The organism is Stenotrophomonas sp. 610A2 (assembly GCF_030549615.1).
Taxonomy (GTDB): Bacteria; Pseudomonadota; Gammaproteobacteria; order Xanthomonadales; family Xanthomonadaceae; genus Stenotrophomonas; species Stenotrophomonas pigmentata.
Window position 1 is genome coordinate 3,075,231 of sequence record NZ_CP130832.1, and the last position, 230,686, is coordinate 3,305,916.

A 230,686-nucleotide genomic window follows, 5' to 3' on the forward strand; every position below is an offset into this window, starting at 1 on the left:
ACCACGGCCAGCTCAACCTCAGCTTCAACCGTGACCTCGGTGACACGCGCGGCGACAGTGCACTGGCTTACTGGTCGCAGCCGCTGGACCGGCGCACCACCCGCGGAGCAGCGGTACGACACGGCCGCAACGGCAATCAGCTATCGGTTGAGGCCAACCACTCCGCCGCCCACCAAGGTGGGCTCGACTGGCGTGCACAGCTCAGCGCCAGCGGCGAACAACGCGGCGCACGGGCGGAAATCGCCCGTCGCGGCGGGCATGGCCAATGGCTGCTGGGCCTGGAACACGACGATGCACGGCAACGCAGCACGCAGCTGTATGCAAGCAGCAACGGTGCGCTGGCCTGGCTCGGCGGCCATGCGCATGCATTGCCGCGCATCGATGATGCCTTCGCACTTGTATCGACAGCAGGCATCGCCGATGTACCTGTGCTGCTCGACAACCGCAGCGTCGGTCGCACCAACAGACGCGGGCAACTGTTCGTCTCCCAACTCAGCGCCTGGCAGCAGAATCAGATCTCCATTGACCCGCAACAGCTGCCAGCCGACATGCAGCTGGACAGCACCAGCAAGGACGTCGTGCCGGAGACACGCCGTGGCGTACTGGTGCCGTTCGCCATGCGCCGCACTTTGGCCGTGCACGTGGGCATACGCGACAGCAGCGGTCAATGGTTGCCAGCAGGTAGCCTGATCCAGGTACATGCGCCCGGCAGCGCCCCGGCAAGCAGCGTTGTCGGCCACGAAGGCAAGGTCTACCTGCTCGATCCGCCCACGCAAGCGAGATTGCATTTCCTCGCAGAAACTGGCGAATGCATCGCCATGTTGCCGGTCTTTCCAGCACAGGACGGTCGTATCGACCTGGAGGATGTGACATGCGAGTGATGCTGCACCCCGCCTCGAAGGCAATATTGCTGCAAGGGAGGCAAACAGCGGTCTGGCGGATGCTGACGTTGATCGCCCTGCTTTGTCTTCTGCCGCTGCATGTCCGCGCCGCACCGTACTGTTCGCTATCAAGCTCACCAACGCTCGACTTCGGTGCGGTATCCGCCACCAGCTATCAGGACGCACAGACTTCGCTCACGCTCAACTGCAACGGCGGCACCGGCACATTGCTGACCGCCGCGTTGGTCAGGGTCTGCCTGTTCGTCGGCACCGGCACCGCAGGCGCGGTCGGACCACGCCTGATGTCCAATGGCGCCGGTGCCCAGATGCGCTACGATCTTTACGCTGACGCCGCCCGCAGCAAGCTTGTCGGCCCGCACTCCAGCGGCTACCCGCTGTACAGCATCAGCTTCAAGATCGCTCCGCGCGAGAACCAGAGCATCCGGATCCCGATCTACGGCCGCGTACCCGCCGGTCAGAATCTACCCGCCGGCACGCCTTACCGGGATATCCCATACGGCTCCTACGTCCGTTACAGCTACGGTTACATCCATGCGCCAACAGAAAGCAATTGCCGCGACCGCATCCCGGGCCATGTTGGCGGCGCCGGCGATATCAGTTTCAACTGGAGCGGAGTGCAGGCAAACGTGTTGCGCAGTTGCCGCATCAGCACCGGCAAGACGCTTGATTTCGGCACCGGCGCAGGACTCAGGTCGGCACGCGAACAGAGCATGCCGGTGCAGCTCAATTGCACCGCCAATGTGGCATGGCAAGCCGCGCTCGACGATGGCCTGCATGCGCAGGCAGGCAAGCGCTTCATGGCTGCTGGCGGCGAGCGCGTCGGCTACGAGCTGTATCGCGACCCTTCCCGACTCAGCCGCTGGGGAAACACGCAGAGCAGCGCCGTCAGCGGAACCGGCAGCGGGGTGATGCAGGACATGACGGTGTATGGGCAGGTCCCTGCCCAGGCAGATGCCATGCCCGGCACTTACACGGACACGGTGACGATGAGATTGACCTACTGAGCAGCGCTGTTCCCCTGCTGTTGCGCTACAGCAGCGGCGGCCGCAAACGAACAGCACGGACTGATCGACAGTTATCCGCCCAGAACCGGAGGCGATCTATTGACCGAACTTGGCAAGATCAGCTGTTCAGGGCAAATCTGCTGACATGAACGGGAGACTGCAGCCATCTGCCGTGCTTAGCTTTCTCGAATGCGCCTTTGTCGCCTACATGATCCGCATCGTCGTCGTCCGCACCACGCCTGGCGCAGCGGCTTGCACCAATCGATTGCCACTCCCGACAACACAGCCCCTGCGGAGTTGCACCGCCAGCGAACCACGCTTTGCGCGGGCAACTGCAACGTGTGCCGGGAACTCCAACACACTTGCGTCGCAATACTGGATTGCCATCTAGCATCAACAGGTACGACAGATGAAGACGGCAGTTGAAGCACGGGAGAAATCTGGATGTGAAACCTAAAACTGTGCCGCAGGCCACAGATCAACAGGGAGATGGACCCGATTTCTCACAGTACACAGACGTGATTGCGTCCTAAGCTGCAACTGCTGGAAACAGTTGCACGCGCAACAGCAACGCATATTGTCCATCAGGATGCTGGATCAAGGAGGTTTTCATGCGATCCCTCACTCGTTCCCCATGGGCCTTGGCATTGGCCACCCTGCTCGCTACCGGGTCCGCCACTGCAGCAGACACCACCAATTTCAACGTGGTGTTGATCGTAACCAAGGCATGCACCATCACCGCGGCAGCGGCAACCAATGTCGACTTCACCAGCGCAGGCTCGACAACTGCAACCCCCATCTCGGGGCAAGGCTCGGTGACGGCACAGTGTTCCGCCTTGACGCCATATACCATCGCGCTCAACGCCGGTGCCAACCCCAGCACTGCTGGCGACGTCAACACACGTCGGATGAAGAACACGGATGCTGCCGTGACAACCAACAACTACGTTGGCTACCAGTTGTACCGCGATGCTGGCCACACCCAGATATGGGGCCTTACCGCCGGCACCAATACGCAGGCAGGCATTGGCACCGGGGCAGCGGTGGCCTATCCCGTGTATGGCCAGATCGCCAACCTCAGCACCAACAATCCTGCGGCGGGTAACTACCTGGATACCGTCACCGCCACGATCACGTACTGATGGCCCGCGTGTACAGGGATGGTCCACGCACGGTTCGCGGCATCGGCCTGGTGCTGCTGCTCTTCGCCTGCCTGCTGCCTGCGGCCGCGCTGGCAGCCACCAGTTTGCAGCTCGCCCCAACCAGCCTGCAGCTTGAACCACGGCAGCGCGCAGCGGAACTATGGCTGACCAACAGCGGCACCTCTCCGGTGACACTGCAGGTGCGCATGTATCGCTGGATCCAACAGGACGGCCAGGAACAGCTGCTGCCGACCGACGAACTGACTGCAAGCCCGCCCATGCAGCAATTGGCCGCAGGCCAGCAACAGTTGATCCGGGTGATGCGGCCGTTGGCCGAGCCTCCAGCCGAACAGCGCTATTACAGGATGATCGTGGACCAGGTCCCTGACCTCGCCACCCGCGCCACTGGCATGCAGTTCGTACTGCGCTATTCGATTCCTGTCTTCATCCAACCGATCGGCGGTGATGCACTCGCATCCAGATTGCAGGCGCGCTTGACCAGCTCCAGCGACGGCGGCCAGGCAATCGAGATCCACAATGCGGGCGATGGCTATGCGCAGGTGGCTGATCTGGCCTTTGGCAGCGCCGAGCAGCCACGGATCGTGCATCCAGGCCTGCTCGGCTATGTACTTCCGGGCCAGACCATGCGCTGGCCGCTGCAGCACAAGGCCCTGGATGCTGACAGTGGGCAGATAACGGCAAAGATCAATGGCGATTCGGAACAGACGCCAATTCCGCCATCGCCTCCTCACTGAGGCGCTGGTGGCTGCGCTGCTCGCCATCCTCGGCACGCCGGCCGCCAGCTTCGCGGCCGCGCTGTCGCCCGGGGCCACCGACGCCAACCTGCCCCCTCCAACGCCGCTTACCGCCAGCCAGACGCTCTATCTGGACGTCAGCCTCAACAGCACTCCACGCGGCCTGCTGCCTTTCATTGAGACCCGCGGTCGCCTGCAGGCGAGTCCTGAGGTATTGCGCCAGCTTGGCTTCAACGCCAGCGGCGATGCACCGGTCTATCTGGACCAGCTCACGGGCACGGTCGTGCGCTATGACGCGCGCCTGCAGACACTGGCGCTGGATGCACCACTGGACCAGCTGACCTTGCCCACCACGATGCTGTCGCGGCCGCAGGCCCACGTCACGGCGGCTCCGGCCCAGCCGGGAGTACTACTGAACTATGACCTGTATGGCAGCCACGCCGATGGACTTGGCAACCTGACGCTGAGTACCGAATTACGCGTGTTTGGACTCGGCAAGGGAACCCTGGAGAACACAGCCGTCAGCCGTCGCTACCAGCCGGGCCAAGGCCAGGGCTGGCGAGGAGAAAGCGTCCGCCTGGACACACGCTGGGCACTGGATTTCCCCGACCAGGCGGTCACCCTGGAAATAGGCGACTTCTACAGCGGCTTCCTTGATTGGACACGCCCGGTGCGCATGGGCGGCGTGCAGATAGGTCGCAACTACGGCTTGCAACCATACCGGGTGCTGACTCCGAGCCCTACGTTCCTTGGCCAGGCGGTGGTGCCGTCCACGGTTGAACTCTACGTCGATGGGCTGCGTCAATTCAGCGGCGAAGTTCCGGTTGGTCCCTTCCAACTTGGCGCACAGCCGGGCATCAGCGGGACCGGCGCTGCGCAGGTGGTGGTCACCGATGCGTTCGGCAGGATGCGCACGCTGGACTTCAGTTTCTATGGCACGCAGCAGCTGCTGGCAAAAGGCATTTCTGACTGGTCGCTCGGCGTCGGTCGGCTGCGGCAGGGTTTTGGCGAGCGCTCGTTCGACTATGACCACCGCACGGCCGCCACCGGCAGCTGGCGTGGCGGCGTCAGCGACCGTTTTACCGGCGAAGTACACGCCGAGGGCGGCGGCGGCCTTGCCGAGGCCGGTGCTGGTGGTTGGTGGCTGCTTGGCGGCGCGGGCGTGGTCAACGCGGCGTACGCGCGCAGCCGCTACCAAGGACGCGAAGGCGGCCAGGTCGCGCTTGGCTACAGCTGGAACAACCGGCGATTGAACATCAACCTGCGCAGCGTGCGCAGCCATGGCGACTATCGCGATCTCGGCGCGCTGCAAGGCAACCTGCCACCGGAAATCAGCGAACAGGCTACCGTCGGCGTGGATGTCCCGGCATTGGGCTCATTGAGCACCAGCTACCTTCGCCTGCGCTACCCCGATGGCGACGACAACCGCTATGTCAGCCTGTTCTGGTCGCGCAGCTTCAACCAACGCTGGTCCGCATATTTGTCCTTCAACCAGAATCTGGACAGCAGCGAGGACCGCAGCATCTATCTGTCACTCAATGCCAGCCTGGGCCGCAACCGCCAGGCAAGTGTGTCCGCGCAACGCAATGGCAACCAACAACGTTGGGTCGCCGACATCAACCAGCCCGTACCGGGCGACGGCAGTGCCAGCGGCATCGGCTGGCGCGCGCAGGTCAACCAGAGCGAAGGCCAGACAGGCGGGCTGGTCGAACTGGGGATGCTTGGCGACGTCGGCCGCTATAGCGCTGGCCTGTCGCGACAGGCGGGGATCAACTATGGCTATGGCAACGCCAGCGGCAGCCTGGTCTGGATGGACGGCCACACGTTCGCCACGCGCGAGGTTTCGGACGCGTTCGCCATAGTCAGCACCAATGGCATCAGCGGCGTGCCGGTACGCTTGGAGAACCGCCTGGTCGGCAGCAGCGATGAGCGCGGGCTGCTGCTGGTAACCCCCTTGCTGTCATGGCAACGCAACCGTATTGCCATCGACACCCTCGACCTGCCTGCCGAGGTGCGCGCCGAGCGTGTCGAGGATTGGGTCATCCCGCGCCAGCGCGCCGGCACCAGCCTTCGCTTCAATCTGCAGACCCGCCGTGCCTTGAGCCTGTCCGTGCAGGACGAGCATGGCAGGCCGTTGGATGTGGGCAGCGAAGTAGAGCTGCCGAACGGACAGCAGGCCATCGTCGGTTACGACGGGCTGCTATACCTCGAAGACGTGCCCGCCGGCAGTGTGCTCCGCATCACCACAAACGACGGCCGCTGCAGCATACGCGTGCCAGCCGCGCCAATGGTTGCGGCCAACGGCGCAGAAGCCGTTCCCCCTCCCCTACGCTGCCTGTCGGAGTCGGCGCGATGAAATCTCTGCTGCCTTTGCTGCTGTTGTTTGCCGGGTTGCTGGCCACGCCGGCAGCCCGAGCCGTCACCACGTGTACCGCCACGGCTGACGCTGCCTTGCCATTCGGCACCATCGTCAGTGCAGGCGCAGCTGCCCCAGGCACCTTGAACATCAGGATCAACTGTTCAACCACGGCCATTTCCGTCGGCGGCAGTGCTGGCGTGCGGGTCTGCGTCGGGCTCGGAACCGGCAGCGGAGGCGCAACCACCTCGCCACTGCGCACCATGGTGAACACCACCACCGACACCATGAATTTCCAGATATACAACCAATCCAATTACAGCCAGATCACCGGCCTGACCCCAAACGCCACGCCTGCACCGAAAGAAGTCCCCCTGTCCTATACCGCCCCCTTGCTCGTGGGCAATGGCACGACGACGACACAGCTGTTCGCACGGGTGCCGGCCAACCAGGTGCTTGCCTCGGGTAGCTACAGCAGCAACTTCACCGGTGCAAATGTCGTGCTTTCCTGGTCTGCCAACGAAACGCTGATTGGCACGATTGCGCCACCGTCCACCTGCACCAACGGAAATGCAGGGGCTTTCAGCAGCAGTGGTGCTTTTACCTTCATCGCGACCGCACAGGTATTGCCTCTGTGCGGCAGCTACCTGACCACCGACATGGATTTCGGCACTGTCAACGGCAGCATCAGCAGCAACATCGACCGCACCGCCAGCTTGACCCTGACCTGCCTGAAACGCACCGCCTATCAGATCAGCCTGAACAATGGCCAGAACAGCCAAGGCAGCCAGCGCCGAATGGCCGCCGTGGTGAACACCAGCAACCAATATCTCAATTATGAGCTTTACCGGGATCCGGCCCGCTCCCAACGTTGGGGCAACAACCTGACCGTGGACACTGTCGGCGGCACCGGCACCGGTAGCGCCCAGCAACTCACCATCTACGGGCGGGTGCCGCCTGTCACCGGGCTGCCGCCTGCCGGCACTTACAACGATCGCGTCGAAGTGACCATCACGTATTGATGCTTCGTACGGCTCATTGCCTGGCCGCGATGCTGAACATGAGCGTGCTACAGGTCCACCGCATGCGGCCGATAACCAGCAGCACATACTCAATACGACGGGCGCACGGGTGGTACGTACATTGTTGATGGGAGCCTTGTCTGCCGCCGTTCTGCCAGCCGCCGCCAATCCCGCACCACAAGGCCTGCGGATCCAGCTGGTGGTTCTGGAATCAGACACACCCAGCCCCGACGCCCCCCTCGCGCCCTACCAGCGCAACGATGTCCGCGAACTGCCACCGCAGCTGCGCGACCTCGCCCCCGGGCACGCCAGGGAAGGCGAAGAAGCGGCGATCGCGTCGCTGACCTTCATCTACTGATGCTGCGCGGCATGCTCCTGCTGCTGGCGCTGCTGCTGGCACGACCGGTGTCTGCGCTGGAAATCACGCCGACAACCCTGACCCTGTCGCCGGGGCAGGCCCGCACCGAACTATGGCTGCACAATCCAGGCCCGGTAATCTGGCAGGGCCGGATCCGCATCTTCGCCTGGGACCAGACGCTGGACGCCGAGGAGCTGCAGGAAAGCCAAGACATCGTGGTCAGCCCCGCCGCTCTGGAATTACCGCCTGGCGTCCGCCAGCGGGTCTGGGTGCTGTCAGCGCCCGCTGCACCACCCGAGAGCAAAGGCGAACAGGCATTCCGCGTGCTGCTGGAGCCCTCAAGTCCAGATCTTCCGCGCTATTCATTACCCTTGTTCCGCACCCCGACTGCAGGCGCGAAGCCCCGCCTGCACCTCCGGGTAGACGCCAGGGGTACCAACAGCAGCCTGCTGCTGGAGAACACGGGCAAGCTGCATGCCCGCCTGAGTGACCTGGTGTTCGAGGCCGCCGATGGCCACCGCGAACTGCTGCTTCCCGGGCTGGCGGGTTATATCCTGACCGGCCGTCAGCGGCATTGGCCACTGCCACCGCGCGCGGACGGCTACGCTGGCGGTCGATTCCATGCCCGCCTGCAGGACGGCCTGGAGCACGCCCTGCCGCCACAGACCGGGCACATTGCAGACGACTCGACTGGCGCGCTATAATCCCGCAGATCCTTTACGCGCACTGCGCTCAAAGGACCGCTGACACCGGGCGCTACCGGTGAATCCTCACCTGTTGCCCCCATCCGTGCCGGGGTGCCCTGTCTTTCAGGGTTCGGCCACGGAGGCAGCAGGGAAGCCCAACCCCGGAACTGTTTGCGCGCTCCATCCAGAAGCCGCGCATCGCAGCACGACTCCAACAAACCGGTCGCGCGCGATGTCAGTTCCACCATCAGGAGTTTTGCAATGCCCCAGATCACCATGCGTCAGATGTTGGAAGCCGGCGTCCACTTCGGCCACCAGACCCGCTACTGGAACCCGAAGATGGGCCAGTACATCTTTGGCGCCCGCGGCAAGATCCACATCATCAACCTGGAAAAGACCGTCCCGCTGTTCAACGATGCGATGAACTTCATCTCGTCGGTTGCCCAGAAGCGCGGCACCATCCTGTTCCTGGGCACCAAGCGCAGCGCGCGCGACGCCATCAAGGAAGAAGCCGAGCGTTGCGGCATGCCGTTCATGAACCAGCGTTGGCTGGGCGGCACCCTGACCAACTTCGCCACCGTGAAGAAGTCGGTTGCCCGCCTGAAGGAACTGGAATCCGGTGAAACCGACGGCACCTTCGACAAGCTGGTCAAGCACGAAGTGCTGGGCCTGCGCCGCGAGCGCGACAAGCTGGAAGCCTCGCTGGGCGGCATCAAGGAAATGAACCGTCTGCCGGACGCCATCTTCGTCATCGACATCGGTCACGAAGACATCGCCATCAAGGAAGCCAAGAAGCTCGGCATCCCGGTGATCGCCGTGGTTGATACCAACTACAACCCGGAACTGGTTGATTACGCCATCCCGGGCAACGACGACGCCATCCGTGCCGTGCAGCTGTACGCCCGCGCCGCTGCCGACGCCGTGCTGGAAGGCAAGGCTGCTGCTCCGAACGCCGCCACCGTGCGCGAAGAAGAGTTCGCCGACGCCGCTGCTGGCCAAGAAGCCAAGCCGGCTCGCCGCGCTCCGGCCAAGAAGGCTGGCGCCAAGAAGGGCGACGAGGCTTCGGCCTGATCCCCCTGGCGGGTGCAGCTACTGCACCCGCTCCCCTGTGCTGGCGCCAAAGGCGCAGATCGCTGACAGGGCTGCGTAACAACGGCCGGCCATCATGGCCGGCCTACCCCTTTCTATTGATGAGGTAATTCCATGGAAATCACTGCTTCCCTGGTCAAGGAACTGCGCGAGCGCACCGGCGCCGGCATGATGGAGTGCAAGAAGGCTCTGTCCGAAACCAACGGCGACATCGACGCAGCGGCTGAAGCCCTGCGCAAGTCCGGCGCTGCCAAGGCCGACAAGAAGGCCGATCGCGTCACCGCCGAAGGCCGCGTTGGCGTTGCCAGCAACGGCGGCAAGGCCGTGCTGGTCGAAGTGAACTCGGAAACCGACTTCGTTGCCAACGACGTCAACTTCAAGGCGTTCGTCGACGCCGTTGCCGCAGCCGCCCTGGCTTCCGGCGCCGCCGACGTTGAAGCCCTGAAGTCGGTCAAGCTGGCCACCGGCGAAACCGTCGAAGAAACCCGCGCCACCGCGATCCAGAAGCTGGGTGAGAACATCCAGATCCGTCGCCTGGTCAAGATCGACGGCGACAACACCGTTGGCACCTACGTGCACAGCAACGGCAAGATCGGCGTGCTGGTCGAACTGGCCGGCGGCAACGCCGAGCTGGCCTCGGGCCTGGCAATGCACGTGGCCGCGATGAACCCGCCGCACAACAAGGCTGCCGACGTTCCGGCCGACTTCGTTGCCAAGGAGAAGGAAATCGAGCTGGCCAAGATGACCGACAAGGACAAGGCCAAGCCGGCCGACATCCTGGAAAAGATCATCAGCGGCAAGATCAACAAGATCATCAGCGAAGTGACCCTGTACGGCCAGAGCTACGTGCTGGACAACGACAAGACCGTCGAGCAGGCCGTCAAGGCCGCTGGCGGCGACGTTGTCGGCTTCCAGCGCCTGGCTGTCGGCGAAGGCATCGAGAAGGTGGTGGAAGACTACGCCGCCGAAGTTGCCAAGGCGATGCAGGTCTAAGCACCCGCTGCCAGCAACACCTGAAAAAGCCGCGGACATCCGCGGCTTTTTCTTTACCACAAGTCACCCGCGACAGCACCGGACTGCGATCACCCTTCTTTGCTTAAGGCATCCTGTATGCTTGCAGCACTGCCGCCTGCTTCTTTGACATGTCCCCCGAGCTCACTGCAGCCCTGTCCCTCTGCCGCAACCTGCCCTCGCCACCGGCCATCGCTGTCCGTTTGATCGAGCTTGCGCAGGATCCGGAAACCGACATCGCCAGCGCCGCCGACGTCATAGCACTGGATATGGGCTTGAGCGCACGCATGATGCGCATCGCCAATTCACCGCTGTACGCCAGCCGCCGCCGCATTGAAAACCTTGGCCAGGCATTGACCATGCTTGGCCTCAACGCAACCTTGCAGCTCGCACTGGGCTTCAGTCTGTCGCGCGCATTGCGCGAAGACGAAGACCACGCCCACCTGCTGCAGGCGGTCTGGCGCCGCAGCATCCTAAGCGCCCTGGCCGCGCGCTACCTCGGCCTGGCCCGCAACGTGCGCCGCGTGGAAGAATTGATGCTGGCCGGCCTGCTGCAGGACATCGGCATCCTTGCCCTGTTGCAGCTGCGCGGCGACAGCTATCCGGCCCTGCTTGCCGGCGCTACCAGCAACGAAGAGCTGCTGGCCCATGAACGCACCATCCTCGATTGCAGCCATGCCGATATCGGCGCGCAGCTGTGCGAGCAATGGGGCCTGCCGCCCTATCTGGTCGATGCGATCAAGCACAGCGAAGCCCCGGCCGAACCGACCGACCTGTTTGGCCGCTGCGTCGCGCTGTCCGGCAGCATTGCCGAGATCTGGCTGAGCAAGGACACCGACCAGGCCCGTGACCATGCCCTGCGCCTGGTCCACGCGCAGCTGGAAATGGACAGCAGCCAGTTCGAACTGGTGCTGCAGCAGGTCAGCCAGATGCTGCCGGAAATCAGCGCGCTCTTCGACGTGCCAGTGCCCTCGCCGGCACGAATCACCTACCTGCTTGATCACGCTGCCGAACTGATGGCCCTGCGCAACCTGCGCGAGCTGCAGGACGCCGGTGCGGCCAAGCGCCGCGCCGATGATTTCGAACAGCAGGCACGCCGCCTGACCGAACAGGCCCACCTGGACGCACTCACCGGCCTGTTGAACCGTCGCCAGCTGGAAGTGGTCCTGGCGCAGGAATTCGATCGCGCCGGCCGAGCCGATCGCCCCTTGTCGGTGGCCTTCATCGACCTGGACGATTTCAAGAAGATCAACGACCAGCACGGCCATCTTGTCGGCGACCAGGTCCTGCAGGCATTCGCCAGCCAGCTGCAGGGCCAGCTGCGCGGCAGCGACACCGTGGCACGCTTCGGTGGCGAGGAGTTCGTCGTGCTGTTCCCCGGCACCAACGAGCAGACCGCGCTGGACGTGATCCGCCGCGTACTGGTCGCCATCACCCAGTCCCCGATCGTCACTGTTGCCGACATGCCGCTGCATGTGACCTTCTCGGCCGGCGTGGCCACCCATGGTGCCTACGAGCGCTTCACTGACATGCGCGACCTGCTCAAGGCCGCCGATGACGTGCTCTACCGCTCCAAGAACCTCGGCCGCAACCGGGTGATTGCCCGCGCACCGGATCCCCACCCCACCGCCTGCTGAACCAGATTGCGGTTGGCAGGCCTTTTGTCGCTGCGCTGCAACAATAGATGTCACCTGAAACTGCGGCATCCGTTAGAATCCCCCGCGTTTTCCAGCCATCTGAGGTCACCATGTCCAAGCTCGCCTACCGTCGCATCCTGTTGAAACTTTCCGGGGAGGCGCTGATGGGGGACGAGGACTACGGCATCGACCCCAAGGTCATCAACCGGCTGGCCCATGAAGTCATCGAAGCTCAGAACGCCGGCGTCGAGATCGCACTGGTGGTTGGCGGCGGCAACATCTTCCGCGGCGCCGGCCTGGCCGCTGGCGGCATGGACCGCGTCACCGGCGATCACATGGGCATGCTGGCCACGGTCATCAACGCCCTCGCCATGCAGGACGCGCTTGAAAAGGCCGGCGGCAAGGCCCGGGTGATGAGCGCGATCAAGATCAACGACGTGTGTGAGGACTACATCCGCCGCCGCGCCATCCGTCATCTGGAAAAGGGCCGCCTGGTGATCTTCGCCGCCGGCACCGGCAACCCGTTCTTCACCACCGATTCGGGCGCCGCGTTGCGCGCGATCGAGATCGGCGCCGACCTGCTGCTCAAGGCCACCAAGGTCGACGGCGTCTACGACAAGGACCCGAACAAGCACGCCGATGCGGTCCGTTACGAAAGCCTGAGCTATGACCAGGTCATCAACCAGGGCCTGGAAGTCATGGACACCGCAGCCTTTGCGCTGGCCCGTGACAGCGACCTGCCGCTGCGCGTTTTCGACATGAGCCAGCCCGGCGAATTGCTGAAAATCCTGCACGGCGAGCACATCGGCACCCTGGTCCACGGCCGCGACGCACACTAAACCCCCGCTTCCGGCACGGTGGGCAGGGGTAATCGCCTATAATCGGCCGGTTCTAGAAACATCCAGGATTCGGCCGATGATCAACGATATCAAGCAAGATGCGCAGGCGCGCATGACCAAGAGCATCGATGCTCTGCGCCATACCCTCACCACCATCCGCACCGGTCGCGCCTCGCCGACCCTGCTGGACGGCATCAAGGTCAAGGCTTACGGCACCGACACCCCCCTGAATCAAGTGGCGAGCATCAGCGTGTCCGAAGGACGCTCGCTGGTGATCACCCTGTTCGACAAGAACATGATCAAGGAAGTGGAAAAGGCCATTTACGCCTCCGACATCGGCATCACTCCCACCACCATGGGCACCGTGATCCGCCTGAACCTGCCGCCGCTCACCGAAGAGCGCCGCAAGGAACTGGCCAAGTCGGTGAGCAAGGAAGGCGAAGAAACCAAGATCGCCATCCGCAACATCCGCCGTGATGCCAACCAGGAAGTAGCCAAGCTGCTCAAGGACAAGGCGATCACCGAGGATGACGACCGCCGCAGCCAGGAAGACATCCAGAAGCTGACCGACAAGGCGATCAAGGACGTCGACGAAGTGGTCAAGCTCAAAGAACAGGAACTGATGGCGGTCTGAGGCGTGTCCTCCGTCCCGCATAGCGACACTGCCGCCGTTGCCGTGCCCGGCCACATTGCCATCATCATGGATGGCAATGGACGCTGGGCGCAGCAGCGTCGGCGGCCGCGCATGATCGGCCACCGCGCCGGCGCGCGGGCGGTCAATCGCACCATCGACTTCTGCCTTGAACGTGGCGTCGGCGCCTTGACCCTGTTTGCGTTCTCCAGTGAAAACTGGGGCCGCCCGCAGGAGGAAGTCGATTCACTGATGAAGCTGTTCCTCGGCGCACTGGACCGCGAGGTGGACGAACTCCACCGCCGCGGCGTGCGCGTGCGCTTCATCGGCGACCGCAGCCGCTTTGCCGCTGGCATCGTCCAGCGCATGGACAAGGCCGAGCAGCGCACCCACGGCAATACCGCGATGACCCTGAGCATCGCCGCCAGCTACGGCGGCCGCCAGGACATCGCACAGGCCGCACGCCATCTGGCCGAACAGGTTGCCGCCGGCACCTTGTTGCCCGAGCAGATCGACGAGCAGACCCTGGGCCAGCACGTTGCCCTGGCCGACATGCCGCCACCGGACCTGTTCATCCGCACCGGCGGCGATACCCGCATCAGCAACTTCCTGTTGTGGCAGCTGGCCTACAGCGAGCTGTGGTTCACTGACGTGCTGTGGCCGGATATCGACGCGGCCGTCCTTCAACAGGCACTGGACGACTATGCCGGGCGCGAGCGCCGCTTTGGTCTGACCAGCGCCCAGATTGCCGCCAGCGCGGCAAAGAGCGCACATCCATGACCAAGACCCGTGTGATTGCAGCGCTGATCATGGCCCCGGTGGCTATCTGCGCGATCCTGTTCCTGCCCTCGCAGTGGCTTGCCGCCGCTGCAGCGCTGGTGTTCCTGATCGGCCTGTGGGAATGGCTCAAGCTCACCGGCGTGGTTGGCCTGCCGCGCACCATCCTGGTGGTACTGAACCTGCTGCTGATGGTGCTGCTGGTCTGGGCCTCGGACGGCAGCATGGTCTTGTTCCAGCTGGCCGCGCTGGTCGGCGTCGGCTTCTGGCTGTTGGCGCTGCTGTGGTTGCGGTTCTTCGACTTCGGCGCGCATGAGGAAAGCAGCGCGCGCATGCTCAAGCTCGCCGCCAGCAGCCTGGCGATCATTCCAGCCTGGGCCTCATTGGTACTGATTCATGCCGGACCCAACGGCCACCTGTGGCTGCTGACCGCGCTGACCCTGGTCTGGGCAGCCGATTCCGGCGCCTACTTTGCCGGTCGCGCCTTCGGCAAACACAAGCTGGCACCGCGCATCAGCCCCAACAAGACCATTGAAGGCCTGCTTGGCGGCCTGGTTGCCGGTCTGGTCACCGCTGGCGCCTTTGGTTGGTTTGCCGGGGTGCAGATGTCGCAATTTGGCTGGCTGATGCTGGTCACCGCCGTCGCGGTACTGGCCTCGGTGCTGGGCGACCTGTTCGAGAGCCTGCTCAAGCGCCACGCCGGCGCCAAGGATTCCGGACACATCATCCCCGGCCACGGCGGCGTGCTGGATCGCATTGACGGCGTGCTCGCCGCCCTGCCGGTATTCGCGCTGGGCAAGGAAATTTTCGGCTTCTAAGCATGTCCACATCTTCCATACGTCAGGTCGCCATTCTTGGCGCCACCGGCTCCATCGGCACCTCGGCGCTGGATGTGATCGCCCGCCATCCGCAGCAGATGCGCGCCAGCGTGCTGGCCGCTGGCAGCAATGTGGATGGCTTGATCGCGCTGTGCCAACAGCATCGCCCGGACCACGCCGCCATTGCCGACCCGGCCCTGTTCGCGCGTCTGCGCGACGGCCTCAAGCACGCCGGGCTGGCGACCGAGGCCCACGCCGGCCATGACGCCATCGATGCCCTGGCCGCCAGCAACTGCTGCGACACCGTCGTGGCCGCCATTGTCGGCGCCGCCGGCCTGTCCTCGACCCTTGCCGCCGCCCGCGCCGGCAAGCGCCTGTTGCTGGCCAACAAGGAATCGCTGGTCCTGGCCGGCGAGCTGCTGACCCGCGAGGCCGCCAATGCAGGCGCCGAGATCATCCCGATCGACAGCGAACACAACGCCATCTTCCAGTGCCTGCGCTCACGCGACGCGCGGCTGGAAGCTGGCGTACGCCGGATAATCCTGACCGCCTCCGGCGGCCCGTTCCGGGGCCGCAGTCGCGCCGAGCTGGAAACAGTGACCGTGGCGCAGGCCGTTGCCCACCCGAAGTGGTCAATGGGACCGAAGATATCGGTCGATTCGGCGACGTTGATGAATAAAGGGCTGGAAGTCATCGAGGCCCATCATCTATTCAACGTGCCCGGCTCGCGCATCGACGTACTGGTGCACCCGCAGAGCCTGGTGCATTCGCTGGTCGAATTCATCGACGGCTCGACCCTGGCCCAGTTGGGCCTGCCGGACATGCGCACCACCCTTGCGGTAGGCCTGGGCTGGCCGCAGCGGATCGAGTCGGGCGTTGGCGGGCTGGACCTGTTGACCCAGGGCCGGCTGGATTTCGAGGCGCCGGACATGGACGCCTTCCCCTGCCTGCGTCTGGCCTGGCAGGCGATGGAGGCCGGCGGCAGCGCCCCGGCAATCCTGAACGCCGCCAACGAAGTTGCCGTTTCAGCGTTTCTTCAGGGGCGCATAGGCTTCCTGTCGATCCCGGCACTGGTGGAACACACGCTATCTACCCTGCCCTACGTGGCGGCCGATACACTGGACGTCCTGTTGGCAGCTGATACTCAGGCCCGCCATATCACTGAAACCGCCATTGCCCGCCTGCCGAATGTCTGATCCCACCCTACAACCGAGCTGTGCCCATGGCTGATTTCCTGGGGTCTGTGTGGTGGATGATCGTCAGCCTCGGCGTGCTGGTGACGTTTCATGAATTCGGCCATTACTGGGTTGCCCGCCGTTGCGGGGTAAAGGTCCTGCGTTTCTCGGTGGGCTTCGGCAAGCCACTGTGGAGCCGACGCAACCGCAACGGTACCGAGTTCGCCATCGCCGCCATCCCGCTGGGTGGCTACGTGAAGATGCTGGACGAGCGCGAGGTCGAGGTACCGGCCGGCGAACGTGCCGTCGCCTTCAACAACAAGACCGTCTGGCAGCGCATTGCCATTGTCGCCGCCGGCCCTGCCGCCAACCTGATCCTGTGCATTGCCCTGCTGTGGGCGATGTTCGTGATCGGCCGCCAGGACTACTCGGCCACTATCGGCCGCACCACCGGCATGGCCGCCCAGTCAGGCTTCGTCGCCGGTGATCGCATCCTCGCCGTTGAAGACCGCAACGTCGACACCTGGGCCGAGGCCAGCATGGCCTTCACCACCGCTGCCATGGACCGGCAGGACGCCCACGTGCGCGTCCGCGACAACCTCGACAACGAGCGCACCCGGGTGCTGCCACTGTCGCAGCTGCCGGCTGGCTTCGATGAGCGGCAAGTGCCAGCGCTGGCAGGTTTCACCTGGCAGTTCTGGCTGCAACCGGCGCGGGTCGACTCGGTATCGGCCGACTCGGCCGCCACCGGGTTGCTGCAGACCGGCGACCTGATCCTGGCCGTGGACGGCCAGCGCGTGGACAGCGCTGACCAGGTCACCCCGCTGATCCAGCAGCTTGGCCAGCGCGGCGGTCCCGGCATGGTCGAGGTCGAGCGCAACGGTGAACGGCTGGCACTTGAGCTGACTCCGCAGGCTGGCCAAGGCCCGGATGGCAAGCCACGCTGGCTGATCGGGGTAGGTTTTGCCACCAACCAGGCCCCGGCCTACGATGCCCGCCAGCAGTACGGCGTACTTGCTGCCTTCCCGGCGGCCTTGCGCGAAACCGGCAAATTGGCGACAGATTCGCTGGGTATGATGCGCCGCATGCTCACCGGCCACGCCTCGGTAAAGAACATTTCCGGTCCGATCACCATCGCCCGCGTAGCCAATGCCTCGGCTGAACGCGGGGTGGATTGGTTCCTGTATTTCCTGGCTTTGCTGTCGCTGAGCCTGTGCATCATCAACCTGTTGCCGATCCCCGTCTTGGACGGCGGCCACCTGCTGTATTACCTTATCGAGTTGGTCAAGGGCAGCCCGCTTAGCGAGCGCGCCATGGCTGCCGGCCAATACATCGGTCTGGCGCTGTTGGCGGGGTTGATGGGACTGGCGTTTTACAACGACATCCTCAGCCTGGTCCCGCGATGAACTTTTTCCCGTTGTCGTCGTCTTACGCCGGCATCCACGCATTATCGAAATCGACTCCAACCGGACGTGATATGACGCGACTTCCCAATCGCCGCTTGCTGGCCCTCGCACTTGCTGCCGGTCTGGCCCTGCCTGTCCTTGCACAGGCAGCCGAGCCCTTTACCGCCAGCGACATCCGCGTGGACGGCCTGCAGCGCATTTCCTCCGGCACCGTGTTCACCTACCTGCCGGTGGAACGCGGCGACACGGTGGACGACGCCAAGATCGGCGACACCATCCGCGCCCTGTACAAGACCGGCTTCTTCGAAGACGTGCAGCTGGACCGCCAGGGCGACATCCTGGTCGTCACCGTCAAGGAGCGCCCGGCGATCAACAAGTTGACCGTTACCGGCAACAAGGACATCAAGAGCGAGCAGCTGCTCAAGGGCCTGGCCGACATCGGCCTGAGCGAAGGCGGCACCTTTGACCGCCTGAGCCTGGACCGCGTGACCCAGGAACTGCGCCGTCAGTACAACGACCGCGGCAAATACAACGTGGAAATCACCCCGACGGTGAGCCCGCTGGACCGTAACCGCGTCGACGTCGCCATTGCCGTCAAGGAAGGCAAGGCGGCCAAGATCCGCCACGTCAACCTGATCGGTACCGAGAAGTTCCCGGCCGAAGACATCATGGACATCTGGGAGTCCAAGGAGCACAACTGGGCCTCGTGGTACCGCCGCGACGACCAATACTCCAAGGAAAAGCTGTCCGGCGATCTGGAAAAGCTCAACTCCTGGTACCTGGACCGTGGCTATGTCGACTTCAGCATCGACTCCACCCAGGTCTCGATCAGCCCGGACAAGCGCGACATGTTCATCACCGCCGGCGTGACCGAGGGTGAGCAGTACAAGATTTCCGAGATCAAGGTCACCGGCGACACCATCCTGCCGCAGGAAGACGTCGAGAAAATGGTCATCCAGAAGAGCGGCGATACCTTCTCGCGCGCCCTGCTGGAATTCAGCGCCGACGGCATCACCAACAGCCTGTCCAACGTTGGCTATGCCTTCGCCAAGGTCAACCCGATCCCGACCAGCAACCGCGCCGACCGTACCGTGGCAGTGAACATGCAGGTGGTACCGGGCCCGCGCGTGGCCGTGCGCCGCATCGTGTTCAAGGGCAACTCGCGTACCAGCGACGAGGTCTTGCGCCGTGAAATGCGCCAGTTCGAGAACAGCTGGTACTCGCAGGCTGCAATCGATCGTTCCAAGATCCGCCTGCAGCGCCTGGGCTACTTCGAGTCGGTCGACGTCGAGACGCAGCCGGTCACCGGCAGCAACGACCAGGTCGACGTGGTCTACAACGTCAAGGAAACCACCTCCGGCAGCTTCGTGTTCGGCCTGGGCTATTCGCAGTCCTACGGCATGACCACCTCGGTGCAGCTGTCGCAGAACAACTTCCTCGGTGGCGGTAACCGCGTGTCGGTCGAGGCCTCGCGCAGCAGCTACCTGCAGCGTTATGGCTTCAGCTACACCAACCCCTACTTCACCGACGACGGCGTCTCGCTGGGCTACAACCTGTCCTGGCGCGAGCTGGATTACTCCGACTTCAACACCGCCCAGTACAACAGCACCAACGGTTCTGCGCAGGTGGTGTTCGGCATTCCGATCACCGAGAACGATGCGTTCTCGCTGATGTTCGGCATCGACAGCAACCAGATCACCACCTACCCGGGTTACACACCGAAGGCGATCATCGATTACATCGATGCGGTTGGTACACGCACTTTCCACTCCTGGCGTTCGGAGTTGGGCTGGGCGCGTGATACCCGTAACGACTACTTCATGCCGACCCGCGGCACCTACCAGCGCCTCGGCCTGGAGGCCACGCTGCCGGGCTCGACGGTTGAGTACTACAAGCTGAGCTACCAGTTCTCCAAGTACTGGCCGATCATCCCGTCGCTGGTGATCAACACCCGTCTCGAGTTGGGTTACGGCGATTCCTACGGCAAGGACAAGGTCCGCGATATCTGCTGGAACGATATCCCAGGCACCCCGGGCACGCCCGCCACCGATACCACGCCTGCCGTACCGGGCACCGCTGGCACCACCCAGGTGGTCGACTGTGCCACCAACCCGACCGCCAACCATCGCCAGGTCACAGCCACCGGCTTGCCGTTCTTCGAGAACTTCTACGCCGGCGGCACCAACTCGGTGCGCGGCTTCGAAGACAACACGCTGGGCCCGCGCTCGGAAATCATCGGCGGTTACTACAACGGCCAGCCGCTGGGCGGCTCGGTGAAGACAGTCGGCTCGATCGAAGCCTACTTCCCGAAGCTGTTCGACAGCCCGTCCGCGCGCGTTTCCGCGTTCGTGGACTTCGGCAACGTCTACAACGGCACCAGCAACTTCAAGGCCAATGAACTGCGCGCGTCGGCCGGCTTGGCCCTGCTGTGGCGCGCACCGGTCGGTCCGATCTCGATCAGCTATGCCATCCCGCTGAAGAAGGAAGACGGCGACGAGATCGAGCGCCTGCAGTTCACCTTCGGCGGTCAGTTCTAAATAGAACTGACCCGCTGACCCGGGGTGAAGCCCCGGGTACCGGTTTTCATGCCACAGCATGAAAACCGGGCGGGCTCTGGTCTACCGGCTTCAACCTGCAAGTCCCCCGCGCCTGTCGGCGCGCCCCCTTTACCAAAGGGGGCTCTCCACCAGAATTACCGCATCAACCGGCCCCGGGACGCGATTCACTCCCGGGGTTCGCTTTTAGGGCCCCGTGCCTGCGCTTCGCGGAACGGGACATCCCCGTCAAAGCCATGCAGCCCCCTTGGACCGCTACTTCCGGGCGGCCCGCCCACCCCGCTGCCCTTGCCCTGCAAGGGTGATAACGTCCGTTCGCATGACCGCCATCGGCGCACACGGTAAACTTGCTGCGTGAATACTCCTACCTATACCGCTCAGGAACTTGCCGACCGTTTCGGCCTGCAGGTGCACGGTGACCCGTCGGTTGCCATCCATGGTGTTGCCACGTTGGCGCATGCCGGCCCCGGGCAGCTGACCTTCCTGGCCAACCCGCGCTACCGGGCCCAATTGGCCGACAGCAAGGCGTCCATCGTGCTGCTGCGTGCCGACGACGCAGAGGCCGCGCCGGGTGCCGCCCTAGTCGCCAAGGACCCATACACGACCTTCGCCAAGATCGGCGCACTGTTCGAGACCGTTCCGGTACGCGAGCCCGGCATCCACCCCAGCGCGGTCATCGACCCCAGCGCGACGGTGGCCGCCAGCGCCCATATCGGCCCGCACGTCTGCATCGGTGCGCGCAGTGTGATCGGCGAGAGCTGCATCATCGGCGTAGGCAGCATCATCGGCGACGACTGCGTGGTCGAAGCCGGCACTGAACTGCTGGCCCGCGTCACCCTGGTTGCCCGGGTGAAGCTGGGCAAGCGGGTGCGCATCCACCCGGGTGCCGTGCTCGGCGCCGAAGGCTTCGGCCTGGCCATGGACAACGGCCACTGGATCAAGGTGCCGCAGCTGGGCGGCGTGCGCATCGGCGACGACTGCGAGATCGGCGCCAACACCTGCATTGATCGCGGCGCGCTGGAAGACACCACGCTGGACGAAGACGTGCGCGTGGACAACCTGGTGCAGATCGCCCACAACGTACAGATCGGCGCGCACAGCGCCATTGCAGGTTCCACCGGCATTGCCGGCAGTGCCAAGATCGGCCGCTACTGCCTGCTAGGCGGCGCCGTCGGCGTCGTTGGCCACCTGGAAATCTGCGACCACGTCGTCATCACCGGCAAATCGGTGGTACGCAACTCGATTACCGAACCGGGCGAATACTCGTCAGGCACCCCATTGACCGACAACCGCACGTGGCGCAAAAACGCCGCGCGCTTCAAGCAGCTCGATACGCTGGCACGGCGCATCCTGGCTGTGAGCAAGGAGAAAGAATGAACGCACCACTGCAGATGCCCATCGACGTCACCACGATCCAGACGTTGATTCCGCACCGCTACCCGTTCCTGCTGGTCGACAAGGTTGTCGAGCTGGATGTGGACGCCAAGCGCATCGTCGCGCACAAGAACGTCACCATCAACGAGCCCTACTTCCAGGGTCACTTCCCGGGCCAGCCGATCATGCCGGGCGTGCTGATCATCGAGGCACTGGCGCAGGCCGGCGGCGTATTGACCCAGCTCAGCCTGGGCCGCGACGCGCAGTCCAAGTTGTTCTACCTGGTCAAGGTCGACAACGTGCGTTTCATGAAGCAGGTGGTGCCGGGCGATGTGCTGGAACTGCACGTGCAGGTCAAGCGCATGATCCGCAACATGGCGGTCTACTACGGCGAAGCCAAGGTGGACGGTGAAATCGTCGCCCACGCCGAAGTGCTCTGCGCCGGCACTCGCGAATAACCTGCCTGGAGCACACGATGAGCGATAGCGCCCCCCTGATTCACCCGACCGCGGTCATCGATCCTTCGGCCAAGCTTGGTCAGGGCGTGCGCGTGGGTGCGTTCACCCTGATCGGCGCCGACGTCGAGATCGGCGATGGAACCGAAGTGGGTCCGCATTGCAGCATCCATGGTCCGACCCGGATCGGCCGTGACAACCGTTTCATCGGCCATGTCGCCGTCGGCGGCGAGCCGCAGGACAAGAAATTTGCCGGTGAGCGCACCGAGCTGGTGATCGGCGACCGCAATGTGTTCCGCGAATTCGTCACCCTCAGCCGCGGCACTGCCGGCGGCGGTGGCGTGACCACCATCGGCAACGACAATTGGATGCTGGCCTACGTGCATGTCGCCCATGACTGTCACGTCGCCGACCATTGCGTGTTCTCCAACAACACCACGCTGGCCGGCCACGTATCGGTCGGCAACTGGGTGATCATCAGCGGCTTCGCCGGTGCCCACCAGTTCTGCCGCATCGGCGACCATGCCTTCCTTGGCATGGGTGCACTGGTCACCGGCGATATCCCGCCGTTCACCATGGTCGGCATCGACGGCCACGGCCGTCCGCGCGGCATCAACAGCGAAGGCCTGAAGCGTCGCGGCTTTGATGCCGAACGCATCAGCGCGATCAAGCGCGCCTACCGCACCATCTACGTGGCCGGCGTGCCGCTGGCCGAAGCCAAGGTTGCGCTGGCCGAACAGGCGCAGAGCAGCGATGACGTCAAGCAGATGCTGGACTTCATCGAGCACGGCGAGCGTCCGCTGCAGCGATGAGCGTTGAGACTCGCGACCCGGGATTGGGTCAGGCGCGCAGGCCGCGCATCGCGCTGGTCGCGGGTGAAGCGTCAGGCGACCTGCTCGGCGCCGGCCTGATCCAGGCGCTGCGCGCCCGCTATCCCGATGCCGAATTCGCTGGCATCGGCGGCGACGCGATGCGCCACGCGGGTTGCGAAACCTGGTTTGATGCCAGCGAACTGGCGCTGATGGGGCTGGCTGAAATCCTGCGTCATCTGCCACGCCTGCTGAAACTGCGCAAGGAATTCCGCCAGCGCGTGCTCGACTGGAAGCCGGATGTGTTCATCGGCATCGATGCACCGGATTTCAATCTGGGCGTCGAAAAGTGGCTCAAGCAACGCGGCCTGCGCACCGTGCATTACGTCAGCCCCTCGGTATGGGCATGGCGCGAGAAGCGTGCCGAAAAAATCGGTGCCAGTGCCGATCTGGTGCTATGCCTGTTCCCGATGGAACCACCAATCTATGCCCGCCACGGCATTGATGCGCGCTTCGTCGGCCATCCGATGGCTGATGAGATCCCGCTGCAAACTGACCGCGCAGCTGCTCGCCAAGCCCTGGGTATTCCCGGGCAGGCAAAGCTGCTCGCGGTACTGCCCGGTAGCCGTCTGGGCGAAGTGAGCCGCCTCGGCCCACCGTTCTTCGCCGCCGCCTGGCAGTTGTGCGAGCAGGACCGCGGCCTGCATATCGTCGTGCCGGCAGCCAATGCCAAGTGCAAGGCCATGATCACCGAACAGATCCGCAGCGCAGCGCTCCCCAGCGCGCGCCTGCACCTGCTCGATGGCAAGGCACGCGAAGCGATGATTGCCGCCGATGTGGTGATGCTGGCGTCCGGCACCGCCACACTGGAAACCATGCTGGTCAAACGCCCAATGGTCGTGGGCTACCGCGTCGCCGAACTGACTTATCGCATCGTCAAGGCACTGGGCCTGATCAAAGTCACCCGCTTTGCCCTGCCGAATGTTCTGGCCGGCAAGGACCTCGCGCCGGAGCTGATCCAGCACGATTGCACGGCGGACAATCTGGCTGCCGCGGTACGCAACTGGTTTGAACATCCCGAGTGCGTCAGCGGCCTGCAGGACGACTACCAGCAGCTGCACCAGCAACTGCGCCAGGATGCCTCGGCACGCGCTGCCGACGCTGTCGCCGGCTTGCTGCAGGCACCGATGACGCAAGGCCAGCCGTGACCTCCCGCCGTAGCCCGGCAGCGGATGCCTCGCTGTCGTTGTTTGATGATGCCGCCTTGCTTGCACAACAGGTTCCGCGCCTGGTCGCTGGCGTCGATGAGGCAGGACGCGGACCATTGGCCGGCCCGGTCGCGGTGGCGGCCGTTGTCTTCGATCCCGGGCGCCCGCGCATCAATGGCCTGGACGACTCCAAGGCGCTGACCGCATTGCGTCGCGACCAGCTCTACGACCGCATCATCGAGCGCGCCCTGGCCTACAAAATCGTCATGGTCGATGTGGCCGAGATCGACAGCCTCAATATCTTCCAGGCCACCATGCAGGGCATGCGCCTGGCAGTGGAAGGCGTGGCACATGTCGCCCAGTTCGCCCGCATCGACGGCAACAAGATCCCCAAGGGTCTGCCCTGCCCGGCCGAAGCGCTGGTTGGTGGCGACGCCATCGACCGCAGCATCATGGCCGCCTCCATCCTGGCCAAGGTCAGCCGCGACCGCTTCATGCTGGAGCTGCACCAACAGCATCCCGAGTACGGCTTCGACCAGCACAAGGGTTATGGCACCCCCTTGCATATGGCCGCACTGAAAGCGCACGGCCCCTGCCCGCAGCACCGCCGCAGCTTTGCGCCGGTGCGTGCAAGCCTGGGCGCATCCTGAGTCAGCCGCCGCGCCTGTCAGCGCGGCATGATCTTGATCCCCGGATCGAGGTGGCTTGAACCGATACGCACGTCGTACTTGATCCGGTTCTCGACGGTCACTTCCTTGGCCGTGATTTCAACGCCCTGTCGCCTGCCCATGCGCTGGGAACGGAAATCCTTTGGCGCCCCATTCGCCGACATGCGGTGGGTCGCCGCGTCAACCGGCGACTCGGCGAACGCCAACTCAAAGGGATCCAGCACGTTTTCCGGCGTGCGCCACAGCACGATGGTTCCGCTGCGCACGACGCATTCGTCCGGGCTGACGACAGGCCCACTGGGCCCCGCCATCACATCCACATACACCATCTTGACGATCCGCGCGGGCAAGGTATTCGTGCATTGCACAGGATCATTTGGCGCCGGAGGCGGCTGCGTGGCACAGGCAGCGACACCGGCAGAAAGCCCGACAAATATCCACACGCTGTAGTTCATGACGACATCTCCTCGGTGAGGTCCGCCGCCCCGGACAGAAAATCAGTTCACTCCCGGCGCACCCCGCTACCGACAAGCGCATAGCGCTGCAGCGACAGCAACGCGTCGATGCGCTGTTGTGGGATTCCCTGTTTCAACGCAACTTCAATACAGGAGCGCGCACCGGGATGGTCGCCAAGCAAGGTCAAGGTCTGCGCACACCACAGCGCGACCTCGGCCGCCTGCGTCCCCAGCGCGCGTGCCGCCTGCAGGTCCGCAAGCGCACGCGCGCGTTCACCCAGATTTGCCCGGTACCAGGACAGCAAGGCCAAGGCATAGGCATCGTCGCGGCGCACGTCCACATACTGCTGCGCCAGATGCGCTGCTCGCAGATACGGTGCCTGCGCCTGCGCTGCGGTGGCCGGCGAAGCGGCCAAGGCATCTGCCAGATTACCCCAGTGCAGATAGTCCTCCGGCTCCAGCACGGTTGCCTGCTGGAACAGCTCCGCAGCCACCGCGTACTCGCCGTGATCGAATTTCATCGTGCCGAGATTGGTCAATGCACCGGCATTGGGCTCGATCGACAAGGACATGTTGAACGCATGCCCGGCCTGCACGGTATCGCCCTGGGCAAGATACAGTCCGCCCAGGCTGCCCCATAAACGGCTGTCTTCTGGCTGCAGCACGGTGGCGGTGACAAACGCATCGATCGCCTTGGGCACGTCGCCGCGCAACCAATGGTGATAGCCGAGCAGTCGATATATCTGCGCGTCGCTGGGGCGGGCCGCGATGGCCTGCTGGAATGCCTGCAACGCCTTCGCCTCCTGCCCGAGTGCAGCGTAGGTTCGTGCCTGCCCGACCAGACCGTCTGCACGCAGCGCCGGGTCGCCCATGACCTGCTGGTACAAGCCCAGCGCCTGTTCGTTCTGGCCACTGACCCGGGCGATCTCGGCCATTGCCAGGCTGACCTCGCGCAGGCCCGGGTCCATTGCCTGCGCCCGCGCGCAGGCCTCGCGTGCACGCGCGAACGCCTCCGCATCGCTGACACCCTCCAGCCGCGCGATCTGGGCCCGGCAGATCCCGGCCTGCGCCCGCGCGAAATGCGGATCAAGGCTCAAGGCCTGGGCGAACGCCGCCATTGCCCGATCGTTACCAGCTTCGCCTATCGGCCGTTGCAGCAGCGCCAGTCCGCGCAGATAGGCGTCGTAGGCATTAACATCCTTGGTCGGTGTAAGCCGCTGCGCGACACCGGCGGTTTTCCCGGGCAGGTGTCCGAGCAAGGCGTGCACCACACTGTTCGCTATCTCTCCCTGCAGCGCGAAGACGTCGTTGATCTCGCGGTCGTAGGTCTCCGCCCACAGCGTAAAGCCGGTGGCGGTGTCAGACAGCCGCGCACTGATCCTTACCCGCCCACCCTCGCGGCGCACGCTTGCATCCAGCAGCGTCGCCACACCGAGGCGGCGCCCGATCCGGCGCACGTCCTCGCCTTCCACTTCCCCCTCGTGTGCCGTGGTCAGCTGCCTGGCGGCCACTTTCAAACCCGGCACATTGGTCAGGGCATCGTGCATCTCCACCGCCAGGCCATCGGCAAAGTAACGGTCGGACGCATCATCGCTGAGGCTGCTGAATGGCATCACGGCAATTGATGCTGCCGTCGCAACCGGACCTCTGCTCCACCACCATACGCCTGCTACCAGCATCAGCAGGAGCAACACGCCACCGGTAACCAACAAGGCCCGCGAACGCAGCCATGCAGGCGATGCCACGCTCGGTGCTGCATGCCACCATTGCGAGAATCGAGCGCGCAAGGGCGGCAGCGGCTGCACCGCTGAGCCAGGTTCAGCAATGACATCATCAGCGGGCTCGACGACAGCAATCGTTGGCTCCACCAATGCTGACTCGGCAACCGCTTGCCCCGCCCCGGCCTCCAGCGCTGGCGTCTCCGCCGGCAGCAGCTTGCCGATGAAGCGATAGCCCAAACCGTGCTGGGTCTGGATGTAACGCGGCTCGTGTGAATGGTCGTCCAGCGCGGAACGTAACTGGGCAATGGCACGGGTCAGCACGCCCGGCGTTACATGCCGATGGCCCCAGACAGCGTCGAGCAACTGGTCGCGCACCAGCAACTCATCTGCGTGCCGCAGCAGCAGCAACAGCACCGCAAATGCCTTGGGCTCCAGCGATTGGAACTGGCCGTCGCGGCTGAGCGTATGCGCCACCGTGTCCACCACGATGCCGTCAAAACGGTAGCGATGCAGCAACGGGCCAGTGTCACCTGGGTCTTCAACCGCACCCATGGGCAAACCCTCATGAAAACCTCAGAAACCAGCGCAATGACTGTCTGAAGGCTCCGCCTGCCATCATGACCAATGCTACGCCCAAGCGGATGCTGGCGCTGTGTCCCCGCCTTCACGGACGCGCCCCGTCCCCCGCAGGAGCAGCACCATGTACGCCATCCCCGACCCCCGCCTTCCCCTGCCGCAGGTGTTGGACAGTTTCCCGCCCGACATCCCGCAGCGCCGCAACCACGTCAACGACTATCTGTTGGTTCCGCGTGAAGTCGAGTACTTCAACGGTTTCCTCGCCCTGCTGGGTCGCGCCCAGCCACCGTTGCAGACCGACCAGCTGGCCACCGCCGCCCGCAACCTGAACGACCTTGCCGCGGACGGTGCCCCCTCGCCCTGCATCCAACAGCGGATACAGCACGCCCAGCTGCTGGAGCAGCTGGTGCAGGACCGCGACTGGGAGCCCAGCGCCGATGTAACCCGCGAGCTGAAGCTGGTGGTTGCCTACCTGCACGCCAGCCGGCAGCTGATCCCGGACAACGTCCCGGGTGTCGGCCACCTGGATCTGGCCATCGTGATCGACACCGCCTGGCCGAAACTGGCCGCTGAAGTCGCCAACTTCGTGGACTACCAGCGCCTGCGCCACGTCGAGGCCGGCCGCCAGGGCCGTGACGACAGGGAAATCGCCTTCAATCGCAGCAGCTGGCTGGAACTGCGTGAGATCGAAGCCCGCCTCCACGAGCACCAGCGCAGGGTGCGTGAAGGCAGCTATGCACCTGAATCGTTTACCTACTTCCGCGTCCACTGACCGCGGCTGCAACCGGGCCCCAGCCACAACCACGCAGCGCATGCTGGGGCCACGTGGGCCGGGCGCTGGTGGCGTTGCCGCCCGCTGCGCCGCCGCCCTGCTACTGTGCGTGCACGGGCCGAACGCCCGGGCCGGCGGGCGCGGCAAGGCATGTCAAGCCTTGCCCCACCCCGCCCCCGTCGCTACCCTGCATCGGCATAACTCTGGCCCCGCATGTCTACTTCTTCCCGTTTCGTCCATCTCCACGTCCACACCGAATTCTCGATGGTGGATTCCACCATCCGCGTGCCCGCCAAACCGGATCAGGCTGATCCGAAGAAGGCCAAGCAAGCCAACCTGCTCAGTCGCTCGGTCGAGATGAAAGCGCCGGCACTGGCGGTCACCGACCTGAACAACATGTTCGCGCTGGTGAAGTTCTACAAGGCTGCCGAGGGCGTGGGCGTCAAGCCCATCGCCGGCGCCGATCTGCTGATCACCGAGGACGGCCAGGATCCCTGGCGCATGACCTTGCTGTGCCGCGACCGCGAAGGCTACCTGAGCCTGTCACGGCTGCTGACCCGTGCGTGGATGGAGGGCCACCGCAACGAAGGCGGCGTCGCCGTGCATCCGCAATGGCTGAAGGACGGCTGCAAGAACCTGTTTGCGCTGGCCGGCCGCCACAGCCTCGCCGGCCGCCTGGCCAGCGAAGGCCGCCATGATCTGGCCGAGCAGCAGCTCGCCGACTGGCAGCGCGTGTTCGGCGATGGCCTGCACCTGGAACTGACCCGCACCGGCCGCGACGGTGAGGAAGCTTTCAACCAGTTCGCGCTGATGGCCGCCGGCCAGCGTGGCCTGCCGGTGGTGGCCACCAACGATGTGCGCTTCCTGTCGCCCAATGATTTCGATGCGCACGAGGCGCGCGTCTGTATTTCCACGGGCCGCGTACTGGACGATCCCAAGCGTCCGCGCGAGTACAGCCGCGAGCAGTACCTGAAGACGCCGGAGGAAATGTGCGAGCTGTTCGCCGACATCCCCGACGCGATCGACAACACCCTGGCATTGGCCGAACGCTGCAACGTCGAAATGCGGCTTGGCACCTACTTCCTGCCCAACTACCCGGTGCCGGACGACCAGACCCTGGACAGCTGGATCCAGAAGATCTCGCGCGACGGTCTGGAAGAGCGCCTGCAGGTGCATCCAATCGCCGCCGGCATGACCCGCGAGGACTACGACGCGCGGTTGGAGTTCGAGCTCAACACCATCATCAAGATGGGCTTCCCCGGCTACTTCCTGATCGTGGCCGACTTCATCCAGTGGGGTAAGAACCAGGGCATTCCGATTGGTCCGGGCCGTGGTTCCGGCGCCGGTTCGCTGGTGGCGTGGGCGCTGAAGATCACCGATCTGGATCCGCTGCCCTACAACCTGCTGTTCGAGCGATTCCTGAACCCGGAACGCGTGTCGATGCCCGACTTCGACATCGACTTCTGCATGGATCGCCGCGACGAGGTGATCGATTACGTCGCACGCAAATACGGCCGCGAGCGCGTCAGTCAGATCATCACCTACGGCACCATGGCGGCCAAGGCGGTGGTGCGTGATACCGGCCGTGTGCTCGGCTTCCCCTACGGTCTGGTCGACGGCGTTTCCAAGCTGATTCCCAACATCCTCGGCATCCACCTGAAGGATGCGCTGGGCAAGGGCAAGGAAGGCGCGAATTCGGAAATGGCCTCGGCCGAGCTGATCCAGCGCTACGAGTCCGAGGACGACGTCCGCGACCTGATCGACCTCGCGCTGCAGCTGGAAGACCTGACCCGCAACGCCGGCAAGCACGCCGGTGGCGTGGTGATCGGGCCAGAGCCGCTGAGCGAGTTCTGCCCGCTGTACGCCGAACATGACGACGGCGGCATCGGCAAGAACCCGGTCACCCAGTTCGACAAGAACGACGTTGAAGAAGTCGGCCTGGTGAAGTTCGACTTCCTCGGCCTGCGCACGCTGACCATCATTGATTGGGCGGTGAAGGCGATCAACCGTCGCCACGAGCGCGCCGGCATTCCACCGATCGATATCGCCTACATCCCGCTGGATGATGCGCCGACCTACAAGGACATCTTCGCCAACGGCAATACCGGCGCAGTGTTCCAGTTTGAATCCTCGGGCATGCGGCGCCTGCTGAAGGACGCGCGGCCCGACCGTTTCGAAGACCTGATCGCCCTGGTGTCGCTGTACCGCCCGGGCCCGATGGACCTGATTCCCTCCTTCAACGCGCGTAAGCACGGACAGGAAGAAATCATCTATCCCGATCCGCGTACCGAGGCAATCCTGAAAGACACCTACGGCATCATGGTGTACCAGGAGCAGGTGATGCAGATGGCACAGATCGTCGGCGGTTACTCGCTGGGCGGCGCTGACCTGTTGCGCCGTGCAATGGGCAAGAAGGTGCCGGCGGAAATGGCCAAACACCGCGAGATCTTCCGCGAAGGCGCGGCCGCCGGCGGCGTCGATGGCCCCAAGGCTGACGAAATCTTCGACTTGATGGAGAAGTTCGCCGGCTACGGTTTCAACAAGTCGCATGCTGCCGCATACGCACTGGTCAGCTACCAGACCGCCTGGCTCAAACGTCATTACCCGGCCGAGTTCATGGCCGCGACGCTGTCCTCGGACATGGACAACACCGACAAGGTGGTGGGCTTCCTTGCCGAGGTGAAGAACCTTGGCCTGACCGTGCTGCCGCCACGCGTCAACGAGTCGGCCTATATGTTCGAGGCCGCCAACGCCGACACCATCCGTTATGGCCTTGGCGCGATCAAGGGCGTCGGCCAAGGTGCGTGCGAAGCGGTAGTCGAACAGCGCGAGCGCGGCGGCGAATATGTTTCGCTGCTGGATTTCTGCGCGCGGGTGGAATCGGGCAAGCTCAATCGCCGCACACTGGAAGCGATGATCAATTGCGGTGCCTTCGACGGCGTCGGCAAGAATCGCGCGACATTGGCTTTGCAGCTGCCGGAGGTGATCAAGGCCACCGAGCAGATGGCGCGCGAGAAGGCCTCCGGGCAGAACTCGCTGTTCGGCGCGCCGGATCCGGTCAGCACCGCCAGCCAGCTCGACCTGCCCGAGAGCAAGGAGTGGCCTCTTGCACAGCTGCTCAACGGCGAGCGCGAAACGCTGGGGTTCTTCCTCAGTGGCCACCCGTTCGATCCGTATGCAGACGACGTCAAGGAACTGGTCGGCACCGACCTCGGCGGCCTCGACAAGCTGATCACCCCCGCCTTCCCCTCCAAGGACGGCGAAAAGCGCGCCTGGCGTCAGGAATCCCCGGTAATCCTGGCCGGCATGGTCATTGGCGTGCGCCGCAAGGGCGACAGTCAGGTCTTCGTGACACTGGAAGACGGCAAGGGCCGGGTCGAATGCAGCGCATTCTCCGATGGCCTGGCCGAATTCGGCCACCTGATGACCAAGGACCGCATCCTGGTGGTCAAGGGCGGCCTGCGCGAAGACGAGTTCAACGGCGGTTATGCCCTGCGCCTGCGCCAGTGCTGGGACTACGAACAGCTCTGCGCCGACCATGCGCTGCGCCTGTCGATGCGTGTGGATGGCCGCGGCGGCCCGATCTGGCAACGGATCGACGCCCTGCTGGCCGCCAACCGTCCCGGCCGTACCCCTTTGCGGCTGGACTTGCTGCTCAATGGCAAGCCCGGCAGCATTGCCGGCATGCTCGACCTGGGCAGCAGCGGCTCGGTGCGGGTCACGCCCAAGCTGCTGGACGCCCTGCGTGAGGACCCGGCCGTGCGCCGGGTCAAGGTCAAGTACAGCCCGCCCTGGGCCAATTGATTGTCCGGACGGACGCGTACGGGTTGATACGGCGCGTTCGGCTACACTTCCCCCCTTTCATTGCTGACGGTTTCCGATGAATCCGAACTACCTCGATTTCGAGCAACCCATCGCCGATCTGGAATCCAAGATCAAGGACCTGCGCAATGCCAGCGCTGGCCCGGCGGTCAATGTCGATGCTGAGGTCAAGGCGCTTGAAGACAAGCTGCGCCTGCGTACTGCCCAGATCTTCCGCAACCTGTCCCCGTGGCAGGTGCTGCAGGTGGCCCGCCACCCGTCGCGCCCCTACCCCTTGGACTACATCCGCATCTTCTGCGACGAGTTCCAGGAACTGGCCGGCGACCGCGCCTTTGCAGACGACAAGGCCATTGTTGGTGGCCTGGCCCGTATCGGCGGCCGCTCGGTGATGCTGATCGGCCACCAGAAAGGCCGCGACACCAAGGAAAAGATCAAGCGCAACTTCGGTATGCCCAAGCCCGAGGGTTACCGCAAGGCGCTGCGCCTGATGAAGATGGCCGAGCGCTTCGGCCTGCCAGTGCTGACCCTGATCGACACCGCTGGCGCCTGGCCGGGCATCGACGCTGAAGAGCGTGGCCAGTCCGAAGCCATCGCCCGCAACCTGATGGAGATGGCCGAGCTGAAGGTGCCGGTGATCTGCACCGTGATCGGTGAAGGCGGCTCCGGCGGCGCACTGGCGCTGGGCGTGGGCGACCGCACCCTGATGCTTGAGTACAGCGTCTATTCGACCATCACCCCGGAAGGCTGCGCCTCGATCCTGTGGAAGGACGCCGGCAAGGCCAAGGACGCCGCCGAGCAGCTGGGCATGACCGCCCCGCGCCTGAAGAGCCTGGGCCTGATCGACAAGATGGTCCGCGAGCCGATCGGCGGCGCACACCGCAACCCGACCCAGATGGGCAAGCGCCTGAAGGCCGTGCTGCTCAATGAGCTGGACGCGCTGGATAAGCTGCCGGTCGAAGAACTGCTGGAACGCCGCTACAAGCGCCTGCGCAGCTACGGCGTCTACGAGGCCGCGTAATCAAACCAGTACAGCCGAGGACACACGGATGAGTCCGATCATTCTGCTTTCGTTGATCCTGCAGGTCGCCTGCTGCGTGCACGTCGTGCGCACCGGGCGACCGCTGTACTGGATCTTCATCCTGCTGTTCTTCTCGTACCTGGCGGTGCTGATCTACGTGATCGCCGAAGTACTGCCCGGGCTGCGCAACAACCCGACCGCACGTCGTGGTCTGCGCCAGGTCCGTGACCAGCTCGACCCGCAGCGCGGCAAGCGTGAGGCCGACCAGCGTCTGCGTGCTTCCGACACCGCCGACAATCGCAGGCGCCTGGCCCAGGAGCACCTGGACCGCGGCGAGTACGCCGAAGCAGCCACGCTGTACGAAGGTGCGCTGCGCGGGCTGCACCGCGAAGACCCGGACCTCATGCTGGGCCTGGCCAAGGCCCAGTACGGCCTGCAGCAGCCGGCACAGGCGCGCAAGACGCTGGAAGCGTTGATCGCGGCCAACCCCAACTTCCGCTCGCATGAAGGTCATCTGCTCTATGCGCGCACGGTGGAAGACAGCGCTGACATCCCCGCAGCCCTGCACGAGTATGAAGCCATGATCGGCGGCTACCCGGGCGAGGAAGCGCGGCTGCGCTATGCCTTGCTGCTCAAGCGGGCGGGCCGCGACGACGACGCGGCCAAGCAGCTGCAGAACATCATCGACCGCGCCGAGACCTCGCCGCGCTACTACCAGCAGGCGCAGCGCGCCTGGATCGATGCCGCCCGCAAGGAACTGCGGCAGCTGACGCCGGCGGGCTGAGCGCAGGAACATGGTTTTTGTAGGAGCGGCGTGAGCCGCGAAACTGACCCTGCTGAAGCCCTTGGCATGTGCGCCAGCTGGTGATGTACTTGCTTCGCGGCTCACGCCGCTCCTACAAGCACGGTAGCCGCCTGCTTGCTGGCACCGGGTTGTGACACGCGCTGCGCGTGTGGACTGCGTCACCTGCCTTCTCCCCATCCCTGGCGAGGCCAAGCAGCATGATCACCAGCCTGAAAGTCCTGTTGATCGCCATCAGCCTGCTCGCCAGCATGTACCTGATCGCCTGCGCCCTGCTCGCCTTCAATGCACGCAGCATGCTCTACCACCCGGCGCCGCGCAGCGCCGATGTGCCGCACTGGACGCTGCCGCGCGGCGATGCCGACATCATCGTCTCCAGCAACCGGCAGCACAGCACGCAGCTCGTACTGTATTTCGGCGGCAATGCCGAAGATGTCTCGCAGGCGCTGCCGATGCTGCAGCAGGGCTTCCCCGATGCCGCGATCCACGCGATGCACTACCGCGGCTATGGCGGCAGCAGCGGCTCACCAACCGAAGCCGCGCTTATCAGCGATGCATTGGCGCTATATGACGGCACCAGCTCCAGCCAACCCCACGACATCATCGTGATTGGCCGCAGCCTCGGCTCGGGCGTCGCCGTGCAACTCGCCGCTGCACGACCAGTTCAGCGGCTGGTCCTGATCACCCCTTACGACAGCATTGGCGGCCTGGCTGCACGCATGTTCCCCGCCTTCCCGGTACGCCTGCTGCTACGCGATCACTACGACTCATGGCGTCACGCCGCCCGGATCACCGCACCCACCACGCTGATCATCGCCGGCAGGGATGAGGTGATTCCGAATGCGAGTTCGTTGCGGTTGTTGCGCGAGTTCCAGCCCGGTGTGGCGCAGGCAGTGACCATGGCTGATGCCGATCACAACAATGTGTTTGGCTATCCGCAGTTTGCGGAGGCTTTGCGGGGGCAGTAAGGGTCACAAGCTCAACCCCTCCCCAGCCCTCCCCTTGGCTGCGCCAAAGGGAGGGGCAGAGCTTGAGCCCTCCCTTTGGCGCAGCCAAGGGGAGGGTTGGGAGGGGTGCCTTTGCTCTTCGCAGTTCCCGAGAAACCTCAGAACGGCTTCGCCAGCACCAGATAAACAATCGCAATGAACAGCACCAACGGCAGCTCATTGAACCAGCGCAGCGTGCCCGAGGACGGCAATGCCTTGCCCTTGATCGTGCCCTTCAACCAACGGCCGGTGAAGGTGAAGTACACCATCAGCAGGATCACCAGACCCAGCTTGGCATGCAGCCAGCCAGCGGCACCCGGCGCCACCATGGTCGGGAACTCCGGCAGCACCTTGTAACCCAGCCACAGCACCAGCCCCAGGATGAAGGCAAACCCGAACATCACATGGCCGAACCGGTACAGGCGCTTGCCCATCAACTGCAGTCGTTCCACCACCGCCGGCTGCCCCGCCGCCTCGGCTAGGTTGACCAGGATCCGCGGCAGGTAGAACACCGACGCCATCCACGCCACCACGAAAACAAGGTGGAAGGTCTTTACCCAAAAGTACGACTGCATGCGCTGGCTCCATCGGCGGCGTAGGATGAGCGCCATTTTCGCCCATCCGCACAAGACACGCACATGCAGGACAAGCAGTACGACGCCGACTACTTCCAACGCTGGTACCGCCGTGACGATATCGGCGGCGCAGCGCGCCTGGCCCGCAAGGTGCAATTGGCTGTCGCCGCAGCCGAGTACTACCTCGAACGCCCGATCCGCAGCGTGCTCGACATCGGTGCCGGCGAAGGCGCCTGGCGCGCGCCGCTGCTCAAGCTGCGGCCCAAACTGCAGTACATGGGCTTCGACAGCAGTGAGTACGCGGTGCGCCGCTATGGCCGCACCCGCAACCTGCACTTGGCCGGCTTCGGCGACTTCCAATGGCTGCGCCCGTGCGCGCCGGTCGACCTGCTGGTCTGCTCGGATGTGATCCATTACGTGCCCAGCCGTGAGCTGCGCAAGGGCCTGCCGGGCTTGGCCGAACTGTGTGGCGGGGTCGCCTTCCTGGAGCTGTTCACCGCCGAGGACGAGTTCCATGGCGACCATGACGGCTTCCAGCAGCGCCCTGCCCGCTGGTACAAGCGCCAGCTGCGCGAGGTCGGTTTCCGCGGGGTCGGCTCGCATTGCTGGCTGGGGCCCGCATTCAGCGAAGACATCGCCGCGCTGGAAAGGGCCGACTAAAGGCCGATACCGGCTTAACTCGCGCTCTGCGATAGTGCGCTATGCTGCACAGCATCATATGACTGTACATATTGGGACGTCATGCTTTATCAACTGCATGAATTGACCCGCAATCTGCTTGCGCCCTGGGTTCACCAGGCGCAGGCGAATGCGGCGTTCTTCAATAATTCGGGCCACTGGTGGTCGTCGATGCCGGGCGCTGATCGCTTCGCGGCGATGAACGAGCTGTTCCACCGCCTCGGCAAGGATTATGAGAAGCCCGAATGGGGCATCCACGAGCTGGAGCTTGATGGCGAGATCGTGCCGATCGCCCAGCTCACCGAGGTTGAGAAGCCGTTCTGCAAGCTGCTGCGCTTCAAGCGCCACAGCAATGAAACCTCCAAGGTCGAAGCGCTGCTGGCGCAGCCCATCGTGCTGGTGGTTGCACCGCTGTCCGGTCACCACGCCACCCTGCTGCGCGATACCGTGCGCACCCTGCTGCGCGACCACCGCGTCTACGTGACCGACTGGGTCGACGCGCGCATGGTGCCGGTGGAACAGGGTGAGTTCGGCCTGGACGACTACATCGAATACGTGCAGGAGTTCATCCGCCACCTCGGCGCCGAGAATGTGCACGTGGTCAGCGTCTGCCAGCCGACCGTGCCGGTTCTGGCGGCGGTGTCACTGATGGCCAGCCGTGGCGAAGCCACGCCGCGCTCGCTGGTGATGATGGGCGGCCCGATCGATGCGCGTTGCAGCCCGACCGCGGTCAACAACCTGGCCACCCGCAATCCGATGTCGTGGTTCGAGAACAACGTCATCCACACCATTCCGGCGCCGTATCCGGGCCAGGGCCGTCGCGTCTATCCGGGCTTTTTGCAGCACGCCGGTTTCATGTCGATGAACCCCAGCCGCCACCTGATGTCGCACTGGGATTTCTACACCGACCTGGTCAAGGGCGACATGGACGATGCCAATGCGCATCGCCGCTTCTACGACGAGTACAACGCCGTGCTGGACATGCCGGCGCAGTTCTACCTGGACACCATCCGCGTGGTGTTCCAGGAGTTCCTGCTGCCGCGTGGCGAATGGTATGTGCGCGGTGAACACGTCGATCCGTCGGCGATCCGCGACACCGCCCTGCTGAGCATCGAGGGCGAGCTCGACGATATCGCCGGCCTCGGCCAGACCGAAGCCGCGCAGGCGCTGTGCACCGGCATCCCGGCCTCGCGCCGCGATCACTTCATCGTCGAAGGTGCCGGCCACTACGGCATCTTCAGCGGCCGCCGCTGGCGCGAAGTGGTGTACCCGAAGATGCGCGATTTCTTCAGCGCCCAGTCCGCGCAGCCAGCAGCAAAGAAAGCGAAGAAAGCCAGCAGCAACGTCACCCCGCTACGCCGCCGCGCCCAGCGCTGACCAACGGTAGTGCCGAGCCATGCTCGGCAAGCGACCTTGCCACTGTAGTGCCGAGCCATGCTCGGCAGAAGCCTTCCCAGCATCACATCAGCCTAGGCACACAGTGGGAGCGGCGTAAGCCGCGAAGGCCACCGCTGCATCAGCAAGCGAAGAGCCCACCCCTCCCCATCCCTCCCCTTGGCTACGCCAAAGGGAGGGAGCGAAAAACAACGAGGGCGCCATCGGCGCCCTCGTCTAGATCCAAACCAACGTGCTTACAAGCGCACCAGCAGATGCTTGGCCATCGCGCCATGCAGCTTGCCTACGCCGCGTGCCAGATGCAGCGTGCCGAACAGCAGCAGCACACCTACACCCACCGATACCGGCCACAACCAGAACGCATTGCCAACGTTGACGCCGTCGATCCAGATCCCGATTGGCTCGTTGGTGAACAGTGCAGCCACCGGTGCGAATACCAAGGCCAACGACGTCGACAGCAAGGTCGTCGCCACGGTGAAGTACAGGATGCCCAGCGGCAGCATCAGTACGAAGTACAGCATCGTCAGCCAGGTGCGGCCGTCCGAGAACATCGCACCGATGCGCTGCAGCCAACCCTGGCTGCGATCGGTATAGGTCGGACGACGCGGCATGCGCACACCCAACATGGTTTCGATGATGCGGCCTTCAACCAGCGACAACACCCGCACCGAGCCCAGGAAAAGCAGCAGGATCGGGAGGCCGATGATCAGGATCAGCAGCGATACCGACAGCGACAAACCGGTGACCACCCAGGTGAAGAAGAAGGTACCGGTGGCCAACGACAGCAGCATGTAGAACAGCGCGCCATAGGTATGTGGATCCAGCGCAACACCGAAGAAGCGTGCCAGCAGGGAACGCTGTACCGGCGCAGCAACCGATGCCGCAGCGCCTGGCTCGACGGAAGAAGCCGTGGCGCCCGCTGCCGCCATCGCCATTACAGGTACTGGACGCGTTGCAGGCCGTGGCGTGCGCATCGCGCGGTTCACCGTGACCTCGGTTTCGCGATAGATCTCCGCAACTTCCTCCGGCGCACCGTAGCTGCCGGCAACGCCTGCAATCACCTCGGCCTCGCTCTTGCCCGGCTGTTCGGCCAGCTCCGAGCGCAGGTATTCCTCGGCGTCGTACAGCGCGTCCTGGATCATCGCCAGGTCAGCGCCGCTCAATGCGGCACGCAGCTGGTCCAGGTATTCGGGAATCGTCGTCGGCAGCGGCCGCGCGTTGAATTCGATAGTCATCAGTTGACTCCTTCCAGTACCGACTCGACCGAGTCGCGGGTGGCATTCCAGGCAGCGATCCATTGCCGCAGGGCGGCGCGACCGTCGTCGTTGATGCGGTAGTAGCGCCGCGGCGGTCCAGCCACCGACGGCTCCACATGGCTTTCCAGCAGGCCAGCGCCTTCCAGGTTGCGCAGCACCGGGTACAAGGCGCTCTGCTTGCCGCTCAGCACGCCATCACCAACCCGCTCCAGCTCCTTGGCAATCAGATAGCCGTACAGCGGCTCCGGCGCCTTGGCCAGCACCGCCAGCAAGGCCAGTGACACCGTGCCTGTGCTCAATTCCTTCTGGAACTTACGCAGATACGCATCCAATTCAGTCATGGCCCTTACTCCTGCCAGCTAACGTGAAGTAGATACTAGTACTTAGTTCGCTATAGTGAATATGCCGGTAGTCACCCCCAACCTCGGTCACAAGGCTGGCCGACAGCAAGTGCAATCGCGCAGAATCGGCGACACACCCAACTGGAATGCGCACGATGACGCTACGTCCCTGCCTGCTCGCCCTGGCCCTGTCGCTGTCCCCGCTGCCGCTGCTGGCGGCCGACGCCCCCGCCAAGTACCGCAGCGCGCAGGAGATCATCGATGCCGCACCGGCCAGCGACTGGCATACCCCGGCAGCAGAGAACACGCTGTACATGGATGTGGAAGGCGGCCGCGTCATCATCGAGCTGGCCCCGCAGTTCGCACCCGAGCACGCCGGCAACATCCGCACGATGGCCAAGGAACACTTCTGGGATGGGCTGAGCATCTACCGCTCGCAGGACAACTTCGTGGTGCAGTTCGGCGACGCCGATGCCGACGATGCGGCCAAAGCCAAGTCGATGGGCAGCGCCAAGAGCCACCTGCCAGCGGAGTTCCAGCGTCCTGTCGAAGGACTTGCCTTCACCGCCCTGCCCGACCGTGATGGCTGGGCCACCAGGACCGGCTTCGTAGGCGACTTCGCGGTGGGCAGCGATGGCAAGAACGCCTGGTTGGCGCATTGCTATGGCGCGCTCGGCGCCGGCCGCAACAATGACGAAGACAGCAGCGTTGGTGCAGAACTTTACGTGGTCACCGGCCAATCGCCGCGCCAGCTGGACCGCAACATCACCCTGGTTGGCCGCGTGCTCAAGGGCATGGAGCTGCTCAGCACGATCAAGCGCGGCCCGGACCCGATGGGCTTCTACGAAGACCCCGCGCAGCGCACGCAGATCAAGGCGATCACCTTGGCCAGCGAATTGCCGGAAGCACAGCGGGTAAACCTGCAGGTGCTGCGTACCGATTCAAAGACCTTCGCCGATGCGGTGGAAGCGCGTCGCAATCGCGTGGACGGTTTCTACAAGCGCGCCGCCGGCCACATCGACCTGTGCAACATCCCGTTGCCGGTAAGGATTCGATAAAAAAACGAATCATGTAGTGCCGAGCCATGCTCGGCAGAGGCCTTACCGGTAAAGCCCCTGCCGAGCATGGCTCGGCACTACAGGTTCACTGCTTGACATTCCCGGGCAATCAGGCGTTTAATTAATTAACGAATTAGTTAATTGATTACCCATGCCTGCCGATCAGATCTTCGAAGCCCTTGCCTCACGCCCGCGCCGGCAGATCCTGGCGTATCTGTCGGCGCAGGAGCTCACCGCTGGCGAGATCGGCCAGCGTTTCGAGATGAGCGCGCCGGCCATCTCGCGTCATCTCTCGGTGCTCACCGCAGCCGGGCTGGTCACCAGCGAGCGCCGTGGCCAGTTCGTTTTCTACCGGCTCACCCCCGACAACATGGTCAACACTTTGAGCCGCTTCGCCTTCGAGGTCTGCCCAACGGCCGGGCCGCTACAGCGCGAATCACGTCGCAATGCCAAGACCAAGGCAAAACCCGCCAGCTAACTACCACGAGGCATCGCATGGAACGCAGTCGCACTCCGAACGAAAGCAGCTTTCCGCATGTCTCGATCAATGCCAGTGATGGCAGCCGTGCCGCCGAAGTCACACTACTGACCCAGCTGGATGTGGGCGCCGGCGATGCAGTTGCAACAGCGGCAGGTGCACGCCAGGCCCAGCATGCGCATTTCAACGATGCGCTGGACGAGCCTTCGGCGCGGCTTTCAGCGCCCAACCTGGCGGCCGGCGACAACGCCGCGCTGTACACGTTCTCGGTGGGCAGTAATGGTCATCCATTCCACCGTCATGCTGCACCGCGTGTGTTCACCGCGATCAGCGGCAGCGGCGGCGCGCGCCTACGCTTCATCGCCGCAGGTTCGGCCTGCGACACGCCGCAGGATATCCAGCAGGCCCTGCGCCACGTCGAGATTCCCGCCGATTGTCTGTTCACGGTGCGCATGGCCGCCAACACCTGGCATCAGTTCGAGCCACTGCGCGACAACGGCAGGCATCCAGCGCTGTTCGCGGTCTCCTGCCATCCCGATGAAACCGCAGGCGCGCTGGATCCCGCACTGCAGGCGCAGGTCGCGCGCGGCGAGGCCGACCTCGCCAGCCTCACTGAGCTGATGCCGGCAGCACTGCAGCAGCACACACAACAAACCGAGGTGTGGACCAGCGTACTCAGTTTCGATCCCAAGCCTCGGCAAGCCTGGGCGTGTGCGCAACTGCGCCAGCATGCCGGGCAGTTGCGCCAACTGCTGGTGCAACTGCGACCGCGCAGCGGCACTACATCGCTCAGGCTGCCCAGCCTGCGGGTGCATGGCGGGCATCAACTGCCACCAGACTCACTATTGGCCGAGCAACTGCCGCGTTACCAGCACCAGGATCACGTGGAGGTGCAAATCGATCAACGCTGGCTTGCCAGCAGCCATCCAGAACAACTGCTGGCGGCCCTGCTCACCGCCTTCATCCAACAACCCGCCGACAGCGTCAGCAGCCTGATGCGGCTGCGGAACCTGGTCGCACGCCCATTGCGACTACGCACCTCGTCACTGGGCTGCCCTGTATCGTCGCTGTTGAGCGATGCGTCGAAACAACGCTTTGCCCAGCGCTTCCCGGTGCTGGCCACTTCCATCAGTGCCAACTCGGCGCAGGTGCTGCTTGGTGCCGATGATCGCCACCTGCAATTCCGGTCCAGCGTCGCGGTGCAGCGCGATGGCGAGCGGATCACCTTCAGCCTTTCCACCCGCGTGTATTGCCGCAATCCCTTCGGGCACCTGTACATGGCAGCGGTGGACCCGATGCATCGCCACTTCATCGCGCCAAAGATGTTGAAGACCGCCGTCAATTGCCTGCTGGAAGAGGCCGCGACAGCACTTCCTGCCGGCCACGCAGCCTTCGTGACGATGTGAGCGGCGGCATCGTTCAGCCGATGGGACGATGCAGGCAGTAAACGGTGACTACCCGAGCTGCATGTATCGCAGTAGCTTGACGACTCGTTCCGAAGGAGCCTGCCATGGCCCACGTCACCATTGAATCAACGGAAAGCAACTACGCCCATCGCATCAGCAACGGCGTCCACAGTCTTGTGGCCGATGAGCCGGCCCGCTTGGGCGGGCAGGACGCAGGCATGGCGCCGTTCGACCTGTATCTGGCATCGCTTGCCGCCTGCACCGCGATTACCTTGCGTATGTATGCAGAGAAAAAAGGCTGGGAGCTAGGTGAGTTCAACGCCGAGCTGACCTCCAGCCGCGATGAAGCCGGTAAGCTGCAGGTGCACCGCATTCTTTCCGCTACCGGCGCGTTGACAGGCGAACAATGGGAACGACTACTGGATGTAGCCACCCGTACACCGGTCACCAAAGTGATGGGCGAAGGTGCGACCATCACCAGCGAACACCGCGCCCTGAAGAGTTGAGACGCCATGTTTACGATTGTTGTGATCTGGGATGCAGACAACGCTGAGGTGACCCAGTGGGATGAGACCCCATGGGTTACCACCTTCAAGGATCGCGAAGTGTCTTTGCGGGCCGGCCCGCGCGAGCGGGTAGACGCCAACGGCGTCAGCAGCCAGGTGGCGGTCTATCTGCCCGATGAGTTCAACGAAGAAGAGTTCCAGGACCTGTTTGCCGTGCACGAAAAGCGGATTCCGGAGCTGCACCTGCATGGCTGATGCCCGCTCTTGTGGGAGCGGCGTTAGCCGCGAAGCTGGAAACGGTTCAGATCATCGGCTTCGCGGCTGACGCCGCTTCTACAAAAGCCACTGGGTACTTTACTTGCGCGTGCCGCGAAGCTGGTGTCGTTTCAGAGCATCAGCTTCGCGGCTTACGCCGCTCCCACAAATCTGCGGATTACTTCTTCTTGCGGCGGCGCCACCACAGGCGCAGCAGCCATGCCAGGAAGCCACCAACCAGAATCAACGGCAGCAGGCCTGCGGCGATACGGATCACATAAGCCACGCTGGTGGTGAAGATCTCGCCGAAATCGCCGAACGCCCGGCCAATCTCGCTGCGATTGCGCTGGCTGTTGGTCGACTCGATGTTGATGGTCACCAGTTGAGTATCGATGCGCCGGTGCTGCTGCGCCGAATCACGATTGGCCTGCTGCAGGCCAGCTTCGATCTCCGACAGGCGCTGCGAAATCGTCAGCAGGTCGGCCACCGCCAGATCCTTGCGCTGCTGATACTCGAGCAGACGCTCGTGTTCAGCCTTCAAGCGATCCTGCATCAATCGGGTATCGGCCACCTGCTGGGCCAGGTCCTCGGCCTCGGTGTTGCGGGTGGTCACCTCGCCTTTGTCGCTGGCCAGCGCGATCAGCGGCTCCACGCCCTTGGGGGCGACCCGCACCTTGATCGAGCCACGCGGCGTATCGCCGCCCTGCTGGGACACGTTGAGCACCGCGCAGTCGCCGAACCTGGCGCTCTGGCAAGCGTCGGATACCGCCTTCACCCGCGGCGCGATGTCCTTGCCCGGCAACTGCAGCTGCACCGTGTGCTCGTAGGCCAGGAACGCGCCTTCCGGGGATTGCACCGCATCGGCGGCAACGGCCGCGGTTTCGGCCGACATCTCATGCTTGGCACAGCCGGCCAGCGCCAGCAGCGCGCCCAGTGCCAAGGCCAAGGTACTTCCGTGCAATTGCTTCATGCTTCCATGTTCCCAAAAGGTTTCGTGGCGGCAGCATAGCGACTTGGCTGAATACGAAGGCTAAAAATTCGTGCAGAGCCGGGTAGCCCGGGTAAGCGAAGCGCACCCGGGGATTCGTTGGGCCGAATGAACCAGGAACCCGGGTGCGCTGCGCTTACCCGGGCTACACAGCCCTCCGCTGAACCACCCGTTTCGGCAAGCCGACACCAACCAAAGGCAGGTGCAGCGCACGCCCTGTCCGCCTATGCTCGGGGATTCCCTCAGCAACAGGATCACCGATGCGCAAGCACCTGCTCGCCGCCGCCCTGCTCGCCAGCCTCGCCGGCTGCCAGAGCGGTGACGCCCCGACCGCGCCGTCCACCTCCACCGAGCAGGCCGGGCAGGCCCAGGCCGATGCCCAGTTCGCCGAGCTGTCGAAGAAGGCACTGGATACCTGGATGCAGCTGTCCCCGGTCAGCGCCACCCAGATCGGTGATCACCGCTACGACAGCCAGCTCGATGACCTCAGCGCCGCCGGCCAGCAGAAGAGCCTGGAGGCCAGCAAGGCCCTGCTCGCCGAGCTGGACAAGCTCGACGTCAGCAAGCTCGGCCGCGAGAACCAGGTGGACGCCGCCATCCTGCGCAACCAGCTGCAGTCGGACATCTGGTCCAACGAAACCATGCAGTCGTGGAAGTGGGACCCGCAGGTCTATAACGGCCTGGCCGGCAGCGCCATCTACGGCCTGATGGCACGCGAGTTCGCGCCGCTGCCGGAGCGCCTGAAGTCGGCTACCGCACGCATCGAACTGATCCCGCAGATCTTCGCCGCCGCCCGCGCCAACCTGGACCCGGCACGCGTGCCAAAGATCCACGCCGAAACCGTCGCCAAGCAGAACCGCGGCATCCTCAGCCTGGTTGAAACCTTCATCGTGCCCAACATCGGCCAGCTCGAAGCCGCCGACCAGGAACGCCTGAAGGCCGCCATCGCCAAACTGACCACAGCAGTCGAAGAACAGCAGACCTGGCTGGACAAGACCCTGGTGCCTAATGCCAAGGGCGAGTTCCGCATCGGTGCGGAGAAGTACGACCAGAAGCTGAAGTTCTCGCTCAACTCCTCGCTGTCGCGCGCCGAGATCGGCGAGCGTGCCCGCGCCGAGCTGACCCGCGTGCGCAAGGACATGTACGGCATCGCCCAGGTGGTGCTGAAGGACAAGCCGGGCGCCCCGGAAATGCCGGCCAACCCGACCGACGACCAGCAGCAGAAGGCAATCGAAGCCGCACTGGAACTGGCCTATGCCGACAAGCCGGCCCGCGACAAGGTCGTGGACGATGCCAAGGCCGCGTTGGACCAATCCACCGAGTTCGTGCGCAAGCATGACCTGATGACCCTGCCCGACGCGCCGGTCGACATCATCCTGATGCCGGAATTCCAGCGTGGCGTGGCCGTGGCCTATTGCGACTCGCCGGGCCCGTTGGACAAGAACCTGAAGACCTTCTATGCGGTCTCGCCGATTCCGGATGACTGGAACGACAAGCAGGTCGACTCCTTCCTGCGCGAATACAACAGCCGCATGATCCACCTGCTGTCCATCCACGAAGGCACCCCGGGCCACTACCTGGAAGGCTGGCACTCGGGCAAGTTCCCGTCGACGCTGCGCGCGGTACTGCGTTCGGGCCTGTTTGCCGAAGGCTGGGCGGTGTACACCGAGCGCATGATGCAGGAACAGGGTTACCTGGATAACGACCCGCTGTTCCACCTGGTGCAGCTCAAGTTCTACCTGCGCACCATTGCCAATGCCATCCTCGACCAGGGTGTACACGTGGACAATTGGAGCCGTGAGCAGGCCATGCAGCTGATGACCCACGACGCCTTCCAGCAGGAAAGCGAAGCCTCCGGCAAGTGGGTGCGCGCACAGCTCACCTCGGCCCAGCTGCCGACCTACTTCGTCGGCGCACAGGAGCACTTCGATACCCGCAAGGCAGTGCAGGAAAAGCAGGGTGCCAACTTCAACCTGAAGGCCTACCACGACCAGATGCTGTCCTACGGCGCACCGCCGGTGCGTTTCGCACGCCAGCTGATGCTGGAACAGCCGATCGAGTAAATCCGGCTGGTTTGTCTACTGAAAAGCCCGGGCAGCGCCCGGGCTTTTTTTTGCATTTGCCCCTGCAGTGCCGAGCCATGCTCGGCTGAAGCATTACCGGTAAAGCCCCATGCCGAGCATGGCTCGGCACTACAGGTGCTCAACTTGCAGGAGCGGCGCCCGCACTTCGAACAGGCATGCATTCCGGCCTATTGCCGTGATCTGCGCGCCACCTACAATTCCGCCTGCGCTGCAAACAACCAACTATCACGGGGGAAGGCTTCAACATGGAAACAAATGCAATTCTGGCCTGGACGCTGGTATCGGAATGCCCGATTCCGCAGGATGTGAACGACATCCTCGTGAGCGGTGAAACCGCGGTGGCGGCCTACAAGACGTTCCGCGATTCAGCGGTATTCACCAACAAGCGGTTGATCGTGCGCGACGCGCAGGGCATCACCGGCAAGAAAGTGGAAATCTATTCGCTGCCCTACTCCTCGATCTACATGTGGTCTTCGGAGAACGGCCACGGCCTGTTCAACTTCAACTCCGAGATCGAACTCTGGACCAAGGCCGGCCATATCAAGGTCAACCTCAACAAGGGCCTGGATGTCCGCCGTCTGGACAAGCTGATCGCCCAGGCCGTGCTGGGCGGCTCAGAATCGCCAGCCATCGCCACCGGTCACACGGTACCTGGCAATCCACCGCCGCTGCCGTAACCGGGCGCTGCGCAGGCATTGCCCACCAGCTAAGCAATGCCTGCAATGCAGTTCACCCAGGCGGTGAGTCATCAGCAATCCGACGCAAGTCCACCGTCGTCGGATTTTTTGTAGGAGCGGTGTATGCCGCGAAGCATGTTGGCCAACAGATCACACCACTGTGCGCAGCTTCATTGATGTCAGCTTCGCGGCTCACGCCGCTCCCACAGACGAGTAGCGGCATCCTCCGTAACCGCAGTGGAAGTGGCCTCCTCCAAACCCACAGCATTGCCAAGCCTTCACCCACACGATAAAAGGTTATCTGGACAGGTATGCAGGAGGCATCATGGGCTGGCGCAGCATCTTATTGATCGTTTTGGGGCTGGCAGGCGGACTCAACTGGTGGATCAAACGGACTCCCACCGATCACAGCGACACCAGCGACACCAGCGCCAGCATCCCATTCGACAAGAACGCGTTCGTCCCCGTGGAGATGCCGGGCGGCACACCGCGCAATACCGTGCTGGTGCTGGCTCCACCGAACTGCCCTTCGGAGCGTGCGAAACGCGCCGATGCGCTGGTCTCGGCGCTGCAGGCAAAAGGCATACCGGTCACGCGGGGCGACTCGATTTCCTTTGAGATCAGCAACCCCAGCATCGAACAGCGGGAAGGCGTGGAACGCACGATGCAGGTTTTCCGGCAGGGCGCACCGGCGGTGTACGTCAATGGCATGGGCATGTCCAACCCCGACTTTGCCCAGGTTGCCGCCGTGTACGAGAAAACCAGGCATTGAGACACGGGTCGCCACCAACGCATTCAATTCTTTAACTGTCCCATGGCCATGCACCCCGATCACCTCGCTTACTTCAAGGACCTGCTGGAAGGACGCGCGGACATCTCCTGGAACGCCTGGTTCAAGCGCAACCAGCAAAGCCTGTCGGCACAGCTCATCCGCGCGGATTTTCTGCGGCTCAAGTTCAACAAGCTGGATGAAGCCGAGCGGCTGCTGCAACAAGCCGCGATTCCCTACGTGCTATCGCCATTGGCCCGGCGGGAGCGGCACCACGCGATGCTCCATGAAAGCGTGCTCGATGAGCACGGCCGTCCCTTGCTGTCCTTCCGCCGCAAGGCTTATGACGGCGCGCTCGGACAACTGATGGATGGCCATGTCGCGCAAGCCGAGGCTACCCTTGCCGCTTACTTGGGCAAACTCAGGCGGCAATCCCCCGGCCCGCGCGCAGAAGCTGTCGCCGATCTCTGCTTTGATGGCGAGATGGAGCTGGTCTATGGCACACAGGCGATCGGCATCACCATGCTGCAAACCGTGGCCGCGATTGCCGAAGGTGACGACCTGCTCGATCCCAGCATCCAACGCGCGCAGCACTTGCTGGCATCCAGGCCATTGCCACGGTAACGCACGGGCCAGAGCTGAAGGCAACCCTGCTGCGCAAGGCGCAACGGGTATGGAAAGGCGCCGCATCCATGCCGTCGTGGCATCATCGCCAACACCGGACATCGCCGGCCCGGCACTACGGCACAACTCCGGCCCAATTTCCCACCGATGTCGAAGCAATCGAATGACGGCTGACCAGAATCACCATCTCCAGCTCGCACACGCCGTGTTGGCATGGAACCGCAAACACCTGAACCACGCGTCGGTGCTGACCGAGGCAATCATCGGCGAGTGCTTCGCCGAACACTTCATCGTCGAGCCCAACGGACGCAGGTACGAAGCAGACCGCAGCAACTACCTGCAATTCCTCGTTGGCATGAAGGCTGACATGGCCGGCATCGACTACCAGGTCGACCATGCAATCGTCGACGGCGCTTCGGTGGTGTTCTCGATGCGCGCGCGGATCAGTCATGTGGATGGGCGCGATGAGCTGTTCCGCGCGATGCTGTTGATGCAATTCAACCACGCCGGCAAGGTCAACCTCTGGCACGAGGTCTATGTGCCGGTCGCCTTGCCTGCCTGACATCCACCTGCCCTGTACCCCCAGCTTTCCGGACGCGACGATGAGCGAATCCCACTACAGCATCAGCCACGACATTCCTTCAGTGGAGACCTACCGACACCTGCGTCAGGCCAGCGGGCTCAGCGCGAAGACGGTGGAAGCCGCCAGCCGCGGTCTGCCCAACTCGCTGTTCGCGGTACAGATACTGTGTGCCGGACAAACGGTGGCAATGGGCCGGGTGATCGGCGATGGCGGTACGTTCTACCAAGTGGTCGATATTGCGGTGCTACCGGAACATCAAGGCCGTGGCCTGGGCAAGAAAGTCATGAGCGAGATCCAGGGCTACATGGAACGTGAGGTACCCGCCTCGGCCTACGTCAGTCTGCTTGCGGATGGCGAAGCCTACCGTCTCTACCAGCAATACGGCTTCGCACTGACCGCACCAGCCAGCGTCGGCATGGCATTGAAGAAAGCCTGACCACCGCTGCGCCGACAAGCAGCAGCGAACCACGGGACACGACATTGGACATACGGCCACTCAGCCATCACGACATCGATGCCGCAAGCAGGCTTTGCATGGCCGCATTCATGGACTCGGTCGCCTCCACCCTCGGTGATGAAGGAATCGCTACCTTCCGCAAGGTCGCCGCCGCTGAAGCTTTCGCAGCCCGCATCGCCCCGGACAACCTGATGTGGCTGGCGGAGATTGCCGGACAAGCTGTGGGCCTGATCGAGCTGAAGCAGGGGCGGCATATCGCAATGCTGTTCGTCGCCCCTGAACTGCAGCGCCACGGCATTGGACGCCGCCTGGTCGCCGAAGCCATCAAGCACGCACAGACGGATGTGTTGACCGTCAGCGCCTCTCTTCCTTCGGTGCCCGCCTACCTCGGTTATGGATTTCATTGCAGCGGCAACGTGGGCGAGTCCATGGGAATCATCTACCAGCCGATGGAGATGCAGCTGGACCGCACCGGCGCAGGCCACTGATACGAACGATCACAACCTCCGTCAGGTACCGGTCCACCCCGCCTGCAATTCCAACTCCCTCCAGCCCCCAGGCAACCTCCATGCAGACCATCGATTGGAACGACTTCAGCAAGGTGGAGCTACGCGTCGGCCGCGTCATCGCCGCCGAACCGTTCGCCGCCGCCCGCAAACCCGCCTACATCCTGCAGGTCGATTTCGGCCCGGACTTCGGCACCCGCAAGTCCAGCGCACAGATCACCGCGCTTTACAGTCCCGAACAGCTGATCGGGCGACTGGTGGTGGCAGTGATCAACTTCCCGCCAAAACAGATTGGCCCGCTGATGTCCGAGTGCCTGGTGACCGGATTCCACGATGCCGAAGGACGGGTGAGCCTGTGCATGCCGGAACATGAAGTCCCGCTGGGCACACGCCTGCTGTAACGCCCCGCGCCGCCCCGGCGATTGCTGGGCTGGTTGGTCCGGCCGAACCGCACACACGGCCTCGACGGCACCTCGTGCTAGCGTTCGGCACGAAATTCTTCGCCAATGCGGATGGGAGCCAGCGATGGGCAAGGGCCGACTGGAAGCGTTCAGTGATGGCGTCATGGCCATCATCATCACCATCATGGTGCTGGAGATGCGTCCGCCGGAAGGTGCCACGCTGGACGCGCTGCGGCCGCTGCTGACCACCCTGCTCAGTTACCTGCTGAGCTTCGTCTACGTCGGCATCTACTGGAACAACCATCATCACCTGCTACAGGCCTGCCAGAAGGTCAACGGCAGCGTCCTGTGGGCCAATCTGCACCTGTTGTTCTGGCTCTCCCTGCTGCCGTTCGCCACGCATTGGATGGACGACTTCAACAAGCAGCCGCTACCGAGCGCGCTTTACGGCTGCATCCTGTTGGCGGCAGCCGTCGCGTACTGGATCCTGCAGCGCAGCATCGTCGCCGCCGACGGCGAGAACTCGCGCCTGCAACATGCCTTGGGCAAGGACTGGAAAGGCAAGCTGTCGCCGCTGCTCTACATCAGCGGCATTGCACTGAGCTTCGCCAACGCGCATATGGCACAACTGGTGTACGCAGCCGCAGCCTTGCTCTGGCTGATCCCGGACAAGCGCATCGAGCGCGAGCTCGGGCAGGCTGGCTAGGCCATCAAGCTTGGCCTGCCAGCAATATCCCGACACACTGCTGAGCGCCAACTCCGTCGCTTCACATCTGCGCAGCCGGCTTGAGGTAAAAAGCCCTGCCCTTCCACCCTTTTCAGGAACGTCAATGGCCGCGTCCAAATCCACCGGGTTTACCGCCGAAGAACAGGCCGCGATGAAGGAGCGTGCGAAGGAGCTCAAGGCCGAAGCCAAGGCCGGCAAACTGAAGGCCGACGGCGAAGCCGAACTGCTCGCCAAGGTTGCCGAGATGCCCGCCGCCGAGCAGCAGATGGCGCGACGCCTGCATGCCATCGTCTCCGCCACTGCACCGTCGCTCACGCCGAAGACCTGGTACGGCATGCCGGCCTATGCGCGCGATGGCAAGGTGGTGCTGTTCTTCCAGGGAGCCAGCAAGTTCGGCGCGCGCTATTCCACGCTGGGCTTCAACGATACGGCGATGCTTGATGACGGCCCGATGTGGGCGACTTCTTTCGCCCTTGCGGAACTCAACCCCGAGGTCGAAAAGAAGATCACTGCCTTGGTCAAGAAGGCCGTGCGCAAGCACGACAGCAGTCTGCAGTAGTTCAATCGATCATTTGCCGCTATGGTTGGCGGCCCTTCAATGATCGAATGCATGTCTGCTTGGACCTGGTTGTTTCCGCGTACGTCCGTGAGCTTTGCCAGCCCGCTCACACCGCAACAGGCCGCCGAGGCCCTGCGCGAGACGATTTCACGACGTAACTTCACCGCCAGCGGCACGATTGCCGGGTCGGTGGGCAGTGTGCGCGTGCATCTGTATCACCGCACGCTGATGCGCAATTCGTTCAAACCGCATTTCCGCGGCAGCCTGCATGCGACCACACAGGGCTGCGAGCTCCGCGGTTCCTTTGCGCTGCCCTGGCTGGTCAAAGCCTTCATGGTGTTCTGGCTCGGTTTCTGTGTACTTTGGAGCGTACTCACCGCCATCCAGGTTGGCAGGATGGATCTGATCTTCCTGTTGCCTGCAGCGATACCGGGCATTCTGATGCTGGGTTTCGGCATCGGTCTGGTACGGCTGGGCCAACATCTGGCCAACGATGACCCGGCCACGGTGTCAAGGATGATCCGGCAGGCATTACAGTCACCCTCTGTCTGACCCCAACCGCGAGTATCCCCGCTTGTCCAACCATGACGACACCGCACTGGAATTGCAGAAACTGCAGTTCGAAGTGATGCAGCAGTTGGAAGTCATTGCCGATGACATCAAGGCCGGGCGACTGGGCGCCGATGAAGGTGCGGCCAAGGCCAAGGCCGTCATTGCAGCCAGCGAACAGCAACGTATCGTCATGTTCAATGCCGCCATGACGACACGGCAACGGCAAGGTCGTCGTGGCTGGCTGTTCGCCTTGATGGTGGTGGTCGCAATCGCCGTAGTAGTGGCAGGCCTGCTGCTTGCGCGCATCAGCGCCGCATAAGCACAGGTAGTGCCGAGCCATGCTCGGCAAGGGCTTTCCCGGCAATCCAGCAAGGACCGCTTGTAGGAGCGGCGTAAGCCGCGAAGCCACCAATCCAACACACCGCGAAAAGCTTACCCCTCCCCAGCCCTCCCCTTCGCTACGCGAAAGGGAGGGAGCGTAGTGCCGAGCCATGCTCGGCAGGGGCTTGCCAGCAATGCCACAGCGGCCTTTGTAGGAGCGGCGTAAGCCGCGAAGCCACCAATCCAACACATCGCGAAGAGCTTACCCCTCCCCAGCCCTCCCCTTCGCTACGCGAAAGGGAGGGAGCTGTAGTGCCGAGCCATGCTCGGCAGGGGCTTTCCCGGTAACGCCTCTGCCGAGCATGGCTCGGCACTACCAGACGCCCGCCGCGTACCTCAGCCCTCGGCAGCCACAAACCCGCCGGTCTGGCGCGCCCACAGCCGCGCATACAGTCCGCCCGCCGCAACCAACTCTGCGTGCGTGCCGGTCTCAACGATCCGGCCCTGGTCCATCACCACCAGCCGGTCCATGCGTGCAATCGTCGACAGGCGGTGGGCGATGGCGATGACGGTCTTGTCACCCATCAACTCATCCAGGCTGTCCTGGATCGCCGCCTCCACTTCCGAATCCAATGCCGATGTGGCTTCATCGAGGATCAGGATTGGCGCGTCCTTCAACAGCACGCGGGCGATGGCGATGCGCTGGCGCTGGCCACCGGACAGCTTCACCCCGCGCTCGCCGACATGGGCGTCATAGCCCTGCCGCCCCTGCCCATCCACCAGCGAATCGATGAAGCCCTCGGCACGTGCCTTGGCAACGGCGGCGCGCAGTTGTTCCTCGCTGGCATCCGGACGCCCATACAGCAGGTTGTCGCGGATCGAGCGATGCAGCAGCGAGGTGTCCTGGGTAACGACGCCGATCTGCGCACGCAGGCTGTCCTGGGTGACGTGGGCGATGTCCTGGCCATCGATCAGGATCTTGCCGCTCTCAAGGTCGTACAGCCGCAGCAGCACGTTGACCAGGGTGGATTTGCCAGCGCCCGAGGGCCCGACCAGACCGATCTTCTCGCCCGGCTTCACCGCCAGGTTCAATCCGGCCATCACCCCGCCGCGCTTGCCGTAATGGAAGTGCACGTTCTGGAAATCCACCGCGCCAGCAGTGACAAGCAACGGCTTGGCATCGGCTGCATCCTGCACGCTCAGCGGCTGGGCAATGGTCTCCATGCCATCCTGCACCGTACCGATGTCCTCGAAGATGCCGTTGATGGTCCACATGATCCAGCCGGACATGTTGTGGATGCGGATCACCAGACCGGTCGCCAAGGTGATCGCCCCCACGCTGATCAGGCTGTCCTGCCACAGCCACAAGGCCAGTGCACAGGTACCGACGATCAGGAAGCCATTGAGGATGGCGATGACCATTTCCAGCCCGGTGGTGATGCGGGTCTGCGCCCGGTGCTTCTCGACCAGTTCCTGGATGGCCTCGGCGACATAGCGCTGCTCGTGTCCGCTGTGTGCGAACAATTTCAGCGTGGCGATATTGGTATAGCCATCGACGATGCGGCCCATTGCCCGCGAGCGCGCATCCGATGCAATCCACGCGCGATGCTTCATGCGTGGCACGAAATACACGCCAATCCATACATAAGCCACCAACCAGACTGCCAACGGCAGCATCAGCCGCCAGTCAGCCTGCGCGAACAGATACAACGCACTGCCGGTATAGACCACGATGTACCACAGCGAGTCCACCATCTGCACCGCCGACTCGCGCAGCGAGGTACCGGTCTGCATCACCCGGTTGGCGACGCTGCCGGCAAAGTCGTTCTGGAAGAAACTCAGGCTCTGCCGCACCACGTGGTTGTGCATCAGCCAACGCGAACGGTTGCTCAGCCCTGGCACGATCGACTGGTTGACCAGCAGGTTGTGCAGCGCGACCAGCAGCGGCCTCGCCAGCAGGGTGATACCGGCCATCCACAGCAATTCACCGGCGTGGCGCTGGAAGAAGCCGGGGCCCGCGCTATCGGCAAGCATGTCGACGATGCGGCCGAGGAAGTCGAACATCGCCACTTCCACCAGGGCCAGCAACAAGCCGGCGATCAGCGTGGCCAGCAGCACCGGCCATACCGGACGCAGGTAATGCAGGTAGAAACGCACCACGCCGCGCGGCGGCGTGCGCGTGTCCAGCGGCGGCAATACGGGAATCAGGGACTCGAACCAGCGCAGCATCGCCACGGCCTGTAAAACCAGAACAGGCCGCGATTGTCCCATCGCGGCCTGTGTTGTGTCTGTCTAGGCGATGTATGGCGGTGTGAGCGACAAAAGCTGGCGGGTTGTGGGGGCGGTGTCAGCCGCGAAGCCGACACCTTTTACACAGCCCTGATCAACTGCCAGCTGATGATCCATCTGCTTCGCGGCTTACGCCGCTCCTACAAGCGCCTTATTCCGCCTTTGGCTTCAGCAGCAGGTCCTGGAAGTCGAAGCTGAAGTCGGTCAACGAGGACACTGCCTGCATCCGTACCTCACGCACCTTGCCGTCCGGATCCAGGCTGAAATTGACGAAAGCATCGGCGTTGAGCGAGCGGTTGTCCCAACGCACGATGAAGGTGTCGTGCTGCCAGTGCTCCATCGTGCCGACCAGATCAGCTGTCGCGCCGAAGCGCAGACGCAGCTTGCCGCCCTGCTGCTCCACGAACACATCGCCGTACCAGGCATCGCGATAGGTGCCCGCATAGCCGGACAGCGGCAGCGACGGCTTGCTCTTGGCGTCGCGTGCGGCCACATGCTTGTCCCAGCCTTCATCGGCATTGCCCTGCGCCTTGGCCACGCCAGCGGCGTAGGCGGCGACCCAGTCATTACCCTGCGCGCCGAGCATGGCGTCGAGCACGCTCATGGTGATCGCATTGAAGGCGGCACCGGATTCCTGGTTGGTCAGTACCACCACGCCCAGGTTCTGCTCGGGCACCAGGGTCAGGCGCGACACCTGACCCGGCCAACCGCCGGTATGCCAGACCAGTTTCTGGCCACGGTAATCGCTCAGGCTCCAGCCCTCGCCATAACCTGCGAAGTTCGGCCGTGCCGGTGCCAGCTCAGGCACCGACGGCTTGGGCACCACCTGCGGGATCTGCATCTGCCACATCTGCTGCTGGGTCTTCTCGGTGAACAGCGGCGTGCCATCGGCAAGCTTGCCTTCGGCCAGCTGCACATTCATCCACTTGGCCAGGTCGTGCACGCTGGAATAGATGCCACCGGCACCGGCGTTGTTGGACCAGGTCAGCGGCGGCACCGGCCGCAGATCCTTGAAGTCGTACTTGGCGTGACCGACGGCAGCCTTGTCGCCCGGCTGCAGATGGTCGGCGTTGTAGCGGGTTTCGCTCATGCCGACCTTGTTGAAGATGCGCTGCTGCAGGAAGTCGGCAAATGACTGCCCGGACACCTTCTCGATCACCTGCTGGGCAACCGCATACAGGATGTTGTCGTAGGCATAGCGATCACGGAAACCATTCTTCAGCGGCACCTGCGCCAACCGCGCGACCACTTCCGCATTGCTGTAACGGGTGGTCGGCCAGAACAACAGGTCGCCTGCGCCCAGGCTCAGCCCGCTGCGGTGCGAGAGCAGGTCGCGGATGCGCATCTCGCCGGTGACATAGGGGTCGGACATGCGGAACGAGGGCAGATGATCGACGACCCGGTCGTCCATCTTCAGCTTGCCCTCTTCTGCCAGCAGGTTCAGCGAAGTAGCGGTGAACGCCTTGGTATTGGAAGCAATGGCGAACAAGGTATCGGCCTGTACCGGCTCGGGCTTGCCCAGTTCACGCAGGCCCCAGCCACGCTCCAGGATCACCTTGCCGTCCTTGACCACGGCCACCGCCACGCCAGGCACGTCGAACTGCTGGCGCACGCGTTCCACCGTGGCATCCAACTGCTGCAATTCCGTCGGCACTGCCTCCTGTGCGGAGGCCATCGGTGCCACCACGCCCATTGCGAGCACCAGCCCGCCACCCAACCAACTATTCAATGCGCTCTCCCTTTGTGTCGATGCCGGCCGCGGGCCGGTCTTCTCGCGATGGTAACGCGAGCGCGCCCACCCTCGCCTTTCCGCAACTGCCCAGAAGCGACCATGGACCTCGCCGCCCGCACCACCGCCACCATCATTCCCTGCCTGCGCTACCGCGATGCGCCCGCCGCCATCGACTGGTTGTGCAAGGCCTTCGGCTTCCAGCGCCATGCGGTGTACCAGGATGGCGATGTCGTCCATCACGCACAGCTGGTGTTCGGCAACGGCATGATCATGCTCGGATCGGTGCAGCCCAGCGAATGGGGCAGCAACATGATCCAACCCGACGAGGTGGGCGGCATGGAGACGCAGAGCGCCTGCGTCATCGTCAGCGATGCCGACGCACATTACGCGCAGGCCAAGGCCGCCGGTGCCGAGATCGTCATCGACATCGCCGACCAGGACTACGGCGGCCGCGGCTATGCCTGTCGCGATCCGGAGGGGCATTTGTGGTGGTTCGGCAGCTACGACCCATGGGCGGCAAGCGTGTAGTGCCGAGCCATGCTCGGCAGTGGCATTACCCGTCGGAACCAACACTGTAGTGCCGAGCCATGCTCGGCAGAGGCGCTACCCGTGGCGATTGGGATTATTAGTGGAGCCCCTGCCGAGCATGGCTCGGCACTACCTTGTGCGGTTACATTGCTGGCTTCGCGGCTTGCGCCGCTCCCACAAGACATCGGGGCATTGTTTTGAACGATCTGTTCGCGAGCGCGTCGCATACGCCCGGAGTGCACATCGGCATCGGTGGCTGGACCTACGTACCCTGGCGCGGTGGCATGTTCTACCCGGTCGGGCTGGTGCAGCGCCGCGAACTGGAATTCGCAAGCCAGCAGCTGACCAGCATCGAGATCAACGGCACCTATTACGGCGCGCAGAAGCCGCATATCTATGCCGGGTGGCGCGACGCCACGCCCGAAGGCTTCGTGTTTTCGGCCAAGGCGCCCAAGCGCATCGTCAGCGCGCGCAAGCTCGCCGCTACCGGCGGGCAGATCGACGACTTCATCGAAGGCATCAGCCACCTGGGCAATCGCCTCGGCCCGCTGGTATGGCAGTTCGAAGCCGGACGCACGCTGGACCGCGACGACCTTGCCGCCTTCCTGCAATTGCTGCCGCAGCAGGTCAACGGGCGCCGCCAGCGGCATGCAGTGGAAGTCCGTGATCCCGGCTGTTTCGATGCCGAACTGGTGGCACTGATCCGCCAGCACCGCATTGCCCTGGTCTATACCGATTCCGCCGATTACCCCAACGCCGCGGATCTGTCGGGTGACTTCGTCTACGCCCGTCTGATGGGCAGCCGCGATGAGCACAGTACCGGCTATCCGGCACAGGAACTGAGCCAATGGGCCGGACGCATCCGCAGCTGGCGCAAGGGCGATGACGTGGCCGAGCTGCCGCATCTGGCAACGCCGCTCGCACCCGCTGCACCGCGCGAGGTCTTCCTGTATTTCATCAGCGCCGCCAAGCACCGCAACCCGTCGGCTGCACGCGAACTGCAGCGGCTGATCGACGCAAACTGAAGCCGGTACGCCAGCGTTGGGCAGCCGCATCGGCGACAATATGCCGATGCCTACCAACGACACCCGCAAAGCCCTGTTGCAGATCCATTTCTGCGTTCTGCTATGGGGCATCACCGCCATTCTTGGCAAGCTGATCACCCTGCCCGCCCTGCCGCTGGTGTGGTGGCGCATGTTGCTGGTGGTGGCGATGCTGGCATTGCTGCCGCGCGTCTGGCGCGGGCTGTCAGGTTTGAACCCCCGGCTGGTGCTTGGCTATGCCGGTATCGGCGCGCTGGTCGCACTGCATTGGCTCACTTTCTACGGCGCGGTGAAACTGGCCAATGCCTCGGTCGCCGCGACCTGCATCGCGCTGGCGCCGGTGTTCACCGCCGTCATCGAGCCCTGGATCGCGCGCCGTCCATTCCAGATGCGCGAACTGGCACTGGGCGTGGTGGTATTGCCCGGCGTTGCGTTGGTGGTTGGCGGCGTGCCCGATGGCATGCGCCTTGGCGTGGCGGTGGGTGCGGTCTCCGCGCTGCTGGTTGCCATCTTCGGCTCGTTCAACAAGCGCATGGTCGGCCATGCCGATCCGCTGACGGTCACCGCGCTGGAGCTTGGCGCCGGCACCTTGACCCTGACCCTGCTGGCACCGGCCATGCCGTTGCTGCTGCCCGCCTTGGCCAGCGATCTGTGGGTGATCCCCAACCTGCACGACAGCCTGTTACTGCTGGCGCTTTCCGGCCTGTGCACGCTGCTGCCGTTTGCGCTGGCGCTGGTCGCGCTCAAGCACCTGAGTGCCTACACCGTGCAGCTGGTGACCAACCTGGAGCCGGTCTACGCGATCCTGCTGGCGATGCTGTTCCTGGGCGAACAGCATGAGCTGACGCCGCAGTTCTATCTGGGCGTGGCGATCATTCTCGGCGGCGTGTTCCTGCACCCGCTGCTCAATCGCCTGCGACCAGCGGCGGCAAACACCGGCGCAGCTTGATCGACGACCACTGTTGTAGCCCGGCTGCGCTGCGCTTACCCGGGCTACGGAGCTACGCCGCGTTCTTCCAGCTTTCTCAGCTGGCTACCACTACCCGGTCGCGGCCTTCGGCCTTGGCCTGGTACAGCGCGGCATCGGCGCGGCGCAGGGTTTCGCCCGGGGCTTCGCCCGCGCGGTGCACAGCCAGTCCAATGCTGATCGAGATCGGCAGGCCGATCGGCAGCAGCCCCACCGACTCACGCAGGTATTCGCATTGCAGCTCGGCCTGCTGCAGCGGCGTGTCCGGCATCAGGATCACGAACTCTTCGCCGCCGTAACGGGCCGCCATGCCGCGCCCGGCGAACTGCGATTTCAGCACGCTGGACAGTTCGGTCAGTACCCGGTCGCCCTCGGTATGACCGTGGATGTCGTTGACCATCTTGAAGTGGTCGATATCGACGATCGCAACAGCAGGCGGTACCTCCGTCGCACGCTCGATGGACTCGGACAGCGCGGCGGACAGGGCACGTCGATTCGGCAAGCCGGTCAGCGGATCGGTACGGGTCTGTTCGGACAGCTCCACGTTGAGCTGCTCCAATTGCTGGTAGTACTCGACGAGCCGCGCTTCATACCAATCGTGCTCGACCTGATGGTGCTCGATCTCAATCCGCAACAAACGCATTTCAAGCATGCGGCTGACCTGCCGCGACAACGCGTTCAGCGCCTCGGCCTGCGGCGTGCCCAACACCGATGGCACCGAATCGAAAACACACAGCGAACCCAATGCGTAACCATCACTGGTCAGCAACGGCGCGCCGGCATAGAAGCGGATATGCGGGTCGCCCAGCACCGACGGGTTACCGCTGAAACGCTGGTCCTGGCGGGCGTCGTTCACCACCGTCAGTTCCTGCGGCTTGAGGATGGTGTGCGCGCAGAAAGACTCGTCGCGCGGGGTCTGCTCGCCATCCAGTCCCTGCAGGGACTTGAACCACTGCCTGTCCTGATCGATCAGGGTCACCGCCCCCATCGGGGTGCCGCAGATCGCGCGGGCAATGGTGACCAGATCATCGAACTCCTGTTCGCGAGCGGTATCCAGCACCCGGTAGCGCTGCAGCGCGGCGAGACGTTCAACTTCATTGGCAGGCAAAGCGGGCTTGATCATGCACGATTCCGAAGCGGCAGGATGGAGAGCGCAGCCGAGTCTAGCGACACCGCGCGCAAGGCGCGGTGAGCACGTCACATTTCACCACTGCTGTTGTTGCGGCAGCAGGCCGCGCAGTTCCTGCTCGCTCAGGTTGCGCCATTGGCCCGGCTTCAATGCACCGATCTTGACGTTGTCGATGCGCACGCGGCGCAGCTGGGTGACGCGGTAACCGAACTCGGCCGCCATCAGACGGATCTGCCGGTTCAAGCCCTGCTCCAGGATGATGCGGAAACCGTACTTGGCGATGCGGCTGGTGCGGCACGGCAGGGTCATTTCATTGTGGATGCGTACACCGCGCGCCATGCCACGCAGGAACTCGTCGGTGACCGGCTTGTTGACCGCCACCAGATACTCCTTCTGGTGGCCGTTCTCGGCACGCAGGATCTGGTTGACGATGTCGCCGTTGCTGGTCATCAGGATCAGGCCTTCCGAATCCTTGTCCAGGCGACCAATGGGGAAGATGCGCTGTTCATGGCCAACGAACTCGACGATGTTGTCCTTGACCGCGCTTTCGGTGGTGCAGGTGATGCCGACTGGCTTGTTCAGCACGATATAGACGTGGCGGCGGCCGGTGCTCTTCTGCACCGCACGGGCGCGCAGCGGCTGGCCGTCGACCTTGACCTCGTCGCCCTCGCCCACCACCGCACCGGTACCGGCGACGATGCCGTTGACGGTGACACGCCGGGCGGAGAGCAGGCGGTCGGCCTCGCGGCGCGAACAGAAGCCGGTTTCGGCAATGTGCTTGTTGATTCGAATTGTCATCGGCGAATTATCCGCCATCGCCCGCGGCCGGAACAGCGCAGCCGGAGTCCTTGTTCAGGGCACTTCCCGGATATCGCGCGCGTCCACCACCTGGTCGCGGCCGCTGCGCTTGGCCTGGTACATGGCGTTGTCGGCCCGCCGCAGCAGCCCAGCCACGTCACTGTCGCGATACTGCAGCTCGGCAAGGCCAATACTGGCGGTGACCACCAGACCTTCGTGCTTGAGCCCGCGCGCCTGCACGGTCACTTTCTCGCGCAGCTGCTCCAGCCGCGGCCGCGCCGCATCGGCGCCGATTCCCGGCAGCAGGATCAGGAACTCCTCGCCGCCCATGCGGATCACGTCACTACGGCTGCGTACGCCGGCCAGCAGCGTCCCGGCTACAGAGACCAGCACCTCGTCGCCGCCATCGTGGCCATAGCGGTCGTTGATCTGCTTGAACAGATCGATGTCCAGGAAACCAATCGACAGTGGCTGCCCGGCGGCCTTGGCCTCGCGCATGTAGTGGTCGAGCTGGCGCAGGCCGGCGCGACGATTGGGCAGGCCGGTCAGGGTGTCGGTATCGGCGAGCTCGCGCATCTCATCGCGCTGCTGGCGCAGCTGGCTGAGGCTGCGGTTGAGCGAATAGGCCGCCATCATCAGGAACCAGGTCACCGAGACCTGGATCGCCTCTACCCGGTATTCCACCATCAGACGGCTGTCCATCAGGTCCGCCAGCGCCATCACCAACAGCGGAACCACCGCCACCAGGCCATCCAGCGCCTGGAAATGGCCGCGTCGCACCGAAACGATGGCAATGCCGACGGCGGTGAGGCAGATCAAGGTGAACAGGTCATCCAGCGCCACCGCCAGCCACGACAGCAACGGCCACGGCATCAGCGGCGCGGCCAGCGCGACCAGCGCCAGTACGATCACCAGCCCCTGCATCCAGCGCCGCGAGCCGCGCAGCAGCCGCCGGCCACCGCACATGCGCCACAGCACCCAACCCATCACCGCATAGCTGAGCGCGGACACCGAAACCATCCATACCGGCGCATGGCCATCCACCGGCAGCCATGGCTCGGGGTAACCACTGAGCCCGCTCAGTACGGACTGCCAGACCACCAACAGCCCGCAGACCAGCGTATAGACCAGGAAATCCCGTCCACGGGTGGTGGCGAAGCCCATCAGGGCCGACAGCGCCAAGGCCAATGCGATGGCCACGCAGGCGGTACGAACCACCAGCCGCAAGGTGTCCTGCTGCTGCAGCGGACTGGGGGCGCCAAGGTGCACGGTGGGAATCCAGCGTGGCTTCAGCGGCGACTCCCATGCCACCCGGATCGGCTCAACCGTACCCTGCTTCGGCACTACCACCAGGCCGACGCCTGCGCGGAATCGCGAATCACGCGTGCGGGCATCCTGCATGTCGCCACAGACCTGGCGGTCGCCGTGGTAAATCATCACTTCGCCGGCAAAGACGTTGAATACGCCCACGCCCTGCGGTGCCCCGGACCAGCCGCCCTCGGGGGCGGCGATTTCAATCGCCGGGCGCATCCGCGCCAACGCCTCGGCGCTGCAGGCACGCAACGGCGCCTGTTCGTCGGTTGCGGCACCGGCAATCAGGAAGTCACGGTCAACCTGCAGCGGCTGGGCGCTGCCCAGCACCGGCCACAGCGCGAAGAGCGTCGACAGCAAGAGGAGCACGGCCCATCCACGCCTTGACCTGCCAGCAACTGCCCCTCCTCCTTCTGCCATGACATTCCCTTTCGCGTTCCCCGACGCGGACAGGCGGCATTATCGCAATAACACGGCGCAAGCAGTACGTGAAGGCGGTCCCGGCTTGCGCTTCCTGACCCAGCCTGTCCCGCCAAGCCTTCAAACAGCCAAAACAGACAACCCCGGCATTGCCGGGGTTGTCTGGTCACGCTATTGGAAAGGCTGGATCAGTAGTTGCGCGGGCCGCGCGGCTTGAAGCCACCCGGACGCGAACCACCCGGGCCGCCCGGACGCGGGCCGCGCGGACCAGACGGACGACCGCCCGGCTTGCCTTCACCCTTGTCGAAGCGCGGCTTGAACGACGGTGCAGCGGCACCGTGGTCTTCGCCTGCCTCGACCTTGCGCATCTGCAACTGCTGGCCCGACACCCACACTTTCTTCAGGTGCTGCAACACATCGCTCGGCATGTCTGCAGGCAGATCCAGCACCGAGTGACCGTCATGGATGTCGATGCGGCCGATGAAGCGGCTTTCCAGGCCTGCTTCGTTGGCGATGGCGCCAACGATATTTGCCGGCTTCACGCCATGGGTGTGACCGACTTCAATGCGGTAGGTCTCCATGCCGAACTCCGGCGCGCTGCGCGGCGGCATTTCACGACGCGGACGCGACTCGAAATCACCCTCGCCACGCGGCGGGCGCGGTGCGCGCTCGCCATCGTCCTGGCGCGGGGCACGCTCGAAGCGCGGCTCGAAACGGGCCGGGCGATCGCCACGATCGCCACGCTCGTCACGGCGATGGAAGCCTCCATCACGCGACGGACGCTCGCTACGCTCGAACGACTGCTCGCGGCGCTCGCGCACCGGCGGGGTCAGCAGGAACGGCGAATCGCCCTGCAGCAGCTTGGCCAGCGCGGCGGCAATATCGATGGCCGGCACGTTGTGCTCGCCTTCGTAGCGCTGCAGCAGGTCGCGGTAGAAATCCATGTCGCCGGCAGCCAGGGCCTGGCTGATGCGGTCCATGAACTTGGTCACGCGGTGATCGTTGACCGCATCCACGCTCGGCAGCTGCATTTCTTCGATCGGCTGGCGGGTGGCACGCTCGATCTGGCGCAGCATGCCCTTCTCGCGCGGGGTGACGAACAGGATCGCCTCACCGCTGCGACCGGCACGGCCGGTACGACCGATACGGTGCACGTAGCTTTCGGTGTCGTACGGAATGTCGTAGTTGAGCACGTGGCTGATGCGCTCCACGTCCAGACCACGGGCGGCCACGTCGGTGGCAACCAGGATGTCGAGCTTGCCGTCCTTCAGCATGGCGATGGTGCGCTCACGCTGCGCCTGCTGCATGTCGCCATTGATGGCGGCAGCGGCCAGGCCACGTGCCTGCAGCTTGGTGGCAAGCTCCTCGGTGCCGGCTTTGGTACGCGCGAAGATGATCATCGCGTCGAAGGGTTCGACTTCCAGGATGCGGGTCAACGCATCCAGCTTGTGCATGCCAGCCACCCACCAGTAACGCTGGCGGATGTTGGCCGAGGTGGTGGTCTTGGAAGCGATGGTCACTTCCACCGGCTCACGCAGGTAGGTCTGCGCGATACGACGGATCTGCTGCGGCATGGTGGCCGAGAACAGCGCGACCTGACGGGTTTCCGGCAGCTTCTTGAGCACGGCTTCGACGTCGTCGATGAAGCCCATGCGCAGCATTTCGTCGGCTTCGTCCAGCACCAGCGTCTTCAGCTCGGACAGGTCCAGGGTGCCGCGATCAAGGTGATCGATCACGCGGCCCGGGGTGCCGACCACGACGTGCACGCCGCGGCGCAGGGCCGACAGCTGCTGGCCGTAGGGCTGGCCACCGTACACCGGCAGCACGCGGAAGCCCGGCATCGATGCCGAATAGGTCTGGAACGCCTCGGCGACCTGGATGGCCAGTTCGCGGGTCGGGGCCAGCACCAGCACCTGCGGCTTGGTGGCGGAAAGATTGATGTTGGACAGCACCGGCAGCGCGAAGGCGCCGGTCTTGCCGGTGCCGGTCTGCGCCTGGCCGAGCACGTCGCGGCCTTCCAGCATTGCCGGAATGGTGGCAGCCTGGATCGGCGACGGGGTCTCGTAACCGACTTCGGCCACTGCCTTCATCACAGGCTCGGATAGGCCGAGATCTGCAAACAGCAGCGGCGCGGGGGTATCTTGGGACATGGTAACTCCGGGGGCACCGCCGCGAACGGGCGGGCGAAAAGACGCATATTGTGCGCTCTAAACAGCTCAGCTGTCGCGCATGGCTTGATTTGCGTTCAGCTTACGAACACAACCGGCCGCCGCTTGGCCCCTGTTGGAGCACCCGCACGGGTCGCCGATGGCGCACAATACCACTCGTTTTTCTCCGTGAACACCATGCAGACCATCGATTTTGAACTTGACCGTGAATATGTGGAGCTGAAGCAGCTGCTGAAACTGACCGATCTGGTCACCAGCGGCGGCGAGGCCAAAGTGATCATTGCCGACGGCCAGGTCAGCGTTGACGGCGTGGTCGAGCTGCGCAAAGCCTGCAAAATCCGCGGCGGCCAGCAGGTGACGCTGGGCGATGTGCAGATCAACGTGCTCGCCGATCCGGACCCGGATGGCGATTACGAAGAGGATGAAGACGAAGACGAGTGATGCAGGGCTGGCGGTAGTGCCGAGCCATGCTCGGCAGGAGCCCTCCCCGCGCTCTATCAGCGTTGTAGGAGCGGCGTAAGCCGCGAAGCTGGGAATCTGTCAGCCGGTGGACCTGCCACCTCCACCGGCTTCGCGGCTTACGCCGCTCCTACAGAAACTTCCCCGCGATCCATCGCCCCTGCTACGCCCGCGCCTGGGTCAGATGCCCGGCAATCAACTTCCTGAACGGAACCACGCCCTGCGCGGCCCGCAACGCGGCGCCGCGCAGCAGGCGCGCCGGCAAGCGACTGTCGTTATAGAGCCCGGCAATCGCATTGGTGGCCTCGTACAGCGGCCGTGTCGCCAGCCGGTGGCCACGCTGGTAATTGGCCAGCAAGCCATCGGCGCCAATATCGCCCCCGCCGCGAACCGCTTCCAGCACCAACCGCGACAGCCGCTGCTGGCTCTGCAGGCCGAAATTGAAGCCGTGCGCGGTGACTGGATGCATGCCGACCGCCGCGTCGCCAACCAAGGCGTAACGCTTGCCGGCAAAGCGATGCGCATACACGCCGACCAGTGGATAGGCGTGGCGCGTACCCACCTGGGTCATCCCACCCAGACGGCGCTCAAAGAAACCACTGACGGTTCGCCCGAACGCAGCCTCATCCAGCTCCAGCAACTGCTGCAGCTGCCGCGGCGGCATGGTGATCACTGCCGAGGCCTGGTTGCCGGGCAAGGGCAGCATCGCCAAGGTGCGCTCGTAGCCGAACCATTCCCAGGCCGCGTGCTCGTGCGGACGTTCGCATTGCATCCGGCAGACCAGCATGGATTTGCCGAAGTCACGCATCTGCGCGCCAATACCCATCATCCGCCGGGTCGCCGAGAAGCGGCTATCGGCAGCGATCACCAGTCGCGCGCGGAGCTCGCTGCCATCACTCAGGGTCACGGTGCTGAAGGCTTCACCGGCATCAATCGCGGTCACCGAGCGGCCATCCAGCAACTCCAGCCCGGCCTGGCCCTGCACCGCCTCCCAGGCAGCACGGCGGATCAGGTGATTGGGAATCAGCCAGCCCAGCTCATCCACGCCCTCGCCCTGCGCTGCGAAACCCAGCGCGAACGGCGAGCTGCCGTTCATGACCTTGGCGCTGCGCAGCGGCGAGATCTCGGCCGGATCGATGCGCTGCCACAGGCCCATGTTGCGCATGATCTGCCGCGAAGCGTGGGTCAGCGCGATCTCACGGCCGTCGAAGGCCGGCTCAGCCAGCGCAGCCAACGGCTGCTGCTCGATCAACGCCAGCGACAATCCGCTGCCTGCCAGACTGCGGGCCAGACTCAAGCCGGCCGGGCCGGCTCCCACCACCACCACATCTACCTTGCGCATGTGCCACTCCGTTATGCCTACCGCAGGCAGGGTAAGCAGGCCGGTGTAAGGATTCATTGATCCAGATCAGGCATGCGGCAGTCAGCCCGCAAACACAACGGGCGCCCTGCGGCGCCCGTGTGCATTGCCTTGCCGGTAGTGGCGCCTAGTTGGCCGAGGCAGCGCGCACGCTGTAGCCGGAGGCGCGCCACACCTTGTCCTCATCCAGACGGAACGAAACCAGCTCACGCACCGGCTGCGCATTGTTGGCGAAGCGGGTCGGGAAGCTGACGTTCAAATAGATGCCTTCCGGCACCGAAGCACCCGCCGGGTATTGCACGCGGGTGATCGACGGCTTGCCACGCGACACCAGCGCGCCGAGCTTGGCGCGATCGGCGTTGACGTTGTTGGCGAACACGTCGCGGGTCACCGCCTTGCGCGCCACTGCCGAGGCACCGTCCCAAACCGAGGCGGCCTGCTGCCCATCCACCAGCTGAGCGACGCGCTGCGCCGCAGCGGTCATCTCCGCATCCTGCTTTGCCACCTGCGCCTGCTGCGCCGCACTGAGCGCAGGTGCCGGGCGTGCAGCGGCGGAGGCCGGGGCCGGGGCTGCCGGTGTCGCAGCGCGCGCCGGCGCGGGCGTTGCCGCAGGGGCCGCTGCAGGCGCCTGCGCGAAAGCGCCTGCGACCGGTACGGCCAGGGACAGCACCATCAACAAACAACTGGATCGCATAGCTCTCTCCATGACGCTTTCAGTTGAACGGAATGCCAATCCAATCACGGTTTGCGATGTTCCGCATCCCCCTGATTGTTCATTTACGTGTGCTGGACGCACCCACCTGCGCGCTGACTGCGGGCGTAGCCAGCACGGCTGGCGCGGCAACCGCGGCCGCAGCCCCGGTCGGAATGGTGGTCGGCATCGGCTCGAGCATGGCGGTGTCGATCTCCGACAGCGGGCTTTCTTCCGGGCAGACCTCGTCCGGGAAGCCGAACTGCTCCTTCAGCGCCTGGCCACAGCGGTTGACCGCTTCCAGATCGGCACCTTCCACCTTGCACTCGCGGTCGAAGGCGATCAGGAAGGAGTCCTTCCGACGGACGAAATCATCGCCGCATTTGCGCATCTGCTTGATCCGCTCCAGGTCGTCCTGCACCGCATTGGTGCCGTCCAGCCCGTATTGCTTGAGTTCGTCGTTGGTCAACACGCGCAGGCTGCGGTTGGGCACGGTCATCATCAGGTCGGCAACGCCCACTGCCACGCCATTGCGCTGCAGGTAGTCCTTCACGTTGTCGTAGACCTCGTGCAGCTCCTTGTTCAACTCAGCGCGCGAACTGGCGGTGGAGCTGATGCGCATCATGCGGTGGATGCCGACCTTGCCGGAGATCAAGCGGTTGTCGCCAGCCGCCAGCACGAACACGCAGGCACTGTGGCAGACCGAACCTTCGCGCACCCAGATGGTCCAGCCCGATTCACCGATGCTGTCGCCGGCCACGATCGCCGCTTCCACCTGGCCACCACTGGAGTCCAGGTCGAGGATGCGCTTGCTGATCTTCATCGCATCGGCGACCACAGCCAGGCGCGTCACCATCGCCGCGAATGAAGGATTGATCTTGCCTGCATAGCGCACCCGCAGCAGGCCGCGTTCCTTGCAGGGCTCCAGCGCCGCGTCCATGCTGGCGCGATCAAACGCCGCCAACTCGGTGCCGTCGCCGCTTTCACCGGCATAGTCGGTGCCACAGCTGACCCATGCCTTGCCGTTCTCCAGCACCAGCTCAGGCCAGGGTTTGTCCTTGGCCGGCAATACCGGTGCCGGCGGGGTTGGCGCATCGGCGGCGTTGATCGACACCATGTGGTCGCCATCGGCGGCGAGCGCAGCGGCGGGATCGGCCACGGGCTTCTTGTCCTGCGTCTGCGGATTGCAGGCCATCAGCCCGATGCACAACAACGGCGACCACCAGAACTTGGGCAACATGGAGAGCGATCAGGTCCGTACTACGGCGCAGCGGCGCCAGGGAGGGGGACAGTCTAGTGCGCAACACCCTCCCTGCTGCAACGTCCGGTGAATCAACACAGCGTCACGTGCATTGATGTCCGAAAATGGCCAGTAACCGCCGCCGACCGCGCCTAGACTTGGCCCATGCAGAACCTCCTGATGCCCGCCCACGTGCAATGCGAACAAGCCCGCCTGGCCCGCGATGCGCGCTTTGATGGCCTGTTCTTCACCGCTGTGCGCAGCACCGGCATCTACTGTCGCCCGGTCTGCCCGGCGCCGCCGCCCAAGCCCGAGAATGTCAGCTACTACCCCAGCGCGGCCGCCGCCAGCGCCGCCGGTTACCGGCCCTGCCTGCGCTGCCGCCCTGAACTGTCACCGGATGACGCCAATCTGCTGCAGGACCAGACCCTGCATCAGGCATTGGCCTTACTCAATGAAGGCATCCTGCAGGAGCAACCCGCGACCGCGCTGGCCGAGGCGATGGGGATCAGCGCACGCCAGCTGCAACGGCTGTTCGTGGCAAAGCTCGGCGCAACCCCGGCGCAGCTGCACACCACCCGGCGCCTATTGCTGGCCAAGCAGTTGCTGACCGAAACCGCCCTGCCGGTGACCCAGATCGCGCTGGCCGCCGGCTTCAACAGCCTGCGCCGCTTCAACAGCGCCTTCCTCGAAGGCTGCGGCATGCCGCCGAGCGCACTGCGCAAGCAGCATGGCGCGGTAGCCGGCGGCGAGCCGGTACTGCGCCTGGCCTACCGGCCACCGCTGGACTTCCCGCTGATGCTGGCCTTCCTGCGCAGGCGTTCCCTGCCCGGCATCGAGTACATCGATGAGAGCAGCTACCAGCGGGTGGTCGTCGCCAACGGCGTGGCCAGCCTGATCCGCGTCACCGCCGACCCCAAGCGCCCGGAGCTGCGCCTGCAACTGGGCACCACCGATCCGCGCGCCATTCCCGCCATAGTCGCCAAGGTACGCCGGGTCTTCGACCTGGATGCCGACCTGCGCACCGTCCACGCAACGCTGGGCCAGGAACCGCTGCTGGCTCGCGGCATCGCCGAACGCCCGGGGCTGCGCATTCCCGGCGGCTGGGACGGCTTTGAAGTCGCAGCGCGCGCCGTGCTCGGCCAGCAGGTCAGCGTTGCCGCCGCCACCACGCTGGCACGTCGCCTGGTCGATCGCTTCGGCGAGCACCTGCCCGGCATGCCCGAAGGCCTGGACCGGCAGTTCCCGGCACCGGCAACGCTGGTCGAGGCACCGCTGGAAAGCATCGGCCTGCCACGCACCCGCGCCGCCACCCTGCGCGCCATCGCCCGCGCCTGCGCCGAGAACCAACTGGACTTCAGCCGCGCGCAGACGCTGGAAAGCTTCGTGCAGAAGGCAACCGCACTGCCCGGCATCGGCCCATGGACCGCGCATTACATGGCGCTGCGGGCGATGGGCCTACCCGACGCCTTCCCTGCCGGCGATCTGGTGCTGCAGCAGGTACTGGGCGAAGGCGAGCGGCTGAGCGAACGCGAAACCGAGCGCCGCTCGCAGCTGTGGCGGCCCTGGCGCGCCTATGCGGTGTTGCACTTATGGCATCTGGCCGTGCCCGCCGAAAAGAGGAATTCCAAGCCTGTTACGGAGGCCAACGCATGAACACCCTCTATTACGACCGCTTCGACAGCCCCATCGGCGCGCTGACCGTCGCCGTCGACCAGGTCGGCGTGCGCCACATCCTGTTCGCCGAAAACCGCCACGACGCCAAGGGCCGCGAGCATTGGCAGCGCGATCCGGATGCCGTTGCCGAACCGCGTCGGCAGTTGCTGGAATACCTGCGCGGCGAACGCCAGGACTTCCAGCTGGAGCTGGCACCGGTGGGCACAGAATTCCAGCTGCAGGTCTGGCACACGCTTGCGCAGATCCCGTTCGGCGCAACCTGGAGCTACCGGCAGCTTGCCGAACGCATTGGCCGGCCAACTGCCACGCGCGCGGTCGGTGCAGCCAACGGTCGCAATCCATTGCCGATCGTGCTGCCGTGTCATCGGGTGATCGGCAACAACGGCGCACTGACCGGCTTCGGTGGCGGGCTGCCGACCAAGGCAGCGCTGTTGAAACTGGAAGGAGTACCCAGCGAAGGTGAGCGGGTGGCGGATCTGTTTGGCTGACTGTGCCGGCTCCCCGGGTGCGCTTTGCTTACCCGGGCTGCTGGCGTCGATCCATTGGCAACATGCCTAAGGTTGTATTTGTACGGTCACCGGCGCGGCCTATCATGGCGGCATGACTTTTCTACGTATTTCGGCCAGTGCACTGGCCTGTGCGCTGCTCGCAGCCTGCGCCACCACGCCCTCGCCCACCGCAGTAGCGGACGCTCCGCCCACCGTGCTGATGATCTCCATCGACGGCCTGCGCGCTGACAAACTCAGTGATGCCGACAGCCCCAACCTGATGCGCCTGGCACGCGAAGGCGTGCGTAGCGTCGGCATGCGTCCTTCCTATCCCTCACTCACCTTTCCCAACCATTACACGCTGGTGACCGGCCTGCGCCCGGACCATCACGGGCTGGTGCACAACGCGATGAGCGCCGATGCGCTCGGTGACTTCAAGGTCAGCGACCGCGCCGCCGTGCAGAACGCAGCATGGTGGGATGGCGGCGAGCCAATCTGGGTCAGCGTGCGCAAGGCCGGCCTGAAGAGCGCCACCTGGTCGTGGCCGGGCAGCGAAGCACCGGTGCGCGGCCTGCATGCCAATCAATGGCGGATGTATGACGAAAGCGTGCCGCTGCCCGAGCGCATGACCCAGGTATTGGCGTGGCTGCATGGCGAGCCGGACGCGATCAAGCCGCGCTTCGTTGCCACCTACATGGAGCAGGTGGACAAGGCCGGGCATGCACACGGCCCTGACTCGCCCGAATACACCGCGGCATTGCAACAGGTGGATGCCGCCGTCGGCCAACTGGTCGATGGCATGCGCCGCGACGGCCTGCTCGATCACACCAATGTGATCGTGGTTTCCGACCACGGCATGGCAACGGTCAAATATGGCAATGCTGTCGCCATTGAAGACATGGTGGCACCGGCCATCGCCAAGGCCGTCTCGGTTGGGCAATCGGTGGGCTTTGCGCCGCAGCCCGGCAAGCAGGCGGAGGCGGAAAAAGCGCTGCTCGGCGAGCACGCGCATTACCAATGCTGGAACAAGGCCGAGCTACCCATACGCTGGCATTACGGCAGCAATCCGCGCATACCGGCCATCGTCTGCCAGATGCAGGAAGGCTGGGACGCACTGCCCCGTGACAGCATCGCCAAACGCTCGCCAGGTGACCGCGGCTCACACGGCTACGACCCGGCACTGCCCTCGATGCAGGCGGTATTCGTTGCCCGCGGCCCGGCGTTTGCCCAAGGCAAACAGCTCAGCGCCTTCGACAACGTCGACGTCTACCCGCTGCTGACCCGCCTGATCGGCATCCCGGCCCAGCCCAACGACGGCGACCCGCAGGCTCTGCAACAAGCCCTGCGCCAGCCAGACTGAGGTAGCCCGGGCATGCGCAAGCGCAGCCCGGATGCTTTGCCTGACACACAAACTGCAGGCACAAAAAAAGCGGCGCAATGCGCCGCTTTTCTGTGACCACTGCCTGGCTGGATCAGCCGGCCTTGGCGACGGTCTTCTTGGCGACGGCCTTCTTGGCCGGGGCCTTGGCGACAGTCTTCTTGGCGACCGGCGCAGCTGCGCCCACGGCCACCTTGCTCACGTGCGAGCGCGAATTGCCATAGCTGGCGTTGTAGCGCTTGCCCTTGGCGGTCTTACGGTCACCCTTACCCATGTCGTCAACTCCTTGGTTTGTAATCAGTTACCCCGTGCAAGCACGGGTTTTGCGAGGCCACAACAAGCTCCCTCGCGCATGGACAGGAAGCCTACCATGCGCCCCTCAATGTGCGCAGCTGGCGTCGTGCACGTGCACATGGTTCAAGCGCAGGTTGACCACATGCGCCAAACCCACCAGCACGCCACCCAAGGTCATCACCACCGCATGTGGAATCTGCGAATGATGCAGCTCCGGGTTCAACAGACCAGCCCATAGCAGCAGCAGGCCTGGCACCAACAACAACAAGGCCATCAGCGCGCGGTGTCGCAGATAGCCCCAGATCAGGCTGAACAGACCCAGCACGGTGACGAAGATGACGATCGTGGCCTCCACGCCATCGCTGAGCCAGAACGACAAGCCCAGGGCCGGGGCTGCCGCCAGCAAAGCCGGCAACAACGCGCAATGCACCGCACAGATCAATGACCCGGTGGCACCAAAACGATCGAGGAATTTGCGTAGTCCGGTAGGTGGGATGGGCATGACTTCCAGCAGGGGCGACGGAACGTTATGGAATAATATAACATAATCGCCGTCCCCGCCCTAACCGCCTGCGCCAACCCCTTGCCGCCTCCGGTTCAGACTGCCACCCAAGTGATACACAGTAACAGAGAGAGTCCCATGTCCCTTCCCCGCCGCACCAAGCACCACCTGCTGTTCCTTGCCTTGATGGCCGCCCTGCCCGCGGTTGCCAGCGCTGCCGATGACGACGCCAGCCAGAGTCACCACCTGACGGAGTTGAGCGCGGTCAAGGTCACTGCATCGCCGCTGCAGGGCTCGGCCGAATCACTGGCACGTCCGGTCGAAGTGCTGGCCGGCACCGATCTGGATGAACACAAGTCCGGCACCCTGGGCGACACCGTCGCCAAGCTGCCCGGCGTGCAGAGCACCTTCTTCGGCCCCGGCGTCGGCCGCCCGATCATCCGCGGCCAGGAAGGCCCGCGCGTGGCGGTGGTATCCAATGGCGTCGGCAACATGGACGCCTCCACCGTCAGCGCCGACCACGCCTCCGCCATCGAACCCTTCCTGGCGGACCAGATCGAAGTACTGAAAGGCCCGGCCACCCTGCTGTTCGGCAGCGGTGCGATTGGCGGCGCGGTGAACGTGGTCGATGGCCGCATTGCCAGCGAAGTGCCGGACCGCCCGCTCAGCGGTCGCGCCGAAGTACGCGGCAACTCGGTCAACGAAGAACGCAGCGGCATGTTCCGCCTGGACGGCGTCAGCGGTGACAACCTGGTCCTGCATGTCGACGGCCTGATCCGCAACGGCGACGATTACCGCATCCCCGGCTACGCGATCGACCCGCATGCGCTGGATGCCGATGGCCATGACGATCACGATGCCCATGACGAAGACGCCGGAACCCGCGGTCGCCTCGACAACAGCTCGGTACGCACCCGTGCAGGTGGTTTCGGTGCCACCTGGTTCGGCGAAGGCGGCTTCCTGGGCGCCTCGCTGGGCACCTATCGCAGCAACTACGGCATTCCCAACGGCGCCCACGTGCATGCCGACGATGATCACGACCATGACCACGATGACCACGACCATGGCGACGCCGAGGAAGGCGACGAGCACGACGTGCGCATCGACATGGTGCAGAACCGCTTCGACCTGAAGGGCGGCCTGTACAACCCGACCTCGTTCCTGAAGAGCCTGACCGTGCGCGGCGGCTACACCGATTACGAGCACACCGAGCTGGAAGCCGGCACACCATCCACCCGCTTCACCAACAAGGGCTTTGAAGGCCGCGTCGAAGCCGTGCAGCAGCCGCTGGCCGGTTGGGACGGTGCCTTCGGCGTGCAGTTCGGCAGCAGTGACTTCGGTGCCACCGGCGAAGAGGCCTTCGTACCGGGTACCACCACCGACACCATTGGCGCATTCGTGCTGCAGGAAAAGCAGTTCGGGCCGTTCAAGCTGGAACTGGGTGCGCGCCATGACCGGGTCAAGCTCGATCCGAATGACGCGCAGCGCAACCGCAGCTTCGGTGCGACCAATCTGTCGGCGTCGGGCATCTGGGCCTTGAACGACACCTTCGACCTGCGTTTCGGCGTGGACGCCTCCGAGCGCGCACCGACCAACGAAGAGCTGTACGCCGCAGGCGCGCACATCGCCACCCGCTCGTTGGAAATCGGCAACGCCAACATGGACACCGAGCGCGGTCGTCGCGTCGAGCTGGGCCTGCACGCGCACAACGAACGCTTCGACCTGCAGGCAGCGATCTACCAGACCAAGTTCAAGGACTTCATCTACCTGGCCGACACCGGCGTGGTCGAAGGCGGCCTGCCGGTACGCACCTGGACCCAGAACGACGCCACCTTCAAGGGCGCCGAGGCAGAAGCCACCTGGCACATGCTGGAGAATGTGGCAGGCGATTGGGACCTGCGTGTATTCGGCGACTACGTGAAGGCGGAGCTGGATGGCAGCGGCAGCCGCAATGTCGCCATCGCCGTGCCGCACGGCGACCACGCGCACAACTACAACGTCGAGCTGGCCAATGGCGGCTACCTGCCGCGCATCGCCCCGGCCCGTGTTGGTGCAGACCTGCACTGGTCGCTGGGTGGCTGGCGCGCCTCGCTGGGCGCCGTGCGTTACGGCAGCCAGAAGGATGTTGCCGAGAACGAGGAAGCCAGCGCCGGTTACACGCTGGTGGACGCACACGTGGCGTATCGCTGGGACCGCAATGGCAGCAACAGCTACGAAGTTTTCCTCGATGGCAGCAACCTGACCGATCGTGAGGCACGCCCGCATACGTCGCTGCTGCGGGACTACTCGCCGCTGCCGGGTCGTGGCGTGGCGTTCGGCATCCGCGCCTGGTTCTAAGAGCCTGCTGCAGGCTTTGGCTTTGAGCTTTGGCTCCTGCTCCTGCTTTCCCCTCTCCCGCCTGCGGGAGAGGGGCAGGGGTGAGGGCAAGCTTTTGCTTCTGCACTTGGTTCCGCTTCCGCTTCTGACTCTCCCACTTAACAACCCAAGCGCACACAAAAACCACCGCAAGGTGGTTTTTTGCTTCGTGCAGAACCCGCTGCGTTGAAACAAGCTCAAGTACAGCCATAGCCAGATCAAAAAGCCCCCCCATCCGCCCTCCGGGCACCTTCCCCCGCAAGCGGGAGAAGGGAAAGCCACAGCCACAGCCACAGCAACCGCAAGAGCAAGAGCAAGAGCAACAGCCAAAGCCAAAGCCAAAGCCAAAGCCAAAGCCAAATCAAAGGCCAAGGCCAATGCCAATGCCAAAGCGAAAGCGAGAGCGAGAGCGAGAGCGAGAGCGAAAAGCGAAAAGCGAAAAGCGAAGCGCACAACCCGCCAGCGTGGCCAGCAACCAACACTCGCATTTACGTGCATATACACATAAACTCCCGCCATCGCCCTACCCCACAAGCCGATGGACACCTCCAGCCCCTGCACCTGCTTCCAGCTGCGCCGCGCCGCGCGCCGCGTCTCCCAGGTTTACGACCGCCATCTGGCCGCCGCCGAGCTGAGCCTCAATGCTTATTCCATCCTGCGCCGCTCCAGCCAGCCGCGGCCGCTGGGCGAGCTCGCTGACGCGTTGGGCATGGACCGCACCACCCTTACCCGCAACCTCAAGCCATTGCTGGAAGCAGGCCTTCTCAGTGCCGCGCCCGGCGTAGACTCGCGCCAGCGCCAGGTGCAGATCAGCGTCGCCGGCAAGCGCCGCCTGCAAAAAGCCTTCCCGCTCTGGCAACAGGCGCAGCAGGAAGTTGAAACACGCTTCGGCAGCGCGCGCACGACCACGCTCAATCAACAGCTCGAAGCACTCACCCAAGCCCTGGACCAAGGACACGCGGCATGAGCACCCAAGCCCCCACCCGCACACCTTGGCTGCTGTTGGTGGCCGCCTCCAGCATCCTGATGGTCACCATGGGCGTGCGCCAGACCAGCGGCCTGCTGATCGACCCCATCCACGTTTCCACCGGGCTGGGCATCGCCCAGATCAGCTTCTCGTTGGCGATTGGCCAGTTCGTCTGGGGCGCGGTGCAGCCCTTCTTCGGCGCGATGGCTGACCAGCGCGGCCCCTTGCCGGTACTGGTCGGCGGCGGCCTGTTGCTGGCCATCGGCCTGCTCGCGGCAACGCTGCTACCCGGTGCCTGGGGATTGAACCTCAGCTTCGGCCTGCTGCTGGCCGCCGGTGCCGGTGCCGGTAGTTTTTCAGTACTGATCGGCGCCACCGCCTGGCGCATTCCAGCGCAGAAGCGCTCGATGGCGGCCGGCATCATCAACGCGGGCGGCTCGCTCGGGCAGTTCCTGTTCGCACCACTGGTGCAACTCCTGCTCAGCGCCTTCGGCTGGATCAAGGCCTTGTATGCGCTGGCCTTCATCGTATTGCTTTCGCTGCCCTTGGCATGGCCGCTGCGCAAGCGCGCACCGCGTGTGGAAGGCGCTGCTGACGGTGATGCATTGCGTCCGCAATTACAGCGCGCCGCACGTAGCCGCAGCTATTGGTGCCTGCACCTGGGCTTTTTCACCTGTGGTGTGCATATCGCCTTTCTGGTTACCCACCTGCCTGGTGAGATCGCGCTGTGCGGGCTGTCGGCGAATGTGGCGTCGGTGTCGATTGCCTTGATCGGCCTGTTCAATGTTGCCGGCAGCCTGATCATCGGCGCGATGGGCGAACGCTTCCGCATGAAGTGGCTGCTGTTCTGGATGTATCTCAGCCGCGCCGTGTTGATCGCGGTCTATCTGGTCTCGCCACCTACGCCGATGACGTTCTATGTCTTTGCTGCGGCACTGGGCTTCACCTGGCTGGCGACGGTGCCGCCCACCGCCGGACTGGTTGGCAAGCTGTTCGGGCCGCGCCACATGGGCACCTTGTTCGGGCTCACGCTCTTCTCGCACCAGATCGGCGCCTTCTTCGGTGCGTGGCTGGGCGGGGTGGCGCTGGAATACGGCGGTGACTACAGCTGGATGTGGTACGCCGACATGGGTTTGGCGGTTGCCGCCGCCCTGGTCAACCTGCCCATCCGCGAGGCACGGCTGCACAAGCAAGCGGTCGCAAGCTGAACGAACCGGGGCCATTCAGGCCCCATTTCGCGCCACGCATTGAAACCGGACAATTTTGTCCGGATCATATGTGGCATGACTTCCATACGCTCCGATGCCGCCGCACGGCGTGCCTTGCTGCTGGACGCGGCCGATGCCGTGTTCGGCGAGCACGGCATCACCGCCCCACTTGACCTTGTGGTGGAACGGGCAGGCGTTGGCCGGGCCACGCTGTACCGCAACTTCCCTGACCGCACCGCGTTGATCGAGGCGCTGCTGCAACGGACGGTGGAGAAGATCGAAGCCCACGTGCAGGAACTGGGCGAGCGCGATGACGCCTTGTTCGAGCTGATCGTCGGCATGGCCAGGCGCATCGTGCACTCGCCAGCATTGGCCGATTACTGGCGCGCGGTGGATCCGGACGAACCGGCGATCAAGTCTGCGCGCGAGCGCATCCTCAGCCTGTCCGAGCCGGCCTTGATGCGCGCCAAGGCGGCCGGGCTGTGCCGCCAGGACCTGCAGTTGTCCGATATCTCCTTGATTTCCAGCATGCTTGGCGCCGCCCTGCGTGGTCGCACTGCGGAAGATCGCGCCACCCTCGCACGGCGTGCGATTGAATTGCTGCGACCCGGCCTGTCCGCACAGGCTGCAGCGGAACGCCCATGAAACCACTCAAGCCCATTCCGGACTGGGAGGAGCACGAAAAGCCAGCCCTGCCCGGCTCAGCCTCGATGCCGTGGCACCCGCCGTACCGGCGCGCAGCCTACGCCGCCGTGGCGGTGCTGGTGGCGATCACCGGTGGGCTGGGCAATGCGCTGATCAGCGCCAACCTCCCCCTGATCACCGGGCAGATGGGGCTGCAGGCCAGCGAGGCCAATTGGTTGGTGGCCGCGTATCTGATGGTCAACGTCAGCGCCAACCTGCTGGTGTTCAAGTTCCGCCAGGAATACGGCATCCGCCTGTTCGCCGAAATTGGCCTCGGCACCTATGCCGCACTGGCGGTGCTGCACCTGTTTGTCGGCAGCACCACGACTACCCTGCTGGTGCGCGCCGGCAGCGGTTTCGCCGGTGCCGCCTGCACCACGCTGGGAACGCTGTACATGCTGCAGGCGCTGCCACGCAAATACGTGGGCAACCTGCTGGTGGTCGGCGTCGGCTTGTCGCAGTTGGCGGTGCCGTTGGCCTGGCTGCTGTCGCCCGGCCTGCTGGACCACGGCGAATGGCAGAACCTGTATCTGTTCGAGGCCGGCCTGGCGCTGTGCTCGTTCGCCGCTGTGGTGGTGTTGAAGCTGCCGCCAGGCATCCAGATCAAGGTATTCGAGCGCACCGACTTCCTCACCTTTGCGCTGCTGGCACCCGGCCTTGCACTGCTGGTGGTGGTGCTGAGCCAGGGCTACCTGCATTGGTGGTTAGACTCACCGTGGCTGGGCTGGGCCTTGGCCGCCGCGGTAGTGCTGATCACCACAGGACTGTGCATCGAACATCAGCGCAGGAATCCGCTGCTGCAGGTGCGCTGGCTGATGGGGCCGGTGATGCTGCGCTTCATCGTAGGTGCCTTCCTGATCCGCTTCCTCACCAACGAGCAGTCCTACGGGATGATCTCGATGATGCGTGCGTTGGGCATGGGCCCCGACCAGATGGCGCCGCTGTTCGGGGTGATCCTGATCGGCGTGCTGGTCGGCATTGCCGCCGGCGCGCTTACCTTCGGGCCGAAGGCGTTGATCCCGCAGTTGCTGGTCTCGATCATCCTGCTCGGCGCTGCCGCCTTCCTCGACCAGCACCGCACCAGCATGGACCGGCCGATGGATTTCGCGCTGAGCCAGTTCTTCGCTGCGGTCGGCAGTGGCATGTTCATGGGCCCGTTGATGCTGATGGGCATACGCCAAGCAATGGCGCGCGGGCTGGACCATATCGTCTCCTTCATCGTGATCCTGTCACTGACCCAGAGCTTCGGCAGCCTTGCCGGCTCGGCGTTCCTGAGCAGCTTCCAGCTGCACCGCGAGCACATCTATTCGACTGCCCTGGTCAGCCAGCTCAACCCAGCCGACCCGCAGGTGGCGCGTCGCCTGCAACTGCAGCAGCAAGCCTACGCGCGCGTCATCACCGACCCGGTACAACTCAAGGCGCAAGCCGCCGCTGCCTTGGCGGCCACGGCCAAGCGTGAGGCCAATGTACGTGCGTTCAACGATGTATTCGCCTTCAGCGGCTGGGTGGCGATCTGCTTCCTGACATGGCTGTTGCTGGAAGTGACGCTGCGCAATCCACGTGTGAAACAGGTGATCCGGCGTGAGCGCGCCGGGACCCAGGACAAACGAGCAGAAACATGAGCAACAAGACCGAGAAGACTCCAGCAACACCGGCACCCGCACCGGTATCCAAGTACAACCGTCCAAGCCGCGCCAGCGTGGTGGTGATGATCGTCATCGCCCTGCTCGGGCTGACCCTGATCCTGCGCGCCTGGCAGTTGTGGCCGTTCACCAGCACGCACATGCATACCGATGATGCTTATGTGCGCGGCCAGGTGACGGTGCTGGCCCCACAGGTAAGTGGCTACGTCACCGAGGTGCTGGTCAGTGACTTCGATCACGTCAAACAGGGCCAGCCGCTGCTGCGCATCGACAGCCGCATCTACCAGCAGAAGGTTGACCAGGCCCAGGCCTCGCTGGACGATGCACGCGCGCAGCTGGCCAACTCCGACCAGAGCCAGGCGCAGAACCGCGCCCAGATCAGTTCGGCGCGCGCCAACTATTCAGCCGAACAGGCCGAGCAGCAGCGCAGCCGCACCGAGCTGCAGCGTTACGAGCAACTGGCCGCACAGCAACTGATATCCAACAGCGACCGCGACAAGCTGCGCTCTTCTGCGCAGGTGGCAAGCGCCGGTGTTGCGCAGTCGCAGGCGGCAATCCACATTGCCGAACAGACCCTCACGTCCACACAGGTTGCCCGCAAGGGCCTGGAGGCCAAGGTCGCGATGGCCGAGGCCGCGCTGGAACTGGCGAAGATCGACCTCGACAACACCGTCATCAAGGCGCCGCGTGATGGCCAGGTATCGGAAGCGAGCGTGCGGCTTGGCCAGTACGTGACCGCCGGCAGCCAGCTACTGTTCCTGGTGCCGGACACGCTGTGGGTAGTAGCCAACTACAAGGAAGGTCAGACCTGGAATATGGCGATCGGCCAGCCGGCGACCTTCAGCGTCGACGCCTTCCAGGGCAAGAAGCTGACGGGTCGCATCGAGCAGATCGCGCCTGCCACCGGCTCGGAGTTTTCGGTGCTCAAGCCCGACAATGCCAGTGGCAACTTCACCAAGGTCGTGCAGCGCCTGCCAATCCGCATCGCCATCGACCCCGATCAGCCCCTTGCCGCCCGCCTGCGCCCCGGCATGTCGGTGGTGGTGGAAGTGGATACAGCGGCAACGCCTGCGCAAAACCCAACCCCTTCCCAACCCTCCCCTGCTGCACAAGGGAGGGAGCAACAGCGGTAGGTAGTGCCGAGCCATGCTCGGCAGAGGCTTTACCGACGAAAAGCTGCCCTCACCCCAACCCCCGCTCCGCGCCCCAGTCCTTGCGCCAGCGCAAGACCGTTCAGAATGGGCACGAACCAGTGGTTCGTAAACGCCCCTCCTTCACCCCGCCAGCGGGAGAGGGGCTAAAGCGGTAGTGCCGAGCCATGCTCGGCAGGGGCTTTCCCGGTAAAGCCCCAAAGCCAACCCCTCCCCAACCCTCCCCTGCTACGCAAGGGAGGGAGCAGGTCCGACCGCACGGAAGGACCTGAAGCGCTAGGCTGTACCCCTGCCCCCAGCCGGGAGAATCCTCGGTGAAACTGCTACTGGCCCTTTCCGTACTCGCTGCACTCACAGCCACCAACGCCAACGCAGCCGACACGCTGTACTCCGGCGGTCCCATCGTCACCGTGGATGACAGCCAGCCCAACGCCGAGGCCATCGTCGTGCGCGACGGCCGCATCGCCTTTGTCGGCACACGCAAGGCGGCGCGCGATTTCAGCCCACGGGCAAAGCAGATTGATCTGCAGGGCCATACTTTGACGCCGGGTTTCATCGATGCCCACGGCCATGTCTCTGGCGTTGGCCTGCAGGCGCTGTCGGCCAACCTGCTGCCCGCGCCAGACGGCGAAGGCAATTCGATCCCCGCCCTGCAAAAGATCATGCGCGAGTTCCGCGCCCACCCGACCACAGCGGAGGGCTACAAGGTACTGATCGGCTTCGGCTACGACGACTCGCAGTTGGTCGAGCAGCGCGCCCCGACCCGCCATGACCTGGATGTAATCGCCACCGATATTCCGGTCATCCTGATGCATCAATCCGGCCACATCGGCGCCTACAACAGCAAGGCGCTGGAACTGGCCGGCATCACCGCTGACACGCCCAATCCGCCCGGCGGTGTAATCCGTCGCGAACCGGGCAGCAACGTGCCTGATGGTGTGCTTGAGGAAAGCGCGCACAACATCGCCCTGGCCAAACTGATGCCGGCGATGACTGCCGAGCAGTCACTGGCCATGATCGAAGCCGGGCAGGCGCTGTACATGAAATACGGCTATACCACTGCGCAGGATGGCAAGAGCGACGCCGGCACCCTGCAGCTGCTGCCAATGGCGGCCAAAGCCGGCAAGCTCAAGATCGACGTGGTGGCCTATCCCGATATTGAAGTGGCCCTGCAGAACCCAGTGATGCAAGGCCCGTTCTATGGTTTGAACTACACCGATCACTACCGCATCGGCGGCGTGAAGATCAGTCTGGATGGCTCGCCGCAGGGCAAGACCGCCTGGCTGACCAAGCCCTACTACAAGGCGCCCGAAGGCGAGAAGCCGGACTACGCCGGCTACCCCGCCTTCCCCACCGCCAAGGTCGATGACCTCCTCACCCAGGCCTGGGGCCATGGCTGGCAGGTACTGGCGCATGCCAATGGCGACGCCGCCATCGACCAGCTGATCCATGCAGTGTCCGCCGCCGAAGCCAAGTACCCGGACAAGCATCTCGTCCCCGTGCTGATCCACGGCCAGACCCTGCGCAAGGACCAGGTCGGCGAGCTGCGCCGTCTCGGCATCTTCCCCTCGCTGTTCCCGATGCACACCTATTACTGGGGCGATTGGCACCGCGACTCGGTGCTGGGCCCGGAACGCGCCGAGAACATCTCACCGACGCAGTGGGTGCTGGATGCAGGCATGGTGTTCACCTCGCACCATGACGCGCCGGTGGTATTCCCCGATTCAATGCGGGTGCTGGATGCAACGGTCAACCGCGTGACCCGCAGTGGCCGCGTGCTGGGACCTGATCAGCGCGTATCACCGGTGATCGCGCTGAAGGCGATCACCTTGTGGGCGGCGCGGCAGTACGGCGAGGAAAGCAGCAAGGGCTCGATCGAAGTCGGCAAGCGCGCCGATCTGGTACTGCTATCGGACAACCCACTGAGCATCGAACGCAGCCAGCTACACACCATCAAGGTGCTGCAGACCATCAAGGATGGCGAAGTGGTCTACGAGGCAAAGCCGAAGCCGTAAGCACGACGAGCTGTTGTAGGAGCGGCGTAAGCCGCGAAGCCACTGCAACATCCGAAGCCGATAGCACATTGTCCGCACCGAAGTGACCGGGGCGGTCGAGGCCTATCGGCTTCGCGGCTCACGCCGCTCCTACAAGGGTCAGTTCTGCTTGAAGCCTTACCCTCACCCCAACCCCTCCCACAGGAAGAGGGGCTAAAGCATCAGCCTGCGCAGTTCGCGCACAGGCCGTGCACTTCCAGCGTCTGTGCCTGCGGCTTGAAGCCCAGCTCCTTGGCGCGGGCTTCAAGCTGACGGACGATGTCGCGGTCTTCCAGCTCCACCGCGCTATGGCAGCGGTCGCAGATCAGGAACGGCACCGAGTGCTGGTTGCTGCTCGGGTGGTGGCAGGCGACGAAGGAGTTGACCGACGACAGCTTGTGCACGAAGCCATTGGCCATCAGGAAATCCAGCGCGCGGTAGACCGTGGGCGGGGCGTCCGCGCCCACACCCTTGCCTTCGCGTACCCATTCCAGCAGTTCATAAGCCTTGACCGGCTTGCCGGCCTCGGCGATCAGCCGCAGCACGTTGGCGCGGATCGGGGTCAGCCGCAATCCGCGCTCGCGGCACACCCGTTCGACCACCGCGACAAAGCCGGCCGCGTCTTCGACGTGGTGGTGCGGGGCGGTACAGGAGTGTGCGTCGGTCATGTCTACCTCGGGGTCAGGCCGTTGGGATCTTGATGAGTGCGGCGTCGATGCGTTTCAAGGCCTCGTCGCGCCCTGCCAGATACACGGTATGGGAAATGTCAGGACTCACCTGGGTGCCGGTGATGGCCACGCGCAGCGGCTGGGCGACCTTGCCCATGCCGATTTCCAGCTGGGCAGCCACATCATGCAGTGCCACGGACACGCCTTCGGCGGTCCATTCAGCAGCGGCCAGCAGTTCACGCGCCTTCGCCAGCGGAACCTCAGCACCGGCCTTGAAGTGCTTGGCCACGGCCGCTTCGTCGTACTCGTTCAGCGGGGTGTACCAGACCACGGCCTTCTCGGCCATTTCCTTCAGGGTCTGCACGCGCTCACGCAGGGCGATGACCACGTCGACCGGAGCCGGGCCCTTGCTGATGTCCAGACCGAGCTTTTCCAGCTGGTAGACCAGGTGCGGAACGATGGACTCCGGCGTCTCGGTCTTCAGGAAGTGCTGGTTGACCCAGCCCAGCTTGGCCATGTCCAGGCGCGCGGCCTTGGAATTGCAGTTGGTGACGTCGAACAGATCGATCAGCTCCTGGCGGGTGAAGATCTCCTGGTCACCGTGCGACCAGCCCAGGCGGGCCAGGTAGCTCAGCAGCGCCTCAGGCAGGTAGCCCGCGTCCTTGTACTGCATCACGTCGGCTGCGCCGGTGCGCTTGGACAGCTTTGCGCCCTGCTCGTCCAGGATCATCGGCATATGGCCGAACTTCGGCACCGGCGCGCCGATGGCCTCGTACAGGTTGATCTGCCGCGGGGTGTTGTTGATGTGGTCATCACCGCGGATGACCTCATTGATGTTCATGTCCCAATCGTCGACCACCACCGCGAAGTTGTAGGTGGGGTAGCCGTCCGGGCGGAAGATGACCATGTCATCCAGCTCGCTGTTGGCGATTTCGATATTGCCCTTGATCAGGTCATCGAACAGCACCGTGCCTTCAAGCGGGTTCTTGAAGCGGATGACGCGGTTCGGGTCGTCCTTGTACGGCAGGTTCAGCTCGCGGGCGGCGCCGTTGTAGCGCGGCTTCTCCTGCTTGGCCATGGCGGCTTCACGCATGGCGTCCAGCTCTTCCTTGGTCTCGTAGGCGTAGTACGCCTTGCCCGAGGCGATCAGTTGCTCGGCGACTTCCTGATAACGGGCAACGCGCGCGGTCTGGTAGATCGGACCTTCGTCATAGCCCAGGCCCAGCCAGTCCATCGCCTCGAGGATGGCGTCGATGGCAGCCTGGGTCGAGCGCTCGCGGTCGGTATCTTCAATGCGCAGCACGAACTCACCGCCACGGTGACGCGCCTCCAGCCAGCAGTAAAGCGCGGTGCGGGCGCCACCAATGTGCAGGTAGCCGGTGGGACTGGGGGCAAAGCGGGTACGGACGGTCATGACGGGCGCAGAAGTTGGAATCGGGGCATTTTACCTTTTCCCCCCTGCCGGTGCTTCGAACCGGCTCCAGCCCTTCACCCGCCAAAGCAGCGCCCCTGCTTTAGCCCCTCTCCCGCCTGCGGGAGAGGGGTTGGGGTGAGGGCAGCTCTGGCTCTGTCTTCGGTTTCGGCCGTTGCTCCAGCTTTTGACCTACCGGGCCCCTTCCGCAGCGACGGAGCTGGCGGACAAGACCCCGCACGGGGCGACGCACATGGATGTGCGTCGTTTTTCGACGAGACAGGGATGTCTCGTCGAAAAATCCTGCCAGTGGAGTGGACCCGCGTCGCGTCGCGGCGTGGGCGCGGAGGCAGGGTGTGTTTCTTTTGGTTACTTCTTCTTTGCACAAGCAAAGAAAAGTGACTCGCTCCCCGCAGGGGAGTGAAAGCTCTTGATCTTGATCTTGCTTGTCAACGGGACAACAAAGCGCCAGCAACAACAAGAGCCAAAGCTCCCCCCATCCGCCCTTCGGGCACCTTCCCCCGCAAGCGGGAGAAGGGAGGCATCGAGCATTGTTTGCTCTGATCCAAAAGCAGAAGGGCCGCGATGCGGCCCTTCCTTCAAGCAAACCCGGCTAGCTCACTTCTCCAACAACGGCTTGCGTGGGAACCGCTCCTCACGCATCGCAGCGTTGTAGACGAACGATGCAACGATCGCCGCCGCCTGCTTCAGATCCTCAGGCTCCGCGTGATCCCAGGTATCCAGGTGGCTGTGATGCACATTGCTGAAGTAATCCAGACGATCCTGGATGAACTGGAAGCCCGGCAGGCCAACCCGGTCATAGCTGATGTGGTCCGTACTGCCGGTATTACGCGTAGCCACCGTGGTCGCACCCACATCATTGAACGGCTTCAACCATGCCTCGAAGATCGGCATCGCCGCCATGTTTTCCTGCGCATAGATGCCACGGAAACGGCCCGAACCATTGTCCATGTTGAAGTAGACCTGGAACTTCTCGTAATCACGCAGCTTCTGCAGCGGACCGGTCGGCTCACGCAAGGACGCCGGCAGCGCCTTCTGCGCCGCATCGGTCGGTTCCGGGTAACGCGCGAAGTGCTGAGTCACGTACGCCTGCGAACCGATCAAACCCTGCTCCTCACCACTCCACAGACCCACGCGGATCGTGCGCTTGGGCTTGGCGCCCACCGCCTTCAGGATACGCATCGCCTCCATCATCACCGCCACGCCCGCAGCGTTGTCAGCCGCGCCGGTACCGGTGTGCCAGGAATCCATGTGCGCACCCAGCATCACGATCTCATCGGCCTTGCTGCTGCCACGGATTTCGGCGAGCGTGTTGTGACCCGGCTGGTCGGTCTCATCGGTGAAGCGCGCGTCCACGTTGACCCGCAGCGTCACCGTCTGCTTGTCCTTGAGTGCACGCACCAGCGGATTGAAGTGCTCGGCGATCATCGCCAGTTCCGGGATGCCCACCGACTCGCCGGCCTTGCGCGAACCACCACCGGCGACGCGGATGATGCCGTTGTCCCAGCCGCTGATGCTGATCGCGGCCAGCGCGCCTTCCTCGACGAAGAAGGCATTGACCGCCTTGCCCAGCTCCTGGCGCTCGTTGTATTCCTTCACCCGCTTTGCGCGGTCTTCTTCCGCGGTCTTGGGAATGGTGAAGGCCTGCAGGCCTTCCAGCGACGTCGCGTCGTGGCGGTGGGAATCAGACTCGGTGCCACGCTTGTACTCGCGCGCATCACCGAGCAGCAGGATCTTGCCGCGCAGCTTGCCCTTGTACTTCTCAAGATCAGCCAGCTTCTTGATATCGACCTGGATCAGCTCACCTTCCACCGCACCATTGGTGCCCGGCGTCCACGCCTTGGGCAAGGCATGCAGCGGCTGCACGCGCTGGCCCAGCATCTCGACGCTGGCCGAGGTGAACTCCCAACCGCGGCCGAAGTCTTCGAAAGCCTCGTCGTGCACATTGACCAGGCCCCACTCGTTGAACTTGCCACGGGTCCAGGTATTGGCCTGCGCCATCGCCGGCGAATTGGTCAGGCGCGGACCAATGGTTTCAGTCAGGTGGCTGAAGGTATCCATCACCTGGGAGCGATGGAAAGCCTCCTGACGGATCTTGCTGACCATGTCCAGATCCACCTGCTCAGCCGCCTGCGCCGTAGCGCTCACCGCCAAACCCATGCACAACGCCAACAAACCCCGCTTGATCATGCTTCCCCCGGCCTTAGGCCCAATGACGACAAACCACCGAGTCTAGCCAGCAGCTGGCCCCATCGAGTCGGCCAATGGTCATGGTTTGCCGACAGCGGTCGCGATTCAGTCCACGCGGGTCACAACCGCATGTGCCAGCGCAGGCTGCAGCTGGCTTTGCCAATCACGGTCATTGGCCACCTGGGCACGCTTGCGGCTGGCCTCGAAGGCGGCAAAGTCGAGATCGGCATAAGCCCACAGCGTTTGCTCATCAGTCTGTGCCAGCACGCCGTCGGCGGGGAAACCCACATCCATCGGTGCATAGATCGCGGCCTCACCGGTATTTACATCCAACGCCGGACTCCATTCGGCGAGCCCGGCGGTGACCGACTGCGCCACGAACATCCGGTTCTCCAGCGCGCGGGCGAGGCAACCGACGCGCACGCGCATAGCTCCGGCAGCGGTATCGGTGCAACTGGGCACGATCAGCAAGCGCGCACCGGCCTCGTACTGACGCCGCACCGGCAGCGGGAATTCACTGTCGTAACAGATGGCCACACCAACACGGACGCCGTCGATCTCGAAAACTTTAAGTGCATCACCAGGATCAATGATGCCGGTGCCTTTCTCGAAACCGGTGAGCTGCAGCTTGTCCTGCCACAGATGCAGGCCCTGCGGTGTCAGCCAGTCGCACCGGTTGCGGAAGCGTCCATTGCCGTCATCGAGCAGGAAACTGCCGGCTACCACGTGCATGTCCAGTTCCCGTGCCAGGTCGGAGAAAAGCTCCAGCCAGCGCTGCCGATACTGCTGGATGGCCGCCAGCGACGCCGCCAGATCACTGAAGATCGGCCGACCAAAACTGGCAGCCAGTTCCAGCGACAGATACTCCGGCAGCACCGCGATGCGCGCACCAGCAGCAGCGGCTTCACCCAATACCTGCGCCTGACGCGCGGCGAACGCGTCAAAGCTGGCGGGCGAACCCACCGGATAGCGTGCAACGGCAATCTTCATGAGACGGGCTCCAGCTTGCGGGTCCAGAACGTCAAAGGATGCATGACATTGCCCAGCCCTGCCTCCTCCCAATGCAGCTGCATGGTCATGCCCGGCTGACGCTGGTAACCGCGCTTATGCCAGAACACTGCATTGTCGCGATGCCCGGGCGGCCGCCGTGGGTCGTCGTCGGAACGATCCACTGTACAGAAGGCCGTCATTGCGAAACGCCCCAATCCTCGTGCATGTGCCTCGCGTGCATCGAAGAACGCATGACCGATGCCATGCCCGCGATACGCAGGCAGCAGTACTGATTCACCAAAATAGAAGACCCGGGCAGGATCGAGCCCCGCCTGCTCGAACGGCGCGCGGAAAGCCGGCCCATCATCGAGCAGCGGCAACCCGGTCGACGCCCCCACAACCGCATCACCGGAGCATGCGATTACGCATACCGCATCCGGCGTCGCCGCATAGGCCGCAAGGTAGTCCCGCTCGTAGTCGAGGCTGCCCTGGTAGAGATAGGGCCAATCATTGAACACCTGGATACGCAGCCGCGCGATGTCGTCAAGATAGGGCAGCAGTTGCTTGCCGAGCAGGCTGGTGATGGTCGGAGTTGAGCGCATGCGGGCAATTCTAGAGCCTGCGGCGGAAAGACGCGCTTCTTCAGTTTATCCCGCGCAGCTCCCCTCTCCCCAACCCCTCTCCCGCGAGGGGAGAGGGGGCTTCAAGCTGCAATTGCGTGTATCGCATCATTGGACGCGGCATTAGGCAACTGAGGAGCCTTATCCGCCAAATTGACCGCGGCGGTGACCGCCAGCTCAAGTCTCGGCTCCGGCTCCAGCTCCAGCTCCAGCTTTGGTTGCAATTGAGGTTGCTCTTGCAGTTGCAGTTGCAGTTGCTCGTGCTCGTGCTCGTGCTCGTGCTTTTGTTCTTGCTCAGCTTTTGACGTACCGGGCCCCTTCCGCAGCGACGGAGCTGGCAGAAAAGACCCCGCACGGGGCGACGTGCAGGACGCACGTCGTTTTTCGACGATACAGGGATGTATCGTCGAAAAATCCTGCCAGCGGAGTGGACCCGCGTCGCGTAGCGGCGTGGGCGCGGAGGCAGGGTGTGCTTTCTTTTGGTTACCTTTTCTTTGCACAAGCAAAGAAAAGTAACTCGCTCCCCGCAGGGGAGTGAAAGCTCTGCGGTTGCTGTTGCTACCTTGGCCTTTAATCAAGAAACAGAGCAACAGCAAAACCCAAAGCTCCCCCCATCCGCCCTCCGGGCACCTTCCCCCGCAAGCGGGAGAAGGGAGTGTCATGCAGCTCGGTGCATGTCTTCGGCCCGCCTTCGCGGGGATGCTCTTCGAACGCCCCGCTTTTCGACTGCACGCCTATGGATTTCCGCCAAAAATCGGAGAACAGCAATATCACGCAACCCACCAAACAACCGTTCCACTCACTCCCACCACCCATAAACCACCAAACGCTCGACCGGCAACACCACAAACCACGCCCGCCCATCCAATGCCACCGCCGAATAGCCAGCCCCGTGACCGGATGGCAACACCTCGGCGGCAAACGAAGCACACTCCGCCGCAAACGCCGAATACACCCAATCCCCGGCCTCGAAGTAGCGCAAGCCCTTGCGCTGGATCGCCAACGCCGTCGACAACGACAAACGCAAGGCAACAACCCCCTGCGCCTGCCCACCACCAAACACACTGCCCAACAGCACCCGCTCCACCTGCCCCGGCCCCATGCCGAAGTGCAACAAGCCACAGGTCTCGATACCCGCAGGCAACAGACGCCGCGCACGCTGATGGATCAAAGCACGATTCATGTCCTTCCTCCTTGCGAAAGAAGCGGGATGGCCATCGCCACCCCGCCCCGTCATCGCAGCCGGCTCAATCAACCCTGCTTGCTCATTGCGCGATTGCTCAGCTCATACCAGTCCAGCTTGCGGGTGATCCACATGATCACCGACAGGATGCCGAACAGCAGCAGCGAACCCATCAACAGCGCGTTGTTCTCCGAGACCAGCAGCACATACAACACGCCGTACAACAAGGTCAGCATCGTCGCGAAACCAACACCGCGCTTCCAGCTATGTAGCACACCGCTCAGGTAGAAACCCTGCAGGCCGATACACGCCGCCGCAGCTGCCAGGTACGCCTTCCAGAACGCAATCTGCTCGGAAAGACTCAGCAGCAACAGGAAGAAGATCGCCAGCGCCAAACCTACCAGCAGGTACTGCAGCGGATGGATCTTCAACTGCTTGATCAACTCGAACAGCGCGAAGCCCACAAAGGTCAGCAACACGAACAGGATGCCGTACTTGCTGGCCCGGTCCACCTGCGTATAGGTATCCACCGGGTCCACCAAGGCCACGTTCAGAGCCTCCACGCTGCCACCATCGCTGCGGATCGCCCTGACCAACTGCGACTGCGCCGCCGAGGCCAGCGATGACACCGCCCACTCCGCCTTGAAGCCGCTGGCATCGATGCTGCGCTCGTTGGGCAGGAAGCTGCCGCCGAACAGCGGGTGCTGCCAGGGAGAAGACAAGGAAACACGGGTGTCATCACCCACCGGAGCGACCGCTAGCGAACGAGTGCCGCCCAGCACGAACTCCAGCTCGACCTTGCCACCCTCACGCAGTACGCCCTGCATCGAGTCGGGCAAGACCGACAGCGGCGCGTGCAGGCCCTTGGAGGTCCCCTCCAATGCGCCGGCGCCCGGCTGCAGCTGGATCGCACGACCGTCCACGCGCAGGTTCGGCGTACCGACCAGTCCACGCACGTCGGAGATGCCCAAGGCCAGGTAGGGACGGCCATAGGTGCGGCCCGGTACCGCGACATAACTGCTCTCGGCGAACTCGGCCTGCAGCTTGGCCTGCCAGTTGTAGACCGGCACCTTGAACAGGCCGACAGTGCGCTCATCGGTGCGCATGTTGCCCTGCACGTTCAAGCGTGTCGGCATCTGCAGGTCATAGCCGCTTTCGACGCGCAGCTCGGTCCGGCGCGGCTTGTCGCCTTCGGCCGGGATTTCCACTTCACGCTGCTGGGTCCACGGCAGCACCCGCACCGGGCCGATCAGCGACTGCTCGCCGGCCCAGCTCTGCGATACCCGTTCGACCGCCTCGTTGCGGTAACGCTCACGCTCGTTGATGGTGCTGCGGATCAGCAGCAGGGGAATCAGCAGCAACAACACCAGCCCGCCGACAATGGCGAAGCGCAACAGCAGTTTCAGGGAAGTCATGTCCCGTCCTCGTGTGGAAACAGGGACAGGTTGAACGCGGCTGGTGAGCAGGGTTTGTGCCGAGTTTGAAGCGAATGTGAAGTCAGCCGGCCGGCAGTAGCAGACGCGCCTCGGCACCGCCTTCGGGATGATTGCCCAGCTGCGCGACACCGCCATGCAGGCGCGCCACCTCCGCCACGAACGGCAGGCCGAGGCCGGAACTGCGCTGGCCCGTAGCCGGCCTTGCCAGCGAGTAGAAGCGTTCGAACACCCGTTCCTGCGCGTACTCCGGCACACCTGGACCATTGTCGCGAACGGCAATCCGCCAGCTCTGCTGCTCCCGCCGCACGCTCAGCACGATGCGGCCGCCCGGCGCGGAGAATGCAATCGCGTTGTCCAGCAGATTGGAAAGCGCCTGCCGTAGCAGGAAGGCGTCGCCCTGCACCGCTGCCTGCTCCGGCACTTCCACATCCAGGTGTATCTGCCCGGCCTGCAGGCGCGGCGCCGCATCGTCGGCCAGCGCGCGGCAGACCGCGACCAGATCCACCTCGTCACGCCGCTGCAGCCAGCCGTGTTGTTCCACCTCGGCCAAGCGCAGCAGCTGATCGATGGTTTCAGTCAGGCGGCGCTCCTGCTGCACGATATTGGCGGCGAAACGCTGCCGATCGGCTTCCGGCAGCGGCTCCTGCAACAGTTCGGCGGCGCCGCGTATCGCCGCCAGCGGGCTCTTCATTTCGTGGGTCAACGACTGCACGTATTGCTCGACATAGGCCTTGCCTTCGAGCTTGCGACGCATGGTTTCCAGCGCCTGACCCAGATCACCGATCTCATCGCGGCGCCGCTTCGGCGGCGGCACGAGCTCACCGGCACTCACCGCCTTGGCATAGCGGCTGAGTCCACCGATGCCGCGCGACAACCACCAGGTCATCAGCAGGCCGATCAAGGCCGACAGCCCGATCAACCAGGCGCCACGCGCGATGATGGCGCGCTGGCTGGCAACGATGAAGGGATCGATGGTGTCGTTGGGCTGCGACAGCGTAAGCACGCCGATCAGGGTGCGGCCGTCTGCCGGGTCGTACACCGGCGCGGCCACATGCATCACGGTGTTGATCTCTTCACCCGGGATCTCCGGGCTGGAACGTGCGCCGTACTCACCACGCAGGGTCTTGTAGACGTCATTCCAGCGCGAATTGTCGCGCCCGACGTCCTGCCCGCGCGAGTCATAGACCACTATTCCCTGCGCATTGGTCACCGTCACCCGATAATCGATGCTGCGCTTGGGGAAGCGCCAGACCATCGCCTTGGGGTCGCGCCGCTGGGCAGTAGCCAACCGCGCAGCGAAGTCACCGTCGCCGATATGGCCGGCTTTCAGATCCGGCGCAGCCATCACTGCCAGCACATTGGCTGCGTCCACCAGGGTGGACTCCATCGCTTGGCGCACGCCGGGTTTGACCTCGTTGACGAACACGCGCATCACGAAGAACGCGGCAATGCCGACAATCAGGAAGAATCCCAGGAACAGCTTCAGCCCGATCCGCATCGGTCACACATCCAGGGCGTAGCCGACGCCGCGATGGGTGCGGATCGGCTCGCCCTGCGCACCGGCCGCACGCAGCTTTGCGCGCAGGGTTTTGACGTGGGTATCGACGGTGCGGTCGGTGCTGTCGCTGGTGTGATCCCAACCGCGCTCCATCAGCTGTGCCCGGCTCAGGATCGCGCCGGGGCGCTGCAGCAGCGCCGCCAGCAAGGCGTACTCGTAGCGGGTCAGGTCCAGCAGCGCCTCGTCGTAGCGGATGCGGCGGCCGTCGTGGTCTATCGCGAACCGGCCCAGCTGCTTCCAGCCCCCCGCTTCGGCCGCAATCGGCGCAGCAGGCGTGGTCCGGCGCAGCCGCGCACGCACCCGCGCAACCATCTCGCGGGGCGAGAATGGCTTGGTCACGTAGTCGTCGGCGCCCAGCTCCAGCCCCAGCACACGGTCGAACTCGTCGTTGCGGGCGGTCAGGAAGATCACCGGCACCTGGCTGAAAGTACGCAGTTCACGGCAGACCTCGAAGCCGCCCAGGTCCGGCAGGCCGACATCCAGCACCACCACATCGGCGCCGTCCTGGCGCAGCAGGGCCAAGGCCTCGCGGCCCAGCGCGCAATGACTGGCGGCGTAGCCTTCGCTGCGCAGCGCATAGAGAAGGGTATCGGCGATGGCGGCCTCGTCTTCGACGACGAGTACCCGGGCTGGTTGGTTTGACATCGCATCAGCATAGCTGCCCTTGCCACAGACACCAGCGCTGCGGGCAACAGGGGACCAAATCCCCCTCTGCAGCCGCCCCTGGCGTGGCGGCAGGCGATCAAAACGCCCACGCAGCGCGGCAAGCCGTAAACTCCGCCCATGAATTATCGCCACGCCTTCCACGCCGGTAACCACGCCGACGTCCTCAAGCACATCGTCATGTTGGCGATGATCGACGCGCTCAAGCGCAAAGACTCGCCCTTCTTCGTGCTGGACACGCATGCCGGCCGCGGCCGTTACCTGCTGTCCGCCGAGGAAAGCCGCAAAACCGCCGAGATCGATGAAGGCGTGCTGCGGCTGATGACCACCCCGTCGCTGCCCGAAGTGGTGGAGCACTACCTGCGCGCAGTGCAGGCCGACAACCCGGTTGGCGCCTTGATCTCCTACCCCGGCTCGCCATTGCTGGCCGCCCGTGCCCTGCGTGAGCAGGACCGCATGGCCGCCTGCGAGCTGCAGAAGGACGAAGTCACCGCGCTCAAGGAACTGTTCGCCCATGACCGCCGGGTACAGGTCCACGCCGGCAACGGCTATGAAGCCATCCGCGCCTTCCTGCCGCCCAAGAGCGGTGCCATCAAGATTGGCCGGGCGCTGGTGCTGATCGACCCGCCGTATGAAGTACAGGACGCCGAGTACCCGCTTATCATCTCAACAGTTCGTGAGATTTTGACCCGCATGCCGCAGGCGCAGTGCGCGGTCTGGTATCCGATCAAGCAGCGCCGCACCCTGCAGCCGTTTTTCCGCAAGGCAGCCGCCCTGCCAGCCAAGTCCATCCTGGTGACCGAGCTGATGGTGAGGTCCGACGACTCCCCGCTGCGTCTGAATGGCAGTGGGATGCTGTTGCTGAACCCGCCATGGCAGTTTGAGCAGGTATTGGCCCCGGCTTTGCCCGTGCTGAAGCAGTATCTGGGTGAAGCCGGTGCCTCGACCCGACTGGAGTGGCTGAAGACCCCCGAATGACGGGCCTCGCCGGCAATCTGCACCTGCTTTGGACCGCGTTCACAGAACGTAGCAGCCGCAGTGACAGAATCAGGCGACTTTGGAGGAAACGTAGTCATGGCCACTCGCAACCGCATGCCCCCGTGGCATGAAAATTTCAAGGCACCCAGCGGCCGTGAGCTGCTGATACGGCCAATCCGCCCGGAAGACGGCGCACCGCTGCAGGGCGCGTTTGCCCTGTTCGGGCCGGAAGAGGTGCGTGACAAGTTCCTGCAGTCGGTTGAATCACTGTCCGATGAGACCGCCCAGCGCCTGACCCACCCGAACCCGAAGACTGAAATCGCGCTGGTGGCGGCCGAACCGCTGCCGCCCGGTGAAGCGGTGGTCGGCGCAGTGGCCCGCGCCTCCATCATCCCCGGCACCCGCGATGCCGAGTACGCGATCCTGGTCAGCGGATTCCTGGCCGGCCAGGGCTTGGGCCGGCAACTGATGCGCAAGCTGGTCAAATGGGCGCGCGGCAAGTACCTGGACCGCCTGTATGGCGACATCGCCCAGGACAACGAGCCGATGCTGCAACTGGCGGCCTCGCTGGGTTTCAAGCAGGTGCCGCACCCCGCAGCCGCCCCCGGGCTGGTGCGGATGGTGCTGGAACTGGCCAACTAGGCGTCAGTTTTCTGCTCGTATCACGATAGGCGCCGACAAGGCGCCTGTCGCGTTTCCGGCCCTGAACCATCCGCGCCTGCAAGCCAGATCAGGCCCAACGAGGCGACCGGGGCGCATCTGGTAAAATTCACGGTTCATGTCGCCTATCACCTACCCCATTCCGCCGCTGCCCCGTTCGGGCCAGCTCCGCGCCTGGTGGCGCGCTCCGGCTTCCAGCAGCGCCCTGGCCTGGCATGTTGCCTGCGCCGCGCAGGCGCACGCCAAGCCGCTGTTGCTGATCACCCGTGATAACCACAGCGCGCATCAGCTGGTAGCTGACCTGCAGACGCTGCTGGGTGCAAACAGCCCGTTGCCGGTGGTGCCGTTCCCGGATTGGGAAACCCTGCCCTACGACCAGTTCAGCCCGCACCCGGACATCATTTCGCAGCGCCTGGCCGCATTGCACCGCTTGCCGACGCTGAAGCAAGGCATCGTCGTGGTGCCGGTGCAGACGCTGCTGCAGCGACTGGCGCCGTTGAGCTACATCGTCGGTGGCAGCTTCGACCTGAAGGTTGGCCAGCGCCTGAACATGGACGCGGAGAAGCGCCGCCTGGAAAGCGCGGGCTACCGCAATGTCGGGCAGGTAATGGACCCGGGCGACTTTGCCGTGCGCGGCGGCCTGCTCGATGTCTATCCGATGGGCGCCGATACGCCATTGCGCATCGAGCTGCTGGACGATGACATCGATTCCATCCGCGAGTTCGACCCGGAATCGCAGCGCTCGCTGGACAAGGTGACGGCAGTAAAGATGCTGCCCGGCCGCGAAGTGCCGATGGACGAGGCCAGCCTCAACAAGGTGCTGGCGTCATTGCGCGAACGCTTCGACGTGGATACCCGCCGCAGCCCGCTGTACCAGGATCTGAAGGCCGGCCTGCTGCCTTCGGGCATCGAATACATGCTGCCGCTGTTCTTCAACCAGACCGCAACCCTGTTCGACTACCTGCCAGACGGTTTCATGACCGTGCTCGGCACCGGCGTCAGCGAAGCCTCGGATGCGTTCTGGCTGCAGACCAACAGCCGTTACGAACAACGCCGCCACGACATCGAACGGCCGCTGCTGCCGCCGGATGAGATCTACCAGTCGCCGGACAAGCTACGCGAGCAGTTCAACAAAATGCCGCGCGTGGAAGTGTGCGCCGCCGATCATCCGCGCGCCGCCGAAGCGCAGCCACTGGGCGACCAGCCGCTGCCGCCATTGCCGGTCGCGGCCAAGGATGCGCCGGCTGGACAGGCGCTGAAGTCTTTCATCGAGCATTACCCGGGACGGGTGCTAATCGCGGCCGATTCGCCGGGACGGCGTGAGGCTTTGTTGGAAGTGCTGCAGGCTGCTGAATTGCGACCTGAGGTTGTTGCGAGCTTCAATGAGTTCCTGCCTCCCCCCATCGGGGGAAGGTGGCCCGGAGGGTCGGATGGGGGTAAGGCTCCCAGCCAAAGCAAGAGCAAGAGCAAGAGCGCCCTCACCCCAACCCCTCTCCCGTTAACGGGAGAGGGGCTTGAAGGCAAAGCGGGGCTCGCGCGCTTCGCCATTACCGTGGCGCCGCTGGATGACGGTTTTGCGCTTAGCGAGCCGGCCTTGGCCGTGCTTACCGAGCGTCAGCTGTTCCCGGAACGTGCTGGGCAGGCGCGGCGTACGCGGCGGGCTGGGCGTGAGCCCGAGGCCATCATCCGTGACCTTGGTGAGCTGACCGAAGGCGCGCCCATCGTCCATGAAGATCATGGCGTTGGCCGCTACCGTGGTTTGATCGCGATGGATGTCGGCGGCATGCCCGGCGAATTCCTCGACATCGAATACGCCAAGGGCGACCGCCTGTATGTACCGGTCGCGCAGCTGCACCTGATCAGCCGCTATTCCGGTGCGTCGCCGGAAACCGCGCCACTGCATTCACTCGGTGGCGAGCAATGGGCCAAGGCCAAGCGCAAGGCTGCCGAGAAAGTCCGCGACGTTGCTGCCGAGCTGCTGGAGATCCAGGCCCGTCGCCGCGCCCGCGCCGGTCTGGCGCTGGATATCGATCGATCGCTGTACGAGCCGTTCGCGGCCGGTTTCCCGTTCGAGGAAACCCCCGACCAGCAGGCGGCGATCGAAGCGACCCTGCGTGACCTGCAATCCAGCCAACCAATGGACCGCGTCGTCTGCGGCGACGTCGGCTTCGGCAAGACCGAGGTTGCGGTGCGTGCTGCGTTCGCCGCTGCCAGCGGTGGCAAGCAGGTTGCCGTATTGGTGCCGACCACGCTGCTGGCCGAACAGCATTACCGCAACTTCCGCGACCGCTTCGCCGATTACCCGCTGCGGGTGGAAGTGCTGTCGCGCTTCAAGACCAGCAAGGAAATCAAGGCCGAGCTCGACAAGGTCGCCGAAGGCTCCATCGACGTGATCATCGGCACGCACCGGCTGTTGCAGCCGGACGTGAAGTTCAAGGATCTTGGCCTGGTCATCGTCGATGAAGAGCAGCGCTTTGGCGTGCGGCAGAAGGAAGCGCTGAAGGCGATGCGCGCCAATGTGCACCTGCTGACCCTGACCGCGACGCCGATCCCGCGTACCTTGAACATGGCGATGGCCGGCCTGCGTGATCTGTCGATCATCGCCACACCGCCGCCGAACCGTTTGGCAGTCAAGACCTTCATCACCGCCTGGGACAACGCGCAGCTGCGCGAGGCATTCCAGCGTGAGTTGTCGCGCGGCGGCCAGCTGTACTTCCTGCACAACGATGTGGAAAGCATGGGCCGGATGCAGCGCGAGCTGTCCGAGCTGGTGCCAGAGGCACGCATCGGCATGGCCCACGGGCAGATGCCGGAGCGCGAGCTGGAACGGGTGATGCTGGATTTCCAGAAGCAGCGCTTCAACGTGCTGCTGGCCAGTACCATCATCGAATCGGGTATCGACATCCCGAATGCCAACACCATCATCATCAACCGCGCCGACCGCTTCGGTCTTGCACAGTTGCATCAGCTGCGTGGTCGCGTCGGTCGCTCGCATCACCGCGCTTACGCTTACCTGCTGGTACCGGACAAGCGCTCGATCACCGGTGATGCGCAGAAGCGCCTGGAAGCCATCGCTTCGATGGATGAGCTGGGTGCCGGTTTCACCCTGGCAACGCACGATCTGGAAATCCGTGGTGCCGGTGAACTGCTCGGCGAAGACCAGAGCGGGCAGATGGCCGAGATTGGCTTCAGCCTTTACACCGAGCTGCTGGAACGCGCGGTGCGCTCGATCAAGTCCGGCAAGCTGCCGGATCTGGATGCCGGCGAAGAAGCTCGCGGTGCCGACGTCGAACTGCATGTACCGGCCTTGATTCCGGAAGACTACCTGCCCGACGTACACACCCGCCTGACCCTGTACAAGCGCATCAGCTCGGCGCGCGACAGTGAGCGCCTGCGCGAACTGCAGGTGGAAATGATTGATCGCTTCGGCCTGTTGCCGGATCCGGTCAAGCATCTGTTCGCCATTGCCGAGCTCAAGCTGCAGGCCAACGAACTGGGCATCCGCAAGCTGGAGCTGGGTGAGAACGGCGGCCGCATCGTCTTCGACAGCAAGCCCAACATCGACCCGATGGTGGTGATCCAGCTGATCCAGAAGCAGCCCAAGCTCTACCAGATGGATGGCCCGGACAAGCTGCGCATCAAGCACCCGTTGCCGGAAAGCGCGGACCGATTCAACGCGGCAAGGGCACTGCTGACCACGCTGCACCCGGGACGCGCCTGAACGAAAAATCCAGTGAAGATTGCGTGAAAACGGATGGGCGTTGAGAATAACGCCCTCCCCATTAAGCTCGCAGCCGTCCATCCGGCTCCGTCCCCATGTCCCCGATCACCACACCCGTAGGCCTGTCGCTTCCACCCGAGGACAGCAGCTGCGCCATCGACGTGCTGGCCGCCGCGCTCGACCAGCGCGACAGCTATACCGACCACCATTGCGACCGCGTCTCGCAACTTGCCCAGGCCATGGGCCAGCGCTGCGAGCTGTCGGAAGAACGCATAGGCCACCTCGTGCTTGCCGCGCGCTTCCATGATGTCGGCAAGATCGGCATCCGCGACGAAGTGCTGCTCTATCCCGGCAAGCTCGACGACGACAAGATGTCGGCGATGCGTTCGCACCCGGAGCGCGGTGCACGCCTGTTTACCGCTACCGGACGCAGTGATGCCAAGGCGGTTGCCACCTTGATCCGCCATCACCACGAAGCCTGGGACGGCAGCGGCTACCCGCATGGCCTGCAGGGCGAAGACATTCCGCTTGAGTCGCGCATACTGACCATCGTTGACGGCTTCGACGCGATGACCTCGCACCGCCCCTATCGCGATGCGATGGCTACCCAGCACGCGATCGAGATTCTCGCCAATGATCGCGGCCGGCTGATTGACCGCCGTTTGTTCAGTGAATTCATGGGACTGCTGCGCGGCGACACCCGTCCTGCGGCCTGAGCCGCTGCTTCACAGCACCGGCGACATCATCGCCACTGCGTTCTGCAGCAGCCGCGTTGGCAAGCGCCATGCCAGCACCTGCTCGAGCAGCAGCGGCTCGGATACCGATAGATAGCCTTCCTGCCGCTGCACGATGCTCACTGTGACCGCGCTGTCGGCAATCAGCAGGTTGTTCTCGAAGTTCAATTCAAGGCTGCGACGGTCCATGTTGGCCGAGCCGACCAGGGCAATCTCGCCATCGATCGTCAGCGACTTTGCATGCAGCAGACCCAGCGGGTATTCGTAGACCTGCACGCCACATTGCAGCAGATCGGCATAGGTGCTGCGGCTGCTTTGCCCCACCAGCCAGGAGTCGTTGTGCTTGGGCAGGATCAGCCGCGTACGCACGCCGCGGCGTGGCGCTGCACAGATTGCACGCAGCAATGCTTCATCCGGCACGAAGTACGGTGTGCTGATCACCAGCTCGCGCCGCGCCGCATAAACACAGGCCGCGAACATATCGGCCATCACGTTGTGGCGCGTAACCGGGCCGGTTTCAAATGCCAGCGCCACGCAGCCATCAGTGAATGGCGGCGCCACGTCGGCAGCATATCCGTCCAGACCCTGCTCACCACTTTCCGGAATCCAGCCGCTCAGGAACAGCCGCTGCGTCTGCGCTACCACCGGGCCTTCGCAGCGCAGCAGCAGGTCAATCCACGGGGCAAACCGCGGCTTGACCCGGAATTCCGGATCGGCGCAATTCTGGCTGCCGCAGTAGGCAATGCGGTTGTCGATGACCACGATCTTGCGATGGTCACGCAGATCCATGCGACTGAAGGCCACGTGCTGCAGGCGATTGAGATCGTCCAGCGTCCGCAGCAGCTTGACCCCGGCCCGGCTCAGCTGCGTCCAACGCGGGCTGCCGATGAAGCCGCGCGAGCCCAGCGCGTCCACCATCACCCTGCAGGCGACGCCACGAGCTGCCGCGGCGGCAACCGCATCAGCGACGCGACCACCGGCAACGTCATCCAGCCAGATGTAGAAAGCGATATGCACGCTTTGCTGCGCCTGTTCGATATCGCGCACCAGCGCATCGATGGCGGCCCTGCAGTCGTCCATGGGCGCGGCAGGATGGCTGTCGGCCGCGCCGAGCAGTCGAACCCGGTTGCCTGACTGCGGCTGTGCACCATTGATCGATGCCGCCAAGGCAAACAACGACGCCGCTGGCGCAGGCAGCGATGCCAGCGCGACGTCACTGTGCGCGGCGCCATTCAAGTCCGCGAGCATCCGCGCCGTCTGCTGCAGCCGGCGCAGGCGTGCCCGGCCAACATTGGTTTCGCCCAGCAGCAGGTAGGCCAGCATGCCGATCACCGGCGCCAGCATGATCACCAATACCCACGCTGCGCGGGATGCAGGCGTGCGGTTGGCGCGGGTCAGCGCCCTGGCGGCGACGAGTAGATGCAGCACGAACAGCAGCACGCTCATCAGCCACTGCAGTGTCGCGCGCGGATCACTCAGGTCCAACGCCATGCAAGCTCCTGGTGGTAGTCGAATCGAGGACAAGGTTCGCAACGCGCCCGCAGTAACAAACGCGGCGTGCACAACTGATCAAGCAACCCCATACCGCAGCCCGCAAGAACACAGGCTTCCAGCGCTACAGGGCGAGCCAAGGCGTCTGCGCCAATGCGGCTTGCAGCTTGGCCAGCAACTGATCGGACTGCTCGAACCGTTGCTCACCTACGGCGGCCAACGGCCAGATCCCGGATGCATTGAATGCCACCGCACCACTGAACCGCGCCAGCGCCGACAGCGTCACCTCGCCTTGCACCTGCATCTGCGCAAGCGAGGTCAAACCATCCATCAGCAAACGCTCGGTGCAGCCGCGCAGCGCCGAGGCCTGCGGCCAATGCACCTGTGCGCCATCCCAGAACGCCAGGTTCCAGGTGCTGCCTTCGCTGATGCGGCCTTGCGCATCAACAAACAGCGCATCGTCAAAGCCATGCTGCATTGCTTGCCGGCGCAGCTGGAACAGCGGGAAGGTACCCACGTGTTTGATATGTGCCAACTCGCGTTGATACGGAATCGGCAATACCGAACGCGCAAGCGCTGGAATCGTTGCCGGTGCAGCGATGGCGATCAAGACATCCACCGGCACCGCCCGCAGCGGCTGGCGGAAATCGAACTGGCGCGAGAACACCGTGATCCGCACTGATGCATCCGCCGCATCGAGCTGCAGCAATGCCTCCCGCAGCCATGCCACGAGCTGCGCGCCATCCAGCTCGACATCGAACAGCTCGCGCGTGCCCTGTCGCAGACGCGCAAGATGCAGCGCCCAGCCCTGCACCGCACCTGCGCGCACCTGCAATGAAGTGAAGTGGCCGTAATTGACCAGCGCCGCACTCAAGGCGCCGGCATCGGCCAGTTGCCCATTGCAGAACAACACGCTCATGTCAGCGACTGTGCCTGCGCCCACATCGTCTGCAGAATCTGCGCTGCCGGTGCGCGTCGCGCCATCCAGGCCGATTGCCCCGCCCATGCCTGCATCGCATCGAGTTGGTTTGCGGCATTGGCCTGCTTGCGCATGGCAGCAGTCAGCCCGCGTTGTACCGGATACGGACGCGGGCGAGGCGCGTCGGCTGTTTCGGCGGCACGCACATAGTCGGTCTCCAGGGCGCGTCCAAGCCTGCCACTGAAGACCCGTGTCGGACGCGTTGCTTCAGGCTCGGCAGTGCTCAATGCCTGCTTCCAGGCGTCTGGAATATCGGATTCCTCGGCAGCGAGGAATGCAGTGCCCACCTGCACCGCGCTGGCACCGAGCATCAAGGCGGCGGCAACGCCGCGACCATCGGCGATGCCACCGGCTGCAATCACCGGTACGCTCAGGTGATCAACCAAGCGCGGCAGAAGGGCGAACAAACCCACCATCTGTCGCTCGGCCTGTGCGGCGTCGAACGCGCCGCGATGACCGCCGGCCTCCATGCCCTGTGCCACCACCGCATCAGCGCCAGCAGCCTGCGCCTGCAGCGCTTCACTCAGCGTGGTTGCACAGGCAAACCAGGCAATGCCAGCGGCCTTGAGCCGGGTCACCTGCGCAGCGGAAAACACGCCCAGGATGGTCGAAGCCACGGCTGGCCGGGCAGCAATCAGCGCATCGAACTGGGCATCGAAATCGGCCGGGCCGGCATCGCCCGCCTCCGCTGCAACCGGCGGGCCCCACTGGCCAAGAAACTCGCGGGTCGCCGCTTCAGCAGCAGGATCACGCAGCGGCGCCGGATCCGGCACCCACAGATTGATCTGCACCGGCCCCGACGATTGCTGGCCAAATGCGTGCATCCATTGGGTGATCTGTTCGGGCGTGGACAACACCGCGCCCATCGCGCCCATGCCGCCGGCATTGGCAACCGCTGCAGACAGCGGCACCGGGCAGGCACCTGCCATCGGCGCCAGCAGGATGGGAAGTTCAAGACCGAAGCGTTGGCAGAACGCTTCGGTCCGGGCTGAAATGACGGCGTTGTGCATGGCGGTGATCAAGCCGCCGGTGCCAGGCCCACTCAGCGTAGCGAGAGGGCGTAGGAACGCACCAGCTGGCTGTCCATCTCTTCGTTGAAAGTGAAGTTCACATACTGCGCATCATCGGCGGGGAAATCCACTTCCACACGCGAACGGCCGATCTCGGCACCGGACTGATCCAATGCACGCGCCAGGAATGCACCCTTGTACGGCTTGGTCGCCACCACATACACCGAGGCGTCCTTGGAGCCCATGCCGCGGCTCTTGCCCAGGGTCACGGTCATGCCATTGCTGGCCACTTCCGGTGCCACATCGAGCTTGAGCGACATGCGCTTGTCCACGCCCTCGCCCAGGCCGGCGACGAAGTCGGTGGCGGTGCCGCTGATGGCACTGCCGGCCTTCTGCGACATCGAGCGGTCTTCACCACAGGCGCTCAGCGCCAGCACGGCCAATACCAGATACATCCTGTTCTTCATGCACCACTCCCTGTTCAACCGGTTGGAATCAAACGTTATCAACGGAACGGCAGGCCGCCCTTGCCACCCATGGCGCCGAGCATGCCCTTCATGTTGCGCATCATGCCCTTCATGCCGCCACCGGCAAGCTTGCCCATCATCTTTTCCATCTGCATGTACTGCTTCATCAGCTTGTTGACGTCGGCTGGCTGGGTGCCGGAGCCGCGCGCGATGCGGGCACGGCGCGAACCATTGAGCAGGCCCGGGTTGCGGCGCTCCTTCTTGGTCATCGAGCCGATGATGGCGATCATGCGCGGCACTTCCTTGCTCTGGCTGACCTGCGCCTTGAGGTGCTCGGGGATCTGGCCCAGGCCCGGCAGCTTGTCCATCAGGCCGCCGATGCCGCCCATGTTCTGCATCTGTTCCAGCTGGTCGCGCATGTCGTTCAGATCGAACTTCTTGCCCTTGGCGACCTTCTCGGCCAGCTTCTGCGCCTTGTCCTTGTCGACCTGCTGCTCAACCTGTTCCACCAGCGACAGCACGTCGCCCATGTCGAGGATGCGGCTGGCCACACGTTCCGGGTGGAACACATCCAGGCCGTCGACCTTCTCACCGGTACCGGTGAACTTGATCGGCTTGCCGGTGATGTAGCGAACGCTCAGCGCGGCACCGCCACGGGCGTCACCGTCGGTCTTGGTCAGCACCACGCCGGTCAGCGGCAGCGCCTCACCGAAGGCCTTGGCGGTGTTGGCGGCGTCCTGACCGGTCATGGCATCGACCACGAACAGGGTTTCAGCCGGGTTGACCGCTGCGTGCAGGGCCTTGATCTCGGCCATCATCGCTTCGTCGATGGCCAGGCGGCCTGCGGTATCGACCAGCAGCACGTCGACAAACGACTTGCGCGCGTCTTCGATGGCGGCACGGACGATGTCCACCGGCTTCTGGTCGGACGCGGACGGGAAGAACAGCACACCGACCTGTTCGGCCAGCGTCTTCAACTGCTCGATGGCGGCCGGACGGTAAACGTCGGCGGACACCACCATCACCTTCTTCTTGCGCTTTTCCTTCAGGTGCTTGGCCAGCTTGCCGACCGTGGTGGTCTTGCCGGCACCCTGCAGGCCCGCCATCAGGATGATGGCCGGCGCAGGCACATTGAGGTTCAGGTCGGTGGCCTGCGCGCCCATCACGGCGGTCAGCTCGTCGCGCACCACCTTGATCAGGGCCTGGCCCGGGGTCAGCGACTTGAGCACCTCCTGGCCGACCGCGCGGACCTTGATCTTCTCGATCAGGGCCTGCACCACCGGCAGGGCCACATCGGCCTCCAGCAGGGCGATGCGCACCTCGCGGGTGGCCTCGCGGATGTTTTCTTCAGTCAGGCGGCCGCGCCCACGCAGGCGCTCGATGGTGCCGGAAAGGCGCTGGGTCAGTGACTCGAACATGCGACGGAACCTGCGGAAATCGTGGAAACAGAGACAGTTAGTATACCGACCAGCCGCCACTACCGCCGGTTCACGTCGCCAGCGACGGGCCTGTATGCGAAACTGCAGCGATGACAATCGTTCTCATCGCCGCCGCACTCTATCTGGTGTCCACCGCCCTGCTGATCCGCGGGCTGGCCGGCGAGCGCAGTCCGCCCCCACGCAGCTGGCTGTTGCCGACCATCGGCGCGGTAGTGCTGCACGCCGGCTACCACCTGATGGTGGCGACCAAGACCGCTGGCGGCCCGGACATGCACTTCTTCGCGGCGCTGTCGCTGGTTGGCCTGGGCATGGCGGCACTGACCACCGTGGTTGGCGCGCGCGGTCGCATGTCGGCGCTGGGCGTGGTGGTGTTCCCGATGGCGGCGATCCTGTTGCTGGCCTACCACAGCTATGGCCATGAACCGAGCAAACTGCTGGGCTGGCGCCTGGCCACCCACGCCTGGCTGGCCCTGCTGGCCTACGCCACGCTGAGCGTGGCCGCGCTGCTGGCCATCATGTTGTGGTTGCAGGAGCGTGCCCTGCGCCGCCGCGACTTCCGCCCCTGGCTGCGTGCCCTGCCGCCGCTGGCCGATCTGGAAACCCTGTTGTTCCGCACAATCACGGTGGGCTTCTGCCTGCTGACCCTGACCCTGCTGACCGGCGTGCTGTTCGTCGACGATCTGCTGGAGCAGAAGCTGGTGCACAAGACCGTGCTCAGCGTGCTGTCCTGGATCATCTTCGGCACCTTGCTGATCGGCCGCCGCCGTTACGGCTGGCGCGGGAGCAAGGCCGTGCACTGGACCCTGACCGCAATGGCGCTGTTGCTGCTGGCGTTCTTCGGCAGCCAGTTCGTGATCGAGCTGGTCCTGGGCCATAGCCGGTAAGCGGCAGGCGGTAGACGGTAGTGCCGAGCCATGCTCGGCAGAGGCAATACCAGCAATGCATCGGCATCGGCCTCGGCCTCGGCATCTTGTAAGAGCGGCGTAAGCCGCGAAGCTGGCAACAATGAAGTTGCGGGAATCTCCGGATCGGATCGACTATCAGTTTCGCGGCTTACGCCGCTCCTACACGTGGCATCGCTGGTAAGGCCCCTGCCGAGCATGGCTCGGCACTACAGTGACGGCCTCATTCCATCGCCGCTTCCAGCGCCTGCGACAGACGCTCCACTGCAATCACTTCCATGCCCTTCACCGTACCGGCCTTGGGCGCATTGGCCTTGGGCACGATTGCGCGCTTGAAGCCATGTGTGGCCGCTTCGCGCAGGCGATCCTCGCCATTGGGCACCGGGCGGATTTCGCCGGACAAACCCACTTCGCCAAAGGCAATGGTCTTCTCCGCCAGCGGCCGGTCCTGCAGCGAGGACAACACCGCCAGCAGCACCGGCAGATCGACGGCGGTTTCCTGCACGCGGATGCCACCAACTACATTGACGAACACGTCCTGGTCGCCGACCAGCACGCCGCCATGACGGTGCAGCACCGCCAGCAGCATCGCCAAGCGGTTCTGTTCCAGACCCACCGCCACCCGGCGCGGATTGGACAGCGGCGAGGAATCCACCAGCGCCTGCACTTCCACCAGCAGCGGCCGCGTGCCTTCGCGGGTGACCATCACGCAGCTGCCCGGCTGGCGGGTGCTGCCACCGGACAGGAAGATCGCCGATGGATTGGGCACTTCCTTCAGGCCCTTTTCGCCCATCGCAAACACGCCCAACTCATTGACCGCGCCGAAGCGGTTCTTGAACGCACGCAGGATGCGGAAGCGGCTGCCGCTCTCGCCCTCGAAGTACAGCACCGCATCCACCATGTGCTCAAGCACACGTGGGCCAGCGATGCCGCCCTCCTTGGTGACATGGCCTACCAGGAACACGGCGGTACCGGTTTCCTTGGCAAAACGCACCAGCCGCGCCGCGCTCTCGCGCACCTGGCTGACCGAACCCGGCGCGGCCGTCAGCGCCTCGGTCCACAACGTCTGCACCGAGTCGGCGACGATCAGCTTGGGCCGCGCCTTCACCGCGTGCTGCAGGATGTTCTCGACGCCGGTCTCGGACAGTGCATTGACGCCTTCCAGCGGCAGGTCCAGGCGCACCGCGCGGCCCGCCACCTGCGACAGCGACTCCTCGCCGGTGACGTACAGCACCGGCAAGGTACCGGCCATCTTCGCCACTGCCTGCAGCAGCAGCGTGGACTTGCCGATACCCGGATCGCCACCGACCAGCACCACAGCGCCCTCAACCAGGCCGCCGCCCAGCACCCGGTCGAACTCGCCAATGCCGGTAGACACCCGTAGATGCTCGGTCTGCTGCACATCTTTCAGCGCGGTGATCTTGGGCGCCTCGACCTTGCCGGCCCAGCCATTGCGGCGCGATGCCGGTGCCTTGGCGGCCGCGGCGGTCTCGAGCACGATCTCGCTCAGCACGTTCCATACACCGCATTCGGTGCACTGCCCCTGCCACTTGCTGTACTCGGCGCCGCATTCGCTGCAGACGTAGGCGCTGCGGGTCTTTGCCATGGAAATTCCTATCTGCGTTAGCGGCGCAGGATAGCCCACTGGTGTCGCAAACGCTGCGACAGCTAAAGTCCGCGCCGCCACTGCCGCTATGTAAGCGGGGCTATGCCCCGTATCGACGTTCCAGGACCCTCCCCCAATGATTGGCAGTTACAACCAGAGCCTCGTTGTCGTCTCGTTACTGGTGGCGATCCTTGCCTCTTACACCGCTCTGGACATGTCCGCGCGCGTGGCCAGCGCCCAGAGCCGCAAGGCAGCACGTATCTGGCTGGTCGGCGGTGCGATAGCCATGGGCCTGGGCATCTGGTCGATGCACTTCATCGGCATGCTCGCCTTCAAACTGCCGATCCCGGTGGGCTACGACCTTTTCCTTACCACGTGCTCGCTGGCTGCCTCGATCGCCGCGTCGATGTACGCGCTATGGCTGGTATCGCGACAGCGGCTACCGGTTAGCCGCCTGGTGGCTGGTGCGGTGCTGATGGGGCTGGGGATCGCGGCGATGCACTACATCGGCATGGCGGCCATGCAGATGCAACCCGGCATCGACTATGACCCGCTGTGGTTCACCGCCTCGATCCTGATCGCCATCGGCGCCTCGGCGGCGGCCTTGTGGATTGCACAGCGACTACGCCATGAACAGCCCCGCCTGATGCCGATGCGGATGCTGGCCTCACTGGTGATGGGCGTGGCCATTGTTGGCATGCATTACACCGGAATGGCCGCCGCACGCTTCCCCGCAGGCGCGTTCTGCGGTGCCATCAGCGACGGCGGGCTGGATACCCAGTTGCTTGCCGGGTTGGTGATCGTCACCACCATCGCAACCCTGGCGGTCGCGCTGCTGGCCTCCGTCTTCGACGGACAGATGCGGCTGCGTACCGGCGTGCTGGCCAATTCGCTGGCCAATGCCAATGAAAAACTGGTGCAGGCCGCGCTGCATGATCCATTGACCCAATTGCCCAATCGCGTGCTGCTGCAGGATCGTATCGAGCGCGCCATCGAAAAAGCCGCGCGGCGCGAGTTCGGATTGGCCTTGATGTTCTGCGATCTGGACGGTTTCAAGAACGTCAACGACGCATATGGCCACCAGCTCGGCGATCGCCTGCTGGTGCAGTTCAGCAAGAAGGTCGGCGCCCTGCTGCGCAGCCAGGACACCTTCGCGCGGCTCGGCGGCGATGAGTTCGTGATCGTGATGGCGATCGACTCGCCCGACGACGCAGCACTGATGGCCGAGCAGATCAGCACCGCCATCAGTGACCCGTTCCTGATCGACAACGCGGAGTTGCTGGTCAGCGCCAGCATCGGCATCGCCCTGTATCCCGAGGACGCCAGTACCGAGCGCGAACTGATGGCAAATGCCGACGCGGCGATGTACCACGTCAAGCAGAGCGGCCGGAACGGCCATGCATTCTTCACCTCGACCATGCAGGCTGGCACTCGCCAGCGCCTACGGCTGCTGCAGGATCTGCGCCGCGCCATCGCACGCAACGAGCTGGTGTTGCACTACCAGCCCAAGTTCCCCGCCGGTGGCGACCGCGCCAACGGTGCCGAAGCACTGCTGCGCTGGAACCACCCGGACCTCGGCATGCTGTCACCGGACGTGTTCATTCCGGTTGCCGAGCGCAGCGGCCTGATCATTCCTGTCGGCGAGTGGGTCCTGGATACCGCCTGCGCCCAGCTGCGTGCCTGGCACGACGCCGGCAACGCGGACTGGTCGATGGCGGTGAACCTGTCGCCACTGCAGTTCGCCTCGCCCACGCTGGTGGAGACGGTGCGCTCCACGCTGGAGCGGCACGCACTGGATCCGCGCCAGCTGACCCTGGAAGTCACCGAGAGCACGGCGATGAAGGATGTCGAAGCGAGCCTGCAGATACTGGAAGCCCTGACCGCAATGGGCGTGCGCATCGCCATCGACGACTTCGGCACCGGCTACTCCAGCCTGCTCTATCTCAAGCGCATGCCCGCCACCGAACTGAAGATCGATCGCGCGTTCGTGCGTGACCTCGAACACAACGCCGAAGACGCGGCAATCGTCTCCTCGATCATCGCGCTGGGCCGTTCGCTGCAGTTGCAGGTGGTCGCCGAAGGCGTGGAAACCAAAGCGCAACGCGACTTCCTGGGCGAACTAGGCTGCGACGTATTGCAGGGATATCACCTCGGCCGGCCGATGGCTGCAGCCGATTTCATGAGCTGTAACGCCTGAGGCGAGCCCGCCGTTTGTGGGAGCGGCGTAAGCCGCGAAGCTGGCAATGCCTGAAAGGCCCCAAAAGCCAACCCCTCCCCAACCCTCCCCTTGGCTGCGCCAAAGGGAGGGAGCGTAGTGCCGAGCCATGCTCGGCAGGGGCTTCACCAGCAATCCCAGCCGGCTTGTAGGAGCGGCGTGAGCCGCGAAGCTGGGCTGGGCGAAACCACCCTGCTGTCGGCGATCTGAAGGACCATCTGCTTCGCGGCTTATGCCGCTCCCACAACCGCGGTCGGCTGATGGTTTGTTGGGAACGCCCCTGCCGAGCATGGCTCGGCACTACAAAAACAACGTCAAAAACAAAGGCCGCCTTGCGGCGGCCTTTGTTCAACATCAAAGCGATCAAATCGCTCAGTGCATCATGTGGTGATTCATGTTCCACATGACCCACAGCGTGCCCAGCACGATGATGCCGATCACCACCAGGGTGAACATGCCGGCATTGACGTTCCAGCGGGCAGCCGAGGAACGGTCAAGGTGCAGGAAGAACACCAGGTGCACCAGCAGCTGCAGGATGCCTGCAACCACGATCACCGCGCCGGTGGCGAAGGACGACATGCCACCGCTCATCACCACCCAGAACGGGATGATGGTGAGCACGGCAGCCAGCACGAAGCCGATCAGGTAAGACTTGACGCTGCCGTGGCTCTCGCCAGCGGCACCGTGTGCATGATTGTCATGTGCGGACATTACATCGCTCCCGACAGATAAACGACAGAGAACACGCCAATCCAGACCAGATCCAGGAAGTGCCAGAACAGGCTCAGGCACGCCATGCGGGTCTTGTTGCGCGGGGTCAGGCCATCCTGCTTGAGCTGGACGAACATCACCGCCAACCACAGCAGACCAGCGGTCACGTGCAGACCGTGGGTACCGACCAGGGCGAAGAACGCCGACAGGAAGGCACTCTTGTCCGGGCCGTGGCCGTTATGGATCAGGTGGTTGAACTCCCAGATTTCCATGCCCATGAAGCCGGCACCCAGCAGCCAGGTGATGGCCAGCCAGAAGAACATCAGGCCCTTCTTGGACTGATGCATGGCGATCATGCCCAGGCCGAAGGTCAGCGAGGACACCAGCAGCAGCGCGGTTTCCCACGCTACGAACGGCAGTTCGAACAGGTCCTGGGCCGACGGGCCACCATTGGTGCCGCCAGACAGAACCACATACGTCACGAACAGGGTGGCGAAGATGAGCAGATCGCTCATCAGGTACACCCAGAAACCGAAGACGGTGTTCTCGCTGGTGTCGTGATGCTCGTGATGGTCATCGCCATGGTCCGCAGCGTGCGCTGCGGAACCGTGGGTCATCGTGTGGGCGTTCGTGCTCATGCCTTCACCTCGGTCTTCACCAAGCCCTGAGCTTCCAGGTGCTTACGGTGTTCGTTCTCGATACGTTCCACCTCGGCAGCCGGCACCCAGTAATCCACGTCCTTGTCGAAGGTACGGTAGATGAAGGTGGCGATCATGCCGACCAGGCCGATGATGGCCAGCACCCACATGTGCCAGACCATCGCAAAGCCCAGCACCAGGCTGAACGCGCCGATGACAACACCGGTACCGGTGTTCTTCGGCATGTGGATGTCGCTGTACTTGGCCGGCTTCTGCCAGGCTTCGCCGCGCTGCTTGCGGTGCCAGAATTCGTCCAGCTCCTCACCCTTGGGCAGGGTGGCGAAGTTGTAGAACTGCACCGGGGAAGCGGTTTCCCACTCCAGGGTACGGGCATCCCACGGATCGCCGGTCAGGTCAGCATTCTTCTTGCGGTCGCGGATGGACACGGCGATCTGGATCACCTGGCACAGGATGCCGAGGGCGATGATCGCGGCGCCGACAGCGGCAACGATGAAGTACGGCTGGTAGTCCATGTTCGGGTAGCTCTGCATACGACGCGTAGCACCCATGAAGCCCAGTGCGTACAGCGGCATGAAGGCCACGTAGAAGCCGATGAACCAGCCCCAGAACGCGCGCTTGCCCCAGGTTTCATTCAAGGTGAAGCCGAACATCTTCGGCCACCAGTAGGTGATACCGGCAAACATGCCGAACACCACGCCGCCGATGATGACGTTGTGGAAGTGGGCAATCAGGAACAGCGAGTTGTGCAGCACGAAGTCGATGGCCGGGATCGCCAACATCACGCCGGTCATGCCGCCGATGGTGAAGGTGACCATGAAACCGATCGTCCACAACACCGGCGAGGTGAAGTGCACGCGGCCGCGGTACATCGTGAACAGCCAGTTGAAGATCTTCACGCCGGTCGGGATCGAGATGATCATCGTCGTGATGCCGAAGAAGGCATTGACGTTGGCACCCGAGCCCATGGTGAAGAAGTGGTGCAACCACACCAGGAACGACAGCACACCGATCGCACAGGTGGCGTAGACCATGCCCTTGTAGCCGAACAGGGTCTTGCGCGAGAACGTGGCGATCACTTCAGAGAACACACCGAATGCCGGCAGCACCAGGATGTAGACCTCGGGGTGGCCCCAGATCCAGATCAGGTTGATGTACAGCATGGCGTTGCCGCCACCATCGTTGGTGAAGAAGTGCGTACCCAGGTAACGGTCCAGGGTCAGCAGCACCAGGGTGATGGTCAGCACCGGGAAGGCAGCAATGATCAGCAGGTTGGTGACCAGGGCGGTCCAGCTGAACACCGGCATGTGCATCAGCTTCATGCCCGGGCTACGCATCTTGAGGATGGTGATGAAGAAGTTGATACCGCTCAGCGTGGTACCCAGGCCGGAGACCTGCAGCGCCCAGATGTAGTAATCCATACCTACGCTTGGACTGTATTCCAAGCCTGACAAGGGCGGGAACGCCAACCAGCCGGTCGCAGCGAATTCACCGATCCACAGCGAGATCATCATCAGGCCGCAGCCTGCGACGAACAGCCAGAAGCTCAGCGAGTTCAGGAACGGGAAGGCAACGTCGCGCGCACCAATCTGCAGCGGCACCACCAGGTTCATCAAACCGGTGATCAGCGGCATGGCCACGAAGAAGATCATGATCACGCCGTGGGCGGTGAAGATCTGGTCGTAGTGGTGTGGCGGCAGGTAGCCTTCGGCGCCGCCAGCGGCAACCGCCTGCTGGGCACGCATCATGATCGCGTCGGAGAAGCCGCGCAGCAGCATCACGAACGCCACGATCAGGTACATCGCGCCGATCTTCTTGTGGTCCACCGAGGTGAACCACTCTTTCCACAGGTAGCCCCACAGCTTGAACTTGGTGACCGCGGCTACAACAGCCAGGCCGCCCAGCATCGCGCCGATGAGGGTGGTGAGCACGATGGGATCGTGCGGCAGTGAATCAAGAGAGAGTTTTCCAAGCATCGTCATTCTCCCGAGGTGCCGTGGCCAGCATGTGCGGCTTCGGCGGGCTCGTTGGCATTGTGACCGGCGTGGCCGTCAGCCTCGGCGGCAGCAGCAGGAGCAGCGGCGGCAGGAGCGTCATGGCCCATGGCGGCGTGGTCCATCGCGTCGTGGCCCATCGCAGCGTGGTCCATGGCTTCGGGCTGCATCGCCTCGTGGCCAGCACCTTCGTGCGACATCTTCTTGCCATCGTGCTTCATGCCGAAGTGGTGGTTCTCACCGGCATGCTTGGCAATGATGGTGTCGAACAGGCCCTTCTCGGTGCTGCCGTAATAGGTCACCGGGTGCCAGTCGTGGTTCTGCTCGGTGGTGAGTTCGGCGAACGCCTTCTGGTCCATGACCTTGGCATCGCCGCGCACCTTGGCCAACCAGGCCTGGTATTCCTCATTGCTTACCGCGTGCGCGGTGAAATGCATCTTGCTGAAGCCTGCACCGCTGTAATGCGAGGAGCGGCCTTCATAGCTGCCGGCCTCGTTGGCGATCAGGTGCAGCTTGGTCTCCATGCCGGCCATCGAGTAGATCATGCTACCCAGATGCGGAATGAAGAACGCATTCATCACCGTATCGGCGGTGATCTTGAAGTTCAGCGGAGCATCGACCGGGAAGGTCAGCTCGTTGACCACGGCGATGTTCTCTTCCGGGTAGACGAACAGCCACTTCCAGTCCAGCGAGATCGCTTCGATCACCACCGGCTTGGTATCGGACTCCAGCGGCTTGTACGGATCCAGCGCGTGCGAAGAACGCCAGGTCAGCACGGCCAGGACCAGGATGATCATGCACGGGATCGACCAGACCACCACTTCGATGGCGGTGGAGTGAGACCAGTTGGGCTCGTAACGGGCCTTGGTGTTGGATGCGCGGTACTTCCACGCGAACACCAGCGTCAGCACGATCACTGGGATGACCACCAGCAGCATCAGCACCGTACAGGTGATCAGCAGCGTGAGTTCGTCCCGGGCGATCTGGCCCTTGGGGTCAAACAGGGCCCAGTCGCAGCCCGTCATCATGACGGCCATAGCGACAATGAGGCCCGGACGCAAAAAGCGTCCAAGAGTTTTCAACGGAATCATCGGTCGATCCAATTGCGAGGGAGAGCCGGACCTGGCAAGCCCATACATGCAAACGCAAAGCGCCACCCGGGGATTGCCCACCGGGGAGACATGTAGGGGATTGTCAGATTTCAGCCCCGCAATTTTAGGCCTTCACACACCACTTAAGAAAGGTATTGACAATGATTTCGCGCAGCAAAAGCGGGCAGCAGCGTGCGACACGTTGTCGCACCTGCGGGCTGTGCAAGGACAGATTCGGCAAGGTCGCGGGCTTTGACGCCTGCCCGGCTGGCTGCTCACACGCCGGCTGAATATGCGATGGGGATTCGCAACAGCACGTCGCACTCGCCACCCGACTCCCAAGCTGTTGCAGCCGGTTCCGCTGGCAACAGCCTGCCGAAACATTCCAGATCCGCGCCCGTGCCGCCCTTGATACCCGCAGATTCAGGTTTATGAGTGGAATCACTTGCAGCCCATCGGCCCACACCGCGCACCTTGATCGCCCGCCCATGGCCTCCGGAACGCAATGCAGTACCGCTTGCCCGGTCGCAGCCGCTGAGGCAACTGCATGTCGGCAGCGAGTCCAGACTCTCGGCGAGCCCTCGGCCAAGCTCACAAACGGGCAGGCAATCCAACCTCTCCGCTCAGGCGCTCGCCAGGCAGCAGCCACAGAAAAGGCCCGCACGAGGCGGGCCTGATCTGGTGCCGGAAATAGGAATCGAACCTACGACCTACGCATTACGAATGCGCCGCTCTACCAACTGAGCTATTCCGGCGAAGGCGCGAATTGTAGGCAAAGCGGGTAGCTGCGGTCAATGCGCCCTTCGCACGGAGCCGTCTCAAACCTCGGACTACCGCCACTGACGTGCCTCAACGATGCCCCTGCGTGGGCGGCCACCCCCAAGTCGAAGGGAAGAACGACTATGGCAGCCCAACGCCACGCAACCTTCTAGCGCCCCAACCGCCGCGCAGCCGCCAACCGATACGCCCTCAGTCTTGCATGCAGCATCGGGTCGCCAGCAAACCCTATCCCCGCCGGTAACAGCGCCGGGTCGAAGGCTACTTTGCGCTGACTGCTCTGGTGCGGGAGCAGCCGTTCCAGCCAGATGTGGCCGAGCGCGAATGATGGCGCGGCGGGATCCCAGCCGCGGGTGATGTCGGCCGGATCCTCGCCTTCAGGTACCGGGGTGAACAGCAGGGCGAACATCACGCTGCCTTTGGACAGCTCGCCGCGCAGGCGCTTGTCCAGGTAATCAGGACCGTCTGGTGGAGCGCGGGCGACGTAGGGCTTGGTCGCGCGCATGCTGAGGCGGCCAATGCGGGCGTGTCCGTCCGGGGCGATCAGCCGGTAAGCGTGCAGCATGTGGTAATCCAAGGCACTGAAGCTGCTGGTCTGCGCGCCTGCGCGCAGCTCCTCGAAACGCGCCACCGCCGGGCACCCGGCCATCTGCGCGGCCAGCATCGCTGGCACGCGCTCGCGCTGGTTCACTGCATTCAAGAAGGCGAGAAACGCTTCCGGGTCGCTCGCAGGGAAAGCCTCCAGCGAATGCCCAACCAGCACCATCACCGCTTTGTTGCCTATCCGCAGGGCGAGGCCACGCGGTTCGCCAGCCTGGCTGCGCTGGTCGATATGCGGATTGGCACCGAAGCTCGAGAAGCGCGCCAGCACGCGCAGGTCTTCGCCACCGAATACCGCGGCCATGCAGAACTGCGGTGCGGTTGCGGTGGCGCGGAAGTGCCCTTCCACCAGCAGGCCGCGCGCATGATTGACCCTGCCGCCGGCAGCCACCTTGGTGCCGGCATTCAGGGCTCCGAACAGTGCCTGGGACATGTCTGTCGCCATTGCCGTGTCCTCCCACCGCATTGCCGTGGCAGCAAACAGCAGCTCGCGGATATGCAGCGTTATTCAGCGCTCGACCAGACCAGGACGCAGCGCGATATGTTTGTATTCCAGAAAGTCTTCCAGGGCCGCCAAGCCATTGAGCCGCCCCAGCCCGGACTGTTTGAAACCGCCCTCCTCGGTACCGTCGAACACGCGCGCCCAGTCATTGATCCATACCGAGCCGGCCTCAAGTGCTTCGGCCACGCGCAGCGCGCGGTCGACATCGCGCGTCCATACGCTGGCAGCCAAGCCGTATTCGTTGTCGTTGGCAAGGCGGATTGCCTGCGCCTCATCGCTGAAGCGTTGAATGGTGAGCACTGGCCCGAAGGTTTCCTGCTGGATGATGTCCAGCGCGTTGTCGAATACTTCCAGCAGCGCCGGCCGGAAGAACGCGCCCTTGCGCAATGGCCCGCTGCTGATCGGCCCGCCGCGTTCAACCACCACCGCGCCGGACTGGATCGCCTCTTCCACCACCGCGTTCACCCGTTCGACATTTGCCCGGTCGATCAAAGGCCCCATGTCACTGCCCGGGTCGGCCGCAGGCCCGACCTTGACCATGCGCAGCCGCGCACCCATGCCATCACGCACCGCGTCGTAGATGCGGTCATGCACCAGCAGCCGCGAGCCGGTCATGCAGAACTGGCCACTGAATACCGTCAGCGCCTTCTCAAGCACGGGCAAGGCCTGGCCGAGGTCGGCATCCTCGAACAGGATCATCGGCGTCTTGCCGCCCAGCTCCATGCCGAAGCGCTTCACATGCTTGGCACCACTGCTGCTGATCGCCCGGCCGGTACGCGTGGAGCCGGTAAAGCTGACGACAGGCACCTGCGGCGTATCCACCAGATAACTGGAACCTTCAGGCCCGCTTTCGAAAAACAGGTTGATCACCCCGCGCGGCAACGATTCCGCCTCGGCCATGATCCTGGCCATGGTGCTGGCGGTCTGTGCCACCTGCGACGGCAACTTGATTACCGTAGTACAGCCGGCGGCCAATGCTGGCGCCAGCGAACGGATGGTCAACACCACCGGCGAATTCCACGGCGCAATCACCGCCGCTACGCCCATCGGCTGGCGCAATACCATCGACAACCTGCCCGGCTTGGGTCGCAGCGAGCGGCCTGCTTCCAACAGCGCGGTTGCCGCCGAATAGCGCAATTTGCTCGGCACCATGTCCAGTTCGAATGCGGCCTCGGCAGCGATCTTGCCGTTCTCCAACGAGAGGATCTCCGCCAGCCGATCACGGTTGCGTTCGAACGCCTGCGCCAACTGCTCCAGCACCCGCGCCCGCAGCTCGTGATCATGCGCCCACAGCGTGTTCTGGAACGCCTGCGACGCCGCGGATACTGCCGCCATCGCCGCCGCGCGGCCGTTGTCCGGGTAGCTGCCTATCACCTCATAGGTCGCCGGATTGATCGAATCCTTGAGCGCACCATCAAAGCGCGGAATGCCGTTGATCCAGTTGGCGGCGCGGCGCGGCTGTTCTGTTGGTTTACTCGTCCCGCTCATGGGACCTCCACGTGTTGATCATTCATGATCGGCCTGGCCTTGCTTGCTCCGCGTCCAACAACGCCGCAATGCGGAGAGCAGCGCCTCAATCAAAGGCGCGCTGATGTTGACCACGATCGGCACGATGATCAGCGTCGATCCCAGTACCCGCAGCGGCAGCGGCCAATGCCTGAAATGCGCGCCCAGCAGACTCAGGACGGTCAGCACTGTTGGGTACACCGCCAGCCAGATCAGTGCGGTGCGCTTCAGCCGCGGTCGAAGTTCGCTGCGCCATGTCACTGGTCGGCGTCCCGCATCCATTGGCTGATGCGCTCGGCCAGCATGATCACGGTGGGATTGGTTGCCACGCAGGGCACATCTGGAAAGATGGATGCGTCGGCTATGCGCAGGCCATCCACGCCGCGCACGCGCCCCTGGTAGTCGGTCACCGCGTGCGCATCGTTGCTGCCGCCCATCGGCGCGGTGGACGTGGGGTGATGGTAGATATCCAAGGCCATCGGCAATGCTGCTTCCAGCGCGTCGTACGAGATCGACATCGCACCCGGCACCAACTCCTCAGCAATGAGCTCCGCCAGCGGCCCTTGCCTGGCAATGCGCCGGATCAACTCGATGCCTTCCACCATCAATCGCCGGTCCTGCGCGTCGGTCAGCAGATTCAGCGCGATCACTGGCGCTGCATCGGCTGCACGCGAGCGCAGCGTCACCGTGCCCATCGAACGTGGCCGGGTCAGCGCCAAGGCCAACATGAAGATGGCGCCGGTGGGCGACGCCAGCGGATCACCGTAATGCACCGCCGACACGTGGAAGTCGCCAACATTCGCCGCTGCCTTGGACGACTGTGCCCAGAGGATTGCACCCACCGGCGGCACCGGCAGGCCAAGCCGGTCCGGGCGCGCAGCCCAGGTGGTGTAGAAAAAGGGATGTTCCTGCAGCCGCTGGCCAACCGGCAGGTTGGCGACCACTCCAATGCCCAGGTCCAGCAAGTCTTTTGCCGGGCCGATGCCGGAACGCAGCAGCACCGCCGCCGTGCCATAGGTGCCAGCACTCAGCACGATGTTGTCGGCACCGATTCGTTGCCCATTGGCCAGCACCACCGCTGTTGCACGCCGGCCATCGAAGGCTATGCGATCAACCAGCGTCTGGCTGCGGATGCTCAGATTGGGCCGCATCCGCACATCGAACGATAGATAGGTCATGCCGGTATTGAGCCGCTGCCCCATCCGGTTGTTCATCGGGTAAGGGCCAACACCAAATGGGCGATCGCCGTTGAAATCAGCTACCCGTGGAAATCCCGCCTGCATCGCCGAGGCGACGAAGGCACGCTGCATGTCCGAGACTTCATCATCCTGCAGGTAGTGGATCGGCCACGGCCCATGGCGGCCATGGAAGGCATCCTCGCCGTGCACCGTGCGCTCGCTGCGCTGGAAGAACGGCAATACCTCCTGCGCACTCCAGTGCTCCAGCCCGGCCGCTGCCCACCGTTCGAAGTCACCGGAAGGTGCACGCATCGCCACACCGGCGTTGACCGCCGAACAGCCGCCCAACACCTTGCCGCGCGGTACCGGCATCGTCACGCCGTAAATATCTGGCTCAGCCGAATAGCCCCAGTCATGCGCGGCATCGGCGCCGATGATGTGCTGCAGGCGAACCGCATCGGGATACGCATCGGGTGCATACGCCTGTCCGGCCTCAATCAACAGTACCCGCCGGAACCGCTCCTCGCTTAGCCGGCTTGCCATCACCGCCCCCGCAGAGCCGCCGCCCACGATCACCATGTCGTAGTGCGACTCGCCGGATGTCGCCACCGCATGTGCACTGTCACCCTGCACTTGAGCACCTGTACCCGCGTATTTTTGCCGAGTAGCCATGGCGGCTACCTCCTTGCAGCAAGCCCTTCTAGCCACCTCCCGCCGCCTGCAAACACCTGCATGCAAGCGTGCCTGGCAACAGGACCTTGGCCGCCATCCTCGACCCACGCCGGCATCGGCGGAATACGTGCATTGGTCATGACACCAAGGAACAAATGTCCTCAGTCCTCTCATCGTTGGAATCATTGAACGGCCTGATCGCATTCGCCTCTGCGGTGCAGGCGGGCAGCTTCTCAGCAGCGGGCAGACAACTTGGACTGTCGGCATCTGCAGTCGGCAAATCCGTGGAGCGGCTGGAGCTACGTCTGGGTGCCCGGCTGCTCAATCGCACCACCCGCTCATTGGCACTCACCGACGAAGGCAAGGTGCTGTATCACTACGCCAACAATGTGATCAACGACCTGCGCGAGGCCGAGCGCGAACTCGGCATGCGTGAGCACACACCGCGCGGCCATATTCGAATCACTGCTGCACCAGTGCTGGGGCGCAGATACCTGTTGCCCGCGCTGGCAGGCTTCCACGAGCGCTATCCCGACGTCGTGATCAACATCAGCATCGACTCGCATCACCTCGACATCATCGAAGAGGGCTATGACCTGGCGCTGTGGGCTGGCGAACTGGAAGACTCCAGCCTGCAGGCAAGGCGATTGGGATCGTACGTGCTGGTCACCTGCGCCTCACCGGCCTACCTTGCCCAGCACGGCACTCCGAGCTCGCCCGCTGATCTGGAGCAGCACTGCTGCATCTACTACCGCCACACCGACAACGAGCGACTGGAGCCATGGCGCTTCCAGGACAGGCTGATTCCAAAGCCGGCCTCGCCCAACCATGTAATCAACGATACCCAGGCGCTCGTCAGCCTCGCCATGGCAGGCCTTGCGATCGTGCAGGTGCCCGACTATTTGATTCGCACTGAAATCGGCGACGGGCAGCTGCTCGAAGTGCTGCATGACCACACCGCACCCAAGCGCGGCGTCTTCCTGGTGTGGCCGCCGTTATCGGCGCAGATACCGCGGGTACGGGTCTTCATTGACTTCATCATCCAGCGGCTGTCACCTGAGTTCGGCGCCATCGATATGCCCATGAACGAATAAAGCCGGCGCAAAGGCCGGCTCTATTGCGCTGCACTACCAGACGCACTCAGTTCACGAGGCGCAGGCGCAGTTCCTTGGGCAGCGCGAACACCATGGTCTCCGGCTCGCCGCCGGTCTCGCGGACGCTGCCGGCGCCCAGCTCACGCAACCGTGCAATTACCCCATCCACCAGCACCTGCGGCGCCGATGCGCCTGCGGTAAGGCCGATGTGCTTCTTGCCAACCACCCACTGCGGATCAATCTCTTCCGCACCGTCGATCAGATAGGACTCCACGCCTTCACGACGTGCAAGTTCACTGAGGCGATTGGAGTTGGAACTATTGGGCGAACCCACCACCAGCACCAGATCACACTCTTTGGCCAGGTCGCGTACCGCATCCTGACGGTTCTGCGTGGCGTAGCAGATGTCGTCGTTCTTCGGACCCTGGATCTTGGGGAAGTGCTTGCGCAGCGCCTCGATCACCGCGCGGGTGTCGTCCACCGACAAGGTGGTCTGGGTGGTGTACGCGAAGTTCGCCGGCTGCGATACCTGCAGCGCCTCGACGTCTTCCACGCTCTCGACCAGGTAGATATGGCCCACACCCTTCTCGCGGTTCCACTGGCCCATGGTGCCTTCCACTTCGGGATGGCCTTCATGACCAATCAGCACCACATCGCGACCGGCGCGGCAGTGACGGGCCACTTCCAGATGCACCTTGGTCACCAGCGGGCAGGTTGCGTCAAACACCTTCAGGCCACGGCGTTCGGCTTCGATACGCACTGCCTGTGACACGCCATGCGCGCTGAAGATGACGGTATTGCCATCCGGCACTTCGTCGAGTTCTTCAACGAAGATGGCGCCGCGTGCCTTCAGGTCGTCGACCACGAAGCGGTTGTGTACCACTTCATGACGCACATAGATCGGCGCGCCGAGGGTTTCGATGGCGCGTTTGACGATCTCGATGGCGCGGTCTACACCGGCACAGAAACCACGGGGATTGGCGAGCAATACGTCCATCTTCAACGACTCCGACCGCTGACGGTCGCTAATGCGGGAACAGATGCCGGAATCATCCGGCCTTTTTTTCGGCCTTGCCATCAAGCAGGCCCATCAAGGCGATGCCGATGGCGCCGCCCACAATCGCCGCGTCGGCGATGTTGAACGACGGCCAGTAATGGTCACCGATATACCACTGAATGAAATCAACCACGTGACCATGGATCTGCCGATCGATGACATTGCCGATCGCACCACCAATGACCAAGGCATACGGCAGCGCGCTGCGCCAGTTGGCGCGCGGGGTGCGCGACAACCAGAACGCCATCAGGCCGCTGATCGCGATGGCCAGGAAGGTGAAGAACCACAACTGCCAGCCGCCGGCATCGCTGAGGAAGCTGAATGCCGCGCCGGTGTTATAGGTGCGGTACCAGTTCCAGAAACCGTCGATCACCGGCACCGGGGTGAACTCCGGCAGGCTGGACAGCACCCAGGCCTTGCTCCACTGGTCCAGGCCGATCACGACCACGGAAACCAGCAGGTAGATCAACGCATTGGGTTTAACAGCCTTTGCTTGCATGTAATACGCCTGTAGTGGACTGCGATGAAGCGGATGAGAGGTTTCTCACCCGCTTCGCCTGACGCCTAGCTTAGAACCAGCGGCGGTCTTCGCCGGCGCCGTCGATATTGCTCACGCAGCGGCCGCACAGCTCCGGATGCGCCTCAACCGAGCCGACATCGGCGCGGTAATGCCAACAACGCACGCACTTGGACTTGTCGGTCGGCTGCGCGCTGACAAACACCTCATCGGTGGTTGCCGGGCGCACGCTGACATCGCCACTGATGAACAGGAAGCGCAGCTCCTCGGCCAGCGGCTGCCAGCGTGCGGCCTGCTCTTCGTTGGCAGCGACGGTGATCTCCGCTTCCAGCGCGGCACCGATGGCACCATTGGCACGCATCGGCTCCAGCACCTTGGAGACCTGCTCGCGCAGTGCCAGCAGCTGATCGAAATCGGCTGCGCCCAGCTGTGCGTCGGCCGGCAACGGCGCCAGGCCTTCGTACCAGGTGGTGAACAGCACGTTGTCGACACGCTTGCCCGGCAGGTAGCCCCACAGCTCTTCGGCGGTGAAGGTCAGGATCGGTGCAACCCAGCGCACGAATGCTTCGGCGATGTGGAACATCGCCGTCTGCGCCGAACGACGACCGCGCGACTCTTCCTGCATCGTGTACAGGCGGTCCTTGGTCACGTCCAGGTACAACGAGCCCAGGTCGACGCTGCAGAAGTTCAGCAGCAGCTGCACGATCTCGGCCATGTTGTAGTTGGCGTAGGCGGCCTTGATCTTCTCCTGCAGCTCGAACGCGCGATGCACGATCCAGCGGTCCAGGGCGACCATGTCCGGCAGCGCCACCAGATGCTGGGCCGGATCGAAGCCGTCCAGGTTGCCGAGCAGGAAGCGCGCGGTGTTGCGCAGACGGCGGTACGCGTCGGCATTGCGCTTGAGGATTTCCTGCGACAACGACATCTCGTTGCTGTAGTCGGCCGAGGCGATCCACAGACGCAGGATATCCGCGCCCAGGGTGCGCATGATTTCCTGCGGCTCGATACCGTTGCCCAGCGACTTGGACATCTTGCGGCCGTGCTCGTCCACGGTGAAGCCGTGGGTCAGGCACTGCTTGTACGGCGCATGCTTGTCGATGGCCACGCCGGTCAGCAGCGAGGACTGGAACCAGCCGCGGTGCTGGTCGGAACCTTCCAGGTACAGGTCGGCCGGCTTGCCATAGCCACGTGCCAGCAGCACGCCTTCATGAGTGACGCCGGAGTCGAACCAGACATCGAGGATGTCGGTGACCTTTTCGTACTGCGCGGCTTCATCGCCAAGCAATTCGGTGGCGTCCAGCGAGTACCAGACGTCGATGCCGCCCTGCTCCACGCGGTCGGCCACCTGCTGCATCAACTCGACGCTGCGCGGATGCGGCTCGCCGGTTTCGCGGTGGGTGAACAATGCGATCGGCACGCCCCAGGTGCGCTGGCGGCTGATGCACCAGTCCGGGCGACCGTCGACCATGCTGCTGATACGCGCCTTGCCCCAGCTCGGGAACCAGCCCACATTGTCGATGGCAGCCATCGCGTCGTCGCGCAGATTGGCCTTGTCCATCGAGATGAACCACTGCGGGGTGGCACGGAACACCACCGGCTTGCGGTGACGCCAGCAATGCGGGTAGCTGTGCTGGATTTCGAAGAAGGCCAGCAGCGCGCCGCTTTCACGCAGCACCTCGACGATCAGTGGCTGTGCCTTCCACAGGTGCTGACCGGCCAGCTCGACGGTGCCAGCCGGCGGCGTCGACGACAGGTACACACCGCTGCCGTCGATCGGATTGATCTGGCCGGCGTTGTACTTGTCCATCAGCCCGTACTGCTGGCTGACCGCGAAATCTTCCTGACCGTGGCCAGGCGCGGTATGCACCGCACCGGTACCATCGGCATCGGACACGTGCTCACCGTTGAGCAGCGGGATGTCGCGGTTGGCATAGAACGGGTGTGCCAGCAGCTGGTTTTCCAGCGCCGAACCCTTGGCATGGCCATGCACGACCACGTCGGCCACGCCGTAGCGGCCCAGTGAGCGCTCAGCCAAGGCAGAAGCCAGCACCAGCCAGCGCGGCTGGCCGTTATGGGCCGGGCCTTCAACCAGTGCGTATTCGATATCCGCACCCAGCGACACTGCCAGCGATGCCGGCAGCGTCCACGGCGTGGTGGTCCAGATCGGCACCGCCACTTCCACGCCGGCCGGCAGATCGACACCGAAGCTGGCCGCCAGCGCCTTGGAATCGCGCGCAGCGTAAGCCACGTCGATGGCCGGCGAGGTCTTGTCCTGGTATTCGATTTCCGCTTCAGCCAGCGCCGAGCCGCAGTCGAAGCACCAATGCACCGGCTTGGCACCGCGCACCAGGTGGCCGTTGGCAATGATCTTGGCCAACGCACGGATTTCATTGGCCTCGAAGTCGAAGCTCAGCGTCTTGTACGGGTTCTCCCAATCGCCGATCACACCCAGGCGCTTGAAATCAGCGCGCTGCAGGTTGATCTGCTCTTCGGCGTACTCACGGCACTTCTGCCGGAACTGCTCGGCATCGAGCTTGACGCCGACCTTGCCCCACTTCTTCTCGACCGCGATTTCGATCGGCAAGCCATGGCAATCCCAGCCCGGCACGTAGGGCGCATCGAAGCCGTCGATGTAACGCGACTTGACGATGATGTCCTTGAGGATCTTGTTGACCGCATGACCCAGATGGATCTGGCCATTGGCATACGGCGGGCCGTCGTGCAGCACGAACAGCGGGCGGCCCTTCGCATTCTCACGAAGCTGCGCGTAAATGCCCTGCTCTTCCCACCGTGCCAGGATGCCCGGCTCGCGCTTGGGCAGGTCGCCGCGCATCGGGAATTCCGTTGCTGGCAGATGGAGGGTGGCTTTGTAATCCTGGCTCACGCGGTAGCTCGCAATCTGTGTTCGTTGAGGATGCGACGCGCTTGCTCTGCGTCGCGGTGCATCTGCTCGGTCAACGCCGGCAGATCGTTGAACTTTTCTTCATCCCGCAGTTTGGCAACAAACTCCACTTCGATGTGACGGCCGTACAGGTCGCCATTGAAGTCGAACAGATGTGCCTCAAGCAGCGGCTCCACACCTTCAACCGTGGGGCGCGTGCCGAAGCTCGACACCGACGGCCATGGCTGCTCGAACACGCCGTGCACCCACGTAGCGTAGATACCAGAAAGTGCGGGTGTTTTCGGGAAACGCAAGTTGGCGGTAGGGAAGCCCAGGGTGCGCCCGAGCTGGCGCCCACGCACAACCCGGCCACCGATCGCATACGGACGGCCCAGCAGTTCGCCGGCATGGGCGAACTCGCCGGCCACGATCAACTCGCGGATACGGGTGCTGGAAATCCGCTCGCCGTTCAGGTGCACCGGCTCGATCTCGCCAGCGACGAAGCCCAGCTCGGCGCCCATCGCCTGCAGCAGCGCGATATCGCCGCCACGGCGGTTGCCGAAATGGAACTTGGGGCCGATCCAGACTTCGCGCGCACCCAGCCGGCGGACCAGCATGTCGCGGACGAAGTCCTCGGCGGTGATCGCCGCCATCTTGGCGTCAAAGCGCAGCAGGCCGACGCTGTCGACCCCCAGCTCGCGCAGGGTGGCGACCTTGTCACGCGCCAGCATCAGCCGCGGCGGCGGGTTGTCCTTGGCGAAGAACTCGCGCGGCAGCGGCTCGAAGCCCAAGGCCACGGCTGGCACACCCAAGGCGCGGGCACGGGCAACTGCGTGGCGCACCAGCGCCCGATGGCCCAGGTGCAGGCCATCGAAGGCACCAATGCAGACCACGCTTCCCTGCGGGAACAACACCCCGCCTTCGACGTCTCTAAAAAGCCTGCTCATTCCATCCGGATCCAGCCCATGCGGGCCGGTTCTGTCGTGTGTAGCCCTGAAGTATAACGGGGCTGGCCACGCTGTCGGCTTACTGGCCACGCAGCTCGCGCGGCCGGTAGCCCATCAGCAGCAGGCCGGCGGCATAGACCGCGCCGCCGGTGCCGACCAGCACCGCCAGACGCCAACCGCGTTCCCACCACGCCCAGGCCGTCCAATCCGACCAGAACAGGCGCAGCGCCACCACGGCAGCCAGCATCAGCACGCTGGCCACGGTCAATTGCAGCAGGAACCGCCCCCAACCGGGCTGGAGCTGGTATACCCGCGCCCTGCGCAGATACCACCACAACTGCAGGGCATTGGCCCAACCGGCGATCGCAATGGCCAGGGCAAGCAGGGCATGCGCCCCTTCCACCTTCTTGAGTGCCTCCAGCCACTGCCCGTCGGCCGCGACCAGTGCGGCCTGACCCATCGGGCTGAAGGAGAACATGGCGACGAACAGCAGCACCGTGCAGATGATGTTGATCAAGATGGATGCCACCGCCGCCTTTACCGGCGTGCGCGTGTCCTGGCGCGAGTAGAAGGCCGGCGCCAACACTTTGACCAGCAGGAAGGCCGGCACGGCCAGCGACTGCGCCATCAGGCTGAGACTGCTCATGCGCATGTCCTGCTCGGAGAAGCGACCGTACTGGAACAGGGTTGCCAGCAGCGGCTGCGCGCACAGCACCAGCCCGATGCAGGCCGGCACACCAATCAGCAGGCATAGCCGGAAGCCCCAATCCAGCCCCTTGGAATAGCCTTCCGGATCCGAACTGGCGTGGCGGCTGGACAGATGCGGCAAGATCACGGTGCCGATGGCCACCCCGAACATGCCCAGCGGGAACTCCAGCAAGCGGTCGCTGTAGTACAGCCAGGTCACGCTGCCACCCATCAGCATCGAGGCCGCCAACGTATTGAACAGCAGGTTCACCTGCGCAACCGACGAGCCGAACAGGGTCGGCACCATCAGCGTCATGATCTTGCGCACGCCGGCATGGGCCAGATCGAACCGAGGCCTTGGCAACAGCCCCAGCTTCGCCAACGACGGCAACTGGAAGGCGAGCTGCAGGATGCCCGCCACGAATACGCCCCAGGCCAGCGCCAGCACCGGCTCATAACCCCAGGCTTTCATATGCGGCACAAGACAGAGCGCCGCGGCAATCATGGAAATATTGAGCAGGATCGGTGAAAGCGCGGGTACGGCGAACTTCTGATAGCTGTTGAGCACACCACCCACCAGCGACGCCAGCGAGATGAACAGGGCGTAGGGAAAGGTGATCTGCAGCATCAAGGTGGCCAGCTCGGCCTGCTCGCTGCCAGGCGCAAAACCCGGCGCGAACACCCGCATCAGCCAGGGTGCCAGCAGGATGGCCGCGGCTGTCATCACCAGCAGGGAGGCCGTCAACACGCCTGTCACCCTGTCCACCAGCGCCTTCACGGCAGCGTGGTCGCCTTTTGCCTTGTATTCGGCCAGTACCGGCACGAACGCCATCGAGAATGAACCCTCGGCGGAAAGGCGGCGCATGAAGTTGGGAATCCTGAACGCGACGACAAAGGCGTCCATGGCGGCGCTGGCACCGAACACATGCGCGTAAACTTGGTCGCGGACAAGTCCGCTGATACGTGACAGGAACGTCATGGAACTGAATACAGCAGTGGATTTGAGCAAACGACCGCTCATGCATCTTCCTCTTGACAACTTGACTTGACGTTCTTTCAGTCAGCCATCATACTTGCATGCTTGCTGTTCCCACCACACCGATTTTCAGGAAACCACCACTGTGGCCAATATCAAGTCCGCCAAGAAGCGCGCCAAGCAGACCGTTGTGCGCAACGCGCGCAACACGGCTCAGCGTTCGATGCTGCGCACCGCCGTCAAGAAGGTGATCAAGGCTCTGGATGCCAACGACGCCGCTGGCGCCGAGGCAGCCTTTGCCGTCGCCCAGCCGATCCTCGACCGTTTCAGCGCCCGTGGCCTGATTCACAAGAACAAGGCTGCGCGTCATAAGAGCCGTCTGACCGCCCGCATCAAGGCCATCAAGGCTGCCTGATCCGCGCGATCACCCGGAGTCGCAAGACTCCCGGCATGAAAAACCCGGCCTTGTGTCGGGTTTTTTGTTGGGCGATTTTTGGGGAAGCGAGGCAGACGCCCTCCCGCATAGCTTTGGCTTTGGCTTTGGCTTTGGCTTTGGCTTTGGCTTTGGCTTTGGCTTTGGCTTTGGCCTTGGCCTTGGCTTTGGCCTTGGCTTTGGCCTTGGCCTTGGCCTTGGCCTTGGCTTTGGCCTTGGCTTTGGCCTTGGCTTTGGCCTTGGCTTTGGCCTTGGCTTTGGCCTTGGCTTTGGCCTTGGCCTTGGCCTTGGCCTTGGCCTTGGCCTTGGCCTTGGCTTTGGCCTTGGCCTTGGCCTTGGCTTTGGCTTTGGGCCTCCCCAGAAAAGCCTGAACAACTTCCTTCTCCCGCTTGCGGGAGAAGGTGCCCGAAGGGCGGATGAGGGGGCCTTTGATCTGGGTTTGGCTTTTCAAGCAAAAGCTTGCCCTCACCCCAACCCCTCTCCCGCGGGCGGGAGAGGGGCTCCAAGCAGAGGCACAAGCACCAGCCACAGCCACAGCCACAGCCAAAGCCAAAACCAAAACCAAAGCCAAAGCCAAAGCCAAAGCCAAAGCTAAAGCGAAAGCCAAAACAGAAAACCCGGCTTTCGCCGGGTTTTCCTCAAACATCAACTGCCGGCGAAAAACTTACTCGCCCGCCGCGTGACGCTCTTCAGCTTCCAGAATTTTCTGCCGATCAAAGAAGGCCATGATGTCCTTCATGATCGGCCAGGTGCCTTCGCGACCCAGCGCCGATACCAGGTACCACGGGCCGGTCCAACCCAGCTCCTTGATGATCTGCTCAGCCGCCGCCTTGGCCTCGTCCTCGAACATCAGGTCGGCCTTGTTCAGCACCAGCCAACGCGGCTTCTCCAGCAGCTCCGGATCATGCTTGCCGAGCTCGCGCTCGATCGCACGCACCTGCTCGACCGGCGAAATACCCTCAACACCACCTTCCATCGGCGAGATGTCGACGAGGTGCAACAACAGGCGAGTGCGCTGCAGATGGCGCAGGAACTGCGCACCCAGGCCGGCACCGTCGGCCGCACCTTCGATCAGGCCCGGAATATCAGCGATCACGAAGCTGCGGTAATTCTCGACCTTCACCACACCCAGGTTCGGGTACAAGGTGGTGAACGGGTAATCAGCGACCTTCGGCGTTGCCGCCGAAACCGCACGAATCAAGGTGCTCTTGCCCGCATTGGGGAAGCCCAGCAGGCCAACGTCGGCCAACAGCTTCAGCTCCAGCTTGAGCAGGCGCTCTTCGCCCTCTTCACCCGGCAGCGCCTGACGCGGCGCGCGGTTGGTGGAGCTCTTGAAGTGCATATTGCCGAGGCCGCCCTTGCCGCCCTTGGCCACCAGCAGGCGATCGCCATGGGTGGTCATGTCGCCGATGACTTCGTCGGTGTCGACGTTCATCACCACGGTGCCGACCGGCACGGTGATGACCAGGTCTTCGCCGCCCTTGCCATAGGCCTGCCGGCCCATGCCGTTCTCACCACGCTGCGCCTTGAAGATGCGGTCATGGCGGAAGTCGACCAGGGTGTTCAGGTTTTCGTCGGCGCGGATCCAGACGCTGCCACCATTGCCGCCATCGCCACCATCCGGACCACCGAGCGGAATGAACTTTTCACGGCGAAAGCCGATACAGCCATTGCCGCCTTTGCCAGCGATGACTTCGATCTCCGCTTCGTCTACAAGTTTCATGAATTTAACGCCGGGATTGGGAAATGGGGATTGGGGGAACAGCAGAAGCAGGTACAGCCCATTATCGGCCCTGCACCCCGAAATGTCGGGGTTCCAACGAAAAACCCCGCCGAAGCGGGGCTCTCGTCAGCAGCCCACACCGGAGTATGGGCAGCTTGCGTGTACGGAATCAGGCTTCCGTGACGACGCTGACGGTACGGCGCTTCTTGGCACCCTTCACCGCGAACTCAACCTTGCCATCGACCAGCGCGAACAGCGTGTGGTCACGACCCAGGCCGACGCCTGCACCCGGGTGGAACTGGGTGCCGCGCTGACGCACGATGATGTTGCCGGCTTCGATGGCCTGGCCACCGAAGATCTTGACGCCGAGGTATTTCGGGTTGGAATCGCGACCGTTGCGCGAGGAACCTACGCCCTTTTTATGTGCCATGACGGATTCTCCTTAGCAATTAGCCGGCGATGCCGGTGATTTCGATTTCGGTGTAGTACTGACGGTGACCCTGACGCTTCATGTGGTGCTTGCGGCGACGGAACTTGATGATCCGGACCTTGTCGGCGCGGCCATGGGCCACAACCTTGGCGGTCACCGAAGCGCCCTTCAGCGCGTCACCCAGCTTGATGCCATCGGCATCGCCGAGCATCAGGATGTTGTCGAACTTGATCTCGTTGCCAGCTTCGACTTCGAGTTTTTCCACGCGCAGGGTTTCACCCTGAACGACGCGGTACTGCTTACCGCCAGTTACCAGAACTGCATACATGACCAGACTTCCTCTGTAGTTATTGTGGTCGCCTTGCCCGCCATCGAGGGCGGACAGAAGCGGGATTTTACCGGGCGGACCGAGTTCGGGTCAACCCACCCCCTGCCCTGACCCGCCGGGACTGAACCCCGGTTCAGCCCCGCAGCCGGTATCCGGCCCACTGGCGGGAAACAGCACTGGCAAAACTGGCAATTGCCCCCAAATGACAAGGCCGCTAGGCTGATTGACTGCCGTCAGCGACGCCCCCACACCTCCTGCTTCCGGCCCAGCCGGCAGCGGTCCAAATCGGATTTCCCATGGCGATGGATTTCATCCGCATCCGCGGTGCGCGGACGCACAACCTCAAGAACATCGACCTCGACCTGCCCCGCGACAAACTGATCGTGATCACCGGCCTGTCCGGCTCGGGCAAGTCCTCGCTGGCGTTCGACACCATCTACGCCGAAGGCCAGCGCCGCTACGTCGAGTCGCTGTCGGCGTATGCGCGGCAGTTCCTGAGCGTGATGGAAAAGCCCGACCTGGATCACATCGAAGGCCTGTCGCCGGCGATCTCCATCGAGCAGAAGTCGACCTCGCACAACCCGCGCTCCACCGTCGGCACCATCACCGAGATCTACGACTACCTGCGCCTGCTGTACGCCCGCGTCGGCAGCCCGCGCTGCCCGGACCACGGCTACCCGCTGGAAGCCCAGACCGTGAGCCAGATGGTCGATCAGGTGCTGGCACTGGATCCGGAACAGCGCTACATGCTGCTGGCACCGGTCATCCGCGAGCGCAAGGGCGAACACGCGCAGGTCTTCGACCAGCTGCGTGCGCAGGGCTTCGTGCGTGTGCGCGTCGATGGCGAGCTCTACGAGATCGACGAAGTGCCGGCACTGACCCTGCGCCAGAAGCACACCATCGAAGCAGTGATCGACCGCTTCCGTCCGCGCGAAGACATCAAGCAGCGCCTTGCCGAAAGCTTCGAAACCGCGCTGAAGCTTGGCGACGGCATGGCCACGGTGATGGCGCTGGATGCCGCCGACAGCACGCCGCAGCTGTTCTCCTCAAAGTACAGCTGCCCGGTCTGCGATTACGCGCTGCCGGAGCTGGAGCCGCGCCTGTTCTCGTTCAATTCGCCGGTCGGCGCCTGCCCGGGCTGCGATGGCCTTGGCGTGGCCGAATTCTTCGATCCGAACCGCGTCGTCGTGCACCCGGAGCTGTCGCTGGCCGCTGGCGCGGTGCGTGGCTGGGACCGACGCAACGCTTATTACTTCCAGCTGATCGCCTCGCTGGCCAAGCACTACAAGTTCGACGTCGATGCCAGCTGGCAGTCGCTGCCGGACAACGTGAAGCAGGCTGTGCTGTACGGCAGCGGCGAAGAGCAGATCACCTTCACCTATTTCACCGAAGCCGGCGGCCGCAACCAGCGCAAGCATCGCTTCGAAGGCATCATCCCCAACCTTGAGCGCCGTTACCGCGAGACCGAATCGCCGGCGGTGCGCGAGGAACTGGCCAAGTACATCAGCTCGCGGCCGTGCCCAGAGTGCAAGGGCGCGCGCTTGAACAAGGCGGCGCGCAATGTGTTTGTCGCTGATCGTCCGCTGCCGGAAATCGCGGTGCTGCCGATCGACGAAGCCAAGCGCTTCTTCAGCGAACTGAGCCTGCCCGGCTGGCGTGGCGAGATCGCCACCAAGATCGTCAAGGAGATCGGCGAGCGACTCGGCTTCCTGGTCGACGTCGGCTTGGATTACCTCACCCTGGAGCGCAAGGCCGACACCTTGTCCGGCGGTGAGGCGCAGCGTATCCGCCTGGCTTCGCAGATCGGTGCCGGCCTGGTCGGCGTGATGTACGTGCTCGACGAGCCGTCCATCGGCCTGCACCAGCGCGACAACGAGCGCCTGCTCGGCACCCTCACCCGCCTGCGTGATCTGGGCAACACGGTGATCGTGGTCGAGCACGACGAAGACGCGATCCGCCTTGCCGATTACGTAGTCGATATCGGCCCCGGCGCTGGCGTGCACGGCGGTGAAATCGTCGGCCAGGGCCAGCTGCAGGACCTGCTGGATGCGCCGCGCTCGCTGACTGGCCAGTACCTGTCCGGCAAACGCCAGATCGAGATCCCGGCGCGCCGCCACAAGGCCAATCCGAAGATGACGCTGCGCTTGCGCGGTGCCAGCGGCAACAACCTGAAGAACGTGGACCTGGACATTCCGTCCGGCCTGTTGACCTGCGTGACCGGTGTATCCGGCTCGGGCAAGTCGACGCTGATCAACGACACCTTGTTCTCGTTGGCGGCAAACGAGATCAACGGTTCCTCGCATCCGATTGCCGCATACAAGAGCGTCGAAGGCCTGGACCTGTTCGACAAGGTCGTCGACATCGACCAGTCACCGATTGGCCGCACCCCGCGCTCCAACCCGGCGACCTATACCGGCCTGTTCACACCGCTGCGCGAGCTGTACGCGCAGGTGCCGGAAGCGCGTGCGCGTGGTTATTCACCCGGCCGCTTCAGCTTCAACGTGCGTGGCGGCCGCTGCGAAGCCTGCCAGGGCGATGGCCTGATCAAGGTGGAAATGCACTTCCTGCCGGACGTGTATGTCCCTTGCGATGTCTGCCACGGCAAGCGCTACAACCGCGAGACGCTGGAGATCCTCTACAAGGGTTTCAACATCAACGACGTGCTGGAAATGACCGTCGAAGATGCACTGCGCCTGTTCGAGCCGGTGCCGTCGATCGCGCGCAAGCTGGAAACGCTGATGGACGTGGGTTTGAGCTATATCAAGCTCGGCCAGAGCGCGACCACGCTGTCCGGTGGTGAAGCACAACGCGTGAAGCTGTCCAAGGAACTGTCGCGCCGCGATACCGGCCGCACCCTGTACATCCTCGACGAGCCGACCACCGGCCTGCACTTCCACGACATCGAGGCCCTGCTCGGCGTGCTGCACAAGTTGCGCGACGAAGGAAACACGGTGGTGGTGATCGAGCACAACCTGGACGTGATCAAGACTGCCGACTGGATCGTCGATCTCGGCCCGGAGGGTGGCCATCGCGGTGGCACGGTGCTGGTCACCGGCACGCCGGAAGACGTGGCGGCACATCCGGATTCCTACACCGGTCAGTTCCTGGCCAAGATGCTGCCCTCGACCAGCGCGCGCCCGGAGCAACCGGCGGCCGTGGCCAACAAGCCTGATGCGCGCCCGCCGCGCAAGGAAAAGCCGGCCAAGAAAACGGCGACCAAAAAGGCTGCCGCCCCCGCAAAGAAGAAGGCTGCAAAATGAGCAACGAACACAAGCAACTGGCCCGCGTACCGATCAGCGTGCGCTGGCGCGACATGGACTCGATGGGCCACGTCAACAACGCCAAGTACGTTTCGTATCTGGAAGAGGCGCGCGTGCGCTGGATGCTGGGCGTGGAAGGCGTGTCGATGACCGACCGCATCGCGCCGGTGGTGGCCAACACCAACATCAACTACCGCCTGCCGATCGTGTGGCCGAACGATATCGTGGTCGAGCTGTTTGTTGAGCGTCTGGGTAATAGCAGCGTGACCATTGGTCACCGCATCGTTGACCAGAACGACGACAGCAAGCTGTATTCGGACGGCAATGTGGTGGTGGTCTGGATGGATACGCAGACCGGCAAGAGTGCACCGTTGCCGGAGGCTGTTCGGGGTGCTTCGAGCTAAGCGGAAGTGAAGCCTGCAGATCGTAAAAATGTCTGAAGCCTTCCTTCTCCCGCATGCGGGAGAAGGTGCCCGAAGGGCGGATGAGGGGAGCTTTTGTAGCTTTTGGAGCTATTAGAGCTTTTGGAGCTTTAAAGCGCCCTCACCCCAACCCCTCTCCCGCGAGCGGGAGAGGGGCTTCAGCTGCAGTTGCGGGCTTGGCGGTGAACTGCCTGCCTTCGCGCAGCCTTATTTCAACGCAACCTTCGGAAAATCCACCGGCACATCCAGCGCCACGTTGATGTAGTTGGTGAACAGGTTCAACGCCACATGCGCGAGAATCTCGACGATCTGCTCGTCACCGAAGCCAACGCTGCGCAGCTCGGCCACATCGGCGTCATCCAGCTGCGCACGCTGTTCCACTACTTTCAGCGCGAAGCGCAGTGCCGCAGCGGTACGCGCGTCCTCCGACTGCCCCGCCTGTGCCGATGCCATTTCAGCGGCGGTAGCACCCGCCTTCTGCCCCAGCACGGTGTGCGCGGCCAGGCAGTATTCGCAGCTGTTGCGGTTGGCGATGGCAACAGCGAGCTGCTCGCCAAGCTTGCTGCCAAGGCTTCCCTTGCCCAAGGCACCGAATGCACCCCACATGCTCTGCAATGCAGCCGGGGAATTGGACACTGCCTTGAACATGTTCGGCGTCGCGCCGAAGGCCTGGTGGATCTGTGCCAGCAGCGGCTGGCTGGCGGCGGGGGCGGTCTGGGTCTGCAGATTGATGCGTGACATGGTGATCTCCTGATCGGTTGGGATGTTTGCCGGGCCGTCAGCCCGTGAAAGAAGTATCCCGCCCGAACCAGAACCATTTGATACGATTAGTTCATCAAACGAACCAATTGGTACAGATGAACGCCCTTCCCCCGGTAGATCGACTGGCAGGCGTCCTGGAGAACTTCCGCTTCCAGGCGCAGCTGTTCCACTCCGGCCCGCTGTGCGGGCTGACCAGCTTTGATGCGGGCGAAGGCCATGCCTATCTGCACGTACTGCGACGCGGCCAACTCGAGGTCAGCCATCCCGGCAGCCGCGATATCCCCGCCTCGATGCACTTCGAGGAGCCGACGCTGCTGTTCTATCCGCGCCCGTTCAATCACCGCTTCCACAACCCACCACGCGAGGGCGCTGACTTCACCTGCGCGCGGCTTGATTTCGATGGCGGCATCGCCCATCCGCTGGTACGTGGCCTGCCGTCGCTGATCGCAATGCCATTGGCACGCATCCCCGGCCTGGCGATGACACTCGAACTGCTGTTCAACGAAACCGACAACGTTCGCTGCGGTCAGCGCCTGCTGACCGATCGGCTGTTCGAAGTCGTGGTCATCCAGTTGCTGCGCTGGCTGCTGGATCATCCGCAGGAAGCCGGGATACCCGCCGGTTTCATCACCGGCCTGTCGGATCAGCGCTTGTCGCGTGCCTTGGCCGCCATGCATGATCGCCCCGGCGAAAGCTGGACACTCAACAGCCTCGCCGAACAGGCAGGCATGTCGCGCACCGCGTTTGCCAACAGCTTTCGCGACATCGTTGGACAGACGCCGCTGGACTACCTCACCGATTGGCGCATCGCCCTGGCCCAACGCCGGCTGCGGCAAGGCCGGCCGATCAAGACGCTGGCCGACGAGCTGGGCTATGCCAACGCCTCGGCGCTGTCGCGGGTATTCGCCGCCAAAATCGGGATGTCGCCGCGCGACTGGCTGAAGCAGGCCGATGCCTGATCAGCGCGCGGGCGGCTCGCGTCGTACCTGCAGCATGCCGTCCACCTTGGTTCCATCTTCCAGGCTCAGCCGCAACGGCAGCTGCGCGCCTTCCGTCAGCGGCACTTCCGGTTGCATCAACATCAAGTGCAGACCGCCGGGCCTCAGCTCGACCGATGCACCCGCGGCAATCGGCAAGCGATCGATCTCGCGCATCCGGCTGACGCCTTGCGTGACCGTGGTTTCATGCAGCGACACATCGCCAAAGGCCTTGCTGCCCGCACCGACGACAACCACCTCGCTGGCGCAGCCGTTGCGGATGCGCGCAAAGCCCGCCGCCATTCGCATCGCCGCTGGGGTCAACCGCACCCAGCCCTGCTCCACGCTCACGCAGGCCGGTGCTGCAGCTGCGGCCTCGAAAGCACACAAGGCCAACAGTACGCACACGAATGGTTTGGTTATCATCAGGCCACGACTCCTTGCCGTACGAGAAACCGCAGCATGACCACGCTCATCGAAGTGATCAACCATGGCCCCATCCGTGAACTGCGCCTGGCACGGCCACCGGTCAACGCGCTGGATACCGAACTGTGCCGTGCGCTGATTGCCGCCGTCACCCTGGCCATGACCGACGACGTGCATGGCATCGTGCTGTCCGGCAGCGAGCGCATCTTTACCGGCGGCATGGACGTGCCGCACCTGCTCTCGCATGGCGATGACAAGCGCAAGCTGATGGACAGCTGGCAAGCCTTCTTCGGCGCTGCACGGGTATTGGCCGAAAGCCGGGTTCCGGTAGTAGCCGCGCTGACCGGGCATTCACCGGCTGGCGGCTGCGTGCTGGCGCTGTGCTGCGATTACCGGGTGATGGCACGCAGCGCCGACCCGGCAAAACCCTATGTGATCGGCCTGAACGAAGTACAGGTAGGCCTGGTCGCGCCGGAAGGCATCCAGCGGCTGATGCGCCGCGTGGTTGGCCACCATCGCGCCGGCGTGTTGTTGACCGGCGGCCAACTGGTCAGCGCCGAACGCGCCCTGGAAATCGGCCTGGTCGATGAACTGGCTGACGGTGCGCCGCAGGTGGTCGAACGCGCCATTGGCTGGCTGCAGGCCCAGCTCAAGCTGCCGGCGCAGCCGATGCTGCAGACCCGCGCCATCGCCCGTGCCGACCTGCATGAGGCCATGCAGGCCGAGCACATCCAGCTGGAGCGCTTCGTCGAGGCCTGGTTCTCGCCGGATGCGCAGGGCGCTTTGCAGGCCTTGGCTGCTCGCCTGGGCAAGAACTGAGAATCACCCGTTCCGGGCCAGGGGAACTGCGGCAGCCGCTGCTGCCTGCGTTCCCCTTCCCCTGCTCGCCTATAATCGCGGCCTGTCGAAAAGAAGGCCGCCGCCTTGTCCAACACGCCCGAACCCGTGGTATCCGAGCTGATTGACCTGCTGTCGCTGGAGCGGCTGGAGGACAACCTGTTCCGTGGCCAGAGCCGCGACATCGGCACCAAGTACGTGTTCGGCGGGCAGGTGCTGGGGCAGGCGCTGGCCGCCGCCCAGGCCACGGTCGAGAACGGCCGCCATGTGCATTCGCTGCACGCTTATTTCCTGCGTGCCGGCAACATCGACCACCCCATCGTCTATGACGTGGACCGTACCCGTGATGGCGGCAGTTTCTCGGTGCGCCGGGTCACCGCCATCCAGCACGGCAAGGTGATTTTCTTCTGCGCGGCCTCGTTCCAGCAGGCCGAGCGCGGTGCCGAGCACCAGCACAAGATGCCGGACGTGCCGCAGCCCGAGGACATCGAGCCGAGCCGCCCGCTGCCGGCCGATGTGCTGGAACGCTTGCCGGTGAAGGTGCAGCGCTGGCTTTCGCGCGGCGGTCCGTTCGAATTCCGCCATGTCTATCCACGTGACGAGCTGAACCCGCCCAAGCGCCCGCCCTATCACCAGGTGTGGCTGCGCTTGAACGAGAAGATCGGTGATGCACCGGAGCTGCACCAGGCGTTGCTGGCCTATGCCTCCGACTTCCACCTGCTCGGCACGGCGACCTTCCCGCACGGCATCAGCTATTACCAGCCGCATGTGCAGATGGCTTCGTTGGACCATGCGATCTGGTTCCATCGTCCTTTCCGCGTCGACGATTGGCTGCTGTACTCGCTGGACAGCCCCAGCGCGCAGGATTCGCGCGGCCTGGCGCGTGGCCAGTTCTATACCCGCGACGGCGTGCTGGTCGCCAGCACCGCACAGGAAGGCCTGATCCGCGTAACCCCCGACGACAACGAAGCGAGCAAGGGCTGAACCATGCGCAAGATTTTCAGCAGCCAGCGCGTCGAGAACGCCGAGGGCGTGGCGGAGATCCTCCGTGATGCCGGCATCGAGGTGCGGGTCACCAACGGCCGCTCCTACCACAGCAAGCGCCGCGGCCAGTTCAGCTATACCGACAAGGTCAACAACGAGAACCTGCCTTCGGTCTGGGTGGTGCATGCCAACGACCAGCCGCGTGCGCGTGAGATCCTGCGCGACAAGCGCCTGCTCGACACCACCCGCCGCGACCATCCCACCGCCGAATACGCCTTCCGCGAAGCACCCGCCGAGGCCGGCAATGGCCGCAGCTGGGCGTGGCGCATCCGCATCGCCCTGCTGGTGGTGATTGCCGGCGTGGCGCTGGTGATCATGATGCGCCATCGCACTGCGCCGACCGCCGCTCCCGCTGCCCCCGCCGCACATGCACAGCCGGTCCAGCAGCAGCCCAGCGAAGACGAGTTCCGCGTCCGCATCCAGTCCCAGCCCGACGCCCCGCAGCCGGCACCGGCACCGGCACCGGAAAAATAATCGGTCACATCGGGCTTCGGTGCCCGTCCTGTTTGGCAGTACCGTCGAAAAGGCCTGTCCGATGAGCACCGAAACGCTGGAAACCATGCTGCAGAACGAACTGCCCGCCGCCCGCAAGGGCTGCACGCAGTCCTATGGGCGCATCGTGCTGGCCTGCCAGAACACGGTGACCGCCATTGCCCTGGCCATCACCCGCGACGTCCAGGCCAGCGAGGACATCGCCCAGGAAGCCTTCATCAAGGCCTGGCAGCAGCTCACCCAACTCAATAACAGCTCCAGTTTCCTGCCCTGGCTGCGGCAGATCACCCGCAATCTGGCCCGCGACTGGCTGCGTGCCAACCGCAACCGCCCACTCAGCGGCGAGGCCGCGGAAATCGCCATCGGCATGGCCGCCGATCCCTCGCCAAATGGCGTCGACGCGATGGCGCGGGTGGAAGAAGAACTGGTCGCCGAGGAAATCATCTCGGCCCTGCCCGAGGACAGCCGCGAAGCGCTGTTGCTGTATTACCGCGAGGGACAAAGCTCCCAGCAGGTGGCCATGCTGCTGGGCCTGAGCGATGCAGCCGTGCGCAAGCGCCTGTCGCGTGCCCGCGCCAGTGTCCGCGAGGAAATGCTCAAGCGCTTTGGTGAATTCGCACGCAGCTCTGCGCCGAGCGCCGCCTTTGCCGCCCTGGTCAGCTCGGCGCTGATGCTGGCCGCGCCTGGTGTAGCCAGCGCTGCGATCATTGCCAGCGGTGCGGGTGTTGCAGGCACCAGCGCTGGCAAACTGGGGGTCGGCACTCTGGGCGTCAACACCGCTGGCAGCGGTGCGGCCGCAGGAACACTCGGCGCCGCCGTAAACGCATTGTTCGAGAATCCTTTCGATCTATGGATAGTGGCGGGCGCAGTCGTGTTTGGCACCGTCGGGGCCTATCTCACCAATATCTACCTGCTGCACTATGCCGAGACGCCGGAGGAAACCCTGCGCATTCGCCGCTTCATGCGCCTGCACACCGTCAGCGCCCTGGTGTTCTGCATCTGCGCCATGGCCGGCGTTGTGCTCCGCATGGGTCCGGTGGGCGGACTGCTGACCCTGGCAATAGGCATGGCGGTGTTGAACTACCAGTACCTGGTCACGCTGCCGCGCATGATGGCGCCGATGCTTGCCCGTGATGCCGCCCGGCATGGCCGCAACGGCCCGTCCTGGATCTATCAGAGCATGTTCGGGCGCAGCGCCGTGGTCAGCGCATCGCTGCTGGCAGTGGTGGCGACCCTGTACGCCTTGCTGCAGCACTGAAGTCCAACAACAAAACACCCCCGCTGTTGCCAGCGGGGGTGTTGTCGATCGGCGCCTCTCCGGGGATTACTTCGCAGCCGGAGCCTGCGGCGGCACCGGGCCGCGTGAGCCACGGTGATCGCGATGACCGTCCTTGCGTGCAGCCTGCAGTTCTTCCGGGCTCAACTTTCCATCCTTGTTGGTATCGGCCTTGGCAAACCACTCGGCACGGCGCTGCTCGGCGCGGGCCTGACGATCGGCCTGGTCGATGTAGCCGTCCTTGTTGACGTCCAGGCGAGCGAAATTGGCCTGGTATTCGGCGGCGCTGATGCGGCCGTCGTTATCGGTATCCATGCCGCGCATGAAACCGCCGTCGCGTTGGCCGTGATGACCAGCGTGGCGATCACCGCCGTGACGTGCACCATGACGCGGGCGCGGCAGCTCCTCGCGTGACAGCTTGCCGTCCTTGTTCTTGTCCAGTTCGTCGAAACGCTGCGCAAGGCGCGGATTCGCTGCCGCTTCCTGGCGATCCACCACACCGTCGTTGTTGGCGTCCAGGCGCTGCGGCGCCGGGCTCGGGCTGGCAGGCGCGGCTGCGAACACCAAGCCGGTCGCCGAGGTGGCCAGCAGCATCGCCAGCAGGAGGAGAGGTTTGCGGTGGGTCTTGGTCATGGTGTGGCTCCGTGGTGAGGCTGCGGACGCGGCATTGCGTCCTCGCTACGGTCAACGCGCCAACCTGCAGCTCGGTTGACCGCTGCGCCGACAATATTCATCACGCAGACAGGCGCAGGTTTTGCGACGCGCCACAGCTATGCTGTGCGCATGGCAGCCCACGGTGAAAACAACGAAGAACTGCGCCTGTTCCAGACCGGCGAGCATCCCTGTGGCTATTGGCCGGAACGGCAGGCAAGAGACCTGGTGCTGGATCCCCAGGACGAGCGGCTGGGCGCGCTCTACCCGATGGCGCTGACCTGGGGCTTCCGTCGTTCCGGCGACCTTGTATACCGCCCGCATTGCGAAGGCTGCCGCGCCTGCGTACCAGTGCGCATCCCGGTGGCGCGCTTCCGCCCTGACCGCAGCCAGCGCCGCTGCCTGGCGCACAATGCCGACCTGCAGTGCAGGATTCTGCCGGCCGAGCGTACCGACGAACAATTCGCGCTGTATCGACGTTACCTCGCCCACCGCCACGCCAAGGGCGGCATGGACGAGCACGGCCCGCACGAGTTCGACCAATTCCTGGTCGGCAGCTGGTCACATGGCCGCTTCATGGAGATCCGCACGCCCGGCGCCGGCGGTGAACGCGGGCAACTGCTGGCCGTCGCCGTCACCGATGTCACCGAACTCGGCCTGTCCGCTGTCTACACGTTCTTTGATCCGGACCAGGAAAAACGCAGCCTCGGCACCTTCGGCATCCTGCAGCAGATTGCCTGGGCGCAGCGCACCGGCTTGCCGCATTTGTATCTGGGCTACTGGATCAACGGCCACCGCAAGATGGACTACAAGCGCCGCTACAGCCCCTTGGAATACTTCGACGGCAAGCGCTGGGTGCTGGGTGCTGGGTGAGCAGGACGGTGGCTTCGGCCTGCCCTGATTGGGACCGCGCTCAACTGTGACGCGCCTTGATACTTATTTAACCGGGATTTATGCAAAATAGGAATGTCATCGCGCAACGTGATGGCGCAAGGAAGTATCCATTCAACAGGAGTAATGCGTGAAGACCCAACTTTTGATTCTGGCTGCCATTGGCACCCTGGCCCTCGCTGGCTGCAAGAAGGCCGAAACCCCGGCCACCGACGCACCGGCAGCCACCCCGGCCGCTGCTCCGGCAGCAGCTGCAGCCGAAGTCACCCCGGCTCCGGCCACCGACACCGTCAAGGCCGGCACCGGCGTTCCGGAATGCGATCAGTACCTTGAAAAGGTCTACGCATGCATCAGCGACAAGGTTCCCGAAGCCCAGCGCGACATGATGAAGCAGGGTATCGAGCAGTCGCGTAGCGCCTGGGCAGGCGTGACCGACAAGACCGAGCTGGCCAACCAGTGCAAGACCGCACTGGAACAGGCCAAGACCAGCTTCGGCGCGATGGGTTGCTCGTTCTAAGCGACGTAGCAACGCTGTCCCTGGACGCCCCGCTCGCGGGGCGTCCGTGTTTTTGCCAGTGCATCATTTCGCCTTATCGTCATGGCGACGTGAGAAAATCGGCGGATGCGCATCTCAACCCTACTCGCCCCGATGACCCTGCTGCTGGCAGCCTGTTCCACCTCACCCAGCGGCAGTGCCGCCGCGCCGGAGCAGCTGCGGCTAGCGACGTACAACACCTCGCTGTACTCCGAAGAAGAAGGCGGCCTGATCCGCGAACTGCAGGGCGACAGCGCGCACGCGCGCAAGATCGCTGCTGTGCTGCAGCAGACGCGGCCTGATCTGGTCCTGCTCAATGAATTCGATTTCGACGACGCCCACCGCGCCGCCGACCTGTTCCAGCAACGCTATCTGGAAGTCGCCCAGCCCGGCGGCGGCGAAGCACTGAAATATCCCTACCGCTACCTCGCCCCGGTCAATACCGGCGTGCCCAGCGGCCTGGACCTGGACAATAACGGCACGGTCGGCGGCAAGGGCCGCGAGCGCGGCAACGATGCCTGGGGCTACGGCCTGCATCCGGGCCAGTACGGCATGCTGGTGCTATCCAGGTATCCGATCGATGAAGCCGCCGTGCGCAGCTTCCAGCTGTTGAAGTGGAGCACGATGCCCGGCGCAATCCGCCCGACCGATCCGAGCACCGGCAAGTCGTTCTGGCCAGACGCGGTGTGGTCGCAGCTACGGCTGTCGTCCAAATCGCATTGGGATGTGCCGGTGCGCACGCCGCTGGGCACGGTACACGTGCTGGCCTCGCACCCCACTCCGCCGGTGTTCGATGGCAAGGAAAAGCGCAATGCCGCCCGCAACCACGACGAGCTGCGGCTGTGGAAGGAATACCTGGATGGCGGCGACAAGCCCTGGCTGTGTGACGACAAGGGCGCGTGCGGTGGCCTCGCCGCGGACGCACGTTTCGTCATCGTCGGCGATCTGAACAATGATCCGGCCGATGGTGACGGCCGCCACGACGCCATCCTCGAACTGCTGGAACACCCGCGCGTGCTGCGCTACCCGACGCCGACCAGCGTCGGCGCCGAACAGACCAGCCTGGCCTATGCCGAGAAAGGCATTGTCCGCCGCGGCGCCCCGCAACATGCCACTGGCGATTTCGGCCCGCGTTCGGGCACGATGCGCCTGGATTACGTGCTGCCCTCGACCGGCCTGAGCTACATCGGCAGCGGCGTGTTCTGGCCAGCCAATGACAGCCCGGAAGCGAAGATCGCCGACGGCAGCGACCACCATCTTGTCTGGGTGGATGTGAAGTAAAAAAACGCCGGCTAAGCCGGCGTTTTTTTTGCCTCTGTATTTTGTAGGAGCGGTGTAAGCCGCGAAGCAACTGAACCATCAGGTCGCAAAGACCATGGCAATCAGCAATGCCGGCTTCGCGGCTGATGATGCTCGCCCACCTTTGTAGGAGCGGCGTAAGCCGCGAAGCTCGTACATCATCAGATGACGATGCATCCCGCTGCTGCAGCATTGCCAGCTTCGCGGCTTACGCCGCTCCTACAAGCGCGAGGGCGACTGCTGCTGCGGGAACAGCATCACAACAACGGAGCTCCCCCCTCCCCAACCCTCTCCTTGCCTTCGGCAAAGGGAGGGGGCAAAGCTCAGCGCAGCTCGATTCCAATCGCCGCTGCCGCATCACGCGCGATCGCGCGTGCCTGATCCACATCAGCTGCGCGGGCCAGGGTCACACCGACGCGGCGTTGGCCCTGCACCATCGGCTTGCCGAACAGGCGCAGCGCCGAATCCGGATGGATCAGCGCTTCGGCGACATTGCTGAAGAACGGCACGCCATTGCCCTGCGCCAGCATCGCGCACGATGCCGATGCGCCGTTGTGGCGGATGGCCGGGATCGGCAGGCCCAGAATCGCGCGCGCATGCAGCGCGAACTCACTCAGTTCCTGCGATACCAAGGTCACCAGGCCGGTATCGTGCGGACGCGGCGAAACTTCGCTGAACCACACCTCATCGCCCTTCACGAACAACTCGACACCGAACAGACCCCAACCACCAAGATCCTCGGTGATGGCGCGGGCGATCTGCTGCGCGCCTTCCAGTGCCTTGGCCGACATCGCCTGCGGCTGCCAACTTTCTCGGTAGTCGCCGTCCTTCTGCAGGTGGCCAACCGGATCGCAGAACGCTGTGCCATCGGCGTGACGTACGGTCAGCAAGGTGATCTCGTAATCGAAGTCGATGAAGCCTTCGACAATGCAACGGCCGGCACCGGCACGGCCGCCGGTCTGCGCGTATTCCCAGGCCGGGCCGATGTCGGCCTCGCTGCGCAGCGTGCTCTGGCCCTTGCCCGAGGACGACATCACCGGCTTGACCACGCACGGCAGGCCGATGGCGGCGACGGCGTCGCGGTACTCGGCTTCGGTATCGACGAAGCGATACGGCGAGGTCGGCAAACCCAGGGTTTCCGCGGCCAGCCGGCGGATGCCTTCGCGGTCCATGGTCAGGCGCGCGGCGCGCGCGGTCGGGATCACCCGCAGGCCTTGTTCGGCCTCCAGCTGCACCAGGGTTTCGGTGTGGATCGCCTCGATCTCGGGCACCACCAGGTGCGGCTGCTCCTGCGCGATCAAGGCCTTCAGCGCGGCGGGATCGAGCATGTCCAGCACATGGCTGCGGTGTGCGACCTGCATGGCCGGGGCATTGGCATAGCGATCGGCGGCAATCACTTCCACGCCGAAGCGCTGCAGCTCGATGGCCACTTCCTTGCCCAGTTCGCCCGAACCAAGCAGCAGGACACGGGTGGCGGATGGGGACAGCGGGGTACCGAGGGTGATCATCAGGCGGTTCCGGGAGGCGCAAAAGAGGGTGCCTATTCTAGGCAACGTAGCCCGGGTAAGCGCGCGCGCAGCCGGGGTCGCGCGATCTCCCCATCACCGGCGCCGCTCCACTCCTTCCCCGGATGGGCCGCGCTTCCCCGGGCCAGGGGTTTTCGGTTCTGCCCGGAGCCCCGTCAAAATCGCTTGCATGTTGATATCAATTTGATATCTTTCATTCCAACTACCACGGAAGATGTGCCATGAAAGAGAAGTCCCTCGGTTCCATGTCCGGCATCCCCACCCTGCTTGGCGCCTTGCTGCTGATGCTGGTCGGCACCGTCGCCATCATCGGCGCGGTCGTTGTCACCAAGAACGGCACCGGCGGCGGTGGCATCCTGGTGATCGGCGGCATCCTGCTGGTCGTCGTCGGCATCATCTTCAGCTGCGGCCTGTACATGGTCCAACCCAACCAGGCCGCGGTGATCAGCCTGTTCGGCAAGTACGTGGGCACGGTCAAGGAAAACGGCCTGCGCTGTAACAATCCCTTCTACAGCAAGCGTGCGGTCAGCCTGCGCGTGCGCAACTTCGAGAGCGGCAAGCTCAAGGTCAACGAGCTGGATGGCTCGCCGATCGAGATCGCCGCGGTCATCGTCTGGCAGGTAATCGACGCCTCCGAAGCCGTCTACAACGTCGACGACTACGAGAGCTTCGTGCACATCCAGTCCGAGTCGGCCCTGCGTGCGATGGCCACCAGCTATCCCTACGACCAGCACACCGAAGGCCAGCTTGCCCTGCGCAGCCATGCCACCGAGATCTCCCAGCACCTGAAGGACGAACTGGCCGAACGCCTGGCCGATGCTGGCGTGCAGGTGCTTGACGCCCGTATCAGCCACCTCGCCTATGCGCCGGAAATCGCCCAGGCGATGCTGCAGCGCCAGCAGGCCAGCGCGGTGATCGCCGCACGTACGCAGATCGTCGCCGGCGCCGTCGGCATGGTCGAAATGGCGTTACTGGAGCTTGAGAAGAATGCCGTCGTCACGCTCGATGAAGAGCGCAAGGCGCAGATGGTTGGCAACCTGTTGACCGTGCTGTGTTCGGACCGCGGCACGCAACCGGTGGTCAATGCCGGCTCGCTGTACTGAACAACGTAATGAGGTAATCGCAGTGAATGTCTTCGCTCCCCTGATCATCGCCGCCACTGGCGTTCCAGCCCTGTGCTTCGCCGTGTGGAGTGGCCGCCCCGGCACCGCGCATGCGCGTGGCATGGGCCTGCGCTGGGCGCTGATCGCACTGTGCATGTTCGTGGCTGCCACCGGCGTCTACCTGGCCGGTGACAACCAGAACATCGCCTACGGGGTGATCATCGCGCTGGTGCTAGCGGTCAATGCGCTTGGCATTTCGCTGGTCCTGCACCTGCGCCGCGGCAACAACGGAGCACCCCGCCGGTGAGCGAGAAGAAGGCCTATCCGCTGCGCATCAACGCTGATGTTCTGGCTGCGACCCAGCGCTGGGCCGACGACGAGCTGCGCAGCCTCAACGCGCAGATCGAATATGTGATCCGCGACGCCCTGCGCAAGGCCGGGCGTCTTCCCAAACCTCAGAAAGAACCCAAGGACGAACAATGAGCACGCAGTGGAAGTACCTGGTTGTCGAACTGAAAACCACCTTGATGGGCAGCTTCAAGGTCGAAACACTGCAGGAGGAGCTGGACAAGCAGGGCCGGCTTGGCTGGGAGCTGGTGAACGTGGTGCATGCCACGCCGACCGTCTCCACTCCAACCCTGATCTTCAAGAAGGCACAGTGATGAAAGGCCGGGGCGGATGGATCACTGCAGCGGTTCTTTCCCTCGCCGGCAGCGCACATGCTGCCGACCCGGCCGCACTGGCCAAGCAGTTGCTGGACCAGCTTGATGCCGGCCAGTACACAGCTGCCGAAGCAGGCTTCTCAGCACAGATGAAGGCCGCAGTGCCTGCAGAGAAGCTCAAGGCAGTCTGGGAATCCCTGCCCGCGCAGATGGGCGCCGCCGGCCCGCGCGGCACCGCCATCAGCAGTGAAGCCGACGGCTTCCGCATCGTCGTCATCCCACTGAACTACGCCAACGGCGCCCTGCAGGCGCGCATCGTGCTGGACAAGGACGACAAGGTTGCCGGCTTCCTGCTGCAGCCTGCAGCGGCCGCACCGGCTCCGGCACCAGCTGCCGATGCAGGCATCATCGAACAGGATTTCAACGTACCGGCCAGCGGCACCGCCAGCGCGGCACTGCCGGGCACATTGACCCTGCCCAAGGGCAAGGGTCCCTTCCCCGCCGTCGTACTGGTGCACGGCTCTGGTCCGCAGGACCGCGACGAAGCCATCGGCCCCAACCGCCCCTTCCTCGATATCGCACGCGGGCTGGCAGCACAGGGCATTGCCGTGCTGCGCTATGAAAAGCGCAGTCACGCACGGCCGCAGGATTTCAAAGGCAGCTTCAGCATCGATGACGAAACCACCGACGATGCAGTCGCCGCGGTACGCGCGCTTTCCGGAACGCCCAATATCGATGCCAAGCACATCTACCTGCTGGGCCACAGCCAAGGCGGATTGCTGGCCGGTCGCATCGCCAAGGCAGCCGATGGCAAGCTCGCAGGGCTGGTCCTACTCGCCGCACCGGCGCGCCCCATCCTCGATCTGCTCGCCGAACAAAACCGCTACATGCTCGGACTCGATGGTGCGATCAGCACCGACGAACAAACGCAACTCACCGCGCTGGATACCGCCATCGCCGCCGTGCGCAGCAATCCCGATGCGCGCTTGATGGAGATCCCTGGCCGCTTCTGGCAACAACTGGAAAGCGTTGATCCCATCGCCGATGCACGCGACAGCAAGCTGCCAGTGCTGTTGCTGCAAGGCGGCCGCGACTTCCAGGTGGTGGATGCCGACTGGCAGCTGTGGAACCAGGGCCTGCAAGGCGAGCGCTACCGCTTCCGGCACTACCCGGCGCTGAATCACCTCGGCATCGCCGGTGAAGGCAAGGGCTCGCTGGAGGAATACACACGTCCGGGGCATGTCGACGCGGCGCTGGTCAACGACGTCGCGCAATGGATCAAGGCACAGCGATGAGCGGCCGCAGCACCGTGCCAACCGAGACAAAGGCATTCAACGTCGCCAAGCCAACCAGCTCACTCCTGCTCTGGTTATGGGCGCCCATGCTGCTGGTACTCTCCATCGATCCCCTGATCAGGGTATTCGCCGGCAAGCAGCCGTTCCAGGCGACTTTCACCTCCTGGGGCGGCTGGTTGGTGCTTTCCCTGGTAGGCGCCGCACTGACCCTGGCCTACCGTCGGCGCGAGCTGCGCGTGGAGCCGCGGCAGCTGACCATTGCCGCCACCCTGTACACACGGCGCGTGCCGGTGAGTTCGATGTGGCTGGATCGCGCGCGGGTAGTCAGTTTCGCCGAGAACCCGGACTTCAAGCCTGGCATGAAATCCAATGGCTTCCAGTTCCCGGGTTTCCGCGCCGGCAATTTCCACATGAAAGGCGGTGGCAAGGCGTTCTGCCTGATCACCGACGACAGCCGCGTGCTGGTGATCCCGCTGCGCGATGGCAATAGCGTACTGGTCAGCCCCGAACAGCCGCGTGTGCTGTTGGATGAACTCAAGCGACTGGCCGACAGCGGCGCACGGGCCTAAGCTGCGCGTATGCGCAACGCACCCCACATCCTGCTCAACACGCCCGACATCGAGATCTGGCCCGGCGGCCTGCTGCGCGCGCGCAGCAGCGACGACGCGCGCGTGCTGGCTCGTGCGACCCATGTCCTTCGGCGCAAGCGCGATGGCCGCTACCTGGCTGCCCAGCTGCGTGGCGGTTTGATGCCGCTGGTGCCGCGACTAGCGGACGAGCCCGGTATCGACTTCGCACTGACCGCATTGGACAGCCTGCGCACCCAGCCCTCCCGCATTCCACCGCCAGACGGCAGCCTGCCGCTGCTGCAACTGCAGCTGCACCTTCAGCAACTGGATCTGGACGCCGACGCCTATGCGGCGCAAACCGGCCTGGAGCTGGTCGCCGAACCCTTGCACCTGCGATTGGCAGGTTTCGATCGCTACCGTCGTCCGCTCTGGCTGACCGGCGCTGCAGCGCGCGGCTGGCAGCGTATGCAGCAGGCCGCGGCAATCGATGGCGTCGCGCTGGATGCGATCTCCGGCTACCGCAGCCATGACTATCAGCTCGGTATTTTCGAGCGCAAGCTGGCACGCGGCCTGAGCGTTGCCGAGATCCTCACGGTCAACGCTGCACCGGGTTACAGCGAACACCATGGCGGCGATGCACTGGACATCAGCTCACCCGGCGAGCCGCCGGCCGAGGAGTCCTTCGAGCTCACGTCAGGATTCGCCTGGCTGCAACAGCATGCAGCGCGCTTCGGTTTCCACATGAGCTACCCGCGCGACAACCCGCACGGCATCGTCTACGAGCCGTGGCACTGGCGTTATCGCAGCGCCACGTAATTGCAGGAGCGGCGCTGGGTGGCCTCGGGCCATAAGCCGCGAAGCTGGTGGACTGTCCGATGGATTGCCTGCAAGGCCCCTGCCGAGCATGGCTCGGCACTACCTGGCATACCTGCGACCTTACGGATCATGGACTTCGCGACTAATGCCGCTCCCACAATCTGGAGCGCGCCGCTGTTTGCAGGAGCGGCGTAAGCCGCGAAGCTGATGAACTGTCCGATGCATTGCCTGCAAGGCCCTGCCGAGCATGGCTCGGCACTACCTGGCATAGCTGCGACCTTACGGATCGTGGGCTTCGCGGATTACGCCGCTCCTACAAAAGCGCGGCACTGTCCACGTTGCTACTCAATCCTGGGAACGATTGGTCTTCTGCTTCGGATCGGTGCTGAAGTCAGCGATACGCCACAGGTACAGGCTGGCCCAGGTGCGGTACGGGCCCCAGCGCTCGCCGCGCTCGGTCAAGGCTTTGGGCGTGAGCATCGTCTCGCCGCCATCCACGCGCTGCGCCCCTTTGCGGATGCCCAGGTCATCAATCGGCAGGATGTCGGGCCGACCCAGACGGAACATCAACATCATTTCCACGGTCCAGCGACCGATACCGCGCACCGCTACCAGGGCATCGACGATGGCCTGATGATCCATCACCGACATCTGCCGCAGGCTCGGCAACTCACCCGCGCTTTCGCGGCGGGCAAGGTCGCGCAAGGCCAAGGCCTTGTTGCCGGATACGCCGCAGGCACGCAGCCCTGAATCATCGATCAGTTCAAGACTGGCTGCATGCAGGCGCTTGCTACCGATTGCAGTCTCCACCCGTCCAACTATGGTCGACGCGGCCTTGCCACTGAGCTGCTGGAACAGGATTGCCCGCGCCAGCGCATCGACCGGATCAAACGAGCGCGCCCAGCCTTGCGGCGGCGGCAACGGACCAACGCGACGCATCCAGCTGGCCAGCCGCTTGTCCACCCGTTGCAGGTGCGCGTGCGCGGCATCGATATCGAAGCCGCGGCGATAGCGCGGCATGACTCAACGCCGCAGGGCACTGAGTGCAAGCAGCACCCAACCGCCCATCAAGCTCATGCCGCCGGCCGGCGCCAGCGTCGTCGGCCACTGCATCAGCACATTGCCGACCAGGCTGCCGGAGAACAACAAGGTACCCAGCAGCAGCACATACAGCGCACAACGCCCCAGCGTATTTACCGAGGATGCCCCGAGCCCGACCAGCACCACGCCATGCCCGAACGCATACAGCGCTGCGGTGTTCAGATGCGACTGCGCCAATGCCTCGCTCACGCCGTGCGAGGCGTAGGCCGACAGACCAACCGCAGCCGCGGCCAACAGGCCACCACAGAACGCGAGAAACGAAGGCTTACGCGTCCGCCGTTCCACTCCCAACATGTCGCTCTCCAATCAGTCCTGCAAACGCTGTCCATAAAAAAAACGCGCCGCTGGAAGCGGCGCGTTTTCTTCGATCAGATCATCATCAACAACCGATGATTACTTGACCGCCCAGTAGAGGTCGTAGGAACCATCGGTGGTGAAGGCCTTGGCCACACCACCCTTCCACGACTCATACGGACGATCGACAACTTCGTTACCGGTGGTGGTAGCCCATGCACGCAGGCCGTTACGGGCCAGGTCCAGGCCAGCCATGTGGCCGGTGTAGGAAGCAAATGCCGAACGGTGGGCCGGAGCATGCACGTAGGTCACCGGGTTGCCCGCGGGGATCTTGACGCTCAGCTCGGCGGCATCACCGGCAGCAACCGGTGCGGCAGCAACGGCCGGAGCAGCAGCTTCGCCGTCCTTCTTGTCGGCAGCCGGAGCAGCAGCGCTGCCCTTGCGAACCGGCAGAGCCACGTCGAAGGCGTACTTTTCAGCACCAAAATCGGTGGTGACGATGCGGACCGGACCAGCAGCAACCAGGCCATTGGCATCCATCGCACGCTTGATCCACTCCATGTTGTCGTCAATCGACTTCTGGATGGCATCGTTGTTGCGATCGATGTTACCGGCGTTGACCACCAGCAGGTTCTCAGCCGGCACCTGGATGACCTTCAGGTCGACCAGCGGTGCTTCGGCAGCGGCGTAGTCAACGTTCGGCACCGAGGCCAGCATGTTGGCCATGCGCGACAGACCCAGCTTCAGGTCGTCACCGATGTGGCGGCTGACGTACAGGCCGGCATAACGACCAAACAGGTCGAAACCGTACTTGACGCTGTAGTCCTGGGTGATCTTGACGTTGCGGTCGTTCTTGCCGGTCGGCTCGAGCGTGAACGAGGTCACCTTGTCGGTACCGCGGGTCGGGTCTTCGATGGCAATCACGACGCGCTTGTTCTTCTCGCTATCGGTGATTTCCCAGCTGCCCTGGCCCATGTCTTTGGAGGAATAGTCCATGCGGGCGCCCTTGCCGGCGTCCGGGCCGCTGAACTTCAGCTCCACGGCCTTGTCGCGCAGCACAAGCGGATTCCAATCCTTGAAGCGACGCAGGCTGTTGACCGTGTCATACACGATCGTCATCTTGCGGTTGGTTTCGATGCTTTCGGTAATGTGGCGCTCGCCCGGCAGACACACGCCAATGAGGACAAACAGGCCAGCCACGATCCCCAAGGCGATCAGGAACTCGATAATACGGGTCATTCAGGAGTCTCCGGGGCCGATCCCACGGCCGGGTTGATTGAAGCGAAGCCCCCATCCTATCAGGCTTTTCGCAGGTTGTTCACCACATTTGGCATACCGGTTTCCATTACCAGAATGCGCTATCTCATCGATGGACTGCAGGGTAGCGTATCAACCACCAACCCTGCGCGCCTTCACCCGATAGCTGGGGCTGTATTTCGCCGTAGCCGGGCTATTTTCCACCGTCCAAGGTGTCCAGCACCAGTACTGCAGGCAACTTTTCGCGCATCGCCCGCCGCACGGGCGTGACCTGCGGAGCCGTATTCATGCGGACCGGGATGCGCCACAGCATGCGACTCAGACCAGTTGCAGCTCAAAGGCCTTGAGCACGGCACGGGTACGGTCGCGCACGCCCAGCTTGGAAAGGATGTTGGAAACGTGGTTCTTGATGGTGCCCTCGGCCACGCCCAGGGAGTTGGCGATCTCCTTGTTGGAGAAGCCGCTCGCCATCAGCCGCAGGATCTCGGTCTCGCGGTCGGTCAACGGGTCCGGCCGGTCCAGGCTGACGAACTCGTTGCGCATATGCTCCAGCCCGGACAGCAGGCGCTGGGTCACCGCCGGCTGCACCAGCGAGCCACCGTTGGCCACGGTACGGATGGCGCCCACCAGCTGTTCCAGGGTCACATCCTTGAGCAGATAGCCCTTGGCACCGGCCTTGAGCCCGGCCAATACCAGTTGGTCATCATCGAAGGTAGTCAGGATGATCGACGGCGGCAGCGTGCCGGCGCGGCTCAGCGTCTGCAGCGCTTCCAGCCCGGACATCACCGGCATGCGCATGTCCATCAGCACCACATCCGGCTGCACCTGCGGAATCATCTCCACCGCCTGGCGGCCGTCGATGGCCTCGGCCACCACTTCAATGCCGTCATCCAGCGCCAGCAGCGAACGGATGCCCTGCCGGACCAGGGTTTGGTCGTCGACCAGACAGACACGGATCATCAATTCACTCCTTGCGGCCCCGAGGCCAACATCATATTGGTAACCAGTGGCAGGCTGGCGCGAAGCCGGAAGCCCTCACCGCTCCGTGCCGACACATCCAGCACACCCCCATACTGCGCCAACCGCTCGCGCATGCCACGCAGGCCGTTGCCCGGCATTATTTCCTCGAAATCACCGCCGATGCCGTCATCGTGCGCGCTGATGACCACCTGCGCCGCATCCCGCTCCACGTTGATCCACAAATTACGGGCGCCGGCATGGCGCACCGCATTGGTGATGATCTCCTGCGTACAGCGCAGCAACACATGGGCACGCTCAGGGTCTTCGACACTGAACGGGTCGTCGATCTGCAGGTGGATATCCAGCGAAGGCACCCGTTCGGTCAATGGCCGCAGGGCAGCCGCCAGATCGATCGCCCCGCTCTCGCGCAGCTGGCTGACCGCCTCGCGCACGTCGGTCAGCAGCAGCTTTGCCAGGGTATGCGCCTGCCGCACATGCTCCTGCGCCTGGCCCTCGGTGATATGCCCTGCCACTTCCAGGTTCAGGCTCAGCGCCGTCAGGTGATGACCCAACAGGTCATGCAGTTCGCGGGAAATACGGGTGCGCTCGTTGACCCGGGCGCTCTCGGCCAGCAGCAGGCGGGTGGCGCGCAGTTCGGCGTTCAAGCGCCGCTGCTCCTCCCGCGCCTGGGTCTGCTGCCGGGCCACCAGGCTCGTGACAAAGATGAACATCGAGAAACCGCCGTACAGCAGCGACTGCAGCAGCGCCTCGAACAGGGGCAGGCCCAGGATCAGGTTATAGACCGGCAACACCGCCAACTGGCTCAGCACCAGCCAGATCACGCCCACCCAGCGGCTCAGCAGCCACGGGATGACCCCGGCCGCGACCATCATCAGGATGCTGCCCAGGCCGGTGGCCGACAGATAGCTGACCACCAGCGCCGAAACCGTCAGCAGCAGCAGCGCCAGCCGGTCGTACCAGCTGGTGTGGCCGGCGGCATTGAGCCCACGGGTCAGCCAGAAGTAGCAGCCGCCGAAGGTCAGGTAGGCCACGAACAGCCAGATCGCCTCGCCGGCGGCCGGCTGCAGCACGCCCTCCTCCGGTGCGTACTGGGTATAGACCAGGGGCAGGCTGACCAGGGCCCAGGTAAACAGGCCGGCCAGGCGGAGGACTCGGGTGTGGCTGAGGTATCCCAACATCCGTGCATGGTAAGGACCCGGCAGCCCCGGCGCCCTCCCTCGGAAGTCATGCATGGCAAGCATCGCGTGCGGCTCGCCGGGCTCGTGCCACCCATGCGATAATCGCGCCACAGCCCACTGGGCCGACCGCGATACCCCACGGAGTCACAATGTCGATTGTTATCCGCGACGTGCGCGAGCACGAGCTCGATTCCGTCCTGGCACTGAACAACAACGCTGGTCTTGCGATTCTTCCGCTGGATGCAGCCAAGCTCCGCCGTTTCTATGAAACCGCCGAATACTTCCGGGTTGCCGAACGCGACGGCAACATGGCCGGTTTTCTGGTCGGCTACGGCAGCAACAGTGCCCATGACAGCTGCAATTTCGCCTGGTTCCAGCAGCGCTACCCCAGCTTTTTCTACATCGACCGCATCGTGGTGGCCAGCCGCCGCCGTGGCGGTGGTGTCGGCCGCGCGTTCTATGCCGATGCCCAGAGTTACGCTGAGCTGCGCTACCCGCAGATGGCCTGCGAGGTCTTCCTCGACCACGGCGCAGATGCTGCCCTGCTGTTCCATGGCAGCTTCGGCTTCCGCGAGGTCGGCCAGAACACCATGCCCTCGGTCGATGTGCGGGCCAGCATGCTGCTCAAGGATCTGTGCAGCTACGAGTGGGTAAAAGAGACCTATGGCGACAACCTGCCCGACCTTCCGTGGGTAGGCAACACACGCCGGCTGCTGCAACAGCGGCCGACCGGAACCTAAGATGGCAGTGAATTTGGATTACGAACAGGCTGGTGAACTGAAAATCGGGCAGGTAGGCATCGCCAACCTGCGCATCCGCACCCTCGACGTGGAGCGCCTTGCCCAGGAAATGCGCGAGCGCGTTGCACGTGCACCCAAGTTGTTTGGCCGCGCAGCGGTGATCCTGGACTTCGGCGGTTTGAGCCAACTGCCGGACCTGGCCACTGCACAAAGCCTGGTCAATGGCCTGCGCGACGCCGGTGTACTGCCGGTCGCCCTGGCCTACGGCAGCAGCGAAACAGAGACCCTGTCGCAGCAGCTTGGCCTGCCGGTACTGGCCAAGTTCCGTGCCCAGTACGAACCCGTCGAAGCCGAACCGGCGCCGGCCGCCGCCCCCACCGCCAAGCAAGGCAAGCGCGCCGCCGCCGCGACGGCAACCCCTGCTGCACAGCCCGCTGATGGCGCTGCACCACAGCCCGGCAAGATGCAGCTGACCACGGTGCGCTCGGGCCAGCAGCTGTACGCCGAGAACTGCGACCTGACCGTACTCTCAACGGTTGGTGCCGGCGCCGAGGTCATCGCCGACGGCAGCATCCATATCTACGGTACGCTGCGTGGCCGCGCATTGGCCGGAGCCCAGGGCAATACCAGCGCACGCATTTTCTGTCGCGACTTCCACGCTGAACTGGTCGCGATTGCAGGACGGTATAAGGTACTGGACGATATTCCGGACAATCTGCGCGGCAAGGCCGTGCAGGTATGGCTGGAACAGGACCAGATCATGATTGCTGCGCTGGATTGACGCAGCTCACAACGACATTCAGGAGAGATCCTTTGGCTGAAATCATCGTAGTCACCTCCGGCAAGGGCGGCGTCGGCAAGACCACCTCCAGTGCCAGCATCGCCTGCGGCATCGCGCGGCGCGGCAAGAAAGTTGCCGTCATCGACTTCGACGTCGGCCTGCGCAACCTTGACCTGATCATGGGCTGCGAGCGCCGCGTGGTATACGACTTCGTCAACGTCGTCCACGGTGAGGCCACGCTGAAGCAGGCACTGATCAAGGACAAGCGCTTCGACAACCTGTACGTGCTGGCCGCCTCGCAGACCCGCGACAAGGACGCACTGAACAAGGAAGGCGTGGAAAAGGTCCTCAAGGACCTGGCCGCCGACGGTTTCGACTACATCATCTGTGACTCCCCGGCCGGCATCGAGAAGGGTGCGTTCCTGGCGATGTACTTCGCCGACCGCGCCGTTGTCGTGGTCAATCCGGAAGTCTCTTCGGTACGCGACTCGGACCGCATCATCGGCCTGCTCGACTCCAAGACCGCCAACGCCGAAGCCGGCAAGGCCGTGCCGGCCTACCTGCTGCTGACCCGTTACAGCCCGGTCCGCGTCGAAAGCGGCGAGATGCTGAGCATCACCGACGTGGAAGAAGTGCTGGGGCTCAAGGCCATCGGCGTCATTCCCGAATCCGGCGACGTGCTCAACGCCTCCAACAAGGGCGAGCCGGTCATCCTGGATGCCGAGTCGCCGGCCGGCCAGGCCTACGAAGACGCCGTTGGCCGCATCCTGGGTGAAGAGCGCCCGATGCGTTTCACCACCGTGGAGAAGAAGGGCTTCTTCAGCAAGTTGTTTGGAGGATAAGCATGGGACTGCTCGACTTCCTGAGACAGAAGAAGACGACCGCCGAAACGGCGAAGAACCGCCTGCAGATCATCATCGCGCAGGAACGCAGCACCCGTGGTGGCCCGGACTACCTGCCGCTGCTGCAGCGCGAACTGCTGGAAGTGATCAAGAAGTACGTCAACATCGACGCCGACGCGGTCAAGGTGGACCTGGTCAAGGATGGCGCCAACGACGTGCTCGACATTTCCGTGGCCCTGCCCGACGACAAGTGATGACAGCCCGGCGGCCACGGCCGCCGGGACTCCAGTGCCCGTGAACGAACACCCTGCCAAGGAACCAACCCAGCCCGTGCTGTGCGTTGGCGATATCCAGTGGACCGACGCTGCGGACCTGCTCGCACGCCACGGCCTGCGCCTGAACCACGTCGCCGCCGGCGAGAAGATTCCCGGCAGCTACTGGGGCGAGCCCGAAGCCGGCATCATCGCCTGCGACGTCTACGTGCGCGACGACACGCCTGTGCATTCGATGCTGCACGAATCCTGCCACCTGATCGTGCTGCCGCCCGAGCGCCGTGCCCAGGTGCATACCGACGCCACCGACTCTGTCCCCGAGGAAGACGCCACCTGCTACCTGCAGATCGTGCTGGCCGGGCAACTGCCGGGCGTAGGCAGCGCGCGACTGATGGCCGACATGGACAGCTGGGGCTACACCTACCGGCTGGGCTCGACCCAGGCCTGGTTTGAGCAGGATGCCGAGGATGCCAAGCGTTGGCTGATAGAGCGCGAGTTGATAACACCGTGAGCCTGTAGTGCCGAGCCATGCTCGGCAGAAGCCTTCCCGGTAAAGCCACAGCGCAGCATGGCGGCGATCTACAGGTGAAGCGCTCCTAGCGTGGCCTGGAACTCCCCATATCCAGGGTCACCCGCGTACCCCGCTCCGGCTGCGAATGGATCTCCAGCTTCCAGCCCAGGTGATCGCACAAGCGTGCGATCAGGTCCAGGCCAATGCCTGCGCCTGGATAGCGCTCGCCCTTGCTCATGCGCGCATACACCTGCGCCACCTCCTCCGGACTCATGCCGTGGCCGGGATCTTCAATGGTCAGCACTGCATTGGCGGAAACGCCGACACGCACCACGCCGCGGTCACTGTTCTCGATGGCATTGCGCAGCAGATTGCCAACCGCCGCCTGCACCACCGCCAGCGGCGCGAGCACCTGACACGGCGCGGCTTCCACCAACACCAGCTCCAGTTCCTTGCCCTTGGCCAGGTAGCGATGGTCTTCGGCAATCTCCGGCAGCAACTCATCCAAGGCAACCAGCTCACTCATCGCCGACAGCTTGGCCGGGTCACGCGCAAGCACCAGCAGCAACTGGATCAACTGTTCCATGCCAGTCGATGTGCTGCGCACCCGCAGCAGTTGCTGGCGCGCCCTGTCCGGCAATCCCGGCTGCTCCAGCGCCAGTTCAGCGGCACCGGTGATCACCGCGATCGGCGTGCGCAGCTCGTGGCTGGCGGTACTGATGAACGCACGTTCGCGCTCGACGAAATGCTCGTTGCGCTGCAGGTAATCGTTCAAGGCACCAGCAATCACTTCCAGCTCGGTACTGCCGCGCTTGTCCACCAGCACACGTTGCCCGCGCCGCTCGGGGCTCAGCTTGGCAATATCCTGCGCAAGCACCGACAAGGGCCTTACCAGGCGGGTCATGCCAACCCAGGCCATCAGCAAGGTCACCAACAACAACGCCACACCCGCCAGCAGCGCCCAGCGGGTGATGAAGTGCTCAAGCTCGCCGAAATCGGAGATATCCAGCGCCAACACCACCCGACCAAAGTCACTGGTGTCACGCACCATCACCGCGGTCTGCTTGCCCTCCAGCAGCGGGCCATCATGCAAGCCGGGGTGCAGTTGAGTGAGGCTTTCAGGGATACCACCCGGCTCAACTGCCGTGTAGAACCGCAGCGTGTCCGAATCCTGCCAGTGGTAGGTGGGGTCGCTGCGCATCTGGCCGATGATGCTGTCCAGCTCGGTGTTCAACAGCGAACGCCACACCGCGTGCTCGGCATGTTCGTGCACATAGTTGGCGGCGCTGAACACCGCCAACGTGACCAGCGCGACATACAGCGCCAACCAGCCCAGCAGTTTGCGCCGCAGCGTGCGGCGTGTCATTGCGCGCTACCCGCCGCGGGTGCAGACAGACGATAGCCAACGCGCGGCAAGGTCTGCAGCAGCTTCTGCTCGAACGGGCCATCGACCGCGCGCCGCAGTTCGTAGATGTGTGAGCGCAGCATGTCGCCATCCGGTGGCTCATCGCCCCACAAGGCATATTCCAGCTGATCGCGGGTAACTGCCGCCGGGCTGGCACGCATCAACACCTCAAGCAGCTTGCGGCAGGCCGGGTACAGGTGCAGCACCTGCCCTGCGCGTTGGGCTTCAAAGGTGGACATGTCCAGCTGCAGGTCATGCACCTCCAGCACTTTGCGCTGGTTGCGCCCGTGGGTACGCGCCAGCACTGCTTCCAGCCGTACCTCAAGCTCCGGCAATGCGAACGGCTTGGTCAGGTAGTCGTCGGCGCCGGCGCGGAAGCCGGTGATCTTGTCCGGCAACTCGTCGCGGGCGGTGAGCATGATCACCGGCACTTCGGAGCGGAACTCCTCACGCAGCTTGCGCAACACCTCAGGGCCTTCCATGCGCGGCAGCATCCAGTCCAGCAGGATGGCGTCATAGCTCTGGGTGCCGGCCAGGTGCAGGCCGGTGATGCCGTCCGGGGCAACATCCAGGGTATGCCCGCGCGCTTCGAAGTAATCGAACAGGTTGGCGATCAGATTGCGATTGTCTTCGATGACCAGCAGCCGCATGCACGCAGGACCTTGCTGTCCCGGATTGGGACGCCTCCGGCGTATCCTAGCGCCGCCTTTGTCGGATTGCCGTCGGAATGCCATCCAGGCCAGCCCTACTGGCTTCGACGTGTTTCCAACATGGGCCACGTCATCATCCTGCCAGCCTTCGACACCGAGCCTTTCGTGCGCCCGAACCTGCCCCGCTCTTCCCGCAACACGCTGTGGTTTGCCATCCTGATCGTGCTGGTCATCGCCAGCCTGCTGGCCGGGCTTGGCATGCGCTCACCTCAGCCACCGGACGAACCCCGCTTCGTGCTGGCAGCGCGGCACATGGTGGAGACCGGGCAATGGCTGCTACCGCACCGCGGCAGCGAGCTGTATGCGGAAAAACCCGCAACCTTCATGTGGATCCAGGCGGCCACTTACAAAGTCATCGGCGACTGGAACCTGTCTTTCCTGGTGCCCTCGCTGCTGGCCGCCCTGCTCACCCTGTGGCTGACCTGGGACATGAGCCGGCGGCTATGGAACCGGCAGGTCGCCCGCTATGCCGTCGTTGGACTGTTCGTCTGCATCCAGTTCGGGCTGATGGCCAAGCGCGCGCAGATCGACATGGTGCTGGTCGGCATGACCACGCTGGCGCTATGGGGACTGGTACGCCATCTATTGCTCGGCCCGAACTGGTGGGCGCTGGCCCTGGCCGCGTTCGCCGCCGGTGCTGGCACCGTGACCAAGGGCGTTGGCTTCCTGCCCTTGCTGATGCTGCTGCCGTGGCTGGCCTGGCGCTGGCGCCACCCGCAGGCAGCAGGGCTCGGCCGCAGCTGGGGCTGGTGGCTGCTATTGCCCGCCTTCCTCGCCGGCACCGCGATCTGGCTTGGCCCCCTGGCCATCGCCCTGTTGCAGAACCCCGAGCCGCACCTGCAGTCCTATGCCAAGGAACTGTTGTTCAAGCAGACCGGTACCCGCTATGCCAATGCCTGGCATCACCACCAGCCGTTCTGGTACTACCTGCAGGTAATGGCGACGTTGTGGCTGCCGGGCAGCCTGTTGGCGCCCTGGTTGTTCCCTGCATGGTGGCGACGCTGCCGCCGCGCCGATCCGCGCTACCTCCTGCTGCTGGGCTGGGCGTTACTTGTGCTGCTGTTCTTCAGCGCCAGCCCGGGCAAGCGCGAGGTCTATATCCTGCCGATGCTACCGGCCCTGGCCATCGCCGCAGCGCCATTGCTGCCCGGCCTGCTGCGGCGCACCAGTGTGCGCTGGTTGCTGCTGATCTACGTGCTGGTGCTGGCCGTTGCCACCTTGGTGGTCGGCTACGGTGCCGTGCACGGCGATGGCTGGGCCCAGCGCAACGCCATCAAGCGCGCGATCGATCCATGGGTGCTGCCGCAGGTGGGCTGGTGGCTGATCGGCTTTGCCTCGGCTTCGTTGCTGCTGGTATTGGTGCTACGCCTGCGCCGCGCCGGGCTGGCGGTGGTGCTGAGCACCGTGCTGCTGTGGTCCATGTACGGGCTGGGGGCAATGCCTGCACTTGACCCCTATAGCTCCGCCTCGCTGGTGATGGACAAGGTGCGCGAGCGCATCGGCCCGGATGCGGAGCTGGGCATGGTTGCCTGGCGTGAACAGAACCTGCTGCAGACCCATCCGCAGGCCACCGATTTCGGCTTCAAACGTCCCGCCGCCGAGCAATGGGAAGACGCGGCGCGCTGGGTGACACAGGACCCGCAGCGACGCTGGCTGTTCGTCCTCGACCAGGCAATGACGCCGTGCGCGGACCGCAACCAGGTCATCGACATCGGCAGCGCCAACCGCAACAACTGGCAGTTGCTGCCCGGCACTGCCCTGCACGCCGACTGCGTTGCCAGGACACATGGCGTGGTCGCCGGCAGCGAGGGTGCGCTGGACAGCGACAGCGATTGACGCCGGTGCGCTGAACGGCACCTGTTGACGCATATGTGTTGAAACATCGAGCAGGAGTGGCTGTGCCGGAACCGGTGCAGTCGCTCCTGCTTTCTGCAGCACCAAGCGCTCGTCGGCTGCGAACCTGAAGCACCGACAAAATCACGACATCGCTCCGACCGGTCTCCGACACGCGCCGACACAGCATGGCCGCACCCAGTCTGATGGTGCCCCTGCTCCATGTCGCAGCAACCCACTTCCACCGCCCTGCTACCGGCTGCCGAACGCAGCCGCCTGAGCTTCGCCGGGCGCACCCTGCTGATCCCGCTACTGCTGCTCGTCGTCGGCAGCCTGCTGCTGATGGCCGGCAATGGTGACCAATGGCTCGCAGATCAGCTCTATCGCTGGGAAGGCAACCAATGGGCCTTCAAGAACGCGTGGTGGACCAGCCACCTGATCCACAAGGGCGGCCGCAACCTGACCTGGTTTGTCGCATTGCTGGTCGTGCTGGGTTTGATCCGCAGCGGCATGGATGCGCGCTGGCGCCCGTTGCGGCGTCCGCTGGCCTATCTGCTGTCGTCGGTGGCGCTGTCCACCAGCATCGTCGCGCTGCTGAAGTCCTGGACCCACATGGACTGCCCGTGGGACCTGGAGCGCTACGGCGGCCTGCGTCCGTTCATCGGCCTGTTCGAGCAGCGCCCGGTTGCGCTGGGCCATGCCGCCTGTTTCCCGGCCGGCCATGCCGGTTCCGGCTACGCCTGGGTCGCCTTGTTCTTCTTCATGTTGCAGGTACGCCCGCAATGGCGCTGGCCGGCGCTGAGCATCGCGCTGCTGGTCGGCATGGCGTTCGGCCTCGCCCAGCAGCTGCGCGGCGCCCATTTCGCCTCACATGACCTGTGGGCACTGGCGATCAGCTGGCTGGTCGCAACGGTGCTCTATCTGTGGATGTTCCCGTCATCTGCGGCGACCAACTCGCTGTCGCGCATCACACCCGTTGGAGAGCGCGCATGAGCGTTGTCGCCACTCGCCGTATTGCTTCCCCGCTGTCATGGTCACGCCTGCAGGAGTGGCGTCCGGAGATCAGCACTGAAGCCCTGATCCTGATCGCCAGCACGTTCTTCGCGCTGGTCTGCAACAACCTGTTCTGGCGCAGCGCGATTGCCACCAACCCGAACGGCGTGCTGTTCGCGGTGTCGTTGTTTGCCTTGCTGGTGAGCGTGCACGCCATCCTCTTCGGCCTGCTGATCTGGCGCTGGAACGCCAAGCTCGTGCTGACGGTGCTGTTCATCACCACCGCCTTCGCAACGCATTACATGAACAGCTACAACGTCTACCTGGACGCAGACATGCTGCGCAATGTCCTGGCTACCGACCACAAGGAGTCACGTGAGTTGATGACGCCGGCATTGCTGCTGCCGCTGATCGGCTACGGCCTGCTGCCAACCGCGCTGCTGTGGCGCGTCCGCCTGCGCAAGCGCAGCTGGAGCCGCACGCTGCTATGGCGCGTAGCCTTCCTGCTTGCCGTGATCGTCACTGGCGGCGCTGGCACCATGCTGTCGTTCCAGAACATCTCAGCGCTGATGCGCAATCACCGCGAAGTGCGCTATCTGGCCACGCCGGTCAACTACATCATCGCGCTGAAGCAGAACCTTGCCAGCTCCAGCCCGATGCAGAAGCAGCCCAAGCTGCCGTTGGGCACCGATGCCAAGGCCATGCCACGTGCGGCGGGCAGCAAGCCCCGACTGCTGGTGCTGGTGGTCGGCGAAACCGTGCGCGCACAGAACTGGGGCTTGAACGGTTATGCCCGCCAGACCACACCGGAGCTGGCACAGACCGGCGTGATCAACTTCCCGGACATGCATTCCTGCGGCACCAGCACCGAGGTATCACTGCCCTGCATGTTCTCGCCGTTCGGTCGCCACGATTACGACGAAAAGAAGATCCGCGGCCACCAGTCGCTGCTGCATGTGCTTGAGCATGCGGGCATCGCAACCCTATGGCGCGACAACCAGTCCGGCTGCAAGGGCGTATGCGAAGGTCTGGAAATCCAGCGTCTGGATGATGCGACCACGCTAGGACTATGCGCCGACGGCCGCTGCATGGATGAGATTCTTCTGCAAAACCTTGCCGATCAGGTTCGCGCCAAGCCTGGCGACCGTGTGGTCATCCTGCACCAGCTGGGCAACCACGGCCCGAGCTACTTCCAGCGTTACCCGGCGCAGTTCCGCCAGTTCGCACCAACCTGCGACACGGCAGACCTCGGCAAATGCAGCCGCGAGGACATCGTCAACAGTTATGACAATGCGATCCGCTACACCGATCATTTCCTGACCCGCACCATCGCCGCCCTGCGCGGGCTCGATGATTACGACACCGCGATGATCTACCTCTCCGATCACGGCGAATCATTGGGTGAAAAGGGCCTGTACCTGCACGGCGTGCCGTATGCGATCGCACCGGAAGAACAGACCCGGGTGCCGATGGTGATGTGGTTCTCGCCGGGGTTTGCCGCTGACCGCGGCCTGGACATGAGCTGCGTGCGCCACCGTGCCACACAGCGCACCGACCAGGACAACCTGTTCCCCTCGGTATTGGGCCTGATGCAGGTGCGGACCTCGGTATACGACCCGGCCCGCGACCTCTTCGCCCCCTGCACATAAAGCAAATCCCTGTAGTGCCGAGCCATGCTCGGCAGAGGCTTTCCCAACAATCCCACCGTAGTGCCGAGCCATGCTCGGCAGAGGCCTTCCCGGTAAAGCCTCTGCCGAGCATGGCTCGGCACTACAAAGATGACTCCCCCTGCCGAGCATGGCTCGGCACTACAAAGATGACTCCTCCTGCCGAGCATGGCTCGGCATTACACCTGCCCATCCCTTTCCCCACTTGCAGCCCGGCCGCCGCCCCACTAGCCTTCGCCGTACTAACATCTTGGGGTTTGCTGTGAAGAATCGTCATTTGGTCCTGGCCGCCGCCGTTGGCGTGGCCGTGCTCTCGTTGGCTGCCTGTAAGAAGGACGCCGCCACCGACACCGCCAAGCCGGCCACCACCCAGGCCGCACCGGCCGAAAGCGCCGACCAGTTCATCGCCCGCGTCAATGCCGAATACAAGGCGATGTACCCGGAAATGACCTCGGCCCAGTGGCTGTCGTCCACCTACATCAATGACGATTCGGCCCGCGTCGCCGCAAAGGCCAACGAGCGCTGGCTGACCGTGCTCAATGGCTGGATCGAGCAGGCCAACAAGTACGAAGGCCAGCCGATGAGCGCCGATACCAAGCGCGCCATCAGCCTGCTCAAACTGATGACCTCGATGCCCGCCCCGCGCGACCCGCAGAAGCTGGCCGAGCTGGCCGGCATCGCCACCAAGCTGGAAGGCGACTACGGCGCCGGCACCTACTGCGTGGGCGAAGGCGACAACAAGAACTGCCGCCAGCTCGGTGACCTTGAGAAAGTGCTGGCCACCTCGCGCGACTACGACAAGCAGCTCGATGCCTGGCAGGGCTGGCAGTCCACCGCCGTGCCGTCGCGCGCCAACTACCAGCGCTTCGTCGAACTGGTCAACGAAGGCGCCCGCGAACTGGGCTATAGCGATGCCGGCCAGATGTGGCGCAGCGGCTACGACATGCCGGCCGACCAGGTCGGCCCGGAAACCGACCGCCTGTGGGAGCAGGTCAAGCCGCTGTACGAGCAGGTGCATTGCTATACCCGCGCCAAGCTCGACAAGGAATACGGCAAGGACAAGGCCGAAGTGGGCGGCGGCATGATTGCCGCGCACCTGACCGGCAACATGTGGCAGCAGGATTGGAGCAACCTGTGGGACATGACCGCGCCGTACCCGAACGCGGGCAGCCTGGACATCACCGCCGCGCTGGAAAAGCAGTACCAGACCAACCTGAGCGCCGCACTGGCCAAGGCCGGTGGCGCCGACCCGGCAAGCCGTTTCAGGGCACAGCGTGAGGCCGAACTGGTCACAGCCCGGCAGATGACCGAGCGTGCGCAGGACTTCTACGTCTCGCTGGGCATGCCCAAGCTGCCGGAGAGCTACTGGCAGAACACCCAGTTCATCAAGCCGCTGGACCGCAACGTGGTCTGCCACGCCAGCGCCTGGGACATGAACATGGGCGGCGACGGCAAGGATGTGGGCCCGGACGTGCGCACCAAGATGTGCATCACCCCGAACGAAGAAAACTTCACCACCATCTACCACGAGCTCGGCCACATCTACTACGACCTGGCCTACAACCCGCTGCCGCCGTTGTTCCAGGGCGGTGCCAACGACGGCTTCCACGAAGCCATCGGCGACACCATCGTGCTGGCGATGACGCCGAAGTACCTCAACTCGATCGGCCTGGTCGGCGCGCAGCAGGAAAGCCGCGAAGCCACCATCAATGCGCAGATGCGCATGGCAATGTCGGGCGTGTCGTTCCTGCCGTTCGGGCTGATGATCGACCGCTGGCGCTGGGGCGTGTTCGACGGCTCGATCAAGCCGGACCAGTACAACCAGAAGTGGTGGGAACTGAAGGCGCAGTACCAGGGCGTGGCCCCGGCCAGCGCACGCGGCGAAGAGTTCTTCGACGCCGGCGCCAAGTACCACGTACCGGGCAATACCCCGTACCTGCGCTACTTCCTGGCCCGCATCCTGCAGTACCAGTTCTACAAGGGCCTGTGCGACGCGTCCGGCTACACTGGCCCGCTCAACGAGTGCAGCTTCTACGGCAACAAGGAAGCCGGACAGAAGTTCTGGGCGATGCTGAGCAAGGGTTCCAGCCAGCCGTGGCAGGCCACGCTGAAGGAACTGACCGGCACCGAAAAGCTTGATGCCGGCCCGATGCTGGAATACTTCGCACCGCTGCAGGAATGGCTGAAGCAGCAGAACGAAGGCCAGATGTGTGGCTGGCAGGCTGCGGCTCCGGCTGTGGTACCTGCTGCGGCTCCCGCAGCCGCACCGGCGCAGCCGTCGGCACCGTAAGCGCTACAGCTGAAGAAGCACGCAAAGGGCGCCGCAATGGCGCCCTTTGCTTTTCCGCTCGCGCTGCACCTGGGTCGAGAGCAAATTCCATCCACAGCAACCCGCAGAGCTGGCACACCACAACATGCCGTGGCATGGTTACCCGGTAACTTCGGGAGATACGGATGAAACTCGCTGCAGGCCTTGTCGCACTCGCCATCCATTCGACGCTGCCCAGCCCGGCGTTCGCGAACGAGGGCACTGGCACCGGGCAGATACACGTTGGCATCACCGATGCGAGCAGGACGCTTGGCCTTGCATTCACGCCGCCGGACGAAGAAGGCTGGACAAGGAATGGTTCCGGAACGAGCACAACGCTCAGCTGGAACGCGGAAGCCGCTTCGGACAACCGCAAGATCGAAGCCTATATGACCACGCTTGATGCGCCGATTTCGCCGCTGTCCGGCTACATCAGGACCATCAAGCGCAATCTGGAACAGGGCTACGCCAGCAGCCCCCGCTTCAAGATCAACGCACTCCAGGTCAGCGAATATCCTGCAGACCCGCGCTGCGCAAAGATCCATCTGCTGCTCGAAGCGCTACAGCCTGCCGCCGATGGGCAGCGACAATGGAGCGAACAGTACGCACTCTCCTGCGGTTCACTGCAATCCAAGGGCGTCGGCTACGAGTTGCGTTACTACCATCGCTATACCGACGACAATCGCGACCCTGAGCTTGAGGCCAAAGCCAATGCCGTGCTCGACAGCCTGAGCATCGAAGGCCGCTGATGTATGCCCCGGTCTTCCTATCGTTCCAGTAGCAGCAGCGATCAGCAGACACGCGCAACAACGCCAGCAGCAAACGGACGGCAGTCATTCCAAGGATGAACATGGACAGCAGAAACACCGCAGCGGACACCAATCCCGACAGCCTCCTGACCGGGCCCGGCAGCTATCCGATCGATCTCACTGGCGCCGGCAGTCATACCCTGGTTCGTACGCTGGGTGTGGGCAGCCTGGTGATCGCAGCTTCTGGCTCGACCGTAAAAGCGGATCTTCAGGTCGCCGCTGATCTCAGGATCAACTGGGCAGCGTTCAATCCATTCGCCACGCCAGCCGGCTCACCCTGGCCGCGTGTGATCCACTACACGGGCAATGATCAAAGCATCTTCGAGTGGGCCCATCAGCGTCCCATCGAACAGCTGACCTGGGTGCCCGGGCTCGATAGCGATACCGTAGTCGATGCCAGCCAATCCAATATCCGCACCTTGGCGATTCAACTGGAGCATGCGGAAGCAAACCTGCAGCTGCTCCTGCCCGAGCCGGAAATCGCAGCAAACCTCCACCTCAGTGTCTCCGGCGATATCGGCCGTTTCTCGGCGCAGGGACCACTGCCCCGCTCCCTGTCGCTGGCCCCGGAAACGGGCTCGCGCAGGGAGACCACTGCGTTCCAGCTACCGGACATGGGCCAGTTGCATGACGTCCACGACCTGATGCTGGTCAACAAGCCGATGGCACGCCCGGTCTCGCTGAAATGCCTGTCGCGCTTCAAACACCTGAAGTCGCTGAGCTTGTATGGCAACTTCGTCGACCTTGAAGCACTTGCGGCACAGCCGCAGTTGCAGAACCTGCAGCTGCGTTACATGCCGTCGTTGGAAGGCCTTCCAGCACTGAGCTGCTGGCCCGCGCTGGATGGCTTCATTGCCTTCAATGTCGAAGAAGCTGCAGGCAAGCGCCTGCGCCAGCAACTGAAGACACGTGCCCAACTGCGCCCGTGGACCGGACATGCATCGGTCTCACAGCTTCGTAAAGCAAGCTGGTGGGAAAGCGAGTTCGGCCGCCCGTTCTCGGCGTGGTCCAAACGCTTGGCCAAGCAGGCCAATGAAGCGTTCGATGCAGCCTTGGCCAGCCTGGCTTCTGCGCACTCGCTGGCCGATGGTGAAGCAGCCTTCACCGAATTCACCCAACGTTTCAACACGCTCAAGGGAATAGAGACAGCCGAACGCGAGGATCTGGGCGAAGCCATATGGCAGCTCAGCCGCTCCGAGCACGCCGCGCGTACTGGAGTGACTGAAGAGCTGGCACAGCGGTGGTTCGATGCTGCGCGTGACTATTGAAGTGTGAGGAATCGATCAACGCGTCTGCCCATTCGAACACCAACAGATTGGAGTCCACTGCATTCACGCAGCACGCTTGCAGCGTCGCTCGCGTCGGGCGCGTCGATCGGGCGATACGACGCTCCAGCACTACTCCACTTTGAACACCACCGGCATACGCAGGGTGACCTCACCCACATTCGCTATAGTTTGCTCTGGCGAAACGCTCCAGCCCAAAGCCGCTTCGCGTGCGGCTTTATCGAGCAAGGCGTTGCCACTGCTGTTTGCAACGACGACGTTGCGAACCTCACCGGCTCCAGACAAGGTAATTGCCAGCACCACCCTGCCACCGACCCCCTCACTCCATGCGGCTGACGGATAGCGCGGCGGGTTGAAACGCGCCTTGCTCGCGAGCAGCTCCTGCAGGTATTCCAAGGTAGCCCTTGAAACAGGAGGCGATGGGGGCGAGTCACTCGGCGCAGCACTGACGTCCCTTCCCGGCACCATTGGCGGTGGTGGCCGATCGGAGAGTGTTTCCAGGCGCGGAGGCGCTTCGAATCTCACCTGCACCCTGCGTCGTTCCCCTTCCGCGGCTATCGGGAGTGTCGCCTTCCAGCGGCGCGCCGAGGCGCGCGTGGCATCATCCAACGCGGGATCACCGCTGCTGCGTTCAATCAGGACCGAGCTGATGCTGCCATCGGCCAGGACGTCTACCGCCACACGCAGGCTGCTATCGCTGCTGATGCCGGATGACGGCAGCGCGACAGGCCGCTGCTTCTGTTCGAATCCTGCAGACAGCAAGTCAGCCCAGACCATCGTTTCCGCGCTCTCCATCGGCATTACCATGGGCGGCATCAATCGCGGTGAGGGCAACAAGCCTTTTCCTGTGTGTACATACTGTGCCGCAGGCAGCACCTGTTCGGGAGAAGACGTCTTCGCCCCTTCCACCAATGCACTACTGCCCCCCGATGCAGACACGGCCTTTCCAACCATCGCCGCCGCGCGTGCCTTGAGAATACCCAGACGTGCTATCGAAGCTTCCGGCAGCAAGCCAGTGCTGACCCGCATATCCGACTGGAACAGCATCTCGTCGCTGATGGACATTGTCATCGCTGAGTAGCCCGAGCCAGCGGAACGCCGCAGTTGATCAGCAATCAGCAAGGCACCAAGCGCCACCTCTTCATCTGCATCCACTATCGTGGCAGCGTAGATCGACCAGAACTCAGCCGACCTAGGGGCATAGCCCAGGATCGCCTCCTGCAGGCGAACCAGCTCAATCAACTTGTCATCAAGCAGCTCGCCCTCGCGCGGATCTTCATCCTCGGTGGGACTACGCTCGGCACGAAGGCGCAACGCAAACGCAAAGACCGCCAGGTCCTGCACCAGCACCCGTCGTCCTGCGACATCCACCTCGGGCACGGCCTGCCACATTGCCCTCAGCGCCTCGTGCCGCAGCCTGCCCAACTTGTCTCTTTTCTCCCTGCCCGCTGGCATATCGAACGTGGCATTGAACCTTTCCCGCGCAGCATTGAACGCCTCGCGGTCACCGCCGATACGCACACCCCGGCGCGCCCACCGCTGCAGTTCTTCCAGTCCAGCATCCACTCGTTGCTGGTCACCACGTGCCGCAGCCCTGGCAAGTGCATGCACCTTGCTGGCTGCATCCCGCTCATAGCTGCTGCGCGAGTACCACTCGGGAATCTCGATGGGCTTTCCCGCAGGCGTGCTCTCCGCAAACATCAATGAACGCGCCTCGTCATTGGCTTTGGCGAATGGCGAGACGCGGGTGAAGAACAGCAGCAAGGCGAAGGCAAACGCCACGAACAGTCCTGCGCCGGCGTACTCGTGGGACTTGTCCATGATCGCCACCCGCAGCAGCGCCCCCACCGACACCAGCCCGCCCAGCAACAGACCGGCACGGAAAGCAGCCCTTCCGTCAGGCAGCACGCCCGTCGAAAACAGATGTCCGACCCATTCGATCGCACCGTAGACGTAAACACCCAACCAACCCGCGAACAGCATCACGAGCAACAACAGCAACAGCGCAATGACGACCCCGATGGTGATCTTCATGGCCGCTTGCTCAGGATCAATACCGGCACGCAGACAATGAACAGCAACACCGCAGCCAGCAGCAGCCCACTCTGGAATCCCAGCCCCAGGGTCAGCCACCAACCGGGGTCCTTGGCCAGCTGGAAACCGCGGTACGCCGACATCCCCCAGCTGAATGCCCATCCCAGCAACAAGGGGCCGATCACCGCAAAGAACACGCGCATGCCCAAGCCTGCAGGCGTTGAGGCCGCTGCTGGTGCTGCTGCATTCTGCGCTGCAGCGACGTTCGGCGTTGCCACGTGGGTACGACGCGCAGCGCGCGCCGTTCTTTTGCCACCGGCAGCTGCCTGTTTCACCCGTGTCTGCGTGGCACGTGCACTACGCTTCAGCAGCGCTGCGCGTGCACAGGCTGCACACGGCATGCCACTGAAATGTTGATGCGTACCGTCGCTGGCACATTTCACCAGCAAACCGTTGCTACGCCGCGCATAACGCAGCAGCAGCGACGACCATTCCGCCGCGGCCGGGCGCCGCCGCGCCTGGCTGGCGAAGGCACGATCGAACATTTCCCGCAGATCGGCGGGAAATGCTTCATGGCCGCTGACCGGCGAAGGCAGTATCCGTGATTCGTTTTTCGCTACCCCGTATGGATACAGATTTGCGGCGATGCGCCCCGGCAGATCGCTGGGCAATGTGCTGCCATTCGGACGCCCGCTATACGGATGCAGGCCCGAATTGAGCAGCTGGAACACCATCACTGCCAGCGCGAACCTGTCCTGCGCTTCCTCTTCGCCGGAGGCGACACCGCGTTGCTGGAACTCCGCGGCAAGGTAGTCGGTCGTGACCTGTTCGGAGAGGAAACGTTCGCCCTTGCCCTGGATACTGAAGCCATCGCAATCCAGCATCGCGATGAACAAGGACTTCCGGTAGAAGCGCACGTTGAGCGGCTTCAGGTCCACCACGTAGTGCTGCCGCTCATGCAGCGCCGCCAACATCACCGCCAGGTTGGCGGCCAGGGTCATCTTCGGCCCGAGCGCGGTAGGCAGTCCTTCTTCGCGCGCCTGCCGCTCCTGCAGTACATGCTCCAGGTCACTGGTGGCCGCCACATCCAGCACCGGCATGGTGAAGCCGATGAAGCGTCGCGCCTTGTCCCGCAGCAGACCGGTAGGCCAGGCAATCTGCACCTGGCGCACGCCCTTGTCCTCGACATCGGGCAGGTCGGGACGCAGCTCCAACATCGCCCGCACCTTGCGCTCGTAGACCTGCCCACCCTTGTCCGAGTGGTAGAGCTTGGCAACCTCCAGCGGGCGTTCCTTGATCAGGAACACGCTGCCAGCGCCGCCGCTTTTGAGCAGCTTGCCCAGGGTCAGCGGTGCACGGCGTTCGTCGTAGATGGTGTCGCCGGCTTGTGCGGCCATACGCCTAGACCGGCAACGCCACCAGCAACGTTTTGTCGTCGCCGGTGATGTGATCGGTACGCGGGTCGGCCAGCGTCGCCTGCAGCGCCTGGCTGCCGTGCTCGGCGTCCACGCTGCCCAGGTAGCGCAGCACTGGCGCGATGAACGGCTGGAACAAGCCGCTGCCATCGCGCGTCATCGCAAACGGTTGCACACCATCGGACATCAGCACGATGGCCTGCGCCTGCCCATCGAAGCGGGTCAGGCGCAGTTGCTCGCGCCAGTTGCCACCGGTAACGAACCAGGTTTCGTTGGCGTACTCACCATTGGCCGGCAGCGATACCGCCGGCGGCTGCGGCGGCGCGAACTCGCAGGCTGCAACACCATCACCTACATGGAAGAACCAGCCGCCGTTCGCATCCGCCACAACGCCAACCAGGGTGCAGGCGTGATCAGCAAGCGTCAGCTGTTTGGCCGCAGCCACACTGCCCAGTTGCTCGCGGGCATCGATGATTGCGGCCTCGATGATTTCCCGCACCGCTTCCACTGCCAAGGCCGAAGGTTCGCCGCCCAACAAGCGATGCGCGGCAACCGCCGCTACTACCGCAGCGGAAACCGTTTTTGCGCCGCTATCACTGTGCGAAGCCGAACCTGCGCCATCACACACCGCGGCAACCAATACGCGGCCCGCGCTCGCCGATGCGTAGGCGTCCTGGCACGGTTGCCCGCGATCCAGATGGGAGCGTCCCGTGGCCGATGCGGCCATCACCCGCCAGCCCATGCTCAAACCGTCACGTTCGACCAGCTATCCGTCGACGGCAGCTGCACCTGACCACCGGGCGTGGAATTGGATACCACCCGCATGCTGGCACTGAGCCACATGAAGAGTTCCTTGAACTGCAGTCCCTGCAGGCGTTTGACACCACGCTCGCCGTTGCGGCTGAACTGGCCAAGCACGCTCATGTCGGCGTTACCAACGCCAATCGGGAATACCGCCACCTTGTTCTGCTGTTCGGCATCGCGGCAGCGTTCGGCAACTGCTTCCCAGGCATCGGTGGGATTGCCGTCGGACATCAGGAACAGCCACGGCCGCGTATAGGCAACGCCGGCCTGACGGAAACGGGCCTTCTCGTCCTCGATTTCCTGCAGCGCGAGTTCGACCGCCGCGCCAGTGGGCGTGGTGCCGTTGGCGGTAAGTTCCGGCGCACTGAAATCCATCGCGTCGCACCAATCACCGGTGATCGCCGCGTTGTCCATGTCGCCGTATTCGATCAGCAGCACGCGCACGCGCTTGGCTGCTATCACGTCACCCTTCAACTCCTGCTCTAGCAGCTTGAGCCCGGCATTCAACTGCGCGATGGGCTCGCCGCCCATGCTGCCGGAACAATCCAGCACCAGGATCAAGGGCGTGCGTTGCTCGCTGTTATCAACCAGCGAGACATCAGGAATAGCTGCAACAGACATCAGGTGTGCCTCCATGCTCAGGGGACGTCGTGATCCGGATTATAGCCACAACTGCGCTTGCGGCTTTTCACCGGCCCGGACCACGCATTACCTGCCTGAGACCGCGCAAGCCACCTGATCCGGGTGAAATCCCTTCAGAAGCAGCAACGCTGCGCTACCATCCGCCGCAGAGGGAGCAGCGGCTGCAGGACAGCAGCACCGGCAAAAGGACCGATCGCCCCGACATCAACCGCCATCTGGCGGTACAACAGGAGTACGTGGCATGACCTGGATCATTGCTGTTGCTCGTTGGCTGTTCGCCCTGTTCTACACCTATGTCGGCGCCAGTTGGTTCTCCTATAAGTTGTTCGGCACCGCGTGGCCGGACCACAAGGAAGCGCCCGCCGCCAAAGCACTTACCACCGCGCTGACCGACAGCGGAATCGTTGATCCCTTGATCGCCGGCAGCTGCCTGGCGGGCGGCATCCTGCTGTTATTCCAGCGCACCGCGCCGCTCGGCATCGCGGTTCTTGCACCGCTGGTGACGGGCATCTTCATCTTCCACCTGTTCCTCAACCACGATTGGCCGTGGGGCACGTTCCACTTCTGCTATCTCGCGGTCCTGACATGGATGCACCGCAGCGCGTTCCGGCCGTTGTGGAACTACCAACACCCCCTGTAGTGCCGAGCCATGCTCGGCAAGGGCTTCACCGATAGCAATGAAGCAATGCGACGGGAGGATTACGAGCTTCGCGGCTTACGCCGCTCCTACAAAGGCAAGCGCTCTCCTGTAGTGCCGAGCCATGCTCGGCAGGGGCATCACCGATAGAAAAGAAACAATGCAACGGACACTCCACGAGCTTCGCGGCTCACGCCGCTCCCACAAGAGCTGGGGATGCAAGCAATGCTCGTTACAAACGACAAGGGCGCCAACGGCGCCCTTGTCGTTCTCGCGCTTGTCAGCACGCTCAATGCGTACCTGCGGCCGCCTTGCCCTTGGCACCGAGCTCACCGGCCAGGTTGCGCTTATAGGTATCGAAGTCGATGCCCTGCTCCGCTGCTTCGGCATGCGCGGCGTCCTTCAGCGCATCGGAATACATCAGCCGCACGGGCGTGTCGTTGTTCTCGTGCCACTCGGCCGCCTGCATGATCAACGCCAGCACGCGTGCGGCACTGGTGGTCTCACCGGCGATCTTGCCGTCCATGCCCAGCACCCACTCGCCATCACGGCGGACGATGCCGGCCAGCAATGCCCGGTGCTGGTCACGCAGTTCGGCATGTGGCTCCACTTTGGCCTTTACCGGCGGATTGGCTTCGGCCTGGTTGCGCGCGCGCTCGGCCAGCTTCTTCTTCGCCTCGCGGCGGCCTTTGGATTGGATCGACATCAGTTGTTCACTCTTTGAACGGCCGCCGGTGATGGCGGCACGGCTATTGTCCCCGATGCGGGGGTGAATTCGTGTCAGGACGCGGTTTCATCGCGCTGGGCGCGCTGGCTGACCCGCTCCCACTTCCACATTGCCCAGCTGCCCAGACCGAACAGGGCGGCGCCGATGGCCAGGCTCAAACCGCTGCGGCTGAGCATCGGCGACAGCACGCCGGCGATGATGGCGTTGGTGACCAGGGTGCTGAATGCCTGCATCGACGAGGCCGTACCGCGCTGGCGCGGGTACATGTCGAGGATGGCCAGGGTCAGGATCGGGAAGATCAAGGCCACGCCAAACGAGGTCAGGGTGAAGGGCAGCACCGCCCATGGCACCGTCATTTCGGTGGCGAAGGCGTTGTAGCTGATGTTGTAGATCGCCGCGACCGCCATGAAGCAGTAACCGATACGCACCGCTCGCGCGCCATCCACGCGCCCTGCCGCGCGGCCGGAGGCATAGGCACCCAAGGCCATGCCGCCGATGGTCGGGATGAACAACCAGGCGAACTGGCGCTCGTTCATGTGCAGCAGGTCGAGCACAAAGGCTGGGGCCGAGGCGATGTACAGGAACAGCCCGCCGAAGCCCAGCGAGCCAGCCAGCGCCAGACGCAGGAAGCGCGGGTTGATGCCGATGCTGATGTAGTCCTGCAGCAGGCGCTTGGGGTGCAGGCTGAGGCGCGCATGCGGCGGATGGGTTTCCGGCAGCCAGATGCAGGTGATCAGCAGCAACAGCGCCGAGAACGCAACCAGGAACCAGAAGATACCCTGCCATTGCGTCCAGCCCAGCAACCAGCCGCCGATGATCGGGGCGATGGCCGGGGCGATGGAGAAGATCATCGAGACCTGGCTCATCAAGCGCTGGGCATCGTCACCGTCATACAGGTCACGGATCACCGCGCGGCCGATGATGTAGCCCACGCCGGCCGACAGCCCCTGCAGGAAGCGGAACAGCAGCAGGGTGCCCATGTCAGAGGACAGCGCACAACCGACGGAGGCGCCGATGAACACCACCAGCCCGCCGATGATCACCACCTTGCGGCCGAGCGCATCGGACAGCGCACCGTGCACCAGGCTCATCAGCGCATAGGCCAACAGGTAGACGCTGATCACCTGCTGCATCGCCAGCTTGTCGGCGCCCAGATCGGCGCCCATGTGCGGGAATGCGGGGAACACCGCATCAATCGCGAACGGGCCGAACATCGACAGACCGGCCACCAAAATGGCGATACGGCGCAGTGAAACCTGCTTGTTTGCTTCCATGGCTTTCAATAACCAGCAACGGCACCGGCGCGTGGCCGATGTGGGGTGGGGACAGAATGAACAGGACCGGGCGCGACTGCGCTCCGCGGCCATGATGCGGCAATTTGTCCGGACATTCACCCACTTCAGCCAGCGGTTCCGGGATGCCCGGCCGTACGCGTGCAAGGCGCGGGATTGAAACCGGGATACAGATGGTAATCCAAGCCGCTGCGCGGGTCTGCCCCGGGCCTTTACCGGGCTATAATCGCCACGCTGTACGAACAAGGTGGGAGAAGCGGTTCACCCCGCTGCCGAAGGCGCAAACGCCCGTAATCGCTCAGGCCCGATACCACCCGTAGCAAAACTCTGGAGAGACCGGTTCAATCCGGCGCCGAAGGTGCACGAAGCGCACGATCCTCGTCGCGTCGCTTCCAAACTCTCAGGCAAAAGGACAGAGGGGCGCGAGGTAAGCCTTTGGCTTGCCGGCTGAGTTGTCGCGTGTGCGCGGCACCCGGACGGCGGCAAGGCGAGCCTGGCTCACCGCCCCTGCCCTGCATGCCTTCTCCGGACGTCAGCCATGACCCAGAACACCCTTTCGCTGCGCGAGCTCGAACACCACTCCGCGTTCGTTGACCGCCACATCGGCCCCAACGACGCTGAAATCGCGCAGATGCTGCGCACCGTTGGTCATGATTCGCTGGAATCGCTCACCGATGCCATCGTGCCGGGCTCGATCAAGTCGCCCGCGCCGCTGGCGCTGCCCGAATCGCTGACCGAAGTCGATGCGCTGGCCAAGATCCGCGCCATCGCCGACAAGAACAAGGTCCTGCGCAGCTTCATCGGCCAGGGTTATTACGGCACCCACACGCCGAACGTGATCCTGCGCAACATCCTCGAGAACCCGGCGTGGTACACGGCGTACACCCCGTACCAGGCGGAGATCTCGCAGGGCCGCATGGAAGCGCTGATCAACTTCCAGACCATGGTCGCCGACCTGACCGGCATGGAGATCGCCAACGCCTCGCTGCTGGACGAAGCCACCGCCGCCGCCGAAGCGATGACCCTGGCCAAGCGTTCGGCCAAGTCCAAGTCCAAGGTGTTCTTCGTGCAGGACAGCGTGCACCCGCAGACGCTGGAACTGCTGCGCACCCGCGCCGAGCCGATGGGCATCGAACTGCTGATCGGCAAGCCGGCCGAGGCGCTGACCGCCGACACCTTCGGCGTGCTGCTGCAATACCCGGACAGCCTGGGCAACATCGGCGACTACAAGGCGCTGGTCGAGGCGGTGCACGCCCGCCAGGGCCTGGTTGCCGTTGCCACCGACCTGCTGGCACTGACCCTGATCGCCGCTCCCGGCGAATGGGGCGCGGACATCGCCATCGGCAACAGCCAGCGTTTCGGCGTGCCGTTCGGCTTCGGCGGTCCGCACGCCGCCTTCATGGCCTGCCGTGATGCCTACAAGCGCTCGATGCCGGGCCGCCTGATCGGCGTCTCGGTCGATGCCGAAGGCAAGCCTGCCTACCGCCTGACCCTGCAGACCCGCGAACAGCACATCCGCCGCGAGAAGGCCACCTCCAACATCTGTACCGCGCAGGTGCTGCTGGCGGTGATGGCCTCGATGTACGCCGTCTACCACGGCCCGGAAGGCCTGCAGCGCATTGCCCGCCGCACCCATCGCCTGGCGGCCATCCTCGCCGCCGCGCTGCGTGGCAAGGGCGTGGCGGTCGGCAACGACTTCTTCGACACCCTGCACATCACCGGCGTTGATTCGGCTGCGTTGAAGGCCAAGTCCGAAGCCGCCGGCATCAACCTGCGCATCATCGACGCCGGTTCGGTCGGCATCAGCCTGGATGAAACCGCTACCCGCGCCGACGTCATCGCGCTGGGCCAGCTGTTCGGCGCCAGCGTCGACGTGGACGCACTGGACGCCAGCACCACCGACGCACTGCCGAAGAGCCTGCTACGCAGCAGCGAGTTCCTCGCCCACCCGGTGTTCAACACGCACCACAGCGAGCACGAGATGCTGCGCTACCTGCGTTCGCTGGCCGACAAGGACCTGGCGATGGATCGCACCATGATCCCGCTGGGCAGCTGCACCATGAAGCTCAACGCCACCGCCGAGATGATCCCGGTGACCTGGCCGGAGTTCGCCAACATCCACCCGCTGGCACCGGCCGACCAGGCACAGGGCTACAAGGAACTGATCGACGGCCTGGAAGCGATGCTGGTCGAGTGCACCGGCTATGACGCAGTGAGCCTGCAGCCGAACTCCGGCGCGCAGGGCGAGTACGCCGGCCTGCTGGCAATCCGCGCCTACCACCGCTCGCGCGACGAAGGCCATCGCGACATCTGCCTGATCCCGGACTCTGCGCACGGCACCAACCCGGCCTCGGCCCAGATGTGCGGCATGACCGTGGTCGTGACCAAGACCGACGGCAACGGCAACGTCGATGTCGAGGACATCCGCCGCAACGCCGAGAAGTACAGCGACCGCCTGGCTGCGATCATGATGACCTACCCGTCCACGCACGGCGTGTTCGAGGAAGAAGTGGTCGAGATCTGCGAGATCATCCACAAGCACGGCGGCCAGGTGTACACCGACGGTGCCAACATGAACGCCCTGGTTGGCGTGGCCAAGCCCGGCAAGTGGGGCTCGGACGTGTCGCACCTGAACCTGCACAAGACCTTCTGCATCCCGCACGGCGGCGGCGGCCCGGGCGTTGGCCCGTGTGCGGTCAAGTCGCATCTGGCCCCGTTCCTGCCAGGCAAGCTCGGCGACAACGGCCCGGTCGGCATCGTCAGCGCAGCCAGCTTCGGCAGCGCCTCGATCCTGCCGATCAGCTGGATGTACATCACCCTGATGGGCACCGCCGGCCTGCGCAAGGCAACCCAGGTTGCATTGCTCAACGCCAACTACATCGCCAAGCGCCTGGCCCCGCACTACGCCACCCTGTACACCGGCCGTAACGGCCTGGTGGCGCACGAGTGCATCCTCGACGTGCGTCCGCTGGAGAAGACCTCCGGCATCGGTGCCGAGGACGTGGCCAAGCGCCTGATCGACTTCGGCTTCCACGCCCCGACCCTGAGCTTCCCGGTCGCCGGCACGCTGATGGTCGAGCCGACCGAAAGCGAATCGCAGCACGAGCTGGACCGTTTCATCGACGCGATGATCCAGATCCGCGAGGAAATCCAGGCCATCGAAGACGGCAAGCTGGACCGCGAGGACAACCCGCTCAAGCACGCCCCGCACACTGCCGGTGCAGTGTCGGCCAGCGAGTGGACGCACGCCTACCCGCGTGAGCTGGCAGCGTTCCCGCTGCCTTCCCTGAAGCTGCAGAAGTACTGGCCGCCGGTAGCGCGCGTGGACAACGTCTACGGCGACAAGAACATCATGTGCGCCTGCATCCCGGTGGATGCGTACAAGGAAGATGTTGAGGCGTGATCGAGTGTTGATTGCCTGATGCGTCAATGAAAACAGCCGGCGAAAGCCGGCTGTTTTCTTTGTGACGATTGGGAGATTGGAGCAGCTGATTTTCTTGGTCACTGCAAACAGCAGGGGCAAGGCTTCTGCTTTGGCTTCTGCTTTGGCTTCTGCTTTGGCTTCTGCTTTAGTTTTGGCTTCTGGTTTGGCATTCCCTTCTCCCGTTTACGGGAGAAGGTGCCCAACGGGCGGATGAGGGGGGCTTTTGACTTTGCTCAGCTAGAAGCTTCCCCTCACCCCCACCCCTCTCCCGCAGGCGGGAGAGGGGCTTAGAGCAAACAGCTGCGCCGCTTCAGTACCCTCGCGCCTTCAACCAGGCATCCACCTGCGGCTTGCGCTCTGCACGCAACCGCAGCTTGGTCTGAATACCGGCAATCACCGTCTCCGCATCACGTCGCGAGGTCGGGGCGATATGCGCATCCGCAAACGCCTTGATCTTGTCCACCATCTGCAGGTTGTCGGCACTACGCCCCAGGCCCGGGTAATACCGCGCACGTGAAGTGCTGTCGACCAGGGTGTCCACCTTCTCGCGATTGGCAACGGCGAAATCGAACGCAAGATCCGCATGTTCGCGCGACACACCGCCAATCATGCCCGCGCTATTGGTCGCACCCGGCTCATCGGTCAACGCCATGTCCAATGCACGCTGTGCCAGCGCCTTGTCCTTGGGCAGGGCCAGCAGGCCGTAATACTGGTCACGCACCATTGCCGAGGTTTCCTGCTTGGCCAGCGTGTGCAGCTTGTCCCAGGTTGCCGCGTCGGCATTGCGTGCCACCACACCCAGCACACTGCTGCGCAGGTCCGGCGACAGCGAATCCGGCTTGGCCAGGAAAGCATCAAAGCGGCGCTGCGCCTCGGCAATCACCTGCGCATCGTCCAGCGCCGCCAAAGTGCCGATCAGCCCGCTACGCAACTCCTTGGTCTGCGCCGAGTCGCTGTCCTTGCCGTCCCAACCCAGCGACTGCAGCACCGGCGACAGACGCGAACGTGCATAACTGCGGAAGGCGGCCTGGCGCGCGGTATCGCCGTCGAACATGCCGTCGATCCCACTCAGTGTGCCGGAGGCCATGTCCCACAGATCGATGGGCGCATCGGCGCTGATCTTCGCGATCAGATCCAGCAGATCCGCATCGGGCTGCAGGCCGGCTGCGGCCAGTGCGCTGGTATCCATCATCACGCCGAGCTGGTCGACCACCGGCAACTTGTCGAAGCCTGCACTCAGCGCCTTGAACTGCGTCGGCGCATACAAGGTGCGGTAATAGCCCTTCTGCCCGGCATTGACCAGCAGCGGCCCAGTGCATCCCGGCAGCTGCACGCTGGTATCGCCGTCGACCAGCGTGTGCACCACCTCACCATTGCCCACGCGCAGACTCACCGGCACGCGCCAATGCAGCGGCTGCTTGTCCTTGCGATCAATCGTGTACTCGCCCTGGCTCAGCTTCACCTGGGTGTTGCCGGCCACGCAGCTGCTGCTGGCTCGGATCAAAGGCACGCCCGGTTGCAGGGTGAAATCATGTGCGACTTCCATGAAACGCTTGCCCGGCGCCGCCTTGTCGATCTCGGCCCACAGGTCATCGGTGACCGCATTGCCGTAAGCATGGGCAGCGATGTAACGGCGCACGCCATCACGCCATGCATCCGCACCCACGTAATCCTCGAACATCGAGATCACCGCCGAGCCCTTGCCGTAGGTGATGCCGTCGAAGGCCTGGCTGGCCTGCTCCACCGTCGCCACGTGCTGCACGATCGGATGGGTGGTGACGTAGGCATCGCGGCCCATCGCGCCGCGGCTGGTGTGCGCGGCATCGACATTGTTGATGTCCCACTCCGGGTGCAGCTTGCGGGTGGTGCGTGCTTCCATCCACGAAGCGAAACCTTCGTTGAGCCAGAGGTCATCCCACCACGCCATCGTCACCAGATTGCCGAACCATTGGTGCGCGATCTCGTGTGCGGCAATCGAGAACACCGCTTTCTTGTCGGAGACGCTGGACACGGCCGGGTCCAGCAGCAGCGCATATTCGAAGGTGAAGATCGCCCCCCAGTTTTCCATCGCGCTGAAGAACTGGCTGCCGCCAGGTGCAGCGACGTTGTCGAGCTTGGGCAGCGGATACTTCACGCCGAAATAGTCGTTGTACTCGCGCAACACCTCGGCGCTGCCTTCCAGCGCGAACTGCGCCTGCTCAACTTTGCCGGTCTGGGCGATCACGCCGATCTCGGTGTCGCCTTCCTTGACGGTGGCGCGCTCAAACTCGCCGCTGGAGAAGAACAGCAGGTAGGTCGACATCTTCGGCGTGGTCTGGAACACCACCTGCTTCAAGCCCTTGCCCAGCGACTTGCTGCTGGCCACCGGCATGTTGCTGACCGCCATCTCCGCTTCCGGCACGGTCACGCTCAGGTCGAATGTGGCCTTGAAGCCGGGCTCGTCCCAGGACGGAATGAAACGGCGCGCATCGGAGTTCTCGAACTGGGTGAACAGCGCACGCTTCTTGCTGCCATCAGCAACCGGGTAATCCAGTGCGAACAGGCCATTGGCCTGGGTGTTGATGGTGCCGCTGTAATCGATGCTCAGCGTGTAGCGGCCCGGCTGCAGCGGGTTGGCCACCACAAAGCTGGCGGTCTGATTGGCCTCATCCACGCTGACCGTGGCAGGCATCGCCTTGCCGCCGGCGGGTTGCAGCTGGCTCTTGCCGAAGCGCATGCCTGCCGCCTGCAACACGATGCTGTTGGTGGGCTGCAGCACTTCCAGATCAATGCTGACCTTGCCGTCGAAACCCATCTGCGCGGGGTGCGGCGTGATCTCCACCCGGTAATGATCCGGGCGCGCAGTGCGCGGCAGCTGCGTGATGGCTTCATTGCGGGGCGTAGCGCTGGCTGCTGGCTCAGCAGCAAAGGCAGCAGGCGTGGCAACGCAGGAAAGGGCAAGACTGATCGCAACAACAAGGGAACGGCGCATCGAAGCTCCTGGCGGAAGGACATGGGCTTGATGCCCACCATCTCCGCATCATCTGCCCCTGCAACGCCCCCCAACACTCCCGGAAGTCATAGCCCGGCGGAGTCATAGCCCGGTTCGGGCGGCTTCCTGTTGTGCGCGTTCGGCGATCATCGCCCGATACTGCCGCGGTGCCATGCCGACTTCCGCCTTGAACTTGCGGGTAAACGCACTCTGGTCGCTGAAGCCACACGCTTGGCCAATGCTGGCCACACTGTCCTCGCCGTGCAGCAGATGCAGTGCGATCTGGATGCGCAGGCGCGTCAACACTTGCTGCGGCGTCATCTGGAACACTTTGCGGAACGATCGCTCCAGCTTGGACAGCGAGAAGCCGGTGATGTCCAGCAAGGTCTGCATGCGCACGTTCTCGGCGTAATGCGTATTGAGGTAATCCAGTGCCAGCCGAAGCGGTTCGTATTGGGATTCCAAGCCGCCACGCTGGCCGAGGTCGCGCGAGATGCCTATCAATCCGACCACCTTGCCGTTCTCGACGATGGGCCGCTTGCAGGTCAGGCACCACCCCGGCTGCTGGTTGGGGAACAGCTGCAGCTCCATCACGTTCTCGATCACCTCGCCGGCCAGCACCCGCGCGTCCTGCTCGGTATAGGCTTCACTCATACCCACCGGGTACAGCTCGTCGGCGCGCTTGCCGATGGCGTCGTTGCGTGACTTCATGCCAAGGCGCTGCATCATCGTCATGTTGACGTGGGTGTAGCGGCCATCGATGTCCTTGGCAAAGAACAACACACTCGGGATGGCGTCGAACAGCGCTTCAATTTCGGCAGGATCAATACGCATCGGGTCAGTCAGGCTGGCAGCGGGGGGCGTGCCCAGCCATTCTAGCCAGCCCTGCCCCTGTAGTGCCGACCCATGGTCGGCAAGGGCATTATCGGTAACGCCCCTTGCCGACCATGGGTCGGCACTACGGGTTGGCCTTGTCGGTCATGCCCGAAACGACAACGCCCCGCTTTCGCGGGGCGTTGTCTGTTACATCACGGCGCGGCTATCAGCCCCACGGATCCTGCAGGATCATGGTGTGGTCGCGGTCCGGGCCGGTCGAGACGATCGACACCGGGCAGCCGGCCAGTTCTTCCAGCGAACGCAGGTAGGCGCGCGCGGCCGGCGGCAGCTTGTCCCACTCGGTGATGCCGTGGGTGTTTTCGCTCCAGCCCGGGAACTCCAGGTACACGGGGGTGCACTCTTCCCAGCCCTGCGCATCCAGCGGTGCGTATTCGGAACGCTTGCCGCGGTATTCATAGGCAATGCAGACCTTCAGCTTTTCCATGCCGTCGAGCACGTCGAGCTTGGTGATGCACAGGCCGGAGATACCGTTGATGGCCACGGCGCGCTTCAGCGCGACGATGTCCATCCAGCCACAGCGACGCGGACGGCCGGTCGACGCGCCGTACTCGGCGCCACGGTCACGAATGCCCTGGCCGATTTCATCGTCCAGTTCGGTCGGGAACGGGCCACCGCCAACGCGGGTCGCGTAAGCCTTGGCAATACCCAGCACGTAGTCGATGGCATCGGCGCCAACGCCGGCACCGGCCAGTGCGCCACCAACGGTGGTGTTGGAGCTGGTGACGTACGGGTAGGTGCCGTGATCGATGTCGAGCAGAGCGCCCTGGGCGCCTTCGAACAGCACGCGCTTGCCCTGCTTGCGCAGGTCATGGCAGATGCCGGCGACGTCGGACTTCATCGGCTCGACGTATTCGCCGAAGGCCAGTGCTTCCTGGTACACGGTGTCGAAATCGACCGGCTCCACGCCCAGGTACTTGGTCAGCACGAAGTTGTGGTAATCCAGCGCGGCACGCAGCTTTTCAGCCAGCTGTTCCGGGTAGTGCAGGTCGGCGATGCGGATGCCGCGACGTGCAACCTTGTCTTCATAGGCCGGGCCGATGCCGCGACCGGTGGTGCCGATGGCCTTGCCACCAGCGGCCTTCTCACGCGCCTGATCCAGGGCGATGTGGTACGGCATGATCAGCGGCGCTGCCGGCGAGATCTTCAGGCGCGAACGCACTTCGACGCCAGCCGTTTCCAGCTCTTCGATTTCCTTGCGCAGGGCGGCCGGGGAAATCACCACGCCATTGCCGATCAGGCACAGCGCGTCGTCGCGCAGGATGCCTGACGGAATCAGGTGCAGGACGGTCTTCTTGCCGTTGATGACCAAGGTATGGCCGGCGTTGTGACCACCCTGGAAACGCACAACTGCACCGATTTCCTCGGTCAGCAGATCGACGATCTTGCCCTTGCCTTCATCGCCCCACTGGGCGCCGAGAACGACAACTGATTGACCCATGACGGGTAACTCCTGAGTTTGCTGCGGCCATCGGGGCCGCGGACGGGGCCGTGCGCTGCGCTGCGGTCCGCCATCATGGACGCCCCATCGGGGAGCATCCGGCAAACGCCAGGGCCATACACGGAAAAAGCCGAACGGGGCACTCCAGGAGGAGTAAGCCCGACCGGCTTTTGTGGATTATCCGGGTTTTGTCTGACAGCTACCACCCCTGCGAGTACAGCTTGGTACGGGCGTCAGGGTTTGGTTCAGTGGCGGACCCACCAGAGGACGGCCAGGCCGATGAACAGCGCCGCTGCGCCCATTCCGCGCAGGGATGCAGCAGGTTGATCCAGCATCTGCGCGGCCATCCGCTTCCACGCCAGCGGCGCGATGAACAGGAACAGGCCTTCGATGATGGCCACGAGGCAGAGGGCAGAAAAGAGGTCTTGCATGCGTCAGAGTCTTCAAAAACCGGGTAGTGCCGAGCCATGCTCGGCAGGAGCATTACCGGGACAACCGAACCTGTAGTACCGAGCCATGCTCGGCAGGAGCATTACCGGGATAACAGTTGTAGGAGCGGCGTCAGCCGCGAAGCCGGCAGCAACGAAATCACGGGCTTGGCTGCAAACTGATCAGGCCCGGGTTTGGCGGCTTGTGCTGCTGCCAAATAGTGCTTGGAAAGCCCCTGCCGAGCATGGCTCGGCACTACGGAGCGAGAAGCTGGCCTCACCCCAACCCCTCTCCCGCAAGCGGGAGAGGGGCTAAAGAAGGGGCTAAAGGTCAAGCGATCAGCGATCGCTCTTCATGTACTGCAGGAACGGGTCGTTCTTGTCGAGCACGATCACGCCGTTGCCGTCGGTCATCGAGGCGCGGTAGGCCTCGAGGCTGCGGTAGAAGGCATAGAACGACGGGTCAGCCGAGCCGGCCTTGCCGTAGATCGAAGCGGCCTGGGCGTCGCCCTCACCGCGCAGCTGCTGCGCATCGCGCTCGGCTTCGGCCACGATCACGGTGCTTTCGCGGTCGGCCTGGGCGCGGATGGTCAGCGACTGCTCTTCGCCCTCGGCGCGCAGCTTGGCGGCCTCCTGCTTACGCTGGGCGCGCATACGCTCGTAGACGTCGGCAATCACCTGGCTGTCGGTCGGCAGGTCGATCTGCTTGATGCGCAGGTCGATGATCTCCATGCCCAAGGCGGCAATCGCCTCGTTGATCGACTTCAACTGGCCGGCAATCAGCTCGCCACGATCACCGGATACCAACGCCTGCAAGGTGCGCGAGTTGATCTGGTTACGCAGCGAGTCGGTGATGATCGGCGCAAGCCGGGCATTGACGATCTTGCTGTCGCCGCCGGTGGCGCGGTAATAGGCGCGCACGTCGGAGATCTTGCCAATGGCGAAGAAGTCGACGCTCACGTCCTTCTGCTCGGCGGTGAAGTAACGCGCCGGGGCGGTATCCAACACCTGGAAGCGACGGTCGAACACGCGCACGGTTTCAACCAGCGGCACCTTGAAGTGCAGGCCCGGCTTGATATCGGCACGCACCACCTTGCCCAGGTTGAGCACCATGGCGGTCTGGTCTTCACGCACCACGTAGACCGAGCCCAGCAGGCCCAGCAACACTGCGACGATTACGCCGATAACGACTGAATTTTTCATCGGCCGGCCTCCTCACGCGATGCCGAGCGCGAGACCGAACGGTCCGCGTTGCGAATGCTGTCGGTTGCCGCCGGCAAGGCCGGTGCCACCATCTCCGGGGTCAGCTGCGGGGCGTTGCCGGTCTTGCTGGCATCGGCCGGCATCGGCACGTAGATCAGCTGACGGCCATCGCCGCCGATGACCTTGCGGTTCTCGGCCAGCACCTGCTGCACGGTCTCCAGCCACAGGCGCTTGCGGGTGACTTCCGGCGCGTTCTTGTACTCGCCCTGCAACAGGGTGAAGCGGCGGGCGTCACCTTCGGCGCGGGCGACGATGGCCTGCTTGTAGCCTTCGGCGGTAGTACGGGCACGCGAGGCCTGGCCGCGCGCTTCCGGTACAACCTTGGCGGCGTAGGCTTGGGCTTCGTTGATCAAACGCTCCTTGACCTGCTGGGCACCGTTGACCTCGTCGAAGGCCGGCTTCACTTCTTCCGGCGGACGCGCATCGGGCAGGGTCAGGCCGGTCACACTGAGGCCGGTCTTATAGGTCTTCAGCGAGGCCTGCAGGCGCTGCTCGGCGACCACGGCCAACGGACCGCGGTTGTTCAGCACGGTATTCAGGTCGGCGCGGCCAACCTGCTCACGCACGGCGCTCTGCGCGGACTGTTCCAGCATCTGGTCGGCATCAACCGTACCGAACAGATACTCGCGCGGGTCGTCCACTCGGTACTGCACGTTGACCGACACATTGACGATGTTCTCGTCGCGGGTCAGCACCGGCACGTTGCTGCTGAAGGTCTTGATCTGGGTCGCATTGACCTTGACCACCGATTCCAGCGGCCACGGCAGCTTGAAGTTGGGGCCCGGCTGCAGGATGCGCGAGTACTCACCGAAGCGCAGGACCACGCCACGCTGCTGTTCGCCGATCAACTGGAAACTGGAGAACAACAACAGCAGACCCAATGCGACCAGCACCCAGCGCCAGATACCGCCATCAAACAGGTCGCGCAGCGGACCGGGCAGTCCACCACCCCAACCTCCGCCATTGCCGCCACGTGGCGTACGCGGCGCGCGGTTGTTGTCCGCACCACCACCGCTGTTGCCGCCGGGTGTATTCCAGGCCATGCATGCTCCATCTGTAAGGGCCAGGCTGCGGGGGCTCCCGCCAAGGACCTGACCATCTATCGAATCCCGATTCTAACAAGGCAGACTCTGAACAGGTTCGGGGCTACCTGAACGGAACGTTTTGCCCGCCAATCAGCTAGCCAGGCAGCTGATCCAGCGGTGCGAGCCCCAGCCAAGACGGGTCCCGCGGTATCCGTGCAGGCCCATCCCGGCACCTGCTCTGATCAGGAATAAGGGCAGACCAGCGTTTTCACAACAGTTATGGTTGCACTCCCCCGTTCCGACGCAGGCCTACCGATGTCCCATACCGCCCCGTTCACCGCCTTCCGCATCCACAACGACGACGCGGGCTACCGCAGCGGTCCTGAACAAGTGGACCTGGACCAGCTGAGCCCGGGCGAGGTGGTGATCCGCGCCCGCTGGTCGTCGGTCAACTACAAGGATGCGCTGGCCGGTACCGGCAAGGGCAAGATCCTGCGCCGCTTCCCGCTGATCGGCGGCATCGACGTGGCCGGCGAAGTGGTCGCCTCCAGCGACCCGGCCTTCCGTGAGGGCGACCAGGTCCTGACCACCGGCTGCGGCCTGAGTGAGACCCGCGACGGCGGCTACAGTCAGTACGTGCGCCTGGAATCCAAGTGGGTGATCCCGCTGCCGGCCCAGCTCAGCCTGCGCGAAGCCATGGTGCTGGGCACGGCTGGCTTCACCGCCGCGCTGGCGTTGCTGCGCATGACCGACAACCGGCAGACGCCTGCCCATGGCCCGCTGGCCGTCACCGGTGCCACCGGCGGCGTCGGCTCGCTGGCGGTGGACATCTTCAGCCAGGCTGGCTACGAGGTGCATGCCATCAGTGGCAAGGCCGAGGCGGCCGACTACCTGACCGCGATCGGTGCCAGCCAGATCCTTGGCCGCGATGCCCTGGCCACCACCCGGCCAATGGAATCGGCGCGCTTTGGCGGTGGCCTGGACAATGTCGGCGGCAGCATGCTGACCAGCCTGCTGGCGCAGACCAGCCCCTATGGCAACGTGGCTTCGGCCGGTCTGGCCGCTTCCGGCGAGCTCGACATGACGGTGATGCCCTTCATCATCCGCGGCGTCTCGCTGCTCGGCGTAGCCTCGGCCGGCACTGCCCGCGACATCCGCGAGCAGGTCTGGCAGCGCCTGGGCAGCGACTGGAAGCCGCGCCACCTGGACCGTATCTGCACCCGCGAAGTCGGCCTGGACGGCCTGCCCGAGGTGTTCGCGACGATGCTGGAAGGCAAGTCCTTCGGCCGCACCGTCGTAAGAATTGATTGACGGCGGTCACATGAGTTCCCCGGCGTGAAGGCCGCGACTTCACGCCGGCGGCGTGCCAGCACTACACTGCCGCCACTACTTGGGGAAAAACATGGCGCGTATCCTGATCGTCGACGATTCACCATCGCAGTTGATGGGCATCCAACGCATTGTGGAAAAGCTGGGGCATGAGATTTTCACCGCAACTGATGGCGCCTCTGGGGTAGAGGTTGCCAAGCAGGTGCTGCCGGACCTGGTGTTGATGGACGTGGTGATGCCGAACCTCAACGGGTTCCAGGCAACGCGCACGCTCAAGCGCGAGGCTACCACGCAGCACATCCCGGTGATTCTGGTTACCACCAAGGATCAGGACACTGATCGCTTGTGGGGCATGCGCCAGGGTGCAAAGGCGTACATCACCAAACCGTTTACCGAAGACGATCTGTCGGCGGTGATCGCGCAGGTGTTCAGTGCCGAGGCGCCACCGGTTGGGTGAAGCTGCTTTCTTGGGGAAAGCTGTTTGGGAAGGCGGGCTTTGCCCGCCTTTCTTGTTTTTGGTTATTGGGTTTGCTTTGGGTTTGCTTGTTAGAAGCTTGCCCTCACCCCAACCCCTCTCCCGCAGGCGGGAGAGGGGCTCGGATTGCTTGCGCTCGTAGTGCACTAGCCCCTCTCCCGCCTGCGGGAGAGGGGTTGGGGTGAGGGCAAGCTTCTAGCTAAAGATATAAACCAAAGAAAAAGAAAAGCGGGCAAAGCCCGCTTCTCTTCAACAGCAACAGCGCAAACCAAACCGCACTCAGTCCTCGCCAAACGCCTTGGCCAGGTCCTTGTACGCCTTGCGCTGCTCGTCATTGGTCGCCACCGGCGCAATCACTTCCAGCTCCACGATCTGATCGCCATCGGGCTTGCCCGGCAAACCACGGCCGCGCAGGCGCAGCTTGCGGCCACTGTCCGAATCAGCCGGCACCTTCAGCTCCACCGAGCCACCCAGGGTTGGCACGCTGATGCTGGTGCCCAAGGCAGCCTGCCACGGCGTCACCTGCAAGGTGTACAGGATATTGAGGCCATCAACTTCGAATCGCGGATGCGAGGCGTACTCCACCTCCAGCATCAGGTTGCCACCACCACTGCCCTGCCCGCTCAGGCGGATCACCTGGCCCGGGCGGATACCCTTGGGCACGCGTACGTCGAGCTGGCGGCCGTCCACGGTGATGCGCAGGCTGTCGCCGCTATATGCAGCCTCCAGCGGCACCGACAGCTTGGCGCGGGTATCGCGCATCGGCTGCGGGCCGGCACCACCGAAACCCGGGCCCGGACGCCGTCCACCCGCACCCGCGCCACCGCGCTGGCGGGCAAACAGACTCTCGAAGAAGTCGCTGAAACCGCCGTTGGCATTGCCGCCGCCGAACACTTCCTCGAAATCAAAGCCCTGCCCGCCGCCAAAGCCCGGCGGCGCATTGAACTCCTCGCCCGGACGGTAGCCCTGCGCGCGCAATTGGTCGTAGGCCTTGCGCTTGGCCGGGTCGCGCAGCGCCTCGTAGGCCTCGTTGACCGCCTTGAATTTCTCCTCGGCGCCGGCTTCCTTGCTGACGTCCGGGTGGTACTTGCGCGCCAGCCGACGGTAGGCCGTCTTGATCTCGGCATCGCCGGCGCTGGGTTCAACCCCAAGCGTGGCGTAGTAATCCTTGAATTCCATCCTCACACCTCTGAAAAAAAGCTGGCCCGACACCTTGCGGCAACGGGCCATCGTGCAATCGGCAGGCGCCGTGGGCCCATTCTACCGGGCCACGGCGCCTGCGCAGGTGGAAGTTCACTCACGCCATCAGGCGTTAGGCTGGCCCTGCACCACCTGGATGCGGCGCGGTGCCGCCTCGCTGCGCTTGGGAATGCGCACTTCCAATACGCCATTGTGGCTGTGGGCAACGATGCCCTCGGCATCGGCGCTGTCCGGCAGCACGAAACGGCGGTTGAATGCCCCCTGGCCGCGTTCGCTGCGGGTCAGCCGCTGGCCTTCGGCCAGTTCCGGCGCGCTACGCTGGCCGCTGATGGTCAACACGCCCTTTTCCATCTGCACGTCAATGCTGGCGGGATCAACGCCAGGCAGGTCGGCGACAACGACAAAGCGATTGGCTTCCTCACGGATATCCACTGCCGGCACCCATGCTGAAGCGGTGTTGTTGGTGACGGTTTCAAGCAATGGCGACAACAGCTGATGAATCTCGGACTGCGTCGGCCACTGGCGGTAACGTACGATGCTCATGATGTCCTCCTGCAAGATATGGGGACCTGCATGCCGGAATGGCGCTGCCTTTCCCATGCACACGACGTATTGTGTGAAGACCGCCTTTTCAAGCTGTTGACGCGGTGCTTCCACCGTCTCTTTAAACTTCAATTCAGCCTAGGAGTCCTGCATGTCCATCAACGTTGGCGATCGCATCCCCGAAGTCACCCTCAAGCGCCTGCGCGAAGGGTTGGAGACGATCGACACCCACGCATTGTTCGATGGCCGCAAAGCGGTGCTGTTCGCGGTCCCCGGCGCATTCACCCCGACCTGCTCCGCCCGCCATCTGCCTGGCTACGTCGAGCACTTCGAGGATTTCCGCAACCGCGGCATCGAGGTGTTCTGCATGGCGGTCAATGACCCGTTCGTGATGCAGGCCTGGGCAAAGAGCCAATCCGTGCCCGATGGGCTGCAGATGCTGTCAGACGGCAACGGCGACTTCACCCGCGCACTGGGCCTGGAAATGGATGCCAGCGCGTCCGGCATGGGCATCCGTTCGCGTCGTTTTGCGCTGTACATCGAGAACGGCGTGGTCCGCGCTACCTATATCGAACAGCCGGGACAATTCGAGGTATCCGGGGCCGAGCATGTGCTCGCCCATCTCCCCAGCTAGGGGTTCAATAGAAGGAAAGGCCAGCCATGAGCAAGCAGCCCGCCGCCAAGTCGACAAGAACAACGCAGTTGGCAGGAATCACCGATCGGAAAACCCTGCGCGCCAACGCGCGCAAGAGTATCGAGGACGGTGCGGTAACACCGACCTACAGCGCCAACCGCACGGCGGTGATCAAACTGCTCAATGACGCGCTGGCCACCGAATGGGTGTGCGTGCTGCGCTACTACCGGCACTACTACATGGCCAAGGGCATGCTCGCCGACTCGGTGAAAGCCGAGTTCCTGGAACACGCGCAGCAGGAGCAGGCACACGCCGCCCTGCTGTCCGAACGCATCGTGCAGCTGGGCGGTGAGCCCGACCTCAATCCGGACACCCTCACCGCCCGCGCCCATGCCGAGTACAAGGAAGGCGGCAACCTGCGCGACATGGTGCGCGAGAACCTGATCGCCGAGCGCATCGCCATCGACAGCTATCGCGAGATGATCAACTTCATCGGCGACAAGGACACCACCACCAAGCGCATCCTCGAGCAGATATTGGCGCAGGAAGAAGAGCACGCCGATGAGTTCGCCGATCTATTGGAAGGCTGGATCGGCGAGTAAGCCTGAGACTTGGTAGCGCCGAGCCATGCTCGGCTGGAGCCTTACCGGCAAACCCAAAGCTGTAGAGCCGAGCCATGCTCGGCTGGAGCTTTGCCGGCAGCCCCAAGGTTGTGGGAGCGGCGTAAGCCGCGAAGCTGACACTGCTGAAATTGCAGGGATCTCTGCAACCTGATTCATTTGTTGCTTCGCGGCTTACGCCGCTCCCACAAGCGCGGATTGTTTGGAAAGCGTCTTGCCGAGCATGGCTCGGCACTACGGGGGTATTGCTTGGAAAGCCCCTTGCCGAGCGTGGCTCGGCACTACAGGGGATTGCTTGGAAAGCCCCTGCCGAGCATGGCTCGGCACTACATGGCAGTTAGTTCGCTACGCGGAAGCGGACACGTGTCCATGCGCCGTCGGCTGCCAATGCCGTCAGCGTGTGTTCGCCGGCATCGTTGAAGTCGCGAGTGAAGGTGCGGGTGCCCTGGGTCTGGGCGATCCAACGGCCGTCGAGCAGCCATTCAATCGTGGACTCGCTGCCCAAGGCACGCAGCTGCAGGCGCGGGCCGTGCTGGGCGCCCGGCGGTCTAGCCAGCGTGGCCAGGTCATTCAAACCTTCGATGTGCAGCACGCCATCGGATTGCCGACCGTCATCGGCGCAGTCCGATGCCAATGGCGGCAGGCTTTGCGCCTGTCGCTGCGCCACGGTCAGCCACGGCGAGGCCATCGCCGGCCAGCGCGCGATCTCGCGATCCTCTATCTGTGGATGGCCTTCGCAACCAGGTGACAGCCGTTGGCCAGTCTTTGCATCCACCTGGAAGCGCATGCGCCCGGATTGCCATAGCCGCGCTTCGCGCTCAGGAAAGCTTGGTGGCACCACGCCGTCCAACACCCAGGCGGGGAAGCGGCGCTGGCACATCGCTGCTGGCGTCTGCTCGGCGGCGATGCCCAACGGCCAACAGATCTCGACCTCGCTGACGCTGTCCGGCCGTGCGCGCACTGCATTGTCAGCGGCCTGGCGCGGCAGGCTGTCGATGACCTCAAACATCAGCGGCAAGGCCGTCACCGCGCCGTATTGGCCCGGCAGCGGCGTCCCATCCGGACGACCAACCCAGACGCCAACGGTATAGGAGCGGGTGCTGCCGATTGCCCAGGCATCGCGGTAGCCGTAACTGGTGCCGGTCTTCCAGGCCACGCGCGGGCGATTGCCGGTATCGAAAGTGCCTACTCCGTAACCGGGGCGCGGATTGGACTCGAGCACATCACGCACGATCCACGCCGCTCCAGGCGATATCAGTCGGCGCTCGATGCGCGGGTCTTTGGGCGTGTAGCGAACGCGCCCGGCGATGCCCTCGCGATTCAAGGCCGAGAACGCACCTACCAGATCCTCCAGTCGTGCTCCGGTGCCACCAAGGATCAGCGCAAGGCTGGGCTGGGTGCCGTGCGGAAAACGCAGATTGATGCCAGCATTTCCCAGCCGTGCGGCAAAACGTGAGGGACCAACCCGATCCAGCAGATCCACCGATGGCACGTTCAAAGACAGCCGTAATGCGGTGGCCGCACCGACCGGACCGTTGAACGCCGCATCGAAGTTGCCCGGCCGGTAGCCGCCAAAGCTTTGCGGCGCATCGACGATCAGGCTCTCCGAATGGATCAGGCCATCGTCCAGTGCCATCCCGTAAAGGAACGGCTTGAGCGTTGAACCCGGCGAGCGCCAGGCCTGCACCATGTCCACGTGACCCAATCGGGCCTTGTCCGCAAACGTAACCGAGCCGACATAGGCGCGCGCCTCCAGCGTGCTGTTGTCCATTACCAACAGTGCGGCTGATGTGCGCTCCGGCAGTTGTGAGAAATAGGAAGAGACACGTTCTTCCAGCGTACGTTGCAGACCGCTGTCGATGCTCGTTTCGATCTGCGGTACACGCGGGTATGTGCTGCGCATGCGCTGCGCCAGCAAGGCGGCATGCAGGGGCTGCTGCAGCGAACGGGCTACCACCGGCTCGATGCGTGCGTCGGCTACGTCATCGGCCGACCACACCTTGAGCTCGGCCATGCGTGCCAGCACCTTGTCGCGGGCGCGCTGTGCAGCCTCGGGATGTCGATCAGGGCGCAGCCGGCTGGGGGATTGCGGCAGCACCGCCAGCAATGCGGCCTCGGCTTGTGACAGATGCGTGGCCGACTTGCCCAGATAAGCCCAGCTGGCGGCTTCCACGCCTTCGATGGTGCCACCGTAAGGCGCGCGTTCCAGGTAAAGGTCGAGAATCTGCGCCTTGCTCAGATGCACTTCCAGCTGCAACGCACGCAAAAGCTGTTTCACTTTGCCCCAGGGCGTACGCGTGTGCGGGTCGAGGATGCGCGCGACCTGCATGGTCAGGGTCGAGCCACCGGAGACGATGCGCCGTTCCAGCAGCATCTGCTTGCCAGCGCGTGCCAGTGCCCACGGGTTGATTCCGGGGTGGCGCCAGAACCAGCGATCTTCGTAGGTCAGCAGCGCCTGCAGGTACAGGGGCGAGATGGTTTTTGCGTTCGCCGGGTAGCGCCACACACCTTCGGCATCGGCGAAGGCGCGCAGCGGTGTGCCGTCACGCGCGACCACCAAGGTGCTGGTGTCGCGTGATCTCGGCAGTGGTAGCGGGAATGCCAGGTCCAGCACCAGCAGCAATGTCAGCAGGGCGGCGAGCACCCAGCGCAGGTTGCGGAGCGTGAAGATGGTGCGCAGGCGGGTGCCGACGTGTTTCAGCCGAGGGGCGCGCGCGTTCACTGGGGATGGTTCTTCAAACGTTGCCTGTGGAGCCGGGACGAAATGACTTGGCCGGGGAAGAGCTTACCCCTCCCCAGCCCTCCCCTTGCCTTCGGCAAAGGGAGGGAGCAGGAGCCGATTACGGCTGCACCACCGTGATGGTACTCGGGCTGGAACGGCCCACGCCGCGCATGTCTGGACGGTACATGTCCTCGGCCAACGGCGGCGGCACCATGTAAGTACCCGGGGTGACCGCACGCACCAGATAGAACACGTGCGCGGTGCTGCCACGCGACAGCTTCAAGGCAGCCACGTAGCGGTCGTCACGGAACTCTTCATGCTTGACGTCGGCGGCACTGGAACGGTCGCTGACCTTGACCTCACCCACCACCACGTCGGCCCACTGCTTGGCATCGCCGAGGTTGAAGTTCTCGATCTCCAGGCCGGCCGGCAGCAGGTCGGTCAGCAGCGCATCGGGCATGTTCGAGTTGGAGGTGACGCTGAGCCGCACGATCAAGGCTTCGCCTTCCTTCAACGGACGCGGCGTCCACGGCTTGCCGTCGGTGCCGAACCAGGAACGCTCGATGCCGATCACGCTGTTGTCCGGTGCCGGCGGCTGGCGCGGGATGCCGGCAACATCGAGGCTGGCGAACATCGGTGCCTCGCCCTGCGGCGAGAAGCGTACGCCCTGCGCCAGCTGCGCCATGTCGAACACGCGACCAAAGGCCTTGCGTGCACTGATGTCCTCGACCTTGTCGCCAACCGCCAGCTCACCGGATACCAGCTTCTTCTGGTTGGCCATCAAGGCCTTGCCCAGACGCGCCAGCGCCACCTGCTCCTGCGTGCTCAGCCACATCAGGCCACTGCCGCGACGCACATCCAGGGTGCGACCCAGGTCGATCACGCGCGCGTCGTACTCCGGCTTGGACAGACCGCGCTCGTGCAGCAAGGCGATCATCAAGGCTTCGTCGCGCAGGCGGGTGCCGTAGTCGCCGAAGTATTCCGGGCGGTCGGCGCTGGACTTGGCGAAGCCAGCGGCAATCGCTGCCTGGCCACGCTTGCTGTCACCCTGGATCGCCAAGGCTGCACCCAGATGCACCAGCGACAGGCCGGTCACTGCCTTGCTGCGCTCGTTGTCCCACAGCGTGCGCAGCGTACCCAGCGGTGCGCGGTTGACTCGTGACAGCACATAGCCGGAATAGGCCTGGTTGGCGAACTTCAGGCCATCACGGCGATCACTGCCATAGAACTGGTTGCCACCGCTGAGCAGGTCTTCGCTGATCCGGTTCAAAGCCTTCTGCAGCACGTTCTCGGGTACGGCAAAGCCGGCATCCTTGGCATCGAGCAGGAACTCGGCCACATACGGGGTCAAGGCCGGATTGATGTAGTCGTCATCACCCCACATCGAGAAGTTGCCGTTGGACACCTGCATCGAGGCCAAGCGGCCGAACGCGCCTTCCATGCGCTCACGGCGTACTTTGGCGTCGAGGCCATCAGCACCCAGCATGGCCGAGGTGGCCTCATCCAGCATCAACGCTGCATAGCCCTTGCTGGTGGTCTGCTCGGCGCAGCCGTAGGGATAGTTCAAGGCGCCCTGCAGGGCAGAGGCAAACGGGATCGGCGGCAAGGCGCTGACCAGCATGCGCGCATTGACCGAGCCGCCCATCAAGCCATTGGCGAAGCTGCTGTCCAGGGTGATCGGCGCCAGCGGATCCAGCGTGCGGGTCTGCGAGCGCAGTACCGATGGCCACGCGGCACGCACTGGCAGGTCGTAGCGGCGGTCCACCTTGAAGCCATTGCCGTCCACCCGCACCCGCACCTTGGCTACGCTATAGCCTTCCTGCGCAGTCAGCGGGAAGCTCAGCGTGCTCTTGGCGTCCGCCGCCAGTTGCACCGTGCGGGTCGATTCGCCGATGCCAAGCGGGCCTTCGCCGTCCACACGCACATTGAACTCACCAGGCTTGCCGGTGAAGTTCTGCACGTCGAGGGTGACCGTGCTGCGGTCGCCCGGTGCCATTACCCGCGGCATGCTGGCTTCAGCCAGGATCGGCGCACGCACCAGCGTTTCCACATCGCGGTTGCCGTAACGGTCAGCCGAATAAACCATCGTCGACACCCGCAAGGTGCCGTTGAAGTCCGGTACCTGCAGCTGCACCCGCGCATTGCCCTTGGCATCGAGCGCCACCGGGCCAGAGAACAGGTCCACGGTCTGCACGCGCGCGGTCGGCCGCTTGGCCTGCGGCAAGGCCGCCAAGGCCATGTCACCACCGAACTTCAGCTTGCCGCTATTGCCCTCGAAACTCTCGATCACGCGGCCATAGATGTCATAGGCATCCACGCCCAGCCGACGCTGCGCGAAGAAGTGCCCGGGTGCATCCGGTACCGGGAAGCGGGTGATGTTGAGGATGCCCACATCCACCGCCGAGACGGTGACATGTGCGGGCTTGCCGGCCAGCTCAGGCGCACTGACGGTGACCGTCATCGGCTGTTCCGGGCGCATCTGTTTGGGCGCGACCAGGCCGACCGCAACACGGCGGTCGCGGCGGTCCATAGGCACATGCGCCACGCCGACGGCACGCGCCGGGGTGATCTTGCTGGGCGCACTGCCGCCACGGAACACCAGCGCGGTGATGTAGACATCGTGCCGCTCCCAGTCCTTGGTCACCGGGATTTCAAAGGTGCTGCCCGGCTTGGCATCGATGTCCTGCACGTACAGCATGCGGTCGCTTTCCACCATCAACACGCCACGGCCGGCATGCGGCGGAGTCAGCGTGACCTTGACGGTGTCGCCTGCGCGATAAGCGGTCTTGTCCAGCGACAGCTTGACCTTGTCAGGGCGGGCATCCAGCCCACGGTTCTGATCGTCCCAGCTCCAACCGGCGCGGAACGGATAGCGCATGGTCAGGCCGGTGGCCGGATCGAACACGTCCACCCGGTACTCGCCCCACTCCACCGGGAAATCGAAGCGGGCCGAGGTGGCACCGGCATCGACGGTGCGGGTTTCCTTGTTCTCGAAGCGACGGGTGAAGTCGTAGTCCCAGCGGTTGTCGGTATAGGTCCAGTGGTAGTCGCGCAGCTCGCGCACCAAGGTGATCTTCAGGCCCTTGGCCGGCTGCGGCGTGCCGTCGGCATCCACCCGCATCAGTTCGAAGCGGGCATTGGCATTGGCGTCGGCGCCATCGGCGTCGTTGAACAAGGGACGCACGGCAACCAGTGCCGGGGCCGGCCACATCACCCGCTTCAAGGTGCGGGTAACGGTGCGACCGCCAGTTTCGTAGACACTGCCGGACAGCAGCGCTGCCACGGTGGTGGCCTTGCCCGCCTCGGCCGGCAGCGCAACGTCTTCGCGCAGCTTGCCGTCCTTGGGCAGGGTGGTATCGATCACGTCATTGGCTTCGCGCGGGAGCTGCACGGTCGGGTCACCGAAGAACCAGCCCGGCATCGACTCGACCGGATGCTGTTCCACCGCCACCGCCAGACGCGCGGTGAAGCGGTTGCCGTCTGCCGGCGCGCCATACAGATAGGCGGCGTCGGCCTGCAGCTTCAGCGCCTCACCCGGCTTCAGCGTCTTCTGCGCGCTGTCCAGGTCCAGCTTCATCCGCTCGGGCAGGAATTCCTCGATGCGCAGGGTCATACCCTGCACCGCTTCCTTGCTGGCTGGATCGGTACGGAACTCGACGGTCCAGCGCCCGGTGGGTGCTTCCGCCGGGATGGTCTGCTCGAACGCGAAGTAGCCCTGCTCGCCCGGCTGCAGGCGGGTCTCGCGGAAGGTCTTGCCGTCCGGCTGCTTGAGCCGCAGGAACACCGGCTGGCCGCCGGTGGCCGGCCCGGCCAGGGTCTTGCCGTCGTTGTCGCGCAGCAGAGCGGAGATACGCACGGTCTCGCCCGGGCGGTACAGGTCACGTCCGGACCAGGCAAATACGTCGAAGTTGGCGTTCTGGCGCCCGGCCACGGCGAACTCGCTCAGGTCCAGTGCTGGCTGGTTGAACGGCAGCATGGTGGTGTCGCTGCCGCTGCTGGCAACCAGCACATGGGCGGCATCCAGCGTGTAGTTGAGCAACGCATTGCCGTTGCCATCCGTCTGGCCACGGAGGATGACCTCGCCCTTGCCGTCGATGACCTTCAGCTCGACCTTCTTGGCCGCTGCGCCATCGGCCAGCGAGGCGGTATGGACGAACAGCTTGTCCTTGTAGGCGCGCGTATGCAGGCCGATGTCGCTGACGGTGAAGAACGAGGTATCGAATTCATTGTCGAAACTGCCGGTGCGCTTCATCACCGCGAAGTACAGGCCGGGCTGCTGCAGCTCCTTCACGTCCTGGATAGGCAGATAGGTCAATACCCGCTCGTTCTGCTTGCCGCCAAGCACGAAGCGGTTGACGTAGACCGGCTCGGCCAGCTGGCTGAGCGGGGTCTTGTCGCTGTACTCGCTGTCCAGCTCCCAGCTACCGCGGCGACCGCCGCGCTGGTACTGGCTGAAGAAGGCGGGCAGATCCTTTTCGCGCACGCGCAGGAACTCCACGTCGACCTCGGGCACGTTCACCGAGACCACCGGCAGACCGCGGCTTTCCTTGGACGGCAGCACGCTGCCCTGCGAGGCGAAGCCCACCGCGGGATCCAGCTCGCCAGTGAAGACCTTCTGCTTCACTTCCGTGCCCAACCGGTTGCCGTCGGCGGCGAGCAGGTCGGCCGAGATGATCAGCGTGTATTCCTTGGCCGCCTCCACATAGGGATAGCGCAGGGTCTTGCCGTCATCGGACAGCGACCAGCTGCTGTCCTCGTTGCCGACCTTCTCCTCGAAGCGCAGCAGCTTGTCGAAGTCCTGGGTGCCGACCAGCGGGCGCGAGAACTCCACCGCCAGCGCAAGGCCGTCACCGCTCTTCTGGTCCGGATAGGCACGCAGCATGGCGAAGCCCTTGACCTCTTCCTGCTTGGTCTGGATCGCCTCACCACTGGCGCCGGGCAGCTGCCCGGTTTCGTTCCTGCTGCATCCTGCAACCAAGGCCAGCGCCACCAAGGCGGCCGCAGCCCAACGCATACCCTTCAACATCCTGTTACCCATGGCGTCCTCCCGCAGATCGCCCGAGTATAACCAGCCGGTTGTAAGGGCTTTGTAGCGACCTGCCTTTTACGGACGATTTGTCTGGAAGAAAGGCTGCCGCGCAATACCTGATCCGCGTGAGTCTCCGACACTGGACGAAAGAAAAGGGCCGCTGATCCCAGCGACCCTTTTCTTTTGCTGCCCTTACTGCCCTGGACTGGGCAAGGACTTAGAACGCATCACCCGGTACGCGGACCCAGCCTTCCATCAGGATACGGGCGCTGCGGCTCATTACTGCCTTGGTGACGGTCCATTGGCCATCTACCAGCGCGACCGCGGCACCAACGCGCAGCGTGCCGGAGGGGTGGCCGAAACGCACCGCATCACGCTGACCACCACCGGCGGCCAGGTTGACCAGCGTGCCCGGCACTGCCGCTGCCGTGGCGATGGCCACCGAGGCGGTGCCCATCATCGCGTGGTGCAGCTTGCCCATCGACATGGCACGGGCGTTGAGGTCGATGTCGGCGGCGTGGATCTGCTTGTTGCCACTGGACAGGTAATCCTGCGGCGGCGCCACGAAGGCAACCTTGGGCGTGTGCTGGCGCTTGAGCGCTTCTTCAGGACTCTTGATCAGGCCCATGCGCAGGGCGCCGGCAACGCGGATCGCCTCAAGCTTTGTCAGTGCCGCCTTGTCTTCATTGATGGCCGGCTGCAACTCGGCACCGGTGTAACCGATATCCGTTGCATTGATGAAAACCGTGGGGATGCCGGCGGTGATCATCGTCGCCTGCAGCTTGCCGACCCCGGGCACATCGAGTTCGTCGACCAGGTTGCCGGTGGGGAACATCGCGCCGCCGCCCTCGCCTTCGCCCTCATCGGCCGGGTCGATGAACTCCAGCACGATTTCCGCTGCCGGGAAGGTAACGCCATCGAGATCGAAATCACCGGTTTCCTGCACCTGGCCGTTGGTGATGGGCACGTGGGCGATGATGGTCTTGTTGATGTTGGCCTGCCAGATGCGCACCGCACAGATGCCGTTCTCGGGCACGCGTGCCGGATCCACGTAGCCAGCGTGCAGCGCGAACGCGCCAGCGCCGGTCGACAGGTTGCCGCAATTGCCGGACCAGTCGACGAAGTCGGTGTCGATCGAAACCTGCCCGTATAGATAGTCAACATCGTGATCAGGCTTGCTGCTGGGCGAGATGATCACGCACTTGCTGGTGCTTGAAGTGGCGCCACCCATGCCGTCGGTGTGCTTGGCATAGGGATCTGGCGAACCGATTACCCGTTGCAATAGATGATCACGCGCCGGACCCGGCTGTTGTGTGCTGGCAGGAAGGTCCTCCAGACGGAAGAACACCCCCTTGGAAGTGCCGCCGCGCATGTAGGTCGCCGGGATCTTGATCTGGGGGGGCAGCGTGGTGCTCATGTCATCTCCAATCTTCAACAACGATAAATTTGCTCAACTGTCCTGCAGGCCCAGCCGGGCCACAGTTACAGGCTTTTCGTCCTGAAAAGGATGCCAAGCAGATAGATCGGCGCGGTAACCACCGCGCCCACCGAATCGAGCGGACCGGACTGCTCCAGTGCACGCCCTTCCAACCGCAGGTTCAGCCGCAGCGGCTGCGGCAGAGCCGATGCGGCAAGCAAGGCTTCGCGGTCCTGCAGTTGCACCACGCGCCCGTTGCCTTCGAAGGTCGCGCTGTACAGCTGCAGTTGCCCCGTCGGCAATCCGCAGCGCGGATCAGCGGCGACACGATACGCCCAGGGCTGGTCGCGCATGGGCGTGCGGGTATCCACCTGCAGCGACGTCAGCCGGAACGCTTCGGCTTGGGCCGGTGTGATCCGCGCGGCATCAAGCAACAGCATGTAGCGGCCAAAAACCTGGGGCGCCCCCGCATCCAGCCCGAACCACAGATTGGCCTCCATCCCACCACACAGCACCGCATCCTTCAGCGGGCTTTGTGCCAATGCCTGATAGGCGGCAAAGCCCTCAGGCTTGATCTCGTAATCGCGCGCATCACCGAGCAGATAGATCTTGTCGGGCGATTGGAATGCGCCCCGGATGAGGTCTTGCTGGTTGCGCTTGCCATGCCCACCGGTTGCACAGGCGCAGGTACCCAACAGCACGAGCAGGGACAGCAACAGGCAACGTGGAATCGCAGGTTTCATGAGCGTCTTGGCATGGAGAAGGGGCATCCTGATTCAAGTGCAAGCTGTGAGCATCTGTCAAACGACGACCGGCACAGCCCATCCGTCGCGATTCCCACAACACCGCGGCATGCTCCGCCATGCAGCCGCCGCGACAGGCATACAACCTGCGGCGGCGACGCCAGACCACGAGGCAGCTCACGCTACCTGTGCGCCCTCCAGGAAATCCTGCGCGAAGCGCTGCAGCACGCCGCCGGCCTCGTAGATCGCGACTTCCTCGTCCGAATCCAGACGGCAGGTCATCGGCACCCTGACCACTTCACCGTTGCGACGGGTGATGACCAGGGTCAGATCGGTACGCGGGGTGCGCAGGCCGATCACGTCATAGCTCTCGGTGCCGTCGATGCCCAGCGTGTTGCGATTGGTACCCGGCTTGAATTCCAGCGGCAGCACGCCCATGCCGATCAGGTTGGTGCGGTGAATCCGCTCGAAGCCTTCGGCAGCGATCGCCTCCACGCCGGCCAGACGCACGCCCTTGGCCGCCCAGTCACGCGAGCTGCCCTGGCCGTAGTCGGCACCGGCAATGATGATCAGCGGCTGCTTGCGCTCCATGTAGGTCTCGATCGCTTCCCACATGCGCATGACCTTGCCTTCCGGTTCCACCCGCGCCAGTGAGCCCTGCTTCACGCTGCCGTCTTCGTTGCGCACCATCTCGTTGAACAGCTTGGGATTGGCGAAGGTGGCGCGCTGCGCGGTGAGGTGGTCGCCGCGGTGGGTTGCGTAGGAATTGAAGTCCTCTTCCGGCAAGCCCATCTTGGCCAGGTATTCACCGGCGGCGCTGGACAGCAGGATCGCGTTGGACGGCGACAGATGGTCGGTGGTGATGTTGTCCGGCAGCACCGCCAGCGGCAGCATGCCGCGCAGCGTGCGCTCACCGGCCAATGCACCCTCCCAGTACGGCGGGCGGCGGATGTAGGTGCTCTGCGGGCGCCAGTCGTACAGCGGGCTGACCTTCTCGCCATGCTCGACGCGGACGTTGAACATCGGGTTGTAGACCTTGCGGAACTGCTCCGGCTTCACCGCTGCCTTCACCACCGCGTCGATCTCGGCGTCGCTTGGCCAGATGTCTTTCAGGCGCACTTCCTTGCCATCAGCATCCACACCCAGCACGTCCTTCTCGATGTCGAAGCGCACGGTACCGGCAATGGCATAAGCAATCACCAGCGGCGGCGAGGCGAGGAAGGCCTGCTTGGCATACGGATGGATGCGGCCATCGAAGTTGCGGTTGCCCGACAGCACTGCGGTCGCGTACAGGTCGCGATCGATGATCTCCTGCTGGATCTTCGGGTCCAGCGCGCCGCTCATGCCATTGCAGGTGGTGCAGGCGAAAGCGACGATGCCGAAGCCCAGCTGCTCCAGGTCCGGCAGCAGACCAGCCTCTTCCAGATACAGCTGCACCGCCTTGGAACCCGGCGCCAGCGACGACTTCACCCACGGCTTGCGGGTCAAACCACGCGCATTGGCATTACGCGCCAGCAGCGCGGCGGCAATCACATTGCGCGGGTTGGAAGTGTTGGTGCAACTGGTGATGGCGGCGATGATCACCGCGCCATCCGGCATCAGGCCTTCGGCTTCCTCGCTCTTGCCACTGAGCAGTTTGGCTTCGTCGGCAATGCCGCGCTCAGCCAGATCCGACACCGGCAGGCGTTTGTGCGGGTTGCTGGGGCCGGCCATGTTGCGCACCACGCTGGACAGGTCGAACTCAACAACGCGTTCGTACTGCGCGGTTTCCAGTGCATCCGCCCACAGACCGGTGGTCCTGGCGTAGTTCTCGACCAGCGCGATCTGCGCCTCTTCGCGGCCGGTCAGGCGCAGGTAGTCGATGGTCTGCTGGTCGATGTAGAACATCGCCGCGGTTGCACCGTACTCGGGGCACATATTGGAGATGGTGGCGCGGTCACCGATGGTCAGCGCTGCAGCGCCCTCGCCGAAGAACTCAAGGTAGGCGCCAACCACACGTTCCTTGCGCAGGAACTCGGTGATCGCCAGCACCACGTCGGTGGCGGTGATGTTCGGCTGCGGCTTGCCGGTCAGCTTGACGCCGATAATGTCGGGCAGGCGCATCCACGAGGCGCGGCCCAGCATCACGTTCTCGGCTTCCAGACCGCCGACACCAATGGCGATGACGCCCAGCGCATCCACGTGCGGGGTGTGGCTGTCGGTACCAACACAGGTATCCGGGAAGGCCACCCCGCCCTGCTGGTAGATCACCGGCGACATCTTCTCCAGATTGATCTGGTGCATGATGCCGTTGCCCGGCGGAATCACATCGACGTTCTCGAAGGCCAGCTTGGTCCAGTCGATGAAGTGGAAGCGGTCTTCGTTGCGGCGGTCTTCGATGGCGCGGTTCTTGTTGAACGCATCCGGGTCATAGCCACCGCATTCCACTGCCAGCGAGTGATCGACGATCAGCTGCACCGGCACCACCGGGTTGACCTTGGCCGGATCGCCGCCCTTGTCGGCGATGGCGTCACGCAAACCAGCAAGGTCGACCAATGCGGTCTGGCCAAGGATGTCGTGGCAGACCACCCGCGCCGGGAACCAGGGGAAATCGAGGTCGCGCTTGCGTTCGATCAGCTGCTTGAGCGAATCGGTGAGCGTGGCCGGGTTGCAGCGGCGCACCAGGTTTTCGGCCAGCACGCGCGAGGTATACGGCAGCGTGGCATAGGCGCCGGGCTGGATGGCATCGACTGCGGCGCGCGCATCGAAGTAGTCGAGCGCACTGCCTGCGAGGTGTTTGCGGTAATCGGTATTCATGGCTGGCCTGTGAGGGTCTGGGCTTGCTGGTATTGCGGTGGATTGCTACGCGGATGCCTGCGATTGCAGCAATCCCACAGCAACACATGAAATCTGGCATTTCCCTTCTCCCGCTTGCGGGGGAAGGTGCCCGAAGGGCGGATGGGGGGAGCTCTTGCTCTCGCTTGAGCTCCAGCTTTGCTTCGCTTTTTTCTACGGGCTTGAAGCGGGCTGTACGTGCTGGAAGCTTTCCCTCACCCCAACCCCTCTCCCGCAGGCGGGAGAGGGGCTTTATCTCGCTTGTGGCGGAGATGGTGCAGTCGTCTTAAACGCGCTTGTCCAACGGCACGAAGGTCTGGTCTTCCGGACCGGTGTAGTTCGCGCTCGGGCGGATGATCTTGCCGTCGATGCGCTGCTCGATGATGTGCGCGCTCCAACCTGCGGTACGTGCGATCACGAACAGCGGAGTGAACATCGCGGTCGGCACGCCCATCATGTGGTAGCTGACGGCGCTGAACCAATCCAGGTTCGGGAACATCTTCTTGATGTCCCACATCACCGACTCAAGGCGCTCGGCGATGTCGTACATCTTCATGTTTTCCTGCTCGGCCGACAGCTCGCGCGAGACGTCCTTGATCACCTTGTTGCGGGGATCGGACACGGTGTAGACCGGGTGACCAAAACCGATCACCACTTCCTTGCGCTCGACGCGGGCCTTGATGTCAGCCTCGGCTTCGTCCGCGGTTTCGTAGCGCTTCTGCACTTCGAAGGCGACTTCGTTGGCACCGCCGTGCTTCGGTCCGCGCAGTGCGCCGATACCGCCGGTGATGGCGCTGTACATGTCGCTGCCGGTGCCGGCGATGACGCGGCAGGCAAAGGTCGAGGCGTTGAATTCATGCTCCGCGTACAGGATCAGGCTGGTGTGCATGGCCTTGACCCAGGACTCGCGCGGCTGCTCGCCGTGCAGCAGGTGCAGGAAGTGGCCGCCGATCGAATCATCGTCGGTCTCCACGTCAATGACCTTGCCGTTGTGGCTCCAGTGGTACCAGTACAGCAGCATCGAACCCAGCGAGGCCATCAGCTTGTCGGCGATGTCGCGCGCGCCCGGGTGGTTGTGATCATCCGTCTCCGGCGACACGCAACCCAGCACGGAAACGCCGGTACGCATCACGTCCATCGGATGCGCCGACGGCGGCAGTTCTTCCAGCGCGGCCTTCACCGATGCCGGGATGCCACGCAGCGCCTTCAGCTTGGCCTTGTAGGCACGCAGCTCGGCCTTGTTCGGCAGCTTGCCATGCACCAGCAGGTGGGCGATTTCCTCGAACTCGCTGGTGTTGGCCAGATCCAGGATGTCGTAGCCACGGTAGTGCAGATCGTTGCCGCTGCGGCCAACGGTACACAGGGCGGTGTTGCCGGCAGCGGTACCGGACAGGGCGACGGACTTCTTCGGCTTGAACGCCGGTGCGGCGGTGGATTCAGACATGGTATGAACCTCGATCAGATGCGGGATTTTCGCTCCCCTCTCCCGCTTGCGGGAGAGGGGCTGGGGGTGAGGGCCGCCTGCTGCAGCCCAATCAATCACTTCTTCGCAGCAAACGTCTTGTCCAAGCTGCGCTCGAATTCGTGGTAACCGATGCGGTCGTACAGCTCCTCACGGGTCTGCATGCTGTCCACCACATTACGCTGGTGGCCGTCACGACGGATGGCCTCGTACACATTCTCGGCCGCCTTGTTGGCCGCGCGGAACGCCGACAGCGGGAACAGCTGCATCGCAACGCCGGCTGACGCCAGTTCATCGCGACTGAACAGCGGGGTCGCGCCGAATTCGGTGATGTTGGCCAGCAACGGTACCTTCACTGCGTCAGCGAAACGCTTATAGGTCTCCAGGTCGTAGGCCGCCTCGGCAAAGATGCCGTCGGCGCCGGCTTCCACGCAGGCCAGCGCGCGCTCGATTGCAGCGTCCACGCCTTCCATCTGGATGGCGTCGGTACGCGCAATCAGGAAGAAATCCGGATCGGTCTTGGCATCGGCGGCAGCCTTCACACGGTCGACCATTTCACCCTGCGAGACGATCTCCTTGCCCGGGCGATGGCCACAACGCTTGGCACCCACCTGGTCCTCGATATGGCAGGCAGCGGCGCCGGCCTTGATCAGCGACTTCACCGTGCGCGCGATATTGAACGCGCTCGGGCCGAAACCGGTGTCGATATCGACCATCAGCGGCAGATCGCAGACATCGCTGATGCGGCGCACGTCAATCAGCACGTCTTCCATCGTATTGATGCCCAGGTCCGGCAGGCCCAGCGAGCCAGCGGCAACGCCGCCACCGGACAGATAGATGGCACGGTAACCGGCGCGCTTGGCCAGCAGGGCGTGGTTGGCGTTGATCGCGCCGACCACCTGCAACGGGGATTCGGCGGCCAGTGCGGCGCGGAATGCAGCGCCGGCGGAAGAACGACTCATGGGATGGCTCCTGGCTTGTGGCTGGGCGGTGGCGAGCATGCCATTCCGCTGTGACGCTTAATCTGTCACCATCAGATGCATTGATCAATCTTGATTCAATAAATCAACCTATTGAATACGCCATGCCAGATGCCCTCGATCCTGAACTGATACCCGCCAGTGAAGCCTGTGCCCTGCTCGGCATCAGCGCCGCCACGCTGTACGCCTATGTCAGCCGCGGCCTGCTCAGTTCGCGCCCGGGTACATCCGCCCGCAGCCGGGTGTACCTGCGGGCGGAAGTCGAACGCCTGGCGCAGCGCAAGCAGGCTGGACGCGGCGCCGAACGCGGCGCGGCGCAGAGCCTTGATCGCGGCCTGCCAGTGCTGGAAACCCGCATCTCACTGATCCGTCCGGATGCGCCCTATTACCGCGGCCGCTCAGCCGTGGCTGCAGCGCAGGCCGGTGCCACGCTGGAAGACATCGCGCGACTGCTGTGGGATTGCGAGGAGCAGGACCCGTTCAGCGCGACTGCCATGCCGGCATGGCCACCACGCGTCGCCAGCCTGGCGCTTGATGGCAGCCTGCCGCCGGTGGAACGCGCAATGGCCTGCATCCCGCTACTGGCCTTGGAGCAACGCCAATCGCTCAATGCGGCCGCCTCGGTACGTCGCGAGGTCGCAGCAATGCTGCTGCGCCAGAACGCGGCTTTGCTGGTCGGCACCGAGCCGGATGTGCGACCGGTGCATCGCCTGCTCGCCGATGCATGGATGCCTGGCGATGCAGCTTTCGCTGAACTGGTGCGCTCGGCCCTGGTGCTGTGCGCCGACCATGAGTTGAATGTCTCGGCGTTTGCAGCGCGCGTGGTCGCCTCGACCGGCGCACACCTGCACGCGACGGTAAGCGCGGGATTGGCCGCCCTGTCCGGCCCGCGCCATGGCGGTGCTACCGCGCGGGCGCATGCCTTGCTGGTCGATGCCGAAACCAGCGGGTCACCCGCCACCTTCATCGCCGAACGCTGGCGGCGCGGTGATGAACTACCCGGTTTCAACCATCTGCTGTATCCCGATGGTGACCCGCGCGGCGCGGAGGTTCTGCGTCAATTGCGCGAACTGCGCGGCGATTCACCGCGCATGCGCCATGTGGAAGCGGTTTTGGCTGCTACCGAGGAAGTCAGCGGGCAGCGGCCGAACATTGACGGGATGCTGGGGGCTATTTGTTATGTGCACGAACTGCCAGGCGCGCATGCGCTGGTGATGTTTGCTACCGCCCGGCTTACTGGTTGGTTGGCGCATGCATTGGAGCAGCAAGCCCTGGGCACCTTGATACGGCCGCGTGCGCGCTATACCGGGTTGGCGCCGAGGGGGTGAGCTTGTGCTCCCTCCCTTTTGCGCAGCAAAGGGGAGGGTTGGGGAGGGGTAGGCTTGTGCGGCCTTTCCAGCATCACCAGCTTCGCGGCTTATGCCGCTCCCACATCTGGTAGATGTGCCGTGATTGCAGATTGATCGGCGGCTTTACTGTTGTGAGCTTCGCGGCTTACGCCGCTCCTACATCCGAACGGCGATGCGCTCTTGCCCCCTCCCTTTTACGCAGCAAAGGGGGTGAAGAAGGCCTGCTTGCGCGCCACCGGCGCGCGGCCTGATGAACGACCGAAGGCTATGCCTTCGGGCCGGGCGGGTTGGGGAGGGGTAGGCTTTTGCGGCCTTTCCAGCATCACCAGCTTCGCGGCTTATGCCGCTCCCACATCTGGTAGATGTGCCGTGATTGCAGATTGATCGGCGGCTTGATTGTCGTGAGCTTCGCGGCTTACGCGCCGCTCCTACAAGGCCCCTGCCCGCTTTGACCACTGATTGATGATCTGCGCGATGGCCTGCACGCCATCGGTCAATGCTGCCGGGCCAGGTTGAAGGATCAACGGCGACTTGATCTCGTGCAGTTCGCCGTCGCGCACCGCATTGATCTTTTCCCAACCCGGACGCGCAGCCACCCGCTCGGGGCGGAACTTCTTGCCACACCATGAGCCGATGATAATGTCCGGGTTGCGCGCGATCACCGGGTCGCCATTGGCAAGGATGCGCGCCTTGGCCAGCGGCTCGCGCGACAACTCCGGGAACACATCAATGCCGCCGGCGATCTCCACCAGCTCGGCGCCCCACTGGATGCCGGTGATGATGGGTTCGTCCCATTCCTCGACATAGACGCGCGGCCGCTGCGGCAGTTTCGCCGCCTGCTCGGCTACAGCATCCAAGCCGCGTTGCAGCTCATCCGCATAGGCATTGGCACGCGCCGCCACACCAACCAAACCGCCAAGACGGCGGATGTAGTCAATGATGCCGGCCACACTGCGGTGGTTGGCGATCCAGACTTCCACGCCGTTGCGTATCAACTCGGCGGCGATATCGGCCTGGATGTCGGAGAAGCCAATCGCCAGATCGGGCTTGAGCTTGAGGATCTCGCCCACCTTGGCGCTGGTGAAGGCACTGACCTTGGGCTTGTCGCGGCGCGCCTCGGGCGGCCGCACGGTGAAACCACTGATGCCGACGATGCGGTCCTGCTCGCCCAAGGCGTAAAGTGTCTCGGTCGGCTCTTCGGTCAGGCAGACAATGCGGCGCGGACCAATCATGGTGCGGCGAACTCCGTTGTATCGACGAATACGGCAGGACTGTTCCAGGGATGATTGGCGGCAATGCCCTCATCCAGAATCCGCTGCAGACGTTGCGGATCGCGCGGGATGCAGAACTCCAGCCGCACGCTGGCGGCCCGCACCAGCTCGCCCGCCTCGCCGATGGTGCTGCGCGTGCCCTGCAGCACACGGAACTGCTCCTGCCCAGTTGCCGATTCCCACATGCCGTGCGCGTAGCCACCGGCAGCCAGATCGTCCACCGCAAGGATGCCCTGTTTCAGCGCCTGCAATTGCGCCGGAGGTACGAACACGGTGATCCTGTAAACCGGATGGAGCTGCATCAGCCAATCGCCCGCAGTGGCATGTGGTAGTAGATGACACGCTCCGTTTCGGTGAAGCCGCACGCTTCGTGTGCAGCCTGCGCCGCTACATTGGCCAGGCCCGAATCCGAGGCCAGCTCGGTGCAGCCCTGGTTCCGCGCCCATTGCGCCACGGCGTCGACCAACAAGCGCCCAATACCAGCGCCGCGGGCTGATGCATGCACGATCCAGCCTTCCAGGAAGCCCACTGGAGAACTGTCGGTACCGTTGACATACTCGTTGCGGACACTTGCTTCTGCCATGCCCAGAACCCGCCCATCGGCAGCGCAGGCAAGCAGGCAGGTACTGCCTGCCGATTCGATCAGCTCCATCAGGTCCGCCAGCCCTGTTTCGCTATCCGGCCACAGCTCCAGGCGCAGCCCGGCCCAGTCCCGCCAATCCCCGGCCTGGGCGTGCCGCACACGGCAGCCGGGATGGTTCACGGGAACAGCATCCGCTTGCTCCACTCGCCCGCCGCATCGGTCTCATAGCACCAGCGCTCGTGCAAACGGAAATCGGCGCCGTACCAGAACTCGATGCGACGCGGCACTACGCGCACCCCGCCCCAGCCATCGGGACGCGGCACGTCACGGCCTTCAAAGCGGGCCTCGAAATTGGCCAATCGCTGTTCGAACTCCTCCCGCGACGCCAGCGGCTGTGACTGCACAGATGCCCAGGCACCGATCTGGCTCATGCGCGGACGGCTGGCGAAGTAGGCATCGGATTCCGCAGCCGAAACCAGCTGTGCATCGCCTTCAATGCGCACCTGGATACCGGCCTCGCGCAGGCTGCGCCACAGGAACAGCAGCGCCGCGGCGCGGTTGTCGTGCAGCTCGCGGCCCTTGCGGCTGTCCAGGTGGGTGTAGAACACGAAACCACGCTCGTCGAAGGCCTTGAGCAGCACGGTGCGTGCCGACGGCCGGCCATCAATGTCGGCGGTGGCGACGGTCATCGCGGTGGCATCCACCTCCTTGCCAGCCTTTGCCTCTTCAAACAATGCGGCGAAAGTAGATAGCGCTTCAGCGTAAAGATTGCTCATGGTCCTGCTTCTTAGGGCACGTGTTTGGGCTATTGTGGCGGCATGTCCCCCGTTCCGCACAGTTTTTCCCAACGCCGCTTTGCGCCGGCACTGGTTGCACAGGCATTGGATGATGCACTGGCCAGTGCCGACGGTACGCCAGTACTGGCGATAAGCGGCGTGCAAGGCAGCGGCAAATCCACGCTGGCGGCACAGGTGGTGGACCTGGCGCGCACGCGTGGCCTGTGTGCCGCAGCCGTTTCCATCGACGACACCTACCTGACCCGCGCCCAACGGCAGCGGCTCGCCGATCGCGTGCATCCCCTGCTTGCCACCCGCGGGCCACCGGGCACGCACGACCTGGCATTGGCGATGGCAACCCTGGATGCCGCCAAGGCAGGGCAAGGTTTCCCGTTGCCGCGCTTCGACAAACTCGCCGACGAACGCGTCCCTGAATCACAGTGGAAGAAGATCGAACAGCCACTGGACCTTCTGGTATTCGAGGGCTGGTTCCTGGGCACGCCAGCGGAAGACGACGCTGCGCTGCAGGTGCCATTGAATGCACTGGAGCGCGAGGCCGATGCCGATGGCCGTTGGCGGCGCTGGTGCAACCAGGCGCTGGCCGAGCACTACCCCGGCCTGTGGCAACGCTTTGATCGGCTATGGATGCTGCAGCCACCAAGCTTCGCCGTGGTACCGCATTGGCGCTGGCAGCAGGAACAGGCGCTACAACAGGCTTCACCCGGCCGCAGCAGCATGACCCGACCCCAGTTGGAGCGCTTCGTGCAGTTCTACGAACGCATCAGCCGGCAGGCACTACGCACCCTGCCCGGCATTGCCGACCGGGTCATTGCCCTGGATGCGCAGCGGCAGCCGTTGCCAGACCAGCAGGGCTGACGCACTCCCTTCAGCCGGAGTGGAAAAGCGAAACGGAACGATTCGACGGCGAAGGCGCCGCCGAACCGTTGTAGATGCATGCAGCGCTGAGTTCGGGGCGCAACGCGCGATCACTGCACCAGGAAGGTGATCCGCAGGTTGACGCGCCACTCGATGATGTTGCCGTCGCCGTCGGTGACAACCTTGGTTTCGTTGACCCACGCGCCCTGGATGCCCTTGACCGTCTCGGCCACCTTCTTGATGCCGCTGCGCACCGCATCCTCGACGCTGGTTTTGGAGGACGCGCTGACTTCAATGATTTTCGCCACTGACATGTCCAACTCCTTGGTTGCACCACGAACCATTCGTGGAACTGCCGAGCTTGGCTGCTACCGTGTTAAGGCACTGACACGAGGTGCTAGCATCTTCCCGCAATGAATCCCGCCCCCAATCTCATCCTGGTCGGCCCCATGGGCGCCGGCAAAACCAGCATCGGCCGCCGCCTGGCCGAGCGCTTCGGGCTGGTGTTCGTGGATGCCGACCAGGCCATCGTCGAAGACGTGGGCTCCAGCATTCCCGCCATTTTCGAGAACGTCGGCGAAGCCGGCTTCCGTGCCCACGAAAAACGGGTCCTGTCGCGCCTGCTGGAGGGCAGCGGCCAGCTGATCTCCACCGGCGGCGGCTGCGTGCTGGATCCGGACAACCGCCAGCGCATCCGCCAACAGGGCTTCGTGGTCTACCTGCGGGTCAGCGTGGCCTCGCAGCTGTCGCGGCTGCAGCGCGACAAGACCCGCCCGCTGCTGCAGCGCCCGGACCGCGAGCAGGTGCTGCACGCCATGGCCGCCATCCGCGACCCGCTGTACAGCGAGCTGGCCGACCTGATCATCGATACCGACCTCTACACCCCCGCCGATGCCACCGCGCACACCGTGACCCGGCTTGCCGCGCAATGGCAGATTCTGGAACCGACCCGCATGACCGCTCCCACCCGCACCGTCGCCGTCGGCGGCGAACACCCCTACCAGATCCATATCGGCCCTGGCCTGTTGTCGCAGGCGCAGACACTGGTCGGTGCCATCCGTGGCCGCCACGTGCTGCTGGTCAGCGACGACACCGTTGCGCCGCTATACCTGGCCCAGGTACAGACCGCGCTGCTGGCAGCCCGCCCCGACCTGAAGATCGGCCAGCACATCATCCCGGCCGGCGAAGCCTCCAAGACCCTGGACAACTTCGGCGGCGCGATCAATGCGCTGGCAAGCCTCGGCGCCACCCGCGACGCCTGCGTGTTGGCGCTGGGCGGCGGCGTGGTCGGTGACCTGGCCGGCTTTGCCGCGGCCTGCTGGATGCGCGGCGTGGACTGCGTGCAGCTGCCGACCACCTTGTTGTCGATGGTCGACTCCTCGGTCGGTGGCAAGACCGCGGTGGATATCCCGCAGGGCAAGAATCTGGTCGGCGCCTTCCACCCGCCGCGTGCCGTCGTCGCCGATACCGCTGCGCTGCGCACCCTGCCGGCGCGCGAGCTGCGTGCCGGCCTGGCCGAGGTGATCAAATACGGCGCCATCCGCGATCCGCTGTTCTTCCAGTGGCTGCAGGCCGAGCGCCAGGCCCTGCTGGCCGGCGATGACACTGCGCTGGCCCAGGCCATCGCCCGCAGCTGCGAGCACAAGGCCGAGATCGTCGAACGCGACCCGCTGGAGAAGGGTGAACGCGCCCTGCTCAACCTCGGCCATACCTTCGGCCATGCGATCGAGACCGCGCAGGGTTACGGCGCGCCGGGTAACGACAACCTCAATCATGGTGAGGCGGTAGCGGTCGGCATGGTGCTGGCAGCCAAGCTGTCGGCGGCCCTGGGCATGGCCGATGTGGCAGATACCGAGGTACTGCGTGAGCTGCTGGAGGCTTACGGCCTGCCGACGGCTATCCCTGCCGGCCTGGATGCAGAGGCACTGCTTGGGCATATGCGGCTGGACAAGAAGAACATCGCCGGACGCCTGCGATTGGTGCTGTGGCGCGGCATCGGCAAGGCCGAGGTGGTGCCGGATGTGGATGAAGCTGCGGTGTTGGACGTGCTGCGGCTGGGCTGAGCGGCAAGTCAAAGGCTTACCCCTCCCCAACCCTCCCCTGCTGCGCAAGGGAGGGGGCCGTCCACTGCGACCTGTCAGATCACGACCATGCCTGCTCTTCCCCCTCCCTTGCGCAGCAGGGGAGGGTTGGGGAGGGGTAGCACTTCGCAGCAAACCCCAAAATCAGCCCAAAACCCGCACACCGGCTACAATCGCCGCCATGCGCGTCCTACTGCAACAGCCGCCCAGCGGCAAAGAAGCCCCCCGCTACGTACAGCTTTCGCTGGTACCCGACCTGCTCGGCGGCTGGGAGCTGCTGCGTGAGAGCGGCCAGACCGGTGGCCGCATCCAGCTGCGCCGCGAGCTGTTCCTGCAGCACGAGGAAGCCATCCATGCCTTCGAAAAGGCCCGCGATGGCCAGATCAAGAAAGGCTTCCAGGTGATGTTCACCGCCGGCCAGCCCGCGCCCTGAATCCCGCATTCCCTGCAGGTGCGCCGCAGCGCGCCTGCGGTTCTTACCCAGGAGTTCCATGTGACCAGCCCACTTCGCAATGACCGCTTCCTGCGCGCCCTGCGCCGCGAACCCGTGGACTACACCCCCGTCTGGCTGATGCGCCAGGCCGGCCGCTACCTGCCGGAATACCGCGCCACCCGCGCCCGCGCCGGCAGCTTCCTGGGCATGGCCAAGAACCCGGAGGTCGCCTGCGAAGTGACCCTGCAGCCGCTGGAACGCTTCGACCTGGATGCCGCCATCCTGTTCTCGGACATCCTCACCGTGCCGGACGCGATGGGCCTGGGCCTGTACTTCGTTGACGGCGAAGGCCCAAAGTTCAAGCACCCGGTGCGTGATGCCGCTGCGGTCGCCAAGCTGGCGGTACCGGACATGGAAACCGAGCTGCGCTACGTGATGGACGCAGTGCGCCTGATCCGCCGCGAGCTGGACGGCAAGGTGCCGCTGATCGGTTTCTCCGGCAGCCCGTGGACGCTGGCCTGCTACATGATCGAAGGCGGCGGCAGCAAGGATTTCGCCCGTATCAAGGCGATGGCGCTGAACGAACCCAAGGCCCTGCACCAGTTGCTGGAAGTGGTGACCGATGCGGTAATCGCCTACCTGTCGGCGCAGCGCGCGGCCGGTGCACAGGCACTGCAGGTGTTCGACACCTGGGGCGGCGTGCTCGGCCCGGCGATGTACCGTGAATTCTCGTTGCGTTACCTCAACCGCATCGCCAGCGAACTCAAGCGCGGCGACGGCGCCGAGCGCACCCCGCTGATCCTGTTCGGCAAGGGCACCGGCCAGTACGTGGCTGAGTTGGCCGCCAGCGGCGCTGAAGGCGTCGGCGTGGATTGGACCATCTCGCTGGAAGACGCTGCACGCGCAGCCGGCGGCAAGGTCGCACTGCAGGGCAACCTGGACCCGACCACGCTGTACGGCTCGCCTGATGCGATCACCCGCGAAGTCGGCAAGGTGCTGGAAAGCTACGCCGCCGGCAACGGCGGTTCGCGCGAAGGCCACGTGTTCAACCTTGGCCACGGCATGTCGCCGGACATGAACCCCGAGCACGTTGCGGTGCTGGTGGATGCGGTGCACCGCCTCAGCCGCCGCTGAGGTCTGAGGGCCCGGAAGCTTGACTTCAATCTTCCGGGCCCCAACGCTGGATGCCCGTCATCAGGCCCGCGCCCCATGTACAAACGCTGCACCTCACTGCTGCTGGCAATCGTCATGCCGCTTGCGGCAAACGCCGCACCCGCCCCGCTGCAACTTGGCGAGGATGACTTCCCGACGCTGGCCGCGTTTCCTGAGGTCGCACAGCTGACCATCTTCAGCACCGCACCGCTGGACTTCCCCACCAGCTGCAAACAGATCCGCATTGCACGACTGGAAGAAATCGCGCCGCGCTGGCGGCCGTACATCACCCATCTTTCGCTCGACCGTTGCGGCACCGAGTCCGTCGGCACCGATGCCATGCAGGACACCTCCTACGACGCCAGCGCCCAGATCAGGCCCGGATTGGTGACCCTGTACGGATTGCCGGTGACCGAGACCCGCGAAACGCTGGCCGAAATGTACGGCAACCGCACGTTGGTGCTTGCGGTTCCGCTGCAGAAGGCATTGGAGAAAATACGCCCGATCAGCGAGCGCAACTGTGCGCCGGTGGCGCGCAACAACCCCGGCATCCCGACCAACTGCAAGATGGAACGCATCGACGAGGACAGCTGGAGCATCACCATCGGTGAACTCAATTCCACCATCATGCTGAGCCGGAACCCTGACGATTCCGGATCAACCCTGTACACCATCGGCGGCGGCGACTGATCTACGCAACATCTGCACACGCATCGGAGGACAATGAGCGCCTGCTCCAGCGCGAGTCGTCTTGATGCCCCCAGCTCCCCCCGTCCCGCAGCCCGCCAGTTCCGCCCAGAAACCGCTGCTATGGCTGGTATCGCTGGCCATCTTCATGCAGATGCTGGACTCGACCATCGTCAACACGGCCTTGCCGGCGATGGCGCGCAGCCTGGGCGAGAGCCCGTTGCAGATGCAGTCGGTGGTGTTCAGCTATGCGCTGGCGGTGGCCACTTTCATCCCCGCATCGGGCTGGATCGCCGACCGCTTCGGCACCCGCCGCACCTTCCTCGCCGCAATCGTGTTGTTCACCCTGGGCTCGCTGGCCTGCGCGCTGTCACCCACGCTGCAATGGCTGGTGGCCTCGCGCGTGCTGCAGGGCATCGGCGGGGCGATGTTGCTGCCGGTTGGCCGTCTGGCGGTAATGCGCTCGGTACCACGCGAGCAGTTCCTGTCGGCGATGAGCTTCATCGCCATTCCTGCGCTGATCGGGCCGCTGCTGGGCCCGACCCTGGGCGGTTGGCTGGTGGAAGTCGCCTCCTGGCATTGGATCTTCCTGATCAACCTGCCGATCGGCGTGATCGGCTTCATCGCTGCGTTGAAAATCATGCCCGACCACTACGGCCAGCGGAACCAGCGCTTCGACCTGCCCGGCTACCTGATGCTGGCATTCGGCATGATCGCCCTGTCGCTGGCATTGGATGGCGTCTCGGCAATCAACTCGGCGCATGCACTGGTGCTGCTGTTGGCGGTGGTCGGCATCGCTGCGCTGGCCGGCTACTGGCTGCACGCGGCCAGCGCGGCCAATGCGCTGTTCCCACTTAGCCTCTTCAAGGTGATCAGCTTCCGCATCGGCATCCTCGGCAATCTGTTCTCACGCATCGGCAGCGGTGCGATGCCCTTGCTGATTCCCTTGCTACTGCAGGTCGGCATGGGCCTGAGCCCGATGACCGCGGGCATGATGATGATTCCGGTGGCGCTGTCCGGCATGGCCGCAAAGCGCGCTGCCGTCAGCCTGGTTGAACGCTTCGGCTACCGCCGCATCCTGATGATCAATACGGTCTGCGTGGGCCTGGCGATGGCCAGCTTCGCTTTGATCACCGCCGAGCAGCCACTGTGGTTACGCCTCACCCAGCTGGCGATCTTTGGCGCGGTCAATTCGATGCAGTTCACCGTGATGAACACTGTCACCCTGCGTGACCTCGACATGCAGCAGGCCAGCAGCGGCAACAGCCTGCTGTCGATGGTGATGATGCTGGCCACAGGCTTTGGTGCAGCCACCGCCGGCAGCCTGCTGGCGGCGTTCGGCGAGCACCTGAGCGGTCATGGCGCGACCGCTGCGCTGCACGCCACCTTCCTCTGCGTTGGTGCGATCACGCTCAGTTCGACGCTGGTGTTCTGGCAGCTGCCCGACAACCGCCCGCACCCGCGTGCGGTCGAGGAAGTCGTCGAGTAAGTCCAGGCGAACCCAGCCCTCAATCGTGCGAGGACTGGGCCTGCGCGCGGCGCTGCGCTTCAAGCACGCCGGCAATGGCTTCCAGCAGCAACTGTGCGGTTACCGGCTTGCGCAGGAAATCGGCGAAGCCAGCCTCGCGCGCCTCTGGCTCGGCCTCGGCGTCGGAGCGCGCGGTCACTGCGATCAACGGCATTCCGTAGCCCATCACCTTCAATTGGCGGGCCAAGCCAAAGCCATCGATGCCGGGCAGATCCAGATCCAGCAAGGCCACATCGAATTCCTGGCTGGACAGTTCCGCGAGTGCGGCCAACCCATGCGCGGCGTGCACGACGCTATGCCCGTGTACTTCCAGCAGGCCACGAATCACCGCGGCGATGGTCGGATCATCCTCCACCAGCAACACACGCTGCGGCGGCAAGCTCATCCACGTGCTGGCCGCGGTTTCATCTTCCACCGACGTTGCAGGCACTTCCCAGGCCAGTGGCAGGTTGACGATGAAACAGGTGCCCTCGCCCAGGCTGCTTTCCACATCGATGCTGCCGCCCATGGCCACACTCAGTTCATTGCAGATGGCCAGGCCCAGGCCGCTGCCACCATAGCGGGCAGCGGTACGCGCACCGTCGGCCTGCTCGAAGCGACGGAACAGCCGCTGCTGCTGCTCGGCACTGATGCCCGGGCCGGTGTCGCTGACCTCGAAGCACACACCCTTGCCGCCTTCCTGCAGGCGCACACGCAGACTCACCGAGCCACGACTGGTGAACTTGATCGCATTGCCGAGCAGGTTGAGCAGGATCTGCCGCAGGCGCATCACGTCGCCGGTCAGGCGCGTGCGCGGTGCTGCAGCGTTGTCGAATTCAAATGCCAGCCCGCGCCGCTGTGCCAGCGGCTCCATCAGGCCACGCACGTCTTCCAGCAGCTGCCGCAGTTCCAGCGGCTGGTTCTGCAGCTCCAACCGCCCAGCCTCGATACGGGCCAGGTCCAATGCGTCATTGACCAGCCGCAACAGGTGTTCGCCGGCGCGGCGGATGGACTGCGTATAGCCACGCTGACGCTCGTCCAGCGGAGTCGCCAGCAGCAGTTCACTCATGCCCAGCACACCGGTCATTGGCGTGCGTACTTCATGGCCCAATGTTGCAAGGAAGCGGGTCTTGGCCAGCGACGCCTGTTCGGCCAACTCCGCCTTGTGCCGCGCCAGCTGCCATTCATTGCGCCTGCGCAGGCGCCGCTGGTACAGCCAGGCACCGCTCAGCGTCAGCGCGATCACCAACAACAGCAGGGTCATCACTCCTGCTGGGCTGCGCGCCCACGGCGGTTGCACGCGGAATGCCAGCGTCTGTACCGGCGACCACACGTTGTCAGAGGTCGCGGCCTGGATCTCCAACTGGTAGCGGCCCGGCGGCAGTCGCGAGAACACGCGATCGCCGGTAGCACCTACATCCACCCAGTCCGGGTCATAGCCGGCCAGGCGGAAGCGATAGGTATTGGTGGCCGAGTCGGCGAAGGACAGCAGCCGCGCGGCGATGAGCAGATCACGATCACCGTCGAGGATCTGCAGCGATGGCTCCTGGGTCAGGTCCTGTTCCTTGTCACCGCGGCGCACACTGACCCGCTCGATGATCAGCGGCGGCCGCCGCGTGGAGGGTTTGACCAACTCAGGGTCGAACAGCACCACGCCGTCAGGCGTGCCGCCAGCGAGCTGGCCACTGCTTGCCTGCACCAGCGTACGCCGCCGGAACTCCTGCCCCGGCAGGCCGTCATGCACGCCGTACAGGCGCACCGAACGGTTGGCCGGATCAATCCGGATCAGGCCACGTGCACTGATGGCCCATGCCACGCCTTCGGCATCAACCAGCAAGCCGGTCGCCGCCAACATCGGAAAGCCCTGCTCAACGCCGACGCGATCGAGCAGTGTCATGTGCTGCCCGTCCCATAGATAGCGATCCATCCGCCCCAGCCCGGCGATCCAGACCACGCCGGTATCGCTCACATTGAACGTGGACACCCGACCAGGCGGCCCACCCGGCAGCGGCGAGAACCTCGCGCTCTTGGCCTGCCAGGCATGCAGGCCGGTACCGCTGGCCAGCCACAGTTGATCGCCGGGGCCGCATTGCATGTCTTCCACCGAAGCTTCCGGCAGGCCCGCCTGACCCGGCTGCAAGTGCAGCAGCACATGGCCATCGGCGTCGCGCTGCTGCATGCCGCCGTCCTCGGAGTAAATCCAGATCCGGCCACCATCGCAACTGCGCACGATGTCGGCATCGCCAAGCATCGCCGCATCCTTGCCATCGCCGCTATGCCAACGCTGCACGCTGGCGTCGCGCGGGTCGTAGCGCACCAGCGCATCCAGGCTGCCAATCCACACCCTGCCGCGCTTGTCCTCCACCAGAGACTGCGGCCAGTTGTTGCCGTCAACCGCGGTCAAGTGATGCTGCACATCACCGGTGCCCGGATCCAGGCGATCCAGCGCGCCGCGGGTACCCACCACCCAGATTCCGCCATTGGCTGACGCCGCCAGCGCCAAGGCATAGGGATTGCGCAGCGAGCTGGGATCGTCGAGATGCCGCGACAACACCGAGAACTGGCGCCAGCTCGGCGGCAGGTGCCACAGACCGGCATTGGTACTGGCGAACCACAGACCACCTTCGCGGTCTTCGTAAGCGCTGGACCAGTTGGGTTTGACCAGACCGCGCTCCTGCGAGCTGTACAGCGGCACATTGCGCACCACCGAGCTGCGGATCCGACCAAGTCCGGAACGGGTGTCCAGCCAGTAACTGCCATCGGCGGAGTACTGCAGCATGTTGAACACTTCGCCGGGGGCCGCGCCGGGCCAGTTGGCCGGCTCGAAGCGCCCGTCGGCATGGCGCACCACCACGCCTTCATTGCTGGCCACCCACAACCGGCCCTGCTTGTCGACCTTCAGTCCATTGATGCGCGGCGAAGGCAGTACCTCGCTGCTGACCCGATCAAAGCCGGCACCGTTCCAGCGCGCCAGCCCGCCCTTGGTGCCTACCCACAGGCTTCCGTCCGGAGTGACCGCCATATAGGTCACCGCTGCGGCGGGCAGGCTGTGCGGATCACCGGCCTTCGGCATGAAGCGCTGGATCTTGCCATCCGGGTCCAAGCGGTGCAGGCCGCCGGTTGCGGTACCAAACCAGATGCTGCCATCCGGCGTGGAAGTGATGGCCCAGATGGTGTTGCTGCCGATCTGCGGATAGGTCTGCTGGTCGTAGAACTTGAAACTGAGCCGGTCCGGCGACAGCATCGCCAGGCCAGCGTTCTGTGTGCCTATCCACAAACGGTTGCTCTTGTCCGAATGCAGGCTCCAGACGATGTTGTCACGCAGCCCGTTCTCCGCACGCCAGATGCGGTAGTTGCGCCCGTCATAACGTGCGAGCCCGTCGCGGCTGGCCAGCCATAGATAGCCGGTGAGGTCTTCAGCAAATGCGTTGATATTGCTCGAAGGCAGGCCATCGGCCACGGTCAGTTGACGCGGCTGCGGCGTTGCCGGCACTTCGGCCCGTGCTGATGGCGTCATCAGCAACAGTCCGCTTACCAACACCCCTGCAAGCCATTTCATCAAACCCTGCCTCCTGCAACGCCGCAAGGCGCCTCTGTGATGGCGCTATTGTGCCTGCGCCTGGCTGACCGCCAAGGCATCGGCAATCGCATCGACCAGCATCCGCCCAGTCACCGGCTTGCGCAGGAAACCGACCATGCCCGCCGAGCGCGCCAATTGTTCAGCCTGGCTGTCTGCGCGTGCGGTCACCGCGATCAACGGGAACTGGTGCCCGGAGCCACGCAGTTGGCGCGCCAAGGCGATGCCATCCAGCGCTGGTAGGTCCAGATCCAGCAGGCCAATATCGAACTCCTGCTCGGCCACCTCGGCCAGCGCCGCCAAACCATGCGCGGCATGCACCACCTTGTGCCCACGTGCGGCCAGCAAACCGGTGATGACCTGCGCCACGGTCGGGTCGTCTTCAACCAGCAGTACCTTCAGGGCCTGCGTGATGCTGACGGACTCGGCGGCACGCGGGGCGGCGTTTTCGCTGCGCTCCCAGGGCAAGGGCAGCTCAAGCACAAAGCGGGCGCCCTCGCCCAAGCGGCTCTCGACGCGGATGCTGCCACCCATCGCCATCGCCAGTTCCTGGCAGATCGCCAAGCCCAGACCACTGCCGCCATAACGCGATGCCGTGCGATTGCCATCGGCCTGCTCGAAGCGCTGGAACAAACGTGTCTGCTGCTCGGCACTGATGCCCGGACCAGTGTCGCTCACGCTCAGGCTGATGCCGCCCTGCCCCGGCTGCAGTTGCACGGCGACGGCTACCTTGCCGCGCTCGGTGAACTTGATCGCATTGCCCAGCAGGTTCATCAGGATCTGCCGCAGGCGCATCGCATCACCCACCACCATCACCGGCGTCGGGAAGGGGGCAACCGGCTCGAACAATAATCCGCGGCGTTCGGCCATCGGTGCCATCAAGGCACTCACCTCCTGCAACAGGCGACCAAGATCGAAGGGACGATTGTCCAGCTCAAGCCGACCCGCCTCGATACGCGCCAGATCCAGTGCGTCATTCACCAGCCCCAGCAGATGGGTACCGGCCTGCTGGATCGCACCGGCGTAGCGCCGTTGACGATCGTCCAGAGTAGTACCCAACAGCAACTCGCTCATGCCCAGCACGCCGGTCAACGGCGTTCGCACTTCATGGCCCAGGGTTGCCAGGAAGCGGGTCTTGGCCTGCGAGGCCTGCTCGGCCAATTCCTGTTTGTGCAATGCCAATTGCCACTCGTTGCGTCGCCGCTCGCGGCGCCGATAGGCAAACACTGCTGCCGTTGCCAGCAAGGCCAGCAGCAGGCCCCAGGCTGCCAACGCCCAGTTGCTGCGCCACCACGGTGGTGCCACTTCAATCAGCAGGGTTTGGGCGTTGGTCCAAGGGCCGTCTGCAGCTGCGCCCTGTATATCCATGCGGTAGCTGCCTGCCGGCAATCGCGATACCAGGCGTTCGCCATCACTACCCAGGTCCACCCAGTTCTGGTCATAGCCTTCGATATGGACGCGGAAACGATGCCGCGCTGGATCCACATAGGACAGCAGGCGCCCGGTCACGCGCAGGTCGCGGTCCTGCGGGCCGAGATGGATGACAGGTCCTTTCAGGCGCTGCTCGCGCGCGGCATCGTCGCGACGCACGCCCACCGATTCGATCACCAGCTGCGAACCCACCGGCGCCGCGATCTTGGCATCCGGATTGAAACTGAGCAGGCCGGTAGCCGAAACCGCCAATGCTCGACCACAGCCCGCATGCGCTGGCGGCCGCGCGGTGAACTCGGTATCACTGAGGCCGTCACCTTCCTCGAGCAGACGCACCCGCTCGGCACCCGGCTGCCACCACAGCAGCCCGCGCGTCGTCGTCGCCCACAGTTGGCCACTGCAGCCAACCACCAATCCGCCCATCGCCACCGCAGGCACGCCTTCGTCGGCGCTCAGCCTTTGCAGCAGGAAAAAACCCTCTGCATCGTGGCGGTAGTGCTCCAGGGCACCATCGCGCGCCAGCCAGGCACTGCCATCGGCCAGGAACACCAGGTCATAGACCATGCCGGCCGATATCCCCGGCAAGGTCACGAAGCGCTTGCCATCAAACCGCTGCACGCCTGCGCCGCCGGCCAGCCACAGGCTGCCATCGCTGCCCAGACGGAGTTGTTCGACCAGCTTTTCCGGCAGGCCCGAGGCCTCGCCTTGCGGGTAGTCGGCCAACAGGCTGCCATCCGCTGCGCGATGCTGCAGCCCGTAATTGATGATCGACAGCCACATGCTGCCATCGGCCGCCAGCCGCATCAGGTCGGCGCGCTGTGCCGGATCGTCACCGACCCCAAGGTCGATGCGCCGTACCTGGCCGTCCGAAGGCCGGTACAGGGTGAGCCCGCCAGCACGCCCCAGCCAGATCACCCCATCACCACCGCGCTGCACCGACCAGATGCTGCCCGGTCCCAGCCGAGCCTCATCCGCGAGCTGCGACAGCTTGCCGGCGCCATCCAACTGGTACAGGCCATGCCCGCCGACCACCAGGAAGCCATTGCCGTCGGCGGCCGAATTGATCAGGTACAGGCTCTCCAACGACTTGCCGTTGAGCTGGTAATGGCTGGAGAAGCGCGACCAGTCCGGCCGCAGATAGGCCATGCCCTGGGTCAGCAACGCCGTCCAGATACCGCCTTCGTGATCCTGCAGCAGGTCCAGCACGCCGCTGTTGCCGGTCAGGAAACCACTGCCTCCATCGCCTTCCAGCAACTGCAGACGCTGCCCATCACCGCGATACAGGCCATTGGAACTGCCCACCCAATAGCGGCCATCGCGATCATGCAACACCACCGCGGCGCGGCTTTGCGCGGCCTCGGCCCAGGGCGCAGGCGTCACCACGCCGTCGTCCGACACCCGGTACAGGCCGGCGTCGGTACCCACCCAGATGCCGCCATCGCGGTCACCACTCAGGCGGATCGCATCCTTGCCGTCCAGCAAGGGCGAGCGCACGGTGGCAAAGCCGTCACCACGCTTCCAACGCATCAGGCCCGACGTGGTACCAATCCACATGCTGCCGTCCTTGCCGGCCAGCAACGCGTAGATGGTGTCGTCGGGCAGGCTGCGCGGGTCCTCGGACTGGTGCTGGTAGCGACTGATCCGGCCATCGGCATGCAGCAGGCAGATGCCGCTGCCACTGGTGCCGACCCACAGATCGGTGCCGTGCGCAGCAAGTGCCCACACCTGCTGGGTGCAGATCGCTTCCAGCTCGGCAAAGCGTGTGAAGCGCTGTCGGTTGGCATCCAGCATCGCCAGACCGGCACCGTTGGCACCGACCCAGACCCGGTCCTGGGCATCGATCAGCATCGTTTCCAAGGTGTTGCCCGGCAGCGAGCCGGATACCTGGGGATCGTGCCGCCAGACTCGTAGATGCGCGCCGTCATAGCGCGCCAGACCATCATCGGTGGCCGCCCAGACGTAGCCGTGTCGATCCTGCGCCAGCGCAAGCACGGTGCGCGATGGCAGCCCTTCGGCCACGCCCAGGCGCCGCATGCGCGGCGTTTCGGCCAGATCCAGCGCCATGGCCAAGCACGGCCATGCCAGCAGAACCGCCAGCACACCCCTGCATACACCTTGAAAAATCCGTTTCATCTACGCCCGACACTCCCCATCGCAAGCTGTACGCACAAGCCTCCACCGCCGGCGACTGTAGCGCCGCCCCGCGGCTGCGGCAAAGTCACCGCAACCGGTCACGTAACAAACCGTTGCGCAATATGCGCACAAACCCTCACCTGCATACGCCTAGAATCCCCTATCCCGACACGGAGCCGGACCTTGCTGCCACGCCTGCTACTGCTGATCTGCGCTCTGCTGCCTGTTGCCGCCGGTGCCGCCAACGAGCGCTACCGGCTCGACCCGGTGCACACCCGGGTGCTGTTCACCATCGAGCATGCCGGCTTCTCCCATGCCTTGGGCACGGTGTCCGGCAGCGAGGGCGTGCTCGACTTCGACCCGCAGGACTGGGCCAATGCCCGCCTCGAGGTCGCCGTGCCGATCACCCGCCTGGATCTGGGTGACGGCAAATGGAACCAGGCCACGCTGGCGCGCAACCTGCTCGATGGCGAACGCTTCCCGCAGGCACGCTTCGTCTCCAGCCGGATCGAACCGATCGATGCCAGCCATGCCCGCGTCTTCGGCCAACTGACATTGCGCGGGGTCAGCCGCGAGGTGGTGCTGGATGTCACCCTCAATGCGCTCAAGCGTCACCCGCTGCCGCCCTTCCGGCGTACGGCAGGATTCTCCGCGACCACCACGCTCAGCCGCGCCGATTTCGGCATCAGCGCCTGGCCATCGGTGATCGGCGACAAGGTCGAGCTGCGCATCGAGGCCGAAGCCGTGCGTGATGCCGGTGCCGAAGCACCACCTGCCACCACCGAACCGGCAGCAGAACCAGACACCAGACTCGAAGACGCCGCCGACGCCGCCCTGAAATCAGCAACAGAAACGGAAAAACAGCCATGAGCCTGAAAAACACCGCGCAACGTTGGGGCAGCCTCAGCAAAAGCCTGCACTGGCTGATCGCCCTGCTGATCCTGGCACTCGGCATCGTCGGTCTGACCATGGGCGAGTTCCCGAAGACGCCGAAGTACTTCTGGATCTACACCATGCACAAATCCATCGGTATCACCGTATTGGTACTGGTGGTTGTGCGCCTGCTGTGGCGCCTGTTTGCCGGCGCACCTGAGCCGGTGCCGGGCACTCCGAGTTGGCAGGAGCGTATCGCCTCGGCCACGCATTGGCTGCTGTACGTACTGATGTTCGCCATCCCGCTGTCGGGTTGGTTGTATGACTCGGCCAGTGGCCTGCGCCCGTTCAAGCTGTTCGGACTGGTGGAGATGCCAAAGCTGGTCGCCCCCAGTGAGCAGGCCAGCCAGTTCTCCCACGTCATCCATGAGTGGGGCTTCTGGGCACTGATCCTGCTGGTGCTGGCGCATGCCGGTGCCGCGTTCTATCACCACATTCATCTACGCGATGCCACGCTGGCACGCATGCTGCCGCAAGGCTGGCTCAACCTCCCGCAAAAGGATTCCGCATGAACATCAAGCTCACTTCCCCCGCCGCCGTCGCCGCGGCCCTGGCCGGCATGCTGGCGGTCGCCCCGGCAATGGCCGCCGATTACCAGCAGGCGCCGGGCGCAGGTTCCATTCTGGTATTTGCCAGCAAGTACGACGGTGAGGTGTTCACCGGTAACTTCCCGGGCTTCCAGACCCAGGTCAGTTTCGACCCGGCCAACCCGGCCGCAGGCAAGCTGGACGTGACCATTCCGCTGATCGGTGCCAAGAGCGGCAACACCGACCGCGATTCCACCCTGCAGGGCGCGGACTTCTTCAACGTCGCCAAGTTCGCCCAGGCCCGTTACACCGCCAATGGCTTCCGCGCGCTGGGCAACAACCAGTACGCCGCCGATGGCACGCTGGAACTGCGCGGTGTCAGCAAGCCGGTCACGTTGACCTTCACCTGGGCAGCAGGCGCACAGCCGGTGCTGACCGGCAGGGCCACGGTCAAGCGCCTGGACTTCGGCGTGGGTGGTGGCGACTGGGCCGACACCAAGACCATCCCCGATGAAACCGCGATCAGCACCATCGTCAAGCTAAACGCCAAGTAAGAAGCTGCCTTCCCCCCCCTCTACCGCACGCGGGAGAGGGGAATGTAGTGCCGAGCCATGCTCGGCAAGGGCTTTACCGGTAAACCCCAAGCACGTAATGCCGAGCCATGCTCGGCAGAGGCTTTACCGGCAAGGCCCCAGCCGAGCATGGCTCGGCCCTACAGGTGTGGCGGCAACCAGCCGGTCAACACCGCCGAATCAAACGGCCAATCCAGCTCCCTGCCGCCTGCATCCCGCAACACCGGTACGCGCGTGCCGTAGGCTGCCTCCAGCGCCTCATCGTCATCGATGAACACACTGTCGAACTCCGGCACCCGCGCCTGCGCCAGCACCGCCAGCGCCAGGTCGCATAGATGGCAATCGTCACGTTGGTACAGGGTCAATCCCATCGCGCATCTGCTCCAGCAATGCTGCGCTGCAAGCATGGCCTGCAGCAATGAACCCGTAGAATAGCGGCCATCTCAACGCAGTACGCAGAATCAGCATGTCCGTCAGTACGTTCGACCTGTTCAAGATCGGCATCGGCCCGAGTTCGTCACACACCGTGGGCCCGATGCGCGCGGCCGAGCGCTTCGTCCACCGCTGGTTGCTGGATCCAGGCCAGTTGCAGAACACCGTGCGCATCCGTGCCGAGGTATTCGGCTCGCTGGCCCTGACCGGGCGCGGCCACGGCACCGACAAGGCGGTACTGCTCGGCCTGGAAGGCCACCGTCCGAACCAGATCGACCCGGACATCATCCCGGCCACGTTGGAGCGCATCCGCAGCAGCAAGCGCATCAACCTGATGGGCCAGCGCGAGATCGCCTTCGATGAGAAGCGCGACCTGGCCATGAACAAGCGCCAGAAATTGCCGTACCACACCAACGGCATGCGCTTCACCGCCTACGATGCCGACGACCAGATCATCGCCACCCGCGACTATTACTCGGTCGGCGGTGGCTTCGTGGTCAATGAGGACGACGCGGCAGATGACCGCATCGTCCCCGACCAGACACCGATTCCTTACCCGTTCAAGAGCGGCGATGAGTTGCTGGCGCAGGCTGCACGCAGCGGCCTGAGCATCGCCCAGATGATGTACGAGAACGAAAAATGCTGGCGCAGCGAGGATGAGATCCGCGCCGGCCTGCGCGAAATCTGGGATGCGATGCAGTCCTGCGTGACCCGCGGCATCCGTTCCGAAGGCACCCTGCCCGGCGGCCTCAATGTCAGCCGCCGCGCGCCGACGCTGTACCGCGAACTGTCATCGCGCCCCGAGGCAGCCATGCGCGACCCGTTGACCACGCTGGACTGGGTCAACCTGTACGCACTGGCGGTCAACGAAGAGAACGCCGCCGGTGGTCGCGTGGTCACCGCGCCCACCAACGGTGCAGCCGGCATCATCCCCTCGGTACTGCACTACTACGACCGTTTCTGCCCCGGCAGCAACGAACAGGGCGTGTTCAACTTCCTGCTGACCGCTGCCGCCATCGGCATTCTGTACAAGGAAAACGCCTCGATCAGCGGCGCCGAGGTCGGCTGTCAGGGCGAAGTCGGCGTGGCCTGTTCGATGGCGGCCGGCGGTCTGATGGCGGCACTGGGCGGCAACCCCGGGCAGATCGAGAACGCCGCCGAGATCGGCATGGAGCACAACCTCGGCCTGACCTGCGACCCGATCGGCGGGCTGGTGCAGATCCCCTGCATCGAGCGCAACGCAATGGGTTCGGTGAAGGCGATCAACGCCAGCCGCATGGCCATGCGTGGCGACGGCAAGCACAAGGTCTCGCTGGACAAGGTGATCAAGACCATGCGCGATACCGGCCGCGACATGCAGGACAAGTACAAGGAAACCAGCCGTGGCGGCCTTGCCGTCAATGTCATCGAGTGCTGATGCGCGCTTGAACCGGCGCTGGCCCTGCTGGGGCTGGCGCCCAAGGATGTTCCTGTAGTTGAGCAGCCGATAGCTTTCCCGCGTCGTCAGGCGCACATCGCAAACGCCGCTGCGCCGCACTGACGCAGGCCAGCCGGTGTATTGCAATCGATCCGCCGGCTAAACCAGAATCGCCCATCACAACGCAGCTTCAGGGGAAGCGGATGCACGCCGAAAAGGAATCTGGCCAGCAGGCACCGGTACGTCGTCCGCGCTCCGCCGCGCGTACCGCGGCACCCGGCAATGGCATGGCCACCCTGATCAAGATCGTGCTTGCCGCGGCGGCCCTGCTGTTGCTGGCTTACTACATCGGCAACCGGAAGTCGGCACCGTCAATAGATGAGACTGCCGCTGCGCCCCCGCATGCGACAGCCCCTATCGCCTCGTCACCCGGCGCAGGCGCCGCGGCGCTGGTGATCGAGGGTGAAAAATCCACGACCATGGCCAATGTCGATGAAGCACAGATGTCGGTGCAGGAAGGCGGCAGCGTTCTGCGCATCGAAGGCAGCGTCGGCAGGAACTTCGCCACCGACATGAAAGCACTATTGGATGCCAACCCCAGCGTACGCCGCATCGATATCACCAGTGGCGGTGGCTATGCCAATCCGGGCCTGGAGGCTGCGCGGCTGATCAACCGCAACAACCTGACGGTACGGGTCCGCTCACATTGCGCCAGCATGTGCGTTGCACTGTGGGCTGCTGCCGGCCAGCGACAGCTGGAAGCCGATGCGGTGATCGGCCTGCACCAATGGAATCCGCAGTGTGATGCGCGCCCCGAGGCGGAACGCAAGGAGTGCCACTACCAGGTGCAGTTCGCCACCGAGCACAACTCCAGCTACAACGCGTGGCTGCGCGCGGCTGGCTTCAATCAGCGGCTGTTGAACCTGCAATCGCAGACGGCGTCCGAAGATATCGCGGTGCTGTTCGCCCCCCAGCTATGGGAGAACGGAGTGTCATTCAGCGCCGTCGACAGCAGCGGCGCACGCATGAGCCGTGAGGCGGTGATGGCGCATCTCGCCGCCAGAGCCAAGCGCAGCTGAGCCTTCAGGCACCGCGCTTACCAAGCTTCAACACGCCTTCCAGGGCCAACAGCGCCACCGCCAGCCAGATCGCCACATAGGTCGGCCATTGACCATGGCCGACACTCTCACCCAGCAGCAATGCCGCCAGCATCAGCAGCACCGGCTCGACATAGGTGAGCAGGCCAAACAGGCTGAAGGACAGCATTTTCGAGGCCAGCATGTAGCACATCAGCGCCACCGCGCTGATCGCCCCGAGCAGCGGAATCAAGGCATACAAGGATGGCTTCTGCGCCAGCGCTGCCAGCAGTTGCTGGCCGTCACCAATCGCCGCCCAGAAAGCCACCGGCAGCAACAACACCAGCTCGACCCAGAAGCCGCCAAGATGGCCGATGCGCAGGTGCCTGCGCAACAGGAAATAGGCCGGATACCCCAGCGCCACCAGCAACATTTCCCAGGAAAGACCGTGGTTGCGCAGCAAGGCCCAGCCCACCCCGATGGCGGCACTGGCTACCGCCAGCTTCTGCAGGACGGACAGACGTTCGCCGTAGACCACCCGCCCAAGCAGCACCATCACCAACGGCAGCAGGAAGTAGCCCATCGACACCTGCAGCGCCCGGCCATGCAGTGGCGCCCACAGGAACAGCCACAACTGCACTCCCACCATGCCCGCGCACAACGGCAACCCCCACCACAGACGGCGCTCAACCCGCACCCGTCGCAGGGTGTCGGCTATCAGCGTCTTCTCGCCGCTTACGTGCAGCATAAGTGCAACCAGCGGCACCGCGAACAATACCCGCCAGCCAAAGATATCGCCGCCCTGCAGCGGCGCCAGCTGAGGGCTGGCGTAATACATCAATCCGAACAGCAGGG

Annotated in this window: 205 protein-coding genes, 1 tRNA gene, 1 pseudogene and 1 riboswitch (2 of these 208 only partly in view); of the genes and pseudogenes, 116 read left to right on the forward strand and 91 right to left on the reverse strand. The window is 64.1% G+C overall.

The window, feature by feature from the left end:
* The 23 genes from Q5Z11_RS13815 to Q5Z11_RS13925 form a co-directional block, all read left to right on the forward strand.
* On the forward strand, positions 1-881 hold the final stretch of the coding sequence (locus Q5Z11_RS13815) for a fimbria/pilus outer membrane usher protein (RefSeq protein WP_303746935.1). It extends 1,465 nt beyond the left edge of the window; only the last 881 of its 2,346 coding nucleotides appear in the window; its start codon lies beyond the left edge, outside the window; its stop codon occupies positions 879-881.
* Positions 882-940: 59 nt separating this feature from the next.
* Entirely contained in the window at positions 941-1,906 is a 966-nt protein-coding gene (locus Q5Z11_RS13820) for a Csu type fimbrial protein (RefSeq protein ID WP_303746936.1), read from the forward strand.
* A gap of 611 nt (positions 1,907-2,517) precedes the next feature.
* The gene (locus Q5Z11_RS13825; protein WP_303746937.1) at positions 2,518-3,048 is read left to right on the forward strand and encodes a Csu type fimbrial protein; all 531 of its coding nucleotides are present in this window, start codon (positions 2,518-2,520) and stop codon (positions 3,046-3,048) included.
* Complete coding sequence (locus Q5Z11_RS13830) at positions 3,048-3,803, forward strand: fimbrial biogenesis chaperone (protein WP_303746938.1); 756 nt, start codon at positions 3,048-3,050, stop codon at positions 3,801-3,803. The genes Q5Z11_RS13825 and Q5Z11_RS13830 overlap by 1 nt, the downstream gene beginning before the upstream one ends.
* Positions 3,757-6,159: a fimbria/pilus outer membrane usher protein gene (locus Q5Z11_RS13835; RefSeq protein WP_405051602.1), complete on the forward strand. Its 2,403-nt coding sequence runs from the start codon at positions 3,757-3,759 to the stop codon at positions 6,157-6,159. The genes Q5Z11_RS13830 and Q5Z11_RS13835 overlap by 47 nt, the downstream gene beginning before the upstream one ends.
* Entirely contained in the window at positions 6,156-7,181 is a 1,026-nt protein-coding gene (locus Q5Z11_RS13840; RefSeq protein WP_303746940.1) for a Csu type fimbrial protein, read from the forward strand. Before Q5Z11_RS13835 ends, Q5Z11_RS13840 begins: the two co-directional genes overlap by 4 nt.
* A gap of 136 nt (positions 7,182-7,317) precedes the next feature.
* Positions 7,318-7,539 (forward strand): hypothetical protein, encoded by a 222-nt coding sequence (locus Q5Z11_RS13845; RefSeq protein ID WP_303746941.1) that lies wholly within the window; start codon positions 7,318-7,320, stop codon positions 7,537-7,539.
* An 11-nt stretch (positions 7,540-7,550) separates the two neighbouring features.
* Entirely contained in the window at positions 7,551-8,243 is a 693-nt protein-coding gene (locus tag Q5Z11_RS13850; RefSeq protein ID WP_303746942.1) for a fimbrial biogenesis chaperone, read from the forward strand.
* 243 nt (positions 8,244-8,486) lie between these two features.
* Positions 8,487-9,296: a 30S ribosomal protein S2 gene (gene rpsB / locus Q5Z11_RS13855; RefSeq protein ID WP_303746943.1), complete on the forward strand. Its 810-nt coding sequence runs from the start codon at positions 8,487-8,489 to the stop codon at positions 9,294-9,296.
* Positions 9,297-9,428: 132 nt separating this feature from the next.
* Complete coding sequence (gene tsf / locus Q5Z11_RS13860; RefSeq protein WP_303746944.1) at positions 9,429-10,307, forward strand: translation elongation factor Ts; 879 nt, start codon at positions 9,429-9,431, stop codon at positions 10,305-10,307.
* A gap of 149 nt (positions 10,308-10,456) precedes the next feature.
* Positions 10,457-11,962, forward strand: a complete 1,506-nt coding sequence (locus Q5Z11_RS13865) for a GGDEF domain-containing protein (protein WP_303746945.1) — start codon at positions 10,457-10,459, stop codon at positions 11,960-11,962.
* Between the two features lie 110 nt (positions 11,963-12,072).
* Positions 12,073-12,801 carry a UMP kinase gene (gene pyrH / locus Q5Z11_RS13870; protein WP_303746946.1) on the forward strand — a complete coding sequence of 243 codons (729 nt, stop codon included), beginning with the start codon at positions 12,073-12,075 and terminating at the stop codon, positions 12,799-12,801.
* A 76-nt stretch (positions 12,802-12,877) separates the two neighbouring features.
* Entirely contained in the window at positions 12,878-13,435 is a 558-nt protein-coding gene (frr, locus tag Q5Z11_RS13875) for a ribosome recycling factor (RefSeq protein WP_303746947.1), read from the forward strand.
* Positions 13,436-13,438: 3 nt separating this feature from the next.
* The gene (gene uppS, locus Q5Z11_RS13880; protein WP_303746948.1) at positions 13,439-14,212 is read left to right on the forward strand and encodes a polyprenyl diphosphate synthase; all 774 of its coding nucleotides are present in this window, start codon (positions 13,439-13,441) and stop codon (positions 14,210-14,212) included.
* A complete protein-coding gene (locus tag Q5Z11_RS13885) occupies positions 14,209-15,027 on the forward strand; it encodes a phosphatidate cytidylyltransferase (protein WP_303746949.1) in 819 nt (272 codons plus the stop codon). Before uppS ends, Q5Z11_RS13885 begins: the two co-directional genes overlap by 4 nt.
* 2 nt (positions 15,028-15,029) lie before the next feature.
* Positions 15,030-16,223: a 1-deoxy-D-xylulose-5-phosphate reductoisomerase gene (locus tag Q5Z11_RS13890; protein WP_303746950.1), complete on the forward strand. Its 1,194-nt coding sequence runs from the start codon at positions 15,030-15,032 to the stop codon at positions 16,221-16,223.
* Positions 16,224-16,249: 26 nt separating this feature from the next.
* Positions 16,250-17,608, forward strand: coding sequence for an RIP metalloprotease RseP (gene rseP / locus Q5Z11_RS13895; protein ID WP_303746951.1), 1,359 nt, complete (start codon positions 16,250-16,252; stop codon positions 17,606-17,608).
* A 71-nt stretch (positions 17,609-17,679) separates the two neighbouring features.
* Positions 17,680-20,145, forward strand: coding sequence for an outer membrane protein assembly factor BamA (bamA, locus tag Q5Z11_RS13900; protein WP_303746952.1), 2,466 nt, complete (start codon positions 17,680-17,682; stop codon positions 20,143-20,145).
* 372 nt (positions 20,146-20,517) lie between these two features.
* Positions 20,518-21,540, forward strand: coding sequence for a UDP-3-O-(3-hydroxymyristoyl)glucosamine N-acyltransferase (gene lpxD / locus Q5Z11_RS13905; RefSeq protein WP_303746953.1), 1,023 nt, complete (start codon positions 20,518-20,520; stop codon positions 21,538-21,540).
* Positions 21,537-21,995 carry a 3-hydroxyacyl-ACP dehydratase FabZ gene (fabZ, locus tag Q5Z11_RS13910; protein ID WP_282267396.1) on the forward strand — a complete coding sequence of 153 codons (459 nt, stop codon included), beginning with the start codon at positions 21,537-21,539 and terminating at the stop codon, positions 21,993-21,995. Before lpxD ends, fabZ begins: the two co-directional genes overlap by 4 nt.
* Positions 21,996-22,012: 17 nt before the next feature.
* Positions 22,013-22,804 carry an acyl-ACP--UDP-N-acetylglucosamine O-acyltransferase gene (gene lpxA, locus Q5Z11_RS13915; protein WP_303746954.1) on the forward strand — a complete coding sequence of 264 codons (792 nt, stop codon included), beginning with the start codon at positions 22,013-22,015 and terminating at the stop codon, positions 22,802-22,804.
* Positions 22,801-24,009 (forward strand): lipid-A-disaccharide synthase, encoded by a 1,209-nt coding sequence (gene lpxB, locus Q5Z11_RS13920; RefSeq protein ID WP_303746955.1) that lies wholly within the window; start codon positions 22,801-22,803, stop codon positions 24,007-24,009. Before lpxA ends, lpxB begins: the two co-directional genes overlap by 4 nt.
* 32 nt (positions 24,010-24,041) lie before the next feature.
* On the forward strand, positions 24,042-24,659 hold the full coding sequence (locus Q5Z11_RS13925; protein WP_303750047.1) for a ribonuclease HII: 618 nt from the start codon (positions 24,042-24,044) through the stop codon (positions 24,657-24,659).
* A gap of 17 nt (positions 24,660-24,676) precedes the next feature.
* Here the strand turns inward: Q5Z11_RS13925 and Q5Z11_RS13930 are convergent, their stop codons facing one another.
* Both Q5Z11_RS13930 and Q5Z11_RS13935 read right to left on the reverse strand, forming a co-directional pair.
* Entirely contained in the window at positions 24,677-25,132 is a 456-nt protein-coding gene (locus Q5Z11_RS13930; protein ID WP_303746956.1) for a hypothetical protein, read from the reverse strand.
* A 47-nt stretch (positions 25,133-25,179) separates the two neighbouring features.
* The gene (locus tag Q5Z11_RS13935) at positions 25,180-27,405 is read right to left on the reverse strand and encodes a winged helix-turn-helix domain-containing tetratricopeptide repeat protein (protein ID WP_303746957.1); all 2,226 of its coding nucleotides are present in this window, start codon (positions 27,403-27,405) and stop codon (positions 25,180-25,182) included.
* A 148-nt stretch (positions 27,406-27,553) separates the two neighbouring features.
* Here Q5Z11_RS13935 and Q5Z11_RS13940 point away from each other — a divergent pair, with 148 nt between their 5' ends.
* From Q5Z11_RS13940 to Q5Z11_RS13960, 5 genes are all read left to right on the forward strand, one after another.
* Positions 27,554-28,201 (forward strand): hypothetical protein, encoded by a 648-nt coding sequence (locus tag Q5Z11_RS13940; protein ID WP_303746958.1) that lies wholly within the window; start codon positions 27,554-27,556, stop codon positions 28,199-28,201.
* Positions 28,202-28,414: 213 nt separating this feature from the next.
* Positions 28,415-32,005 (forward strand): DNA polymerase III subunit alpha, encoded by a 3,591-nt coding sequence (dnaE, locus tag Q5Z11_RS13945; protein ID WP_303746959.1) that lies wholly within the window; start codon positions 28,415-28,417, stop codon positions 32,003-32,005.
* A 76-nt stretch (positions 32,006-32,081) separates the two neighbouring features.
* Positions 32,082-33,041, forward strand: a complete 960-nt coding sequence (locus Q5Z11_RS13950) for an acetyl-CoA carboxylase carboxyltransferase subunit alpha (protein WP_303746960.1) — start codon at positions 32,082-32,084, stop codon at positions 33,039-33,041.
* Between the two features lie 28 nt (positions 33,042-33,069).
* Positions 33,070-33,825 carry a tetratricopeptide repeat protein gene (locus tag Q5Z11_RS13955; protein ID WP_303746961.1) on the forward strand — a complete coding sequence of 252 codons (756 nt, stop codon included), beginning with the start codon at positions 33,070-33,072 and terminating at the stop codon, positions 33,823-33,825.
* Between the two features lie 218 nt (positions 33,826-34,043).
* Positions 34,044-34,811: an alpha/beta hydrolase gene (locus Q5Z11_RS13960; RefSeq protein WP_303746962.1), complete on the forward strand. Its 768-nt coding sequence runs from the start codon at positions 34,044-34,046 to the stop codon at positions 34,809-34,811.
* A 137-nt stretch (positions 34,812-34,948) separates the two neighbouring features.
* Here Q5Z11_RS13960 and Q5Z11_RS13965 read toward each other — a convergent pair whose 3' ends face one another.
* Entirely contained in the window at positions 34,949-35,404 is a 456-nt protein-coding gene (locus Q5Z11_RS13965; RefSeq protein WP_303746963.1) for a CopD family protein, read from the reverse strand.
* Between the two features lie 63 nt (positions 35,405-35,467).
* Between Q5Z11_RS13965 and Q5Z11_RS13970 the strand changes: the two genes are divergently transcribed.
* Complete coding sequence (locus tag Q5Z11_RS13970) at positions 35,468-36,064, forward strand: class I SAM-dependent DNA methyltransferase (RefSeq protein WP_303746964.1); 597 nt, start codon at positions 35,468-35,470, stop codon at positions 36,062-36,064.
* An 81-nt stretch (positions 36,065-36,145) separates the two neighbouring features.
* Complete coding sequence (locus Q5Z11_RS13975; protein ID WP_303746965.1) at positions 36,146-37,459, forward strand: polyhydroxyalkanoate depolymerase; 1,314 nt, start codon at positions 36,146-36,148, stop codon at positions 37,457-37,459.
* 254 nt (positions 37,460-37,713) lie between these two features.
* Here the strand turns inward: Q5Z11_RS13975 and Q5Z11_RS13980 are convergent, their stop codons facing one another.
* Both Q5Z11_RS13980 and Q5Z11_RS13985 read right to left on the reverse strand, forming a co-directional pair.
* Positions 37,714-38,712: a sensor domain-containing protein gene (locus tag Q5Z11_RS13980; protein WP_303746966.1), complete on the reverse strand. Its 999-nt coding sequence runs from the start codon at positions 38,710-38,712 to the stop codon at positions 37,714-37,716.
* A complete protein-coding gene (locus tag Q5Z11_RS13985; RefSeq protein WP_303746967.1) occupies positions 38,712-39,074 on the reverse strand; it encodes a PadR family transcriptional regulator in 363 nt (120 codons plus the stop codon). Before Q5Z11_RS13985 ends, Q5Z11_RS13980 begins: the two co-directional genes overlap by 1 nt.
* A 155-nt stretch (positions 39,075-39,229) precedes the next feature.
* Here Q5Z11_RS13985 and Q5Z11_RS13990 point away from each other — a divergent pair, with 155 nt between their 5' ends.
* From Q5Z11_RS13990 to Q5Z11_RS14010, 5 genes are all read left to right on the forward strand, one after another.
* Positions 39,230-40,132 (forward strand): peptidylprolyl isomerase, encoded by a 903-nt coding sequence (locus Q5Z11_RS13990; RefSeq protein ID WP_303746968.1) that lies wholly within the window; start codon positions 39,230-39,232, stop codon positions 40,130-40,132.
* A gap of 151 nt (positions 40,133-40,283) precedes the next feature.
* A complete protein-coding gene (locus Q5Z11_RS13995) occupies positions 40,284-40,610 on the forward strand; it encodes a metalloregulator ArsR/SmtB family transcription factor (RefSeq protein ID WP_303746969.1) in 327 nt (108 codons plus the stop codon).
* A 17-nt stretch (positions 40,611-40,627) separates the two neighbouring features.
* Positions 40,628-42,016, forward strand: a complete 1,389-nt coding sequence (locus Q5Z11_RS14000; RefSeq protein ID WP_303746970.1) for a DUF2867 domain-containing protein — start codon at positions 40,628-40,630, stop codon at positions 42,014-42,016.
* Between the two features lie 104 nt (positions 42,017-42,120).
* Positions 42,121-42,522, forward strand: coding sequence for an OsmC family protein (locus tag Q5Z11_RS14005; protein WP_303746971.1), 402 nt, complete (start codon positions 42,121-42,123; stop codon positions 42,520-42,522).
* A gap of 6 nt (positions 42,523-42,528) precedes the next feature.
* Complete coding sequence (locus tag Q5Z11_RS14010) at positions 42,529-42,777, forward strand: hypothetical protein (protein ID WP_303746972.1); 249 nt, start codon at positions 42,529-42,531, stop codon at positions 42,775-42,777.
* A 178-nt stretch (positions 42,778-42,955) separates the two neighbouring features.
* Here Q5Z11_RS14010 and Q5Z11_RS14015 read toward each other — a convergent pair whose 3' ends face one another.
* Positions 42,956-43,747, reverse strand: a complete 792-nt coding sequence (locus Q5Z11_RS14015) for a DUF4349 domain-containing protein (protein WP_303746973.1) — start codon at positions 43,745-43,747, stop codon at positions 42,956-42,958.
* Positions 43,748-44,025: 278 nt separating this feature from the next.
* Between Q5Z11_RS14015 and Q5Z11_RS14020 the strand changes: the two genes are divergently transcribed.
* The 12 genes from Q5Z11_RS14020 to Q5Z11_RS14075 all read left to right on the forward strand — a co-directional run bounded on the left by Q5Z11_RS14020 (position 44,026) and on the right by Q5Z11_RS14075 (position 52,023).
* The gene (locus Q5Z11_RS14020) at positions 44,026-45,828 is read left to right on the forward strand and encodes a DUF885 domain-containing protein (protein ID WP_303746974.1); all 1,803 of its coding nucleotides are present in this window, start codon (positions 44,026-44,028) and stop codon (positions 45,826-45,828) included.
* Between the two features lie 266 nt (positions 45,829-46,094).
* A complete protein-coding gene (locus Q5Z11_RS14025; protein WP_303746975.1) occupies positions 46,095-46,526 on the forward strand; it encodes a PH domain-containing protein in 432 nt (143 codons plus the stop codon).
* Between the two features lie 325 nt (positions 46,527-46,851).
* Entirely contained in the window at positions 46,852-47,298 is a 447-nt protein-coding gene (locus tag Q5Z11_RS14030; protein WP_303746976.1) for a hypothetical protein, read from the forward strand.
* A 42-nt stretch (positions 47,299-47,340) separates the two neighbouring features.
* Positions 47,341-47,919, forward strand: coding sequence for a hypothetical protein (locus Q5Z11_RS14035; protein ID WP_303746977.1), 579 nt, complete (start codon positions 47,341-47,343; stop codon positions 47,917-47,919).
* 163 nt (positions 47,920-48,082) lie between these two features.
* Positions 48,083-48,481 carry a hypothetical protein gene (locus Q5Z11_RS14040; protein ID WP_303746978.1) on the forward strand — a complete coding sequence of 133 codons (399 nt, stop codon included), beginning with the start codon at positions 48,083-48,085 and terminating at the stop codon, positions 48,479-48,481.
* A 40-nt stretch (positions 48,482-48,521) separates the two neighbouring features.
* A complete protein-coding gene (locus Q5Z11_RS14045; RefSeq protein ID WP_303746979.1) occupies positions 48,522-48,938 on the forward strand; it encodes a GNAT family N-acetyltransferase in 417 nt (138 codons plus the stop codon).
* Positions 48,939-49,036: 98 nt separating this feature from the next.
* Positions 49,037-49,447, forward strand: a complete 411-nt coding sequence (locus Q5Z11_RS14050) for a GNAT family N-acetyltransferase (protein ID WP_303746980.1) — start codon at positions 49,037-49,039, stop codon at positions 49,445-49,447.
* 80 nt (positions 49,448-49,527) lie between these two features.
* Positions 49,528-49,866, forward strand: coding sequence for a tRNA-binding protein (locus tag Q5Z11_RS14055; protein WP_303746981.1), 339 nt, complete (start codon positions 49,528-49,530; stop codon positions 49,864-49,866).
* Between the two features lie 124 nt (positions 49,867-49,990).
* Complete coding sequence (locus Q5Z11_RS14060) at positions 49,991-50,572, forward strand: TMEM175 family protein (RefSeq protein ID WP_303746982.1); 582 nt, start codon at positions 49,991-49,993, stop codon at positions 50,570-50,572.
* A 124-nt stretch (positions 50,573-50,696) separates the two neighbouring features.
* Positions 50,697-51,152: an iron chaperone gene (locus Q5Z11_RS14065; protein WP_303746983.1), complete on the forward strand. Its 456-nt coding sequence runs from the start codon at positions 50,697-50,699 to the stop codon at positions 51,150-51,152.
* Positions 51,153-51,203: 51 nt separating this feature from the next.
* Positions 51,204-51,704, forward strand: coding sequence for a hypothetical protein (locus Q5Z11_RS14070; RefSeq protein ID WP_303746984.1), 501 nt, complete (start codon positions 51,204-51,206; stop codon positions 51,702-51,704).
* 22 nt (positions 51,705-51,726) lie between these two features.
* Positions 51,727-52,023 (forward strand): hypothetical protein, encoded by a 297-nt coding sequence (locus Q5Z11_RS14075; protein ID WP_303746985.1) that lies wholly within the window; start codon positions 51,727-51,729, stop codon positions 52,021-52,023.
* A 398-nt stretch (positions 52,024-52,421) separates the two neighbouring features.
* On the opposite strand, the gene Q5Z11_RS14080 is transcribed toward Q5Z11_RS14075, so the two are convergent.
* On the reverse strand, positions 52,422-54,254 hold the full coding sequence (locus Q5Z11_RS14080; protein ID WP_303750048.1) for an ABC transporter ATP-binding protein: 1,833 nt from the start codon (positions 54,252-54,254) through the stop codon (positions 52,422-52,424).
* 211 nt (positions 54,255-54,465) lie between these two features.
* On the reverse strand, positions 54,466-56,007 hold the full coding sequence (locus Q5Z11_RS14085) for a serine hydrolase (RefSeq protein WP_303750049.1): 1,542 nt from the start codon (positions 56,005-56,007) through the stop codon (positions 54,466-54,468).
* 138 nt (positions 56,008-56,145) lie between these two features.
* On the opposite strand from Q5Z11_RS14085, the gene Q5Z11_RS14090 reads away from it, so the two are divergent.
* The 3 genes from Q5Z11_RS14090 (at position 56,146) to Q5Z11_RS14100 (ending at position 58,566) form a co-directional block, all read left to right on the forward strand.
* Entirely contained in the window at positions 56,146-56,574 is a 429-nt protein-coding gene (locus Q5Z11_RS14090; RefSeq protein ID WP_303746986.1) for a VOC family protein, read from the forward strand.
* Between the two features lie 197 nt (positions 56,575-56,771).
* Positions 56,772-57,599, forward strand: a complete 828-nt coding sequence (locus Q5Z11_RS14095; RefSeq protein WP_303746987.1) for a DUF72 domain-containing protein — start codon at positions 56,772-56,774, stop codon at positions 57,597-57,599.
* A 46-nt stretch (positions 57,600-57,645) separates the two neighbouring features.
* The gene (locus tag Q5Z11_RS14100) at positions 57,646-58,566 is read left to right on the forward strand and encodes a DMT family transporter (protein WP_303746988.1); all 921 of its coding nucleotides are present in this window, start codon (positions 57,646-57,648) and stop codon (positions 58,564-58,566) included.
* Positions 58,567-58,642: 76 nt separating this feature from the next.
* Here Q5Z11_RS14100 and Q5Z11_RS14105 read toward each other — a convergent pair whose 3' ends face one another.
* The 4 genes from Q5Z11_RS14105 to Q5Z11_RS14120 all read right to left on the reverse strand — a co-directional run bounded on the left by Q5Z11_RS14105 (position 58,643) and on the right by Q5Z11_RS14120 (position 64,392).
* Positions 58,643-59,707 (reverse strand): sensor domain-containing diguanylate cyclase, encoded by a 1,065-nt coding sequence (locus Q5Z11_RS14105; RefSeq protein WP_303746989.1) that lies wholly within the window; start codon positions 59,705-59,707, stop codon positions 58,643-58,645.
* Between the two features lie 81 nt (positions 59,708-59,788).
* Positions 59,789-60,511 (reverse strand): pseudouridine synthase, encoded by a 723-nt coding sequence (locus Q5Z11_RS14110; RefSeq protein WP_282266718.1) that lies wholly within the window; start codon positions 60,509-60,511, stop codon positions 59,789-59,791.
* 54 nt (positions 60,512-60,565) lie between these two features.
* A complete protein-coding gene (locus Q5Z11_RS14115) occupies positions 60,566-62,191 on the reverse strand; it encodes a sensor domain-containing diguanylate cyclase (protein WP_303746990.1) in 1,626 nt (541 codons plus the stop codon).
* Positions 62,192-62,430: 239 nt separating this feature from the next.
* On the reverse strand, positions 62,431-64,392 hold the full coding sequence (locus tag Q5Z11_RS14120) for a DEAD/DEAH box helicase (RefSeq protein WP_303746991.1): 1,962 nt from the start codon (positions 64,390-64,392) through the stop codon (positions 62,431-62,433).
* A gap of 195 nt (positions 64,393-64,587) precedes the next feature.
* Between Q5Z11_RS14120 and Q5Z11_RS14125 the strand changes: the two genes are divergently transcribed.
* Positions 64,588-64,851, forward strand: coding sequence for an RNA-binding S4 domain-containing protein (locus Q5Z11_RS14125; protein ID WP_303746992.1), 264 nt, complete (start codon positions 64,588-64,590; stop codon positions 64,849-64,851).
* Positions 64,852-65,032: 181 nt separating this feature from the next.
* Here Q5Z11_RS14125 and ubiM read toward each other — a convergent pair whose 3' ends face one another.
* From ubiM to Q5Z11_RS14140, 3 genes are all read right to left on the reverse strand, one after another.
* Positions 65,033-66,211: a 5-demethoxyubiquinol-8 5-hydroxylase UbiM gene (ubiM, locus tag Q5Z11_RS14130; RefSeq protein WP_303746993.1), complete on the reverse strand. Its 1,179-nt coding sequence runs from the start codon at positions 66,209-66,211 to the stop codon at positions 65,033-65,035.
* A 145-nt stretch (positions 66,212-66,356) separates the two neighbouring features.
* Positions 66,357-66,923, reverse strand: coding sequence for a DUF4019 domain-containing protein (locus tag Q5Z11_RS14135; RefSeq protein WP_303746994.1), 567 nt, complete (start codon positions 66,921-66,923; stop codon positions 66,357-66,359).
* Positions 66,924-67,002: 79 nt separating this feature from the next.
* Positions 67,003-68,160, reverse strand: coding sequence for a COG3904 family protein (locus Q5Z11_RS14140; RefSeq protein ID WP_303746995.1), 1,158 nt, complete (start codon positions 68,158-68,160; stop codon positions 67,003-67,005).
* 165 nt (positions 68,161-68,325) lie between these two features.
* Here Q5Z11_RS14140 and Q5Z11_RS14145 point away from each other — a divergent pair, with 165 nt between their 5' ends.
* From Q5Z11_RS14145 to Q5Z11_RS14155, 3 genes are all read left to right on the forward strand, one after another.
* The gene (locus Q5Z11_RS14145) at positions 68,326-69,816 is read left to right on the forward strand and encodes a DNA-3-methyladenine glycosylase 2 family protein (protein WP_303746996.1); all 1,491 of its coding nucleotides are present in this window, start codon (positions 68,326-68,328) and stop codon (positions 69,814-69,816) included.
* Positions 69,813-70,325, forward strand: coding sequence for a methylated-DNA--[protein]-cysteine S-methyltransferase (locus Q5Z11_RS14150; protein WP_303746997.1), 513 nt, complete (start codon positions 69,813-69,815; stop codon positions 70,323-70,325). Before Q5Z11_RS14145 ends, Q5Z11_RS14150 begins: the two co-directional genes overlap by 4 nt.
* A 112-nt stretch (positions 70,326-70,437) precedes the next feature.
* Positions 70,438-71,685, forward strand: a complete 1,248-nt coding sequence (locus tag Q5Z11_RS14155) for an alkaline phosphatase family protein (protein WP_303746998.1) — start codon at positions 70,438-70,440, stop codon at positions 71,683-71,685.
* Between the two features lie 112 nt (positions 71,686-71,797).
* On the opposite strand, the gene Q5Z11_RS14160 is transcribed toward Q5Z11_RS14155, so the two are convergent.
* Positions 71,798-71,977: a 30S ribosomal protein THX gene (locus Q5Z11_RS14160; protein ID WP_293708723.1), complete on the reverse strand. Its 180-nt coding sequence runs from the start codon at positions 71,975-71,977 to the stop codon at positions 71,798-71,800.
* A 105-nt stretch (positions 71,978-72,082) separates the two neighbouring features.
* Positions 72,083-72,499: a MerC domain-containing protein gene (locus Q5Z11_RS14165; RefSeq protein ID WP_303746999.1), complete on the reverse strand. Its 417-nt coding sequence runs from the start codon at positions 72,497-72,499 to the stop codon at positions 72,083-72,085.
* A 138-nt stretch (positions 72,500-72,637) separates the two neighbouring features.
* Here Q5Z11_RS14165 and Q5Z11_RS14170 point away from each other — a divergent pair, with 138 nt between their 5' ends.
* The 7 genes from Q5Z11_RS14170 to Q5Z11_RS14200 all read left to right on the forward strand — a co-directional run bounded on the left by Q5Z11_RS14170 (position 72,638) and on the right by Q5Z11_RS14200 (position 82,522).
* Entirely contained in the window at positions 72,638-74,836 is a 2,199-nt protein-coding gene (locus Q5Z11_RS14170; RefSeq protein ID WP_303747000.1) for a TonB-dependent receptor, read from the forward strand.
* A gap of 556 nt (positions 74,837-75,392) precedes the next feature.
* Positions 75,393-75,821, forward strand: coding sequence for a MarR family winged helix-turn-helix transcriptional regulator (locus Q5Z11_RS14175; protein ID WP_303747001.1), 429 nt, complete (start codon positions 75,393-75,395; stop codon positions 75,819-75,821).
* Complete coding sequence (locus Q5Z11_RS14180) at positions 75,818-77,029, forward strand: MFS transporter (RefSeq protein WP_303747002.1); 1,212 nt, start codon at positions 75,818-75,820, stop codon at positions 77,027-77,029. Before Q5Z11_RS14175 ends, Q5Z11_RS14180 begins: the two co-directional genes overlap by 4 nt.
* 75 nt (positions 77,030-77,104) lie before the next feature.
* Positions 77,105-77,674: a TetR/AcrR family transcriptional regulator gene (locus Q5Z11_RS14185; RefSeq protein WP_303747003.1), complete on the forward strand. Its 570-nt coding sequence runs from the start codon at positions 77,105-77,107 to the stop codon at positions 77,672-77,674.
* Positions 77,671-79,335: an MFS transporter gene (locus Q5Z11_RS14190; RefSeq protein ID WP_303747004.1), complete on the forward strand. Its 1,665-nt coding sequence runs from the start codon at positions 77,671-77,673 to the stop codon at positions 79,333-79,335. Before Q5Z11_RS14185 ends, Q5Z11_RS14190 begins: the two co-directional genes overlap by 4 nt.
* Complete coding sequence (locus Q5Z11_RS14195) at positions 79,332-80,489, forward strand: HlyD family secretion protein (protein ID WP_303747005.1); 1,158 nt, start codon at positions 79,332-79,334, stop codon at positions 80,487-80,489. Before Q5Z11_RS14190 ends, Q5Z11_RS14195 begins: the two co-directional genes overlap by 4 nt.
* Positions 80,490-80,821: 332 nt before the next feature.
* Positions 80,822-82,522, forward strand: coding sequence for an amidohydrolase (locus Q5Z11_RS14200; RefSeq protein WP_303747006.1), 1,701 nt, complete (start codon positions 80,822-80,824; stop codon positions 82,520-82,522).
* Between the two features lie 200 nt (positions 82,523-82,722).
* On the opposite strand, the gene Q5Z11_RS14205 is transcribed toward Q5Z11_RS14200, so the two are convergent.
* The 9 genes from Q5Z11_RS14205 to creB all read right to left on the reverse strand — a co-directional run bounded on the left by Q5Z11_RS14205 (position 82,723) and on the right by creB (position 93,262).
* Positions 82,723-83,208 carry a Fur family transcriptional regulator gene (locus Q5Z11_RS14205; protein ID WP_282266682.1) on the reverse strand — a complete coding sequence of 162 codons (486 nt, stop codon included), beginning with the start codon at positions 83,206-83,208 and terminating at the stop codon, positions 82,723-82,725.
* Positions 83,209-83,221: 13 nt separating this feature from the next.
* The gene (gltX, locus tag Q5Z11_RS14210) at positions 83,222-84,622 is read right to left on the reverse strand and encodes a glutamate--tRNA ligase (protein ID WP_303747007.1); all 1,401 of its coding nucleotides are present in this window, start codon (positions 84,620-84,622) and stop codon (positions 83,222-83,224) included.
* 615 nt (positions 84,623-85,237) lie between these two features.
* Positions 85,238-86,830, reverse strand: coding sequence for a M20/M25/M40 family metallo-hydrolase (locus Q5Z11_RS14215; RefSeq protein ID WP_303747008.1), 1,593 nt, complete (start codon positions 86,828-86,830; stop codon positions 85,238-85,240).
* A 105-nt stretch (positions 86,831-86,935) separates the two neighbouring features.
* The gene (locus tag Q5Z11_RS14220; RefSeq protein ID WP_303747009.1) at positions 86,936-87,820 is read right to left on the reverse strand and encodes a carbon-nitrogen hydrolase family protein; all 885 of its coding nucleotides are present in this window, start codon (positions 87,818-87,820) and stop codon (positions 86,936-86,938) included.
* The gene (locus tag Q5Z11_RS14225; RefSeq protein ID WP_303747010.1) at positions 87,817-88,422 is read right to left on the reverse strand and encodes a GNAT family N-acetyltransferase; all 606 of its coding nucleotides are present in this window, start codon (positions 88,420-88,422) and stop codon (positions 87,817-87,819) included. The genes Q5Z11_RS14220 and Q5Z11_RS14225 overlap by 4 nt, the downstream gene beginning before the upstream one ends.
* An 817-nt stretch (positions 88,423-89,239) precedes the next feature.
* Complete coding sequence (locus tag Q5Z11_RS14230) at positions 89,240-89,623, reverse strand: hypothetical protein (protein WP_303747011.1); 384 nt, start codon at positions 89,621-89,623, stop codon at positions 89,240-89,242.
* A 68-nt stretch (positions 89,624-89,691) separates the two neighbouring features.
* Complete coding sequence (gene creD / locus Q5Z11_RS14235; protein WP_303747012.1) at positions 89,692-91,038, reverse strand: cell envelope integrity protein CreD; 1,347 nt, start codon at positions 91,036-91,038, stop codon at positions 89,692-89,694.
* A gap of 82 nt (positions 91,039-91,120) precedes the next feature.
* A complete protein-coding gene (gene creC / locus Q5Z11_RS14240; protein WP_303747013.1) occupies positions 91,121-92,557 on the reverse strand; it encodes a two-component system sensor histidine kinase CreC in 1,437 nt (478 codons plus the stop codon).
* 3 nt (positions 92,558-92,560) lie between these two features.
* Positions 92,561-93,262 (reverse strand): two-component system response regulator CreB, encoded by a 702-nt coding sequence (gene creB / locus Q5Z11_RS14245; RefSeq protein ID WP_303747014.1) that lies wholly within the window; start codon positions 93,260-93,262, stop codon positions 92,561-92,563.
* A gap of 138 nt (positions 93,263-93,400) precedes the next feature.
* On the opposite strand from creB, the gene Q5Z11_RS14250 reads away from it, so the two are divergent.
* From Q5Z11_RS14250 to Q5Z11_RS14265, 4 genes are all read left to right on the forward strand, one after another.
* Positions 93,401-94,258, forward strand: a complete 858-nt coding sequence (locus Q5Z11_RS14250) for a 23S rRNA (adenine(2030)-N(6))-methyltransferase RlmJ (protein ID WP_303747015.1) — start codon at positions 93,401-93,403, stop codon at positions 94,256-94,258.
* Positions 94,259-94,354: 96 nt separating this feature from the next.
* Positions 94,355-94,900 carry a GNAT family N-acetyltransferase gene (locus Q5Z11_RS14255; RefSeq protein ID WP_057629682.1) on the forward strand — a complete coding sequence of 182 codons (546 nt, stop codon included), beginning with the start codon at positions 94,355-94,357 and terminating at the stop codon, positions 94,898-94,900.
* 136 nt (positions 94,901-95,036) lie between these two features.
* On the forward strand, positions 95,037-98,639 hold the full coding sequence (mfd, locus tag Q5Z11_RS14260; RefSeq protein ID WP_303747016.1) for a transcription-repair coupling factor: 3,603 nt from the start codon (positions 95,037-95,039) through the stop codon (positions 98,637-98,639).
* 95 nt (positions 98,640-98,734) lie between these two features.
* Positions 98,735-99,355 carry an HD-GYP domain-containing protein gene (locus Q5Z11_RS14265; protein WP_303747017.1) on the forward strand — a complete coding sequence of 207 codons (621 nt, stop codon included), beginning with the start codon at positions 98,735-98,737 and terminating at the stop codon, positions 99,353-99,355.
* Positions 99,356-99,364: 9 nt separating this feature from the next.
* On the opposite strand, the gene cls is transcribed toward Q5Z11_RS14265, so the two are convergent.
* The 5 genes from cls to ffh form a co-directional block, all read right to left on the reverse strand.
* Positions 99,365-100,864: a cardiolipin synthase gene (cls, locus tag Q5Z11_RS14270; protein ID WP_303747018.1), complete on the reverse strand. Its 1,500-nt coding sequence runs from the start codon at positions 100,862-100,864 to the stop codon at positions 99,365-99,367.
* Positions 100,865-100,988: 124 nt separating this feature from the next.
* Positions 100,989-101,783, reverse strand: a complete 795-nt coding sequence (locus Q5Z11_RS14275) for an aminotransferase class IV (protein ID WP_303747019.1) — start codon at positions 101,781-101,783, stop codon at positions 100,989-100,991.
* Positions 101,780-102,853 carry an NAD(P)H-dependent flavin oxidoreductase gene (locus tag Q5Z11_RS14280; protein WP_303747020.1) on the reverse strand — a complete coding sequence of 358 codons (1,074 nt, stop codon included), beginning with the start codon at positions 102,851-102,853 and terminating at the stop codon, positions 101,780-101,782. Before Q5Z11_RS14280 ends, Q5Z11_RS14275 begins: the two co-directional genes overlap by 4 nt.
* Positions 102,854-102,885: 32 nt before the next feature.
* A complete protein-coding gene (locus tag Q5Z11_RS14285; RefSeq protein ID WP_303747021.1) occupies positions 102,886-103,320 on the reverse strand; it encodes a hypothetical protein in 435 nt (144 codons plus the stop codon).
* Between the two features lie 38 nt (positions 103,321-103,358).
* Complete coding sequence (ffh, locus tag Q5Z11_RS14290; RefSeq protein WP_303747022.1) at positions 103,359-104,738, reverse strand: signal recognition particle protein; 1,380 nt, start codon at positions 104,736-104,738, stop codon at positions 103,359-103,361.
* Positions 104,739-104,848: 110 nt separating this feature from the next.
* On the opposite strand from ffh, the gene Q5Z11_RS14295 reads away from it, so the two are divergent.
* Complete coding sequence (locus Q5Z11_RS14295; protein ID WP_303747023.1) at positions 104,849-105,643, forward strand: cytochrome C assembly family protein; 795 nt, start codon at positions 104,849-104,851, stop codon at positions 105,641-105,643.
* Positions 105,644-105,884: 241 nt separating this feature from the next.
* Here Q5Z11_RS14295 and radA read toward each other — a convergent pair whose 3' ends face one another.
* Complete coding sequence (radA, locus tag Q5Z11_RS14300; RefSeq protein ID WP_303747024.1) at positions 105,885-107,267, reverse strand: DNA repair protein RadA; 1,383 nt, start codon at positions 107,265-107,267, stop codon at positions 105,885-105,887.
* A gap of 136 nt (positions 107,268-107,403) precedes the next feature.
* On the opposite strand from radA, the gene Q5Z11_RS14305 reads away from it, so the two are divergent.
* Positions 107,404-109,464 (forward strand): putative bifunctional diguanylate cyclase/phosphodiesterase, encoded by a 2,061-nt coding sequence (locus tag Q5Z11_RS14305; protein WP_303747025.1) that lies wholly within the window; start codon positions 107,404-107,406, stop codon positions 109,462-109,464.
* Between the two features lie 390 nt (positions 109,465-109,854).
* On the opposite strand, the gene cyoD is transcribed toward Q5Z11_RS14305, so the two are convergent.
* From cyoD to Q5Z11_RS14350, 9 genes are all read right to left on the reverse strand, one after another.
* Positions 109,855-110,193, reverse strand: a complete 339-nt coding sequence (gene cyoD / locus Q5Z11_RS14310; RefSeq protein ID WP_282271076.1) for a cytochrome o ubiquinol oxidase subunit IV — start codon at positions 110,191-110,193, stop codon at positions 109,855-109,857.
* Entirely contained in the window at positions 110,193-110,831 is a 639-nt protein-coding gene (gene cyoC / locus Q5Z11_RS14315; RefSeq protein WP_405051604.1) for a cytochrome o ubiquinol oxidase subunit III, read from the reverse strand. The genes cyoD and cyoC overlap by 1 nt, the downstream gene beginning before the upstream one ends.
* A complete protein-coding gene (gene cyoB, locus Q5Z11_RS14320; protein ID WP_303747026.1) occupies positions 110,828-112,825 on the reverse strand; it encodes a cytochrome o ubiquinol oxidase subunit I in 1,998 nt (665 codons plus the stop codon). The genes cyoC and cyoB overlap by 4 nt, the downstream gene beginning before the upstream one ends.
* 2 nt (positions 112,826-112,827) lie before the next feature.
* A complete protein-coding gene (gene cyoA / locus Q5Z11_RS14325) occupies positions 112,828-113,934 on the reverse strand; it encodes a ubiquinol oxidase subunit II (protein WP_303747027.1) in 1,107 nt (368 codons plus the stop codon).
* Positions 113,935-114,613: 679 nt separating this feature from the next.
* Positions 114,614-114,689 (reverse strand) — tRNA-Thr (locus Q5Z11_RS14330).
* A gap of 173 nt (positions 114,690-114,862) precedes the next feature.
* Positions 114,863-115,744 carry a catalase gene (locus tag Q5Z11_RS14335; RefSeq protein WP_303747028.1) on the reverse strand — a complete coding sequence of 294 codons (882 nt, stop codon included), beginning with the start codon at positions 115,742-115,744 and terminating at the stop codon, positions 114,863-114,865.
* Between the two features lie 75 nt (positions 115,745-115,819).
* Positions 115,820-117,301 (reverse strand): aldehyde dehydrogenase family protein, encoded by a 1,482-nt coding sequence (locus Q5Z11_RS14340; protein ID WP_303747029.1) that lies wholly within the window; start codon positions 117,299-117,301, stop codon positions 115,820-115,822.
* An 18-nt stretch (positions 117,302-117,319) separates the two neighbouring features.
* Positions 117,320-117,508 (reverse strand): hypothetical protein, encoded by a 189-nt coding sequence (locus tag Q5Z11_RS14345; RefSeq protein WP_303747030.1) that lies wholly within the window; start codon positions 117,506-117,508, stop codon positions 117,320-117,322.
* Positions 117,509-117,576: 68 nt separating this feature from the next.
* On the reverse strand, positions 117,577-119,169 hold the full coding sequence (locus Q5Z11_RS14350; protein WP_303747031.1) for a GMC family oxidoreductase: 1,593 nt from the start codon (positions 119,167-119,169) through the stop codon (positions 117,577-117,579).
* A 185-nt stretch (positions 119,170-119,354) separates the two neighbouring features.
* Here Q5Z11_RS14350 and Q5Z11_RS14355 point away from each other — a divergent pair, with 185 nt between their 5' ends.
* The gene (locus Q5Z11_RS14355; protein ID WP_303747032.1) at positions 119,355-120,263 is read left to right on the forward strand and encodes a LysR family transcriptional regulator; all 909 of its coding nucleotides are present in this window, start codon (positions 119,355-119,357) and stop codon (positions 120,261-120,263) included.
* Positions 120,264-120,309: 46 nt separating this feature from the next.
* Here the strand turns inward: Q5Z11_RS14355 and ispH are convergent, their stop codons facing one another.
* The 5 genes from ispH to murJ form a co-directional block, all read right to left on the reverse strand.
* The gene (gene ispH / locus Q5Z11_RS14360; RefSeq protein ID WP_303747033.1) at positions 120,310-121,260 is read right to left on the reverse strand and encodes a 4-hydroxy-3-methylbut-2-enyl diphosphate reductase; all 951 of its coding nucleotides are present in this window, start codon (positions 121,258-121,260) and stop codon (positions 120,310-120,312) included.
* A 52-nt stretch (positions 121,261-121,312) separates the two neighbouring features.
* Positions 121,313-121,819 (reverse strand): signal peptidase II, encoded by a 507-nt coding sequence (gene lspA / locus Q5Z11_RS14365; protein ID WP_303747034.1) that lies wholly within the window; start codon positions 121,817-121,819, stop codon positions 121,313-121,315.
* Between the two features lie 70 nt (positions 121,820-121,889).
* Entirely contained in the window at positions 121,890-124,721 is a 2,832-nt protein-coding gene (gene ileS / locus Q5Z11_RS14370) for an isoleucine--tRNA ligase (RefSeq protein ID WP_303747035.1), read from the reverse strand.
* Positions 124,718-125,665: a bifunctional riboflavin kinase/FAD synthetase gene (locus Q5Z11_RS14375; RefSeq protein WP_303747036.1), complete on the reverse strand. Its 948-nt coding sequence runs from the start codon at positions 125,663-125,665 to the stop codon at positions 124,718-124,720. The genes ileS and Q5Z11_RS14375 overlap by 4 nt, the downstream gene beginning before the upstream one ends.
* Positions 125,666-125,744: 79 nt before the next feature.
* Positions 125,745-127,373, reverse strand: coding sequence for a murein biosynthesis integral membrane protein MurJ (murJ, locus tag Q5Z11_RS14380; protein WP_303747037.1), 1,629 nt, complete (start codon positions 127,371-127,373; stop codon positions 125,745-125,747).
* 100 nt (positions 127,374-127,473) lie between these two features.
* Between murJ and rpsT the strand changes: the two genes are divergently transcribed.
* Entirely contained in the window at positions 127,474-127,743 is a 270-nt protein-coding gene (gene rpsT, locus Q5Z11_RS14385; RefSeq protein WP_057629708.1) for a 30S ribosomal protein S20, read from the forward strand.
* On the opposite strand, the gene Q5Z11_RS14390 is transcribed toward rpsT, so the two are convergent.
* The 4 genes from Q5Z11_RS14390 to rplU all read right to left on the reverse strand — a co-directional run bounded on the left by Q5Z11_RS14390 (position 127,730) and on the right by rplU (position 130,242).
* A complete protein-coding gene (locus Q5Z11_RS14390; RefSeq protein ID WP_303747038.1) occupies positions 127,730-128,407 on the reverse strand; it encodes a hypothetical protein in 678 nt (225 codons plus the stop codon). The two genes, rpsT and Q5Z11_RS14390, sit on opposite strands and share 14 nt — an antisense overlap.
* A gap of 18 nt (positions 128,408-128,425) precedes the next feature.
* The gene (gene obgE, locus Q5Z11_RS14395; protein WP_303747039.1) at positions 128,426-129,484 is read right to left on the reverse strand and encodes a GTPase ObgE; all 1,059 of its coding nucleotides are present in this window, start codon (positions 129,482-129,484) and stop codon (positions 128,426-128,428) included.
* A gap of 169 nt (positions 129,485-129,653) precedes the next feature.
* Positions 129,654-129,914: a 50S ribosomal protein L27 gene (gene rpmA, locus Q5Z11_RS14400; RefSeq protein ID WP_303747040.1), complete on the reverse strand. Its 261-nt coding sequence runs from the start codon at positions 129,912-129,914 to the stop codon at positions 129,654-129,656.
* Between the two features lie 19 nt (positions 129,915-129,933).
* On the reverse strand, positions 129,934-130,242 hold the full coding sequence (rplU, locus tag Q5Z11_RS14405) for a 50S ribosomal protein L21 (protein ID WP_282269142.1): 309 nt from the start codon (positions 130,240-130,242) through the stop codon (positions 129,934-129,936).
* A 296-nt stretch (positions 130,243-130,538) separates the two neighbouring features.
* On the opposite strand from rplU, the gene uvrA reads away from it, so the two are divergent.
* Entirely contained in the window at positions 130,539-133,502 is a 2,964-nt protein-coding gene (uvrA, locus tag Q5Z11_RS14410) for an excinuclease ABC subunit UvrA (RefSeq protein WP_303747041.1), read from the forward strand.
* A complete protein-coding gene (locus Q5Z11_RS14415) occupies positions 133,499-133,906 on the forward strand; it encodes an acyl-CoA thioesterase (RefSeq protein ID WP_296248213.1) in 408 nt (135 codons plus the stop codon). The genes uvrA and Q5Z11_RS14415 overlap by 4 nt, the downstream gene beginning before the upstream one ends.
* Positions 133,907-134,131: 225 nt before the next feature.
* Here Q5Z11_RS14415 and Q5Z11_RS14420 read toward each other — a convergent pair whose 3' ends face one another.
* Complete coding sequence (locus Q5Z11_RS14420; protein ID WP_303747042.1) at positions 134,132-134,665, reverse strand: carboxymuconolactone decarboxylase family protein; 534 nt, start codon at positions 134,663-134,665, stop codon at positions 134,132-134,134.
* A gap of 116 nt (positions 134,666-134,781) precedes the next feature.
* Here Q5Z11_RS14420 and Q5Z11_RS14425 point away from each other — a divergent pair, with 116 nt between their 5' ends.
* Positions 134,782-135,645 (forward strand): AraC family transcriptional regulator, encoded by an 864-nt coding sequence (locus Q5Z11_RS14425; RefSeq protein WP_303747043.1) that lies wholly within the window; start codon positions 134,782-134,784, stop codon positions 135,643-135,645.
* On the opposite strand, the gene Q5Z11_RS14430 is transcribed toward Q5Z11_RS14425, so the two are convergent.
* Complete coding sequence (locus Q5Z11_RS14430) at positions 135,646-136,089, reverse strand: copper chaperone PCu(A)C (protein ID WP_303747044.1); 444 nt, start codon at positions 136,087-136,089, stop codon at positions 135,646-135,648. It lies immediately after the preceding gene.
* Between the two features lie 36 nt (positions 136,090-136,125).
* Here Q5Z11_RS14430 and Q5Z11_RS14435 point away from each other — a divergent pair, with 36 nt between their 5' ends.
* The 4 genes from Q5Z11_RS14435 to Q5Z11_RS14450 all read left to right on the forward strand — a co-directional run bounded on the left by Q5Z11_RS14435 (position 136,126) and on the right by Q5Z11_RS14450 (position 139,720).
* The gene (locus tag Q5Z11_RS14435; RefSeq protein WP_282271432.1) at positions 136,126-136,908 is read left to right on the forward strand and encodes an enoyl-CoA hydratase/isomerase family protein; all 783 of its coding nucleotides are present in this window, start codon (positions 136,126-136,128) and stop codon (positions 136,906-136,908) included.
* A 105-nt stretch (positions 136,909-137,013) separates the two neighbouring features.
* Complete coding sequence (tesB, locus tag Q5Z11_RS14440; protein WP_303747045.1) at positions 137,014-137,910, forward strand: acyl-CoA thioesterase II; 897 nt, start codon at positions 137,014-137,016, stop codon at positions 137,908-137,910.
* A 3-nt stretch (positions 137,911-137,913) separates the two neighbouring features.
* The gene (locus Q5Z11_RS14445; RefSeq protein ID WP_303747046.1) at positions 137,914-138,444 is read left to right on the forward strand and encodes a pathogenicity-like protein; all 531 of its coding nucleotides are present in this window, start codon (positions 137,914-137,916) and stop codon (positions 138,442-138,444) included.
* A 61-nt stretch (positions 138,445-138,505) separates the two neighbouring features.
* Positions 138,506-139,720: an RNA polymerase sigma factor gene (locus tag Q5Z11_RS14450; RefSeq protein WP_303747047.1), complete on the forward strand. Its 1,215-nt coding sequence runs from the start codon at positions 138,506-138,508 to the stop codon at positions 139,718-139,720.
* A gap of 66 nt (positions 139,721-139,786) precedes the next feature.
* Here Q5Z11_RS14450 and Q5Z11_RS14455 read toward each other — a convergent pair whose 3' ends face one another.
* Positions 139,787-140,371, reverse strand: coding sequence for an EF-hand domain-containing protein (locus Q5Z11_RS14455; RefSeq protein WP_303747048.1), 585 nt, complete (start codon positions 140,369-140,371; stop codon positions 139,787-139,789).
* Positions 140,372-140,521: 150 nt separating this feature from the next.
* Here Q5Z11_RS14455 and Q5Z11_RS14460 point away from each other — a divergent pair, with 150 nt between their 5' ends.
* The 3 genes from Q5Z11_RS14460 to Q5Z11_RS14470 all read left to right on the forward strand — a co-directional run bounded on the left by Q5Z11_RS14460 (position 140,522) and on the right by Q5Z11_RS14470 (position 143,096).
* A complete protein-coding gene (locus Q5Z11_RS14460) occupies positions 140,522-141,262 on the forward strand; it encodes an arginyltransferase (protein WP_303747049.1) in 741 nt (246 codons plus the stop codon).
* 148 nt (positions 141,263-141,410) lie between these two features.
* On the forward strand, positions 141,411-141,797 hold the full coding sequence (locus Q5Z11_RS14465; protein ID WP_303747050.1) for a hypothetical protein: 387 nt from the start codon (positions 141,411-141,413) through the stop codon (positions 141,795-141,797).
* 132 nt (positions 141,798-141,929) lie between these two features.
* Complete coding sequence (locus Q5Z11_RS14470) at positions 141,930-143,096, forward strand: endonuclease/exonuclease/phosphatase family protein (RefSeq protein WP_405051701.1); 1,167 nt, start codon at positions 141,930-141,932, stop codon at positions 143,094-143,096.
* Positions 143,097-143,437: 341 nt separating this feature from the next.
* Here the strand turns inward: Q5Z11_RS14470 and purT are convergent, their stop codons facing one another.
* Positions 143,438-144,622, reverse strand: a complete 1,185-nt coding sequence (gene purT, locus Q5Z11_RS14475; protein ID WP_303747052.1) for a formate-dependent phosphoribosylglycinamide formyltransferase — start codon at positions 144,620-144,622, stop codon at positions 143,438-143,440.
* Between the two features lie 239 nt (positions 144,623-144,861).
* Between purT and Q5Z11_RS14480 the strand changes: the two genes are divergently transcribed.
* The 7 genes from Q5Z11_RS14480 (at position 144,862) to Q5Z11_RS14510 (ending at position 149,085) form a co-directional block, all read left to right on the forward strand.
* Entirely contained in the window at positions 144,862-145,743 is an 882-nt protein-coding gene (locus Q5Z11_RS14480; protein WP_303747053.1) for an SPFH domain-containing protein, read from the forward strand.
* A gap of 22 nt (positions 145,744-145,765) precedes the next feature.
* Complete coding sequence (locus Q5Z11_RS14485; protein WP_303747054.1) at positions 145,766-146,050, forward strand: hypothetical protein; 285 nt, start codon at positions 145,766-145,768, stop codon at positions 146,048-146,050.
* A complete protein-coding gene (locus Q5Z11_RS14490) occupies positions 146,047-146,226 on the forward strand; it encodes an Arc family DNA binding domain-containing protein (RefSeq protein ID WP_303747055.1) in 180 nt (59 codons plus the stop codon). Before Q5Z11_RS14485 ends, Q5Z11_RS14490 begins: the two co-directional genes overlap by 4 nt.
* On the forward strand, positions 146,223-146,405 hold the full coding sequence (locus Q5Z11_RS14495) for a DUF4177 domain-containing protein (protein WP_303747056.1): 183 nt from the start codon (positions 146,223-146,225) through the stop codon (positions 146,403-146,405). Before Q5Z11_RS14490 ends, Q5Z11_RS14495 begins: the two co-directional genes overlap by 4 nt.
* Positions 146,405-147,700: an alpha/beta hydrolase gene (locus tag Q5Z11_RS14500; RefSeq protein WP_303747057.1), complete on the forward strand. Its 1,296-nt coding sequence runs from the start codon at positions 146,405-146,407 to the stop codon at positions 147,698-147,700. The genes Q5Z11_RS14495 and Q5Z11_RS14500 overlap by 1 nt, the downstream gene beginning before the upstream one ends.
* A gap of 86 nt (positions 147,701-147,786) precedes the next feature.
* On the forward strand, positions 147,787-148,269 hold the full coding sequence (locus Q5Z11_RS14505) for a PH domain-containing protein (RefSeq protein ID WP_303747058.1): 483 nt from the start codon (positions 147,787-147,789) through the stop codon (positions 148,267-148,269).
* 9 nt (positions 148,270-148,278) lie between these two features.
* Positions 148,279-149,085, forward strand: coding sequence for a M15 family metallopeptidase (locus tag Q5Z11_RS14510; protein ID WP_303747059.1), 807 nt, complete (start codon positions 148,279-148,281; stop codon positions 149,083-149,085).
* 345 nt (positions 149,086-149,430) lie between these two features.
* Here the strand turns inward: Q5Z11_RS14510 and Q5Z11_RS14515 are convergent, their stop codons facing one another.
* The 5 genes from Q5Z11_RS14515 to Q5Z11_RS14535 all read right to left on the reverse strand — a co-directional run bounded on the left by Q5Z11_RS14515 (position 149,431) and on the right by Q5Z11_RS14535 (position 153,896).
* Positions 149,431-150,105, reverse strand: coding sequence for a DNA-3-methyladenine glycosylase family protein (locus Q5Z11_RS14515; protein WP_303747060.1), 675 nt, complete (start codon positions 150,103-150,105; stop codon positions 149,431-149,433).
* Positions 150,106-150,108: 3 nt separating this feature from the next.
* On the reverse strand, positions 150,109-150,480 hold the full coding sequence (locus tag Q5Z11_RS14520) for a DUF423 domain-containing protein (RefSeq protein ID WP_303747061.1): 372 nt from the start codon (positions 150,478-150,480) through the stop codon (positions 150,109-150,111).
* 99 nt (positions 150,481-150,579) lie between these two features.
* Entirely contained in the window at positions 150,580-151,719 is a 1,140-nt protein-coding gene (locus Q5Z11_RS14525) for a polyketide cyclase (RefSeq protein ID WP_303747062.1), read from the reverse strand.
* A 336-nt stretch (positions 151,720-152,055) separates the two neighbouring features.
* A complete protein-coding gene (locus tag Q5Z11_RS14530) occupies positions 152,056-152,697 on the reverse strand; it encodes a response regulator (RefSeq protein ID WP_282271150.1) in 642 nt (213 codons plus the stop codon).
* A complete protein-coding gene (locus tag Q5Z11_RS14535) occupies positions 152,697-153,896 on the reverse strand; it encodes a sensor histidine kinase (protein WP_303747063.1) in 1,200 nt (399 codons plus the stop codon). Before Q5Z11_RS14535 ends, Q5Z11_RS14530 begins: the two co-directional genes overlap by 1 nt.
* A 149-nt stretch (positions 153,897-154,045) precedes the next feature.
* Here Q5Z11_RS14535 and Q5Z11_RS14540 point away from each other — a divergent pair, with 149 nt between their 5' ends.
* From Q5Z11_RS14540 to Q5Z11_RS14560, 5 genes are read left to right on the forward strand one after another with little or no spacing between them, the layout of a single operon-like run.
* Positions 154,046-154,636: a GNAT family N-acetyltransferase gene (locus Q5Z11_RS14540; RefSeq protein ID WP_303747064.1), complete on the forward strand. Its 591-nt coding sequence runs from the start codon at positions 154,046-154,048 to the stop codon at positions 154,634-154,636.
* Position 154,637: 1 nt separating this feature from the next.
* Positions 154,638-155,417 (forward strand): septum site-determining protein MinC, encoded by a 780-nt coding sequence (minC, locus tag Q5Z11_RS14545; RefSeq protein WP_303747065.1) that lies wholly within the window; start codon positions 154,638-154,640, stop codon positions 155,415-155,417.
* A 32-nt stretch (positions 155,418-155,449) separates the two neighbouring features.
* The gene (minD, locus tag Q5Z11_RS14550) at positions 155,450-156,259 is read left to right on the forward strand and encodes a septum site-determining protein MinD (RefSeq protein WP_303747066.1); all 810 of its coding nucleotides are present in this window, start codon (positions 155,450-155,452) and stop codon (positions 156,257-156,259) included.
* Positions 156,260-156,261: 2 nt separating this feature from the next.
* Positions 156,262-156,513, forward strand: coding sequence for a cell division topological specificity factor MinE (gene minE / locus Q5Z11_RS14555; protein WP_282271139.1), 252 nt, complete (start codon positions 156,262-156,264; stop codon positions 156,511-156,513).
* Between the two features lie 40 nt (positions 156,514-156,553).
* Positions 156,554-157,042 (forward strand): hypothetical protein, encoded by a 489-nt coding sequence (locus Q5Z11_RS14560; protein ID WP_405051605.1) that lies wholly within the window; start codon positions 156,554-156,556, stop codon positions 157,040-157,042.
* A gap of 85 nt (positions 157,043-157,127) precedes the next feature.
* Here the strand turns inward: Q5Z11_RS14560 and Q5Z11_RS14565 are convergent, their stop codons facing one another.
* Positions 157,128-158,408, reverse strand: a complete 1,281-nt coding sequence (locus tag Q5Z11_RS14565) for a sensor histidine kinase (protein WP_303747067.1) — start codon at positions 158,406-158,408, stop codon at positions 157,128-157,130.
* Complete coding sequence (locus tag Q5Z11_RS14570; protein WP_303747068.1) at positions 158,405-159,097, reverse strand: response regulator transcription factor; 693 nt, start codon at positions 159,095-159,097, stop codon at positions 158,405-158,407. The genes Q5Z11_RS14565 and Q5Z11_RS14570 overlap by 4 nt, the downstream gene beginning before the upstream one ends.
* A 120-nt stretch (positions 159,098-159,217) precedes the next feature.
* On the opposite strand from Q5Z11_RS14570, the gene Q5Z11_RS14575 reads away from it, so the two are divergent.
* From Q5Z11_RS14575 to Q5Z11_RS14600, 6 genes are all read left to right on the forward strand, one after another.
* Positions 159,218-160,993 carry an ArnT family glycosyltransferase gene (locus Q5Z11_RS14575; RefSeq protein WP_303747069.1) on the forward strand — a complete coding sequence of 592 codons (1,776 nt, stop codon included), beginning with the start codon at positions 159,218-159,220 and terminating at the stop codon, positions 160,991-160,993.
* 219 nt (positions 160,994-161,212) lie between these two features.
* Positions 161,213-161,983 (forward strand): phosphatase PAP2 family protein, encoded by a 771-nt coding sequence (locus Q5Z11_RS14580; protein ID WP_303747070.1) that lies wholly within the window; start codon positions 161,213-161,215, stop codon positions 161,981-161,983.
* The gene (locus tag Q5Z11_RS14585; protein ID WP_303747071.1) at positions 161,980-163,632 is read left to right on the forward strand and encodes a phosphoethanolamine transferase; all 1,653 of its coding nucleotides are present in this window, start codon (positions 161,980-161,982) and stop codon (positions 163,630-163,632) included. Before Q5Z11_RS14580 ends, Q5Z11_RS14585 begins: the two co-directional genes overlap by 4 nt.
* Before the next feature lie 280 nt (positions 163,633-163,912).
* Positions 163,913-165,940 carry a M2 family metallopeptidase gene (locus tag Q5Z11_RS14590; RefSeq protein WP_303747072.1) on the forward strand — a complete coding sequence of 676 codons (2,028 nt, stop codon included), beginning with the start codon at positions 163,913-163,915 and terminating at the stop codon, positions 165,938-165,940.
* Positions 165,941-166,104: 164 nt separating this feature from the next.
* Positions 166,105-166,707 carry a hypothetical protein gene (locus Q5Z11_RS14595; protein WP_303747073.1) on the forward strand — a complete coding sequence of 201 codons (603 nt, stop codon included), beginning with the start codon at positions 166,105-166,107 and terminating at the stop codon, positions 166,705-166,707.
* 101 nt (positions 166,708-166,808) lie between these two features.
* Positions 166,809-168,035 (forward strand): hypothetical protein, encoded by a 1,227-nt coding sequence (locus Q5Z11_RS14600; protein WP_303747074.1) that lies wholly within the window; start codon positions 166,809-166,811, stop codon positions 168,033-168,035.
* Between the two features lie 129 nt (positions 168,036-168,164).
* On the opposite strand, the gene Q5Z11_RS14605 is transcribed toward Q5Z11_RS14600, so the two are convergent.
* From Q5Z11_RS14605 to Q5Z11_RS14620, 4 genes are read right to left on the reverse strand one after another with little or no spacing between them, the layout of a single operon-like run.
* Positions 168,165-170,087 (reverse strand): energy transducer TonB, encoded by a 1,923-nt coding sequence (locus Q5Z11_RS14605; protein WP_303747075.1) that lies wholly within the window; start codon positions 170,085-170,087, stop codon positions 168,165-168,167.
* Positions 170,084-171,484 (reverse strand): hypothetical protein, encoded by a 1,401-nt coding sequence (locus tag Q5Z11_RS14610; protein WP_303747076.1) that lies wholly within the window; start codon positions 171,482-171,484, stop codon positions 170,084-170,086. The genes Q5Z11_RS14605 and Q5Z11_RS14610 overlap by 4 nt, the downstream gene beginning before the upstream one ends.
* 4 nt (positions 171,485-171,488) lie before the next feature.
* Positions 171,489-172,244, reverse strand: a complete 756-nt coding sequence (locus Q5Z11_RS14615; RefSeq protein WP_303750052.1) for a PP2C family serine/threonine-protein phosphatase — start codon at positions 172,242-172,244, stop codon at positions 171,489-171,491.
* A gap of 2 nt (positions 172,245-172,246) precedes the next feature.
* A complete protein-coding gene (locus tag Q5Z11_RS14620; protein ID WP_303747077.1) occupies positions 172,247-172,927 on the reverse strand; it encodes a vWA domain-containing protein in 681 nt (226 codons plus the stop codon).
* 262 nt (positions 172,928-173,189) lie between these two features.
* Here Q5Z11_RS14620 and Q5Z11_RS14625 point away from each other — a divergent pair, with 262 nt between their 5' ends.
* Positions 173,190-173,588 carry a hypothetical protein gene (locus Q5Z11_RS14625; protein WP_303747078.1) on the forward strand — a complete coding sequence of 133 codons (399 nt, stop codon included), beginning with the start codon at positions 173,190-173,192 and terminating at the stop codon, positions 173,586-173,588.
* Positions 173,589-173,874: 286 nt separating this feature from the next.
* Here Q5Z11_RS14625 and Q5Z11_RS14630 read toward each other — a convergent pair whose 3' ends face one another.
* The gene (locus tag Q5Z11_RS14630) at positions 173,875-174,291 is read right to left on the reverse strand and encodes a hypothetical protein (protein WP_303747079.1); all 417 of its coding nucleotides are present in this window, start codon (positions 174,289-174,291) and stop codon (positions 173,875-173,877) included.
* Positions 174,292-174,365: 74 nt separating this feature from the next.
* Entirely contained in the window at positions 174,366-175,586 is a 1,221-nt protein-coding gene (locus Q5Z11_RS14635; RefSeq protein ID WP_303747080.1) for a multidrug effflux MFS transporter, read from the reverse strand.
* 335 nt (positions 175,587-175,921) lie between these two features.
* Positions 175,922-176,030, forward strand: a riboswitch (glycine riboswitch).
* 112 nt (positions 176,031-176,142) lie between these two features.
* On the opposite strand from Q5Z11_RS14635, the gene gcvP reads away from it, so the two are divergent.
* The gene (gene gcvP, locus Q5Z11_RS14640; protein ID WP_303747081.1) at positions 176,143-179,007 is read left to right on the forward strand and encodes an aminomethyl-transferring glycine dehydrogenase; all 2,865 of its coding nucleotides are present in this window, start codon (positions 176,143-176,145) and stop codon (positions 179,005-179,007) included.
* Positions 179,008-179,338: 331 nt separating this feature from the next.
* On the opposite strand, the gene Q5Z11_RS14645 is transcribed toward gcvP, so the two are convergent.
* The 6 genes from Q5Z11_RS14645 to hflK all read right to left on the reverse strand — a co-directional run bounded on the left by Q5Z11_RS14645 (position 179,339) and on the right by hflK (position 187,068).
* Positions 179,339-181,999, reverse strand: a complete 2,661-nt coding sequence (locus Q5Z11_RS14645; RefSeq protein WP_303747082.1) for a M1 family metallopeptidase — start codon at positions 181,997-181,999, stop codon at positions 179,339-179,341.
* A gap of 102 nt (positions 182,000-182,101) precedes the next feature.
* Positions 182,102-182,833: an AraC family transcriptional regulator gene (locus Q5Z11_RS14650; RefSeq protein ID WP_303747083.1), complete on the reverse strand. Its 732-nt coding sequence runs from the start codon at positions 182,831-182,833 to the stop codon at positions 182,102-182,104.
* A gap of 208 nt (positions 182,834-183,041) precedes the next feature.
* A complete protein-coding gene (locus Q5Z11_RS14655; protein WP_282273389.1) occupies positions 183,042-184,334 on the reverse strand; it encodes an adenylosuccinate synthase in 1,293 nt (430 codons plus the stop codon).
* Positions 184,335-184,579: 245 nt separating this feature from the next.
* Entirely contained in the window at positions 184,580-184,765 is a 186-nt protein-coding gene (locus tag Q5Z11_RS14660; protein ID WP_303747084.1) for a DUF2065 domain-containing protein, read from the reverse strand.
* A gap of 336 nt (positions 184,766-185,101) precedes the next feature.
* Complete coding sequence (gene hflC / locus Q5Z11_RS14665) at positions 185,102-185,965, reverse strand: protease modulator HflC (protein ID WP_303747085.1); 864 nt, start codon at positions 185,963-185,965, stop codon at positions 185,102-185,104.
* Positions 185,962-187,068, reverse strand: coding sequence for an FtsH protease activity modulator HflK (gene hflK / locus Q5Z11_RS14670; protein WP_303747086.1), 1,107 nt, complete (start codon positions 187,066-187,068; stop codon positions 185,962-185,964). The genes hflC and hflK overlap by 4 nt, the downstream gene beginning before the upstream one ends.
* A 297-nt stretch (positions 187,069-187,365) precedes the next feature.
* Here hflK and Q5Z11_RS14675 point away from each other — a divergent pair, with 297 nt between their 5' ends.
* The gene (locus tag Q5Z11_RS14675) at positions 187,366-188,361 is read left to right on the forward strand and encodes an oxidoreductase (RefSeq protein ID WP_303747087.1); all 996 of its coding nucleotides are present in this window, start codon (positions 187,366-187,368) and stop codon (positions 188,359-188,361) included.
* Between the two features lie 91 nt (positions 188,362-188,452).
* Positions 188,453-188,836, forward strand: a complete 384-nt coding sequence (gene pilH, locus Q5Z11_RS14680; RefSeq protein ID WP_062166594.1) for a twitching motility response regulator PilH — start codon at positions 188,453-188,455, stop codon at positions 188,834-188,836.
* A gap of 297 nt (positions 188,837-189,133) precedes the next feature.
* On the opposite strand, the gene Q5Z11_RS14685 is transcribed toward pilH, so the two are convergent.
* Both Q5Z11_RS14685 and Q5Z11_RS14690 read right to left on the reverse strand, forming a co-directional pair.
* Positions 189,134-190,033: a DnaJ C-terminal domain-containing protein gene (locus Q5Z11_RS14685; RefSeq protein WP_303747088.1), complete on the reverse strand. Its 900-nt coding sequence runs from the start codon at positions 190,031-190,033 to the stop codon at positions 189,134-189,136.
* Between the two features lie 126 nt (positions 190,034-190,159).
* Positions 190,160-190,597 (reverse strand): Hsp20/alpha crystallin family protein, encoded by a 438-nt coding sequence (locus tag Q5Z11_RS14690; RefSeq protein WP_303747089.1) that lies wholly within the window; start codon positions 190,595-190,597, stop codon positions 190,160-190,162.
* Between the two features lie 151 nt (positions 190,598-190,748).
* Here Q5Z11_RS14690 and Q5Z11_RS14695 point away from each other — a divergent pair, with 151 nt between their 5' ends.
* Positions 190,749-191,231: a peroxiredoxin gene (locus Q5Z11_RS14695; RefSeq protein WP_296253510.1), complete on the forward strand. Its 483-nt coding sequence runs from the start codon at positions 190,749-190,751 to the stop codon at positions 191,229-191,231.
* A 26-nt stretch (positions 191,232-191,257) separates the two neighbouring features.
* A complete protein-coding gene (locus Q5Z11_RS14700; protein ID WP_303747090.1) occupies positions 191,258-191,833 on the forward strand; it encodes a ferritin-like domain-containing protein in 576 nt (191 codons plus the stop codon).
* 355 nt (positions 191,834-192,188) lie between these two features.
* Here the strand turns inward: Q5Z11_RS14700 and pbpC are convergent, their stop codons facing one another.
* The 7 genes from pbpC to prpB form a co-directional block, all read right to left on the reverse strand.
* The gene (pbpC, locus tag Q5Z11_RS14705) at positions 192,189-194,552 is read right to left on the reverse strand and encodes a penicillin-binding protein 1C (protein WP_405051702.1); all 2,364 of its coding nucleotides are present in this window, start codon (positions 194,550-194,552) and stop codon (positions 192,189-192,191) included.
* A 139-nt stretch (positions 194,553-194,691) separates the two neighbouring features.
* Positions 194,692-199,611 (reverse strand): alpha-2-macroglobulin family protein, encoded by a 4,920-nt coding sequence (locus Q5Z11_RS14710; RefSeq protein WP_405051606.1) that lies wholly within the window; start codon positions 199,609-199,611, stop codon positions 194,692-194,694.
* Between the two features lie 208 nt (positions 199,612-199,819).
* Positions 199,820-201,019, reverse strand: a complete 1,200-nt coding sequence (gene prpF, locus Q5Z11_RS14715; protein WP_303747091.1) for a 2-methylaconitate cis-trans isomerase PrpF — start codon at positions 201,017-201,019, stop codon at positions 199,820-199,822.
* Positions 201,020-201,084: 65 nt separating this feature from the next.
* Positions 201,085-201,735: a hypothetical protein gene (locus Q5Z11_RS14720; RefSeq protein ID WP_303747092.1), complete on the reverse strand. Its 651-nt coding sequence runs from the start codon at positions 201,733-201,735 to the stop codon at positions 201,085-201,087.
* Between the two features lie 204 nt (positions 201,736-201,939).
* A complete protein-coding gene (acnD, locus tag Q5Z11_RS14725) occupies positions 201,940-204,558 on the reverse strand; it encodes a Fe/S-dependent 2-methylisocitrate dehydratase AcnD (RefSeq protein ID WP_303747093.1) in 2,619 nt (872 codons plus the stop codon).
* Between the two features lie 304 nt (positions 204,559-204,862).
* A complete protein-coding gene (gene prpC, locus Q5Z11_RS14730; protein WP_303747094.1) occupies positions 204,863-206,020 on the reverse strand; it encodes a bifunctional 2-methylcitrate synthase/citrate synthase in 1,158 nt (385 codons plus the stop codon).
* 95 nt (positions 206,021-206,115) lie between these two features.
* Positions 206,116-207,000 (reverse strand): methylisocitrate lyase, encoded by an 885-nt coding sequence (gene prpB / locus Q5Z11_RS14735; protein ID WP_282265849.1) that lies wholly within the window; start codon positions 206,998-207,000, stop codon positions 206,116-206,118.
* 122 nt (positions 207,001-207,122) lie between these two features.
* Here prpB and Q5Z11_RS14740 point away from each other — a divergent pair, with 122 nt between their 5' ends.
* Positions 207,123-208,346, forward strand: coding sequence for a citrate synthase family protein (locus tag Q5Z11_RS14740; protein WP_303747095.1), 1,224 nt, complete (start codon positions 207,123-207,125; stop codon positions 208,344-208,346).
* 449 nt (positions 208,347-208,795) lie between these two features.
* On the opposite strand, the gene Q5Z11_RS14745 is transcribed toward Q5Z11_RS14740, so the two are convergent.
* Genes Q5Z11_RS14745 through pdxH form a run of 4 tightly spaced genes read right to left on the reverse strand, consistent with a single transcriptional unit; the run spans position 208,796 to position 210,997 of the window.
* Positions 208,796-209,596 (reverse strand): cobalamin-binding protein, encoded by an 801-nt coding sequence (locus tag Q5Z11_RS14745; RefSeq protein WP_303750055.1) that lies wholly within the window; start codon positions 209,594-209,596, stop codon positions 208,796-208,798.
* Positions 209,596-209,940 carry a hypothetical protein gene (locus tag Q5Z11_RS14750; protein WP_303747096.1) on the reverse strand — a complete coding sequence of 115 codons (345 nt, stop codon included), beginning with the start codon at positions 209,938-209,940 and terminating at the stop codon, positions 209,596-209,598. Before Q5Z11_RS14750 ends, Q5Z11_RS14745 begins: the two co-directional genes overlap by 1 nt.
* Entirely contained in the window at positions 209,940-210,401 is a 462-nt protein-coding gene (gene aac(6'), locus Q5Z11_RS14755) for an aminoglycoside 6'-N-acetyltransferase (RefSeq protein WP_303747097.1), read from the reverse strand. The genes Q5Z11_RS14750 and aac(6') overlap by 1 nt, the downstream gene beginning before the upstream one ends.
* On the reverse strand, positions 210,398-210,997 hold the full coding sequence (pdxH, locus tag Q5Z11_RS14760; RefSeq protein WP_303747098.1) for a pyridoxamine 5'-phosphate oxidase: 600 nt from the start codon (positions 210,995-210,997) through the stop codon (positions 210,398-210,400). Before pdxH ends, aac(6') begins: the two co-directional genes overlap by 4 nt.
* A gap of 42 nt (positions 210,998-211,039) precedes the next feature.
* Here pdxH and Q5Z11_RS14765 point away from each other — a divergent pair, with 42 nt between their 5' ends.
* Entirely contained in the window at positions 211,040-211,873 is an 834-nt protein-coding gene (locus Q5Z11_RS14765; protein WP_303747099.1) for a kinase, read from the forward strand.
* A gap of 110 nt (positions 211,874-211,983) precedes the next feature.
* Here Q5Z11_RS14765 and Q5Z11_RS14770 read toward each other — a convergent pair whose 3' ends face one another.
* Positions 211,984-212,187: a dodecin family protein gene (locus Q5Z11_RS14770; RefSeq protein WP_057629454.1), complete on the reverse strand. Its 204-nt coding sequence runs from the start codon at positions 212,185-212,187 to the stop codon at positions 211,984-211,986.
* A 99-nt stretch (positions 212,188-212,286) separates the two neighbouring features.
* On the opposite strand from Q5Z11_RS14770, the pseudogene Q5Z11_RS14775 reads away from it, so the two are divergent.
* The 6 genes and pseudogenes from Q5Z11_RS14775 to mdtD form a co-directional block, all read left to right on the forward strand.
* Positions 212,287-212,808 (forward strand): annotated as a pseudogene (locus Q5Z11_RS14775) (shikimate kinase); the annotation flags it as partial.
* Between the two features lie 18 nt (positions 212,809-212,826).
* A complete protein-coding gene (gene aroB / locus Q5Z11_RS14780; RefSeq protein ID WP_303750056.1) occupies positions 212,827-213,936 on the forward strand; it encodes a 3-dehydroquinate synthase in 1,110 nt (369 codons plus the stop codon).
* A 199-nt stretch (positions 213,937-214,135) separates the two neighbouring features.
* On the forward strand, positions 214,136-214,387 hold the full coding sequence (locus Q5Z11_RS14785) for a WGR domain-containing protein (RefSeq protein WP_303747100.1): 252 nt from the start codon (positions 214,136-214,138) through the stop codon (positions 214,385-214,387).
* 60 nt (positions 214,388-214,447) lie between these two features.
* The gene (hemE, locus tag Q5Z11_RS14790; RefSeq protein WP_303747101.1) at positions 214,448-215,521 is read left to right on the forward strand and encodes a uroporphyrinogen decarboxylase; all 1,074 of its coding nucleotides are present in this window, start codon (positions 214,448-214,450) and stop codon (positions 215,519-215,521) included.
* Between the two features lie 75 nt (positions 215,522-215,596).
* Positions 215,597-216,229 (forward strand): hypothetical protein, encoded by a 633-nt coding sequence (locus tag Q5Z11_RS14795; RefSeq protein ID WP_303747102.1) that lies wholly within the window; start codon positions 215,597-215,599, stop codon positions 216,227-216,229.
* Between the two features lie 64 nt (positions 216,230-216,293).
* Entirely contained in the window at positions 216,294-217,715 is a 1,422-nt protein-coding gene (gene mdtD, locus Q5Z11_RS14800) for a multidrug transporter subunit MdtD (RefSeq protein ID WP_303747103.1), read from the forward strand.
* A 19-nt stretch (positions 217,716-217,734) separates the two neighbouring features.
* Here the strand turns inward: mdtD and Q5Z11_RS14805 are convergent, their stop codons facing one another.
* On the reverse strand, positions 217,735-221,292 hold the full coding sequence (locus tag Q5Z11_RS14805) for a hybrid sensor histidine kinase/response regulator (RefSeq protein WP_303747104.1): 3,558 nt from the start codon (positions 221,290-221,292) through the stop codon (positions 217,735-217,737).
* A 45-nt stretch (positions 221,293-221,337) separates the two neighbouring features.
* On the reverse strand, positions 221,338-224,841 hold the full coding sequence (locus Q5Z11_RS14810; protein ID WP_345783892.1) for a hybrid sensor histidine kinase/response regulator: 3,504 nt from the start codon (positions 224,839-224,841) through the stop codon (positions 221,338-221,340).
* Positions 224,842-225,057: 216 nt separating this feature from the next.
* Between Q5Z11_RS14810 and Q5Z11_RS14815 the strand changes: the two genes are divergently transcribed.
* From Q5Z11_RS14815 to Q5Z11_RS14825, 3 genes are read left to right on the forward strand one after another with little or no spacing between them, the layout of a single operon-like run.
* Positions 225,058-225,744 (forward strand): YceI family protein, encoded by a 687-nt coding sequence (locus Q5Z11_RS14815; RefSeq protein ID WP_405051607.1) that lies wholly within the window; start codon positions 225,058-225,060, stop codon positions 225,742-225,744.
* A complete protein-coding gene (locus tag Q5Z11_RS14820) occupies positions 225,741-226,319 on the forward strand; it encodes a cytochrome b (RefSeq protein ID WP_303747106.1) in 579 nt (192 codons plus the stop codon). Before Q5Z11_RS14815 ends, Q5Z11_RS14820 begins: the two co-directional genes overlap by 4 nt.
* Positions 226,316-226,888, forward strand: a complete 573-nt coding sequence (locus Q5Z11_RS14825) for a YceI family protein (protein WP_303747107.1) — start codon at positions 226,316-226,318, stop codon at positions 226,886-226,888. Before Q5Z11_RS14820 ends, Q5Z11_RS14825 begins: the two co-directional genes overlap by 4 nt.
* Positions 226,889-227,046: 158 nt before the next feature.
* On the opposite strand, the gene Q5Z11_RS14830 is transcribed toward Q5Z11_RS14825, so the two are convergent.
* A complete protein-coding gene (locus Q5Z11_RS14830; RefSeq protein ID WP_303747108.1) occupies positions 227,047-227,277 on the reverse strand; it encodes a glutaredoxin family protein in 231 nt (76 codons plus the stop codon).
* Positions 227,278-227,372: 95 nt separating this feature from the next.
* On the opposite strand from Q5Z11_RS14830, the gene Q5Z11_RS14835 reads away from it, so the two are divergent.
* Positions 227,373-228,755, forward strand: coding sequence for an L-serine ammonia-lyase (locus Q5Z11_RS14835; protein WP_303747109.1), 1,383 nt, complete (start codon positions 227,373-227,375; stop codon positions 228,753-228,755).
* 203 nt (positions 228,756-228,958) lie between these two features.
* Positions 228,959-229,834, forward strand: coding sequence for a hypothetical protein (locus tag Q5Z11_RS14840; protein WP_303747110.1), 876 nt, complete (start codon positions 228,959-228,961; stop codon positions 229,832-229,834).
* A 4-nt stretch (positions 229,835-229,838) separates the two neighbouring features.
* Here the strand turns inward: Q5Z11_RS14840 and rarD are convergent, their stop codons facing one another.
* On the reverse strand, positions 229,839-230,686 hold the 3' portion of the coding sequence (rarD, locus tag Q5Z11_RS14845; protein WP_303747111.1) for an EamA family transporter RarD. It continues 34 nt past the right edge of the window; only the last 848 of its 882 coding nucleotides appear in the window; its start codon lies beyond the right edge, outside the window; its stop codon occupies positions 229,839-229,841.

Excerpts from the sequence above, each read along its gene's own strand:
- prpC (WP_303747094.1), bottom strand. The coding sequence starts at position 206,020 with ATGTCTGAATCCACCGCCGCACCGGCGTTCAAGCCGAAGAAGTCCGTC.
- Q5Z11_RS14565 (WP_303747067.1), bottom strand. The coding sequence starts at position 158,408 with ATGACACGCCGCACGCTGCGGCGCAAACTGCTGGGCTGGTTGGCGCTG.
- Q5Z11_RS13985 (WP_303746967.1), bottom strand. The coding sequence starts at position 39,074 with ATGACTGAATTGGATGCGTATCTGCGTAAGTTCCAGAAGGAATTGAGC.
- Q5Z11_RS14600 (WP_303747074.1), top strand. The coding sequence starts at position 166,809 with ATGGACAGCAGAAACACCGCAGCGGACACCAATCCCGACAGCCTCCTG.
- Q5Z11_RS14425 (WP_303747043.1), top strand. The coding sequence starts at position 134,782 with ATGAACGCCCTTCCCCCGGTAGATCGACTGGCAGGCGTCCTGGAGAAC.
- Q5Z11_RS14390 (WP_303747038.1), bottom strand. The coding sequence starts at position 128,407 with ATGTTTGAGGAAAACCCGGCGAAAGCCGGGTTTTCTGTTTTGGCTTTC.
- Q5Z11_RS14305 (WP_303747025.1), top strand. The coding sequence starts at position 107,404 with ATGATTGGCAGTTACAACCAGAGCCTCGTTGTCGTCTCGTTACTGGTG.
- Q5Z11_RS14500 (WP_303747057.1), top strand. The coding sequence starts at position 146,405 with ATGAAAGGCCGGGGCGGATGGATCACTGCAGCGGTTCTTTCCCTCGCC.
- Q5Z11_RS14170 (WP_303747000.1), top strand. The coding sequence starts at position 72,638 with ATGTCCCTTCCCCGCCGCACCAAGCACCACCTGCTGTTCCTTGCCTTG.
- murJ (WP_303747037.1), bottom strand. The coding sequence starts at position 127,373 with ATGAGCGGTCGTTTGCTCAAATCCACTGCTGTATTCAGTTCCATGACG.
- Q5Z11_RS14335 (WP_303747028.1), bottom strand. The coding sequence starts at position 115,744 with ATGTCCCAGGCACTGTTCGGAGCCCTGAATGCCGGCACCAAGGTGGCT.
- prpF (WP_303747091.1), bottom strand. The coding sequence starts at position 201,019 with ATGAGCACCACGCTGCCCCCCCAGATCAAGATCCCGGCGACCTACATG.
- frr (WP_303746947.1), top strand. The coding sequence starts at position 12,878 with ATGATCAACGATATCAAGCAAGATGCGCAGGCGCGCATGACCAAGAGC.
- Q5Z11_RS14575 (WP_303747069.1), top strand. The coding sequence starts at position 159,218 with ATGGGCCACGTCATCATCCTGCCAGCCTTCGACACCGAGCCTTTCGTG.
- Q5Z11_RS13970 (WP_303746964.1), top strand. The coding sequence starts at position 35,468 with ATGCAGGACAAGCAGTACGACGCCGACTACTTCCAACGCTGGTACCGC.
- Q5Z11_RS14840 (WP_303747110.1), top strand. The coding sequence starts at position 228,959 with ATGCACGCCGAAAAGGAATCTGGCCAGCAGGCACCGGTACGTCGTCCG.
- Q5Z11_RS14125 (WP_303746992.1), top strand. The coding sequence starts at position 64,588 with ATGCAGACCATCGATTTTGAACTTGACCGTGAATATGTGGAGCTGAAG.
- Q5Z11_RS14685 (WP_303747088.1), bottom strand. The coding sequence starts at position 190,033 with ATGGAATTCAAGGATTACTACGCCACGCTTGGGGTTGAACCCAGCGCC.
- Q5Z11_RS13955 (WP_303746961.1), top strand. The coding sequence starts at position 33,070 with ATGAGTCCGATCATTCTGCTTTCGTTGATCCTGCAGGTCGCCTGCTGC.
- cyoC (WP_405051604.1), bottom strand. The coding sequence starts at position 110,831 with ATGAGCACGAACGCCCACACGATGACCCACGGTTCCGCAGCGCACGCT.
- Q5Z11_RS14280 (WP_303747020.1), bottom strand. The coding sequence starts at position 102,853 with ATGCACAACGCCGTCATTTCAGCCCGGACCGAAGCGTTCTGCCAACGC.
- Q5Z11_RS14785 (WP_303747100.1), top strand. The coding sequence starts at position 214,136 with ATGCGCGTCCTACTGCAACAGCCGCCCAGCGGCAAAGAAGCCCCCCGC.
- Q5Z11_RS13840 (WP_303746940.1), top strand. The coding sequence starts at position 6,156 with ATGAAATCTCTGCTGCCTTTGCTGCTGTTGTTTGCCGGGTTGCTGGCC.
- Q5Z11_RS14000 (WP_303746970.1), top strand. The coding sequence starts at position 40,628 with ATGGAACGCAGTCGCACTCCGAACGAAAGCAGCTTTCCGCATGTCTCG.
- Q5Z11_RS14535 (WP_303747063.1), bottom strand. The coding sequence starts at position 153,896 with ATGTTGGGATACCTCAGCCACACCCGAGTCCTCCGCCTGGCCGGCCTG.
- Q5Z11_RS14255 (WP_057629682.1), top strand. The coding sequence starts at position 94,355 with ATGGCCACTCGCAACCGCATGCCCCCGTGGCATGAAAATTTCAAGGCA.
- Q5Z11_RS13850 (WP_303746942.1), top strand. The coding sequence starts at position 7,551 with ATGCTCCTGCTGCTGGCGCTGCTGCTGGCACGACCGGTGTCTGCGCTG.
- Q5Z11_RS13825 (WP_303746937.1), top strand. The coding sequence starts at position 2,518 with ATGCGATCCCTCACTCGTTCCCCATGGGCCTTGGCATTGGCCACCCTG.
- creC (WP_303747013.1), bottom strand. The coding sequence starts at position 92,557 with ATGCGGATCGGGCTGAAGCTGTTCCTGGGATTCTTCCTGATTGTCGGC.
- cyoB (WP_303747026.1), bottom strand. The coding sequence starts at position 112,825 with ATGCTTGGAAAACTCTCTCTTGATTCACTGCCGCACGATCCCATCGTG.
- Q5Z11_RS13965 (WP_303746963.1), bottom strand. The coding sequence starts at position 35,404 with ATGCAGTCGTACTTTTGGGTAAAGACCTTCCACCTTGTTTTCGTGGTG.
- Q5Z11_RS14505 (WP_303747058.1), top strand. The coding sequence starts at position 147,787 with ATGCTGCTGGTACTCTCCATCGATCCCCTGATCAGGGTATTCGCCGGC.
- Q5Z11_RS14155 (WP_303746998.1), top strand. The coding sequence starts at position 70,438 with ATGACTTTTCTACGTATTTCGGCCAGTGCACTGGCCTGTGCGCTGCTC.
- Q5Z11_RS13865 (WP_303746945.1), top strand. The coding sequence starts at position 10,457 with ATGTCCCCCGAGCTCACTGCAGCCCTGTCCCTCTGCCGCAACCTGCCC.
- Q5Z11_RS14150 (WP_303746997.1), top strand. The coding sequence starts at position 69,813 with ATGAACACCCTCTATTACGACCGCTTCGACAGCCCCATCGGCGCGCTG.
- Q5Z11_RS14695 (WP_296253510.1), top strand. The coding sequence starts at position 190,749 with ATGTCCATCAACGTTGGCGATCGCATCCCCGAAGTCACCCTCAAGCGC.
- purT (WP_303747052.1), bottom strand. The coding sequence starts at position 144,622 with ATGATCACCCTCGGTACCCCGCTGTCCCCATCCGCCACCCGTGTCCTG.
- Q5Z11_RS14060 (WP_303746982.1), top strand. The coding sequence starts at position 49,991 with ATGGGCAAGGGCCGACTGGAAGCGTTCAGTGATGGCGTCATGGCCATC.
- Q5Z11_RS14495 (WP_303747056.1), top strand. The coding sequence starts at position 146,223 with ATGAGCACGCAGTGGAAGTACCTGGTTGTCGAACTGAAAACCACCTTG.
- Q5Z11_RS14515 (WP_303747060.1), bottom strand. The coding sequence starts at position 150,105 with ATGCCGCGCTATCGCCGCGGCTTCGATATCGATGCCGCGCACGCGCAC.
- Q5Z11_RS14595 (WP_303747073.1), top strand. The coding sequence starts at position 166,105 with ATGAAACTCGCTGCAGGCCTTGTCGCACTCGCCATCCATTCGACGCTG.
- Q5Z11_RS14350 (WP_303747031.1), bottom strand. The coding sequence starts at position 119,169 with ATGGCTACTCGGCAAAAATACGCGGGTACAGGTGCTCAAGTGCAGGGT.
- Q5Z11_RS14275 (WP_303747019.1), bottom strand. The coding sequence starts at position 101,783 with ATGAGCGTGTTGTTCTGCAATGGGCAACTGGCCGATGCCGGCGCCTTG.
- Q5Z11_RS14605 (WP_303747075.1), bottom strand. The coding sequence starts at position 170,087 with ATGAAGATCACCATCGGGGTCGTCATTGCGCTGTTGCTGTTGTTGCTC.
- Q5Z11_RS14480 (WP_303747053.1), top strand. The coding sequence starts at position 144,862 with ATGAAAGAGAAGTCCCTCGGTTCCATGTCCGGCATCCCCACCCTGCTT.
- Q5Z11_RS14420 (WP_303747042.1), bottom strand. The coding sequence starts at position 134,665 with ATGTCACGCATCAATCTGCAGACCCAGACCGCCCCCGCCGCCAGCCAG.
- bamA (WP_303746952.1), top strand. The coding sequence starts at position 17,680 with ATGACGCGACTTCCCAATCGCCGCTTGCTGGCCCTCGCACTTGCTGCC.
- cls (WP_303747018.1), bottom strand. The coding sequence starts at position 100,864 with ATGGCGTTGGACCTGAGTGATCCGCGCGCGACACTGCAGTGGCTGATG.
- Q5Z11_RS14005 (WP_303746971.1), top strand. The coding sequence starts at position 42,121 with ATGGCCCACGTCACCATTGAATCAACGGAAAGCAACTACGCCCATCGC.
- Q5Z11_RS14820 (WP_303747106.1), top strand. The coding sequence starts at position 225,741 with ATGAGCCTGAAAAACACCGCGCAACGTTGGGGCAGCCTCAGCAAAAGC.
- Q5Z11_RS14525 (WP_303747062.1), bottom strand. The coding sequence starts at position 151,719 with ATGACCCGTATTATCGAGTTCCTGATCGCCTTGGGGATCGTGGCTGGC.
- Q5Z11_RS14080 (WP_303750048.1), bottom strand. The coding sequence starts at position 54,254 with ATGCTGCGCTGGTTCGAGTCCCTGATTCCCGTATTGCCGCCGCTGGAC.
- Q5Z11_RS14650 (WP_303747083.1), bottom strand. The coding sequence starts at position 182,833 with ATGCGTATTGATCCTGCCGAAATTGAAGCGCTGTTCGACGCCATCCCG.
- Q5Z11_RS14160 (WP_293708723.1), bottom strand. The coding sequence starts at position 71,977 with ATGGGTAAGGGTGACCGTAAGACCGCCAAGGGCAAGCGCTACAACGCC.
- Q5Z11_RS14435 (WP_282271432.1), top strand. The coding sequence starts at position 136,126 with ATGACCACGCTCATCGAAGTGATCAACCATGGCCCCATCCGTGAACTG.
- Q5Z11_RS14055 (WP_303746981.1), top strand. The coding sequence starts at position 49,528 with ATGCAGACCATCGATTGGAACGACTTCAGCAAGGTGGAGCTACGCGTC.
- Q5Z11_RS14025 (WP_303746975.1), top strand. The coding sequence starts at position 46,095 with ATGGAAACAAATGCAATTCTGGCCTGGACGCTGGTATCGGAATGCCCG.
- Q5Z11_RS14570 (WP_303747068.1), bottom strand. The coding sequence starts at position 159,097 with ATGCGGCTGCTGGTCATCGAAGACAATCGCAATCTGATCGCCAACCTG.
- Q5Z11_RS14660 (WP_303747084.1), bottom strand. The coding sequence starts at position 184,765 with ATGCAAGACCTCTTTTCTGCCCTCTGCCTCGTGGCCATCATCGAAGGC.
- lpxB (WP_303746955.1), top strand. The coding sequence starts at position 22,801 with ATGAGCGTTGAGACTCGCGACCCGGGATTGGGTCAGGCGCGCAGGCCG.
- Q5Z11_RS14070 (WP_303746984.1), top strand. The coding sequence starts at position 51,204 with ATGTCTGCTTGGACCTGGTTGTTTCCGCGTACGTCCGTGAGCTTTGCC.
- rseP (WP_303746951.1), top strand. The coding sequence starts at position 16,250 with ATGGCTGATTTCCTGGGGTCTGTGTGGTGGATGATCGTCAGCCTCGGC.
- Q5Z11_RS14615 (WP_303750052.1), bottom strand. The coding sequence starts at position 172,244 with ATGGGCTGGCGGGTGATGGCCGCATCGGCCACGGGACGCTCCCATCTG.
- pdxH (WP_303747098.1), bottom strand. The coding sequence starts at position 210,997 with ATGAGCAATCTTTACGCTGAAGCGCTATCTACTTTCGCCGCATTGTTT.
- tsf (WP_303746944.1), top strand. The coding sequence starts at position 9,429 with ATGGAAATCACTGCTTCCCTGGTCAAGGAACTGCGCGAGCGCACCGGC.
- ispH (WP_303747033.1), bottom strand. The coding sequence starts at position 121,260 with ATGGACGTATTGCTCGCCAATCCCCGTGGTTTCTGTGCCGGTGTAGAC.
- Q5Z11_RS14265 (WP_303747017.1), top strand. The coding sequence starts at position 98,735 with ATGTCCCCGATCACCACACCCGTAGGCCTGTCGCTTCCACCCGAGGAC.
- Q5Z11_RS14585 (WP_303747071.1), top strand. The coding sequence starts at position 161,980 with ATGAGCGTTGTCGCCACTCGCCGTATTGCTTCCCCGCTGTCATGGTCA.
- mdtD (WP_303747103.1), top strand. The coding sequence starts at position 216,294 with ATGCCCCCAGCTCCCCCCGTCCCGCAGCCCGCCAGTTCCGCCCAGAAA.
- Q5Z11_RS14085 (WP_303750049.1), bottom strand. The coding sequence starts at position 56,007 with ATGGGCGTGGTGGCACCGATGGCCTCCGCACAGGAGGCAGTGCCGACG.
- Q5Z11_RS13890 (WP_303746950.1), top strand. The coding sequence starts at position 15,030 with ATGTCCACATCTTCCATACGTCAGGTCGCCATTCTTGGCGCCACCGGC.
- Q5Z11_RS14625 (WP_303747078.1), top strand. The coding sequence starts at position 173,190 with ATGACCTGGATCATTGCTGTTGCTCGTTGGCTGTTCGCCCTGTTCTAC.
- Q5Z11_RS13930 (WP_303746956.1), bottom strand. The coding sequence starts at position 25,132 with ATGAACTACAGCGTGTGGATATTTGTCGGGCTTTCTGCCGGTGTCGCT.
- Q5Z11_RS14190 (WP_303747004.1), top strand. The coding sequence starts at position 77,671 with ATGAAACCACTCAAGCCCATTCCGGACTGGGAGGAGCACGAAAAGCCA.
- creD (WP_303747012.1), bottom strand. The coding sequence starts at position 91,038 with ATGACTTCCCTGAAACTGCTGTTGCGCTTCGCCATTGTCGGCGGGCTG.
- Q5Z11_RS14460 (WP_303747049.1), top strand. The coding sequence starts at position 140,522 with ATGGCAGCCCACGGTGAAAACAACGAAGAACTGCGCCTGTTCCAGACC.
- Q5Z11_RS14220 (WP_303747009.1), bottom strand. The coding sequence starts at position 87,820 with ATGAAGATTGCCGTTGCACGCTATCCGGTGGGTTCGCCCGCCAGCTTT.
- Q5Z11_RS14710 (WP_405051606.1), bottom strand. The coding sequence starts at position 199,611 with ATGGGTAACAGGATGTTGAAGGGTATGCGTTGGGCTGCGGCCGCCTTG.
- fabZ (WP_282267396.1), top strand. The coding sequence starts at position 21,537 with ATGAACGCACCACTGCAGATGCCCATCGACGTCACCACGATCCAGACG.
- Q5Z11_RS14120 (WP_303746991.1), bottom strand. The coding sequence starts at position 64,392 with ATGTCCCAAGATACCCCCGCGCCGCTGCTGTTTGCAGATCTCGGCCTA.
- Q5Z11_RS14740 (WP_303747095.1), top strand. The coding sequence starts at position 207,123 with ATGCCAGATGCCCTCGATCCTGAACTGATACCCGCCAGTGAAGCCTGT.
- pilH (WP_062166594.1), top strand. The coding sequence starts at position 188,453 with ATGGCGCGTATCCTGATCGTCGACGATTCACCATCGCAGTTGATGGGC.
- Q5Z11_RS13935 (WP_303746957.1), bottom strand. The coding sequence starts at position 27,405 with ATGGGTGCGGTTGAAGACCCAGGTGACACTGGCCCGTTGCTGCATCGC.
- Q5Z11_RS14675 (WP_303747087.1), top strand. The coding sequence starts at position 187,366 with ATGTCCCATACCGCCCCGTTCACCGCCTTCCGCATCCACAACGACGAC.
- Q5Z11_RS14455 (WP_303747048.1), bottom strand. The coding sequence starts at position 140,371 with ATGACCAAGACCCACCGCAAACCTCTCCTCCTGCTGGCGATGCTGCTG.
- Q5Z11_RS14450 (WP_303747047.1), top strand. The coding sequence starts at position 138,506 with ATGAGCACCGAAACGCTGGAAACCATGCTGCAGAACGAACTGCCCGCC.
- mfd (WP_303747016.1), top strand. The coding sequence starts at position 95,037 with ATGTCGCCTATCACCTACCCCATTCCGCCGCTGCCCCGTTCGGGCCAG.
- Q5Z11_RS14770 (WP_057629454.1), bottom strand. The coding sequence starts at position 212,187 with ATGTCAGTGGCGAAAATCATTGAAGTCAGCGCGTCCTCCAAAACCAGC.
- hflC (WP_303747085.1), bottom strand. The coding sequence starts at position 185,965 with ATGAAAAATTCAGTCGTTATCGGCGTAATCGTCGCAGTGTTGCTGGGC.
- prpB (WP_282265849.1), bottom strand. The coding sequence starts at position 207,000 with ATGAGTCGTTCTTCCGCCGGCGCTGCATTCCGCGCCGCACTGGCCGCC.
- Q5Z11_RS13995 (WP_303746969.1), top strand. The coding sequence starts at position 40,284 with ATGCCTGCCGATCAGATCTTCGAAGCCCTTGCCTCACGCCCGCGCCGG.
- Q5Z11_RS14830 (WP_303747108.1), bottom strand. The coding sequence starts at position 227,277 with ATGGGATTGACCCTGTACCAACGTGACGATTGCCATCTATGCGACCTG.
- Q5Z11_RS13830 (WP_303746938.1), top strand. The coding sequence starts at position 3,048 with ATGGCCCGCGTGTACAGGGATGGTCCACGCACGGTTCGCGGCATCGGC.
- Q5Z11_RS14805 (WP_303747104.1), bottom strand. The coding sequence starts at position 221,292 with ATGAAATGGCTTGCAGGGGTGTTGGTAAGCGGACTGTTGCTGATGACG.
- gcvP (WP_303747081.1), top strand. The coding sequence starts at position 176,143 with ATGACCCAGAACACCCTTTCGCTGCGCGAGCTCGAACACCACTCCGCG.
- Q5Z11_RS14040 (WP_303746978.1), top strand. The coding sequence starts at position 48,083 with ATGACGGCTGACCAGAATCACCATCTCCAGCTCGCACACGCCGTGTTG.
- Q5Z11_RS14215 (WP_303747008.1), bottom strand. The coding sequence starts at position 86,830 with ATGATCAAGCGGGGTTTGTTGGCGTTGTGCATGGGTTTGGCGGTGAGC.
- Q5Z11_RS14050 (WP_303746980.1), top strand. The coding sequence starts at position 49,037 with ATGGCCGCATTCATGGACTCGGTCGCCTCCACCCTCGGTGATGAAGGA.
- Q5Z11_RS14835 (WP_303747109.1), top strand. The coding sequence starts at position 227,373 with ATGTCCGTCAGTACGTTCGACCTGTTCAAGATCGGCATCGGCCCGAGT.
- Q5Z11_RS14340 (WP_303747029.1), bottom strand. The coding sequence starts at position 117,301 with ATGAGCGGGACGAGTAAACCAACAGAACAGCCGCGCCGCGCCGCCAAC.
- Q5Z11_RS14185 (WP_303747003.1), top strand. The coding sequence starts at position 77,105 with ATGACTTCCATACGCTCCGATGCCGCCGCACGGCGTGCCTTGCTGCTG.
- Q5Z11_RS14020 (WP_303746974.1), top strand. The coding sequence starts at position 44,026 with ATGCGCAAGCACCTGCTCGCCGCCGCCCTGCTCGCCAGCCTCGCCGGC.
- Q5Z11_RS14035 (WP_303746977.1), top strand. The coding sequence starts at position 47,341 with ATGGCCATGCACCCCGATCACCTCGCTTACTTCAAGGACCTGCTGGAA.
- aroB (WP_303750056.1), top strand. The coding sequence starts at position 212,827 with ATGACCGCTCCCACCCGCACCGTCGCCGTCGGCGGCGAACACCCCTAC.
- Q5Z11_RS14105 (WP_303746989.1), bottom strand. The coding sequence starts at position 59,707 with ATGATCAAGCCCGCTTTGCCTGCCAATGAAGTTGAACGTCTCGCCGCG.
- Q5Z11_RS14530 (WP_282271150.1), bottom strand. The coding sequence starts at position 152,697 with ATGATCCGTGTCTGTCTGGTCGACGACCAAACCCTGGTCCGGCAGGGC.
- Q5Z11_RS14430 (WP_303747044.1), bottom strand. The coding sequence starts at position 136,089 with ATGATAACCAAACCATTCGTGTGCGTACTGTTGGCCTTGTGTGCTTTC.
- Q5Z11_RS14645 (WP_303747082.1), bottom strand. The coding sequence starts at position 181,999 with ATGCGCCGTTCCCTTGTTGTTGCGATCAGTCTTGCCCTTTCCTGCGTT.
- Q5Z11_RS13940 (WP_303746958.1), top strand. The coding sequence starts at position 27,554 with ATGTACGCCATCCCCGACCCCCGCCTTCCCCTGCCGCAGGTGTTGGAC.
- Q5Z11_RS14750 (WP_303747096.1), bottom strand. The coding sequence starts at position 209,940 with ATGCAGCTCCATCCGGTTTACAGGATCACCGTGTTCGTACCTCCGGCG.
- Q5Z11_RS14140 (WP_303746995.1), bottom strand. The coding sequence starts at position 68,160 with ATGTTGCCCAAGTTCTGGTGGTCGCCGTTGTTGTGCATCGGGCTGATG.
- Q5Z11_RS14195 (WP_303747005.1), top strand. The coding sequence starts at position 79,332 with ATGAGCAACAAGACCGAGAAGACTCCAGCAACACCGGCACCCGCACCG.
- Q5Z11_RS14065 (WP_303746983.1), top strand. The coding sequence starts at position 50,697 with ATGGCCGCGTCCAAATCCACCGGGTTTACCGCCGAAGAACAGGCCGCG.
- Q5Z11_RS14795 (WP_303747102.1), top strand. The coding sequence starts at position 215,597 with ATGTACAAACGCTGCACCTCACTGCTGCTGGCAATCGTCATGCCGCTT.
- Q5Z11_RS14090 (WP_303746986.1), top strand. The coding sequence starts at position 56,146 with ATGGACCTCGCCGCCCGCACCACCGCCACCATCATTCCCTGCCTGCGC.
- Q5Z11_RS14100 (WP_303746988.1), top strand. The coding sequence starts at position 57,646 with ATGCCTACCAACGACACCCGCAAAGCCCTGTTGCAGATCCATTTCTGC.
- Q5Z11_RS13885 (WP_303746949.1), top strand. The coding sequence starts at position 14,209 with ATGACCAAGACCCGTGTGATTGCAGCGCTGATCATGGCCCCGGTGGCT.
- Q5Z11_RS14690 (WP_303747089.1), bottom strand. The coding sequence starts at position 190,597 with ATGAGCATCGTACGTTACCGCCAGTGGCCGACGCAGTCCGAGATTCAT.
- rpsB (WP_303746943.1), top strand. The coding sequence starts at position 8,487 with ATGCCCCAGATCACCATGCGTCAGATGTTGGAAGCCGGCGTCCACTTC.
- Q5Z11_RS14165 (WP_303746999.1), bottom strand. The coding sequence starts at position 72,499 with ATGCCCATCCCACCTACCGGACTACGCAAATTCCTCGATCGTTTTGGT.
- Q5Z11_RS13990 (WP_303746968.1), top strand. The coding sequence starts at position 39,230 with ATGACGCTACGTCCCTGCCTGCTCGCCCTGGCCCTGTCGCTGTCCCCG.
- Q5Z11_RS14250 (WP_303747015.1), top strand. The coding sequence starts at position 93,401 with ATGAATTATCGCCACGCCTTCCACGCCGGTAACCACGCCGACGTCCTC.
- rpmA (WP_303747040.1), bottom strand. The coding sequence starts at position 129,914 with ATGGCACATAAAAAGGGCGTAGGTTCCTCGCGCAACGGTCGCGATTCC.
- Q5Z11_RS14540 (WP_303747064.1), top strand. The coding sequence starts at position 154,046 with ATGTCGATTGTTATCCGCGACGTGCGCGAGCACGAGCTCGATTCCGTC.
- hflK (WP_303747086.1), bottom strand. The coding sequence starts at position 187,068 with ATGGCCTGGAATACACCCGGCGGCAACAGCGGTGGTGGTGCGGACAAC.
- Q5Z11_RS14180 (WP_303747002.1), top strand. The coding sequence starts at position 75,818 with ATGAGCACCCAAGCCCCCACCCGCACACCTTGGCTGCTGTTGGTGGCC.
- Q5Z11_RS14765 (WP_303747099.1), top strand. The coding sequence starts at position 211,040 with ATGTCCCCCGTTCCGCACAGTTTTTCCCAACGCCGCTTTGCGCCGGCA.
- Q5Z11_RS13820 (WP_303746936.1), top strand. The coding sequence starts at position 941 with ATGCTGACGTTGATCGCCCTGCTTTGTCTTCTGCCGCTGCATGTCCGC.
- lspA (WP_303747034.1), bottom strand. The coding sequence starts at position 121,819 with ATGCAAGCAAAGGCTGTTAAACCCAATGCGTTGATCTACCTGCTGGTT.
- Q5Z11_RS14225 (WP_303747010.1), bottom strand. The coding sequence starts at position 88,422 with ATGCGCTCAACTCCGACCATCACCAGCCTGCTCGGCAAGCAACTGCTG.
- Q5Z11_RS14510 (WP_303747059.1), top strand. The coding sequence starts at position 148,279 with ATGCGCAACGCACCCCACATCCTGCTCAACACGCCCGACATCGAGATC.
- Q5Z11_RS14205 (WP_282266682.1), bottom strand. The coding sequence starts at position 83,208 with ATGACCGACGCACACTCCTGTACCGCCCCGCACCACCACGTCGAAGAC.
- Q5Z11_RS13835 (WP_405051602.1), top strand. The coding sequence starts at position 3,757 with ATGGCGATTCGGAACAGACGCCAATTCCGCCATCGCCTCCTCACTGAG.
- Q5Z11_RS14030 (WP_303746976.1), top strand. The coding sequence starts at position 46,852 with ATGGGCTGGCGCAGCATCTTATTGATCGTTTTGGGGCTGGCAGGCGGA.
- Q5Z11_RS14010 (WP_303746972.1), top strand. The coding sequence starts at position 42,529 with ATGTTTACGATTGTTGTGATCTGGGATGCAGACAACGCTGAGGTGACC.
- Q5Z11_RS13960 (WP_303746962.1), top strand. The coding sequence starts at position 34,044 with ATGATCACCAGCCTGAAAGTCCTGTTGATCGCCATCAGCCTGCTCGCC.
- Q5Z11_RS14610 (WP_303747076.1), bottom strand. The coding sequence starts at position 171,484 with ATGGCCGCACAAGCCGGCGACACCATCTACGACGAACGCCGTGCACCG.
- cyoD (WP_282271076.1), bottom strand. The coding sequence starts at position 110,193 with ATGTCCGCACATGACAATCATGCACACGGTGCCGCTGGCGAGAGCCAC.
- Q5Z11_RS14520 (WP_303747061.1), bottom strand. The coding sequence starts at position 150,480 with ATGTTGGGAGTGGAACGGCGGACGCGTAAGCCTTCGTTTCTCGCGTTC.
- minC (WP_303747065.1), top strand. The coding sequence starts at position 154,638 with ATGGCAGTGAATTTGGATTACGAACAGGCTGGTGAACTGAAAATCGGG.
- Q5Z11_RS14375 (WP_303747036.1), bottom strand. The coding sequence starts at position 125,665 with ATGAGCAGGCTTTTTAGAGACGTCGAAGGCGGGGTGTTGTTCCCGCAG.
- Q5Z11_RS14110 (WP_282266718.1), bottom strand. The coding sequence starts at position 60,511 with ATGACAATTCGAATCAACAAGCACATTGCCGAAACCGGCTTCTGTTCG.
- uvrA (WP_303747041.1), top strand. The coding sequence starts at position 130,539 with ATGGCGATGGATTTCATCCGCATCCGCGGTGCGCGGACGCACAACCTC.
- minE (WP_282271139.1), top strand. The coding sequence starts at position 156,262 with ATGGGACTGCTCGACTTCCTGAGACAGAAGAAGACGACCGCCGAAACG.
- ffh (WP_303747022.1), bottom strand. The coding sequence starts at position 104,738 with ATGTTCGAGTCACTGACCCAGCGCCTTTCCGGCACCATCGAGCGCCTG.
- Q5Z11_RS14295 (WP_303747023.1), top strand. The coding sequence starts at position 104,849 with ATGACAATCGTTCTCATCGCCGCCGCACTCTATCTGGTGTCCACCGCC.
- obgE (WP_303747039.1), bottom strand. The coding sequence starts at position 129,484 with ATGAAACTTGTAGACGAAGCGGAGATCGAAGTCATCGCTGGCAAAGGC.
- Q5Z11_RS14285 (WP_303747021.1), bottom strand. The coding sequence starts at position 103,320 with ATGAAGAACAGGATGTATCTGGTATTGGCCGTGCTGGCGCTGAGCGCC.
- ubiM (WP_303746993.1), bottom strand. The coding sequence starts at position 66,211 with ATGCGCAAGGTAGATGTGGTGGTGGTGGGAGCCGGCCCGGCCGGCTTG.
- dnaE (WP_303746959.1), top strand. The coding sequence starts at position 28,415 with ATGTCTACTTCTTCCCGTTTCGTCCATCTCCACGTCCACACCGAATTC.
- acnD (WP_303747093.1), bottom strand. The coding sequence starts at position 204,558 with ATGAATACCGATTACCGCAAACACCTCGCAGGCAGTGCGCTCGACTAC.
- creB (WP_303747014.1), bottom strand. The coding sequence starts at position 93,262 with ATGTCAAACCAACCAGCCCGGGTACTCGTCGTCGAAGACGAGGCCGCC.
- Q5Z11_RS14630 (WP_303747079.1), bottom strand. The coding sequence starts at position 174,291 with ATGTCGATCCAATCCAAAGGCCGCCGCGAGGCGAAGAAGAAGCTGGCC.
- lpxA (WP_303746954.1), top strand. The coding sequence starts at position 22,013 with ATGAGCGATAGCGCCCCCCTGATTCACCCGACCGCGGTCATCGATCCT.
- cyoA (WP_303747027.1), bottom strand. The coding sequence starts at position 113,934 with ATGATTCCGTTGAAAACTCTTGGACGCTTTTTGCGTCCGGGCCTCATT.
- Q5Z11_RS14045 (WP_303746979.1), top strand. The coding sequence starts at position 48,522 with ATGAGCGAATCCCACTACAGCATCAGCCACGACATTCCTTCAGTGGAG.
- Q5Z11_RS14445 (WP_303747046.1), top strand. The coding sequence starts at position 137,914 with ATGCGCAAGATTTTCAGCAGCCAGCGCGTCGAGAACGCCGAGGGCGTG.
- pyrH (WP_303746946.1), top strand. The coding sequence starts at position 12,073 with ATGTCCAAGCTCGCCTACCGTCGCATCCTGTTGAAACTTTCCGGGGAG.
- Q5Z11_RS14175 (WP_303747001.1), top strand. The coding sequence starts at position 75,393 with ATGGACACCTCCAGCCCCTGCACCTGCTTCCAGCTGCGCCGCGCCGCG.
- rplU (WP_282269142.1), bottom strand. The coding sequence starts at position 130,242 with ATGTATGCAGTTCTGGTAACTGGCGGTAAGCAGTACCGCGTCGTTCAG.
- Q5Z11_RS14230 (WP_303747011.1), bottom strand. The coding sequence starts at position 89,623 with ATGAATCGTGCTTTGATCCATCAGCGTGCGCGGCGTCTGTTGCCTGCG.
- Q5Z11_RS14580 (WP_303747070.1), top strand. The coding sequence starts at position 161,213 with ATGTCGCAGCAACCCACTTCCACCGCCCTGCTACCGGCTGCCGAACGC.
- Q5Z11_RS13980 (WP_303746966.1), bottom strand. The coding sequence starts at position 38,712 with ATGACTATCGAATTCAACGCGCGGCCGCTGCCGACGACGATTCCCGAA.
- Q5Z11_RS14415 (WP_296248213.1), top strand. The coding sequence starts at position 133,499 with ATGAGCAACGAACACAAGCAACTGGCCCGCGTACCGATCAGCGTGCGC.
- Q5Z11_RS14145 (WP_303746996.1), top strand. The coding sequence starts at position 68,326 with ATGCAGAACCTCCTGATGCCCGCCCACGTGCAATGCGAACAAGCCCGC.
- Q5Z11_RS14620 (WP_303747077.1), bottom strand. The coding sequence starts at position 172,927 with ATGTCTGTTGCAGCTATTCCTGATGTCTCGCTGGTTGATAACAGCGAG.
- Q5Z11_RS14135 (WP_303746994.1), bottom strand. The coding sequence starts at position 66,923 with ATGCGATCCAGTTGTTTGTTGATGGTGCTGTCCCTGGCCGTACCGGTC.
- Q5Z11_RS14700 (WP_303747090.1), top strand. The coding sequence starts at position 191,258 with ATGAGCAAGCAGCCCGCCGCCAAGTCGACAAGAACAACGCAGTTGGCA.
- gltX (WP_303747007.1), bottom strand. The coding sequence starts at position 84,622 with ATGACCGTCCGTACCCGCTTTGCCCCCAGTCCCACCGGCTACCTGCAC.
- Q5Z11_RS14655 (WP_282273389.1), bottom strand. The coding sequence starts at position 184,334 with ATGGGTCAATCAGTTGTCGTTCTCGGCGCCCAGTGGGGCGATGAAGGC.
- radA (WP_303747024.1), bottom strand. The coding sequence starts at position 107,267 with ATGGCAAAGACCCGCAGCGCCTACGTCTGCAGCGAATGCGGCGCCGAG.
- Q5Z11_RS14825 (WP_303747107.1), top strand. The coding sequence starts at position 226,316 with ATGAACATCAAGCTCACTTCCCCCGCCGCCGTCGCCGCGGCCCTGGCC.
- Q5Z11_RS13975 (WP_303746965.1), top strand. The coding sequence starts at position 36,146 with ATGCTTTATCAACTGCATGAATTGACCCGCAATCTGCTTGCGCCCTGG.
- Q5Z11_RS14470 (WP_405051701.1), top strand. The coding sequence starts at position 141,930 with ATGACCCTGCTGCTGGCAGCCTGTTCCACCTCACCCAGCGGCAGTGCC.
- Q5Z11_RS14635 (WP_303747080.1), bottom strand. The coding sequence starts at position 175,586 with ATGGAAGCAAACAAGCAGGTTTCACTGCGCCGTATCGCCATTTTGGTG.
- Q5Z11_RS14015 (WP_303746973.1), bottom strand. The coding sequence starts at position 43,747 with ATGAAGCAATTGCACGGAAGTACCTTGGCCTTGGCACTGGGCGCGCTG.
- Q5Z11_RS13950 (WP_303746960.1), top strand. The coding sequence starts at position 32,082 with ATGAATCCGAACTACCTCGATTTCGAGCAACCCATCGCCGATCTGGAA.